The organism is Pseudoalteromonas sp. SM9913, from assembly GCF_000184065.1.
In the GTDB taxonomy this organism is placed as follows: domain Bacteria; phylum Pseudomonadota; class Gammaproteobacteria; order Enterobacterales; family Alteromonadaceae; genus Pseudoalteromonas; species Pseudoalteromonas tetraodonis.
Genome location: NC_014803.1, coordinates 807,501 through 1,038,186, shown reverse-complemented (window position 1 = coordinate 1,038,186; position 230,686 = coordinate 807,501). Strand labels below are relative to the sequence as shown.

Below are 230,686 nucleotides of genomic sequence, written 5' to 3'. Positions count from 1 at the left end.
GTTTAGCGAGGTAAGTTATTTACTTTTTTTTGCTCAAGCATTTCTTTCCAGTGAATTATTTCAGCCGGTAAAATGGGTGCAACCCCGTCAAAGCCTGCAACCTCGAGCATATGCTCAACACTGACCACCCCTTTCTTACTTTTAAACACGCCGCGCACATAAGCAATGGCATGTAAGCCACGTTCTGAATGAAACTTTTGTTCAATATAAAAGTATTTATGATCCCAGCCAACCAAACGCGTACTAATGGTAAAACGTTGCATTGGCTTAATATCGCGGATGTAGGTAATGGCTGTCGCATTAACAATAGGAAACCAACGACGTTTCATTATTTGCTTAAGCAAACCAACCCGTTCAGTCATCCAGGTACGCGACAAGTCCATCATCGCTAAATAGCGCGAATTGGTTAAATGCAAATTAATATCGCAGTCACTTGGTAATGCTTTGTAGTCTATATCAACCGTATCTAACAACGATTGATAGTAACGATTACGTTTAATTTTAAAAAATAACAGCAGTAGTCTAAAATATAAGTTCACAGTAGAGGTCTTATCAGTTGAGTTTTTATCAGTTGAGTTTTTATCAGTGTATCATAGCGATTGACTCCTTTGGTTGTTTTTAAACCAAGGAATCAATCACTAAATGAGGATATTTGGGTATCTATCTTTAAACTTTAACCGTTTTGCGGTTAATGCCGTAATCACGCAATTTATTAGCCACTGCAGTATGACTTAGTCCCAAGCGTTTAGCTAACTGACGAGAGCTAGGATAGGCAGGATAAAGCTTACGCAGTAAGGTGGCTTCAAAACGCTTAACCGCTTGATCAAGCGAGCCCTCAAAATCAGACTCTAAATAGCCTAAATCATGGGTAAACGTGGGTAACTGTAGATGTTCAACGCGCAGTTCACTGTCTTCCAACAACGATACAGCACGGTAAATCGCGTTTTCTAATTGGCGTACATTGCCAGGCCATGGGTAATCTTGTAAAAACGTTAAACATTCTTCAGATAACTCGGGGACTGTATGACCATTTTGCTGCGCATATTTTTGAATAAAGTGTTCAGCAAGTGGCCCAACATCCGCTTTACGATCTCTAAGCGGCGCAATTTCCAGTGTTAATACATTAATTCGGTAGTATAAATCTTCTCTAAATACGCCCTCTTGAACCATTGCTGGTAAATCTTTTTGCGTGGCAGCAATAATACGCACGTTCACTTTAACTTCGTTTTCGTCGCCAACTTTTCTAAATGTACCGTCTTGTAAAAAACGTAGCAATTTAGTTTGTAGCTGCGTCGACATTTCACCTACTTCATCTAAAAATACCGTTCCACCATCCGCTTGTTCGAGTACACCACGTTTAGGCGCTGCGTTTTCTTCATACCCGGCATAACCGAATAGTTCGGACTCAGCAACATCATCTGGTAACGAGGCACACGATAAAGCAATAAATGGTTTTACTGAGCGGTTAGATGCATAGTGACAAGCTCGTGCTAGCAACTCTTTACCCGTCCCCGTTTCACCCGTAATAAGAATGGGAGCTTCAAGTTGCGCCATTTTTCGCGCTTCGCGAACCACACGGCGCATCGCCGTGCTAAAGTTATGAATAGTCGCGAAGCTTTCTTGGCCATAACGCCTAAAAGCACTCACTTGCTGACCTAAACGGCTTTGCGATTTTATATTAATTACCGCGCCCGCTAACACATCGCCTTCGCTGCCTTGAGGGACCGCAATAGGCAGAATATCAGCAATAAAATCTTCACCTGCTACTTCAACACGCGTGGTTTGCCCCAGTACTTCTTTGCCCTCTAACCAACGCGTAAAGTTAAAGCCTTTGAGCAAATTATTAATATTAGCACCGGTGACTTCTTTTTCTGTGAGTTGTAAATCTTTGCAGGCTGCGTCGTTACACAGGCGCACCCACCCTTTAGCATCAATAGATATAACGCCATCAGGAAGTGCTCTTAATAAGGTGTTAAGTTCGTTGTGCTCACGTTCAGACGGTAAAAACGCGGTTGTGCGTACATCATGTACACCATCGATTAAGCGAATAGACGGCATGATTTTTTGAAATTGTTCAAATTCAATCTCAGGAAAACTCACATACATACGACAATTTACTGAGTCGACTTCAATCCCCTTTAAGTCAACATTGTAGCTAACTAAAATATTAAGAATCTCTTGAGCAATACCAACTCGGTCTGCACAGTGAATATCTAAACGCATACACCCTCAGGTAAGGAAAAACTAGTTGGCGTGAATAATACGCTAACTCTGTTTACGAGCATAGTTTATTGTAAAGAAATTTGGACGAAAAAATGTTTTTTTACTAACTAGAGGGCTTTTTCAAGCACTTAACGCATTCAAGCTTGGCTGTTCACTAAAAGTCGGGGTTATTGCAACTCAATTTAGTCAAGCTGGCCTTGTATAAATTATATGCTGCAATGAGCGAATCATTACTGTCCATACGCCAATATTCGCTCATGTTTAATCTAAGTGGTGATTATTAAATTAAAGTAGTAAAGGTTAACTATTATTAAAAATTTAGTAGCTGTAACTACCCGTAAAACAAAGCTTTTATTTATTTTTCAAGCTGTATTTAAACAGTGTTAAAGATAACGTTGGTATGACAATGTTACCTATGATGTTAAAGATATTTTTTGATAAGTTTAGGTGTTTACTGCAGCAAATAGGGGTTCACACACTGGTATTTAACAATTACATAACCGATGTATGATAGCGCGCTCAACGCTTCCCCTCGCACAAAGGTCTATGTATACTTAGGCGCAATTGTAACTAGGATAAGGGTGTGACTCTTACCTAAACGTATAGCTGCGTTTAGCAAACCATTACCTTAGCTGCATAAAAACACTGATGATCGAGCATTTATTATACTTTTTATGAGTAAAAATTTAGCTAAATAAAAAACCACAAGGTCATCAAAACAATAATGAATTAGGAAGTAAATATGAGTTCAAATTCTGACAGTGGCTGGTTTGGTCACCCTAAAGGACTTTCAACCCTGTTTTTCACAGAAATGTGGGAACGAATGAGTTACTACGGTATGCGAGCGATGCTCGTATTATTTATGACAGCAAGTTTACAACAAGAAGGCCTAGGATTTACCGTTGCTTCTGCTGCTGCAATTTATGGCTTATACACAGGTTCAGTATACTTTTTAGGTTTACCTGGTGGTTGGTTAGCAGATAGATTGTTTGGTGGCCAAAAAGCAGTATGGTATGGCGGTATTATTATCATGTGTGGCCATATTATCTTAGCCGTGCCACATGAATATTCATTTTTCATTGGTTTGATCTTTGTTGCAACAGGTACTGGTTTACTTAAACCTAATATAAGTGCCATGGTTGGTCAGCTTTATACTGACGAAGATGAGCGCCGTGATGGTGGTTTCGCTATTTACTACATGGGTATTAACTTAGGTTCTTTAATTGGTTACTACGTGTGTGGTTACTTTATGGAAAACGTAGGTTGGCACTGGGCATTTGGTGCCGCGGCTGTTGGTATGGGTATTGGTTTAATTCAATACAAGCGTACACTTAAAAACTTACCAGATCACAGCGCCTTACCTGCTAACCCATTAAGTCCTAAAGGTACTTCGCGCGCATGGGGTGGTATTGCTGCATTTGTTATCGCGACCGCCGGTGTTACCGCTGCTGCGATGACAGGTGCTATTGTCATTAACCCATCGATTGTTGCAGGGTACACCGCAGTTATATTTACTGTTATCTTTTTCGTTTACTTTGGCCTTATATACTTCAAAGGCAAACTAACCGATGCTGAAAAACAAAGAATGTGGGCGCTATTTTTAGTCTGTGTCGCTTCAGCCTGTTTTTGGTCTGGCTTTGAACAAGCCGGTTCTTCATTAAATCTGTTTGCTCGTGACTACACAGACCGTCTGGTTGGCACATTTGAAATTCCAACGACCTGGTTCCAATCTCTAAATTCATTGTTCATTATTGCGCTATCACCATTCTTTGCCGCTTTTTGGATTAATTTATCTAAAAAAATGGTCTCGCCTACTTACAGCGTAAAATGTGCGTTGGGCCTCGTTATTATGGCTTCAGGCTTTTTAGTAATGTTTATGGCAGCACACTATGCCGCTGAAGGCTTAAAAGTAGCACCTTATTGGCTTGTTACTACGTATTTCTTACACACAGTGGGTGAGCTTTGTTTAAGCCCAGTTGCATTGAGCGCTGTAAGTAAGTTATCGCCTCGCCGCTTTACTGGTCAAATGATGGGGGTATTCGTACTTACATACTCTATCGGTAACGTTATTTCAGGATTACTTGCTGGTAACTTTGATCCTAACAATGTTGAAGAAATCCCGAACCTTTACCTACAAATTGCCTTATTTAGTATCGGTGTAGGTATCATCTTAGTACTGATGAGTTTTAAAGCTAAAATATGGGAAAAACAAGGTTTAGAACAAACCGCACCAACACAATAATTTAGATTTATCACACGCATAATTATGAGCTTTGATAAATGATATCAAATACCTCCTGTAGTTAACTGCAGGGGGTATTTTTATGGCCGCTAGATTAAACCACACAATTTTTACATTCAGCCGTTTATTATTTATACCTCATCACTGTGCACAAACGAGTTTATAGCAGCAAACCATCAATACTCTTTGATTTTATATATATCGCAGCTAACCAAACTCATTAAAAGTGTAAATAATAAAATACAAAAACCGCACTTTTTTAAGCGCAAAAAAACTAAAAACACATATAAATAAATTAAATTAAAATATTAATAATCAATAACTTAATAAGAAAACCTGCACTTCCATCTCGCTACCTAATTTTTACTTTCACCTGCTCGTATGTAAATAAACAACATACTTTGATAACCGTCTCGTAAAATTTACACACGCGCTATTTACTAAATAACAACACCCTCTTCCCCAAAACACCAATCTGGTTAATCATGCAGGCAATACGATAACTAATAATCGCAGTGCTTAATTGCGGGAGTAATTATAATGAGTGAAGTAAATAACCCTTTAGGTTTGGTTGGTATTGAATTTACCGAGTACGCAACACCCGATGCCGATTACATGGATAAGGTGTTTACCGATTTTGGTTTTTCAAAGTTAAAAAAATTCAAAGGTAAAGACATTGTTTATTACAACCAAAACGATATTCATTTTTTACTAAATAATGAACGCGATGGTTTTTCAGCTGAATTTGCTAAAAATCATGGCCCAGCAATTTGTTCTATGGGTTGGCGCGTAGAGAACGCTCAAGCGGCGTTTGAAGCAGCGGTTGAGCGTGGCGCTAAGCCTGCTACTGATGCAGCAAATAAAGACTTACCGTACCCTGCTATTTACGGAATTGGCGACAGCTTAATATACTTTATTGAACAGTTTGGCGATAAAGGCTCTATCTACGCAAACGACTTTGAAGATTTAGCTGAGCAAAACGTCGTTAATGATAAAGGGTTCTTACGTATCGACCACTTAACCAATAACGTATATAAAGGCACGATGGAAACATGGGCTAACTTTTATAAAGACGTGTTTGGTTTTACCGAAGTGCGCTACTTTGATATTAAAGGCCAAAAAACAGCCTTACTCTCTTATGCATTAAAATCACCTTGTGGCACTTTCTCTATTCCAATCAATGAAGGTAAAGGTAACGACAACAACCAAATTGATGAATACCTAGGCGAATACAATGGCCCAGGTGTACAGCATTTAGCCTTTTTAACCGACGACTTAGTGAACTCACTTGATAAGTTAGATAAATCAACTATCGCCACTTTAGATATTATCCCTGAGTACTACGATACTATTTTTGACCGTGTACCATGGGTTAAAGAAGACAAAGAAAAGATTCGTGAGCATCAAATCCTGGTTGATAGCCAAAGCGAAGATTGCTACTTATTGCAAATTTTCTCTAAAAACTTATTTGGCCCTATCTTCATTGAGATGATTCAACGTGTTGACGATGGTGGCTTTGGTGAAGGTAACTTCCAAGCGCTGTTCGAATCAATCGAGCGAGATCAAGAACGCCGCGGCGTTTTATAATTAAAATTATGACTCTAAAAAGCAGCGTATTTCGCTGCTTTTTGTCGTTTAATCGTAACTAAGAGAGCTTATCTCTCTTTGCGTGTTTAAATCGCGCTTTTCATCACCATATAACTAGTAGATATTTAAAACTTGCTGGTGCTATGTTCTTATTTAATAAATTGATATGCGCGACCAACTAAACCAAAGGAAATGTAATGAGTTTAATTAACGAAACCCATGATATAAATTTAACTAGCTGGGTTGCATCAGCAAATGATGCACAATGCGACTTCCCTATCCAAAATCTACCTTTTGCCGAAGTTCGTCGCAAAAATAGCAACGAAGCTTTCCGTGGCGCGGTTGCCATTGGCGATCAGGTTATTGATTTAGCAAAAGTAAATGAACTCGCTATTTTTAGTGGCGATGCTCAAGTCGCCATTGCTGCAGCAAGTAATCCTACACTAAATGAGTTTATGGGTCTGGGTGAGCAATATTGGTCAGCCCTACGTTTAGCATTATCGAAAGCATTACGTGAAGGTTCTGAGCATCAAGAACAACTTACACACGCACTTATTGCGCAAAGCGAGATTGAGTTTGCTCTGCCGTGTCGCATTGGCGATTACACCGACTTTTACACCTCGATTTATCATGCTACGGCCGTAGGTAGTTTATTCCGCCCTGATAACCCACTGCTACCGAATTACAAGTGGGTACCGATTGGTTATCACGGTCGTTCGTCATCTATTGGCGTATCTGGTCAGCAGTTCCATCGCCCTAAAGGACAAACTAAAGCGCCAGACGCAGAAGTACCTTCATTTGGTCCGTGTAAGCGTCTTGATTACGAGCTTGAGCTGGGTATTTACTTGGGTAAGGGTAATGAGCTGGGTGATGCTATTGCCATTGAAAATGCTGAAAAACATGTGTTTGGCTTTTGTGTTTTCAACGATTGGTCAGCACGTGATTTACAAGCATGGGAATACCAACCGCTTGGTCCATTTTTAGCAAAAAACTTTGCATCAACCGTGTCACCATGGATTGTAACTACCGAAGCACTTGCACCATTTAGAACAAGCTGGACGCGTGATGAAAATGATCCGCAACCATTGGAATATTTAGAATCAACGGCTAACCGTGATCAAGGCGCATTTGATATTCAAATGGATGTTAAAATTCAAACGCAAAAAATGCGTGATGAAGGCTACAACCCAACACAAGTGTCTAAATCTAGCTTTAAGCATTCTTACTGGACTGTGGCACAAATGGTGACTCACCATACGGTAAACGGTTGTAACTTTATGCCAGGCGACATGCTGGGCTCTGGAACGCAATCAGGCCCAACTCATGAAGAAGCAGGTTCATTACTTGAGCTTTCTCGTGGTGGTAAAGAAAAAATCACCTTAAGCAACGGCGAACAGCGTAGCTTCTTGGAAGACGGCGACAACGTGATAATGCGTGGCTGGTGTGAAAAAGAAGGTTTTGCACGTATTGGCTTCGGCTGCGTGGAGAGTACGGTATTGCCAGCAAAATAATTGTAAAATCAATAAACTAGTAAAAAAGGGTGGCCGAATAAGCCGCCCTTTTTTATTAATTAAGCCATAGTTACAATTTTTTTCTGGCTTTTTTAGTTGAAATTGCTATCTTGAATCCGTTAATAGCCAGTAAATATGTGACATGTCTGTATTCATAAAATCTTTTTTTCATAAGAACTTCCCAGCTCGCCAGCTGCTTATTCGCCAAAATGGCGAAGTAAAGCATGTGGTTTTGGCACCATGGTTACAAGTTTCTGTACTCGCTATTATTATCACCGCTATTGTGTGGATGAGTGTCTCTAGTATTCGTGTGTATATGCAAACACACCAAATATCTCATATCGAACAAACTCAACTTGATAAGCAAGCGCAGTGGCAACAAAAAGTAAAGCAGCAGCAGCAACGCTATGCATTACAACAAGAACAGTTAGCTGAACTAGAACAAAAACAAGCTTTATTACAAGGTATGATTGAATCATTGCCTGCTTCTATTAGCAAAGACGCCATTAAATTAGAGGGTGAGCTTGACTCCTCCCCTATAAATGAGAGCGAGAGCGAATTCCATGAAGCGCTCGAAGATGACAAGTCACAAAACAAACAGGCCGACAATAATGCCACCAGTTTTGAGCAGCGCTACACTTTATTAAACCAGCAATACGATACTAATTTTACCTTATTAGCTGCGCAAATTAATCAACGCCACGACGCTATTTTAGAGATATTGCAAGACACAGGTCTCGAAAATGCACTTGCACAGCACCTCGCCTTAGCGGCACAAACAACGGCGCAAGGTGGCCCGCTGGACATACTTGATGAAAGTAAAATACCCAATACATTTTTAGCCATTGCCGATAAGTTGCTTGTTTTAAATCAGCTAGAAAACTTTTTAACCGCCTTGCCGAACACATTACCCTTACCTGCCGCAAAATATTATATTTCGAGCAACTTTGGGCTTCGAAAAGATCCCATGAATAAAAGACGCGCATTTCATAAAGGCGTTGATTTAGCTGGATGGCATAAAACAGAAATTTTTGCCCCTGCCGATGCAACGGTACGCCGAGCTGGGCGCAATGGTGGTTATGGTAACTTTATTGAATTAGAACATAAAAATGGCGTTGTAACGCGCTTTGGTCACTTAAACAAAGTTAATGTTAAAAAAGGCCAAGTTGTTGCAAAGCACGATGTCATTGGTTTAATGGGCAGTACCGGAAGAAGTACAAGTACTCATTTACACTATGAAGTATTAATAGACGACAAGCATGTCAATCCACTAAAAATAACAAAGGCGCTTTCTCGTGTTTGGTAAAAATAAACAAGCAAAAACGGACTCATCAATCAAGCGAGTGAGTCATACTCCCTCAATTATTTCTAACGATGTGCGTATTACGGGCTCTTTAGTTAGCCAAGGTGAAGTGCAACTTGATGGACGTATTGACGGTGATATTAAAGCTGAGCATTTAGTTATCGGCTCCTCCGGTGTTGTTGAAGGCGTTGTTGAGGCGAGCAGCGTTGTTGTTAAAGGTAAAATCATAGGCTCTTTAAATGCAAGCGAAGTGAAGATCGAAAATAATGCCCATGTACTTGGCGATATTTTTCATGACACACTAAGCATAGAAGCCGGTGCGATTATTGAAGGTAGTTTAAAGCAGCGCTTTGAAAAAGAAGTCATTGAGCATGCTAAAGATAAACCAAAACCGGTTAACGATGTAAAAGCCATTGTTGATAATGAAGACAGTGGCCTTTCGTTTGTAAACAAGTCGTCTACTGCAAAAAGTTAAACCTGAACAAAAAATGGTTTAGTCAATAAACTAAACCATTGTTTTTAATGCTTTATATAAAAAATATAATTTAGCAATTACTTCTTCTTTGTGATGTACATGGTTATATCTGCAGTAAACACCAACTCATTTCGGGTATTGTAAAGCTTTACCGGCACCACTAAATCTTCTTTATCAATCCATTGATGAGGTAACTCAATTTCAGCAATCGCGGTAACGTCTGTGTCTACTTTAGCTAAATATCGTACTGTCATACCTTTAGGTATCCAACGGTGTGTTTTATGCGGTACCGTCGCATCCACCATTACTCCTGCACACAGCTCAGCCAAATTACATTGAGCAATCGCATGAATTGTTCCAATGTGATTATGTACACGGCGTGTGTTTTTAACCACAGCACTACAGTGCCCTGCTTTTAAATCTAAAATAGTGGGTTTCATAGAGCCAAAATAAGGTGCCTTGAAACACACTGCTTTACTGAAAAGCCAGTTACCGCATGGCCACTTTTTAAATTTATGCCATGTTTTTATTAATGCAGACTCATTACTCATTATTATTTTTCCATTGTCTTTGCTTAAAAAGCAAATTAACACATCGGATCAGTTTAAAGAAGTGTGATACTTAAACAAAAATAATCATAATAAGGTTAAAAGTAGGTAAGTTGGCTGATACATCGGCCATAAGCCCTTTCTTTTTCATCAGTCGCCACTTAAAATACCGACAAAAGGAGACCTGATGCATACACAGCCCGCTAAACCCAATTTTACTTTATTACTTATCTTAGCGTTACTCGTCATTTTTTGTCCGATGGGCATTGATATTTACCTGCCTGCCTTTCCCACTATCGCAGAGCAATTCTCAGTGAGCGAAAAGCAAGTACAGCAAACGGTGGCTATTTTTATGCTTACTGTTGGTTTGGGGCAGTTAATTGCAGGTCCACTCGCTGATCGTTTTGGCAGAAAGCCCGTCGCCTTAACTGGGGTCGCTTTGTATGGACTGGCGGCATTGGGTGCATATTATGCTCCTAGCTTTTTAGTACTGATGTTTGCTCGTGCTATTCAAGGGTTAGGCGCGTGCGCTACCTTTGTTGTCGCTTTTGCAATAGTAAGAGATAAGTTTGGTAGTGAACGCAGTGGCCAAATAATTACCTATCTAAACGGTATAGTTTGCTTTATTCCAGCATTAGCGCCTATTTTAGGTGCTTGGCTAACCGTACAGTTTGGTTGGCAAATGAACTTTCTATTTTTAACCGGTTTTGCATTACTGGGGTTTATTGTCACCTTATTCTTGTTTAGGGAAACACGACCAGCAGACAGTCATTACCAGGGGCATATTTTAGATTTAAGACGCTTTTTCCCCATCATTTCAACCCCATTATTTTTATTTAATAGCTTGTTATGTATGGTCACTATGTCAGCTATATTGGTGTTTGTAACACTGGCTCCCGGTTGGCTCATTACTGAATTAGGTGGCAGCGTAGCCGACTTTACCTTTTGGTTCTCGCTCAATGCGGTGCTTAGTATTCTTGCTAGTTTTATTATGCCTATTTACATTAAACGCCAACCTAAAAGAGCCTTAAAAATAGGCCTTTTAGTGCTAGTGAGTGCCGGCTTACTTATGTTGTTATTAAGCCAATATAAAACGCCATTGGCATTAATGATCCCTATGTTCATTGCAGCATTTGGTTTTGCTTTAACACTTGGCTCTGCCGCTGGGCGTGCTTTGAGTTTATTTCCTAAACAAGCAGGCACCGCCTCTGCTCTTTTGGGAGCAATGCAAATGAGTGGAGCAAGCTTATTGGTTTTTATTACTCAATACTTAAACTTATCAACCCCAGAGCTTATTGGTACGCACTTTCTATTATTAATTCCTTTTTGTTATTTACTGTTTCGTTATGCTAAATATGCTTAGCCACTAACGCATTTTCAATACTTCTCTCATTTTGGCTAATTCAGGTGCTACTTGATTAGCCGCCCCTAATCCAAACAAAATATATATTTTTTGTTTAAAAATTGTTAATTTTAGTTAAGCAATTTCGTTTTTTGTAGATAAAACACCTTATTTTTTGCTTTTTATTATTTTAATGCTGGTTTAAGTTAACAATAAGTTAATAAATTAATTCTAAGATATTATAATATGAAAAAGAATAAACTCGCCTTAGCATTAGTTCTTACTGGTATTTTTGCAGCCGGAACTGCCCATGCTGCAAACGATCGCTTCATCATTCAAGTTGATAATAATAAAAAAGGTGTTGTTAAAGCGCTTACTAAAAAACTAGGTGGTGAGATTAAAGTAGATGGTAATGGATTTATTGCCGCAAAATTTACTGGTCAAGATTTAAGTAGCTTAAAAGGCCTACTCAACAACCCACATATTAAACTCATTGAAGAAGATCACAAGCGTGTACCTATGTCATTATTTAACGATGATGTAGGCGATGTAATGCAGCAGCAAATTACGCCTTATGCCGTTTATCAATCACAGGTTGATCAAGTAACTTTTGATGCCAATGCAGGCATGAAAGTCTGTGTTATCGATTCCGGCTTAGATAGCTCAAACCCTGACTTTATTTGGGGCAACATCACCGGTAATTGGTTTGATAATGGCGGCCCACATGGGAAGCATGTAGCCGGTACAATTGGTACTGCAGATAATAACCTCGGTGTTATGGGTATGGCACTGGGTGTGGCAATGCACATTATTAAAGTATTTAACGAATCAGGCTGGGGTTACTCATCTGATTTAGCTCAAGCGGCCGATTTATGTTCTCAAGCAGGTGCGAACATTATTAGTATGAGCTTAGGGGGCGGCGGCTCAAACAGTACAGAATCAAATGCGTTTGCTAACTTTACTAATGCAGGCGGCCTTGTTGTTGCTGCCGCGGGTAATGATGGTTGGTGCTAATGATGCCAATAATCAAATTGCTGATTTTTCACAATTCCCAAGTTGTTCATCAGGTCGTGGTAAACGTGCAACAAACGATGAAACCATTTGTGTAGAAGTAACAGCCGGTGGTGTTGATACGCTATCAACCTACCCTGCAGGTATGGCTACAGCAGCGAGTATGTCAGCCGATGGCACAGCATAAAATTCATCAGCAATGGAAAATGCAGGTCAAGTCACGGCGAGTGCCTACTTTATGGGGACCGGCGAAACAGTTGATCCAGCAGCGGCTGGTAAAGTATGTATGATTGACCGCGGCGTTGTTTCATTTTACGACAAAGTGGCTAATTGTGAAAACTCAGGCGGTTTAGGTGCGGTTATTATTAACAATGAAGCCGGCATGTTATACGCAACACTAGGTGATACCAACAATGCTTCAATTCCTGCTGTAGGCGCTGCATTTGAAGATCGTAGTACATTAATAGCCAGTGCCAACGTGACAATTAATATTGGCGCAACTGATTATGGTTTTATGAGTGGAACGTCAATGGCAACGCCTGCAGTTTCAGGTATTGCTGCGCTAGTATGGTCTAACCATAGCGACTGTACAGGCACAGAAATTCGCGATGCGTTAAAAGCAACTGCGCAAGATCAAGGGGCTGCTGGTCGTGATGATTACTTTGGCTATGGTATTGTAAAAGCGGCAGACGCTGATGCTTACCTTACAGCTAATGGCTGTGCGGGTGGCGGCACGGGTGGCGTTGATCCCGAGCCAGGCGTTGATGATATTTCATTATCAGCATCGGGTTATAAATCTAGAGGCAGTAGCTTTGTTGATTTAAGATGGAATGGTGCAGCAACAAGCCAAGTCGATATTTACCGAAATGGTAATAAAGTAATAACAACAACAAATAACAATGCCTACACCGACAGTATAAATACTAAAGGGGGTGGTACGTATACATATCAAGTATGTGAAGCGCTGAGCACTACGGTGTGTTCAAATAATATCACCGTTAGTTTTTAATAAATTTAGCACTTCGTTATGTTTAAAAGTATAACGGCTAGTTTTATAACAATTTAGTATCCTCAACTTAGCGGGCAATATGCCCGCTTTTTATTTTTCTCATTGCTTGATAAAATCACTTACCACTTCTTTTTCGTACTATTTAATGATCAACCCTGACTTTTTGCTCTCATTTTTACTCGCCAGCTTTTTAATGGCCGTTGCGCCTGGGCCATCAAACGCGTTTTTAATGGCGCAAACTTTTGCAAATGGGCGAAAAGCAGGTATGCAGAGTGCTTTTGGCTTTGCGTTAGGTGGCGTAGTACATACATTTTTTGCGGTTGTCGGTTTAAGCGCTATTTTAAAAGCCTCTGAAACTGCCTATGCCAGCGTACAATATGCAGGTGCAGCCTATTTATGTTACTTAGGGTTTATGATGCTTAAAGACACCTTTAAGCCCCCCATTTGCGAGCAAGAAGATAAGCCTCATGTTACCACCAATAAAAACAAAAACGTGATGTTTCAAGCTATGATGACCGAAGTACTAAATCCTAAGGTGGCTTTGTTTTTTATTGCTTTTATCCCACAATTTGTTGACCCTAGCTTGTCATCTGCAACCTTTCAGCTGGCGTTTTTTGGGCTACTGTATCCAATCTTTGCTTTTCCGATTGACTGCACGTATATTTATTTCGGCGATAAAATAGCTCAATTTTTTAGAAATCACCCAAATAGCCAGCTCTGGATTGATAGGTTCACAGGCATTGTATTTATTGCCTTGGCTATCAATTTATTACTCTAACTAATAAGAATCAGCATGGATCAAAAAATACAATCTCTACCTGCGCAAAAAAATATAGCCTTAGTAGCACATGACGGCAAAAAAGCCGCGCTTAAGTTATGGTGCGAAAAACATAAGGCCACTCTAAGTAAACACACTTTATATGGCACAGGGACTACTGGGCATTTAATTGAGAAAACAACAGGGCTTGATGTTATTCAATTATTAAGTGGCCCTATGGGCGGCGATCAACAACTCGGGGCGAAAATAGCGGAGCATGAAATACATGTATTAGTCTTTTTTTGGGACCCTTTAGCTTCGCAGCCTCATGATCCCGATGTTAAAGCTCTGCTACGTTTAGCTGCTGTGTGGAATATTCCTGTGGCGTGTAATGAAGTGAGTGCCGATATGCTACTTAGCTCACCATTAATGGATATAGAGCTTGAGCGAACATTGCCAGATTACGAAAAATACCTCGCAACCCGACAAATATCTCTATAGTAGCTTACTTATAAAGCATGCTGGCCCATTTAGTAAGGCCAGCAGTTACACTACCAAAGTGATCACCGTTCACCATTTTTATGTTGCCTAAATGCTCACTCAACGCTGCTTTAATTAATGGAGACTGAGCACTCCCTCCCGTTAAGTAAATCACATCGGGAGTGGTATTCGCATCAGTAATTGCCTGTTTAGCCAAGGTAACAATCTGACTAATGCTATCGTCAACAGCAAGCGCTAAATCAGCGACTGAAATATCTTTGCTTAATGAGTTATCTAAAAAGGCTAAATCACAATTAAAACTATTTGCGGATGTTAATGCAATTTTAGCCGCTTCAGCTTGTTGAACTAATTGATGACCTTGCTTATTTTGCTGTAAGTGAATAAGTCGTTTATAAAGTTCAGGGGCGCTGACATCGCGTAACTGCGCACTGAGTTCACGATAATGCTGGGCACTATAAAACTGGCTCTGTAAATTCACATCGTTAATTTTACAAGCTTGCCAAAATGGTTGATTAGGTAGTGGTAAACCTGATTTAAACGTACTGCCAAGCCCGAGTAATGGCATTAAACCATGGTAGCTCAAAGCAATATCTAAATCGTTTCCGCCAACACGTTTACCACTATGTGCTAAAAAGTCTGCATCTCGTTGTTGTTTATTCCTAAAACTTGGCCCCATTTGTACAAATGAGCAGTCACTGGTACCACCGCCAATATCAATCACCAATACTTTTTGGTCTTGCGTTAAATCACTTTCATAATCAATCCCAGCGGCGAGTGGCTCATATAAAAACTCAACATCTTTAAAGCCTGCTCGGTTTGCTGCGCGTGTTAAAATGCCCACGGCTTGTTGATTTGACTGCTCACCGCCAACCGCTTGAAAATTCACTGGGCGACCAATAACAGTTTGGCTCAGCATATACCCTAACGATAATTCAGCACGTTGTTTTATTTTTAAAATCATTGCTGTAGCAATATCTTCAAAAAAATTGATTTGCCCTTGCTTTAAGCCCGTTGCGCCAAAAAATGATTTAGGGGATTTTACAAAATAACCTTCTTCAGGAAATTGCACATATTCACTAATCGCCTCGCGGCCAATGAATAGGGTGTCGTCGCCGGCTTGTAAGTCTAGGTCTGATTTAATTCGCGGGAGCGTATTAAGCAAGGGTTGGCGCGCGGTTTTATAGGCATGCTCATGCTCTGAGCCCTGCAAATGCTGCGCAACAAAATCAACGACTAAGGCGCTATGATGAGTGTATAAAGTTGATGGAAGATAATGTTTGCCTTGCTCTAAAGGGATAAGCTGAACACGCTCTTCGTTTAAAACACCCATAGCACAATTAGAACTACCATAATCAAAACCAACAAACATAGATCACCAAACATTACCAAAAAGGCCGCGCAATTTAGCATAATTGCTAAAAAATATATACTGAATTGGCCTAAACTCTTTATTTTTCGGGTCTTTCTCGCAAAAAGCTAGCAAAACGCGGTAAACCATTTTTAGTGTATCCGTGGTATCGATAAGTGATTGTTGAACCAATGGCTGGCGGACGCTTGCGTTCTTCATCACTAAAGCCCGTGCCAATAGAAAAGGTTACGCCTTGCTTGGTTTGCACTCGCAATGCCCCGAGCATACCTGTGTATTTACCTTTACCTGGTAAATATTCAATAACTAGCGCTTCAGCATCCAAATAAGGTTTGAGTTTTAACAATGCACTAGAGCGACCACTCGTATGCTTAGCCTCTGCTAAATGAAGCATAACGCCCTCCCCGCCTTGTTTGGTCACCTTATTAAAATAATCGCTTAGTTGCTGATTATCACTAAATTGATATTGTTTTACCGCCTTGATGTGAGGACTATTTAGCTGAGTAATGAGTGACAGGTAATTTTGATAGCGACGATGAAAAGGCGTGTTTGTATCTGGCATATCAAATACTTGATAAGTCACTGTTTGCCAGAGTAAGTCGTCGGGTATTTTTGTTCTAACAATACCACTGAGAACAGAAAATTGACCCCGCTTGGTCCATAACTCACCGTCTAACCAAACATCAGGCAAAGGGGCGGTAAACCACTTAGGAGGATTAATTGGATTACCTTGGCGGGTAACAAATTGTTTCCCCGTCCATATTGCTCTAACGCCGTCAAACTTTTCACTCACCAAATATTGGCGAATATCGTTATGCTTAGTTTCATCATAAACATCAGCGAGTTGCACCTGCGGCAATTGCGCTAATAAACTCGCACTAAAAAGCGTTAAAAAAATAAATAGGTATCTTTGAATAGTAACCATAACTGCATCCTTGCAAATTTAAATATGGCTTAAACTATAGTTGAGATTGAAGCCATTGCCAAAATTCTTCAAGGTTATCCATTTGCTGTGTTGCTTTACTGAAGTCGTGCTGCTCGGTGTGCTTATTAGCAATCGCTACAACGGCTAAGGCTGCATTATTTGCTGCTGTTACACCAGTGAAGGTATCTTCAACGGCAATCGCATTTTTTGCAGCGACCTGCATATTTTTAAGTGCTAATAAATAGGGATCACCGGCAGGCTTTGGATTGGTTACATCGTCTTTTGTAACCACCGTATCAAATAAATCATAAAACCCTAATCCTTTTAGTATTGGCTCAGCTTCATGGCGTGCGCTGCCTGTTACTAACGCCATTTTTAAGCCTTGCTCTTTAACCGCGAATAAAATATCTGCAGCATAAGGCATTAAAGGCGGTAAATTGGTTTGAACGAATTTGCTAAACAAACGGTATTTTTCATCCGCTAAATAGCGACTACTCACAGACAAGTTATGGGTTTGTTTTATTTCCTTTGCAGCGTCAATCGTGGGGCGCCCAGAAAAGCGCTGGCAAAAATCATCTTCGTCATAACGCACACCAAAAGGCGCAAGTAATTGGCTCCAACAGATATAATGCACACTTTCAGAATCAACTAACGTGCCATCCATATCAAATAATACCGCTTCAATAGACATACTTTCTCCTTGTTGTTTAGCTGTTTAGCTGTTTAGTTGTTTAGCCTATGCCCTGAATATTAAAAAAGGTGCCTAAGCACCTTTCATTAATGTGTGTTACTCAGTCAAGCCTGCTGGCGGCTCAGCATAAGCGTCTTCACCGGTGTTTACATCAACTAACTCGTAACCACGGGCTTTGCGCATCACTTTAAGTACGGGTTTCTCAAATGCGGTTTTTAAGCGCTCAGCATCATCTTTTAGTTCATCTAACGTGGTACCAAACGGCGCTGCACCCGTTTCTGACCAGTTAGTTACTTTACCATTTAGGTTATATTCCACTTCATGTATTTGATATTGCGCCGCTTCATCTTTGGTTGCTTCACAAAAAATTACACGGTAATTCCAAAATCCAGCCATTACTTTTTCTCTTTAATAAACATATGAGCGCTACTTTAGCAGCTCTACAAAAATAAAAAAGCCTGCACTAGGCAGGCTTTTATCAATAATTACAATTTAACGTTAAATTTTTCGATTAGAAAAAGTTAACTTTAAATTCAGCACCAATGTAACGCTCTTCGTTAACCATTGCTGTGTTGTTGTTGAAATCAACACCACCAATTGCTTGTTGCTCGTCAAATAGGTTACGCACGAATGCTGATACTTCATATTCGTAGTCGCCTTGTGCCCATGCATAACCAGCACGTAGGCCTATTTCTGTTAATGGCTTACCTTCAAACTCAACTGATTCATATAAGAAAAAGTCAATTTCACTACGGTAAGACACATCAGCGTAAGTGAAGAATTCACCTTCAGCGAGTTCTTTAGTGTAACGAAGTGTGATGTTAGAGATCCACTCTGGAGCATGCGGTAAGCTGTTTCCATCTAAAATAGCACGGTCTTCAGGACCAAATGCACCTGGTACTTGGAACGTAGGATCAGTAACAGTACATTGTGCACACACAGCAACGGCTAAATCTTTGTCTTTAAGCTCGGTTTTGTTGTAGCTTAAGTTAAATGTGGCATTTAGCTCATCCGTTAACACCCACTCAGAATCAATTTCGAAACCGTAGCCAGTTGTTTTATCAGCATTTAATAAGCGGTTAAAGTTAGCACCACCACCTACAGCCGTTAGCTGTTGGTCGTCCATGGTGTAATAAAATACCGTTGCGTTAACACGGCCTTGGCCATCTAACACATCAGATTTAATACCTGTCTCAAACGAAGTAACAGTCTCTGAATCAGCAACGGTTACTTCATCACCAAATAAGATACGACCTTGAAGACTCGGTGCACGGAAACTGTTAGCAATGCGGCCATACCAGTTTACGTCATCATTGACTTTGTAGTTAGCCGATAAATCCCAGCTTACGTGATCATCGCTTACATTTTTTTCAATGTAAGTAGCAGCACCACCTACAGGGCTAAGCGTACGATTTGCTGAGAACTCTTTCTCATCGTCTGAATAACGAAGGCCCGCGGTTACTTTTAAATCATCAGTAATGGTGTAATCAACTGAGCCAAACACAGCCCATGCTTTAGTGTCTTGCTGTTGGCTAACAAACCCATTTAATACGCCATTATTAGCCGTATCATAGCTAAAGTTTTCAATCGTTAATGCTTCGTCGAAGTAAAAAACACCCACCTGGTAATTTACATCGCCAGCAAAGTTGCTTGATAAACGTAACTCTTGCGTGTATTGGTCTTGGTCTGGAATACCATCAGCACTTTCTGAAGAAAAAGGAATAAAACCAGGACCCATAGCTACTGGAACATCATTGATAGAGAATCCACCGTAACCACCATCAATGTCAGCACGAGAGTAAATTTCTGCACTTTCCCAACCAGAGATTGACGTTACTGTGTGGTTAGCTAAGTCCCACTCAAGTTTAAGGCTTGCACCTTGTGATTCCACTTGTTGCGTCGCACGCGATGCGGCATCGTGGTAAACCACATCATTTTCAAAATCATCAACTAAGTCGTTAGTGCCAGGCTTGATAGTATTGGCACGAAAGGCAATTGGAGAGCCATCTAAATCACGGACATGGTAGTTTAATAATCCAGTGAAATCGTCACCTTCATATAAAAATTGAATACGTGCAGCTTGTTCAGTGTAACCACCTAAGGCATCTTTTTGTTCAAAGCCCGGTGCGCGATTATCAATGTAATCGTCTTTGTCTTGCCAAAGTACTGAAACACGCGTTGATAAACGGTCTGTTAATGAACCACCAACTGCGCCTTCAAAATCAACTGCGCCACGGCTACCGTATGATACAGAGCCATAACCTTCAAATTCTTGACTTGGTTTAACGGTATCAAATTTAACTAGACCAGCAGGCGTATTACGGCCGAACAACGTACCTTGTGGGCCACGAAGCACTTCAACACGGGCTACGTCAAATACAGGGAAACCTTTTAAAATAGCATTTTCTTGTACAATTTCATCAACCACAAGTGACACAGGCTGTGAAGCATTCAAATCGAAATCAGTGTTACCTAAACCACGTACATAAAAGCGTGGGAATGAACGGCCAAATGAAGATTCAATAGATAAACTTGGGATTTTCGCATTCATAAAACGAATATCCATACCAGCTGAGCTGTAAGCATCTAAACTGTCGCCTTGCAGGGCTGAAACAGCAACAGGTACTTCTTGAGCGTTTTCTACTCGTTTACGAGCAGTTACTTGAATAACTTCTAGTTGGTTCTTCTTAGCAGTAGTTTCTTGCTCAGCAGCTAGGGCTGAAATTGAAGTACCTGCTACGGCAGAGAACAACGTTGCATTGATAAGGGTTGCTAACGTAGATCTTTTCATTGCTTTCATGTCGGGGTTAACCTTTTTAGTGCACTCTTGTTCAACGGTTGATGTGTTGCGCAATTACATAATTACGGATTCAGTCAATTTTTCGCGACTTGCTCTATGCGGCGCGGACCTTATTACCGAGAGTACAAAAACGGCATAAATAAGGCTGACTGAATGCGCGAGATTATACCATGCTGTAATTAATTTACCGCATACTGAGTGTTAAAAATATAAACTTATTTTTAACACTTAAGCGCACTATCCCGACTTTTAGTGTACTTTTAGCAACTAAACAACCAAAAAGCGGACATATGTCCTTACAATGAATTATTAAAAAATATAGCAAAATAAAGCGGTACTTTCTAGATACTACTTTTTCACTAAAGAACGTGTGAGTGCAATTTCACCATCAATATGAATATCTCGCTGCGGGAATGCAATAACCACATCGTGTTGTTCAAACACTTCATAAATACTAAAGCGAATATCACTGCGCACTTGTCTTAAGCGAGTTTCAGATTCAGCGCACACCCAAAAAATAGCATTAAAGACCAGCGAGCTGTCGGCAAAGTCATCAAACAATACGGTTGATTGAGGCGTTGTTAATATTGCTTCATGTTCATCTAATACTTGCTGAATTAACTTTTTAACCAGTAATACATCAGAGCCATAAGCTACGCCTACGCTTACCGACGAGCGCGCATTGCCATCAATGAGCGTCCAGTTTGTAACCGTATTTTCTAATAACTGGCTATTAGGGATCAACATATGCACCCCGTCGTTTCTGCGAATGCGGGTAGAGCGAGTGTTAATAGTTTCAACCACCCCTTTTGCAGTGCCAACTTCTAGAAAATCGCCAATACGGATTGGCCGCTCCCACATTAATATCCAACCGCTAATAAAGTTATTAATAATATTTTGTGCACCGAACCCCACACCAATGGCAATGGCACCCGATACAAAGGCAAATGCGGTTAGTGGAATGTTGAGCACCTCAAGGGAGGTAAAAAGTAAAATCGCAATACTTAAAATAAAATAAAAACGCGTGAATAAATGCACTGCATCTGGGCTCATTTTTCGAGCAAGTAATGACTTCTTAATCAATTTACCAATACGTGTAACCACAAACCACATAGTAAATAAAATCAGTGGGACTTGAATGACTTTAGCAACCGTAATATGTACGTCGTTATAACTAAACAGCACAAAACCTAGTATGTCGTTAATTTGTTCTATATTCATGATTATTCCATATAAAAATAAGCTAGCAGTTAGTAAATCAGTAAATGCTAATAATTGAGTGAGTCTAGCATGTGGTTAAATTAAATAAGTAACAGTCTGTTTAAAATAATGACGGTAAAACAACCGTGATTGCCTCGTGTCGACATGCTTGCATTGAGCTTGGGGTAATTTGGGCTGTTTACTGCTGCTTTTATCTACTAAAGCTGTTTTTGCAATCTAATTTGAGTTTAAATCCTGCTTTAAATCGATAAACTTTGTTGTATATAAGTCAAAATTTGGTAAGTTAACTGTGTTTTCGACTCACTAAGCCTATTTCGGCTATTTTTTCTATGGAGTTATTATGCGTAAAACACTGATTGCCACTACGATTGCTAGTGCACTTTTATTATCTGCCTGCTCTTCTGAGAGCACTAAAGAAACAACACAAGAAACCGCAGCGCAAGTTCAAGACATTAACGCAAGCAATGTATTGTTCAAACCAAGTCCACTTCAATACATGGCACCTGAGTTTGATAAGTTTGGTACGACTGAATACGAAGCCGCATTTGATGCAGGTATTGCACAGCACAATGCAGAAATACTGGCAATTGCCAACAACCCAGCGCCAGCCACTTTTGAAAACACTTTAGTTGAAATGGAACTGGCAGGCGAGCTACTAAACCGCGCATCAGCTGCGTTTTATAACCTATCTGGCCTTATCTCAAACGATGAGTACCAACGTATTGATAAAAAAATGGCGCCAGTTTTCTCGGCTCACTCTGATGACATTTATTTAAATGGTGCATTGTTTAAACGTGTACAAACGGTATACGACAATAAAGATAAGTTAAGCGCTGAAGATCAACGCCTAGTCGATTTTTACTACAAACAGTTTGTTAAAGCCGGTGCAAAATTAAACGATGCTGAAAAAGCAAAAATGCGTGAAATCAACGCTGAGCTTGCAAAACTATCAACTGAGTTTTCTCAAAACGTATTAAAATCGTTTAAAGAAGACGTCATTTTAGTAACAGATAAAAGCAAACTAGCTGGTTTATCTGAAGGTGAAATTGCAGGTCTTGCAGCAGCTGCTAAAAAAGCAGGCAAAGATGGCTACATGATCACCCTAGTGAACACCACACAACAGCCTATTTTATCTAGCCTTGAAAACCGTGAACTGCGTGAGCAGATTTTTAAAGCATCAACCAACCGTGCAGCTAAAACCAACGGCCCTATCATTATTAAAGAAACTAACCTGCGTGCACAAAAAGCAGAACTGTTAGGCTTTAAAGATTGGGCTTCGTATGTAATGACTTCACGCATGGCGCAAACCACTGATAACGTGTACGGTATTTTAGATGACCTAGCGCCAAAAGCAGTTGAAAAAGCGCAAGCAGAAGCAAAAGCGATTCAAAAAGTAATTAACGATTCTGGTGAAAGTTTTGAACTAAAACCATGGGATTGGTCTTTCTATGCAGAAAAAGTACGTGCTGAAAAATACGACCTAGATCCAGCCTTAGTTAAGCCTTACTTTGAAATGCAATCGGTTATTCATAACGGTTTATTCTTTGCAATGGAAAAACTTTACGGCATTACATTCAAAGAGCGTAAAGACCTACCGCTTTATCACGAAGACGTCATGGCGTTTGAAGTATTTAATGCTGATGGCAGCGCAATAGGCTTATTTTACATGGACCCATATGCACGTGAAGGTAAACGTGGCGGTGCATGGATGAGTGCATACGTAAGCCAAAGCGGCTTAAAAGGCACAAAACCGGTTATTTATAATGCACAAAATATTCCAAAGCCAGCAGAAGGCGAGCCAACGTTAATGACGTTTGACGAAGTGTCGACTATGTTCCATGAGTTTGGTCATGCAGCACACGGTTTATTCTCTGACGTTAAATACCCAAGCCTAGCAGGTACTGCTACAGCGCGTGATTTTGTTGAATTTCCATCACAAGCACATGAAGACTGGATGATTGAGCCAAGTGTATTAGCTAACTACGCTAAGCATTACAAAACAGGTGAGCCAATTCCTCAAGCACTACTTGATAAAGTACTTGAGTCGCAAAAGTTCAACCAAGGTTTTGGTACCACTGAATATTTAGCAGCAGCACTACTGGATATGGAATGGCACTCATTTGGTTCTGATAAGAAAGTAACTGACGTACAGCAGTTTGAAAGTGACGCATTAAAGGCACATGGTATTGATTACTACCCTGTTCCACCGCGTTATAAATCAAACTACTTTAGCCATACGTTTGCAGGTGGTTACTCAGCGGGTTACTACGCTTACCTGTGGACTGAAGTATTTGCAGCCGATGCGTTTGCTCACATGGAAAACAACGGTGGCTTAACGCGCGAAAATGGCGATAAGTTCCGTAAAGAGATCCTATCAAAAGGTAATAGCCGTGACTTAATGCAAAGCTACATTGAGTTTAGAGGCCAAAAACCAACCACTGACGCCCTGCTTAAGCGCCGTGGTTTAGTTGATTAATTAATATTTTTAATCAACTGATATAAAAGCCCGCTTGCGGGCTTTTATTGTTTATAGAACAATACATAACAGATAAACTGACACCATTATTTAAGACAAGATGAGTGTTATGGGCTATTTATTTGCAGTTACCCTTCTTTGGGCGTTTTCGTTTAGTTTAATTGGTGTGTATTTAGCAGGCCAAGTTGACGCATGGTTTAGTGTGTTAATTCGTGTGGCTTTAGCAGCGTTAGTATTTTTGCCTTTTTTAAAGAAAACCCCCACCCCGCTTGCATGTAAACTCATGCTGATAGGCGCACTGCAACTGGGGGTTATGTATGGCTTTTATTACCACTCATTTTTGTTTTTAAGTGTGCCTGAGGTGCTGTTATTTACTGTAATGACCCCGCTTTACATTACGCTTTTAAACGATGCGCTAAATAAACAGTTTAATCCGCAGTTTTTTATCGTTGCGTTTATTGCCGTACTAGGTGCTATTACCATTCGTTATGAAAACTTAGACAGTAACTTTTTAGTCGGATTATTACTGGTTCAAGGCGCTAATATTAGTTTTGCCATCGGCCAAGTAACCTACAAACGATTAATGCTTAATAAACAACTCGATGATAAAACCGTATTTGGTTGGTTTTTTATTGGCGCACTAATTGTTGCAAGCGCCTGTTACGCCTTATTTGGTGATCTTAACAAATTACCAAGTACCTCAACTCAATGGGGCATACTTATTTATTTAGGTATTGTGGCCTCTGGTTTAGGCTACTTTATGTGGAATAAAGGCGCGACGCTTGTCAATGTTGGTGCGCTGGCGGTGATGAACAACTTACTTATTCCTGCCGGTATAATTGTTAATGTGCTTATTTGGAATCGAGACGCTGACCTACTTAGATTAAGCATTGGCGGGGGAGTGATGCTAGTTGCCTTAGTGGTAAACCAAATAATAACTAAATCAGCAAATTAATCACTCTGTAGTGAAATTGTCATTAATAATTAGTAAGGTAGCGTCCACTTTTATTTTTAAGGACAAATAATGAAGCGCATACCTTTTCTGACAACTTTTTTATTATTAAGCTCACTTACTGGCTGTGATGACGATGTAAAAATAGTCGAAAAAGAAGTGGTTGTTACCAACACTAACGTTGAAATTGTTGAAGTACCTACCCCGGTTATTGTTGAAGTAGCTCAAGGCACCAATACGCAACTAGGTACTCGCCCCGACTACTTAATTGACGATATGGCTGACAGCGCACTAAAAACAAAATTAGAATCGTGCAAAGAAGGTCCTTTTTATCGTACTGATTTTTCAATTGGTCACCGCGGTGCTCCAATGCAATACCCAGAACACACTAAAGAATCTTATATTGCAGCCGCTCGCATGGGAGCAGGTGTTGTCGAATGCGATGTCACCTTTACCAATGATAAAGAGCTAGTATGTCGTCATTCTCAGTGCGACTTGCACACCACCACCAATATTTTAGCCATTCCAACATTGGCTGCTAAATGTAGTGAGCCATTTACCCCTGCAAACTCTAACAGTGGCACGCCTGCTTCAGCTAAATGTTGTACCAGTGATATTAGTTTGGCAGAATTTTTAACTCTTGAGGGCAAGATGGATGGCGCAAACACCAGTGCCACCAATGTTAGCGATTACATGAAAGGTACACCCAGTTGGCGCACTGACTTATACGCCACCTCTGGCACACTCATGACCCACAAACAAAGTATTGCACTCTTTAAAGAGCTGGGAGTAAAAATGACCCCAGAGCTTAAATCCCCTCAAGTGAGTATGCCCTTTAACGGTATGACCCAAACGCAATACGCACAAAAAATGCTGAATGAATACACGCAAATGGAAGTACCCGCTTCGCGAGTGTATCCGCAATCATTTAATTTAGCTGACGTAAAATATTGGATTAATACTAATCCTGAATTTGCAGCGCAGAGTGTCTATTTAGATGGGCGCGACAGCAATGCAGGGTTTGATCCAAACAACGCTGCAACATGGCAGCCATCTATGGCAGAGCTCGTAAACGACGGCGTTAAAATTATTGCGCCACCCATATGGATGCTATTAAGCATAGATAACAACAGTAATATTGTCCCCTCACAGTATGCTATTGATGCTAAAGCCGCGGGGCTTAATATTATTGCGTGGAGTCTTGAGCGCTCAGGCCCTCTAAATCAAGGTGGCGGTTATTATTATCAGTCAATTAGTGATGTTATAGATAACGATGGCGATATGTTCACTGTGGTTGATGTGTTAGCGCAAGACGTAGGTGTAATGGGTATCTTTTCCGATTGGCCAGCAACCGTAAGTTACTATGCTAGCTGTAATAACATGCCTGCAAGTATTTAGACTTTAAGGCGTGTTTATTTTATCGCGCTCAGTTACCATATATTTTATATATTATTTAATTGAGCGCTTTTATGATCATCCAACACCACCATGCTGACTTGCCTACCCCAACGGGGTTAATGCGCACTACAGTTTATCGCCCACACGCTCACGGGCAATTCCCAGCCATTATTTTTTACTCTGAGATTTTTCAGCAAACCGCGCCTATTGCTCGCAGCGCCGCTATTTTAGCAAGCCATGGTTTTGTGGTACTTGTGCCAGAAGTTTTTCATGAGCTTAACCCTATCGGGACAGTGCTTGCTTATGACGATGCGGGTAAAGATAAAGGCAATAAAGATAAATGGGCAAAACCGCTTGAATCTCACGACAGCGATACCCAAGCGTTAATCGACTTTGTGCAAACACACGATTATTGTACTGGCTCTGTGGGTGCAATGGGTGTTTGTATTGGTGGGCATTTAGCTTATAGGGCCGCATTAAACCCCGCAATAAAAGCCGCTTTTTGCTTATATGCCACTGATATTCATAGCGATACTCTTCCCGCACATAAAGGGAATAATTCATTTGAACGTATGGCCGATATACAAGGTGAAATCCACTTTATTTGGGGAAAACAAGACCCTCATGTGCCACAACAAGGTCGCGACAAAATTTATCAACAAGCGGTTAGTACGGGTATTAATTACCAATGGCAAGAAGTGAACGCGCAACATGCCTTTATGCGTGATGAAGGCGAGCGGTACGACGCAGCACTTGCTATCACCATGTATCAACAAGCCGTTGCTTTGTTTAACCGAGTGCTTTAAGCGCTATTATTTAAGCATACCTAATGCGGTATGTTGCTTTACAAAATACGCTTTTAAATAATCAATAAACAAACGCAGTTTTTTAGAGCCCGCCGCCCCAGGCGGGAACACCCCATAAAGCTCAATGTCTTTGCTTTTATAATCATCAAGTATAATTTGCAGCAAACCCGCTTGTACTTTTGGCCATGCATCGTAAAGTGGAATACGGCCAAGACCATGCCCCGCCTCTACAAACGCAGTGCGTGCAGCAGCGTTATTGGTGCTTAAACTACCTTGCATTGTAATATCGACCTTTTTGCCTTCTTTTTGTAAGGTCAGCGTTTTACTACCTAATTGATAAACCACCCACTGATGCTTTACCAACTCATCGGGTGTAGTGGGTTTGCCAAAATGCGCAAAATAATCGGGCGCACCACAAATACACGTGCTCATAGTAGTGAGCTTAGTGGCTTGTAAGTTCGAATCGCGCAGTGCAACCCCTCTAATCGCAAAATCAAACCCGTGCTTAATAATATCCACAACGTCATCCGTGAGCTGTAAATCTATATCAATTTTAGGGTACTGGCGCTTAAAGGTATTTATTGCCGGTACAATCAACTGCATCCCCACATTTACGGGGCAGCTTATTTTTAATAGCCCTTGGGGTTCGCTTTTTATATTTTCTATTTGCTGATTAGCGGCATTAGCTTGCTCTGTAATAACACGGCAACGCTCATAATAGGCCATTCCGGCTTCGGTTAGCGCCATGGTGCGGGTAGAACGGTTAAGTAGCGTCACTTCGAGCTGTGTTTCTAATTTTTTTAAGTGATAACTCGCTACAGCACGGGTCAGCCCTAATTGTTTTGCCGCTGCAGTTAAGCTGCCCTGCTCTACAATTTGTGCAAATACCACCATGCTTTTTAACTGTTCAAACGAGACTTTCATAGGTGCTCCAATGCGGTTTTAACTTCAACCCTCTTATTGTATCAATTATTGAATCAATTAAGTTAAATTTATCATCGTTGTTTAAAGCTCTCTTAGTGCATATAGTATTTATCAAGCAAGATTAATTAATTTAAATCATCATAAGGAATACCTTACATGGCTAAAAAAATACTAATGGTTCTTACATCACATGCAGAGCTTGGTAACACAGGCGAAAAAACTGGTTTTTGGGTAGAAGAATTTGCAGCCCCTTATTACGCATTTGTTGATGCAGGTATTAAAGTAACATTGGCTTCTCCAAACGGCGGTCAGCCACCGATTGACCCAACTAGTACACTTGCTGATTTTCAAACTGAGGCAACCAAACGTTACGATGCAGACAGTGGTGCACAAACACTGATGGCAAATACCAAAGTTTTAAGCGAAGTAAACTCTTCTGATTACGACGCCGTATTTTACCCTGGTGGTCACGGCCCTTTATGGGATTTAGTCGATAACACCGATTCAGTATCGCTCATTGAAAGCTTTATTAAAGAGCAAAAACCAGTCGCTGGCGTGTGTCATGCAAGTGCGGTATTTTTAAATGTTAAAGACGCTGATGGCAATGCATTAGTCGCCGGTAAAAAAGTAACGGGCTTTACTAACAGCGAAGAAGCTGCTGTACAACTTACTGACATTGTTCCATTTTTAGTTGAAGACGAACTTATCAAAAAAGGTGGCGATTACCAAAAAACCGACGATTGGGGCGTGCTTGCTCTTGAAGATGGTTTATTGATCACCGGTCAAAACCCGGCAAGCTCAGAACTTGCAGCTAAAAAGCTATTAACTAAACTAGGTTAATAGCAGCCAACAACTCAAATCAGCACAGCATTTTATGCTGTGCTTTTTTAATTGCTTTTCATTACCTTATACAATTCCTATACTGGCAACACTTTCGGTAAATTAGGATCACACTATGGCCACTAAACCAAACACGCTTTCACTTATTACCAGTACCCGTTTTGCTATTTTTAGCATTATTATTATTTGTTTTGTATTGCAGCTTATTAATAGCCTACCTGGCATTAATTTAAACGGTTTAGGTATTTATCCAAGAAGTATTCAAGGGTTGGTTGGTATTCTTTGTGCTCCCTTTTTACACGGTAGCTGGTGGCATTTTGCCAGTAATATGTTGCCATTTGCTGTATTAAGCTGGTTAATTTGCCAGTACAGCGTACAGCGCTTTTATAGTGTATTTATATTCACCGCTTTAGTAGGTGGCTTATTCGTTTGGATGTTTGCCCGCAGTAATATTCATGTGGGTCTAAGCGGTGTCATCTATGGTTTGTGGGGATTTATTTTATGCTATGGCATTGTAAGGCGTTCATTTAAATCGATTTCCATCGCTGTTATCGTAGCATTTTTATACAGTGGCTTTATCTGGGGCGTATTACCGCAGCGTTTTCATATCTCGTTTGAGAGCCATTTTTTTGGTGCATTAAGTGGATTGTTTTTAGGTTATAAACTAGCAAAAGCAGATAAATTAAAAAATCAGCAAGCAACAACTAAAACACGCGTTTAATATAGATAGAGGTTATTTATGAGTGAAAACAACGAATACATCCCGCCTAAAGTATGGACATGGGACAGTGAAAGTGGTGGTAAATTTGCTAGTATAAATCGCCCCATTGCAGGCGCTACTCATGACAAAACATTACCGATTGGCGAACATCTATTTCAGCTTTATTCGCTGGCAACACCCAATGGCCAAAAAGTTAGTATTATGTTTGAAGAGCTTTTAGAGCTTGGCTTAACCGATGCCGAATACGATGCGTATTTAATTAATATTGGTGAAGGCGATCAGTTTGGCTCTGACTTTGTTGATATAAACCCGAACTCAAAAATACCCGCGCTGATGGATCATTCAACCACACCGCCAACACGCATATTTGAGTCAGGTGCTATTTTACAATACTTAGGCGAAAAATTTGATGCCTTTATTCCTAATGATCTCAAAGCCAAAACAGAGTGTCGTAACTGGCTATTTTGGCAAATGGGCTCAGCACCTTACTTAGGCGGTGGGTTTGGCCACTTTTACAGTTATGCACCGAGTAAAATGCAATACCCGATTGACCGCTTTACCATGGAAACTAAGCGCCAGCTTGATGTACTAAACCGCCATTTAAGTGACAATGAATACATGGCAGGCAGTGAATATTCAATTGCCGACATTGCTATTTGGCCGTGGTATGGCTCACTGGTTTTAGGTGACCTATACGACGCGGCAGAGTTTTTAGATGTTGCATCTTATACCCATGTGGTTCGTTGGGCTAAACAAGTGGCTGCACGCCCAGGCGTAAAACGAGGTCGTCGCGTTAATCGTACGTGGGGCCCGGAAGAAGAGCAAATGGCAGAGCGCCACACGGCTCAAGACTTTAAATAAAAGTCAAAACAGTTCAATAAGCCAGCTGCTTAGCTGGCTTTTTTATTCCATTAATAAAAAATATGAATCATATTTCAGTTTTATATTTTATAAAAAATTAAATAATTTCCTTTTAAAACAGGAAAACACGCCAAAATGGACTAACTTTAATAAAAATTACTAATATAAAGTTTATTATGCAATCTTTGGTTTGTGTACTCCTCTTAAGTGTACTTTATATTGCAGCATTTCCTTTAAGTGCACGCAGCGAAGATGTAAAAACATTAACGCTCTACCATGACTCAGACTATTCAAACCATTACGAATCGGCCTATGCAATGAAGATGGGGGTGCTGACTGCTTTAGCAGAGATTAATAATAACGTACAAGATTATCAGCTCACACTGATTGAAAAAGACAACCGAGGTAATGCGAATCGCAGCTTATTGCACATGCAGCAGTTTCTAAAAGACCCCAATGCACTGGTTTTTATTGGTGGATTGCACTCCCCGCCATATATAAAAAACAGAGAGTTCATCAATAAAAACAAACTATTACTATTACTGCCTTGGGCTGCCGGAGGGTCTATTACGCGCTACCCTAGTGATGATAACTGGGTATTTAGGCTCTCGGTAGATGATACAAAAGCCGGTTATAGAATGGCCCAATTTGCAACGCAAACTCTAAATTGCAAAAATCCGCTCTTACTTTTAGAAGACACGCCATGGGGAAAATCAAACAACAACACCATGCTTGAGGCCTTTGGTGATATAAAACCACAAGTAGAATGGTTTAACTGGAACACAAAAATAAATAACGCCAAATTAATGCTGCATCAAATAAAAAATACACCTGCAGAGTGTATTTTATTTGTTGGAAATGCCATTGAGGGGGCTGTATTTATAAATGCGATGGCAAGTTTTACCAAAAATGAGCGCCTTCCTATTGTTAGTCATTGGGGAATAACGGGTGGGGATTTTTTTGCCAACGTTGAGCAAGCCATAAAATCAAACTTGAGCTTACATTTTATACAAAGCTGTTTTTCATTTTTAAAAACGCCGCAAACCGCTTTAACTAAAAATGTTATAGCACAAAGCTTATCCCTCAAGCCTACCCCTGTAGCACCCACTGAGTTAATTTCTCCGGCTGGATTTATTCATGCCTACGACTTAACAAAACTATTGTTACAGGGCATATCACAAATAACTTTAACCGATAATACAGAGCACAACAGAGCAAAAATCAAACATGCACTTGAAAACTTAACCATGCCAGTTAATGGCTTAATAAAACAATACCAACGTCCTTTTGCTGTTTGGTCAGCTAATAATATTGATGCCCACGAAGCACTTGGTTTTGACGATTTATGCATGGCAAATTATCAGCCAGATGGAAAAATACACATTATCGAAAACCCAATAGGCAATGTTGAGTAATGCGAGCATTAATAAATAAAAAACTTAAGCTCTCAACAAATAATGCTTTTTATACTTTTTTAGCATTGAGCTTAATATTATCAGTGACTATTTCTTTACTGTTTGTTGGTCATCGCGCAAATACAGCTATTTATGATTTGCAAAGTAAAAGTCTTGAGATTGAATCTAAACTCACCACCAGCTACCTCACACTATTTTTAGAAACAAGAACACAAATTCTTAATGACCTTGCTCGTCAACCTATTTTATCTAACGCCATAATGGGGTCAGACACCTCAAAAGCGCTACTCCAAGATTACCTTTTTCAATATAAAATAATGGGTAGCACCGAAAAAATAACGATTATAAACGTATTAAAAGAGGTGGTTTTTAGTAACGACCCTTCGATTAACGAGCTGAGTATAATTGAGCAACCATGGATAAATAGCTTACTTGAAGAGCAAACAGAAAAGGCGGTGATATTAAATAAGCCAACCAATACCGACCTATTCACCATTGCGGTGCCTATAAAATATAATAACTTTACTGAGGGCGTGCTTATGGTGCAATTTAATACGCCAATGACCCAGTTACTACCGACCGACTTTGACCGTGAAAGCCATGGACTGACTTTAGCAGGCCCATGGGTTTATTATTCTAATTTAAATCAAGATGACGAGTATGTCAGTATTAACCAAAACCTCATTGGCAATACAGATATAACATTAAACTACTACATTACTGCCAATTTAATTGCTGCTAAAACTACTCGCTTCATAATCGATATTGCTATATCAATTATTGTAAGTATGGCTTTATCGTCGTTATTCCTGTTTGTATTTGGTCGGCACTTACTACTAAACCCGTTTAAGCTTTTAGAATCCTCAAGAGAAGCGATAAAGCAAAGTGAAGCGCGTTACGAACTGGCGGTTAAGGGCAGTAATGATGGTATTTGGGATTGGGATATTGTTACAAATGAAGTATATTTTTCTCCCCGTATTAGCGTATTGCTTGGCTACGACGAAAACGATAAAAACGCTTTGCCTCACTGTGCTGATGCACTTTATAAGTTACTTCACCCTGATGATATAACCAAGCATAAAAAGCAAATAGCAAATCACTTAATTAGCAACATTCCCTTTAATTACGATTATAGATTAAAGACTAAATCAGGCGCTTATCGTTATTTTACAGTAAAAGGGATGGCACTGCGCAATGAGCATAATAAAGCAATTAGAATGGCAGGCTCTGTAACTGACATTACTGAGCAAAAACGTTCTCAAAAAGCATTAAAACAAGCAAAAGAGCAAAATGATTTATTAGCGCAGGCAATCGAATCGTGTAATGTGGGTATTTCTATAGCCGATGCGAGTGTGCAAGGCTTTCCTTTAGTCTTTTTAAACTCTGAATTTGAAAAAATAACAGGCTATAGTAAAGAGGAAATGCTAGGAATAAATTGCAGCTTACTTCAAGGGCCAAACACCGATAAGAACGCAATAGATATTATTACTAATGCAATAAAAACATTAAAAACTCAACGTATAGAAATACTAAATTATAAAAAAGATGGCACGGAATTTTGGAATAGCCTACAAATCTCGCCTGTTTTTAACGAGCAGCAACAACTCACAGCTTACGTGGGAATTCAGCAAGATATCACTGAGCAAAAAGCAGCGAATCAATTATTAATTGAAGCAAAAGCGGCGGCTGAACAGGCTAACATTGCCAAAAGCGAGTTTTTAGCAGCAATGAGTCATGAAATTCGCACGCCTATGAATGGCGTATTAGGCATGCTTAATTTGATTTTAGATAGCTCATTAAATGAAAAACAACACCATCAGGTAAGCATTGCACTCAATAGTGCAAACTCCTTATTAAATATTATTAACGATATTTTAGACTTTTCAAAAGTGGATGCCGGTAAGCTTGAGCTTGAGGAGTTAGAGTTTAACCTTTGTAACATGCTCGACGATTTTATCGAAACAATAGCAATTCATGCCCACAGTAAAAATATTCCGTTAATGCTAGATATAGAGCACCTTGAATACGCTTTTGTCATTGGTGACGCCGGACGCCTCAAACAAATTTTAACAAACTTAGTAAATAATGCGCTTAAATTTACTCATAAAGGTGAAGTGCAAGTTATTGCTAAACTCACACCGATTAACAATAATCAAATGCGTTTTAACTGCCAAGTAATAGACTCTGGGATTGGTATTTCTGCAGCCCAACAAGCCAAGCTATTTAAATCATTCTCTCAAGTTGACTCTTCAACAACACGAAAATATGGAGGCACGGGCTTGGGCTTAGCGATTGTTAAAAAGTTATGCCACCTAATGGAAGGTGATATACAGGTACAATCTAAAGAAAATAAGGGCAGTAACTTTAGCTTTAATGTTGTTCTAAAACGCAGTAAAAACCCACAAAAAGTATTACCCCCTGTAGATATGTCATCGTTAAATATTTTAATTGTGTGCAGCAATCAAACTCAATCTTCTATCTTACACAAGCAGTTTACTAAATGGGGAGCAACAGCCGTAATCAGCCCATCCGCAAAGCAGGCTGTGCAAATATGTCAGCAATATATCGAAAAACAAAACCTTTGTTTTGATTTAATTATGATTGATATGCAGCTAAGTGACGGCGATGCTTTAACCTTAAGTAAAACCCTTGATAAAGAAGTAGATCTTATGGCTGCGCATGTTGTTTTAATGACCACGGGTGAGCTAAATAAACAGCGCGATTTATATCAAGCGTCTCGGTTTTCAGCCATTGTTACAAAGCCCATAATCACACAAAATCTTTTTAAGATGCTATCGACCTGCTTTAGCGATAAACAGCATAGTAATAGCAGCCTCATTACTGAGGATTTATCTGACACTCAGCCTTTGTCGAGCGATGATATTGTGTGGGACAAAAACATTCGTATTTTACTGGTTGAAGATAACAACATTAATCAAATCGTCGCCTCTACCACGCTTAAAAAAATAGGAATTAATAGCATTGATATTGCAGAAAATGGCCAGCACGCGCTCGAATATTTAAAACAAACAACTTCCCATAACCCGTACTCACTCATTTTAATGGATTGCCAAATGCCAGTGATGGATGGTTACCAAGCCACAACCCATATAAGAGTAAATGAAGCTGGAAGTAAAAATCCCCCAATTACTATTATTGCTATGACAGCAAACGCTATGGTGGGCGATAAAGCTAAGTGCTTACAGGTTGGAATGAACGACTATATTTCTAAGCCCATTGCGCAAGACATATTATTTAAAAAACTTCTAAAGTGGTTGCCATATGAGCTTAAAAACAATGAGTAAAGTAGATATGTTAACCATATCATCTTAATATATATAAATATTTGTACTTATACAGCGGTAAAATAGAGTGAAAAAACTAACAAAAGAGCAAATTTATAAACGCTTAAATAACGAAGAAGATGCTCGCGCGTGTAAGGCCATTGACGATAACGCATGCCAAGAAGTCCCCGGTAATTTTATTACTTTACTGCTAAGCCAACTGTTTAGTAAGTTTGCTGATGCGCTACTCAATCCCAAAATAACGCTGCCGTGGTTAATGCAAAGCTTAAACGTGCCAGCGAGTTTTATTGCTTGGCTAGTACCTATTAGAGAGTCGGGTTCACTGCTGCCACAGTTAGCTATTGCTGGCTTTATCCGCCAATTGCCTATTCGTAAATGGGTGTGGGTTATTGGCGCTATTGTGCAGTCTTTATGTATTTTGGCTATGGTTGGTGTCGCGTTTACACTTGAGGGCAAGCTTGCGGGTTACGCCATTATTGGTTTATTAATTTTATTTAGCTTAGCTAGAGGGTTTAACTCGGTGGCCGCAAAAGATGTGCTTGGAAAAGTTATTCCTAAGCAACAGCGCGGTAATATTAGTGGCTTAGCTGCCAGTATTGCCGGTTTTGCCACCTTAACGTTTGGCTTGCTCATGTGGTTTTTTTCACAACAAAAAGATCAAAACACCGTCATTATAGCCTTAGCACTCGGTGCAATAATGTGGGTGATCGCGGCTTTTTTTTACAGCCAAATAAATGAATATAAAGGGGCAACCGATGGCGGTGAAAATGGCTTGCTGCATGCGTTTTCTAAACTTAAGCTGCTTTATAAAGATAAACAATTTGCCCATTTTGTTGTTACCCGTGCGCTACTTTTATGCTCAGCTCTAAGTGCCCCTTTTTATATAGTTTTAGCCAGTAAACAGTCTTTTGAATTTTCTCTGCTTGCCACTTTTATTGCCGTTTCTGGCTTTGCTAGTTTAGTCTCGGCGCCTATTTGGGGCAGGCTCAGTGATTTATCTAGCCAGCGTGTTTTAGTGCTTAGCGCTATATTAGTCACATTTAATGGCTTAGCCGTATTTGTTATTGCCACTTGGTATAGCGCACTACTGCTAAATTGGTGGGTTATGCCTATATTGTATTTTTTACTCTCAGTTGCACACCAAGGCGTGCGTTTAGGGCGAAAAACTTACCTTGTTGATATGGCTGAGGGCAATAAACGCACCGATTATGTATCGGTAAGTAACACGGTAATTGGGGTGTTATTACTACTTCTGGGTAGTATAGGTTTACTCGAGGCTTTTTTATCAACCGCTGAGCTAATTTTACTTTACAGCACCCTTGGTTTTTTAGGTGCTATAAGTGCATTCTTTTTACCACAAACCGAATAATAGGTTACCAACATTGCTTTATAACTGTGGGCGCTTTAGTGCAAATTTGTCTTTCGTGGTACTAAAATAATCGCCGCCCATTTTACCCACCGCATCTAAACGCGTTGGATCAATATATCCGTTCACTAAAACGGTGTCGTCGAGAAAAATACCCACTACATCTAACAGCATCATTTGCCCACCGCTTGGCTCATCTGAAATAGTAATCACCTCTCGCAACTTACATTCATAGCGCACTTTTGACGCAGCAGCACTTGGCACACTGACTAATTGGCTGGGGGTACGCTGTATATTTGCAGCATCAAACTCACTCACGTCACGTGGATAGTTAGCGCAGCTTTGGTTCATTTGTTCAACAAGCGAATGGCTAACAATATTAACTACGCACTCTTTGGTAGCGAGTAAATTATTTAACGTATCTTTATTTGCATTATCGCGAGGGTTTACCTGCGTTACGCTTAAAACCGGCGGGTTACAACTAGCAACAGTAAAAAACGAATAAGGCGCAATATTAGCAACCCCCTCTTCACTTAACGTGCTTACCCACGCAATCGGTCTTGGGCTTATACCGCCTACTAAGTAGCTATAAACAGAGTGGTTGCTATTATCGGTTAAATCTAAAAACATGGTTTCTCACTTTTAATCTTAAAAAACTAAATCGGAAAATCGCTACGCTGCGTACAAGTTAAATAATTACTTCATAGCATTTTTAAATAATACATTGAATCCATGCGCATAAAAATAAACATAGTCTGGTTTAAACGTGACTTACGCCTAAGCGATCATCAGCCTTTAAAAAATGCGTTTAGTAACGGCCTGCCTACCCTCTTAATTTATAATTTCGAACCTTTACTACTTGACGATGCGCATTACAACGAGCGGCATTGGCGCTTTGTATATCAATCTATTTGCGACTTAAACACTCAGTTGGCTCGCTTTAACAGCCGCGTATATATATTTAATGAAGATATGCAAACCCTACTTGAATCGCTTCACTCGCAGTTTGAAATCACAAACCTCTTTAGCCACCAAGAAATAGGGCTAAACAATACCTTTGAGCGTGACATAGCAATTAAAGCCTGGTGCCAACACCATCACATTAACTGGTTAGAGTCGCCAACCGGGGCTGTGATACGTGGCAAAAGAAATCGCAGTAATTGGAACGAGCGCTGGCAACAAACCATGCAAGCACCTATTGCTATACCTAATTGGAAGCAAATAAAACCACTTACTCTTACTGATTATCAAACACCTATACTGCCGAGCGCCTACACGCAAGATAATGAACATTTTCAGCACGGGGGCCCTCGACTTGCCCGTGAAGTAATGCAAAGCTTTTTTGCTGAACGCGGTAAGGGTTATCAAAAAGGAATATCCAGCCCAAGCTTAAGCCGTACGCATTGCTCTAGGTTATCGCCCTATTTAGCGTGGGGAAATATCAGCCTGAGGCAAGTGTATCAAATGGCGATTGACGCATACCATAGCACTTCTGCTGATAAAAAAGGGTGGAAGCGCCCACTTGCCGCGTTTGTATCACGCTTGCATTGGCATTGCCATTTTATGCAAAAGTTTGAAAGCGAATGCACCATGGAATTTAAAGCGCTAAATCCGGGTTACCATGCATTTCCGTATCGTGATGACGCCCAGGTTACTAGCGATATTGAACGCTGGGCACAGGGGCAAACTGGTATTCCTATTATTGATGCCTGCATGCGCTGTTTAAAAGCCACCGGTTATATTAATTTTAGAATGCGCGCTATGCTAGTTAGCTTTGTAACGCATCATTTAAACATCAGCTGGCAACAGGCAAGTTTTCCGCTGGCTAATTACTTTTTAGACTTTGAACCGGGAATTCATTACCCACAAATTCAAATGCAAGCCTCTGTCACCGGTATTAATACCATTCGTCATTACAACCCAATAAAGCAATCGGAGGATCAAGACCCAACCGGTGCGTTTATAAAAAAATGGTGCCCTGAACTTGAAAAGCTCCCCATTGAATATTTACATCAACCTTGGGAGCAAACGCCCATGGAAGCGCTATTTAACGACTTTAAACTAGGTGAAGACTACCCTGAGCCGATGCTTGATTTAACCACCGCCTCAAAAGAAGCCCGCGAACGGCTATGGCAATACCGAGAGCGGCCCGATGTAAAACGCGCCATAGGTAAAATTCTTAAAAAACACGTAGCTCCGACTCAAAAAATCACCCGTGTAAAACGCAAAACTCGCAGTAACAGCAATAAAGAGAACACCTAATTATGGCGCACAAAAAACTTAACTTACCGCAAAAAATTTGCCCAGTATGCAATAAGCCGTTTGCGTGGCGTAAAAAGTGGCAACGAGATTGGGATAACGTTATTTATTGCTCAGAGCGGTGCAAACGCAGCAAATAGCCGCTTATAAAAACCAATACACGCATATTCGCTTTAATCTCACTTTATATCTTACATAGCTGTTATAGTGGTTAACGTTTCAACTTGTTATTCAATGCAAGTTAACACTCTACCCTCTGCCTGCTCAACATTCATTACACCTAGCACAGCTAATTAAAAGAACACCCTTTACCAAGCCTTATTTTACAGCCATGGCGTGAGCTTGCCTGTAAAACCCCTCTTTGTTTGTTAGCGATGTAGCATTATTCGTTTATAAACTCAGCATACTTTAATCAAGGATATAGCATGAGTGAATTAACTATTGGCGTAATTGGAACATCACGTAAAACAGATGAAAGACGCTACCCTATTCATCCTGCGCATTTAATGCGTATACCTGAAAAACTCAGAAAAAAAATGATTTTTGAGCAAGGTTATGGCGCGGCATTTAATATGAGCGACGAAGAAATTGCAGCACTGACAGGCGGCATTGCCACCCGCAGTGATATTTTAACCCAATTAGGCACCGTCATTATTGCCAAACCAGTGCTTGCTGATTTACAAGAACTTAAAGAAGGCGGCACAATTTGGGGCTATGTACATTGCGTACAACAACAAGCAATTACCCAAGCTGCCCTTGATAGAAAGCTTACTCTTATTGCCTTTGAAGACATGTTTGTATGGTCACCACAGGGGAATGTGGGCCGTCATACTTTTTATAAAAACAATGAAATGGCTGGTTATTGTGCGGTGTTACATGCTCTGCAACTAAAAGGCATTGATGGTCATTACGGTAATCAACGTAAAACCATTATTTTTAGTTTTGGCGCTGTTAGCCGAGGCGCTATTTATGCATTAAAAGCTCATGGTTTTAGAGATATTACAATTTGTATACAGCGCCCCGATCATGAAGTGCGTGAAGAAGTACTTGATTGTCATTATGTTAAAGTACGCCCAGGCACTGAAGGCGAAGCTCGTATGATAGTGGTTGAGCACGATGGGTCGCAGCGTCCGCTTACTGAGCTTATTAGCGAAGCTGACATTATTGTTAATGGCACCTACCAAGAAACCGCAAACCCCGTCAATTTTTTGATTGAATCTGAAGCCGATTGCTTAAAACCCAATAGCCTTATAATAGATGTAAGCTGTGATGAAGGAATGGGATTCTTTTTTGCAAAGCCAACAACATTTAAACACCCAATGTTTAGCTATAAAACCACGGATTATTACGCGGTTGATCATACCCCTAGCTACTTATGGGAAAGTGCAACGCGCTCTATTTCTGCCGCGCTCATTGTATACTTGCCAACTGTTTTAGCCGGCCCAGAGCAATGGCAAAAAGACGAAACCATTCGCCGCGCTATCAATATTGAACACGGAATAATTAAAAACAACGCTATTTTAGCGTTTCAAAACCGTGAAAGCGCCCCGCCTTATCACCTGCAAATAGCTGATATAACCTAAATTCGGGATAATAAATAATCCCAAACATAACGTGGACCTTGTTTATTAAATTATTTGGCTTCTATTTTGCAACTATCTATGTAAATAACGCTTTTTAGCTGTTTTACCATGTAGTGTTTACAAGGTATTGCAAACACTACACGGTATGACTAATTAACCTAAAAAGCCTACACCCTCAACAAGGAGAACATAATGACGATTAAAAAATCTGCAAGTTCAACATGGTCTGGTGATATTAAAAAAGGGAAAGGTTATATCTCAACGCAAAGTGGCGCATTAGATAACCAGCCGTATGGGTTTAATACCCGCTTTGAAGATAAGCCAGGATCAAACCCAGAGGAATTAGTGGGTGCAGCACATAGTGCCTGTTTTGGTATGGCTTTATCGCTGGCACTTGGTGAAGCGGGCTTTACCGCTGAGAACATAAACACCGAAGCAGTGGTTAGTTTAGATGAAGTGGATGATGGCTTTGCCGTGACGCACATTGCCCTTGAAGTAAATGCAACCATTGCAGATATTTCAAATGAGCAATTTCAAGCATTGTGCGAACAAACCAAAAAAGGCTGCCCTATCTCAAAATTATTAAATACTGAGATTTCGCTTAACGCCACACTTAAGTAAATACCTAGTGTATTAAGCTAGGCGTAAAGCGCTTAAAGCTCATGAAAAGTAAGGTTATGCGCATGTAAAAAAGCCATAACCTTATTGCTACTTTTTCATTAATCATAGAAATAAAGGCACTGTTTAATCGCGGTGAGTTACAAAAAGGTTAAACAAAAACAGTTAAATAGATTATGTAAAATATCAATACTTTGTTAGGATTAAGGGCAGGCTTAACCACACCTTATTTTGTAGGTTAAAACAAAGGGTACGATGAATGAATGATAAATCACTAAATTGCGAAAAAGTTTCTTGTAGCAATTGCGCTGATTCGAATGAACTAGATTTTGACTTTACCATGGCATTTCAGCCTATTGTAAATTGTCAAAATAATACTATTTTTGGATATGAAGCACTTGTCCGTGGTTTAAATAATGAATCGGCCTACTCTATTATTTCTCGTGTTAACGATACTAACCGCTATACGTTTGATCAGTTATGCAGAATTAAAGCGATTGCACTTGCATCAAAGCTAGGTGTAGATTCGATGCTTAGTATTAACTTTTTACCAAACGCTATCTACAAGCCAGAGCGTTGTATTCGTACCACCCTAGAAGCCGCTAAAAAGTATAACTTCCCTACAACAAATATTATGTTTGAATTTACAGAAGTCGAAAAAATAGAAGACAGCGCACATGTAAAACGTGTTGTGAGCTATTACCAAGAATTAGGCTTTAAAACAGCCACCGATGACTTTGGTTCAGGCTATTCTGGATTAAACCTATTAGCCGATTTTCAAACTGATATTATCAAGCTTGATATGGCGCTGATCAGAGATATCGACAAAGATAAAAATCGCCAGGCAATCGTAACTCACTGTTTAAACATGTTTAGCGCGCTAAATGTTACAGCTCTGGCTGAAGGCATTGAAACTGTTGAAGAATATCAGTGGTTAAAATACGCAGGTATTGAGCTAATGCAAGGTTACTTATTTGCAAAACCTGGGTTTGAATGCTTGCCAGAAGTTGATTTTCAATAGCACACCGTTGCTATAAAAAAACCGGCGTTACGGCGGTTTTTTCGTATTAGATATAGGTTATATATCCAAAATTACATATTTCCCAGCTCTATCATCATTGCGGTGTACATACGTAAATTAAGTGCTAATTGCTCAAGGGTAATAAACTCATGCTCTGAGTGCCCGGTGTAGCGTTTACCCGGCATAGATGGGCCAAACGACACGGCATTATCAAATAGCTTGGCATTTGTACCGCCCCCTATTGAAACAAAATCAGCGTTTTTATCACCCGTATAATGCTTAAAAATATCAAGTAGCTTTTGCGCATGGGGTGCGCTATCTAAAAGCATGGGCGTACCAATGGTGGTTTTAATGTTAGCTAACGTAACCTGATTAGCCGTTTGCCAATTAGCAAGCGCAGTATCAATTTGTTGTTTAAGTAACGTCTCATCTTTACCAACCGGACGGCGAGCATTGACCGCTAAAGTAAGCGCGTTACCCTCACGTTCAATAACCGTAGGCGCTACGGTCATTGGCCCCATAAAGTCATGTTCATAAGCAATTTCGCCAAACTGTTTACCGTGAATATCTAAACCAATAAGCTGATTAACAAAATCAATGAGCTGGCCATCACTATTGTTTTCAAGCTCAACGTTTTTAAATATTTCAGCTAAATAAGCAATGGCGTTAACGCCTGATTCCGGTTCAGATGAGTGGGCCGACATGCCTTTAACACTTATGGCAAGCGCGTTATTTTGCTCTGTAAAATTAAATTCAACTTGCTTAAGTGTGTTAGCTTTTGCTTTTAATTGATTAATTAATGTTTCGTTGGCGTTATGTAGTAATAGGCTGGCATCTTCAGGGATTTGACTGGCAAATGCGCCGCCGGTTACATCACTGACATACACACCTGTTTGTGGTGATGTTGCATCAAATGTTGGCGCAATTAAGCTCCAGCCTTTTTCAGCAACCACTACAGGGTATGAGGCATCAATGGTTACCGCATACTTTGGTTGCTGATAAGTTTTCATAAACTCAGTTAACGGCCCCCAGTCAGACTCCTCCGCTAGGTAAATCATTAATTCAATACGGTTATCAAGCGCTATGCCTTTATCTTTTATCGCCTTCATGGCGTACATTGCAGTCGCAATAGCGCCTTTGTCGTCTTCGGTACCACGGCCAATTAATTTATCCGGCTCTGAGGTGTCAATAATAAAAGGGCTTTGCTTCCATTTGCTGGCATTAGCAGGTTGTACATCGCCATGAGTTACTATGGTTACCTTATCAGTTTGTTGCCCCATACCAATAAGTACGGTGTAACCTAAATCTTGATAATCAAAACCAAGCTCAGCCGCTTTCATTTTTAGTAACGCTTTAAAGCCAATAAAGTCGGGATTTTGTGGTGCGCTAACATCACTTTTATTAACCGTTGGAAAAGACACCAAATTTGTGAGTGTATGTACTTGCGCACTTTGGTAGGTATTTACAGCGTAATCAGCCACGCTGTCATTAATTTTATTTAATTGTGCATGAGTATTAAAGGCCAATAAAGCGATACTAGCTAAAGCTAACTTTTTCAAAACAAATCCCATTTAATTAACAACTAAGAACCATAATTATAACGCCCTTGTTTAATAACAAACAACGCTTTGCGACAGAGCGTAAAACCGCCACTATATTTATCTAACAGCTTTACTAAAGATGCCTGTATAATGCGCACCTTAAAATTACGGGGTTAATCATGAATCGCAGAAAAAAGATCATTACAAAGTTTAATAACAAAGATAAGCGCGCAAATGCAAAATTACATAAAAGTAATAAACCTGCTTATGTGTCTAAAGCTGAACGTGAAAAATTAGCATTACTGGCTCAAGAACAGCAAATAGAGTCTATAAACGATGAAACATGTTTATAAATCAATAAAAACAAAAGCCTGGAACAGGAAGTAAAATAAAAGTTAATAAATAGTTGCAAACTAAACACCTAACTGTAACATTGAACATTCAGCAACAATGCAGAAACACACCAATAATCACTTAGGAGGCATAAATGAACAAACTATTTATTATCACTCCTAGTGCTCCTCAAGAATGTTCTGTCGACTATCATTTAAGTGAATGGTTCGACGAATAAAAAAACCTGAATAATTTAAAAGCAATAATGCCTCGCAGTAGGAAGGCTTCTATGTAATTAAAATTCAGGTAACAATAATGAAAAGAAAACTCTCAATTCTTAATGGATCACTAGCCGCGTGCATGTTTTTTTCGTTTGCAAGTAATGCTTGTTTAACAAACGAAGTTGAATCAAACGACACTGAAAGCAATGCAAATTCCCCACTTTGTAGTAATACCGCCGTTGCAGGCTCGTTGAGTCGAAATGATACTGATTGGTTTAGATTCGAACTAACGCAAACCGGACCTATTGAAGTTAATCTTGATCATCATACTCGTGATGACTTTGACTGGGCATTATATCAAGAAACGGGGTCGGCCCTAGCCGAAGGGGCGACCAGTAATGTGCCAGAAACAGGCAGTTATAACGCGCAATCAACGGGTACAGGTTGGTACGATCTAACAGTCAATTTTGGTGAAGGTAGTAACACCGGTGGCGGAAGTGGTAACGATGATTGTGGCTATAGTTCTCGTCCTGCAAAACCAGGTTCATTACAAGCATATTTACAAGGTGGCAGTGCTGATTCATGTAGCACATTAACAGCTGATCAAGGTGCTGTATTACTTATGGGTGGTGGCAGCGATGTTGATCAAGCATTTAGTAATCGCGTTGCCAACCATGTTGGCAGCGGTGCCGATGTTGTTGTGCTTAGAACCTCAGGTACTGACGCCTACAACGATTATTTACTGAACTTAATGAATGCCGACTCAGTAGAAACACTGATCATTGATACTCGCAACAAAGCGAATGATGACTATGTTGACTGGGCTATCCGCAGTGCCGAATTTGTATGGATTGCAGGCGGTGACCAATCTGATTACCTTAATCAATGGCAAGGTACAAAAGTACAAACCGCTGTGCAACACGTTTTTGATAAGGGCGGTGTCGTTGGCGGAACGTCTGCAGGCATGGCATTAATGGCAAACAGCGTGTACGACCCGGATGGTGTTGCTGGTGCAGTATCCGATGAAGTAGTCACTGACTTTTGCCATGAGACACTTAACTTCAGCAGTCGCTTTATTGATGTGCCTGTTTTAGACAATAGCTTAACCGATACGCACTTCCAAGAACGAGACAGAATGGGGCGCGCCATCGTGTCTTTAGGCCATCACAGCAATCAGTACTTTTCTATTGCAGCCAGTGAGGCAACCTCACTGTTCATCGAGGCCTCTGGTACAGGTGTTGTTGACGGCAGCAATGAAGTTTACATCTTCAAAGAAACCGCTAATACGCAAAGAGTGACATTGCAATGTGGCAGTGCTGTTAACTATCAAAATATTAATAGAGTAAAGCTACTACCTGGTGATAATTACAATGTGGTTAGCCACACTCATAATGGTATGCAACTAGACGTGAGCATTAATGGTAATAACAACAACTTCTACTCCCCTATCAATCCTTATTAATCCCCCCAGTTAAGAGCCCTTTGGGCTCTTTTTTAACTGTCGCAAAAATAATAATTAAATAAACAAAAACCTGATAATTACCTATTCGTTTTATATTCAAGCCACTTTGAAGCCAAAGGGTTAAAATAATGCGTATAACGGATCGCTACATAGCCAACCACAGCGCTTGCTACTAGCAGCTCAAATAGCGCTAAGTAATGTATTTGATTTATAAACTGCATATCCACGTTCATCGTTAGCATCCAATCCGCGAGTTTAAATAACGCTGTAGCACCAATGACCATGGGAAAGGTAAATGCAGCAAACCCTGGGCAAAACCTGCGGCGTAGTAATTTAAAAAATGCCGTATAAATAATGAGTGTCATTAGTATGGCAATACCAAATAACCCCCCAATAATCACTGGTGACGGTTGGGTCACCACAGTGAAATACCCCGCTAACGATAAACTTGCTGGCGCCGCTAAAATAGCTAGTGTAGGCTGTGCAGCATCAGGAATTTGCTCAGCAAATATTATCCGATAAATCATTATCGGCAGCATAACTGCGTACATTAACATGCCAAAATAAAGTGCCCCTTGCGCTAAAAATAGCAGTGCAGGATTACCCGAGAACGCGACATCGGCAACAATAATCCCCACCGGTGGTACAAACCAACTTGGCACCATGTGTTCAATTTTAAACTCACGAACACGATGAATAATAAAGCTCAGTAAAAATCCCAAATGCAATAAAAATGCGCCTACCCAAAGCACATCCCCTGCTAATGGATTAACGTGCCCTAACGAATTAGATACCACCAACGTTGCCATAGCAAAAGTAGGCACCACACTGCCTACAACAGGGTGCGCTAAGTCGGCTTTTAGTAATTGCGGGTGCAGTAAAAATTTTAAGCCAAGTATTAACAATAATACGCTTGCAATTGCCGCCCCAGTGTATTGCGCTGCGCCATTTACATTGAACATATTTTCCCAAGCCCAACCAAGGCTGGCTATGCCTAATGCTAATCCGCCCATTGGGGTGGGTGCGGTTATTACTTTGGCTTTTATATGATTAAACATGTTTATACTCCACACTCACTGTTTATCTTATAAAGAAGTTTAACCTTGCATTTTGTTTAGTTAAATCTAATTATATAGAACACACGTTCAGAAAAACTAAACACCAAGCTCATGAATATTTCTCTTAAACAACTTAAAGTGTTTGTAGGTATTACCCAGCATACAACGCTTAGCGCAGCCTCAGAGCGACTTTACTTGTCTAAAGCGGCACTCAGTATGGCGCTTAGCGAGCTTGAAAAGCAGTTAGGTCACCCATTGTTTGATCGGGTAAATCATCGCTTAATTTTAAATCAAGAAGGGCAAAAATTACTGCCCTTGGCAGATGAATTACTGCACAGAGCAAATGATATTAATACGCTTTTTTCGTCCCACGCAAAAGCCAGCGGCACGTTAAAAATAGGTGCCAGCGATACCATTGGTAATCATGTGTTGCCCTCTATACTCAGTGGATTTCGCCAACAACAGCAGCATTATTCACAGCAGGTTTTTATTTCAAATTCTGAGCTTATTTGTCAAAAACTGCGCGACTTTGAACTCGACATTGCATTAATAGAAGGCCATGCCCAGCAAAGCGACTTAGTCTCAACCGTGTTTAGTCAAGACACCATGTGCATTATTGCGCCGCCATCCCACCCTTTAGCTGCAAAACCACAGCTTAGTTTTAATAACTTAGCAAGCAGTCAATGGGTATTAAGAGAGGCTGGCTCTGGCTCACGCTCATTCTTTTTACAAAACCTTGCTACGCATATCGATAATTGGAGCCAAAGCTTTGAGCTCAATACCACAGAGGCATTGATCAACAGCATTGCAGAAGGATTAGGGCTGGGATGTTTATCGTCACTCGCGGCACAGTACGCTTTAAACGATGGCCGCGTTACGCAGCTTAACTTAAACCACCCCATGCAAAGACAGTTTTGGTTAGTGATGCATAAAGACAAATACAAAAATCCGCTGTTAACGCAGTTTATAGATTTTTGTCACAAGCAGAATTAAAAAATTAATAGTAATTAACTGTCAGATTCGATTAACCAAAAATCGAATCTGACAGCTCACACTAACTTACTCTCTCATCTTAAAACGCGTAACTCATAGCCAAATTAATAGAACGACCCTGCCCTGCTAATTGATTGAACCCCTGCGTTGAATCTTGTTTAAACTCAGCAATACTTACGCCGCCCAGTGGTAATTCATAATACTCATCAAGCAGATTGGTAATATCAACACTCACAGTCAATGCATCCCAACTGGCTTTTGAGCTTAAATTAAGTAAATGATACTGCTCGGTTTGGTTTTCTAGGCGGTTGCTATCTACGCGGGTTTTACTATCGACCCACTGCCACGTGAGTGCGTTTTCAAAGCGGCCTATTTGCTGGTTAATCGCAAAGTAGGTTTGCAGTGGCTTAATTTGATAAAGCGGCTGATTGGTATCGTCGCGCTTACCACGGGTATTGGTAATGTTAGCTTTTAACGACCAACTACCATACTGCTTAGACTCGTGCAGAGTAGCAACCGCATCTAGCTTTACTCCATAAAGCGTGGCATCTACGTTATTAAACATAAGTACATTACGAGTATTGGCAGCAAGCGCTGTGCGGTTAAAGCTTCTTACTCTGTTGACGTCAATATAATCATTTACATCGCTCACCCACGCATTAGCACTGATACGCCAGCTGTCGTCTTTAGCCATACGGGTATACGTAGTGCTAAGCGTATGTGCGGTTTCAGGTTTAAGGGCAATGTTACCAATATAGCCATTACCATCGCCGTACCAACCTATCATGGTGGTGGCCATATTTCCCACCCCCCAACTGTAACGTTCGTATAAATTAGGTGCGCGATTTTTACGAGCTAAACCAATTTGTAACTCGTCATTATTGCTTAGTTGATAGTTAATCAGCACGTTTGCATCGACTAGGTTGTCTGTTTGTTTTTTGTTCTGACCATTAAACTCTTTAGCGGCCATTGCATCGCTTGGCATCGCCATGGCCATCGCACTCATAGCGGCCATACCTGCGTTGTATGCTTGTACATCGTCGGTATTGGTTATTACATTTTCAAATCGAACGCCTGCATTTAACCACCAGCGAGTATTTAGTTGGCTTTCATATTCAGCAAGCAGGGCAATACGCTGACGCCGGCCGTTATTAATATTGTTGTAGTCATTTGGCCCCATCATCATTGAGCCTTCAACCGCAGGCCACCAATCATCAATATTCATATAATGGTACTCTTGGGCGAGTAATAACTGGCTGTTGTTTTCAAGCGCTAATCGCCATTTTAACTGAGTGCTTATATCTTCGGCGTCGGTTTTCATTGGCATTTTTCCGGTTTTTTCTGCGCTGAAAAAGCCCATTTCATGCTTTACGCTATGCCAATTTAACTGCGCTTCAAGCTCACTGTTTGTAAAAGCACGCTTATACTGGGCAACAGCGCCATAGCTGGTGTTATCTGTCATATCCATATATTGGTTAGCAAAGCCTTGATAGGGTATTTTTTGATGGCTTAGCTTAACAACTAATTGTTGCTTATCATCGCGCATGGCAGCACTTAAACTATGGTTTTGCGCGCGGTACAGGGTATCGAGCACTAAATCGCCATTACCATCTTCATAACTGTTAGCATCGCTAAACGCACCTTGATAATTAAAACTGAATACGTCGCTGGCAATGCGCATACCTGCGCCGACCTTTTTGGCGTTATCTAGCGTATTGTATTGGGCTGATACGTAGCCAGAGTGCCAGCCAAGTTGCTTGCTTTCACTGTACTGAGGTGAAATAGAATTAACCGCGATCACCCCTGCAATATTATCGCCTCCCGCGCTTACCGGAGAAATACCTGCAATTACTTTGTAGCTACTAATTTGATTGGCTGAAATATACGACAGTGGCGGGTTCATTTGATTGGCACAGGCGGCGGTGATTTGCGCTCCATCGACCAGTACCGCCACTCTATCGCCCATTAAACCATTTAAAACAGGTAAGTTAGCCATGCCACCGGCGGCTGAAAAGTCCACACCTAAATCAGTTAATAACGATTCAGATGAACCTAACGATAGGTGTTTGTTTTGTGCTTGACCGTGTACTTCAATCACTTCAATTGAGGCGTCATCTGCAAAGGCAACAGGCGATAGTACGCCACTTATAACAAGTGCCAAAGGCGATACTAAATAGGAGGTTAGGGGATTTTTTTTATCAGTCATTATTGATTTACCACAAAAATTTTGTAGGTAAATTATACGTACTGCGGCAAGTTAAAAAGCGCGACATATTGTCGCACTTTGTTAATTTTTAACCCTGTTCGTCATCAAAAATGTCTTCTATTTTAAGTTTAAACAACCTTGCGGCCTTAAAAGCCAGTGGCAAGCTGGGATCGAACTTGCCCTTTTCAATGGCATTAATCGTTTGGCGCGATACATCCAACAGCTCGGCCAACTTTGCTTGAGTGAAATTATGCTCGGCTCTTAACACTTTTAATCTATTTTTCATTCATCACCTGCGCAATAGTGTTTATTAAGCACATACACACTAATTAAATACACCGCCCCCATTAAAAACATTAAGTCGGGTATTTGCGCTTTAAAATCAATTAAACCACTCAATTGTAAATTGGTGTATGCCAGCCCGCCTACTAACACTGCACCTAAGGTAAACCCCATGGCACTGAGATGTATTTTTTGCATTAATTCATCCATGCCTTGCAAATAGCGCTTGTTGGCTAAAATCATCCCTACGCCAGCAGCCAAATTTATAATAATAAAAAAGCCACTAATTAGCGCTGAACGATCCCAGATTAAAGTGGGGCCAAAGCTGCAAATAGCTAAAGTAAAAAGCCATATTAAGGTCCATTTAGCTAGGTAACTGGTATTTTTAATTTGGCGTTGTTTTAAATTTAATTCTGCTTTCATTGCCTTTATCCTGTTTTTAAAAGTAATGTTTACTTTACAAATATCATTCATGCCTTACAAAAAGTCAAGTTAACATTACATTTTAAATTTAACACTGCTTATTTTTGATTGCGTTAATACTTTGCTGAACTTACTTAACCATCCTTTGGTTGGCTTAAGTTAAATTTTATTCATCTTAAATTATGGTTTAGTCCATGACGAAAGAGAGCTTTTAATTTAAAATGCACGCCTCTTTACTCCTCATTTCCACATTCAACTAAATAAGCGTGTGTGCTTTATTTTTAAACGCACTGGCGTTTAGTTTGTTATTAAATTTTATTTATTATCTTCAAGGATTTTATATGGCCGTTGATACTACATCGCCGTCGGGTCAGCCCAATAGAACCGCTATTTTAATTGTGCTGGCGTTGGGTACTTTTATTTTGGGGTTATCTGAATTTTCTATGATGCCTATGTTGCCATTAATTAGTGAGGCTTTTGGCAGTACCCCGTCACAAAGTGGTTATGCTATTAGTGCTTATGCTCTTGGGGTGGTGGTTGGCGCACCCATTTTAATGTTGGCAACGGCAAATATGCGAAAACGACGAGCGCTATTATTATTTTTAAGCTTAATGTGTATTTCAAACAGTTTAAGTGCATTAGCGACCTCGTTAGAACAACTGGTGCTGTTTAGGTTTTTAAGTGGCCTTCCCCATGGCGCTTATTTTGGTGCCGCGTTATTACTGGCCTCTGATATAGCACCGCAAGGAAAACGCGCTAGCTTTATGTCAAAAGTGTTTATGGGCTTAACCATAGCCACTATCGTTGGTGTGCCGGTGGTGACATTGGTTGGGCAAAATCTTAGTTGGCGTTATTGCCTCGCTGCGGCTGGGGTGTTGGCGTTTATTGCCTTTATTTTTGTGTATAACGTGGTGCCTAATGTTAAAAACACCCATACTTCGAACTTACTCAACGAATTAGGGGTGCTAAAAAACAAACTGGTTTGGTCAATATTAGGGATTGTTATTATTGGCTTTGGTGGCGTATTTTGTATTTATACCTATGTGGCCGATACGATCTTAGAGGTCACTCAGAGCGCGCCCTATACAATTTCAATTGCTATGGTGATGTTTGGTATTGGCTCTACGCTCGGTAATTACGTACTAGGTAAAGCTGCCGATAAATCAGCGATAAAAACCACCGGATTTACGCTTGCCTCTACCATTGTTTTTGCATTTGCATATGTCAGTGCCAGCTATAATATTTATCTGCTGTATGCGGTTATATTTTTTATTGGCTGCAGCTTAGGGCTATCAACCTTAGTGCAAACGCTATTAATGGATGTATCACCTGACGGCCACGCCATGATTGGGGCATTAGTGCAGTGTGCGTTTAATATTGCAAATGCTATTGGCCCTTGGGTTGGCGGCATTGCTATTGCAAAAGGGGCAGCGCCAAATCAAACAGGCTATGTTGCTGCGGCTTTATTTTTAGGTGGGCTGTTAATGTGGCTGCTTAGTTATATACAAATTAGCGGCAACAAAACTAAACAGGCACAGCCTTGTTAATAAAAACAAAAAGAGCCGCTAAGCGGCTCTTTTTTACATTTTACTCTTTAGCGTATTAAACGCTAATAGATGACATATCAATAACAAAACGGTATCTCACATCAGAGCGTTCCATACGCTCATAAGCGGTGTTAATTTCGTCTATGTTGATCATTTCGCACTCTGGCAGTACGTTGTGCTCACCACAAAAATCAAGCATTTGCTGTGTTTCTGCAATGCCGCCAATTAACGAACCAGCCACACGACGACGACCCATTAAAAGAGGAACTGTGTTTAGCTCATCTACTGGGCCTACTTGGCCAACAATAACCAAGGTACCATCGATATCAAGTAGTGGTGTGTAAATTGATAAGTCATGCTTTACAGGCACGGTATCAATAATGACATCAAACGCTGACTGCGCATTTTTCATTTCATCATCATTGTTTGATACTAAATAATGCTGTGCGCCGAGCTTAATTGCATCTTCTTTTTTAGACTCTGTACGACCAATAACAGTAACGGTTGCACCCATTGCTACTGCATTTTTAACCGCCATATGACCTAATCCACCAAGGCCTACCACAGCAACACGGCTACCTGTTTTTACACCCCATTTATGTAACGGTGAATAAGTAGTAATACCGGCGCAAAGTAACGGCGCCACGCGCGATAATTCTAAGTTTTCAGGCACTGATAATACAAACTCTTCGCGTACTACAACGTGTTTAGAGTAACCACCTTGAGTCATTTCGCCGTTAACTCTATCGGTTCCGCTGTAAGTACCGACCATGCCTTCACGACAAAATTGCTCTTCGTGATTATCACATTGGTCACAGCTTTGGCAGGAGTCAACCATACACCCTACGGCAACGGTATCGCCTTGTTTGTATTTTTTTACATCACTACCGACTGATATTACTTTACCTACAATTTCGTGCCCAGGAACTAATGGGTAATTACTACCCCCCCAGTCGTTACGCACTGCGTGTAAGTCTGAATGGCACACACCACAATATAAAATTTCTATTGCTACATCGTTATTTCGTAAATCGCGGCGCTCAAAAGAAAACTCTGTAAGCTCAGAACCTTGGCTTTTTGCTGCATATCCGACTGTTTTCATAATAACTCCATAGTTTATTAAAAATCATCCACAGTATGCATTGTCAGCTATGAACATAAGCTGATCATGTGCAACTGCAAATAGCCCCATAAAGTGCAGGGCTGTTTATTAGTATTCAATTATTCCACAACAACGGCATTTAACTCGTCAATCAGTGTTTTAATACGCTGTGCATTTTTACCTAAATCACTTTTACCAATGCGTGATTTACTACGTATGTCGACCACACGCTTACTGCCTTTATCGTTAATACGAACCACAACATCGTCTTTAAAGCCAAACCAGGTCGTGGTGTCTGTTGCTTCAACAATGCCATTATTAACATCACTATTAACCAGTTCCCAGCCTAAGTTTTCCATGGCTTTAGTAATTGCTGCCACCAGCTCTGTTTGGGTTTGGTTGTACTCGAGCGGTTTTAGTTCTGGGTACGCTTCACGTTGCTGCGCTGCCGTTTCTTCACCCGCGTAAGCAACAGGGTTAGGTGCATCAGCACGTAAAGGCACAACCGCAACAAACTTAGGTGGGTTAATTAAATCGGTAGAAATATCATGAATTGGCGGAACACTTTTTGCTGTATTCATCATGTTAATCGGCATTGCAATCGCAACAGCTGCAAAAATAACCGTGACCACTGCACTGGTTAGGCTCACTGTTTTACGCATGAATAGCACTTGAACTAATAATAAGGCTAATGCTGCCCCACCAACATAAACGCCTAATCTAAAACCAGCAAAGGCAGTACCTAGTTCAACAATATTAAATTTATAAAGAGGTCCCGGTAGTACCACCATTAAAAAAGCGATAAGCCCAACTAAGGTCACTAAATGTTTCATTGCCTACTCCGTTATTGTTATATGGTTATTGTTTTTTAAACAAGCTTTATACTGTTAACACTCCAATTTAGATTACTATGACCGATAAGTATCTATAAACTCATAATTTATTGCCCTTTTAAAGTAGATAACTTGACTCCTTGGTAAAAATCAACAAACTACGAGGGTAAAATTATCAGGGTATTATTATTTATGAAAACAGAGATTAGTTACCGGTTTGAGTCATCACAAGTAGCCAACCGCTTTTTACACGAATTAAAAGATTGGCCAGTCAATGACGTAAAAACACGTCTTTTTAATGGCGGCGACAGCGTTAAAGTAAGCTACGAATATGATGAAAGCGGATTTGATTATACCGTTGCCGAACTTGATGATTTAGCCGAGCAACACGGCGGACAAGAAGTATCGAGTTAAGATACTTATACCTACGCTCAATAACCACAACACACTTTGTAGCCATGCCTGCATTGTAAACTTTAAGCTTACAATGTTATGTAGTAATAGGTATTACACAACGTATTAAAGACCCCATACCCACTTCACTTTCAACCTCTATAGTGCCATTGTGCTCTTTAAGTACATTGTAAACTATAGCCATTCCCATACCAGTGCCTTGGCCTACGGGTTTAGTGGTAAAGAAGGGATCGAACATTTGTTTAAGTGTATCAGCGTCCATTCCACAGCCGTTATCTGCTACCTCTATGTAAATATTGTTTTCATTGGCAAACAGCTTAACTCTTATTTTTCCTTGCTGATCGCGCAAATCGTCGCAGGCGTGTTTGGCATTAATTAATAAGTTTACAAACACTTGTTTCATCGATGATATATTACACCGTGTTAGAGGTAACTTTTCAATGTGTAACTCTATAGCACATGTCCCTAGCTGGTTGTCGAGTAGTTTTAGTGTGCTATTGAGTGATTCTGTAATATCTGCCATTGCAGTTACGTTGTCTTTTAGGCTTGCAAAGTCAACAAGGTTATTAACAATATGAGCGATACGTTCTAATCCCTCTTGGGTATCATCAACTAAGTCATCAATATCGTCCACAATAAAGCTTAAATCGTTCTCTTGATTGAGCTGAACTAAAATAGACTCTAACTGCGATACTGAAATCGATTTATCTACAAATTGTTGAGCCGCCGTCATTAACGAAACCAACACGGGCTTTATAAATTTTATACTTTCTACATTGCTGGTTATGTAAGCAAGCGGGTTATTTATTTCGTGGGCCATCCCAGCAGAGAGTGTCCCTAGCGTGGCCATTTTTTCACTTTGCATTAAGGTTATTTGTTGGTTTTTAACCGTTTCGAGCTTTTCTTCCAGCTCTTGATTAACAATAAACAATGCCCGTGTTTTGTCTTCTAGTAGGGTTTCTAATTGATCTCTGGCTGATTTTTCGCGCAAATACGCTTTTTTATAATTGTAGTCGTCTTCAGCCATGGGGAGTCTCATATTTTATTTCAATTAAACACGAATCAAACCCATCATGCATACACTGGGCATGATTAAGTTTAGCATCAACCCCATAATGAGCCGCAGCACCAAAAATAAGCCCTTCGGCGCACATACAAAGCTGTCGCTTAGAGTTGTAACGCATTAAAATAAACCCGTCTTCAATAATTTGGGCGTCAATTTCAGGTAAATTAGGCTCATGATAAAGCTTAGCTACTTCAACATGAATTACTTTATCAATACCAATAATGAGATCAGCAAAACAATTAAAGTTAGCAACAATGCTTGGATGACGTGCCTTTAAGTGAGAAAATAAATACTCTCCAAAGGCTTTTAATACCTCTGGCATAGACATAGAAAGTGCAGTGGCTACATCTTGGGCTAAACCAACTATTTCTTCATCTGGATAACTTTCTGCAGAAATATAAACACGACCCTCCGGTGCATTTTTTTCAAGTAAGTCGTCCCATGCAGCCATGCCACATTTTTCAATAACCAGTGCTTCAAGTCCTCTAAAGATAACGCCTTTCATGCATGTTCCCTCTATTATCACTTTTAGATTGTTAGCTGCATCTTCAATTAGTTACAAACGCTTGCTACCTTACTGCTCATATGTACACTAGGGTAATAAGTCTTACCCAGTAAAATATCAGCATTTAAGTAATAATAGTTTAGTCGCTTTTAAAACGCCCAAAAATGTTCGTTATTTGTATGGTCAACGTTTAACATTAAGTGACATTAAGGAAGCGTGATCACATTCTGCTTTTTACTCTATTGGTGGCAATGCTATTGGCAGGATCGTCTGGCCAAAAATGTTTGGGGTAGCGCCCTTTCATCTCTTTTTGTACCTCGCGGTAACTACTATTCCAAAAATGCGCTAAGTCTTGAGTTAACTGTAGTGAACGCTTGCCTGGCGATAACAACTCCATTAGCAGTGTTAATTTACCGTTAGCTAACATAGGCGTGCTGGTTAAACCATATACTTCTTGCATGCGCACACTAAGCTTGGCAGGTCCATCAAGTTGGTATTCAATTTTTATGTTAGAGCCACTTGGTACTGTTAGTCGCAGTGGGAGTAAAGATTTTAGCTCGCTTTGCTGTTGCCAATTAAAACAGTTTTGTAGTGCCTCAAAATAATTAAACTTTTTAAGTTGCTCAAGGGTTTTAATATCTTCAAGGTATACCCCTAACCAATCACCTGCTGTTTCAATGAGCTGCTGCTGATTAATAACAGGAAACTGTTCTGGCATCAATTTGCTGGCTAGGCACATTCTAATAAGTAACTGCTCACTTTCTTTTTGCTCGTTAAACAGTGAAAAGCCCTGCTTGGCAAACACACTAAGCCATGCCTTGGCACGCTCTGTTTTATCAAGCTTATGTTTACTTGGTTGGCTGCTAAGGGTAATTTCTCCAAGTTTTACTTCATCTTGATGAATAAACCTAGCAGCTTTTTCATCAAACTCGCAGCGGGTCAACTCAGTGAATAAATGCGGTAAATACTCTTTAAGCGCTAATGGATTTAGCGCCGTGGCCGCAAAAACTCGCCCGCCTTTGTGTCCGCCCATACTGGCAATAGCTATATATTCGTCATTATGCCAGTAGTCAGGGTTTAGCTCGGCCCCTGCGCCATTAGCAAGTAAGTAGCCATTACCGCGTTTTTTAGCGATGCGATCTGGATAGCCAAGCGACACTAATAAGCTTAAATGATCGGTGTTTAAGTCTGTTTTGCTGTCGGTAAATTTTAAGCGTTTTAACCAATAATTTAATTGTTGCTTATACACAGGATGCGGACGCTGCTGTTGACTATGCAGTGCTAGATTAAGCTCATTGGCAGTGTTAACTCGGCTTTCTAGTAAGGCGACTAAATAAATAGCTAAGCGATAAATCCCGCTTAACTGTGGTTCTAGCATTTGCGCTTTTAGTAACATGTGCGCTAGGCGAATATCAGCACCAAAGCCCAACATTTTACTCCCCAGTGCGGTGAGCTTACCGTGGCTATCTATCGCTTCAAGCATAGATAATAAATTGGTAGCTTGGTTGCATTGTTGCTCACTCGGCGGGTCAAGTAAGGTGAGTTCACTAATGCTTGCGCCCCACTGCTTCGCCTCAAGCATCAGTTGGCTAATATCTGAGGTAAGAATATCAGGGTTATCGTGGCTGTTTCGTCGCTCAAAAGTTTGTTTTGAACCTAACCGATACACAACCCCTGGTTCTATTCGTCCTGCACGCCCTGCGCGTTGTACTGCCGATGAACGCGATATACTTTGAGTCGTCAGCTCAGTTACACCGGTTTTTAAATTAAAGCTGGCTGCACGGCGCTTGCCGCTATCAATCACAATTCGAATGCCTTCAATGGTTAAGCTGGTTTCGGCAACATTGGTGGTCAGTACTACTTTTCGCATCCCTTGAGGCGCAGGTGCTATTGCAGCTTGTTGATTGGCTTTATCTTGCTCACCAAATAAAGTGGCGACTAGGCAGTTACTAGGTAAGTCGCTCAATGCTTGTTGCACGCGCAGTATTTCTCGTTGGCCGGGTAAAAATACCAGCGCACTGCCGGTTTGCTCATTGAGTGCTTGTTTTATAATAGCGGGGATGGCATCAAGCCAGCGGCTTTCATCTTTTATTGGGCAATATATTTCGTCAATCGGGTAACTTCGCCCGCTTGACTGAATAACTGGGCAATTAAAAAATGCGGTATAACGATCGCTATCGAGGGTGGCCGACATCAGCATAATGGTTAAATCTTCACGTAGCGCCGCTTGCGATTCTAAAGCAAAAGCCAGCGCGGTATCTGCTGCGATGGAACGCTCATGAAACTCATCAAAAATCAGTAAATCAACATCACTGAGCTCAGGGTCATTTTGTAACATGCGTGTCAGCATGCCTTCGGTGACTATTTCAAGGCGCGTGTTCGCACTTACTTTACTCTCACCTCGCACCCGTAAACCAACACTTTGTCCAAGGGATTCGTTTTGGCAATGCGCTAAATAATTGGCAATATTACGTGCAGCTAAGCGCCGAGGCTCCAACATCACTATGTGTTTATAATGCCCATCGCGCATAAGCTGTAATGGCAACCACGTTGATTTACCTGCACCAGGCGGCGCTTGCAGTAAGGTGATTGGGTTGGCTTTTAATGCATCAATGAGTGAGTTATATATTTCTTGAACCGGCAGCACGCTATTTACCCTAAATTACTTTGCCGCCATTGTAGCAAAAATTAGCAGTTATTTATGTAGGGTACGACTATGTGCTTGGCTGATCATTTCATCTAAAACTTTAGCTTCTTGTTGCTGCGCTTTATTTTGATCAGCACGATGCCTATTACTCACTATTCCTTCTATGCCTTTGGTGAAGCTCATTTGCTTAAAACAAGCTTGCTGTTGACGTAATTCATCTTGCTGTGAATCATTAATCCGCGCTTGTTGCTGCGCTGACAAACCAGACAAAATGCGTTTCATCCCTGATAAATTTTGTAAGCTTATCGCTGAGCTCATTTGCTGGTTTTTATCCATACTGTTTATGTGCTGCTGTAGCTGCAATAGTCGCTGCTGCTCTAAGTTACTTCTTTGTTGTAATTGAGTTTGCTCGGCCAGCATTTTATCTAATTTTTGTTGTTGTAATCCTAAAAATTTATTAAGCATTCAGTTCACCCATCACTGCATTTAACTGATTCACTGACTGTGAGAAATCCACTTGTTCGTTCAATCCTTGGCATAAAAATGATTCGATTTTTGGATACAAATTTACCGCACTGTCGAGTTCCGGATCTTTACCTGCCTGATACGCCCCTAAAGGTATAAGCTCATGTACTTGCATATAGCGGCTATAAAGTTTTTTCAATTTATAACAAAAGCTCAATTGCTCATCGCTCACTATATTTGGCATCACTCGACTAATCGATGAACTAATATTAATGGCCGGATAGTGGCCCTTTTCTGCTAAGGTGCGATCCAATACTATATGGCCATCAAGAATTGCTCGGGCGTTATCGGCTATTGGGTCTTGTTGATCGTCGCCTTCAGCCAATACCGTATAAATGGCGGTCATGCTGCCTTTACTTTTTTCACTATTACCGGAGCTTTCAACCAACTGGGTTAATTTACTAAATACCGATGGCGGGTACCCTTTAGATGCGGGCAGCTCGCCTACCGATAGGCCAATTTCACGCTGTGCTTGCGCATAGCGGGTTAATGAGTCCATTAATAGCAATACATTTGAGTTTTTATCTCTAAAATAGGCCGCCAGTTTATGACTAAGCTCGGCGGCTTTAATACGCAATAAGGGAGAATCGTCCGCCGGTGATGCTATTACAATGGCCTTTTTTAGCCCTTCTTTACCTAGGCTTTGCTCAATAAAATCTTTTACTTCCCAACCACGCTCACCGACTAGGCTTACAATAACTACATCGGCCGAGGTAAAACGGGTCATCATGCCAAGTAATTTACTTTTACCCACACCCGAACCTGCAAATAACCCTAACCGCTGGCCTTTACCCACACTAAATAGGCTATTAATAGCGCGAATACCCACATCTAACGGCTCGGTAACGCCTTTGCGCTCCAGTGGCGTTAAAGAATAATCGTTACCCAATTTACAAGCACTCATTGTGCTGTCTTGTTCAAGTGGGCCTAAGTTATCAATGGGTTGCATTTGCGCATCAATTACTCGCCCTAATAGCTTTTCTGAAATAGCCACATGGCTGTTTTTTATAACTGGTCTGACTCGCCCACCAGAATATAAATTTTGTATTTTTTTCAAGGGCATTAAATAGGCTTCATCTTGATTAAAACCCACAACTTCAGCGTCATACCAGTGACCGTCAACACTCTCAACTTGGTACTTTTCGCCCATAGCGAATTGCCCACCCGTCGCGGTAAGTGTTAAACCATTGACTCGTGTTAAACGACCATAGCTTTTAACTAATTCAGGCGGGGTTAGCGCTGTCAGCGCAGATTTTAAACTAGTGTGTAGGGGGTTAGTCATGTGGCTGCGCTTTGAGTATTTCAGGTATCACTTCACCCAGTAAGCTTTGTAGGCGCTCTGAAAAAGAAAACCGATGTGTTTGTTGCTCTGCCACCAATTCAACGTCTCCACTGATCAGAGCCTCATCAAAGTAAATCGGCACCGAAAATTCAGCTAAACGCGCATCATTAAAGCAGTGGCGATCAGCCCCTGAGATCATAACTTTTGTTACTACATCGCGATTGCTAAGCAAGGTAATGGCTTTTTCAATAAGCTGCGCGCGTATTTCGGGGCGTACTTTTAGCTCGCAGTCAATAACGTGCTCTGCTAACTTGTTTATCATCAAGGCAATGTCTTGTTTAAACTCATCATTAAAGTTAAGTAGTTCGTTATTCGCTTTGTCGAATAAAGTGTTAAAACGTTCAATAAGCTGTGTTTTTTGCGCTTCAAGACGCTCAGCAACACGCAACTCTATTTGTTGCTCCATTTGTTGCTCTAATTCGCTTTGCTTATTGGCAGCCCCTTGCGCGAGCCCTTCTTCATAGCCCTGCTGTAAACCAACACGCTGAGCAGCATCTAAACGCTCTTGCAGCGTTTGATGTTGCTCATTTTTATTTAAAGTGGGAAACCTAAATGCTTGACTCATAGCTAGCCTGCAGTCTCTTCTTCAAATAAGCGATATTCAATATCACCTTGTTTGCTCATGTCTCTAACTATCGACATAATTTCTTTTCTGGCGGCAATCACTTTGCTCAGTGGTTGTGCACTTAAGCCGTCTATTTGCTGTTGGTACACTTGCGCTAAACGTTTAGGTAGTGCACCTAAAACACGCGCTAAAAAATCACTGTTCACACCCTTTAATGACATCGTCCATAACTCATCAGGAATGTCATTAAGCAACAAGGTTAATGTCTCGTCTGTTTGCTTAATTAAGCTGTCAAAATCGTACATTTTTTCTTGTATTTCATCAGCCACGTTAGTGTTATGTTTTTTCATTAGTTCGATAATTTGGCTCTTATTACCGTTATAACGATTCATAATTTCAACTGCTTTATCGACGCCATTGACCTGCGCGCCAACTTGGCGGCCAACAAATTCAATACACGATTCAAGCGTTAAGCGCACATCATCAATAACGTGTTCACTCACTTCACGAAGACTCGCAATACGATAAAGTAAGTCATCGTGTTTAGATTCTGGAAACAGCACAATAATGGCAGAGGCTTGCTCTGGCGGTAAAAAAGCCAAAAACAGCGCCTGCATTTGCACGTGTTCTTGCTCTAAAAAGCGCACGATAAGTTCAGGCGGGATCCACTCTAAACGACGTAAATCGTCATTCATGGCACCACCATAAATATCATCAAGCATAGTTTTGGCAAGCTTTCTACCGACGGCTTTATCGAGTGCTCGCTCTAAATACACACGCGATGCACCATTGACGCCACTTTCATTGCGGTAGCAATCAAAAAATTCACTCAAGGTGCCTGCAACATCATGTTGAGTAACGTTTGAAATTTTAGCCATACGCTCAGAAATAGCCTGCACTTCACGGCGGCCTAATTTACGAATAACACTGGCGGCGTTTTCCTCGCCCATACTTAGCAATAAAATAGCGGCGCGATCTAACGCCGGTAATTGTGAGCCTTTATCAAGCTTTTCTTGATTCAATTTCAACTCCTTGTTCTACCCAATATTTTATTACCGATGTGACACGCTCGGTTTCTTTATTAGCAAGTAACTGCATGTGCGCTATCTGTTCTTCAAAGTCATTGCCTATTTGCGGTAACGACATATTTTGATGTTCGCTTGCGCCCTCTTTGGCAGTTAAGTTTTCTATTTGCGATTTCGCATTAATGGCTTCATCAAGCGGACTACTTTGTCTTTCTGTTGCAGAGACTGACTTAACCTCATTATCTGTGGTTGCCATGGCGTTGTTTGCGTCGTTACTTTTGCCTTTAATTAAGTGATTAACTAATGGACGCACGCCAAATAAAATCAGCAATAAACTAATTAAAGTGCCAACAATATAACGGGCATACTCTTTAAGCTCTGGCATTTGCCACCACTCAAGGCCTTCACCTGGGGCAAGTATTTTTTGTTCTACAAAGGCAAAGCTAGTTATGTTGAATTGATCGCCGCGTGCGTCGTTAAACCCCGTGGCTTTTTTTACCATTTCACCTAATGAAGCGAGCTTTTCTTCGCTCCAGCCATCAGCAGTACCTGCTACTTGCTCATTAATAAGTACCGATAAGCTCATGTTTTTAATTCGGCCTACTTCAAATTGGGTGTGAGTGACTGAGCGGCCATTTTCAAACTGTCGCTTGCTCTCACTTCGTTGTGAAGTACGCTCGTTGTTTTCATCTTCAGCTTGTTCATTAGGCACTGGTGGCTCATTAGCTAAAGAACCCGGAATGCCCGCCGCCAGCTGATCTAGGGTGCTATCAGATTTAATAAACTCTTGTGTTAATACATTTTGTGGGTCAACCATTTCACGGGTTTCTTCTACCACGCTAAAGTCAACATCACTTGAAACCTGAATTCTAAAATTGCCTTCGCCTAAAATTGGCAACAACATAATAGAGGCACGTTGCTCTATGTTGCGCTCAACTTTTTCGATAAAGGCGAGTTTTTTATCGGTTTCTTTGCCTACTGGGGTGGTATCAAATAAGTCGCCGCTGAGTAGTTTACCGCGCTGATCCACCACCGACACAGAACGAGAATCAAGCCCTGGCACACTGCCAATAATCAGTGCAATAATGGCTTCCACTTGCTCTGGTTTAAGCTCATGGCCTGGCGCTAAATCAACCATCACAGACGCTGCGGTTTTTTGCTCAGTACGACCAACAAACAAGCTGCGTTTAGGTACCGCTAAATGTACGCGCGCGTTACGAATACCTTGCATGTTAATAATGGTGCGCGCCAGCTCACCTTCTAAGGCATGTTGGTATTGCATAGATTCGATAAATTGACTGGTGCCCATAGACACTTTATCGCTAATATTTTCAATTCCCTCAGGCATAGAGGCTTTTATTCCTCTGGCTGCAAGCGTAATACGTGCATCCGCCAGCTTTTCTTGAGGAACCAAAATATTACCGCTATCGGTATCAATGCGAAACGTGATTTGCTCTTTATCTAAAATCTCTAAAATATTGGCTTTATCGTAGCTTTCTTGGTTACCGTAGAGCGGCACGTAGTTTTTAGCCGATGTCCATAAAATAAGGACTATGGTTGCCGCTACTAATGTCGCTAGTAGAGCAATGGTCGCGACACTTCTGTCACCTGAGCTACCAAAATTTAATTTATTTGAGAGATTAACCACTCTTTCTTTTAGGTTATTCTCATTTTGCTCAGGTACTTTTGCTAATTCTCCTTTCATATCAGCCTCTACAGTGACATGCGCATGACATCATCAATGCCATTGAGCACTTTATTGCGCATTTCCATTAGCATAGAAAAACTAAGCCCTGCTTTTTGACTGGCAATCATCGCCCCTACTACGTCTTCACTTTCACCGGTATCAACGGCTTTTACCATCTCACCAGCTATATTTTGTTGGGCGTTGATAGAGCGAATAACATGCTTAAAATCTTCGCTAATATTTACATTTTGATTACTGATAGCAGCCGGCTCTATACTTTCTGGACCTGCAATTTTTTGCATGTCCATCATTTTGCCCAGCATCATTTGTTGACTTTCAATTGGCGACATTTTATTTTTCCTTCAAATTATGCAATTGCATCAATATCAATACCGCATTCACGCATTGCGGCAATTTTGTATCTTAATGCTCGGGTAGTTACCCCAAGCGCCTGTGCTGTTTGGGTGCGATGCCCTTTAAATCGACTCAACAAACTGTATATGTAATCAAATTCTGCCTGCTTTTTATTTTCTTTTAACTGGGTGGCACAATAAGCTGCCGCCGCCGGTGAGCATTGCGGTAAATTTAAGTCTTCAACCTGAATCTCTGCCCCTCTTGCCATCACTAAGGCGCGTTGGATTACGTTTTCAATTTCACGCACATTCCCTGGCCAGTTGTAACAAAGCATCACATCTTCTGCTTGTTTACTAATGTGAAATTCAGAGCTGCCGTATTTTTTTATAAAGTGACGTGCCAATGGGATGATGTCATCAACACGATCCCGAAGTGCAGGCCAACTAAGTGGTAATACATCTAAACGATAAAATAAGTCTTCACGAAAAGCGCCTTGCTCAACCTGTTCACGCAGTACGCGGTTGGAGGCGGCAATAATGCGTATATCTAAATTGATTTTTTGATGACTACCCAGTCTTTCAACTTCGCGCTCTTGCAATACGCGCAGTAACTTAGCTTGTAAATCGAGCGGTAGTTCAGTAATTTCATCGAGTAAAATAGTACCGCCATTGGCTAATTCAAATTTGCCTGGCTGGGTATTTACAGCGCCGGTAAACGCACCTTTATTAAATCCAAATAACATAGCTTCGAGCATATTTTCTGGGATAGCAGCACAGTTAACTGCAATAAATGGCTTATCTTTGCGATCTGAAGCTTTATGAATAAAGTGCGCGAGCTTCTCTTTACCTGTTCCAGACTCGCCGGTGATTAACACGCCTGCTGAGGTATGTGCAGCGCGGTTGGCTAAACGTAATACTTGCTGTGATTTAGTAGAAACAGCGATTAAATCTTCAAACCCATGCTTCATTGAATCAGTGTTTCTGATTGTTTTTTTAAGCTGTTCAGCAAAGAAAGGTTTTAAGAGATAATCAACAGCGCCACCGGTATTAATTGTTTTTGAAGCAATTTCACTTTGCGATGAATCCACTAAAGTAACAATTTGTGAGGTTGGGCATGTTTTGCGCAGTAATTTTACTAATTCAACCAGCTCGAGTTGTTGAGTATCAGCATCAACAAACACGAGTTCCGGTTTACTAATAAGACAGTGACTAACCGCATCGCTGATGGAGTTTGTATGCAAAAACTTAAAATTTTCGGCAAATACAACTTGCTGAATTTCAGGCGTTGGCTGTTGTTCACTGATCCATAAGAGGTATCTTTGACTCATATAATTCCCTTACGATGCAATTAACTTGAGTGTCTGAAAAGACGAACTAAAACACGGCGATTAGACGATGCGCCCTGCTTTGAATTTTTAATAATGGGGTAGCGTTGACCATGCGCTCTCACTTCTAACATGTCTTTGGGTAAACCAAATTCAATGAGTCTGGCAGCAACGTCATCTGCTCTTTCTTTTGAAAGCAGCCGATTAGATAGCGGCGAGCCTGTATTATCGGTGTGGCCATCCACAAGTACTTTACTAACGCGATTGTCTAAAGAAATATAATGCACTAAATCCTTTAGAAATTTTAAGTCTTTTTCAGCTGTTACCGTGCGCTGCCCGCTGGCAAACTGTAACTGATGATCACGTGCTTGCTCCCAAGAAAGCGGAGAAAGGTTATTTAAACACTGTTGATAATCTGCAACTATTTCATCGCTATGGGTATTGGTAAACGTTAGGCGCAACTGCTCATCTTTAAAGCTGACTAGAGTGTCTAACCAACCACCTTGCTTAATTAAACGAAGTAAAGCACTTACATCCGCTGAAAATTGCACTTTATTGTCTTCGATATCTGTTGATGTGAAGTTAAGTGGGGTGAGTACTGTATTTGCTGATTGCCAATCGGCTTTGCGTGATGAAACGTGCAAGCGGGTTATTGGCTTATCTTTTAAAAGCCAAGTAAACACAAGTTGTTGCTGCTGTGCTGGCACGGTTTTAACTTCAAGCAACGCATAATTTTCAAAGCGCTGTTGTAGCGAACAAGCGAAAGAATCGCCCTTAACAGTCCAAGTCGAGTTTTCATAACTTTGGACCAGATTTTGTTCTGCAGCCTGCCCTGATTGCGTCAAAAATAATGCACAAGGAAGTGCAAATTTAATAATGTTAGGAAATCCGTTCATGAGTATTCCGTATAAGTTTAGAGAACAATTAAGTTTTTTAAATGAATAGCGAAATACAACAAATACAAACAAGGTATTAATTAATATCACTAAGTTAATGTAACCCCACGATCGTAGCGATTGCCTTAGACTGGAAGCTTTGCGTCCTATGCTTTCGCATAGTTTGCCATTTAATTTACTTATGCATTGTTTTTTACCAACATAAAAACTAGTAACTATGTATAATAAAAACAATAGACTATAGTTAAATAGAATTAATTGCAAATATTACTTACAAAATTCATGCTAAGTTCATTTTATAGATGAAATCTAACTAATTACCCCAACGATCCGAGTATATCAACACGAATGGTATCTGGAATTTCATTATAAGAAAGAACTACTAAGCTGCCTTTAGTAAAGGTTTTAGCGTAACGTGCCAGCAAGGGTCGTAACTGTGGCACCACAATTAATGTAGGTGTTACCCCTCTTGATTTCATATCTTCTACAATCAGTGGCATAGTGCGTTGAAATTGGCCTAGTAAATTAGGGTCAACCGCAAAACTATCCAGTACAACTTTGCCTGCTTGCATCGCTTGGTCGAGTGAGCTTTGTAAGGTACTTTCTAGTTTTTCATCTAAGCTATAAGCACTGAGTTCATCACGATTACCCATTACCTGTTTTACTAATACTTTTTGCAAAGCACAGCGCACATCTGAAACCAGTAGAATAGGATCTTTAGTTACCTCAACACTGTCTATTAAAGTGCCTGCAATGGTGACAATATCTTTAATGCTAATGTGCTCTTTAAGCAATAAACGAATGACTTTAAGCTGCAAGTTAGTGGGTAAGGCTTTTTCGAAGGTTTCCGCTAAGCTAGGTGAAATCTCTTTTAAACGCTCATTGAGTTTTTGTACATCCTCATAACTGAATAGCTCATCTAAATGCTCTTTGATCACTTTACCAGTGTGTGTGGCAATAATGGTGCCTAAATCTACCACCGAGTAGCCCATATTCAACGCTTGGGTTTTGCTATCATCTTTTATCCATACAGCTTCAAGCCCATAAGCAGGGTCGGTGGTTATTTCACCATCTAAGCTGCCATATACATCCCCGGTATTTAACGCCAGTAACTCTTTGGCATTCACATTGGCACTGGCAACGGGGACACCGGCTAAGTTTACTTTGTACTCTTGTGGATTTAATTTTAGGTTATCTTTTATTCTGATCTCCGGTAATAAAAACCCAAGTTGTTCAGAGAGATTTTTACGCACACCTCGCAAGGTTTTTACCAGCTCTTCCCCTTTGTCTTTATCGGCCAAGTAAACCAAACGAAAGCCAAGCTCAACCGACAACTTATCAACATGAGAAATATCTCCCCACTCTAAGTGAGCTTGTTGCTCACTTAAAATGGTGTCGGTCATCTGCTCTGCTTCAATTAAAGAGTTATCGGGGAGAGAGCGCTGCAATCGCCAAGCAACATAAAACAATGGCGCAGCAAATGCTAAAAAGGCGACAGTTGGCATCCCAGGCACAATACCAAGCGTGACCATGATTAAAGCGGCGGTAAAAATAACACGCGGAGAGGCAAGTAACTGCTTACCGACCGCTTCACTCACATCACCTTCATCGTTCATTCGCGTAACAATAATTGCAGCAGCAACGGCTAACAGCAACGAGGGGATTTGTGCAACTAAGCCATCACCTATAGTTAATAGGGCAAAACGTTGAAACGCTTCGGCTAAACTTAAACCATGTTGAAAAGCACCTATTGATACACCACCGAGTAGGTTAATCACTAAAATAATTAAACCGGCAATGGCATCACCGCGCACAAACTTTGAGGCACCATCCATAGAGCCATAAAAATCGGCCTCTTGGGCTATGGTGCTACGTCGCTCTTTTGCTTGCTCAGGTCCAATTAATCCGGCATTTAAATCCGCATCAATTGCCATTTGCTTACCAGGCAGAGCATCTAAGGTAAAGCGAGCTGCCACCTCAGAAATACGCTCGCCACCTTTGGTAATAACCACAAAGTTAATCACCATTAAAATGACAAACACCACAATACCAACGACGTAGTTACCACCTATAACCACTTCACCAAACGCTTGAATAACGCGACCTGCCACATCGGAGCCTTCATGGCCATGCAGTAATACTACCCGTGTTGAGGCAATGTTTAGTGTTAAACGCATCAAGGTGGCGACTAACAAAATAGTCGGAAATACAGAAAAATCGAGCGGCTTTTTAGTAGATACCGCCACTAACAATACAATCACCGACAATACAATGTTAAAAGTGAATAATGCATCTAATAGCCATCCTGGTAATGGCAAAATAACCATCGACAAAACAGCTAACAGCAAAATAGGAATAGCGGTGTAAGGTTGAGTAAAACTGCGCCAGTTCAAATTATAACTCCAACATCTAAGGTTTCTGTAAGTTTTTAGGGATTGTTAATTCAGGTAAGGCTGCGGGTGCTTGCCCACGCCCTTGCTTGTATGCTTTTAGTTGCAATACGTAGGTCAGTACATAGGCAACCGCACTGTATAAGCCGTTAGGCACTTCTTGGTCGACCCGGGTCGAAAAATAAATAGCCCGTGCTAATGCAGGGATTTCTATAATTTCTTTGTTATTCATACGGGCCACTTCGCGTATTCTCAGCGCCATTTCATCCACGCCTTTGGCGACAACATAAGGGGCTTTAGCTGCCTCTTCACTGTACTTTATTGCCACAGCATAATGAGTTGGATTGGTGACAATGACATCGGCAGTGGGAACACGCTCTTCAATTTTTCGGTTTGATTGCTGATATTGTATTTGCCGAATTTTATTTTTTATCTCAGGGCTACCGTCTGAAGATTTACGCTCTTCTTTTACTTCTTGGTGGGTCATTTTTATTTTATCAGCAATCTGTTTTTGCTGAAAAGGCACATCAATAACCGCAATAAAAAGCAGCAAAGTTACCGTGATCATTAATGATAAAAATAACAGCTCAATACCTTGGCCTATCGCCACTTTGATATCTAAGTTTTGTAACATCATCAGCTGCATCCACAGCTTGGTTAAAAAGGTATATAAGCAAATCGCCAGTAAGGTTATTTTTAATATCGATTTAAGCAGCTCAACTAACGACTGTTTACCAAACATTTTGCCTAACCCGGTTAATGGGTTGAGCTTGCTCATTTTTAGTGCGACCAGTTTTTTTGAAAACACAAACCCACCCGGTAAACACCCAGTGATCCACATTGCGCAAAAGCTTAATAATAAAAACGGCGTAAGGGTCGACAGCATATTCATAATGGCGTCACTCAATGCGATGGGCATCATTTTTTTGTTATTTATAATTGTGTGATCCAGCACCATGGTACTGTTCATTAAGTTAACAAATAAGCTGTAAAATAAATTGGCAAACCACAATAGCCCAGCAATACTAACCATTAATAAAATAGCGGTGTTAAGCTCTTTTGAGCGCGCAACTTGGCCGTCTTCTTTGGCTTTTTTTAGCCGTTTTTCTGTGGGTTGTTCTGTTTTTTCTTGCGAGCTATTTTCAGACATATCGCTACCTCATCGCCTGTGCAAAGGTTGTTAGCACATAATACGTTAGCCTTGAAAACGCACTTCCAGTGTACTCTAAGGTCATAAATACACAGAAAAAGCCCATCAACAGCGACATAGGAAAACCCAATACAAAAATATTCAATGACGGCGCTGCTCTACTTGCCACACCAAAGGTTAAGTTAACCAATAACATGGCGACTATTCCTGGTAGCGAAAGCAGTAAAGCAGAGGAGAACATCCACGCAAATAGCATAATGATCGATTGAATATCAAACTCATAAATACTGCGCCCAATCGGAAAACTATGAAAACTCTCCACCATAACTTGTAGAGTTATCAGGTGGCCATCAACAGCAAAAAATAATAAGGCACACATAATCCAAAATAATTGCCCTAACAAGGCAACTTGATTACCACTGCCTGGGTCCATAACAAGCGCCATCGACAAACCCATTTGCATGGATAAAATCAGCCCTATCATCGCCATCACTTCAAACAAGATGCGCAGTGATAGCCCCATCATCACCCCAAAAATGATTTGTTCGAAGGTTAAAATGGCGGCATCTAAAGAAAACAAGTCGATAGCAGGGGCTAGCGGTAACTGCGGGGCGACTAAAAAAGCCAACATCATAGACACTAAAATACGAGAGCGCGGCGTTACCGCCGGATTATCAAATACCGGCATAGACCATAAAAGTGCAGAAAAACGCACAAATGGCCACCAAAGCGTGCCCATCCAGCTGACTAAATCAGTAGACGTTAAAGAGAGTAATGAGCTCAACCAAATACCCCAGGTAACATAAATTTGAGCTTATCAAACCAATCAATCAAAATTTGTAGCATCCAATGGCCTGCAAATACCACCATTAACAAGGTTAATAACATACGGGGTAAAAACGTCAGAGTTTGCTCTTGGATAGAAGTAGCACCTTGAATAATGGCGACCACAATACCCAACAATAATCCGGGTACAATAAGCACTAAAATGAGCTTGATGATGGTGTAAACTGCGCTTGAAATAAGCTCTACCGACATTTCTGGGGTCATGGTGACATTCCAAATGTAGCCGCCAGTGTACCCGCTATCATTGACCAGCCATCGGCAAGTACAAACACCATGAGCTTAAACGGTAAACTAATGATCAGCGGCGATAGCATCATCATACCCATAGACATCAATACACTACTGACCACTAAGTCAATAATTAAAAAAGGAATAAACAACATAAAGCCAATTTGAAAAGCGGTAGTAAGCTCACTTAATACAAACGCAGGCATTAACACTTCAAACGGAATTTCTTCGGCGGTGAGTGTCGTTGGCTCATTGGCAATTAGTAGCACTTGGCGCAACTCACTTTCACGGGTTTGTCTGAGCATAAAAGCACGTAAAGGCTTTTCAGCGGTGAGTAAAGCGTCTTCTAATCCTATGGTTTGCTGCTGAAAAGGCGTATACGCGTTTTGATAAATATCTTGCCAAACCGGTCGCATAATCAACATGGTGAGCATCAGTGAGATGCCAATTAAAATTTTATTCGGCGGGCTTTGTTGTAACCCCATTGCTTGGCGTAAAATCGCCAATACAATGATAATCCTCGTAAAAGACGTTAAAACCATTAATAGCGCAGGTAATAAGCTCAATACCGTCATTAACAAAAGTATTTGCAGTTTAACGCTATAGTCTTGTCCGTCGGCCGTATCTTTTAGCGAAAATAGCGTAAGTTCTTCTGCATTTAGCCAGCTTGGTATAAACAACATGATCAACAGTAGGCTAACTTTAAAAATTACGCGTTTATTCATTTTTTTACTGATCCTTTGCGGTATCTGTTTGAGCAAATTTCAAACCATACTGCCCTTCAACCATCACGACTTCTGCTTTAGCAAAAAACACCCCATTCACTTTTACATCAAGCGCTTCGCCGGCTACTTTATCTAGTTTAAGCACGTCGCCTTCTTTGGCTTGGCTAAGCTCGCCTAAGGTAATTTCAGTACTTGCAACTTCAAGAGTCACTAACAAAGGAACGTCTTGAAAAAATGACATACTGCCTTCGTTCGTTTTATTAGCAGATTTATCATCAAATCCATCAAAAGCATCCAGCTCTAAGCCCGCTAAGGCACTATCAAGGTTTTCGTTCATAATTTAATTACTCGTTGTATTGTTTGATAATTGTGTGATTTGAAATGCTAAGCCAGCCTCTTGCTCAACGACTTGGCCTTTAAATATTTGTTTATGCCCTAGATTAAATAGCGCCGCTTCATTAAGCTCAATCGGTAAGACACCGCCAGCAACACAGGCTTTTAGTTGTTTTAATGTGACTTTTTTCTTCGCCATTTCAATTTGGCCTTGCACTGCAAACTGTGCCCACATATCGGTATTGAGTGTGTCGCTACTTGCTGGGTCTTGCTCGCTATCGGCTGCGCAAAAAAAGCTAATTGGTAGCCATAAAAACCAACTTATTACTTGGCTTTCTAATATAAACCGCACTTTAAAAGCCAAATATTGTAATGCTTCTGGTAAAGCATGTGATTTTTGTATTTCACCTAATAGCGCAGAGCGTTCTCTAAATAATAAGCCCTGAATACCTTGCACTTGGCGTTGTAATAAACGGCCACAAATACGGCTCTCTGTTGCACTCAATTCATTCGTGGTAGGCGAGTAATCGTGGCTTGAATTATCTGAATTATTGAATTGCCCGCCTAAACATAAATCAGCTGTTTTATGAGCACTTTGAAAATCAAGCGCTAAGAAAGCTTCGCCTTGAGTGGGTGCAAATAAAGGACAGGCAAGAAATATTCTAGGCGATTCTTTAAACCAACTATTAATGGTTGAATGCGAACAAGGCGAAATTTCTACATCAAAGCGGCTGTCGTTAAATAATTGGGCAAGTTCTAACTCCAATGCTTTACGAATATTGACGTTTATTTGCGCTGCTTTTTGCTGCGCGTGTTCGTAGGCTCTTTGCTCTAGCGTTAGTGCAAATGGAGTAATATGCTCAGAATCTTTCGCTTTAATTAACTTTGCTTTAGCGCTTAACGTTTTACTCATATCACTGTATTTCCTGATTCATTTCTATGTTGCCTATGCATTGGTTTTTTTTGCTTTTTTTAATTGGGCTTGTAACTGTAAATGGTTAACTATATCGCTGCGTAGGCGCTCATTTTTACTTATCCACTCAACCCCTAAAAACACTAACTTGTCACTTACTTCGCGGCGGTACGTTACCTTGCCAGTCAATCGATTGGCTTTATCAAAAACCACAATAAATTTGTCAGGAATAGCCTTTTCAGCAGGCACTAATAAACCCACACCACCCACGCTAATGTCTTTTGCAACGCCATGACAAAGTGGAATATCAATAAAGCAGCGGCGAAGTAACTGTACGCCCACCCCGCCAAGCTGAACTGACTCTGGCTCGTAATTATCTTTGAGGTTTAAATTCCATCTTTTGTAACTTCGTTTAGTTTCTGATTGGTTACTCATAATTCTCTTCAAGGCGTAGCACAGGTTTATTAGCAGTTGCCGCACTGGCAGATTTTTTTACTGGGTTATTAATATTGCTATCATCAAACAACTGATTAAATTTTCCCTCTGCATCTTTAGTTAAAATAAGTAGTTCAACCCGTCTGTTTTCACTGGCTTTTTGGTTTTCTTTGTTCAGTGGTCGATTAGAGGAGAATGCATTTACTTGCAACACTTGGCTTGATGGCATTCCGCCCATGGTCATCACTTTTCTGGCCTGTTGCGCCCTATCGCCAGAAATATCCCAATTACGAGAGCTACCATCAATAAATAGGCTGGCGTCGCTGTGCCCAGAAATAATAATTTTGTTATTAATGTCTTTTACTAAGCCGCCAAGGTATAAAAACAGATCTTCAAAAAACGGAGTCATTTGCGACTTTGAGCGTTCAAACATTTGGTGGTGCTTGTCGTCTCTAATGATCACTCTGAGCCCCAAGGGCACTTCTTCAACTAGTAAGTTATTTTTTAGTAACTCTTCTTTACTGAGTTCATCAATACTTTCCAGTAATAAGCTCAGCTCAGATGAAGCTTCAAATTGGCTATCAATGGCTGAATTTAACTTCTCGCCTTGCCCAGCTTTAGGCTCAACGGTGCCATCGGGCACTTGTAATACTTCACTCATTCCAGGTTTTGGAGAGTCCGGAGGCGTAATTCCCGACTCTAAGTGCTTAATTACAGAAGGAGATCCCCCTAAATCAACGGGGAATGGGCTGTTTTGAGGATCAAAAATAGCGGGGCCACCATCAAAAATTGAGTGAGTTCGCATATAGTGTGCTATTTCTTCACGCTCAGATTCATTGGTGATCGCCATGATCCACATCACCATAAAAAACGCCATCATCGCCAAAGTAAAATCGGCAAAGGCAACCTTCCAAGCACCACCATGAGGCTTTTCGGTTGCTCTTCTACGAGAGCGTTTGATGACGATTTCTTGATTTTTGTTTTCCATCATTAAGCCGCCTTGTTAGTGATCCACTCTTCCATGGTGGTAAAGGTCGGTTTAATTTCTTCATTAATTAATTTTCGGCCTGAATCAGTCGCCACAATAGGCACATGCCCTTTAGCATGCGCCACTAACATGGCACGCACACATTCAAACATTGCCACTTGTTTTTTTACATACTGCTCCATTGCTGAGGCAAGTGGTGCAATTAAACAGTAACAAGCAAAAATACCAATAAAAGTACCCACCAACGCCGCTGCTACATGGTAGCCAATTTCACTTAAAGGCCCATCAAGATGCTGCATGGTAATAATAATGCCGCCAACCGCTGCTAAAATACCAAAACCTGGCATAGCTTCAGCTATATTGGCCAGTGAATGAGAAGGTTTAAGACGTTGCTCTTCAATGGTATAAATCTCTTGCTCTAACATGGCATCAAAGTCATGAGAGTTTATTTTTCCCATACTAAATAAACGTAAGTTATCGCAAATAAAAGTAACTAGCTGTGGGAACTCATACACTTTAGGGTAGGCAAGAAAAATAGAACTGGTTTCTGGGTTTTCAACATGCTCATCTAATCCTTTAATGCCTTTCACTCTGGCTAAGTCTAATAAAGAGTAAATAACGAGTAGTAAGTCATGGTACAGCTCAGACGTATCGGTTCCTTTACCACTAATAAATTGATACTTTAATTGCGATAGCATTTCTGTCAGTACATACTTTGAATTACCCACAATTAGCGCCCCTAAGCCTGCGCCAAAAATAATTAAAAACTCGTATGGCTGCCACATAGTGGCAATGTTGCCGCCCGCAAACGCAAAACCACCTAATACTGTTGCAAGTACTACTATTAACCCTATAACTCTTTGCATTCTTTATTCCTTAGGTATTAGATTTTTTGAAGCGTTTGTGTAAGCGCTTCAAGTGCTTGTTTATGAAGTTGGCAAACACGTGCCTCGGTTAAATCGAGCGTTAACGCTATTTCTTTCATATTCATTTCGTGCATGTAATATAATTGTAAGAGCAGCTTTTCTCGGGTATTCAGTTTGCTCATGGCCACTTTTAGCGTGGCTGCTGTCTCTTCTTTTTCGTGTGTATGGGCACAGGTAAGCGCTAAATTAGGGTTAGCTTCCAGAAGCGCTTCGAGGCTATCAAATGCTTCGGCTTGCTCACTGTAATGCAGTTGAATAAGCTCTTTATGGTTAATTCCTAACGCCTCACACATTTCGGTGTCTGTTGCATCACGACCGAGCTTTTTTTGCAGTGAACGGCTCATATCACGAAGCTGATGAGACTGCTGCCTTAACTGTCGTGGGCGCCAATCGACACGCCTAAACTCATCTAACATAGCACCACGAATACGCTTAAACGCAAATGCAGCAAACTTCTCATCTAAATCCCGACCATAGCGACGAATAGACGACAACAGCGCAATAATGCCTATTTGATAAATATCATCATTATCGACAATAACACCCACTTGAGTACGCATGTGCGCAGCCGCTCTATTCACCAAAAAAGCGTACTGCGATAATAGTTGCGTCTCTTTTTGTGGCGTTAAGGTGACTGGTGGTTCTGTTATTAACTCGCCCCACTCTTCTTGCAACATCATGGCGATGGCCTATTGAATGAAGACGTTCGTAATAAGTACGTTATCCAATCGAACAGATACCGTATTCGCTAACACTAAATTAAACTGCTCGAGTAAGTTTTTTTGAACCGCATCTATATCTTTAAAAGCGGCTTTTGCTTGGCTATGACTCATATTGGCAAACTGTTTTACCAGTACATTTCTTACAAGCGGCTCCATCGCCTCTGTGCCTGTGTTGTATACAGATGGTGAAGTCACAAGTACCAAGTCGAGCACTAAATAACGGGCAATTGAGTCCTCTGATACGCTTATAATAAAGCGCTCCATTTCGTGGTATTCGACTTTTGTTATATCTGCTTGCGGACCTTCTTTTGATGAGTCACTGTCGTTAAAAAACTGTCCCGCAAAAAAGGCAGCCGCAATAAGTGCAATTACAGTTAGGGCTATTATTATTTTTTTCACTTTTATCTCTCTTAATCCAAGGTAGTTATACTAATAAATCCAACCAATCTAATGGCGATTTAGGCGTGCGAGTGTTGTTGTCATCATCCATTGAAGGCATCTCGGTATGATTATTTGCAATGTCGCTATTGTCGCTTTGCTGTTGAGGTTGCTGCTGTTTATCACTCAAATTAACATCCACTGTGGTATTTGAGTTTTGCGACAAAGACTGACGTAACTGCTCTAAAGTTTGCGCTATGGCATCTCTAACCTGCGCATTACTCGTAGTTAAACTAACTGAGGTTTTATCACCTTCAATATTGATAGATATTTCAATGCTGCCTAAGTTTGGAGGATCTAATCTAATTTGCGCACGCTGAAGTTGCTGGCCTATTTGCAGCTTTACCTTGTCGCCAAGTACATGCAATAAGCGCTGCCCCCATTCACTGGGAGCCTCTTTTAATTTCTCTTTTTGCCACTCAAATGTTTCTGGCGCGGTGGCGGCAGATGAAAAAGCATTCACTAATGCTGATTTTTGACTGCTGCCTTCACGAGATTCAACGTTGAGAAGTTTCGATTGCGTGTTTTGTGTCAGTGCAGCAAGCTCGAGCTTACTGAGCCCAATACTCGGTTGTGCAGCTAGTTGCTCATTGGTTGGGCTACTTGATTGCGCGTGTCCATAAGTATTCAACACTACCGAAGGTTGATTTAATCGATTCAAAAGCGCTTGCGAATACAATGTTTGTGGTGCTTTGGCTAAATCGAGTGTATTTAATTCTTTATTAACGGGTGTATTCGCTGGCGTTACATTTATAGCTGCAGCAGGCACAGTTAAAACATCACTATGCACTGTCATATTTTGTACAGACGCAGTTTTAGCTGACTCTTGAGTTATAATGCCTTCTTCATGCAGAGTCTCTAAAGGCTTACTCTTTAACTGCTCATCAATAACAAGTTGTGCTGGTGGTGTTTCCACTGCTGCAGTGCCGTTATCAAGAGCAAGGTTACTATTTGAGTTGAGTAAATTTGTGACAGGCGCGTTTATTTTACTGCTATCAAGATTATAATTTGCAGTGTTTAAAAAGTACGGATTTATTATTTCTTGTGTTTCTGTAATGGCATCTTCTTGCACTAGTTGTTCTGAACTTTCTTGAGGTTGTTCACCTTGCACATTTTGCTGTTTTGTTTGCTGTTGCTTTGAAGAAAGCGTAAACGGCTCAAGCTCGCTCTGTTGTTCTTGCGCATCTGCAGGCGTACTACTTTTTAATATGGTTGGTTTATTAGTGGCACTGCCAAAGTCAGTCTTTGTCGCCATAGTATTTGCTTGGATACTCATAATGACTGTCCTTGTTGTACTTTTTTATACGCAATTAAACCTTCTTTATCTTCCTGGTGGCGCTGCATTTGCACTTTAATGGCCGCTTGTTTTTGGCTCACTAGGTCGATTAAGTCAACGTAACGTGCTTTTAAGTTATTTTGTTCAGCCTTCATTGAACTAAAGCAAGGCATATTTTGCAGCTCATTATAAAATGCAAGCAGCTGCTTATCGGCTGATTTAACCTCATACCAATTACTCTCATGGATAGCATCTTCCATGGTGCTAAGTAATTGTTCCATTTTTTGCGCTGCGTATTTTTGAGAGTGTTCCATTAGCAATACTAAATTCATTATAAGTTCATGTTTCATTTAGCAATAAACAAGCCAACTTTAAGCCGCTGTTTTATAACAAAAAATAAAATAAAAACCCAAAAAGCGGAAGCGGAACTTCCACATCGGAAGGAAGTGATATGTTATTAATAATGAATTGAATAATTATTTAGGCAGTGGGGGGAGATATAAAAAAGCCGTGTTAAAAATGAAAAAACCAGCTATTGGTAGCTGGTTTAGATTTGTTTATTGTGTACCTAAGCCTTGCCACCCTTCTTGCAAGTTGGTCATCACTACACGGGTGGAGTCAATATAGCTCAAGTCATTTTTTATACTGGCTTGCAATAATGCTTGCCCACAATGCTGATAAAGGTTTTGCATGTTTTGCGCTACTTCACCGCCTTTTTCAAGATCTAATGAGGCCTCAAGCCCGCCTAAAATGCGCATTAGTTTTTCGATGCTTTCGGCTTTTTTATCGTATCTTTTTTGTTTTATGTGGCCTGTGACTTTTTCAAGCTCATCTGAAAAACCATCAAATAACATCAATACTAATTTATGAATATCGGCACTGGCCGCTTTTGCATCTACTGATGTACTTTTATAGGCTGAAAAGCCATCATTTAAATCTAACATCTATGTTTAGCTCCCAAATTGACCCATTGTAGATTCTAATTGTGCAATAGTCTGTTGCATTTGTGTAAACTGCGACAAGTAGCGTTGGTACACTTGCTCCATAGACACTTCATGATCTTTTTGTTGCCTATTGACTATATTTAAGCTCGCTTGCAATGACTGCTTTTTATCCGTCATCAAACCATAGCTTTTAGTGAAAGGCTCAACGCGGGTTTCCAGCTTAGATAACAACCCGTTTTCACCTGTCAGCATGCTGGTTAACTGCTCAGGATTAGTAGCCATAGCTTCTTCAAGTTTTTTATTATCTATTTTTAAGTTACCGCTACGATCAAACTCAATACCCACAGAGAACAAGGTTTTACCTTCAAACGTACCCTGAAAATCGTTGCGTAAAGAGCGAGCAAGGCCGGCAGCCATATTATCTCTTTTTAAGTACTGGTTACTGGTAATGCCATTGGTGAGCGAATTAAATTTATCTACAAAACTTTGGATGTTTTCTTTAGAGCTGTCTTGATCTTGGCTAATTGATATATGAATTGGCTGATCGCCCAGCGACTGCGCCTGCGTTAAATCAATCGTTACCCCATCAATAACCGTATCGAGTTTATTACTGCTTGAAGTGATTGTAAGTGCTGAGTTAGCCCCTAGTTTGACAATCGCATCTTGCGCTAAGGTTAAATCTTGTTTGTTTGTTATAGCATTGGTGATATCACTGCCATTGGCATCCGTACCTTCAGTAAAGCTCACCCCCACCTGATTAGCAGCACCCGACTCAGCACTAGTTAAAGTTAAAAAGGTTTCTGTGCCAGAGCGCACAACAGAGGCTTTAACACCGCTATTATCAACATGTGAGTTGATGGCATTAGCAACATCAGTTAATGATGCATCGGCGCCAAGGCTTGCAAAGTCAACACTAAACGCACTGCCTGCCAAATCAATACTCAACTCACCATCCGTGGTTAAAGCTTTAGCCGGATCAAAACTCAATGCCACTTGGTGTGCTTGTGCTAATTGCTCGACAAATACATCGTACTCACCGCTGGCTGCTGTGCCGCTTGCTGTTACTGCTAATGCGGATGAATTGCTCACCGTAGCTGTGTTAGCAAACAAGCTACTGGTATCTTTAAGATTGGTTTGTAAGTCATCAAAAAAGTTTGATAAATTACTTTTCAGGCTATCAAACGCCTTAATTTGATTGCTAAAAAGGCTACTTTTAGTACTTAATTGCTGATCTTTAGCGCTACGCTCAATTTGTGTATATTGTGAGGCTAATTGCCCAGGATTGATTCCTATTGCAGAGCTCATTTTAATCTCCAAGCATTTTAGTTATAAGCAAAAAAATCTAAAGTAAATATTTTTACTTATGACTATAAACAATAATAGCTACACCTTAGGTGTAGCTATGCATACTTAATTGATTAATCACTATTAACGAAGTAGTGAACCAATCATTTGTGTTGTGCTATTAGCTGTGCTCAGTACCGAGATACCAGAGTTCATTAGCAATTGTTGCTTAGTCATGTTTGATGTTTCAGCAGCAAAATCAGCGTCCATTAACGTACCTACAGCAGCTTGAGTGTTTTGCTTCATGTTAGATACGTTAGTCATTGTATGGTCAAGACGGTTCATTGATGCACCAAGCGTTGAACGTGCAGTACCAATTTCGCCAACTAAAGTATCAACAAACGCAATCTGCGCTTGTGCTGTTGCAACGTCAGTAAATGCAGCAGCAGAACCAATGGCTGTTGTTACAGCACCTAACTGAGTAGAAATATCAACATTAAGGGTTTCTGCTGCACTTGAACCTACTTGGAAGTTAACCGCACCTGCACCAAACTTACCAGTAGCTGCTAAAAGTTTAGTTCCATCACCAAACGATGTGTTGTCCATGATGTTTGTAAGCTCAGTAGCTAGTGCTGTGTATTCTGCACTTTGTGCAGCCCATTCTTTTGCACCGTTTGTATCACTTGAACCTTGGGTAGCAAGTTCTTTCATGCGGTAAGCAATGTTAGTCATTTCATCAAACGCACCTTCAGCAGTTTGCATCATAGACATAGCGTTGTTACCGTTGTATAAACCAGCGTCTTGACCACGTACTTGTGCATTTAAGCGTGAAGCGATTTGTAGACCAGCCGCATCATCTTTTGCAGAGTTAATTTTAAAACCAGAACCTAAACGCTCAAGCGCTGTAGATAAATCGTTGTTGCTACGACCAAGTTGGTTTTGGATTGACATTGAAGCCATGTTTGATTGAATTGATAAAGCCATGTTTATTTCCTCTTTAAATGAATAGCTAAAGTAATTAGTGAACCTAAATCACCTTCTAATAACTAAGAGCGACCATATTTTTAATTACCTAAACTTTTTTCTAATTATTTTTATATTTTTTTAAGCTATGTGTTCAAAGCGAGTAAAATAGGCATTTTCGTTGGCTAAAAGCAGATAAGAGGAATAGCAGAAATAAAAAACGATGCAGCAATACTAAATTGCTGCATTAAAAAATTAGGTGAGTGAGTATTGCACCATATTACGAGTAATGTTTGCTTGCGACATAATCGCAGCCACACTATTTACACTTGGGTTTTGCATGTGCTGTTTAACCCCTAGACTTAAAGCAAGTAGTTCATCAGTGTTAGCTAATGAACTAGCAGAGTCAAGCTGCTCTAGTTGGCTTTGTAATTGTTGTTTTTGTGCCTGAATTTTTATTAAATTCGCTTTTAAATGGCGCTGCGCAGTTTGAATTTGCTCACGGTGCTGAGCAATAGTGGCATTTTTATCGGCTATTTTAGCAAGTTCATTCAGAGGGTTATCTAAATCATTGAGCTGCAACGAAATCGGGTTTCCTGCAGCAACTCGTACACCTTGACCACTCATCACCCAAGGCTCTAAAAGTGGAGCCGCATTATCTTTTTGCGCACTAAAAAGCAGACGGTTTTCACGATTAAGCTCAACATTTATATGATGTGGTGCAAACGCATTTTGAATGGCAGTTAAATTGGTTTTTTCATCTTGATAGGCTGGTATCTTTAAGCTTAATGATTTGCCCGAACGACCCATCACTAACTGGATATTTTCTTCATGTGGACGTGCGCTAAGCAGGTCTATATTTGCATTAAGCTGTTTGCTAATAGCGCGATTTGGATCTGTTATTTTTAGCTGGGTATCAAGTCCTGAGCCTTTTTTATTTGCTATGTTTTGTAATGACCCTATTTGCACTTTAATTTGCTGTTGTTGCATAGGTTGTGGCTGAGTATTAGCAGCTTGGGTATTTAATTGTTGTGCTAATTTTTCAAGTCCCATATACAAATTACGAATAGTGCTTTCGCTTTGCTCGGCTTTTGCTAGCGCTTGACTCAGTGCCCCGCGCTGCGCCCAGCCAGTCAGTACTTTAACTTGCTCCTCTCTGGCAACAATTTTGTTTTTCCACAAATTGTTAGCAGAATCCTTTGTTGATGTAACGAGTGCATCCGATTTATTGGTATTAACCAAGTCAATTGCTTGCGCTTTTTCGCTACTTTTAACCAGCATAGTTAGTTCCTGAAAGTATTATAATTTTAAATGTATGAAAACAATGAAAGTTTACTTACTGTCGAGTAAACCTGCATCGATGATTCATACGCCGCCATAGATTCATTCATCGAAATAAACGCTTCTGGATAATCTACAGCACTCAAATCGTCCTGCAAGTTAACCGTAAATGTGGTGATATCTAGATTACTGGTAGTAATCGAATCAAGCGAAGCCATAGTAGAGCCTATGGTGGTCACTTGGCTACTAATAGTACCTAAAAAGTCAGCTAATTTATCTATCATCACCCGTGATTGATTGCCAACACCACCTGCTGGCGGATTATTTACATCAACAAGATAGTCTTGCATGGCATTTAAAAAACCTGCACCGGGGTCTAAATCATTACCTACGATATTGTTTTTTACACTTGAGTCGTCAGATACAGCGACTTCTCTGACAATATCGTCACCGGCATAAACATAATTACCCGTCGCATCAATTTGAAACGGTTTTTCATCGGTTTTACTACCCGAAAAATAATATTGTCCATCGCTGTCGGTTGCATTTAGTAAATCAACAATTGCCGGAAAAGCCACACTCATTTCTTGGCCGAGTGCTTTAATTTCTGCCTCGCCCATTGAACCATCAGCTGCGGTGGTAATTAAACTTTGCAGTGAATATATTTGGTTAACAATACCGGTTAGCTGTACTTCTTGTTGACCTAATGAAAAGTTAACTGCATCCATATTGGTTTTGTATTGCTCTAACGATTTTATTTCTGAACCTAGGTTCATGATCATTACAGTGCCAAGCGGATCATCTGAGGGCTTAAGAATACGCTTATTGGTTGCTAACTGAATTGATTTTTCGTTAAAGTTTTCAGTATTACTTTGAATGTTTTTGATTGAATTTAAATGAAACTGATGACTACTAACTCGCATAACATTGCCCTTTTAAAACATTTGCAGTAAAGATTTAAACATTTGATCTGCCGTGCTAATTACTTTGGCATTGGCACTGTACATTTGTTGAAAATGCATTAAGTTTGCCGCCTCTTCATCAAGGTTCACCCCGCTGTAGCTATCGCGCGCAGCAATGGCGTTTTCACTTAAATTAGTAGCGGTGGTAATGCTATTTAAGTTTTGCTTACTAGTAATAGCAAGATCTCCTACTAATAACGTAAACTTATCGCCTTTTCCTGCCATTGAAGCAACAATATTAGCAATATTAGAGTTATCACCAGGTCCTGAGGTACTACTGTCTTTAAAGCCAAGTTTATCAGTGGTGATCGCAGGGTTAATCTCAATCGTCCCTAATGGGTTTAATGGATTGTATGTAAACAGTGCTTCACCGGGGTCGTTATTTAAATCAAAACCACTTTGTAATGCGCCATTCATATCATCGGCAAGGTCGGCAACTAAGCTATTTAAGGTTGCAAGGGTTGGTTTTATTACATCGTTATCAACGCTTATTAAGCCACCAAATTGACCACCAACGTTTTTATCAAGGGTGAATTCTTGACCAATAAAGTTACTCGTTACTGTTGTTCCATTTACTGAGATTGATGCCGCTTTACTCCCTACCACCAGCGGGGCACCACTTAAGGTACTAATATCAATAAAGCCATTATCTCGCTCAACAATAGATACGCCAATATGCCCTGATAACTGGTTTACTAGGCGTTCTCGATTATCTTTTAACTCTGCGGTTGATTGCTTGTTTGCTGTTGCTAATCCAATGCTACTGTTAATTTCGGCTATTTGCTTAGTAATAGAAGACACATTAAGCGCCACATTACTCATTTGTGCATTTAACTTTGTTGCTTGTCCTGCCAAAGCGCCATTAATTTGCGCAATATCTTGCATAAAGCCCTCTGCAGAGGATAAAAATTGTTGCCTGAAAGCCTGTGAATCAGGCTTGGTTGCTGCAGCATTGAGTGCATCTGTTAGGCTTGCAAGGGAGTTATTTAAGTTTAACGAGTCGGTACCAATGATTTGCTCAATAAAACCTAGATATGACTGTTTGTTTTCATAATAAGTGGTATCAGAATTAGTGCGCCAAATATCGTCATTTAAAAAGGCGTCAACAACCCGATCAACAGACGCCACCTCAACCCCGCCTAAATATACATTAGAGGTTTTAAATTGAGCTTGCTGACGCGAATAACCCTCAACGGCTGCATTCGCGACATTTTGCCCTGACACAGTCAGCGCAATATTTGCAGCATTGAGGCCGCTTAACGCGTTATTTAACATAGACATAATTAACTACCTAATCGTATTAGCATTCAATGGCTGAACAAACGCCGACCCTGCATAAATATCATAGCTTTTGGTGGGTTCAACATTTTCAGCATCTTTATGATGATCATTAGCGACCAAGGTTTGGCTATTCTTAAATGTATTTTCTATCGGGGTAATTTTCTCATCAAACTGCTTAATAATCGCTTCGGCTAAACCCAATTGATGAGTTGAGGCCAAGTGCTGCGCAGTTTGGGCGTTATGCATGTCTCTAAATTGGGCTTGCTCGTTACTATTAAAAAAACCATTGTCACCGGCCATAGTTTTGGTGGTGCTGTCCATGCTTTTTAACACGAGTTGTAAAAAAATCGCTTCAAACTGCTCTGCCGCTTGCTTTACGCCTGCTTCACTGTTGCCGGTAATATTTTCTAGGTGAGTGGGGTCTATCGCTAATGACTGAGATAATTGGGTTGATGACTCTATTTTCATGGCTATTTCCTTTAAATAACTAATAGCTCGGCTTCTAGAGCCCCAGCATTATCTAGTGCAATTAGTATCGACATTAACTCGGCTGGCGTTGCGCCAAGTGCATTTACCGCTTTTACTATCTCATCTAATGAGGTGCCTTCAGGCCACAGCAGCATATTTCTTTGTTGTTGATCTACCGTGATATCACTTGATTGTGTAGCTGTGGTTTGGCCATTTGAAAACGGCCCAGGTTGCGACACTTGCTCTTGTTCGCTAATGGTAATGGTTAAATTGCCATGATTAACAGCCGCCTGATTCACCCGTACAGTATCGTTCATTACGACAGTACCGGTGCGACTATTAAATACGATTTTAGGACGCTCAGAGCCTTGCTCTACACTAATGTCTTGTAGCATCGACATAAACGTGTTGCGACTATTGGCATCGCTTGGCGCACTGACCACTAAACGCGCCCAATTTTCAGCAGTGGCCACATCGGGTCCAAATACTTTGTTTATTGCGCGCACGACATTGCGAGCAGTTTGATAATTTGGATCTTTTAAATTAAGAATCACATCGCTTTGGCTTTCATACATAGCCGTAACACTGCGCTCAATGATGGCGCCATTGGGAATAAGCCCCGAAGTAGGCACATTGACAGTCACCGAGGAGCCACTTTTACCACTGGCATTAATACCCCCTACCACTAAGTTACCTTGTGCTAGCGCATACACTTTGCCATCAACCCCTTTTAACGGGGTCAACATTAAGCTACCACCATGTAAGCTTTTTGCATCGCCTAATGAGTTCACAGTTACATCAATGGCTTGGCCTGGGCTTCCCATTGGCGGCAACGTAGCATGTACCGCAACAGCCGCTATATTTTTTGATTTTGGTAATCGTTCTTCATCTACAGAGACACCAAATTGCTTTAGCATATTACTTAATGATTGGCCGGCAAATTTCACTTGGGCTTTATCACCCGACCCCGGTAAACCTACCACTAGTCCGTAACCTACCAGTTGGTTTTCTCGCACACCTAGCACATCAACAATATCTAGTAATGGACGTGCTTTGGCGGCTACAGTTGCAGGCGCTAATAGGCTAAAAAAGCACACTAGCATTAATAGTAAATATTTCATTAAAACCTCAGTAATCCCTTAAAACGGATTTAAGAATCGGGTAAATAAAGTGGTAAACCAACCTGGGCGATTCGCATCTGCCAAAGTGCCTTTGCCGGTATAACTTATTTGTGCCTCTGCAATACGAAGCGACGAAACACGGTTACTTACATCAATATCGCCTGGGCGAACCAACCCTTCAATTTCAATGTATTCATCACCTTGGTTGAGCTTAATTTGCTTACGCCCTTTAATAACCAGCGACCCATTAGATAAAACATGATTAACCCGTACAGTAATAGCGCCACTGAGGAAGTTTTGCTGGCTGGCACTGCTTTCACCGTCAAACTTAGCACTCGAGCCTATACCCAAATTAAAATCAGCTACATTGAGTGCACCAGCTACTGGCACCGAAACATCCAAGTCGGTACTTTTATCTAAACTCGAATCGGCACTTTTACTCGATTGCGTACGCTCGTTAAGCACCACAGTTAAAATATCGCCAACCCGGTAAGCACGTTTATCTGCATACAAAGAAAACATATAGTTATCTTGAAATAAGCTACCATCTTGCTGATTCAAACCCTGTGCATAGGCATCTTGGCTTATTTCATAGTCTTGAACTGATTTTTGAGTGGTATTTTGTGGGCATTTCACTTCCCCATACACCACTTCACATTCCACCATTTGGGTTTTTGATGGAGTGTTGCTGCAACCAGCAACACCTAAAAGCAGCAAAAATAATGTTAACTTATTCATCATAATCATACGTTTTGGTTTATAAAGCGCAGCATTTCATCTGCCGCAGAGACTACTTTAGCGTTCATCTCGTAAGCGCGCTGTACGGCAATCATGCTCACCATTTCATCAACGACGCTCACGTTTGAGCCTTCAATAGTAAATTGTTGTAAGCCCCCAAAAGCATCTTCGCCAGGGATACCCTCAACAGGTTCACCGGATGCCGCTGTTTCGCGGTACAAGTTGCCACCTAAACTTTGTAAGCCTGCAGGGTTTGCAAAGTTAACCGTTAACATTTGACCTAACTCTACCGCTTGCGCATCTTTACCCACTACCGCAGTAACGGTGCCATCGGTGCCAATACTCACTTTAGTGGTGCCCTCTGGCAGCGCAATATTTTGTGCCAATGGTAAGCCGTTGCTGTTTACCAGTAATGACTCAGAGTTAAGCTGAAACTGACCGTTACGGGTAAATAATAACTCGCCGTCAGGGCTTTCAATTTGAAAGAAACCTTGCCCAGCAATGGCCACATCTAACTGATTACTGGTTGTTTCAAAACTGCCTTCAGTAAATTGCTTTTGCGTGCCGTTAATACGCACACCGGTTCCCACCTGAATCCCAGATGGCAGCTGATTAAGCTCATCTACCTGCGCGCCAGGTTGTTTTTGTACTTGGTAAAATAAGTCTTCAAATACCGCTCTGTCTTTTTTAAAACCGGCAGTGCTCACGTTCGCGAGGTTATTAGATATTGTTGTCATTCTTAAATCTTGCGCTGCAAGACCAGTTTTACTCACCCATAATGCTGAATTCATGTTTGGCTTCCTGTTTATCCACGTCCACTGATGAGCTTATTACCGCTGGTCGCTAATTCGTCAGCAGACTTCATCATTTTTACGTTCATTTCAAATTGGCGACTGATATTCATGGTTTTGATCATTTCAGCCACGGCATTCACATTAGAGCCTTCTAAAGCACCAGTTCTTACTGTGATTGTTTCGTCGGCCTCAAGAGGCTGTAAATCGTTAGCTCTGAGTAAGCCATCAGCACCTTTAATTAAATTTGCATCGGTGCTGGCTAATTTAATTTGCGCATCTTCTGCAATTACACCGCCACCAATGGGGGTTAGGTTAATCATGCCGTTTGAGCCAATTTCAATATCACCAAACTCAGGAAGTTGAATATCGCCACCGTCACCTTGCACACGTCGGCCATTAACAGTAACAAAGCCATCGGCATCAACCACTAAATTACCCGCGCGGGTATAAGCCGGTTCGCCATTGTCATCCATCACTTCTAAATAACCGCCATTGCTCAGCGCTATATCAAGGTTACGGCCAGTGTCCATGATTGGCCCTGACGATAAATCAGTAGTTACTGGCGTTAGTTGCGCGTGGTAACGAGTACGAAACCCCTCGCCTTGTACCATCATTGATTGCGCTTGCTCTAAGTCGGCTTTAAAGCCCACCGTACTAACATTTGCTAGGTTATTTGCAGCAACACGTAAGGCGGTATTATTAAGTTCAGCACCCGAGACGGCGGTATAAATTAACTTTTCCACGCTCAGCTTCCTTAGGTGTTACTAAATAAAATTTGCATCATTTCATCAGCGCTGCTGATGGTTTTAGCATTGGCTTGGTAATTTTGTTGAAATGACATTAAGCCAACCAGCTGCTCACTAATATCAACATTTGAGCCCATAAATGAACCCGATAGCAATTTACCCAAAGAGCCACTTTCTGGCTCGCCGTAGAGTGCAGAGCCAGACTCTTCAGTTTGATACCACACGGTATTGCTGCCTTGCTCTAAACCATCAACGTTCGCAAACGAGGCAAGTACAACTTGGCCTTGTAATTTAGATTCACCGTTAGTAAATGTCGCAAATACACGGCCATCGTCTTCAACTTTCACACCAGAGAACGCTCCTGAGGTATAGCCGTTGGCATCATTTTCGTTAACACTGAAACTTGAACCAAACTGCGTAGTGCCATCGAATTTAAGTGCGATATTTAATGCTGCAGCACCACTGGTTATTTCTGCATTACCTGGTGTTGAAGTAATAGGCACTTCTAAATCAACCGCCGTTAAATCGCCTGAAAACGGCACCATTTGGCCATCGGTATCAAAGTTAAGTGTAATGGTACCGGCGTTAATTGAACCACCCGCACCATCATCAATAGCTTGAGTACCTGTCGTAGCACCAAGCGCTGAGAGCTGACCTTGAGTAAGGGGTTTACCATCTAAGAAAAACATCGCTTGCCATTCGTTACTACCCGTATGGTTAAAGTACTGGGTCATCACATGGCTATTACCTAATGAGTCGAACACTTCGGTAGATTGAGAAAAGTTATATTGGCTACCATCTTTAGGATCAAATACCGCAGGAGCTGTTGGATAAGCAATCACGTCGCTAGAAGAACTTAAGTTACCGTTAAAATTAATGTTTGTACTAGCTTGCGCTTCTATGTTTGAGGCTTCAATTTTTAAATCGGTTAATACACCCGGTACAATTGTCGGATCACCACCATCAACTTGAGACACGCCAAAGCCTTGCAGTTTGCCGCCGTTGGCATTAACAACATTTAAGTCGTTATCTAACTGAAACTGGCCAGCTTGGGTGTAAGCCGTTCGGCCGTTTTCTGATATGGCAAAAAACCCTTGGCCATCAATAGCAATATCCAGCGCATTACCAGTGCGCACAATTTCACCACCGGTAACAAAATCTTCTTTAACATTGGCAACTTTTACACCACCGCGTTGGCTACCGTTATAAACCGCGGCAAATTCTGCAGTGTTATTTTTATAACCAGCAGTACCCGAGTTAGCAATATTATTACTGGTTACTTCTAATCCTGCTTGGGTACTTTTAAGACCACTTAATCCTATATTGAACATAGACATATTATTTATTCCTCTTATTTATGCCACTTGATTAATTTCAGTGATACCAAAATTACCCAAACCATCGACTTGCAATAAAATATCTTCTAACGACTTACCTACAGAAACACGCTCAACCTCACCGCTTAACCAAGTATCAAGCTGCTTTGGCACCTCGGCTGTAGTGGCATACGCTCTGACTGCATACGCACCGGCTTCTTGGTTTTCAAATTCAAAACGCAGCGAACCGACTCCTGAATAAGGCAGTTGTTTTTCTTCAACTAACTCACCATCTTGGTTATAAAGTTGTACAGTGACAGAGTCTGCGGCTTCACCTAAATTAACCATGCCTGAGACACTGCCATCTTGCTCAAGGGCAATACTGCTTGCTTGCACATCAACCGTTTGACCAACCATATTAGTGGCTTCAAGCACCGCTAAGCTGCTGACATAATCCAAGCCATCGGCGGTGTTTTGGCGAATGCTTTGTAACGACTCAACATTCGAAAACTCTGCAAGCTGGCTTACATACTGAGTGCCGTCCATAGGTTGTAATGGATTTTGATTACTAATTTGCGCAACGAGTAACTCTAAAAACATGGTCGACATTTCATCTGCAGAACTATTACCGGCAATATTCGTGGTGTTTTTTGTGGCGTCTGCAGCGCTTGGAACGGCTGAATTAACTTGCATAATATTATTGCCCTAACTTAAGAATGCTTTGCTGCATGCTATTTACACGCCCCATTACTTCAACAGATGTTTGATAGCTGCGACTTGCAGACATCATGTCTGCCATTTCTTCGAGTGCATTTACGTTGGAGTAAAATACATAACCATCGTTGTTAGCTATTGGGTTGTTTGGCTCGTAGCGCTGCTCTACCGCTCGGTTTGACTCAGTGATCCCTAGTACATCAACCGAGGCTGAAATTGATTGGCTGTCTTGAGTTTGTTTGTACAAAGCAGAAAATACCGGTTTAAGTGCCTTGTAAGCGTCGGCTTCTGAACCGGCTGCGGTATCGGCATTCGCTAAGTTAGATGCAATGGTATCGAGGCGAATAACTTGAGCGCGCATGGCGCTGCCGCTAGCGTCATAAATTGAATTAAAAGACATTATGATTTCCCTGAAATAACTTTATGTAAGCCATTTATTTTCATATTTAAAAAGGTCAAACTGGTTTGAAAATCCATACTGTTGCTAGCAAATTTTGCTTGCTCAATATTTAACTCAACAGTATTACCATCACTTGATGGTTGATAAGGAACGCGATATTTAAGTTCATCTGTTTGTACGCCAGCAAAATCAACATCTCTGTTTTGCGAAAAACTGGATGAAACACTTTGCATAATTTGACGGTAATCTACATCTCGAGATTTAAACCCTGGCGTGTCAACATTAGCCAAGTTACTGGCAATGATTTCTGCTCTGTCTAACCTTAATTTCATTGAAAAAGGGTGAACACCTAACGCTTTATCAAATAGTTCCATTGTTGCCTCTAATTTTTGTTTCTTGTATGCTTTCGCGCTTCGCATACACTTTCTACCTTGTGTATAACAACCTTTATGCCAACTTTTAAAAGTATATTTTTTCAATGACTTATATAAAAAAAGAGCAAAAAACAGCCCAACATACGGAAGCTAAACTTCCCCAAGGGAAGCGTTGGTTTTTCCGCTTGCTTTTAACTATTGGACTACTGCCAGCTCATGCTATGGCCACCCCCATTAATTTTGATAAAGAAATTCAGCAGTTTTTGCACAGTGAAATTAAGAGCTATTTGCGCTCGGTTAATTCGCAAAGTCAGCGACAAGATATAGAATTATTTATTCCTAAAGGCAGCGAAAATTTAAGCTGTGATGAATTGCAAATCACTCGCTCACAAAGTCACACGCCACCCGCAGGCAGAGTAAGTGTTTCTGTATCTTGCCCATCGCCTGCTTGGCGCTTTAGAGCCAGCGCCAAAGTAAGTGTGTGGATAAACCTAGTAGCTGCTAAGCACACTTTAAACCGAGGTAAAGTGCTTAATAAGCAAGACTTAGAATATAAAAGCGTGGATTTAGGCAAGCACCGCCATCAAGGCGAAACAGGTATTGACCAGCTCGTTGGATTCACCGTTAAACGCGAGATTGATAAAGGCACGGTGATCTCCAACCGGTACCTAGAAAAGCAGTATTTAATCAATAAAAATGAGCATATTTCACTGCAAATAACGACCGCAACTTTCTCAGCTAATGTTAAAGCTATTGCCCTTGAAGATGGTCAACTTGGTGAGGTTATTAATGTAAAAAATTTATCATCAAAAAAAGTTGTTCAAGGCAGAGTAATTGCGCAAGGTGTGGCAGAGGCGGCGTTTTAAAAAATGTCGAAATAAAAGTTAAGTAATGCTTGTACTTGGTCGCTGATATAAACTAAGCAATATAAATTCGATAAACGAATTAGGTAACAAACAATGAATATAAGTGCAATAACAACCACTGCGTTAGAGCAAAGTCAAAAAACAAACCAGCGTTCATCACTGGATGCAAAACCAGAGCAACAAACTGTAGCGGCTAAACAAGAGCAAGTAAATTCAGTGAGTGCATTAAGTAAATCAATAGACTCAACATTTCAAGATTTAGCTGCAAAGCCAGACGTTGATATGGATAAAGTAGCCCAAATGAAAGCGGCAATTGCCAGTGGTGAATTTAAAATTAATATTGATGAAACCGTTAACGCTATGGTTGAACTTCATAAAAAATGAAAACTGTAAAAGAGTATATTGTAAGTCTGCAACAAGACATTACTAAGCTAGACGCATTAATTGAATTACTTGAAACGCAATACGAATTGCTAAGCCAACGTAATGTGCAGCTAGAAACACACAATAAAAAAATGCTTGGCTTTTTAGAAAGCTTAAATGAATCGCATAACCAGCGCGATGGCTTTTTGGTGAGTTTAGGCCTGCAAGGTGGCAAAGAAGGCTTAGCACAATTAACCGCGTTGCTGCCTGCTGATATAAACTCGCTCACCACAAAATTATTACACCAACTTGAGCTAAAAACCAAAACCTGCAAAATAATGAATGAACGCTCAGGGCAATTACTGTCAAGCCAACGTCGGTTGTTACAGCGTTTAACTGGCGGTGAAAACAAACAAGCGTACCCAGAAATGCCTTTATAAATACGTTACATAAAGGCTTTTTCTTGTTTAGTCACTTTACGCCATATTTTTACTTTACTCCTATTATTACCTTTCAAAATCCTATCTTGAGTCCAAAAATAGTCGTTCCGTTAAAGCTTAGTATTGTTAGCTTTTGTGCAACTTTGCGGCTAATTGTATTTATAATAAGCAAATAGCGGCTAACGCCACCTTTATTAGACTAAAGAATGATTGCTGCTGAACCTGCTGATTTTATGACCTTTTTGCTATTCTGCATGGCAAGATCACACTGTAAAAACAAAAACATAAGACATTGAATTTAAATATCTTTTAGATTTAACAAGCCAGTTACAACACATCCCTTTGCCATTTTTGTTAACACTTACAAAGCGTTAAACTGGGCTATGCACGACCTTTTGCCTAATTACAATCTGTAGCAAGCTGTTTTACCCTGCGCACTCAATGTTCATTTGCTTTGTAAAAGCTGTATTTTTATTTTGAGTTAGCAACTAAGTTGCAGGAGAAGTCATGACCACCAAGCCGCTAGATGATAATTCATCTGATGCTATACCAGGAGCGGATACTCAAACCGTGTCCGATAGCTATGAAAATCTTCATAAGCCCAGCTCTGAGTTTGAAAGCCGCGACGCTTACCTAGAGCACGAACTGCAAATTATGCAGCCAAAACGCTGGCGTCCAAATTTACCATTTAGAGATTATCGCTTTGAATTTGAAGACACCATTCCTGCGATGGCCGCTACTATAGGGAAAGTAGTCATGGTTGCAGCCATTGCTGCCACGTTTGCAGGCCCTTTGGGTTTAAGTGATGGCTTTGTACTTGAAAACGTACGCTACGAACTTTTAATTGTTTCGCTATTTATTTTACTATTTTCGGGCTTTATTTTACCGACCGCTAACTTAGCGGGTACTCATGGCCCACTCATTCCATTAATTCCTATTGTAGTTGCCGCAGGCGGACACCCTATGGCCTTTGGTTTACTCATAGGTGCCTTTGGATTGATATTAGCATTTAGTAAAGGCGGCAGCCTCATGGCCAAGCTCACCAGTAAAGGGGTGTGTGGTGGCCTACTCCTCTATTTAGGCTTTGTGGGTACCATTTCACAAGTTAAAAAGCTGTTTGCATGGGCTGAAGAAATTCAAATGACCCATATTGCTTTTATCGTAATCTTAGCCACAATTTTACTTTATGCTTTATTGGAGCATTACAAAAAACGCTGGTTAGCCGTGCCACTGAGCTGTTTAATTGGTGGTTTTACTGCTTTTGCATTGGGCGCACCGTTTGAGTTTCATACAGCTCCAGGCTTACCAAACATGAACCCTATGTACTGGTGGGGGGAAAACACTGGTTGGATGCTTGGTTTACCAACCGCTGAAAGCTTTGTAGTTGTACTTCCTTTTGCAGTTTTAGCGGTTGCTATGTGGTCGCCTGACTTTTTAGGCCATCAAGTATTTCAAAAAATTAGTTACCCAGAGCGTACTGAAAAAGTACAAATGAATATTGACGATACCATGCTTAGCGCATCAACAAGACAAACCTTTGGCTCGCTATTAGGCGGTGCTAACTTTGCATCATCTTGGGGCACTTACATTGTTCCTGCTGCTATTGCAAAACGCCCTATTCCTGCAGGCGCTATTTTAACTGCGTTATTTTGTATTATCGCGGGTGTTTGGGGCTATCCAATGGACTTAGCTATTTGGCAGCCAGTATTATGTGTTGCCTTAATTGTAGGGGTGTTTATTCCACTACTTGAAGCGGGTATGGAAATGACCCGTGAAGGTAAAACCACGCAGTCGGCAGCTATTGTGGTGTTTGCCTCAAGCTTAGTAAACCCTGCATTTGGTTGGTCACTGACTATGCTTTTGGATAACTTGGGCCTTATTGGCTGTAAAGAAAGAAGTGCTGATTTATCACGAATGAGCCGCTGGATCATCCCACTTATTATGTTTGTGTTATTAACCGGTGTAATGGCACTGGTAGGTATGCTGCCAGGCATTCCTGCGCTAATGCCAAGCTTTAGACATTAATTCCTTTATTAAACACCAAAGCGAGCTTTAATAGCTCGCTTTTTTTGTACTTATAAAAACCAGCACAGTGTACTTGCAATAATCCCCCTTGAAGTAACAGCCCCTGAAGTCACAGTCCCTGCAATAATTACAAGCCACCCTGCAGAATTTTTATAAAGCTCGCCACCAGCTAAAAGACTTTACGCATCAAAAAACCATAAGCAGTTGATATATAAATGAAATTAAAAGTTTTATTTTCTGGTATAGCCTTTGCAACTTTATAAGTGAACGTTAAAAATCATTTTATTAGTAACGCTTTTAAAATGAAAAATCATCACTCTTAATAAGGAGCTAATTATGAATAGCGATCGTATCGAAGGAAACTGGAAAGAACTTAAAGGTAAAGCGCAGCAAAAATGGGGCGATCTTACCAACGATGATTTAGATAAAATTGAAGGTAGCCGTACCGAGCTTGTTGGTAAAATTCAGCAAAAATACGGTAAATCGAAAGAGGAAGCCGAGCGCGAAGTAAATGACTTTGAGAAAGGCCATTAAAATAAAGCGTGTTAACAGCTTTACTTGCTAATAAAAAACCGCCAATTGGCGGTTTTTTGTATACCTTAATTCTAGGAAGGTTTTGCTAATGCTAGCGCTTCGCCAGCAAGTGCAAAAATATTTTTAAGCATTAATTGCAAAATATGCCTAATAGAAGCGTAAGTAAAAGAAATCACCTGAAATGGATAGCCACAAAATGTCAGCATATGCCCTAAAATCCCTTTTACATCTTTAGTACAATTTTTAGAAAAATCAATGCTATCAGCTAATGCTTTAGCTATCTGATCGTATACTGTGAGAGCGTTCGAAAAATGATTTTGTATCGCATATAATTTACCAGTCTCACGTAAATGAGTAATTAAAGCTGCACCAATTTTCCGAGCCCATTTAGAGGTGCGGCTACATTCGAGTCGTCTATCATAATCAAGCCTTACCTCTTCTTGAATTCGTTTTTCCATTCCCTTGTTAATAGCAGAATAACTTTTGAAGTTGCTAGCTGTATGCAAATATCCTGGCGTATCCTTAGTCATACTATGTGCTTTTGGAGTAATAGTGGCAGCACCGTGTAAAATATATTCTTGCTCCGTATGCATAAATGGCCACACAGGCACTAAAGGAACTGGGTCGGCTGCATGTACACAACGATAAATGCTATTATCTGTTGCGGACTCAGTTTTTACTGCAAAACTATTATAACCAACTCGCGGCGCACCAAAAGTATATAATTTTACATTCGCTCCAAAACGTTGCTTTAACCAGTTAGCAGCTAAGTTTGCTAAAGCACCACCTAAACTATGACCTACAACATGAATGTTTAATTTTTTCTTAGTGCTTTGTTTAAAATACAGCTCTAACTGATTTTTGAAAGAGTTAAATGTATGGTTGAAGCCTGCATGTACAGGTTGATTATTACTACAAGTACTTAAACCACAATGTAAGTCAGTAACAACATCACGTATTTTTGCCGTGCCACGTAAAGCTAAAACATAATCATCTTCATATGCACCCTTCTTACCTTTTGCAATACAGCCAAAATTGGTCGAGTGATTAAAAACTCGCTCAAGAATAGAACCACTTACACCTTTTATAGATTCTGATTCGAATGAAAATAAAGAGCTAATCCTTTCAAAATATGGATTAGCTCTTAAGCCTCTTTTATCAAGGCTTTCGTATGAGATAGCAGCAAAGTTAGCAGCTATTGCAGGGCTTAAAACATTCATCAATATTTCCTTATAATTTAGGTTTTGTTTTATTAATTTTCATCCGTTTCAATTTCTGAAAGGTCAAAATAAGCATTTTTTTCCACTACTTCAAAATCATCAGACCAACGACAGATACTTAAAGCTTCAAATTTATAGCCTTCAGTTTTTTTATTCTCAAATTTAAAAAGAACCTTTTCATCAGTGGTATCGGCTATTAATTGCCTTAATTTTTTTGCATATTCCTCTCGGTATTTAGCGCCTGACAATCTGGAACCCCAAAGGCAATATTCTTCATGATTGTAGGATAAATAAATAGCTTGAGAAGTAAAAATCTCAGCAAGTGGGACTGCTGGTTGATTAGAACGGATATTAATTTCAGGTAGTAAGAAACTTCCGTTCTTATCGGTGTAAGTGAAATCTTCAGCACATTTGCCATCAGAAAAATTTAATACTCTGTCTATTCTCACATTAGATAAAGGCTTGCCCTTTTCACTAACTTGGCCTTTCACCTCAGGGCACAAGTGCACTTTGTAAGCACCAATATGATTACCAAACTTTTTAAGTGTCGTTAAAAATGACATAAACAAGAAGCCTTAAAAATAGGCCGTGAACATTTTGTGGAGGGTTGCTACATGATTCCCTATAAGCTTAAATATTCACATGCCTTTGTAAATAGACCTCATATGATAAACAAGCCTATATAAAATACAATAATTAAAGCTTCAGATGTATAGGTTAAAGGAAGTTAAGCCGAGCGCGAAGTAAATGACTTTGAGAAAGGTCATTAATATAAGCGTGTTAACAGCTTTACTTGCTAATAAAAAACCGCCAATTGGCGGTTTTTTTGTTATCTCAAGCTTAACTATTTTGCCAGTGCTAACTTCACTGCTGCCTCGGCATGTATTTTGGTGGTGTCGTAAAGCGGAACCTGCGTATGTTGTGACTTTACCAACAAGGCGATTTCAGTACAGCCTAAAATGATGGCCTGCGCGCCTTGTGCAAATAATCGCTCTATAATGCGTATATAATCAGCTCGCGAATCGTCATCAATAATCCCTTGGCATAACTGCGAATAAATAACCTCGTGCACTCGCTTTCGCTCATTAGGCTCAGGTATTAATACCTCAATGTTATGCTTATTAGTTAAACGCTCTTTGTAAAAGTTTTGCTCCATTGTAAATTGCGTTCCCAACAACCCTACTCGCGTAATGTTATCGTGCTTTAGTTGCTCAGCGGTGGCATCGGCAATATGCAAAATAGGAATAGTAATATTACTGGCAATCTCATCGGCCACTTTATGCATAGTGTTGGTACAAATAAGTAAAAACTCGGCACCACCAGCCTCTACAGATTTAGCTGCCTTGGTGAGTAACTTAGCTGTTTGTTGCCAATCACCTTGATGCTGTAGCGCTTCAATTTTTGCAAAATCGACGCTCACCATACAAATTTTGGCACTATGTAGTCCACCCAATGAGTTTTTAACGCCTTCGTTTAAAACTTTGTAATAGCTGGCTGTTGACTCCCAACTCATACCTCCGAGCATGCCGATTGTTTTCATAGCTAGTTCCCTCTCTCGATCGCAGTTTACGTTTCACAGTAAGTTAAAAATAGCCGCTCTTCACTAGAAACTTAATTAGCTTTATTAACTGCACTTATCACAGCGTCAGACAATAACAACTTATCGTCTTTATATACTTCAAGCCAACCTGGTGGTGAGGTATCACAACCAATTACAGTTACTTGCAATACGTAACTGTAACGTCCGTTTTTAAACGTATAGTGATGATTGCCGCCACTACCTTCAAAGGTAATATCACCATTAATTAAAACGATATCAGGCTTATCGCTTGGGCTTTTATCAATGCTCCACGACGCATAACGGAAGTTTCCATCGCCTAAATCATCAACACGAACTCGGTATTTTGCTGTGTCCCAATCGAGTATTGGTTTTTGAAAGGTTTTAATAATTGAATGGAGTGATTGTTTATCTTGAGAAATTAGCTTTTCAACACGCACTTGCTCAGTGGCATTTTGTGTATTCACAGAAATAATTTTGCCGTCTTTGTCTACCCACACTATGCCGTTATTGAGCATAATGCCGCGCCAACCCACTTTATCCCAATCAGTATCAATATTTGAACTGGCAATAACGCCAACAAGTTCTTCGTCAAACACTTCATCAAAGCGGGTAATAAACTCAACTTCATTTTTAATGTCGGGCAATGGATATTGCCTTTTTAGAGGGTAGCGAATATGCGCAGCAATCGCAGTTTTATCATGCATTTTAAAAGCAGTAATAACAGGTAAAACACTCTCGTGATACTTTTGCTCAAGCGCAAATGTGTTCGATGTGAAAAATAGGGATAGGCAAAGCAATATGTAATTTAGATACTTCATTAAAAAACCTTCAATTTTGACTTTCGTTATGTGCTAATACTTTGACCTAAAATCTTAAAACATACCTTTCTGTTGAGGCGCTTCTTTATGATCGGTAACTTTCGTAATAAGTTTTTCGATCTTCAAACCTTGCGGTGTTTTAGTCTGAATTATTTCCATTTCAACTATTAATAGATCCCCTTTTCCAAACCTCTCTCCCTTATCAACAGTATCAATAAACTCTCTATCAGTAATTTCTGCATAAAAACTGGACTGTCCATCAAATAATTTCCACTTATTTCCATCTTTAAAGGATGGAGATTCAATCGTTAAACCTGTAGTAATTGTATTTTTTGAAATTGGTAAATCGAAATCAAGAGGTTTAAAAAATTCAGCATCATTAGCCGAAGCTTTAGTTTGGATATCAAACTTTGAAGATTTTAACTTTACTTCGCTTAATCCTTTAACCAAAGGCTCCCTAATAAATGTATCTAACGAATTAGCAGCTTTTGGATCAGAAAGAACGTTTAGCGTTTGAATATGAAATACCTGAGTATGACCATTAGAGTTTTCGATATTAACTGTATTCGCATTACTATCTGGTGTGCACTGCTTCGGTTGATTGCCAGCTAAATGAATACATAATTTAATTGAGTCAGTAGCCAGAGTAATAAGGTCTTTGGGGGAGCTAGTACAAAATAATGCTCCAGAGGATAAACCTACCACCTGTAGTAAAAAATCAATATCAAATGATTGCCCTCTAAAACCTGAGACATCCATACATAGCGATGCATCTTTACCATAAGCTTCTGTTGTAATCACGTTCATAAATTCATCTAGTGCTAAAATATAGCGAGCAACATCTTTCGCTTTTAGCTGCCCTTTTTCAACTGCTGCACCGTAATATTCAAGAGATAGCTGATCTTCCGTAATTGTCTGCATTATAATTCCTTAATTAGAGTAACTAAAACTTAGTATTCTTTATGCTTAGTCCAAAAAATTAATACCTAGACTACACGTTCAATTCATTCAATAGTCACATCTAATGCCTATTATGTAAACAATTGAGTTATCGATATTTATTGCGATAAAAAGATACAAAAATAAAAAACGAGCCTAACTTGGCTCGTTTTTGTTTTAACTGATAGCTGACCGCTTCGCTATTTAACCACTTCGCTTTACTCCGGCTCATACCCCAAGTTAGGCGATAACCACCTTTCGGCTTCTGCGAGCGTCATATTTGTTCGCTTGGCGTAGTCTTCCACTTGGTCACGTTGTACTGCCGCTACGGCGTAGTATTTCGCTTGTGGGTGTGAAAAGTACCAACCCGAAACCGCAGCACCTGGCCACATGGCGTACGAGCTGGTGAGCTGCATACCAATACGTTTTTCGGTATCGAGCAACTGCCAAATTTTCTTTTTCTCGGTGTGCTCTGGGCACGCTGGGTAACCCGGTGCTGGGCGAATACCTTGGTAGTTTTCGCGGATTAGCTCATCGTTACCCAGGTTTTCATCCGGTGCATAACCCCAATACTCTTTACGCACTTGTTCGTGCAAGTATTCAGCAAAGGCCTCGGCGAGCCTATCAGCAACCGCTTTTACCATTATTTTATTGTAGTCGTCTTGCTTGGCATCGAACGCATTGGCGAGGTCGTCCTCTTCTAAACCGCCTGTTACCGCAAACGCACCAAAGTAATCGGGTGTGCCTTTTGGCGCAATGTAATCGGCTAGGCAGTAGTTAGCAAAGTCGGTTTTTTCGGTTTGCTGCCGTAAATGACATGAGGTAGTTAATAGCTCTTTTCGCGTTTCGTCGGTGTAAATTTCTATATCATCGCCCACACGGTTTGCTGGGAATAAACCAATAACACCTAATGGTTGCAAAGTGCCTGACTTTTCAAGCTCATCGAGCATATCGTTGGCATCTTTAAACAAGCTTTGTGCTTGTTCGCCCACTACTTCGTCGGTCAATATGCGCGGATATTTACCGGCGATTGACCAGGTCATAAAGTACGGCGTCCAGTCTATGTATTTACGTAAAGTCGCGATTGATACATTTTTAAACTCAGTCACGCCCAACTTTTTAGGCACGGGTGGTGTGTAGTTATCCCAATCGAGCTTGGCTGCATTATCGCGGGCGCGCTGTATGGTAACTGGTTTTGAGCGCGGCTTTTTGCGTGCTTGTTGTTCGCGTACTTTGTCGTACTCGGCAGTGGTTTTAGCTAAAAATTCTGCTTTATGCTCTTTTGATAATAAATTAGACACCACACCCACGGCGCGGCTGGCGTTATTTACATACACTACGCCTTTGTCGTACTGCGGCTCTATTTTCACTGCGGTATGCGCTTTTGAGGTGGTTGCCCCACCAATCATGAGCGGCAGCTCAAAGCCACGACGTTTCATTTCTTTGGCAACATGTACCATTTCATCAAGCGATGGGGTAATTAAGCCCGAAAGGCCTATAATATCGGCTTTTTCGTCAATCGCGGTTTGCAGTATTTTATCTGCTGGCACCATTACGCCAAGGTCGATTACTTCGTAGTTATTACATTGTAGTACTACGCCAACAATGTTTTTACCTATGTCATGCACGTCACCTTTTACGGTAGCCATAACAATTTTACCGTTGGTGGCGCCTTCTTCTTTTTCGGCTTCAATGAATGGGTCAAGGTAGGCCACGGCTCGCTTCATCACACGAGCCGATTTAACCACTTGGGGTAAAAACATTTTACCGGCACCAAATAAATCCCCAACCACGTTCATGCCATCCATGAGTGGCCCTTCAATGACGTGAATAGGTTTATCGGCGCCAGCACGGCACTCTTCTGTGTCTTCATCTATAAAGGTGGTTATGCCTTTTACTAGAGCATGCTCTAGGCGCTTTTCAACCGACCAAGTGCGCCATTCTAAATCTTCTACCCGCTCAGCTTGTGCCATGCCTGAATATTTAGGCGCAAGTTCAACAAGGCGCTCGCCCGCACCGGGGTCGGTGTTAAGAATTACATCTTCTACGGCTTTACGAAGTTCCTCGGGGATGTCGTCGTAAACCGCAAGTTGCCCTGCGTTTACTATGCCCATATCCATACCCGCTTTTATAGCATGGTATAAAAACACCGAGTGAATCGCTTCACGTACTGGGTTATTACCTCTAAACGAGAACGATACGTTTGATACCCCACCCGACACTTTACAGTGCGGTAAGTTTTGCTTAATACGGCGGGTGCCTTCAATAAATTCTACGGCGTAGTTGTCGTGCTCTTCTATGCCGGTGGCAACGGCAAATATATTGGGATCGAATATAATGTCTTCTGGCGGGAAGCCAATTTCATCAACCAAAATACGGTAGCTGCGCTCACAAATTTCAAACTTACGATCGGCAGTATCGGCTTGGCCGTCGGTATCAAATGCCATCACAACAGCGGCGGCGCCAAAGCGTTTTATAATTTTAGCTTGGCGAATAAACGGCTCTTCACCCTCTTTGAGTGAAATGGAGTTAACAATGGCCTTGCCTTGAATACACTTTAAGCCTGCTTCTATTACTTCCCATTTAGAGGAGTCGACCATAATAGGTACTTTAGAAATATCAGGCTCTGAGGCAATTAAGTTTAAAAACTTCACCATGGCGGCTTTTGAGTCCAGCATGGCTTCGTCCATGTTGATATCAATAACTTGGGCGCCATTTTCTACTTGCTCGCGGGCCACATTAAGGGCGGTCTCGTAGTCTTCTTCCATGATCAAACGTTTAAACATGGCCGAGCCAGTTACGTTAGTACGCTCGCCGACATTAGTAAATACTGCAATTTGTTGGGTCATTGGCGGCTCCTTAATTTAAGTTACAGGCTTCTAGGCCTGATAAACGCATACGCACTTCAAGCTCAGGTAATTTTCGTGGTGCTGTGCCTTCAAGCCCTTTGGCAAAGGCACGAATGTGCGCAGGCGTAGTGCCGCAGCAACCGCCAACAATATTAATAAAGCCCGATTTACCCCAATCTATGATCTCTTTTGCCATGTCGTCTGCTTCTAAGTCGTATTCTCCAAACTCATTGGGTAAGCCCGCGTTAGGGTGAACAGAGACAAAGGTTTCGCACACACGCGATAGCTCTTCAACGTATTGGCGCAGTAAATCTGGCCCAAGGGCGCAATTTAAGCCGATTGAAAGCGGCTTAATATGGCGAATAGAGTTATAAAATGCTTCAGTGGTTTGCCCTGAAAGCGTACGGCCTGAGGCATCGGTAATAGTACCTGAAATCATCACTGGCAATGTGCGCCCTGCTTGTTCAAACGCTTCTTCTACCGCGAACGATGCCGCTTTTGCATTAAGCGTGTCGAATATGGTTTCGATTAAAATTATATCTACACCGCCCTCCATAAGCGCAAGGGTCGACTCAACATACGCAGTCACTAACTTATCAAAGGTGATATTACGATAGCCGGGGTCGTTTACATCCGGCGATAACGAACAGGTTTTAGACGTTGGCCCTAAAACGCCTGCTACATAGCGCGGTTTTTCTGGGGTTTTAGCGCTAAATTCGTCACATACTGCGCGGGCTAACTTAGCCGACTCTAAATTGACTTCACGGCTTATGCTCGCCATGTCGTAATCTTCCATCGAAATGGTGGTCGAGTTAAAGGTGTTGGTCTCGATAATATCGGCACCAGCGGCTAAAAAGCTGCGGTGTATATCAGTAATAATTTCTGGCTTGGTTAGGCTTAATAAATCGTTGTTGCCTTTAATAAGCACGTGCCAATCTTTAAAACGTTCACCACGGTAGTCTTGCTCTTCAAGCTTATGCGCTTGGATCATGGTTCCCATTGCACCATCTAAAATTAAAATGCGCTGTTTGAGCGCAGCGCTCAGCTCTTGATGCTTATTGTTTTGAGGATTATTCGGCATAGTTGTTAGTCCTTACGTCTTGGCTAACTAGGTTAATATCATAGGGTGTGGTTTGGTAAACGTAATAATTTAACCAGTTTGAAAACAGCAAAAACGCGTGGCTTTGCCATGTTTTAGACGGTTGCTTGCTGGCATCGTCATCAGGAAAATAGTTTTCGGGCTTTGGCGCATCAGGGCTTTTTTGTAAATCGCGCTCATATTCGGCTTTTAAACTGTCGGCATCGTATTCTGGGTGGCCGGTAATAAACACTTGGCTGCCCGATTTATTTTTAAGTAAATAAGCCCCGACTCGTTCAGAGCCCGCTAATACCACCAGCTCTTCACAGGCGTTTATTTTATTTATATCTATGTGGCCATAGCGTGAGTGCGGCACTAAAAAGGTATCGTCAAAGCCGCGGGTAAGTGCACCATGGGCAAAGTAGCATTGATGGGTAAACACTCCGCAGAGTTTGTTGTCTTTTAAATCGCGCTTTAAATTATAACGGTGATATAAAGCCGCGTGGGCAGCCCAGCACGAAAACAAGGTAGAGGTTACATGCTGCTCGGCCCAATCAATAATCACTTTGAATTCTTCCCAATACGCCACTTCTTCATACTCTAAATGTGCGAGCGGCGCACCGGTAATTAATAGTGCATCGTAATTATTATTTTTCACTTCTGAAAAGTAACGATAAAAGGTATCTAAGTGTTGCTCTGAGTTACTACTGCTACGATGCGTGTCAAGGCGCAGTAGCTCTACATTTACTTGCAGCGGAGAATTAGCCAACAAGCGAATAAACTGTACTTCGGTTTCTACTTTATTAGGCATAAGATTAAGAATAGCCAAACGCATAGGGCGTATTTCTTGCGTTTTTGCACGCGTTTTTGGCATTACAAACACGTTTTCATGACGTAAACGTGCAATAGCTGGCAATTCGTCTTCTACTGTAATTGGCATTCTTAAAGCTCCTGCTCATAAAAACCGAGAATTAATACGCTCTCATTATGAACAGAATGTCAAAAATATCAACCTCTAGATGTATAGATGTCTAAATGAAGTTTATTCACGCGGTTTGTACAAATTGAATATGTACTTTAAAACAGCCCCATTCGTTGACTGTTTCACCTGTGAGCCACTACAATACAGCATTGAAATTTTTATTATTATTGAAGGCTTCTTCCATGGTTTTACCTGATAAGTTTATATTCTCGATGAGTCGAGTATCTAAGGTTGTGCCACCAAAACGCACTATCTTAAAAGATATTTCGTTGCATTTTTTCCCTGGTGCAAAAATTGGTGTGCTAGGTCTAAATGGTTCTGGTAAATCATCATTACTACGCATTATGGCAGGTGTTGATGAAGATTTTGAAGGTGAAGCTCGCCCTCAACCAGGCACTAAAATTGGTTACTTGCCGCAAGAGCCTGTTTTGGACGAAAGCAAAACAGTTCGTGAAATTGTTGAAGAAGCTGTGGGTGAAGTAAAACATGCCCTTAACCGCCTTGACGAAGTGTATAACGAATACGCAATGGAAGGCGCTGACTTTGACGCACTGGCAAAAGAGCAAGGTGAATTAGAAGCGATTATTCAAGCGCATGATGGTCATAATATCGATAACGTATTAGAGCGTGCTGCCGATGCTCTGCGTTTACCTGAGTGGGATGCTAAAATTAAGCACCTATCGGGTGGTGAGCGCCGCCGTGTTGCTATTTGTCGTTTATTACTTGAAAAACCAGATATGCTTATTCTCGATGAGCCAACTAACCACTTAGATGCTGAGTCGGTTGCCTGGTTAGAGCGCTTTTTACATGACTACGAAGGCACCGTTGTGGCAGTAACGCATGACCGTTACTTCCTTGATAATGTTGCTGGCTGGATTTTAGAGCTTGACCGTGGTGAAGGTATTCCGTGGGAAGGTAACTACTCTTCTTGGCTTGAGCAAAAAGATGCCCGCTTACAACAAGAGCAAAAATCTGAAAAAGCACGTCAAAAATCAATTGCACAAGAACTTGAGTGGGTGCGTTCAAACCCTAAAGGTCGTCAAGCTAAGTCAAAAGCACGTATGGCACAGTTTAGCGAGCTACAACAGTCTGATTACCAAAAACGTAACGAAACCAACGAATTGTTTATTCCACCTGGCCCACGTTTAGGTGACCAAGTATTAGAAGTAAACAACTTACGTAAAAGCTTTGGCGACCGCGTATTAATAGACGATTTAAGCTTTACCATGCCTAAAGGCGCTATTGTGGGTATTATTGGTGCCAATGGTGCAGGTAAATCAACGCTATTCAAAATGCTAAGCGGTGAAGAGCAGCCAGATAGCGGTAATATCAGCATTGGTGAAACAGTAGAACTGGCAACTGTTGATCAGTTCCGTGGCAACATGGACGAAAGCAAAACGGTATTCCAAGAAATCTCTGATGGCCAAGATGTACTAAAAATTGGTAACTTTGAGTTCCCAAGCCGTGCTTATGTTAGCCGTTTTAACTTTAAAGGTAACGATCAACAAAAGTTTGTTAAAGACCTTTCAGGTGGAGAGCGCAACCGTTTACACCTAGCTAAGCTGTTAAAAGCAGGCGGCAACGTAGTACTACTGGATGAGCCAACCAATGACTTGGACGTTGAAACATTACGTGCCCTTGAGAATGCTATTTTAGAATTCCCTGGTTGTGTCATGTGTATCTCGCATGACCGTTGGTTCCTTGACCGTATTGCTACACACATTTTAGATTACCGTGACGAAGGCCAAATTAACTTCTTTGATGGTAACTACACTGAGTACGAAGAGTGGCTTAAAAAGACCCTTGGCGCAGAAGCTGCACAGCCTAAGCGTATTAAGTACAAAAAAATTGGCTAACAGCCACAGTGAATAAGTTAAAAGCCCTGCATTTTATGCGGGGCTTTTTTATGCGAGCTATTTTTATCTTTGAGCAAATTGGCGTGTTGAGCATTACCAGCTATGCTTATTATAAATAACAACTTTATAAGATTATTATGCAAAACCGTCGGCAATTTTCTCGTATTATGTTCTCTACAGCAGCGCAATTGGAAACGGCTAGCTCCCAGTATGCATGTACCCTATTAGATATTTCTTTACATGGTGCACTGATCACTAAAAGCGATGCCTTTACAGGCAACAAAAATGACGAAGCAATATTACGTTTTACCTTGCCACAAAGCGATATTGAAATAAAAATGCCGGTGGTTATTCGTCATATCGAAGAAAATCATATTGGTCTTAAATGTCATAACATTGATATAGACAGCATTACGCATTTAAAGCGCTTGGTTGAACTAAACCTTGCTGATGAAACATTATTACACCGTGAGCTTGAAACGCTTATTTACCAAACATAAATAGACGCACTGCGTGAAGTTGATTACCATAATCAAAAATAATTAAACGACGCAGATATGAGTTTAAATCCCAATCTACCTTTAGTTTATCATCCTAATTACTCGTTTAGTTTTGATCCCAAACACCGCTTTGTAATGAGTAAATTTGCACAGCTACACCAGCATGTTAAAACCCTTGGGCTTGCTGGCAGCAATATCATAGAGCCACCACATGGTAGTGTTGAAGAGTTAGAAATAGTACATTGTGAAAACTACATTCACGATTTATGGCATAACCGCCTAGATGAAAAAGCCATGCGCCGTATAGGCCTACCTTGGTCACAAGCACTAATGAACCGCACATTTACCGCCCCATTAGGGACACTGCAAACTGCGCGTTTAGCACTTAAAAATGGGCTTGCGTGCCATTTAGCGGGTGGCACTCACCATGCCCACAGTGATTTTGGCTCGGGTTTTTGCATGGTGAACGATTTAGCTTATACCGCACAAACGTTAATTCAAAATCGTGAAGTCACCAACGTACTGATTTTTGATTTAGATGTTCACCAAGGTGATGGCACCGCAGCCATGCTGGCTCATCAACCTTATGCGTTTACCTGTTCAATACACTGTGAGAAAAACTTCCCATTTAGAAAGTCCCCTAGCGATTTAGATATTGGTTTAGCCAATAATATGCAAGACGCTGAATACTTAGGTATTGTTGACGATACGCTACAATTTTTATTAAACGAGCTTAACCCAGATCTGGTTTTGTATGATGCTGGCGTTGATATTTGGCAAGAGGATGGCTTAGGTAAACTGGATATTAGTTGGCAAGGTATAGAAAAGCGCGACCACTTAGTGCTTAAGCGTTGCCTAGCAAATAACACCCCTGTAGCCACTGTGATTGGCGGAGGTTATGACAGAGATCATCAGCGCCTAGCAAAGCGCCATGGCATTGTTATTGAGCAAGCGGCCAGTTTTTAATTATACTTTTAACTGACTCGGCGTAATACCTGTCCAACGCTTAAATGCACGGCGAAAATTAGGAATATCATAAAATGCTAAGCGCATCGCGACTTCTTCATTGCCTTGCTGACACACCCCCAGTAAATAAAGTGCTTTAAGTTTATTTTGTTCATCTTGTAATTGTGAATAGCTAAAACCATGCTGTTTCAGTTTGCGCTTAAAAGTCGCCGAGCTCATAGCAAATTGCTCTGCAGTACTAACGAGATTATTGTTTGTATTGTGGTAAATGGATAGGCAAACTGCCTCAACAAAAGACAAAGATACATTTTTAGGCAATTGACTTTGCGCTATGCACTGCTGCCACCGCAATGGGCTTGACTCTGGGTTTGAGCACTTAAGTAATTGTTTATTAAAGTGCCAACGGGTGTAGGGTTGTTCAAACCGAACCCGTAAGCCTATGTGCTGCTCATACTCTTGAATATGCCGCGGGCGCTTACAGGTAAAATCAAAATAACACTGTGGGTAGTGATCACTCACTTTTTTAAGTAAGCTAATTAACGCGGCACTATATATTTCAAAACAATAATTTTTTAATGACTCGTCCATACCGATACTCGGTTGCAAGTACAGATAAAAATCGTCTTGAAATATATGCTTACGGGTAAAAAATAAAGGCGCAATAACAGTGCGAATTTGTTGTAATTGCTTCAAAGCCATACCTAAACTTGGGCTTAAACGCACACTTTGCACTGCAGGGCTAACATCATTAACCAATTGATGACCCAGTAAAAAACCACTGTCGTTACTCTTCATTAAGGTTTTAAACTGGCTAATTAAAGCCAATAACTGCGATAAACTAAAACGCTGTGATAGGTCATATAAATCTTGCTCAAAAATACCCGTACCACGCAGCAATTTATGCAACGGGATCCCTCGTCCTTGAGCAAGCTCCACCAGCGCAGTGATAATCCCCTCGGCGCTGAGGTATTTATCGTCTAAGCTAATATACTGCTGCACCTACAAGCGCCTTTTGTTGTTGTAATTGTTGATGTAGCTGGCTGGTTTGCTGCACTGGATCTTGCTCTAAATCCATTGCCATGGTGGCGGTTAAAATATGCTGAAACTGTGCACCTTTGCTTTTTGCGACTTTAAACGCACAGTGATTAAGCGCCGCTTTCATTTGCGCTAATAGCTCTTTGGCTTGGCTTTGGCTGGTATTCGGCATAAGTACAATAAAGCAATCACCGGCATAGCGACATAGCACATCGTTTAATCGGCAATTCATTACTAATAAATCACTAATTTCTCGTAGTAACCTATCGCCTTCACTAAAACCAAACTGCGCATTAAACTTTGCAAAATCACGAATATCAATAACACCTAAAGTGGCGGATTGCTGCTCTGTTTGGCGTTGCTGCATCAGTGAATGTAAGTAGTTAACTCGGTATAACCCTGTTACAGGACAGACTTTTTCATGCTCTCGCAGATGCGCTTCTCGACGACGCAATTGACGATTTAAAACAAATTGTTCTTGATGCCAATAATAAAGCCCAACACTGGTAAGCGACATACCAAACGGCGCTGGCAGTGATTCAAACCAAGTGAGCCATAATTGTGGTGGTTGTTTTAACCACTCATCGAGTAAATCGAGCGTGGCGGAGAACATAAACAAACCCAAACCTAGCACCAATAAGGTGGTTACTTTGCCTGGCGGACGTGAAATAAGTAATGCAACTATCCAGCTGAGAGTCATCAACACAATCCCGCCCTCACCGACAATATCGAGCCACGCAATGTCTTGCCATTGCTTAAGTTCGCCAAAATAAGTACATATTGCTACAGCCATAACTAACAATAAAATGATGGTGTTGGTTAATTTTGCATGGTTGGTAAATGGGTTATATCGCATTAGGGTGGCTTCTTTAGTCTATGTTGGTCTGCATGCTAGCTTAGTCATGCTGTGTTCGTCAGGGTCATATTGGCTCATTGATATGACATTGAGATTAAAATTTATAGGTATTTAACCTAGTAATAACCATCTTTAGTGCGCTGGAGCCGTGTTTAAACAGCTCAAATGTCTGTTTAAAAAGCACTAAGTTGGCGTTTTGTCAGGAATTAACGGTAAAACTGTCACATTAGCGTCATTAACTTTTTTTAGTTTGCTCACCAAACCAAGGACAACCGGAGCAAATCAATGAAACAATTTAAGTTAAATGCTGTTGTGGCGGCGTTAGCACTGAGCCAATTTAGTGTTAGCGTGAATGCACAAGAACAAACATCACCAAGAGAACCCGAAGTAAAGGTTTCTGAAGAACTTGTGGTATATGGCGAGATTGGTTATCGCAACCGCTCGCAAGAACTAGCGCCCACGCTTGAATACTCACAAGAATACTTTCAGCGCTTTGAACCACTCACCGCAGGTGATGCATTAAAGCGTGTTCCTAGTGTTACTTTTTTATCTGATGTACTGGAATCAGACGGCGCACGTATGCGCGGTTTAAGCCCTGCTTACACAAAAGTACTTATTAATGGCGAGGAAGTTCCGGGCGCAGGTGCTGACCGTTCATTCTTTGTTGACCGTATTCCTGCAGAATTAATTGAGCGTGTAGAAATTATTCGTTCATCTAGTGCCAACCGCTCTGCCGATGCCATAGCAGGTACGCTTAATATTGTACTACGCGATGGCTATAGCTTAGACGGCGGTTATATTCGCGCAGGTGGCTTACGTTATGATGATGGCGAAATAAAAGAGAGCCTTGCGGGCGTTTACGGCACTGAGTTTGCAGGTGGGCGTTTACTGTTAGGCGCTAATTTACAAGGTCGTTATAACCCAAAACAAAAATCAAGTAGACGTTATGGCGATAGCCCTGAAAATAACCCGAATTACGCAACGGACGATTTTGATAACCGTGAAGATCAATCTGATACCCGTGATGGCGATGATACCTCTTTAAATGCCAGCTTTGAGAAGGTATTTGATAATGGCGGTAAGTTTGACATTAGTGCTATGTGGGTTGATACCGACCGTACTGAAGACGAACGCTCTTTTGAATACGACAACCCAACGGCAACGTCAGGCTCTGTTGTTGAAGGGGGTAATTTACTCTCAGATAACGCAAACGTTTCGTTTATTAATCAAACCAACTACAACATTAATTCTGGCTATGAATTACCTCTGCTCGGCGGTACCAGTAAATTTAAAGTGGGTTACGCCAGCTTTGAAGAGTCTGTTTACGAACAAGAAGTTGAGCTTGACACCTCAGAACTTCCAATGGTATTTGAAGAAGCAGAAGAAACCGTTGATATCGATGATAAAGAATGGTCATTACAATGGCAGCACAGCTTACTAGTAGGTGATTCAAAAGAAATTCAATTTGGTGCTTTTATACAAGGTAAAGAGCGCGATACAGCTATTTTTGTCGCTGAAGATGAGCTTGAAAAAGACTTTACCAATTGGGATCAATTTACTAAGAATCCACTGACTCTTGCCGGTTTTGACAACGCCTTTGAACCAGTGGCTGGTGGCGTTAATACCCTAGAAGAAGACCGTTTTGATTTATTTGCGCTAATCAAGCATGAAGCGGATGTGTTCTCGTGGGAGATGGGGGTGCGCTGGGAGTCAACTGATTCAAGTATTACTGATACCAATGAAGGCGTAACTGCCGAGAATGATTATGACTTTTTCTTACCGTCGGCTCATTTTCGTTACAGCGTCAGTGATAACGGACGAGTCAGCGCCTCTGTTGCTCGCAGCTTACGCCGCCCTGACTTTGACTACATGACACCCGCCTTACTTGAAAAAGAGCTCGCTGATAATGACTTTTTAGGTAACCCAAGCCTTAAACCAGAATCGTCTTGGGGTATCGATTTAGGTTACGAATACCGTTTAGGTAAAAGTGGTGTTGTTGGTGTAAACGTATTTTACCGTGACGTTAGCGACCTTATTGAAATTGCCAGTACCGGTGTTGAAGGCTCACAAGGCGAAGGCACATTTGTACTGCAACCACAAAATACTGGTGATGGCACAGTTCAAGGTATTGAGTTTGATTTATCAACTCCACTAAGCGCCTTGAACATGCCTAACACTGGTATCTTCTTAAACTACTCTTGGCTCGACAGTGAAGTTGAAGACAGCTTTGGTAAGCGTAAATTTAATGACCAATCTGATTATGTTTATAACGTAGGCTTTATCCAAGATTTACCAACACTTGGCGCATCATTTGGTGCAACGTACCGTAACCAAGGTGATGCATACGGACGCTTTGTGGGTGAAGAAGTGACAACCTCTTATGGTGCTGATTTAGAGTTATTCGTAGAAAAACGCTGGGAAAATGTAACGCTTCGCCTAGTTGGTTCAAACCTACTTGATGCCAGTAAAGATGAAGTTTTCAACAAGTTTGACTCTCTTGATGATCAAAATAATCGTAACTTTGATGAGTACGAGCTTGAGTCTGAAGAAGCAGGTCCAGTGATTCAAGTAATGCTACGTTACGCATTCTAATCACACGTACTGTCATTTTAAGCACGTATTGGCAAGCCATCGCGTGCTTTTTTGGAGATAGAACATGTTTAAATTGTCTTTCATAATGGCCGCGCTACTGTGCTCATCAGCGCTTAGTGCTGGTGAGCCCGTTATTTATAAAGATGCGCTATATCAACAACAAAAAATAGCCAAGTTAACTACGTTACCTAATAGCCTTAACTTTATGGTTATTGGTGATTGGGGACACAACGGCCACTTTTATCAAAAAGAGGTGGCTCATCAGCTAGAAATCGCCATGTACCAAACCGATGCCGATTTTGTTGTCTCGACCGGCGACAACTTTTACCCAAATGGTGTGGCAAGTGTGAACGATCCTCTTTGGCAATCAGCCTTTGAGAATATATACCACGGCCCTCACACATTTGAAGATTGGTATGTTGTTTTGGGGAATCACGATTACCTTGGTAATGCTCAAGCACAAATTGACTACACAGCAAAAAGTCAGCGCTGGCAATTACCAGCAAGGTACTACAGTAAAACATTTGCACTTGAAAACAACGAGCAAGTGTTAATGGTTTTTTTAGATACCAACCCGATTCAACCTGAATATAAAACCCGTGAAAAATACCGCTCAACCCAAAGTCAAAACTATCAAACACAATTGGCATGGCTTGAAACCCAACTTGCCGGCAGTAACGCAAAATGGAAAATTGTTGTTGGCCATCACCCGCTCTACTCTAGCGGTAAACGCTTTGGTCGCAACCAAGGTCTTCGCGACATTTTAGAACCTATTTTAGAACGCCATAACGTGCACGTTTATATCGCAGGGCACGAGCACGACTTGCAATACAATCAACCAAAAAATAGCAAGGTGGCTCACTTTGTCTCTGGTGGTGGCAGTGAAGCACGGTTTGTAAAACAACGTGAATTTACCCGCTACGCAGAAGCAACACCGGGTTTTTTAAGTATCTCAATCAATGGTGAAACGCTAACAATGAGCGCGATTAACCACCTTGGTGAAGTACGTTTTAGCACTGAAAAGCACCTAGATAAGTAAAGGATAAAATAATGAACTTTAAACTAAATACAATTTCAGCTGTGCTTGGCAGTGCACTTCTATTGACTACTATAAGCGGCTGTACACGTAATAACGATACGCAAAATAATGCAGCAGTTACAAAACCATATATTGAAAAAACAGACATTGAAACCAAATTATTCGGCCCACAACAAAACATGCAAGGCTCACAAGCTGCATCGCTAGGTAATAATCAATGGCTAATAGCGAGCGAAAGCCAAGGCTTATTACTTGCCGATAACGAGAAAGACAGTGTGCTGCTCGCCGGTAACTTTGAGTCAATTTCACTGAAAAAAATAGCAGCGCAGCAATTTTTATTGGCAACTCTAGATAACAACCAAGATAATGTGGTTATTTTTAAGCTTATAAAAAATGGCCAAACTTGGCAGCTAAATGAACTCACTCGTATTAGTCCACCTCAAGCCCAGCCCGATGCCGTATGTTTATTTAAAAACAGCAATAACAAAACTGTATCAGCATTTGTGCCAGATGTTCGCGGCTTGATCAGCGAAACGGTTATTTATGATTTAGCCACTAACCAAGCTAAAAATATCGCAGTACGTGAGTTCTCTGCAGTCACAGAGGCTTCAGGTTGTGCAGTAAATGACGACACAAAAACCCTGTATGTGGGTGAGGCAGAGCTCGGAGTGTGGGCCATTAACGCGGATGCAGAATCTGATGCCAATAAGCAGCCTGTGGCTTTAGTACAACCCTACGGCGAATTAAACAGTGAAATTGGGGCCCTATCGGTATCACAAGACGGTACATTATGGCTGAGTGCCACTGATGGTAATAAGGTTTATGCTTACCAAGCTCAAACAGATAAGCTAAGCCAATGGTCACTGGCAGGTGAGCACACAATAGAGTCTGTTGCAGCGAGCTTTATCAATGACAGTCAAGCCCAGCTGGTATTAATTGATGATGAAACAGGCGCTTACATTCAAGCAAACGTTGACTACACAGCGCAAACAGCGACTTCACAAAACAATGTCGCGATGACTCACCTTCATGCCAGCGCACAAACTACACCGGTTGCTGCGTTTGGTGATGCAGCAGATGATCCGGCTATTTGGATTAATGAGCAAGACGCTAAAAAAAGCTTAATTTTAGGCACAGATAAACGCCGCGGCTTGATGGTTTATGATCTTGCTGGCAGCAAAGTACAATCGCTTAATGTTGGGCGTTTAAATAATGTTGATGTGCGCCAACATCAAGGTATAAACAACCAGACCCATACGTGGATCACTGCCAGTAACCGTACTCTTAATAGCATTAGCGTATTTACTGTAGATGGCGATAACCAAGTAAACCATGTGACAGAAATAGCCACTAACCTACCTGAGATTTACGGTATGTGTATGTATTCCTCTGAGTCTGGCCATTACGTGTTTGTTAATGATAAATCAGGTTTATTTCAGCAGTATAAACTCACCGGTGAGCAAAGTAATTTAAGTGGTGAACTGGTTAGAGAGTTTACTCTACCAAGCCAACCTGAAGGCTGTAGCGCTGATGATAATCTAGGCCAACTATTTGCAGGTGAAGAAGATGCAGGCATTTGGTATATCGGTGCAGAGCCTACCGCTGGTAACAAAGCAGTAAAGCTACAAAGTGTTAATGAGCAACTGGTGGCAGATGTTGAAGGTATGGAGATTTATCATGCTAATGATGCTCGCTATTTAGTAGTATCAAGCCAAGGCGATAATAGCTATGTGCTTTATAAAATCTCAGATGACAAAGAGCCTAGTCTAAGCTTTGCAGGTAAGTTTAATGTAATTGCAAACCTAGATAAAGGCATTGATGGCGTAGGTGAAACTGACGGTTTAACCGTTACAGCAACGGCTTTGCCAGGTTACCCTGAAGGCATGCTTATAGTACAAGATGGCTACAATCGCATGCCCCTACAACCACAAAACTTTAAAATTATTGACTGGCGCGAAGTGAAAAAAGCAATTAGATAATAGCTAACCCTAAATGTACTGATACACACTAAAGCTTTAGTGTGTATCACGTTTAAGCTTTACTAAAATATAACTAAAGATAATTATGTATAAATGTATACTACACTTTATATCTATAAATTAATTGAGGTTATTATGCGGCTACCCTACTTCGTATATTTATTTATCAGCATTATATTTTGTACCAGCTCGCTTGCTAATGCCGAAGAGCCACCAGAACTTCCGCCATTAAACCCCAAATATGAAGCAGAGCATGCCATGGTGTTGGTTAATAAAGGTTCAAGTGTATACGCGATTAACATTCCAAGCTTTGAGCTTCCTTATGATGTACATGTTATGTACAAGGTAGATGTATCTGATATTCCATTTTTAGATTTAGTACGTGACGCTGAGTTAGTTACCGTAAAATCAAAGCCGTTTAATATTCAACGCTTAATGCGAGGCGAAGAAGTCGCGATTACCGCAGATGTGTATCTTGGAGATTTTAGACAAGGAGGTAGCTTAGTTTACAGTGATAAATTAATAGAGCTTAGCGAGCAGTTATTTACTCGTGAGCTAACTGATTTAAGCCCAGCCTCAAAATGGCAACAGTACGATATGGTTACGCTAAAAAATAACGAGCGTATTTATATTCACCAAATAACTCAGCCACCAAGCTATCATCATATAATGTTTGTTGATTTAAGTGGTGCCTGTTTACAAAAGTTTCGCACCTCAACTGAAGTGCCCTCTGCTGGTGAGCTCAATTATAAATTTATAAATTGTGGCACATTGAAACCGATGTTTTATGATGCTGAAAGCTTAAGTAAATAATTTAGCCTTGTTTTAGGGACGAAAAAAGGCTCCTCGCAATGCTCAGAGCCTTTGGTTAACTTTGGGAATTAACTCGGTTCATTGATCGTTTAAGATCAGTTTAGCGCAACTAATTGTGGCGCAATTGTTTGATAATCTACAGCCATGGCAATACTCAAAGCGGTAATATTAATAATAGAAAACGCAAACACTTGGCGTGCCCAACGGGTGGTGTCTATGTTGTAGCGATACCCTCTAAGTGCCATGAGTAACCACCAAAAACTAGTGATACAAGCAACGGCCATAAAGGCAGCACCGGTATAACCACTAATTGGCAATAGCATCACCACTAAAGCATATACTGCAATATAAAGCACAATATGGCGCTTAGCTTTGTTAACACCTTGCGCCACGGGTAATACTGGAATATTAGCGGCTTGGTAATCCTTAAAGCGAAAAATAGCAATCGCATATGAGTGCGGCATTTGCCACAAACTAAACATCACCAACAGTATTAATGCACCCATATCGAACACACCCGTAACGGCGCAATAGCCAACAACAGGTGGAACTGCGCCCGACAGACTACCTATAAAGGTGCCGTAAACAGAGTTGCGTTTCATGTAGAGGCTGTACACCCCTACATAAATGACATAGCCAAAGGCGGCAAAAAATACCGCCACTTGCGTGGTAAAGGCGATTAATAAGCCAAAGCCAATTAGCCCTAATAACACGCCATGGCTTAAAGCGGCTTTTGCAGACATTTCGCCCGTTACAGTTACACGTGAGCGAGTACGTGCCATAGCAACATCAATGTCTCTATCAATAACATTGTTTATGGCACATCCCGATGCAACAACAAGCGATAAACCAACCAAGGTAACCAACATTAACCATGGGTCTATATCACCGCGGGCGGCAAGTAAAAAACCACCGGCAACGCTGATCAAATTCCCCATAATAATACCTGGCTTAGTAACAGCTAAATAACGACGAAACATCTGAAACCTCTAATACATCATCATTGCGTTTGATTCATAAATGATCCAAACAGACAGTCCAACCACCATGACGATGATCAACGCGCTAAACAAGAAGGTAAAGGTATTCGCTTTGCCTTCATCGGTGGTGAAATTAAGGTGTAAAAAGTATTTTAAATGCACCCAAATTTGCACGATTGCAAAAGTAACGATACTCCAAAGCGTGGTGACTTTTGAAAAATCGCCCTCCATCACCATCCAAAATGGAATGGCCGTTAAAATCACTGACAAGACAAAACCAATAAGATAGGTTTTTACACTGCCGTGTGACTGATCATGATGTTGGCTTTGCATTTGCGCTAAAGCATGCGTTTCGCTATGGCTCATTACATTGCTCCCATTAAATAAACAACAGTAAATACACAAATCCACACAATATCTAAAAAGTGCCAAAATAAGCTTAAGCAACTTAGGCGCGTGACGGTTTGTTTACCTAAACCGCGCTTGATCACTTCTATCATCATTATGCTCATCCAGATAAGGCCTGCAGTTACATGTAAACCATGCAAACCCACTAATGAGAAAAACGATGTTAAAAAAGCACTTTGCTGTGGGCCATTGCCATGAACAATTAAATGATGGAACTCATAAATTTCCATGCCAATAAACACCGCGCCTAAACAAAAAGTGACCGCGAGCCAACCAAGCGTCAGCGCCTTTTTTTGCCCTTGAGCGGCAATCATGGCAAAACCAAAAGTGATACTACTAATAAGTAGCGCCGCAGTTTCTACGGCAACAAAATCAAGCTCAAAAATATCTTTGCCCGATACACCACCTGCGGTGTTCATATAAAGCACTGCGTAGGTTGCAAAAAATGAGGCAAATAAAAGGCAATCGGTCATTAAATAAAGCCAAAAGCCAAAGATTGTATCGCCAGAGGTATCGTGATGCTCATGCGTATGACTTACGCTATGAGGCTCTAAATTTACATGGCCTTGAGTTGCAGATAACGTACTCATGCGCTTACCTCCTTCGTATTACTGGCAATATGCGCGCCTTCTATTTGTAATATTTCATCGTTTTGCACGTAGTAATCTACATCGCTGGTGTAAGCACGGTTAATAAACAGCGCAATCGCGCCAATAAAACCAAGCCCTGCTAGCCACCAAATATGCCAGATCATGGCAAAACAAAACGCCGTTAAACTCGCAGCAATAAGCACACCCGATGCGGTATTTTTTGGCATATGAATTGGGCTATAGCTAGATTTACCTTGATAAGCTAGGCCTTTTTCTTTCATATCAGTCCATGTATCAATATCATCAACATGCGGGATTTCAGCAAAGTTATAATATTGTGGTGGTGATGACGTTGACCATTCAAGGGTATGACCGTTCCAAGGATCGCCGGTGGTATCATCAAGCGCTTCGCGGTTTTTAAAGCTCACATAAAGCTGAATAACTTGGCAAATAATACCGAACATAATAATCACGGCGCCCACTGCAGCAATATAAAGCCAGATATTCCAATCAGGATTATTAGAGTGATTTAAGCGACGAGTCATGCCTAAAAAGCCGAGTACGTACAATGGCATAAAGGCTACGAAGAAACCGATTAACCAACACCAAAATGATGCTTTACCCCAACGCTCATCAAGCTTAAAGCCCATTGCTTTGGGGAACCAAAAAACAAAACCAGCTAAGTAACCAAAGACTGCGCCACCAATAATGGTGTTATGAAAATGAGCGATTAAAAATAAGCTGTTATGCAATACATAATCGGCACCAGGGATTGCTAGTAATACCCCCGTCATACCACCAATACTGAAGGTAACCATAAAACCAAGCGTCCACAGTACGGGCACAGTAATGCGCAAGCGACCACGGTAAATAGTAAACAACCAACTAAATAACTTAACCCCAGTAGGGACAGCTATGACCATGGTCATTACCCCAAAGAAGGCATTTACATTGGCACTTGAACCCATAGTAAAGAAGTGGTGTAACCACACAATAAAGCCAAGAATAGAAATGGCACCGCTGGCATACACCATCGATTTATAACCAAATAAACGTTTACCAGTGAAGGTCGACACTATTTCAGAGAAGATACCAAAAGCTGGTAATACTAAAATGTATACCTCTGGGTGACCCCATGCCCAAAACAGGTTGATATACATCATGGCGTTTCCGCCGGCTTCATTAGTGAAGAAGTGGAAATCTAAATAACGGTCTAGCGTTAGCATGGCAAGCACTGCGGTTAAAATTGGAAATGATGCCGCAATTAAGATATTTGCCCACGTACATGCCCATGTGAAAATTGGCATTTTCATCAGTGTCATACCAGGGGCACGCATTTTAAATACTGTCACTAGGAAGTTAACAGCGGTTAATAGCGTACCGAGCCCCGATATTTGTAAGGCCCAAATATAATAATCGACCCCCACCCCAGGGCTAAAGGTCAACTCCGACAACGGTGGGTAAGCAACCCAGCCTGTTTTAGCAAATTCACCAAATATAAGTGATAAATTTATTAAAATGGCGCCACTGGCAGTAAACCAAAAACTTAAATTATTTAAAAAATGGAAAAGCCACATCACGGGCACCAATTTGCAGTGGTACAACAATATTCATTAAACCAATCATAAATGGCATCGCCATAAAGATGATCATAATAACGCCATGAGCGGTGAATATTTGGTCGTAATGCTCTGGCGGCAGATAGCCTGGCGCGCCACTGGTAGCAAGCGCTAACTGCGCACGCATCATAATGGCATCAGAAAAACCACGAAACAGCATGATTAGTGCTAATAAAATGTACATAACGCCTAAGCGTTTATGATCAACCGAGGTGATCCAGTCACGCCAAAGCACACCCCATTTTTTATATTTTGTTATTAGCCCAGCTATAATAAGCCCGACAACAGCAATCACCGCCATGGTAACCATGATAATAGGTTCATGAAACGGAATTGCATCTATAGATAATTTACCTAAAAACGACATGATTATTCCTCGCCCTGGCTGTGTGATGATGGCATTGAATGATTACCCATTGCTTGATGCTCATTACTCATCTGCTGATGTTTACCCATGACATGATGTTTTTTATTCATATCGCCATGCGCCTGCATGTATTTCATCACTATGGTATGAAATAAACCGTCATCAACCTTGCCATAGTAAGCGACTGGGTTGTTCTCACTTGCTTTTGCAAGCTCAACATAATTGGCATGAGTAAGGTTATTAGCGTTAGTTTTTACCTGTTCAACCCACTGGTTGAAGTCAGCTTTGGTTGGCGTTGCGATGGCATTAAATTTCATACCAGTAAAACCCGCGCCACTGTAATTAGCCGAAAAGCCTTTAAACGTGCCTGGCTCATTAGCAATTAAATGCAGCTTAGTTTCCATACCCGCCATTGAGTAGATTTGACTACCTAACTGAGGGATGAAAAACGAGTTCATGGTGCTTTCTGACGTGATTTTGTATTCAACCGGAACATTGGCTGGAAATACCAATTCATTCACCGTGGCAATACCTTGTTCAGGGTAAATAAATAACCATTTCCAATTAAGTGACACCACTTCAACAGTAAGATGTTCACCTTTACCCTCTATCGGTTTATAGGGGTCAAGCTCTTGCGTTGACTGCCAGGTGATCACACCTAAAATAACAACAATAACAATTGGAACCGCCCATACAACAGCCTCAATCTTATTAGAGTGAGCCCATTTTGGTGCGTAAATTTCATGGTTTTGTGTGTCTCTGTATTTCCAAGCAAAATATAAAGTCATCACAATAACGGGGATCACAACTAACAACATAAGCACAGTGGCGATGATGATCAGATTTTTCTCATCAATACCTATCTGCCCTTTTGGGTCGAGTACCCCGCCATTACAGCCTGATAAGATCAGCGCCATACTAGCTAAAGCAATATTAAAAAGGTTACGAATTAACAAGGGACTATCCTAAAACCTAAAGAGTTTTTATTAGCTGCCAAAAATATTTAGCAACGATATTTGATAAAAACCCAAGTTAATTAAGATTGAATTACAATAATGCAGAGCGAATGCAAGCGTAAAGTATTGACCACTGGCTTAATAAAACCACCTAGCAGAACCAACCCAGCTTTTTTAAACACATTAATATAACGCAATAAAAATTAACTTGGGTGAGGTATGGTTGGCTGAGAGTGTGTAAAAACACTAAGCTACAATGAAAGTAATCGTTATTTACAGCAAGAATAAATAATTAGATACCACAGGTGTAACCTATACCCATAAAATTAATGGGTAAACAGACAACCTGTAAAGCTAGGTGGAGCACGACAACCATGCGCAGCTTGCACTGGTTGCTGAACTTTAGCCTCGCTAAAAGCAAAGGCTGCTTTACGGAGGATTATCCCAGCACGACGCGCTGGAAACATGTGGAACAATAGCCAACAAAGGCCAATAAGTAACTGACACGATAAGATGGGATGAGCTAAAAATTCGGCAATTGTCAGTAATAATGGCTCTATAAAAAAGCCATCACTGACCAATGCTTCAAGCCTAAAGGCATCCTCAATAGCGCCACTAAGCAACATAACGACATTAAAAACTAATAATGTTACAGCCACACTCACGCCCTTTTTCGCTTTTTTAAAGCGCTCATGCAACACTGACTTACCTAAGGTAAGCAAAGCGCTGGTATGAAACAAAGAAAGTGAGTTCAAAAACATTAACCTATTAAAATGACTAATAACAAAATTCGGTGTACACCGTGGCAACAAAAAAGGTTGCAGCCGTAAAGCCTTATACAGTGACATGAAATACAGTCTCAACGCATTAGCACTATTTTGCCAAGCTAGTTTTGATCCGCATCAATAGAACTTTCAAAACTTACTGAAAGTTCGGGCATGAGTATAACAAAGAGAATTTTCTGTTCAAGATAAAAACACGATTATTTTATCGGCTGGTGATTTATTTATGCCGATATAAATAAAAAACCTCCCGTAGTGAGCTACGAGAGGTTTTTTGTTTAAACAGGGATACCCTATTTAAAGAATTTGGTTTTCTTTCCATACTTGCTCTTTGGCTAGACGCTTTTTGCGTTTATCACATGGATCATCGCAATCACATGCTTTATCAATACCTACAGAGCCTAGGCCTCCGCAGCTACTCGCCATCGATTTTCTTTGTACTATCATGCCTATCGCCATTGCAGCGACAATTAAAATAAGTAAGCCAAAGGTTAGAAAAAAAAGTGACATTGCTTAGCCCCTATTGTTCAGCAATAAAATGAGCCCAAACATCATATCTGAGCTCATTGCATTATATACCCTCATGATAAGGATATAAACCTAAAGACTATAAATAAGGCTTAAACGCAGGGCTTGAATAGGTGACTAACCCCTGTGCCGATTTCGCAATTAAATACACAGGTAAATCATGCTGCTCAGCATAGCGTTGTGCCTTTTCCATGCCCATTACCGTTAAAGCAGTCGCTAAACCGTCCGCCGTCATTGCACTTGGGTGTAAAACAGTAACAGAGACTAAGTCGTGCTTAATCGGCATGCCTGACATTGGATCAATGAGATGCGTATAAGTTTCGCCATCCATAGTATAAAATATTCTATAATCGCCTGAGGTGGCAATGCCATTATTACCCGGTGTTAATACGCGGTGTACTTTGCGCTCGCCCGGATTTGCATCAGGTTGTTCGATTGCTATTCGCCATGCTTGATTGTCTGGTTTTGTACCAGCAATACGCAGTTCTCCACCAATTTCAACCATGTAATCTGTAATGCCTTTACTTTGTAATAGCTCAGCAACTTTATCAATACCATAGCCTTTTGCGGTAGCCGAAAACGACAGCTCTAAATCAGCAACTGTTTTAGCTAACCCTTGCTCATTAAGGACCAGCTTATCTATACCAATGTTACTGACCATATTTGCCAGTGCTTCATCAGTTGGGCGCTTTGTTGGTTTTTTATCAGGACCAAATCCCCATAAATCGATTAGCGGCCCCATAGTCACATCGAGTGTTTTAGTTGAATCACCAATTCGTATAGATTCTGCAATAACCGCTCTAAAGTCATCACTAATTGGCATTACTTGATTAGCACCTAAACGGTTAAAGGTGTTTATTTCTGACTCTTCAATATAGGTCGACATAGACTGGTTAATATCAACTAAAACCGCATCTATTTCTGCTTGTACTGCTTGAGGGTCTATTTGATCAGCGTAAAACTTGATGTGGTAAGTTGTCCCCATCGTTTTACCTTCAAGGTAAGCTTCTTCGTTGTGTTGTGAATTGCCACAACCGGTGATAAGTAACGTGGATATGATTAAAAATAAGGCTACCACGCCTTTAACTGTGCTTAATCGATTCATAATAGCCTACTTATAAAGGTTAAATAGAGTATCAACTAAAATCAGCGGTAAAGCCAAACTCAGTCAGTTGATATAAAAAAGCCTCATAACACTTAGTGCTATGAGGCTGGTATTTTAACTAAATTTATTTAGTTTGGGTATTAGCCACCGAAATCATCTAATAAGATGTTTTCTTCTTCTACACCTAAATCTTTAAGCATAGAGATAACTGCCGCATTCATCATTGGAGGACCACACATGTAGAACTCACAATCTTCAGGCGCTTCGTGGTCTTTAAGATAGTTCTCAAATAACACGTTGTGGATAAAGCCAGTGTAGCCTTCCCAGTTATCTTCTGGTTGCGGATCTGAAAGCGCTGTATGCCAAACGAAGTTATCGTTTTGCTCAGCTAGGCCGTCAAAATCTTCAACATAAAACATTTCACGCTTAGAACGCGCACCATACCAGAAACTAATTTTACGCTTAGAGTTTAAACGCTTAAGTTGGTCAAAGATATGTGAGCGCATTGGTGCCATACCTGCACCACCACCTACGAATACCATTTCAGCGTCTGTGTCTTTAGCGAAGAACTCACCAAATGGACCAGAAATAGTTACTTTATCACCTTCTTTCAGTGACCAAATGTACGATGACATTTTACCACATGGTAGGCTTAGGTTTCTTGGCGGCGGCGTAGCGATACGCACGTTAAGCATAATAATGCCTTCTTCTTCTGGATAGTTAGCCATTGAGTAAGCACGAATTGTTTCTTCGTCTACTTTTGACTCCAGGTCGAAGAAACCAAAATGGTTCCAATCGCCACGATACTCTTCAGGAATATCGAAATCAGCGTATTTAACATGGTGAGCTGGCGCTTCGATTTGGATGTAACCACCCGCACGGAACGGCACTGACTCGCCATCTGGAATTTGTAGCTTAAGTTCTTTGATGAACGTTGCTTTGTTATCGTTAGAGATAACTTCACAATCCCATTTTTTAACACCGAAAATTGACTCTTCAAGTTCAATTTCCATGTCATTTTTAACATTAACCTGACACGCTAAACGACAACCTTCACGTGCTTCACCTTTAGAGATGTGGTCAAGTTCAGTTGGCAGAATATCACCGCCACCTTCTTTAATGTGAACGCGACACTGACCACAAGAGCCACCGCCACCACATGCAGAAGATACGAAAATACCTGACTCAGATAGTGCACCTAATAGCTTACTACCTGCTGATGTTTTAATGGCTTTGTCTGGATCGCCATTAATACCGATGATGATGTCACCGCTTGCAACTAGCTTAGATTTAGCACCAATGATGATTAAAACTAGTATTACAACGATAGCGATAAAAACACCAACGCCTAAGAAAATATCCATGATTGACCTCGCTATTATTACAGTGAAATACCAGAGAATGACATAAAGCCAAGACCCATCAAGCCAACAGTGATAAAGGTAATACCTAGACCACGTAAACCATCTGGTACGTCTGAATACTTCATTTTCTCACGGATACCTGCAAGTAATGTAATTGCAAGCGCCCAACCCACACCAGCGCCAATACCATAAACAACAGACTCGCCGAAGTTATAGTTACGCTCAACCATGAAGGCTACCGCACCAAAAATTGCACAGTTAACTGTGATTAGTGGTAGGAAAATACCTAATGCGTTGTACAGTGGTGGGAAGAACTTATCTAATGCCATTTCAAGAATTTGCACCAGTGCAGCAATAACACCAATGAAAGTTAAGAAACGTAAAAAGCTAAGATCCGCTTCTGGGTAACCAAGCCACTCAAGTGAACCTGGTGCTAATACCGCATGGTAAACCAAGTTATTAACCGGTACTGAAATACCTAATACAACAATAACCGCTACCCCTAGGCCAATTGATGTAGTTACTTTTTTAGACACGGCTAAGAAAGTACACATACCTAGGAAGAATGCTAACGCTAAGTTTTCAATAAAAACGGCTTTTACAAATAAACTAATATAATGTTCCACTTATCGCCCCTTACGCTTTAGCTTCTACTTGGTCTTTCTTATAAGTACGAAGTACCCAAATGAATAAACCAATAATGAAGAATGCACTCGGTGGTAAGATCAATAGACCCATAGGTTGGTACCAACCACCATTTTGTACTAATGGAATAATATCAACACCGAACAGTGAACCTTTACCGAATAACTCACGAATAAAGCCAACAGTAAGAAGCACTACAGAGTAACCTAAGCCATTACCAATACCATCAAGGAAAGACATTAATGGCGGCGACTTCATTGCATAAGCTTCAGCACGACCCATTACGATACAGTTAGTAATGATTAGACCAACGAATACAGATAACTCTTTTGCCGTAGCGTAAGAGAAAGCTTGTAGTACTTGGTCAACCACGATTACTAATGATGCAATAATCGTCATCTGTACGATGATACGTACTGATGATGGGATATGGTTACGAATAGTCGAGATAAAAAGGCTAGAGAATGCAGTTACCAAGGTCAATGCGATTGACATGATTAATGCATTTTTTAAGCTAGACGTTACCGCTAGCGCAGAACAAATACCAAGTACTTGTAATGCGATTGGGTTGTTAGCGAAAACTGGACCAAATAGGACCGCCTTCATTTCTTTAGTATCAGCCATTAGTTCAATGCTCCTTTACGTACTTTCGCAAGGAAAGGGCCAAAGCCATTTTCGCCAGTCCAAAAGTCAACTGCATGGTCAACACCATTAGACGTTAATGTAGCACCTGAAAGACCGTCGATCTTGTGCTCATCACCGGCTGCAGTCCCTTTAACGATTTGGATTGGTAACTCTTTACCTTCCCACGTTGCAGTCCACTGTGGGTTTTGAATTTCACCACCTAAACCAGGTGTTTCGTTATGTTTGTAGAAAATAATGTCTTTAATAGTTTCGCCATCGCTTTCAAGCGAGATAAAACCATACATTAAACCCCATAAACCATAACCCTGAATAGGAAGGATGATTGCATCAGTAGAGCCATCGTCTTTTTTAGAGATGTAAACAGGCGCACGCTTGGTAATACGTTGAATACCGGCGATGTCCTTAATACCATTCTCTTTAAGAGACTTGCTTAAATCAGCATCATATTTGCTTTTTTCAAAGTCGAAATCTTCTACCGGCTCAGCAAACTCACCACTTTGCATATCAACAAAGCGGGTTTCGATTTTAGCATCAAACGTTTCGGCAACGTTATCAACTTTACCAATACCAGCAGCAGCTAAGATATTACTTTGAATATCTTTTGCTTTATTTGCTTTTTGCAGAGGGCGAAGTTGCACAGACGTTAGCGACACAATAACTGCACACACTAAACATAATGAGACAACAACAGCTAGCGTTTTGCCAATTGATTCGTTATTACTAGACATTACGTGCCAACCTCCGCTTGATATTAGCTTGCACTACAAAGTGATCGAATAAAGGTGCAAACAAGTTAGCAAATAAGATTGCTAGCATGATGCCCTCTGGGTATGCAGGGTTAACAACACGGATCATGATAACCATAAAGCCAATAAGCGCACCGTATGCTAATTTACCTTTATCAGTAAATGCAGCAGATACAGGGTCAGTTGCCATAAAGAACATACCGAATGCAAAACCACCTAATACCATATGCCAGTACCAAGGCATAGCAAACATAGCATTGGTTTCAGAACCAATAGTATTTAGTATTGATGAAGTTACTACCATACCTAGGAATACACCTAGCACGATACGCCAAGACGCGATGCGCACGTAAATTAGGAATAAACCACCAATAAGTACAGCTAGTGTAGACGTTTCACCCATAGAACCTTGAATGAATCCGTAAAACGCATTCCACCAAAGCTCAATATCAGTCGCGTAATTTAACGTACCAGCAAACGCTTGACCAAGCATAGTCGCGCCAGAGAATGAATCTACGGCAGTCCATACTGTGTCACCTGAAATTTGTGCAGGGTATGCGAAGAATAAAAACGCACGACCAGCAAGCGCAGGGTTTAAGAAGTTACGACCTGTACCACCAAATATTTCTTTTGCGATAACTACACCAAAAGTAATACCTAGCGCAACTTGCCATAAAGGAATCGTTGCAGGCAGGATTAATGCAAATAATACAGAGGTTACGAAGAAACCTTCATTTACTTCATGCTTACGCACAGAAGCAAACAATACTTCCCAAAAACCACCGACAATAAAGGTTGTTGCATAAATAGGTAGGAAGAAACATGCTCCGTAGAACATTTTTGCGCCCCAACCAGCATCAACGGTTAACTCACCGCCTAATAACTGGAATAAACCTACTTGCCAAATGTTAGCAAGTTCAAAACCATTACCAAGCGCGATTGCCGCTTGATGACCAATATTGAACATACCAAAGAACATGGCAGGGAACGTCGCCATCCACACTAAAATCATCATGCGTTTTAGGTCGATGTTATCACGAACGTGAGTTGAACCTTTGTTTACGTAACCTGGCGTGTAAAAAATAGTCGCAGCGGCTTCATACAGCGCGTACCATTTCTCATGCTTACCACCTGGTTCAAAATGCGGTTCGATATCTTCTAAGAAAGTTTTTAAGCCCATTTTAGCCTTCCTTCTCGATCGTAGTTAAGCAATCGCGTAGGGCTGCGCCGTACTCGTATTTGCCAGGACAAACGAAGGTGCATAACGCTAAATCTTCTTCATCTAATTCAAGCGCACCTAATGAAATTGCACTGTCTAAATCACGAGACAATAAGTCACGTAATAAGAGCGTTGGCAAAATATCAAGTGGCATAACACGCTCATAGCTTCCAAGTGGAACCATGGCACGTTTTGAACCACCCGTAGACGTTGTCATTTTAAATAAACGACTCGGTGTAAGGTGAGACAAGAATGTACGCGTTACAGAGAATTTATCACTACCTGGTGCAATCCAGCCAAAAAATTCTTTTTCGCGACCTTCAAGTAATACAGATACTTGAACATGGTAACGACCTAAAAATGCATGAACGCCAGACGACGTAGCACCTGCAAGTACAGAACCAGAAATAACACGGTTATCACCGTCTTCTAATTCACCTGCAACTAAGTCATCAAGTGAAGCACCTAATTGTGTTTTCACTAAACGAGGATTCTTAACACGCGGACCTGCAAGCGAAATCACACGGTCTGTGTAAATTTCACCAGTAAGGAAAAGGTGACCATACGCAATAACGTCTTGGTAACCAATGTGCCAAACTTGCTTACTAGCAGATACTGGGTCAAGGTGATGGATATGAGTGCCAACAAGGCCAGCCGGATGCACGCCACCAAACTCATGTACTTCTACTTGAGCAATAGGTGAACTAGGAACTTGACTACCTGCTTGCTTACAAACAAATACTTTGCCATCGGTTAAACGTGACACAACAGCCAAACCTGCTTCAAACGCTTTCGCATTTTCAGCAATAATTACTGCAGGATCTGCAGCAAGTGGATTGGTATCGATAGCTGTCACAAAAATAGAGCTCGGATTTGCATCCAACGCTGCTACTTTACTAAATGGACGAGCACGAAGTGCTACCCATTGACCCGATTGAACTAGTACTTCTTTAGCTTTTTCACGGTCTAAGCTGTTAAGCTCAGTTTCCGAGAAAGAACCAAAGGTGATTTGCTCACTGCCGTTTACTTCAATAACAACAGATTGCAGAACACGTTTAGCACCGCGATTAATTTCTTTTACTGTACCAGAAGCTGGTGCAGTAAATAATACGCCTGGGTTCTTTTTATCTTCAAAAAGTACCTGGCCTTTTTTGACTTGGTCATCCACACGAACATGCATGGTTGGACGCATACCGATAAACTCTTCACCTAGCACAGCTACACGTTTGACGGTAGAACCATCATGAATAACTTGCTGAGGTGCGCCCTCTAAGGGTAAATCCAGACCTTTTTTTATATTGATCATACGCACTTGCACTACATTAACGGAAAGAAACTGAAAAATCGTACTAACCACGCCGCTATTTGTATTATTGCAAGCTATATAAAATGACTCGCTATAAATACCAAACAAGCAGCGCAGTAAAACTCCTCACATATTGCTTTGATTTTAACATTATTGTGACTGACTATGCGAGTGTATTTATGAAAATTATACGAGAGAAACGTTTATTTAGTTTTGTAATTAACAATTAATAAAATACAAGCTAGACCAAAGTGGTAAATTAGCCAACAAATAGCAAATATTTTTTCAAATCAAAGCTAAAAAACAAAAAAGCCGCACAAGGCGACTTTCTCAAAAATGCGCTATCAGCGAGATTAGTCAATCATATTGGCAATAGGTGCAACAGGATTTACATCTTGTTCATAATCAACCGTGTCAATACCAAAACCAAACAAGCGTAAAAACTCATTATGGTAACCAATATAATCGGTTAACTCATCAATTGAGTCTGTATCTACACTATCCCAAATGGCTTGAACGCGAGATTGAACGTCATCTTCCAGTTCTTTATAGTTTTGGAATAAATGCCCGCCCTCGTCAAAGCGAGGTGAATCACCGTATAAGTTCTCACTAAATAGCGCATGAATTTGCTCAATTGTGCCCTCGTAAGTGCCATCAGCCTTCATCACTTTAAATAATGCAGAAATATAAAGTGGCATAATTGGAATTGCAGAGCTTGCTTGAGTAACAACCGCATTAAGCGATGAAACGTAGGCTTCACCATTTAAATCTTGGGTAGCAGCTTTAATAGCAGCAGTGGCACGGTCTAAATCTTCTTTGGCTTTACCAATTGTTGCATGACCGTAAATTGGCCACGTTAGTTCTTTACCAATATAAGTGTAAGCCGTGGTTTTAAAGTTATCTGCGAGTACATCAGCGTCTTTAAGTGCATCAATCCACATTTCCCAATCTTCGCCACCCATTACTTTAATGGTGTTGTCGATATCGTCTTGGTTTGCCGCTTCAACGGTTACTTCATCAATTTCACGCTTTGATGTATTTAAGTTTTTAGTGGTTACCGCATTACCAATTGGCTTAAGCGTTGAAGAAAACACTTCGCCGGTATTTGGATCAGTTCGACGAGGTGACGCTAAGCTGTAGATAATACAGTCAACTTTACCTAATTCAGCTTTAATGGTGTCGATTGTTTTTTGTTTAATTTCGTTAGAAAACGCATCACCATTAATATTTTTTGACCATAAACCTTCAGCTTCAGCGGCTGCTTGAAACGCCGCCGTATTATACCAACCCGCAGAACCTGTTTTACGCTCAGTGCCTTCTTTTTCAAAGAAAACACCTAATATTTTAGCGCCACCACCAAATGCAGCGGTAATGCGAGACGCTAGGCCATAACCTGTAGACGCACCAATAACTAATACATTTTTAGGTGCATTTTTTAATGCCCCTTGCTGCTTAACATAATTAATTTGTTCTTGTACATGCTCTGCACAGCCTACTGGGTGTGCATTGGTGCAGATAAATCCGCGAATTTTAGGCTTAATGACCATTGATCATCCTATATCTTTTACAATAAAAATTAGCGCTAGTTTAAAGGCTAAAACAAAAAAAACTGATCTGATCAGTTACGCTCTGCTCAAACCACCTTCTAGCTACCTGTTATCCAATTTTTGAGCCACCCATACAGTTAGGCGATTGCGGTGCCTCACCGTCGTGCTCGGTAAATTCTTCAGGGGTGTAAGTGTGCATCGCAAGCGCATGAATATGATTTGCTAACTCATCTTTTAAAATTTCGTTAATTTCACGATGACGCTGCAATAATCGCTTACCAGCAAATTCCTCACTGACTACAATCACTTTAAAGTGTGATTCAGTGCCTGCACTGTGCATATGGCTTTCGTTGATCACATTTAAATGCTTGCACGCAATCGCATCGGCTAGCTTGTTACGTATTTGTTCTTGCATTGACATAAAAACCATCCTCAAAATTCAGTTATGTCCTACTATAACAACTGCGGCTATACCATGGCTAATGCTATTTAACTGAAACTATTATTAATATAGCGAAACGTTAAACTTATTCGAGGGTGTTTAAGCGTTGTTTGTTTGGGCAATGCATGTTGGTAATTTTGTTGGCTTTGGCCGCTCATTATTAAACAGCTACCACTTTGTAATTTAATGTTAGTAATGCTGTTACTTACTTTGTGTTTAAGTTTAAATAATCGCTCTGCGCCAAGCGATACACAGGCTATGGTAGGCTCAGGCCCTAGCTGCGCCTCATCATCGCTATGCCAACCCATACTATCGTGGCCATCACGATAATAATTAACCAAAATTGAATTAAACGGTTGCTGTAGGTGATTTTCTAAACGTGTTCGCATAGCAAGTAATACGTCTGGCCAAGGCTCTAAATCGAGTTTATGCCCAGAATAGCCGTACTCAAGATTCTCTTCGCTGATAAAACATTGTAGCCTAGGTATTGGCCCCGTTTTGCCAAACACCGTTATATTTGGTTGTTGCCAATTTAAGTTTTGCTGCAAATAATAAAATAAATCGAGGCTTTTTTGCGCACTAAGCACCCTACTTTGATAAGAAAAGCCATTTGGTAACAGTTGGGGGTTGGCGTTTGGCGGTTGCATGTTAGAATTTACCTATCATTTGATTACCGATCATTAAACTATTATGACTACGCAAGCTACGCTCGGCGATAACACCTTTACTCTTGAACGCTTTCCTTTGGATCAAAAAAACCGCAGCTTACAAGCGTGGGATTCAGCAGACGAATACCTCATTGACTATGTTAATGAACACTACCCTGATTGTCGCTCTTTACTGATCTTAAACGACAGCTTTGGTGCACTTAGCTGTTACTTTAGCAAGCAACAATTAACAGTTTGTTCAGTAAACGACTCTTATATTAGCCATCAGGCGGCGGCTTATAACTTAGCGCAAAACAAAATCGCAACAACTGCGTTTAGCCAGCTTGATAGTTTATCGGCTTTGCCCGAACAAGTAGACCTAGTGTTGGTAAAAGTACCACGCACGTTGGCTTTTTTACAGTATCAGCTATCTGAATTAAGCGAAGTACTGGCGCCCGGTACACCGGTTATTGGTGCTGCAAAAACTAAAGACGTGCATAACTCTACGATTAAAGCATTTGAAGATTTTATTGGTGAGACGAAAACAAGCCTCGCAGTAAAAAAATCGCGTTTAATTATTAGCCAAGCCGCTGGCGGTTATAAAGGTGCAGATTTCCCAGTGAGCTGGCCGCTCGAAGGCACTGATTTTACAATAAGTAATCATGCCAATGTGTTTTCACGTGATTCACTTGATATTGGCGCGCGTTTCTTTTTTAATTATTTGCCACAAACAAATAAAGCCAAAAATATTATTGATTTAGGCTGTGGCAATGGCGTAGTTGGTTTAATGACATTAGCGCGCTGTCCTAATGCCCATATTAGCTTTGTTGATGAGTCGTATATGGCGGTTGAATCAGCTCGACTCAACATTGAGCTCAACATGGAAGACAAGTTTGAACAATGTACCTTTATAGAGAATGATTGTTTAACTGACTTTGAACGTGAAAGCGCTGATATTGTATTGTGTAATCCGCCATTTCACCAAGCACAAGCGGTTACCGACCACATAGCATGGCAAATGTTCAAGCAAGCAAAAGACACATTAAAAGAAGGTGGCGAGCTGCGTATTATTGGTAACCGCCATCTAGATTACCACGACAAACTAAACCGTATGTTTGGTAACTGTACTTTATTAGGCTCTAATAAAAAGTTTGTGGTACTCAGCGCAACTAAAAATAGTGGGACGTTATAAATGAAACTCTTAAAAGCATTATTGAGCTGTTGTACATTAGTGGTTTTTTCGGGGTGTGCCAATCAGCCTAATCAGCTTATTCTCAACCCTGTGTATAAAAGTGGTCAAATAAGCTCAATAAACAGCAGCTTAAACACCAGCGTGATTGATTTACGTGGTGACAGTGCAACCTTAAAGCTAATTGAATCGAGCAAAACCAAAACCATTGCCAGTACGGGTATTACTGAATCGGTTAAAAGTGCGCTAGACAGTGCACTGAGTCGCAATGGCGCTAGCATTTCTAATTTAGCGCAATTGCGTTTTGAGTTAGATATTCACACGCTGCAAGCGGTAGTTACAGAAACGCTAATGAGCCATACCAGTGAAGCCAAGATTGAATTTGAAGTGCGGGTGATTCGCCCGACCAGTAATTTTAGTAAACGCTACAGCGGTAATGCTAATTTATCTGGCCCGCTTGGTCACGATAGGGCAAAAGTTGAAGGTCAGCTCAATAAGTTGACTGAGCAGTTAATTACCCGCATTGTATCTGACCCAGAATTAATTGCATTTTTAGAAGGTTAACAATGAAGCAACTTTTTTTAATCTGCGTAAGCTTATTATTTAGCGTTAGTAGCTTAGCGGCTCAAGAGGGTCGTTTTGTGCAAAAAGATAACATTTTTCCTCGGGTAGAAATTGTGACATCGTTGGGCAGCATTGTGGTTGAATTAGACCGCTCAAGAGCTCCTATTACGGTCAATAATTTTTTAACGTACGTGTCGGATAAAAGCTATCAAGGCAGTGTGTTTCATCGTGTAGAACGCGACGTAGAAAATGATCGTGACTTTGTAATTCAAGGCGGTGGTTATGATAAAGATTACGATGGTCTACATGAAAACGACCCTATTTTTAATGAAAGCGGTAACGGCTTAACAAACGATATGTATAGCATTGCGATGGCTTATCAAGACCGTGAACCACACTCAGGAACGCGTCAGTTCTTTTTTAATATGGATGATAACGATCATTTAAACCCTGGCCGTGATTGGGGATTTGCAGTGTTTGGCAGTGTGATGGAAGGCTATGAAACACTCGATAAAATCATGGCTGTAAAAACCGGATTTAATGACAAAATTGGCTACAACTTTGTACCCGAAAAACCGGTCGTCATATTAAATATTAAGGTGCTTGAGCAAGTTCCTTTATAACTTTTTTAATAAGAGCAGCCTTAGCTGCTCTTTGTATAAGCCAATGAGCCCCTATGAATAGCACACTTTCTGTTAGCGAATACTTTTCTTATTTTAAAGATAAACGTTTGATTAATGTTTTTATATTTGGAATGAGCAGTGGCTTTCCGTGGGTATTAATTGGCTCAGTAATGTCGGCATGGCTTAAAGATGAAGGTTTGAGCCGCAGCATGATTGGCCTATTTGGCATTGTGTTTGGTGCCTACAGCATCAACTTTTTATGGTCACCTTTAATCGACCGCACTAAACTGCCCTTTTTATATAATTGGCTTGGTCAGCGCCGTAGTTGGATACTGTTTTGCCAAAGCTTTATTTTGCTTGGCACATTGCTACTTGCAGGACTTGATTTGAAAGCAAACCTAGCGGTTGCCGCCGCACTTTGCTTGTTAATCGCCATAGCCTCTGCCACGCAAGATATTGCAATTGACGCCTTTCGAATAGACACCCTTAGTGAAAATGAATCTCACAAAGCCACCGCGGCTGCTGCAATGGCCACCTCAGGTTGGTGGACTGGCTATGCTTTATTAGGAGCTGTGCCTTTTTACATGGCTGATATGCCAAATATTGACTGGCCACAGGTGTATTATTTTTTATCCGCGATTATGCTGTTATTAATTAGCTGTGTATTTTGGGCTAAAGAGCCACAATCAAATCGCGAAGCCGTACATGCCGAACTAGAACGTGTTTATCTTGAAAAACTCGCCGCAACTAAACAAACACCACTGACAAAAACGCTTGCATGGCTAGGCGTTACCGTGGTTGATCCGTTTAAAACCTTTTTTGCTAAAAATGGCGTTAAAACCGCGTTGGCGCTGCTGGCGTTTATTTTCTTATTTAAGATTGGTGAAGCATTTTTAGCGCGGATGTCAATTGTATTTTATAAAGAAGTTGGCTTCAGTAATACCCAAATAGCAAATTACTCAAAACTCGGCACGGGGTTAATCACCATTGTATTTGCCTTTTTGGGCAGTATTTTTAACCATAAATATGGCATTGTGAAAGGCTTATTTATTAGTGGCGTAGCCATGGCAGCATCTAACTTAATGTTTTCTTGGATTGCCTTAGCTGGTCCACAAGAGCACTTATATGCAATGGCAATTGTAGTTGATGGCTTTACCCAAGCTTGGTCTTTAGTGGCAATGGTTGCTTTTATATCTATGCTGTGTGACAGAGCATTTAGCGCCACCCATTATGCGCTACTAGCATCATTGGGTAATTTAGGGCGTACGTTATTATCGAGTTACAGCGGCGTGGTTATTGATGATTGGCTAATGGGGAATTGGTCATTGTTCTTTGTATTAACTGCACTTATGGTTTTACCCTCATTAGTGTTTTTATTTCTAATTAGGCACAAGCTATATGCACTAGAGCAAAATTATCATAAAAATACCTAATGCATCCCTGCACTAGTATTGGCTGTAGACGCTAATTTAACTTTACGATTACAGCCAAAAAGAAAGCATTAAGCTTTAATTAAGCTTAATGCTTCATACGGGTCGACTTCTAATGCATTACAATAGCGAACAAACTCAATTACATCTAAACGACGTTCCTGATTTTCAATTTTGCCAATAAAAGAATGTGGCGTACCCAAGATTTGCGCTAAGCTGCGCATGGTGTAGCCTTTTTCATGGCGTTTAGTTTTAAGCCACTTTGTTAATTTTGCATTTTCTTCCGAAGATACGGTTTTACCCATCATATACAACTCCTACTCGTTGTTTAAATATACATATAGCTAAGTGCTTAAATCGCCAACACTGTAAACCTACAAACACTCACTAAAGCGCAGTGTAAACGCTTACAATTCAACCAATAAAAACGCTCAAATATGTATTAACACTTTATTATTGTGAAAAATGAAACCTTGCCCGTTTCACTCTTGGATACATTATATACCATTCACCGTTGATCTGAATGATTAATTAGTAATTATGCGATTAAAGTTTAACAACAAATATTTACTAACTCTGAATAAGGTTAAATATTTTATAACTTTTTTGTTTCATTTAAATATAAGCCGTTTATTATTAACTTATTATTTGTTTAAAAAGGCTAAATCATGTTTAGACTACTTTTTTTACTGCCTATTATTTTATGCTTGGGCTGGTACTTTTTTTTACGCCATTATGCAATTCCAATCAAACAGGGTAAAAAAGGCTTTATCTATATTTTAGCTTTCTCTGCATTCGTACTTGGTTTTTTTGTGTTAATAATGCAAATAACAGAATACAGACCAACTGAGTTATGATTTTAAACACATAAAAAAACCGCTAATTAAGCGGTTTTTTTTTCAAATAACGGTATCTTTACACGCTAAAACTAGCGCCACAGCCACACGTTGTTGTGGCATTAGGGTTAGAGACAAAAAAGCGTGCCCCTTCTAACCCTTCGGTGTAGTCTACTTCACCGTCAACTAAATACTGGATACTCATTGGGTCAATGACTAAGGTAACCCCGTTTTTAACAATCTCTAAATCGCCAGGATTCGCTTTTTCATCAAAAGTAAAACCGTATTGAAAACCTGAACAACCACCGCCTGTGACATAAACACGCAGTTTTAGATCTGGGTTTTCTTCTTCGTCGATTAACTGTTTAACTCGCACAGCGGCTGCGTCGCTAAACTTAATGGGTAATTCTTCAGACATTTTATAACCCTCAATACCTTTATACTAATGCACCAGATTATCTAATACCTGAGTGTTTTAATCAAGTATAGTAAGCTCGCGTTTATAAGCTTTAATTAAAACAATGCGCGTTTAATCTGTTCTGTGAATCAATATACTATAAATTTAATTTAAATTAATCGGTTGTTAAAAATCTCAAGGACTTCCCTAGACTATTTTGATAAACTTGACGCCTAAAAATGCTACGGGGAAATAAAGCATGTGGCTTGAGCGACTGAGACGTCGATTAGCAAAACCAAAAACATCCGTACAGTTATGCTTATTGGGCGTAAGTGCCGGATTAATTGCTGCATTTTTCATTATACTGTTTCGCCTAACCATTTTATTTTTTCAAAGCTTATTTTTAGAAACCCCTGACGACTTTACTACTCTCCCTACCCTAGAACGGGTATTAATGCCTTTAGTTGCTGCACTTCTGATAGCCACATTTGCGGCTTTTACCGGCTTTAAACATTACCGCTTGGGTATCCCTTTTGTAATACACAGAATAAAACGTCATTACGGGCAAATGCCACTTTATAATACGGTTAACCAGTTTGTAGGCGGCGCGCTGGCACTGATCAGCGGTTTTTCTGTTGGCCGCGAAGGCCCCTCAGTTCATATGGGAGCAGCGGGGGCAAGCATATTAGCAAATAAACTACACTTACCCCACAACGCTATGCGTACCCTCAGTGGTTGTGGTGTTGCCGCGGGCATTGCTGCATCGTTCAACACCCCCCTGGCTGCGGTTATTTTTGTAATGGAAGTGGTGCTCAGAGAATACAAAGTGCATATTTTTGTGCCGATTATGCTTGCAGCCGTTACCGGCGCATTAGCAACACAGTTTGTATTTGGTGAAGGCTCAGAACTTGCGCTAATAACCATTGCCCCTTTAAGTGGGTGGCACTACCCCTATTTAATTTTATGCGGCATGGGATTAGGCGCGGTGGCTTATGCTTTTAATCAGAATTTAATGTTAATTATTAAAACCTTTAAACCACTTAGTATGTTTCCACGTTTAATGATTGCAGGGTGTATTGCCAGCTTAATTGCCTATGCAGTTCCACAAGCAATGGGCTCGGGTATGAGCGCTATCACTATTGCGGTTGAGTCACCTGAAAATATTCAACTACTCACCACTATTTTAATTGCTAAGTTATTAGCCACCTTATTTGCTATTGGCTTAGGTATTCCTGGTGGGTTGATAGGTCCGGTTATTGGGCTGGGCGTTTTAACCGGTACTTTAATGGCATTTTTTGCTCAATTTATTAGCCCCGGCACCGATATAGCCGGCACTTACGGGGTGCTGGGCATGGCAGGATTATTAGCGGCCACACTACACTCCCCCTTAGCGGCACTGACCACCGTAATGGAGCTGACCTCGTCACCGGAAATTATTGTGCCAGCGATGATCGTCATTACTACCGCCTACGTTACAGCTTTACAGGTATTTGGTAACCGCTCCATATTTTTACAGCAATTAGACTTTCAAGGGCTTCCCTATCATGTCTCTCCCGCCACTGAAGCCTTACAGAAAGTAGGAGTGATGGATGACATGGATGAAGACTTTAAACTGCTCTACTCCGACGATAAAGAGCAAATAAAAAACAGTCTAGATGCCATGGACAGTCAAACACCATTAATTGTATTTGATGAAGAAAATGGTTATCGCCTAGCTGAATATGACTTAAGTTTAATGTCTGATCAGGCGGTCAATATAAAATACATTAGCTTACAAGGTATTAGCAGCCAAGCCACCCTTGCAGATGCATTTGAAATTCTGAATGATAAACGCAGTGGTGCACTTTATGTATATAACTTATTAGATAATCAACAAATTATGGGATTACTAAGGTGGGATCAAATCCACCATATTTTAACCATACGTAACAGTTTACTTTAACAATAATGAGAACAATATGAGCGCATTATTAATCTACAAAACCTTGCACGTATTTTTTATGATTGCTTGGTTTGCCGGTATTTTTTACCTACCTCGACTTTTTGTTTATCACGCTATGAGTGAAGAAAAATCGTGTAACTCAATGCTAAAAGTAATGGAACGTCGGCTACTTTATTTTGTTACACCCTTTGCGGTGCTTACCGCAGTATTTGGCGTATTGACTATTGTTGAATACGGCCGAGAATGGTTTCGTTACAGCATGTGGCTGCATTACAAACTCGTGCTGGTGATTATTTTATATATTTATCATGGCTACTGTTTCAAATTGTTAGCTGATTTTAAACACGATAGAAATACCAAAAGCGATCGGTTTTATCGCATTTTCAACGAGCTACCTGTTTTAGCGCTACTCGTTATTGTCGCTTTGGCGATTATTAAGCCAAGCTTTTAGCAAAGGCTTATAAATTACGCTGCCAAGTCGCATACTAAGTTTGTATAATACGCGCGATTGCGTGCTCCTTTGTGGATTATCGCGCCTTTTTGAATAACTAGGAATAACCCCATGTTCAGTTTCCAAGGTGAAAATATACTCTCTGTTAATCAACTCGACCGAGACTGTATTGAACGCATATTTGCTGTGGCAAAAAAAATGGAGCCATACGCTAAAAAACAAAAGCGGACCAACGTGCTTGAAGGCGCTATTTTAGCAAATCTGTTTTTTGAACCCAGTACACGTACTCGTGTTAGTTTTGGCACTGCGTTTAACTTACTCGGTGGACTAGTTCGTGAAACCACCGGCATGCAAAGCTCTGCGCTTGCTAAGGGCGAATCACTTTATGACACCGCACGAGTTATTTCAGCTTATGCTGATGCTGTTGCTATGCGCCATCCTGACTCAGGCTCGGTAGCTGAATTTGCAACAGGTTGCAGCGTACCAGTAATAAACGGTGGTGACGGACCCAATGAGCACCCTACCCAAGCATTGCTTGATTTATTAACTATTGAGCGTGAACTTAACCGCTTCGATCAAAATATCGATGGTATGCATATTGCGCTAGTCGGCGATTTAAAATATGGCCGTACTGTTCACTCACTCTCTAAGTTACTGTGCCATTACAAAGACATTAAGTTTTCGATGGTTGCCCCTAATGGCTTGCAAATGCCTGACTCAATTTTATCTGCGGTTGAAAATGCCGGTCATAAAATTGAACTGGTAGATAAAATGGAAGGTAACTTAGCAGCCGATATCGTTTATCAAACACGAATCCAAGAAGAGCGTTTTCCATCACAAGAAGAAGCTAATAAGTATCGTGGTGGATTTAGAATTAGCCAGTCTATTTATAATACTCATTGCAAACCTAATTCAGTATTAATGCACCCGCTTCCTCGCGATAGTCGCCTAGAGGCAAACGAACTTGATAACGACTTAAATGCTAACGACAATCTAGCGATATTCCGCCAAGTACAAAATGGCGTACTCATTCGTATGGCACTGTTTGCTTTAACCCTCGGCGTAGAAAACAAAGTCGAGCAGTATGAAGTAAGCGTTCCTTGGTTTAGCCGCAAACGCGACAGCTAAGCTTTAATTTTAAAGTGATAAAACAATAGGATTTTTCATGACAATTAGCCAAGACTTATTTAAACGAGCTCAAGACTCTATTCCTGGTGGAGTAAATTCGCCAGTGCGTGCATTTAATGGTGTAGGTGGTACTCCGCTGTTTATTACTAAAGCACAGGGCGCGTTTACATTTGATGCTGATGGCAACCGTTACATCGATTATGTAGGCTCTTGGGGTCCAATGATTATGGGCCACAATCACCCTGAAATTAAACAAGCAGTGCATGACGCGGTAGAAAATGGTTTAAGCTACGGAGCGCCTACTGAAGCTGAAATTTTAATGGCTGAAAAAGTAAAAGAGCTAGTACCATCAATCGAAAAAGTACGCATGGTGAGCTCTGGTACTGAAGCAACAATGAGTGCAATTCGTTTAGCCCGTGGTTTTACTGGTCGTGACAAAATCTTAAAATTTGAAGGGTGTTACCACGGCCATGCAGACTCATTACTAGTAAAAGCCGGCTCTGGCGCATTAACTATGGGTGTACCTAACTCTCCAGGTATTCCTGAAGATTTAGCTAAGCACACACTCACCGTTTCGTTTAACAATATTGAAGAAGTGAAAGCGATTTTTGCCAAGTACGCCGATGAAATTGCGTGTATTATTGTTGAACCAGTTGCCGGTAACATGAACTGTATTCCACCAGTGCCCGGCTTTTTAGAAGGTCTGCGTGAAGTATGTGATCAATACCAATCCGTGCTTATTTTTGATGAAGTAATGACAGGTTTTCGTGTCGCCCTTGGTGGCGCTCAAGCTTATTACAACATCAAGCCAGACCTAACCTGTTTAGGTAAAGTAATTGGTGGTGGCATGCCAGTTGGCGCATTTGGTGGTAAAACAGAAATAATGGATTACATAGCCCCTGTAGGCCCTGTTTATCAAGCGGGTACACTTTCAGGTAACCCAATTGCGATGGCAGCAGGCTTAAAATCACTTGAACTGCTAAGCGCTCCTGGCGTGCATGATAAGTTAGAAGCCATTAGTAAGGCGATTTGTGAAGGCTTTGAAGCCGCAGCTAAAAAAGCAGGTATTGCCTTAACGACTAACTACGCTGGCGGTATGTATGGCTTTTTCTTCACCGATGCAGAAAAAGTAACTACTTACCAACAAGCTACTGAATGTGATTTAGAGCGCTTTAAAAAGTTCTTCCACTTAATGCTTGAAGAAGGGGTTTATTTAGCGCCTTCAGCGTTTGAGGCGGGTTTTGTTTGTGCTGCGCACACAGAGCAAGAAGTTCAAGCAACGATTGAAGCAGCAGAGCGCGCTTTTGCCAAACTATAACGTTTAGCTCATAAGATCGCTTACCCATAAAAAAAGCCCTTTCGGGCTTTTTTGTTTTTACTATTTAACGAATACATTCTGGTCTTGGTTTAAACTCACTGGCTCTAAGCGGTAGCTGAATCACTTTGCCACAGCCCGGTGGTGCTTGCTTCCCAGTTTGCTCGTTTACAAATGCCCACCTAATTGAAGGCGGACGGGTATCGGCAATTGCTTGGGGGTTTAGCGGTTTTAAATAACGAATATAGGTTTCAAGCGCGCCAACACTGCCGGTTAAGCCGGTGCTTTTATTATCGTCACGGCCTATCCATGCAACCGTCACTGTATTTTGATCAAATCCAGCAAACCAGCTGTCGCGTAATTCATTACTGGTACCTGTTTTACCTGCCAACTGAATCGACGGAAAATGTAAGTTTAAGCGCTTAGCGGTGCCATCTTTAGTTACTCGCTTCATAGCATATTTGGTCATGTACATGGCATCTTTATCAAAGCGTTGCTCGTTAATTACTTTGTGCTTATAAAGTACTTTACCAACAGAGTCGGTTAACGCAGAAATAGACGTCAGCTCTCTGTATTCACCGTCTGCTGCAATCGTGGTATAAAGCTGTGCCACTTCAAAGCTCGACATTTCAATAGCCCCTAATAGCAGCGATGGGTATTCATTAATATAGCCTTTAGCTCCTAAGCCCCTGAGCGTGTTAGCCACTTTATCGACGCCTACATCAAGCCCTAAGTTAACTGCCGGTATATTAATACTGTGGCTAAATGCTTTATAAAGAGGCATGGCACCACGGTATTGATGATCAAAGTTTTCTGGCTGCCATACGTTACCCTCCTCGTTGGTGACTTGAACAGGCGAGTCATCAAGTAACGTCGCTAAGTTATAATGAGGAAGCTGCAGTGCACTTAAATACACTGCAGGTTTAACTAATGAGCCAATATTTCGTTTGGTATCGAGCACGCGGTTAAATCCTGAGTAGCGCACATCGCGTCCAGAGACTAACGCTGATACACCGGCTTTTTCAACATTAACGGAGATCATCGCCGCTTCTAACTCTTTGGTATTTGGACGTCTTTCTAAATAAGGTAAACTGGCCTGAATCGACTCTTCCATCGCGGTTTGTTTTTGCAAGTCGAAGTAGGTAAATACGCGCACACCTGCATCTAACACTTCTTGATCAGGTAGCAGCTGTTTAAGCTCGCGATTAACCAACTCTAAGTAACCTGGATAAGACTTTTGCAAGCTGGCTTTCATTGGTGCAATATCAATTGCGCGCTTTAACGAGGCTCTATACTCTTTAGTAGAAATAAGTTTGTTATCGACCATTAAACGCAGCACTAGGTCACGACGCTCCATAGCACGTTCTTTGTAACGTCTAGGATTGTAATAAGATGGGCCTTTAACCATAGCCACCAGCAAGGCAATTTGGTCGTACTCGAGTTCATCAACAGGTTTGGCAAAGTAAAACTCGGCGGCCAGCCCCATTCCATGTACCCCTTGGTTGTATGACTGACCTAAGTACACTTCGTTTAAATAGGCTTCGAGAATCTGATCTTTTGAGTAACGGTAATCAAGAATAAGCGCAATAAAGGCTTCATTAATTTTACGTACTAACGAACGCTCACGGGTAAGGTAAATATTTTTAGCCAGCTGCTGGGTTAATGTACTCCCCCCTTGCACGGTGCGGCCTGCGCGAATATTGGTATACAAAGCGCGTAAAATTGAAAATACCGATACACCGTGATGATCATAAAAATCGCGGTCTTCAACTACTAATAAGGTATTTTTAAGCATGTCAGGAAATTTATCTAATGGTACAAACTCTCTATCTTGTTTTGAGTCATTACCAATACGGGCTATTTGTACAGGCTCTAATCTGGCAGTGTTTAAACGACGTCCAAACTTATCTTTAATACTGGCTACCTTCTCTCCAGAGAAGCGCAATTCAATAACATGAGCGCTCTCTAAACCATCATAAAATTCAAAGTCACGGCGAAAAATCTTAATACTATTGGCTGTTTTAATATACTGCCCAGTCCGACTTAAGCGATTAACTGGCGTGTAGTTTAAGCGCTTAAGCTCCCATAAAACCTCTTGCTCTGATAAAAACTGGCCTGGAAAAAAAGTCATTGAGCGGGCATATACTTGTGCCGGAAGTTGCCATTTATTGCCTTCAAACTGGCGAGTTATTTTTGCATCAAGGTAAATAAAATAAAGTGCAATGGCGATAAAAGTCGCCAGACTCAGTTTCCAAAAAATAGAAAACAACGTTTTAAAAAGTGGCCGTTTTGCGGTGCTTGAAGTTTTTTTGGTCGCACTTTTTCGCGCCGATGATTTCGTTGACTTAGTAGCGCGCTTAGTCGAGGGTTTACTGGTCGATGTTTTCTTTTTTTCAGCCATTTAAGTGTAATATATTCCGAAGGTTAATTTAACGCGAGGAGCTTATCACATTACCTTAGCACCTGAAAAATTAACCTCCCCTGAAATCAAAAAAGCCCTAACAGAGTAGGGCTTTGATTGAACACACAATACTTTTAATTAATTACTTCTAACTGATACAAACTCTGGATAAGCATCAATACCACAATCGTGTTGATCCATACCGTTTAACTCTTCTTCTTCGGTAACACGAATACCCATAGTTTGCTTGAGGATTGCCCATACAATGAATGAAGCAATAAACACAAAACTAATAATACATAGTAGGCCAATCAACTGATTAACAATGCTGGCCTCAGCATTAGTAACCGGTACTAGCACGATACCTAGGATGCCACACACACCATGAACAGAAATAGCACCCACGGGATCATCTATCTTCGCTTTGTCCAGTGCGACAATACTAAGTATCACTAATGAGCCACCTAGTAAGCCAAATAAACACGCCATTAGTGGTGATGGTGATAATGGGTCTGCAGTAATAACCACTAAGCCTGCAAGTGCACCATTAAGTACCATGGTTAAATCGGCTTTGCCCCATAAAAGTTTACATAAGAACAAGGCTGAAATTGCCCCCATAGCTGCAGCAGCATTGGTATTAAGTAATATTTGACCTACCGCAGTTGCGTTTTCTTTATCCGAAATTAATAACTGTGATCCACCGTTAAAGCCAAACCAACCCATCCATAAAATAAACGTACCCAATGTAGCAAGTGGCAAGTTTGAACCTGGAATTGGGTAAATTTCACCATTTTTACCATATTTACCTTTACGTGCACCCAGTAGTATTACACCCGCAAGCGCTGCAGCCGCACCCGTTGCATGGACAATTGCAGAGCCTGCAAAATCAACAAAGCCTAATTCAGATAAGAAGCCGCCACCCCATGTCCAGTAACCTTCAATTGGGTAAATTAATCCTGTAAGTACTACTGTAAACACTAAGAAAGCCCATAACTTCATTCGCTCTGCTACGGCGCCAGATACAATAGACATGGCCGTTGCAACAAACACTACTTGGAAGAAAAAGTCAGACTCTAATGAATGATTAGCATCTGCCGCTTGGCTACCTATTAGCCCACCAAACGAAGGAATAACGCCGCCTTCAACATTATCTACGTACATAATGTTGTAGCCTATCAACAAAAACATAGTACACGCGATAGAATAAAGCGCGATATTTTTAGTTAGAATTTCTGTGGTATTTTTAGAGCGAACTAAACCCGCTTCTAACATTGCAAAACCGGCTGCCATCCACATGACTAAGATGCCAGACATTAAAAAGTAAAACGTATCGAGCGAAAACTTCAGCTCTATAATTGTATTTTCCATGTTGCCCCCTTAAATTGCATCATCATCAAGCTCGCCAGTACGAATACGGACGATTTGGTCTAGGTCGTAAACAAAAATTTTGCCGTCACCAATTTTGCCCGTTCCAGCGACTTTGGTAATGGTTTCTACAACGCGTTGGCAATTTTCACTACGAGTAGCAATTTCAAGTTTAATTTTAGGTATAAAGTCAACCTGATATTCAGCACCACGGTATAACTCAGTATGCCCTCTTTGACGTCCAAATCCCTTAACGTCAACCACTGTCATTCCTTCGATGCCTAAATCAGCGAGTGCTTCACGCACATCATCTAGTTTGAATGGCTTTATTATTGCACTGATCATTTTCACAAAGGCCCCCTTAGGACGCTAGCTTGTTATTGTATTTCCTCTATACAATCCAACCTTTGTGCCATTTTTAAATTAATAATAAAAACATAAACTTAAAAAAATAAATAATATATAAAACAAAAAAGCGCACCATTTAGGTGCGCTTTTTTTATGCAAAATACTGCATTGGTGCGATATCAATGAAATACAAAGAAGGCGTTTAAAAAAAGTCTAACTATTAAACAAAGTTTATTCTTAACAGAGGTGGTTACTCGCTAACTCAACGATTATTATCGGCAGCTAGTCTCAATACTTTTGTTTTTTACTCAAATATCGCTATAACTGCAGTACATAAAATAAAAAGGGTCACTTATGAAATTTAGTCGAAGTCTATTTTTACCCATTGCCGCTATTACGCTCACCCTAAGTAGCGCCTCGTTTGCCGATAATCAACGTCGTATTGATATTGACAGTAAAGTGGTTACCCAGCACAAAGCAAAAATAAATAATGAACGATTTTCTTACACAGTAGCAACTGGCACACAACCGGTATGGGATGACAAGGGAGACGCCATCGCAACCCTTCAATACACTTACTACACGCGCGATAAGGTCGATGATAGAACAAAGCGCCCATTACTTATTTCATTCAATGGTGGCCCAGGCTCAGCGTCAGTTTGGATGCATTTAGCATACACCGGCCCACGCGTTTTAAAAATTGACGACGAAGGCTACCCTATTCAACCTTACGGTGTTAAAGATAACCCTTATTCGGTTTTAGACGTAGCCGACATCGTTTACGTAAACCCTGTAAACACGGGTTATTCGCGTGTCGTTGAAGATAAAGATGGTAACCTTCTACCAAAGGATAAACAAAAAGAGTTATTTTTTGGTGTGAATGCCGATATAAAATACCTAGCAGAATGGCTTAATACTTTTGTATCTCGAAATGAACGCTGGCGCTCTCCAAAATTTTTAATTGGTGAAAGCTATGGTACAACGCGTGTATCAGGCTTAGCGCATGAGCTACAAAATAGTCAGTGGATGTACATTAACGGTGTTGTACTCGTTTCACCTACCGATATTGGCATTAAGCGCGATGGCCCTGTAAAAGCTGCTAATCGCCTACCTTACTTTGCAGCTACAGCGTGGTATCACAAAGCACTAAACGCCGATTTACAAGCAAAAGACTTAGACGAGCTATTACCAGAAGTTGAACAGTTTACTGTTGATGAGCTTATTCCAGCGCTTGCAAAAGGCGGGTTTATTGCCCCAGATGAAAAACGTCGTATTATTAAAAAAATGGCCGAATATGCAGGTCTATCTGAAACATTTGTTAGCCAAAATAACTTAGACATCCCGACACAATTTTTTTGGAAAGAGCTATTACGTGAACGCGGAAAAATGGTTGGTCGTCTGGATTCTCGTTATTTAGGAATTGATAAACGCGATGCCGGTGAATCACCAGATTACTGGGCAGAGCTTACATCGTGGCTGCACTCTTTTACCCCTGCAATTAACTACTACCTGCGTGAAGAGCTTAATTACAAAACCGATATCAAATATAACTTATTTGGTAACGTTCACCCATGGGATAGAAGCGGAAACAATACAGGTGAAAACTTGCGTTTAGCTATGGCTCAAAATCCGTATTTAAATGTGATGGTTCAAGCTGGCTATTTTGATGGCGCAACAAACTACTTTGATGCTAAATACACAATGTGGCAACTAGATCCAAGTGGCAAAATGCAAAATAGATTAAGCTTTAAAGGCTACCGTAGTGGTCATATGATGTACCTACGTCATGCAGATTTAGAAAGCTCTAACAACGATTTACGCGAGTTTATAAAACAGTCTATTCCTAAAGACGGTCAATCCGCTAAATACTAACGATAATGCGCTTATAACAATTAAAAAAGTGACCACTCAGGTCACTTTTTTTGTATATAACTGAGGTCATTAGCTATGCGTGCAACTACCGGTGCGAATGACGGTTGGCTTTGCTGTGTACTGCTTTGTCGTGAGTATTTCAGCTAGATTTATTAGCGTGTTAAAGGTGCTTTTGAGAGCGACTCGGTTATTTAGCCAATTGGGTATACTTCCGCCTGGTAACGCATAAACCTGATAGTCAATATGCAAGTTATTCGCTTGCTGAGTCAGTAACCACGTCGCATCTAATGTGCTTATTCTTACCACCCCTTTAGTTTGAGGTAAAAAATCAGGACGGGCATGAATACTAAGTTGAGTTTGCAACGCGCTGCGTTTTGTATAGCACGAATACGTGACTAAATCTCTATTTGCAACGGGCCAAGGGGAGTCAATAAAGCTGTAAACAAGGTTTTCTGAGGGGCTTAAATATTTCAGTAATTTTACTTTAGCAATATTTTCTATCCAGCGGGGAGCAGCATCGGTATCACTGAGTAAGGCGATTAAATCTTCTGCTGTGGTATTCTTAACCACCGTTTCAGCTTTCATTTTCAAGGTATCATCGCTCAAACGCTGAAAATAAACACTCACCCCCTGTTTACTCTCGTAAAGCTGCCAAGAGGGCTGTGAATACACATTTGTAACAAAACACAAAAGCGATAGAATAATGCACTTTTGCAACAAGTTAAGCGTGCAAAAGTGCTTAGCCATCAAAGCCAATACGGTTCTGTATCAAATGAAGCGTGTCGACTTTGCTCCATGGCACTGACTAAAAAGTCAGACTTTTGTTCCAACCATAGTTGTATTTTTGCTAGTTGAGCATCTTCTTGCCCGCCACACAGCTGTTTTAAATAATCAAGCGTGCTTAGCTCATACATGCCATGAGAAATATCGAGCCAAGGAAGCCTAAATTCTAATCGTTCATCTTTATTAAATAGTGCACCTAAACAGTTACCACTGAGTAAGCTATTTTCTAACTGAGTACGAAAATTTAAATAATCATTGCCCGCTAAACTTTGCTCTTTAGGCAATAAGCGGTGTAAATTTTTCCAATCTTTATCAAATAAACGATGAGCAATATCAATAACGGGCTGCTCAGCGTTTTGTAGCTCTGCTTGGCTCCAGTCTTTACGCCACTGCTTATTTATCAGCCATGTTGTTAAGCTCAGCAATAAACGGTTGTAGCGCGCACTATGAAAAAGCGCAAAAATATCATCAATACTCGGTTGTAACTCTTTTAAATCGTTAATAACTTGAGCTAAGGCGGGCGCACTGTTTATTTTTTTATAAAAAGCATGGCGCTTAGAAGTGTAAGTTTTTAACTGAATGGCATTTTCAACCCATGCTAATTCACTCAATAACCACTTTAGCTCCGTTCTGAGGTGCTCGGTGCTGTCTTTACTGACAATATCATCAAATAACCAAAAGTTATGACGAATTAAACTAATACCGTCGGTCACACGTTTTAATGTTTTTAAACTTGGCTTATCAAAATAGCATTGCTCATGTTTTTGCACAAAGCGAATACCAAAGCCCATGGCTTCAATAAGTGCTTGCTCTTGAGTGGCTTGCTTAGTAAGTTTAACAAAACCGATAGATTTACTCGGTTGTAACGGTGTGTTATCCGCTAGGCGGTAGCCTCTTGCTGCTTTTGAATAAAGCCCCAAGCGCACACTGTTTTGGCTTATTAATTTATCTGCTAAAGCAAATAGCTCATCCCGGCTACCTTCGACGAGCTCTATTTCAAGCTCGCTAATAATCTCCACTTTACCCGAGGCGGCCACTTCACCTTTATCTAATACCACTTCAATTTTGGCACCATTTTGCGTTTCAATTAACCACGTACGGCGGATAAAATTAGTACTAAATATAGGGTAGAGGTTTTGTGATATAACATCAATTTGCATGCCGTGTGGCCAAATTGATGAATCAAACGCCATTAAATTAGGTCGATGTGTTTCTATGGGAAGGTTATATTCTAGACGTTGATGTAATCCACCCACCACGTCTCCTGCAAGCTTAATTGTTTGCTCACAGCGCTCGTCTGTACAACGCGTTCTAAAACCAATATCGAGTGCTCTCAGCTCTCTGCTTGGCGTATCAAAATAAGCATTTTGCAAACTTTTAGAAGGCTTGTTTGTGACTGTTTTTGCAAATTGAGTAATTAACGAGGGGATCAGTGGAATGACGTCATCTGATACCAAAAACTTCAGTTCTATCTCAGTATCCATTAGGCTTGCGGATTACCCTTAAAATTAATAAGTGCTCAAAATAAACAAAGCAGACCTATATTGCAAATTTTTTAGTCATAAACACGCAAGCAAAATGCTTTGGTTACAATATCTATCTTGCTATTAAACTATTAAATCCATACTATCTATATACTTATGCGAAATAAAAATCACGTTCACAACGGACACTGCTAGATTAACAAGGTAGATAAATGCTAAAACACTGTTTACTATGGCTGCTTTTAACAGCCGCCCCGTTTATGAGCCAAGCAGAGGAAGCTCAATCAACGCCGCCTACTAATGCTAAAACAGCTTATATAATCGATAACTTGTATACTTTTATGCGTTCAGGCGCCAGTAAAGACTATCGCTTACTCGGTTCTATTGATGCAGGCACGCAACTGACTTTATTATCTGATGAACAAAACGGTTTTATAAAAGTTAAAGATGATAAAGACCGTGAAGGCTGGGTAGAGGCTAAATTCATCAGCGAATCAGCTGGTTTAAAGCAGCAGTATCAAGCGCTTAACAGCGAAATTAGCGCTATGCAAAATAAATTACGCCAAGCGCAAGTAGAATTACCTGAACTACAAGAACAAAACTCACAGCTAACCGAACAAAATGCTCAGCTGTTAGCACAAATAAGTCAATTACAAGACTCGCTTGCTCAAGAACAACAATTAAAGCAAGCAACCAGTGCTAAAGAAAAGCGTCAGCTACTCACTTATGGTGGTGCTATTGCATTTTTAGGTTTGTTCTTAGGAATTATTTTAACTATTGTGTTATCGCGCAGAAAACGCTATGAAGGTTGGGCGTAAGCGCCACCTATATTGCAGGCATAAAAAAAGCATCAAAAAGATGCTTTTTTTATGCCTGCAATTTTTTATACCTGCAATAATGTACTCAAAGGTTACATATCTAAACGCAGTCCAGGATCCTGTTTGATTTTTTCTATTACCATGTAAGTGTGGTGTGTACCCACTCCCGGAATATCAACCAAATCACCTAATACTTCTCTGTATTCATCCATATTAGAGACGCGAATTTTTAATAAATAGTCGTAACCACCCGCTACCATGTCACATTCAACAACCTGCTTAATTTTAAGAATGTATTCGCGAAACACTTTAAATACCGCTGTATTTGAGGTGACTAACGATACCTGCACATGCGCCACTAAGCTTTGATTGAGCTTTTCCTCGCTTAACTTTGCAAAATATCCCTCAATGTAGCCTTCTTGCTCCAGACGTTTAACTCTATCTAAACAAGGACTAGGACTTAAATTCACTTGTTTTGCGAGGTTAACATTTGAAATTCTACCATTGCGCTGCAAAACGTCTAAAATTGATATATCGATACGATCAAGCAGGCGTAATCTATTCGGATTAGTCATATCAGTATTTTATATGGATAAGTTAATAATATGCCCTGTAAATTATCGTAAAACGACAAAATTAACCAGCATATTCTGCTGGATTTTAATTAGAATGCACGCTTTACACCAACAACATTTAGCGGTAATTAACAATTACCCTAAGTCTTAACACTCCTGAGGGTTGCTTATGTTATTCAATGGCGATTTAACAACGACTTGTCCGATCAGACAAAAGATCCGTGACTTCTACCGTATAGATGAAAATGCGGTTATTGATCACATTTTACCACTTGCAGAAGTCGGTGTTAAAGCACGAAGCCGTGCATGGGAAAGAGCTCGCCAAATAGTTTTAAACATTCGTAAAGACCAAGACGGTCAAAGCGGTGTTGATGCGCTATTAAATGAATTTTCACTATCGAGTGAAGAAGGTGTGGTATTAATGTGTTTAGCCGAAGCGCTGCTTCGTGTTCCTGATAAAGCAACTCAAGAAACATTAATACGTGATAAATTAGCAAACGGCGATTGGAGCTCTCACTTAGGTAGTAGTGACTCTTTATTCGTTAATGCCTCGTCTTGGGGATTATTAGTAACCGGTAAAATGGTTAACTATAACGACAAGACTAAAGAGCAACAGTTTGGCATACTCAAAAAAACCATTGGTCGTTTAGGCGAGCCAGTTATACGTAAGTCTGTTAACTTTGCTATGAAGATAATGGGCAAACAGTTCGTAATGGGTCGTACCATTAACGAAGCGATTGAGCGTGCTGCTGAAAAAGAGCAAAAAGGCTATGTATATTCTTACGATATGCTAGGCGAAGGTGCTCGCACAATGAAAGACGCCAAGCGTTACTTTGATAGCTACATGAATGCGATTCATGCTATCGGTAAAGCCGCAAATGGCCGTGGTCCAATAAAAAGCCCAGGTATTTCTGTAAAGTTATCGGCTATTCACCCTCGATATGAGTTCACTCATAGAGAGCGTGTAATGGAAGAAATCGTTCCAAAACTAAAAGAACTAGCCCTTGCCGCTAAAAAATACGATATCGGCTTTACTGTTGATGCTGAAGAAGCTGACCGTTTAGATATTTCTCTTGATGTTATTGAGGCAGTATTTAGCGATGACGATTTAGGCGATTGGCAAGGTTTTGGTTTAGCGGTTCAGGCTTATCAAAAACGCGCTATTTTTGTTATTGAATGGCTAACCGACCTAGCAACTCGTGTAGGTCGAAAAATGATGGTGCGTTTAGTAAAAGGCGCATACTGGGATACAGAAATCAAAACCACACAACAAGATGGTTTAGATTATTTCCCGGTGTTTACCCGTAAAGCAACCACGGATGTATCATATAAAGCGTGTGCGATTAAAATGCTTGAAGCACGTGATGTACTTTACCCGCAATTTGCAACACACAACGCCTACACCGCAGCGACTATTTTAGAAGTAGCCAAAGGTGATAACCAAGGTTTTGAATTCCAACGTCTTCACGGTATGGGTGAATCTTTATTTGACCAAATCGTTGATGAAGAAAAAATTCAGTGCCGCGTATACGCACCGGTCGGCCAACACGAAGACCTACTTGCTTACCTTGTGCGTCGTTTACTAGAAAACGGCGCTAACTCGTCATTTGTAAATGCCATTGTAGATACCACACAACCGGTTGAAGCATTATTGCCAGATCCTGTTGAAACACTGCAAGGTTTACGTAATAAATACAACACACAGATAAAAATGCCAATTGATTTATACGGTGAAGAACGTGCCAATTCAAAAGGTATGGACTTAACTGATATTAACGTGATCACCCCGTTTAAAGAAAATTTAGACACTTGGTTTGAAGAGCACTTAATTGATGAAAGTCAAGTACCAGAGGGCGCGCTGGCAGTTAAAAACCCTGCAAACCATAAAGAAATTATTGGCCATATAAAATTACAAAATAGCGATGAAATGAAAGTGTTGCTAGCCAACGCTGAAACCGCATTTGAATCATGGTCACAAACACCGGTAAAAGAGCGCGCCAATTTGTTGCGTCGCGTTGCTGATATTTTAGAGCGCCATCACGATGAGCTTGTTGCTATCTGTATTAAAGAAGCAGGTAAAGTAGCACAAGATGGTATTGATGAAGTACGTGAAGCCGTTGATTTTTGTCGTTACTACGCAGCCCGTGCAGAAGAGCTTGCGCAAGATGAGCGCTTTGAAGCCCGTGGTGTTATTTTATGTATTAGCCCATGGAACTTCCCGCTCGCTATTTTCTTGGGTCAAGTTGCAGCGGCCATTGTTACCGGTAACACGGTTATTGCAAAACCAGCAGAGCAAACCAGCTTAATCGCACTTCGTGCCATTGAATTAATGCTATCAGTTGGTTTACCTGAGCACGTTGTACAACCTGTCATTGCTCGCGGTAGCGAAGTAGGTAAAACCATTGTTCCTGATGAGCGTATTCAAGCTGTTATGTTTACAGGTTCAACTGAAACGGGCACGCTTATCTCGCAAACATTAGCAGCACGTAACGATATTCAGGTGCCTTTAATTGCAGAGACTGGCGGCCAAAACTGTATGATTGTTGACTCAACAGCGCTTCCTGAGCAAGTTGTTGATGATGTTATCAGTTCTGGTTTCCAAAGTGCAGGTCAACGTTGTTCAGCATTACGCGTACTCTTTATTCAAGAAGACGTAGCTGATGGCATTATCGATATGCTTAAAGGCGCACTTGCTGAGTTGCATATTGGCGACCCATCATTACTCTCTACAGACGTAGGCCCAGTAATAGATGAAAAAGCGCTTAAAACACTCAACGACCATGTTGAATACCTAAAGGGTAATGCAACACTTCACTATGAGTGTAAAATCCCTGATAACAGCGAAAATGGCGCATTTTTCTTTGCACCACGTTTATACGAAATTAAAGACTTATCGGTATTGAAACGTGAAGTATTTGGCCCGTGTGTGCATGTTATCCGCTTTAAATCGAGTGAGCTTGATAGTGTTGTCGACCAAATCAACAACACGGGTTACGGCTTAACAATGGGTATTCATTCTCGCATTGAAGAACGTTGTGAACATTTAGCGAAAATGTCGCGTGCAGGTAACGTATACATCAACCGTAATATGATTGGTGCCATTGTTGGCGTGCAACCGTTTGGTGGCCGTGGACTCTCTGGTACTGGCCCTAAAGCCGGTGGACCAAACTACCTACAACGCCTAATAAAAGAAAAAGCATCACCAGATAACGTACAAATGACTAACCTAACGCCAGATGAGCTTGATTTACACCACTACAGTGGCGCAAATGAGCAAGTAGAAAAGCTGATGGTTAACTCTATGCGCGATGAAAAAATCTGGCGTGCAACGCCACTGAATGATCGTGTTTCTGCGGTACGTCAGTTATTAGCGAAAGTAGCGACGGTTGAAATTATTGACGACCTCGCGGACGATTTAGCGTTAACACTTGCCGATGCACGTGCTCAGTTAAACCGCTTAGAAAAGCACATGCGTAAATATACAACATTGCCAGGGCCAACAGGTGAGTCGAATACACTTCACCTTGAAGCTCGTGGTTGTGTGGTTTGTTACGCAGATAAAAGCACCTCATTTAACTTTTGGGCACTGTCTATTATTACCGCACTAGCGGCTGGTAATACGGTAATTACTGTTGCATCTGAAATATTTTACGACGAAGCGGTTGCCTTTCGAGATAAGTTTATTGCAACCGGCGTTGCTGAAGGTGTTTTCCAAGTAGCTAAACCAAACCAGTTACAAGCTATATTGGCACACCCTCACCTAGCGGGTGCGGTAGTTGCTGCACGTTCTTCTCGCTTAGGCTACTTCAGCCAACAGCTTGCACAACGTAAAGGCGCAATACTGCCAGTGATCAGCTCAGAGTATTACGACACGCTAATTAAGCGCCTTATTACTGAAAAAACAATCAGTATCGATACAACGGCATCAGGCGGTAACACCTCGTTGATGACGCTTGTTGAAGATGATGAATAGAAAATAGTCATCATTTAATTAAAAAGGCATCAATTTGATGCCTTTTTTTATTTCTAAATATGAATTTATTTGTTACTTTCTCTAATCATACTTGTTAATTAGAGTTCATTTTGAAAACCATTCCTACTACACAGCTAAAGCCTGGTATGTTTGTACAAAAAGTTGTTAAACAAACTGGCAATATTAGAATAAAAAACCAAGGCTGGGTTAAAACTCAAAGTGGAATTGATAAATTAATAAAATCTGGCATTTTAGAGGTTGAAATCGATCCTGATAAAATGCTCACCTCTGAAGAATCTGAAACACAACCAACGCCTGCTACTAAGCACGAAATCAAACAGCGCGATCCATGGTTAATAACCCACAGCGCTGAGCAAGAAATGAGTAAAGCTAAAAAGCTTTATGATGAAGCAAAAAACTTACAAACCAAAGCATTTGGCGATATAGAATCTGGCCGCACTGTTGATGTTGCTCCTTTTAGGGAGCTGGCTAGCGGGTTTATTGACTCCGTATTTAGAAATCAAGATGCGCTGGCGTGCATTACGCAAATGCGCCAAAAAGATGCCTATTTATTAGAGCACTCGATAAATGTGTCTATTTTAATGAGTATTTTTGCAAAACATCTCAATATTGAAAAACCAATCATTGAAGAACTTGCAACAGGTGCCCTATTGCATGATATGGGAAAAATAAAAATACCTGACGCGATTCTCAACAAACCAGGTCGCTACAGTGACGAAGAATTTAAAGTGATGCAAAACCATGCGCGCTTTAGCAAAGAAATACTAGAAGACGCAGGATTAACGGGGATTGCTGTTGATATCGCAGGTATGCACCATGAGCGCTTAGATGGTAAAGGCTACCCCTTTGGTAAGAAAGGCGATGAAATAAGCCAATACGTTCGTATGGCCTCTATTGTTGATGTATATGATGCATTAACCGCTGAACGCGTTTATAAAGCGGGTATGGAGCCAATTAAGGCGTTTAAAATATTAAAACAAGGTTGCCCAGATAGCTTTGATGGCGTGCTACTTAATAAATTTATTCAATGTATTGGTATTCACCCTGTGGGCACGCTGGTAAAACTTTCCAGCCAAAAAGTGGGGCTGGTGACCCAAAGTAACCCTGCAACACCATTAAAACCAGTCGTAAAAACGTTTTTTAATGCCAAACATGGGCGTTACACTGAAGTTCAAGATATTGACTTATCAAGCAAAAGAACACAAGACACGCTTGAATCAGCAGTGAAACCCAAAGAATATAATATAGATTTAGAGGGCTTTTATAAGCACTCTATCTTTAGTTAATTGGCCACTATTGTGGCCAATCTTGCAGGGCTTTTAAGCTAAATTCATAGCCATCAAAATCAAGTACGCTCTGATCCGGTGCTATTTCTAGCACCCTCAATGCACCAATAGACTCCCCCTCATATAGCTCTCTGCCATTGAGCTTTATCCAGCGCTTATCTGCTGTCGACGAATAAATATGTGCCTGATATTTAATGCTTGGCAACATACTTTGTAGGCCATCCGGCAGTAGCTCAACGGGTTGTACCCGTGATGAATGACGAGAGCCTTGAGTTACTTCGTAGTCGGCTGTTGTTTCTGTGTCATTAACGGCTTGCGCAAACGCATTTTTAAGCGTGTCGGGAACCGTATCTAGTTCAGCGGTTGATTCTGGCTGAGCAGGCACATTTTGATTAAGTGGTTTACCTAACACTTTGTATTTACTCAACTCATCGGCACTGAGTGTTCTTTTCGTTGGCTGAGTTGGTACACTTTGCGGTTGGCTGCTCGGTGATTGAAAACTAGATGAAACGTTATTCTGCGCCGAGAAATTTTGCGTTTGCCCTTGAGACGCTTGATTAACGCTCATAGGTAAATATTGCCCTTGTGGCGTAAGCAACATTTGCTGTACACCCGTTGGGGTTTGTACATAAACCAATTGCCCTGCCAGTGGCACAGAATTGTTAGGCGCAGTTGTAACAAGGGGCGCTTGAGGGGTTGTTACTGCTTGAGCAACCGTTTTTTGTACTTCCTTTGGGCTTGTTGGTTTTTCTACTACTGCTGAGTCTTTTTGACTAAGGTCATTTTGAACAACCTCATTTTTTACGGCTACATTTTCTTGTTGCAGCCACTTACCGACAAAAAAGCCACTGGTCAATATACCCGTCGCCAATAAACTTCCGGCGAGTAAAAAACTAATTCGACGATAGGTCATCAACTGATGTTGTTGTTTTAATTGTTGCGCTTGCAAGTCATATTGCTCTGCGCTCATGGTATCGTGCTTTGACTGCTTTAACGCATCTAATAAATAAGACATGAATCACCTAACTAAAGAATAAATGACAGGCCAATTCCTGCACCAAAAAGCATTAACGCAGCAGCGCTATAGGGCCAAATCGAACCTGTTTTACTCACCTTATTATTTGTGGCAATAAAGTCGATAGGTAAAGATTCACTCGCTGCTTGCTTAACAATATCACTGCCAACAATTTCTTGTTGTTTAGAAAATGCCCCTACTAATGCGCGTTCACACACCAGATTCATTAATCGTGGCACACCGCCAGTTAGCTGATGCACCATTTGCATCGCTTCCATTGAAAATATTTTCTTGTCACAACCTGCAATATGTAGCCGATGTTGAATATAAGCGATGGTTTGCCCTGGTGTTAGCGCTAACAAGTGATACCTAGCAGTAATACGCTGTGCCAGCTGTCTTAACTCATTTCGCTTTAGAAGTACCTGTAACTCAGGCTGCCCTACTAATACTATTTGTAATAACTTTTTATGGTCGGTTTCGATATTGGTTAATAAGCGAAGTTGTTCAAGCACATCGGGGGCAAGCAACTGTGCTTCATCAATAATTAAAATAGTATGCCCCCCCGCTTTATTATTAAACTCAAGGTGCTTTTTAATCACATCCGTTAGACTCTTCAGCGTGGCATTTTTGGCGTCGTAAGTTATTTGTAATTCATCGCAAATACTGGCTAACAGTTCAAGTTCTGATAACGCAGGGTTATGGATCATAGCTACTTGGGTATTTTCAGGCAGTCGCTCTAACATACTACGTGTTATGGTGGTTTTACCTGTACCCACTTCACCTGTTAACAGCACAAAGCCACCGTCTTCACCTAGTCCATAGGTAAGGTGCGCTAATGCTTCTTTATGGCGTTCACTTAAAAATAAGTAGTGGGGATTAGGCGAAATTGAGAATGGCTTTTCTTGTAAACCAAAATAGCTTAAATACACCTTTATAGTCCTTGGTCGTTAATTCACGGTCTATAATGGCAAAAAAATAGCCTGGGTGACAACTACAACCAGGCTTTATTATTAAAATAGTGTAAATAAAAAGGCTAACCGTAAATAAAAGAGCATTTTTAGATTCGCTAATATATTAATTAACTACTTCTCATAGCGTACTAGGCGTAAATATACGTTACTTGTTTTAGCATGTAAGCTATTTAAACCACTGGAAAATTGATAAACCCATGCCGAATTTATATTGCTAATACCCGAGGTATTAGACCAATAATTTTGCGACTGCGTTGCTAAAAAAATACCCGCATTAATACTTGGATCGGTACAACGGTGATCTACTATACTAGCTAACTCTTTAATACTCGGCACTTGCCAGTCGTTATAATTTGCCGTGGTGTCATTAAGTGCGCCTTTAAGTGAGGCCTGCCAGTTTAATGGTTGAGTATCGCCATCGCAGCTAGTTGTTTCGCTATTATAAACTTGACCATAGTTACAGCGCTGCCACATTAGCCCTGTTTTAGTATCTGACACAGTGCCATCAATATTAATCACAAATCGGTCGGTATCATCGCTAGTCGCGACTTCCTGATAACACTGCTGCGCTGCAAGTGACTGACTTAATCCTAAGGCTAATAACATAGAGACTTTAATTAATTTCATAATAATCACCTTAACGATTTCTAACTAAGCGCACATAAGCGGCATTATCTTTTGGATAGGCTAAATCATTGCCATCCATCATATCGATAATGTAAGCCTGAGATAAACTGGCACCATCAACCGCGGTCTGTGAGGTCCAATAGCGTAAATGCCCTTCGGTGTTAGTCGATGGTGTATTAGGAAAAAATGCAGTATCTATCAATACGTTTTGCCCTTGTTTACCGTAATCAATTAAACCTAAAAGTTCAGTATAAGTGGGTAAACGCCAGTTACTGCCGCCACAAAAATCAAGCGCATTAACTTCATCAATATAGGTTTGTAATCCACAATCAGTATCGCTCGGGCATGTGGTATTATCACTACCCGCTACATCGCCACTATTGACAGTCCCTTGCCAAATATAACGGTTTTGTCCATCACGCAACGAAGTATTTGGTAACACACCGGAATAAGGGCTTTTCACTTCCCAAACAAGGCCGGTAGTATTATCACGAATACAGCTAAAGTTTTGCGCATCATCGAGAAGCTCATCGGCAAACTCATTAAGTTTGGTGTAATCAAAAGCCAGATTCCCTTTACCCACTTTACCTAAACGATTGGCAAAACTATCGCGCCCAAGATCAGCATCTTGAGCTGGAAATTCATCATTATTACAATTAATTCGCTGAGTATTGTTATAACACTCTCCTACCCCTGTATCATTTATTAACCCAAGCGCTTTGGGTGTTACATCAATAAATACGGTATCTGTGTCGGTGCGCCCTTTTAAGTCCATAACTTGTACTTCAAAGCTAAGCGTTGCATTTAAATCAATATCAGAGGCAAAAAAGCTGGCAGTACATGACTGTGATTCAATCAGGGTTTCTGTATTACCGGTAAGTTGTTGCCACTTACATTGATAAGATTGAGTTGCCGCTTCACTGGCTGTGGCATCTAAAATAACCTTATCAAACTCTTCTACTGTTTGATTAGCGCCTGCATCGGCAATAATCACTTGAGCTGTTTTATTAAGGGTCATATCAAATTGTGATGCAGATACCCCACCTTCATCATCTGTTACGGTGAGCTGCCATTTTAAGTTGGTGTTATTTTCTAATAATGGATGAGGAAAACTAAGCGTTGGATTGCTATAGCTATCAATTGTTAAATCCGGCCCTGACAATAATTGCCACAAATAACTGCTAATTTCGCCATTTTCATCGGGGTCTGTGGAAGTTAAACCACTAAGGGTTACAGTATCCTTATAAACTGAGGGCAAGTTTGCAGGAGCAACTTGAGTAACAACAGCAAGAGGAAGCTGATTATTAGAGGCAATGAAAACACTCAAGTCGTCATTCACTAAACTGCCATCTGAGGTTTGATAGCTAACTCTTAATACCAGTTCACTGTCAGACTTTACATCTGGTGCAGTAATGGTTTGTTCAGCCCCTTCAAGCGGAAACACATCTATAATAGGGCCACTTACACGCTGCCAAGTAAATGTACCATCTGCAGGAGAGCCTTTTGCAGAAATAGTAAACTCTGATTTTTCTACAACTTGGAGATCGTTACCTGCAAATACTGATGTTTTTATATCACTGTTATCAGCACCGCCTCCCCCTCCGCATGCAGCCAAAAGCAAGCATGACATAAGTGGTATTAACGAAATTGCTCTCATACTCAGCACCTTTTTGTCTTAAAATTATCTAATAAAACTATTAAGCAAAAAAAATGCCATTATAAATTATAAATAGCTATCTTGATGAATACGAACAAATAATTTAGTGCCAACTTTACTGTAATCTACTTTATATTCGCGGCCATCTAAGGATTGAATAAACAACAATTGTTTTTCTTCGCTAAATACATCAGCACTAGTAATATAAACAACGTCGAGGTAACGCTCTTTTGCATCTCGGCGGTTTTTTGGCAGTTCTTCTTTAAATGGCTCAAGACCATTACCTGTTACTTTAATTTTAGGGTGAGTCTCACCATTAACAATCACTAAATCTAGTTTTCTGTCTTTATGTATTATGGTGTTTCGACCACTTTTAATGAAAGATCTGTCTTGGCTCATAGTTATTCCTAATCCCGCAGTGAGTGCTTATATTATTATTCACACTGCGACTTTATAAACTGAGAGGGATCGCGCTTCCATTTATTTAAATTTGCGCTAAATTCCCAAATATCACTTTCTATTACACTCGCTGGTAACAGTAAGTCATACCCTGTTAAAAGCTGAAGATGTTTAGCCCTATTAGCAAACATTGCTATAAGCCCATTATAGTCAATTCCTTTTTTTGACCTATATTTATTATCTTCAACTAACCATTCTGATGGGCAATGCCCATTTTTGCAATTTTTTTGAACAACTTGCATAAAGAAATGTCGCTGCTCTATCAACAATTTACCCGCAATTCTTGGAGCTAAAGCAGACAAGAATGAATCTATATCATTTAACTTAATACCAATCGCATTAAGCTCAAGGTAATCAATGCCATTATCAACCTTAGGTATACCACAATGGTGAAAATTCTCTGGGTGTATATGCCATTGTCCATACTTATGCTGATATATTAATTGCTGCTCAGTTAAAATAATACTATAAAAAGGTTCTTGTGTTTTAAAAAAGCCAATTAAAATTGCAGCAATACATAAACTTACTAAAAAAATTTCGATAATACTTATTTCGCCTGGGCGTAATAAATTAAACAGCATGATAATAATCAAGCCAATGCTGCCGACCACTAATATTTCAATTCCATTTTTAGCGCCTTGCGCTCGGTATTTTAGTATTTGTTTATTTATATTAGCCATACTGAAAAAACGCCATATAAAATATAAACATAATAATAGCCCACAATACTAACTTTCTCAGCGTTAAACAGCGTTTGCATGATGTTTTAAAACTCATCAATTAACTCCCATTATTACTGTTAAATATGCGCAATGACTAAGTATCAGTTATTTTTACGCTTAACGCACAAATTAATGAGATACATAACCGCCTTTTTTTGTCCTGATTTCGTACAATACTTATAATCTATTTTCAGGTATGAAAACAATGCACTCTAAACAATCAGGTAAAGCCTTATTTCCATTTATTATTTCGTTACTAATAATTTTTAGCGTTTATTTGTATTTTCCCGCATCACAGGGCGAACAAGCCAATTACTCGGCAATGACAACGCAAGTCTCTGCCCACACGGTAAGATCGCAAGAAAACGCAATTATGATTGAAGCCATTGGCAGTGCTCGTGCTAATCAGGCTATCTACATTAAAAGCGCCCAAAACGATTATGTCACTAGCATTTACTTTGAAGATGGCGACTTGGTCAGCAAAGGACAAAAATTAGTACAACTGCAAAACCAACAAGAACAATTTGCAGTAAAAGAACTTAGCATTAATTTACAAGAAGAAAAACGTCAATTAGCCAGACTGACCGAGCTTTCTCGCTCGCAAGCGACGGCCAAGTCATTGCTTGAAGAACAACTCGCTCGCGTTGATGCCAGCGAAGCACAACTTGAAAGTGCTAAAACCAAACTCAATGAAATGGCCATCACCGCGCCTTTTTCTGGGTTACTGGGGAAACGCGAAATATCGGTGGGTGCGTATATTAATAATAGTACTGTGATCACAACCCTCGATGACATTAGTATTATAAAAGTTGATTTTAAAGTGCCTGAAAAGTATTTAGCTCAACTGAAAAACGGCATGATTGTTCGCACTCAAAACGATGCTTACCCTGATCAAACCTTCAGCGGTAAAGTAACCCATATAAGCTCACGTATCGACTCAATCACTCGCAGTGTAGAAGTAACAGCAAGTTTTGCTAATAAATCAGGTTTACTTCGCCCAGGTATGTTGCTTAAAACTGCACTAGAGCTAAGCAGTAACCAAGCGCTGATGGTGCCTGAAAAGGCCATTATTCCTCTGCAAGATAAGCATTACGTTTTTCAAATTGAAGATGGCATAGCAAACCGTAAAGAAGTACATGTTGCAAGTAGAAATAATGGCTGGGTTGCGATAGACAAAGGGTTAAGTAATGGCGAGCAAATTGTTACCGAGGGAATAATTAAAATTCGCTCAGGTAGTAAAGTAAGCGTTAAGGGGTAACACGTGAAAATTACCGATACTAGCGTCAAACGCCCCGTTTTTGCGATTGTTATTAACTTACTGTTACTCACATTTGGCTTAGTTGCTTTTAGCATGTTGCCTTTGCGAGAGTATCCAGATATTGAAACACCAATTGTAAATATTAGTACTGAATATACCGGTGCATCTGCCGAAATTATTGAAACAAAAATAACGCAAGTTATTGAAAACCGTATTTCGGGCATTGAAGGTATTAAAAGTATTAACTCATCGAGTCGTAATGGCCGCTCAAACATTACCATTGAGTTTAATATTAGCCGTGACATAGACGATGCCTCCAACGATGTGCGTGAACGTGTAGCGCGTGCACTTGATAGCCTACCCGAACAAGTACGTCCTCCTGAAGTATCAAAATCAAATAGTGACGAAAGCCCTATCGCGTGGTTTGTACTTAACAGCGAAACCATGGATTCATTGCAACTTTCTGATTATGCACAGCGTTTTATTGTAGATCGATTAGCCGTTGTTGATGGCGTATCGAATGTGCGCATTGGGGGGGAGCGAAAGTATGCCATGAAAGTATGGCTTAACCGCCAAGCGATGGCCGCCCGTGGTATTACCTCCAGTGATATTGAGCAAACACTGCGTAGTGAAAATGTAGAACTTCCGGCCGGTGAAATTGAATCAGTTGATCGTGATTTTACCGTTCGCACTGCCCGCAGCTATAAAAACCAACGTGATTTTCAAAACCTAGTTATTAAACGAGGTGAAGATGGTTATTTAGTGCGTCTAGGCGAAGTGGCTGACGTAAAACTAGAAGCCGCCGATGATGAAAGTTTATTCCGAGGTAATGGCCGTAATATGATTGGTATGGGTATTGTTAAACAAGCCAAAGCCAATACCCTAACTGTGGTTGATAACGCCCGCAGTGAACTGGAAAAAATAAAACGTAATTTACCTGAAGGCACCACCATAGAAGACAGTTATGATTCTTCGGTATTTATTAAAGAGTCAATTAATGAGGTTTATAAAACTTTAGCAATTTCTATGGGGTTAGTCGTGCTTATTATCTTTATATTTTTAGGTAACATTCGCGCCACTCTTATTCCCGCGGTCACAGTACCGGTCGCCCTAGTCAGTAGTTTCATGTTTTTATTAGCAATGGGTTATTCAATTAACTTATTAACTCTACTAGCACTGGTGTTAGCAATAGGCTTAGTGGTCGATGATGCCATTGTAATGCTAGAGAATATTCACCGCCGTATTGAACTTGGTGAACCGCCTTTATTGGCAGCTTATCGCGGCGCACGTGAGGTGGGCTTTGCAATTATAGCCACCACCTTAGTGCTTATATCCGTGTTTGTACCATTAGTGTTTATGGAAGGACGAATTGGCGCACTATTTACAGAGTTTGCTATGGCAGTAAGTGCTGCCGTGTTTTTCTCTAGTATCACTGCGTTGACACTCTCTCCGGCGCTGTGTTCAAAAGTGTTAAAGGCCTCTGAAAAAGAAAGTAAGTTTAGCCAAGTTATGGACCGTTTTTTTACTAAATTAGAAAATGGATACCGTAACGCTTTAGCGTCAAACATGACCCGTAAATGGGGCTTAATGCTGAGCTTAGTTTTGGCTGGGTTTGTTAGTTATTCATTATTTTTACAAATACCTTCAGAGCTCACGCCAAAAGAAGATCGTGGCACCTTCTTTGTGCTTATGAATGGCCCTGAAGGGGCAAGTTATGAAAATAACGCAGCTAATATGGCAAAAATTGAAGAGCGCTTGATGCCTTATTCTGAATCTGGCGAACTAAGTCGAGTGCTTGTTCGAGTCCCAGGCTGGGGTGGCAGTGGCGGCGTGGCTATTGTTGGCATGGCTGACTGGGATAAGCGCAAACGCTCAACATGGGAAGTCATGGATGAAATAAGCGGCAAAATGCAAGAGGTCACCGACGTTCGTGCATTTGCTATTATGCGCCGTGGTATTGGCGGAGGTGGTTCATCTCGCCCTATTGAATTTGTTTTGCAAGGTAATGATTATGCTCAACTTGCCGATTGGCGAGATAGAATTATTAAACGCGCTGAGAAAAACCCTGGATTAGTGCGTATTGATCATGATTATAAAGAAACCTTCCCTCAGTTTTTAGTCAGTATTGATAAAAATAAAGCCGCTGATTTAGGCGTATCAGTCTCTGATGTGGGTCGTACACTTGAAACCATGCTTGGCCAACGCCGTGTAACCACCTTTATTGACCGCGGTGAAGAATACGATGTAATTTTAAAGGGCACAAAACAAGACTTTGCCAACCCGACTGATATTTCAAATATTTACCTAAAATCACGTAGCGGAGAACTTGTTCCTCTTGATAGCCTTATTAGCTTAAAAGAAGAAGCCACCGCCTCGCGTTTAAACCGCTATAACCGAATGCGTGCAATTACTTTAAGTGCCAACCTCGCAGATGGTTACACGCTAGAACAAGCACTAAACTTTTTAAACAAGGTTGCCACAGAGGAAAACGACATTGATGGTGCCATTGACTATAAAGGTGAGTCGCAATTGTTTTATGAAGGTGCCTCAGCCATGACCTATGTGTTTGTGCTGGCATTAACCGTGACCTTTTTAGTACTGGCAGCTCAGTTTGAAAGTTTTATGCATCCATTTGTTATTATGTTAACTGTGCCACTTGGTTTAATGGGTGCCATGTTTGGGCTGTGGAGTATGGGGTTAACGCTTAATATATACAGCCAAATAGGTATTGTTATGCTCATTGGGTTAAGTGCTAAAAACGGTATACTGATTGTTGAATTTACCAACCAGTTACGTGATAAAGGCGTAGAATTTAGTGAGGCCATTTTACAAGCGGCTACACAGCGTTTACGCCCTATTATTATGACTTCCCTAACAACGGTTATGAGTGCCGTACCTTTGGTGTTGGCTTCCGGTCCAGGCTCGGAAAGTAGAATGGTAATTGGTGTGGTGGTATTTACTGGCGTAACGGTGGCAACCATACTAACTCTGTTTGTGGTGCCAGCCGCTTATTACGCACTAGCGCGAAATACACAATCACCTGAGTTTTTACAACAAAAACTTGATAAGCAAGCCGCTGAAAAACCGCTTAAAGAGATCTAAGTTACTCAGAGCGTCGTAACTAGATGTTACGGCGCTTTATTCAGTGCACATATCCCTAACAATTGAGGAAGTACTTATGAGTTCGACCACACAAGTAGCAACACTCGGCGGCGGCTGTTTTTGGTGTATTGATGCAGCATTTAGGCGTGTAAAAGGTGTACTCAGTGTTTGCTCTGGTTATACTGGTGGACATACTGATAACCCAACTTACAAAACTATTTGCACTGGTAACAGTGGCCATGCAGAGGTAATTAAGGTTGAATTTGATGCCAGTGTTATCAGCTTTGAAACCTTACTCGCGATGTTTTTTACCCTACACGATGCCACACAACTAAATCGCCAAGGTAACGATATAGGCACTCAATACCGCAGCGTTGTGTATTATCATAATGAGCAACAACAAGTACAAACACAGGCAGTTATTGCAGAGCTGCAAAGTCATGTTAGCGAACCTATAGTGACTGAGGTGAGCCCAGCAACCACTTTTTACCCCGCAGAGCACTACCATCAGGACTATTACAATGAAAATCCTGAGCAGGGCTATTGCAGTATTTTAATTGCACCCAAATTACATAAGTTTGAAACCGAATTTAGCGAGTTTTTATCGGAATAAAGTGCTTTTAATAAATAGCCCAGCAATAAGCTGGGCTATTTGTTCCTTGGCAACTAGGATAAGTGACTAAAACTGATAATTTGCCCCTACAAAGAAAGTTCTTCCTGCGCTGTTATAACCTAATAGCTTACCACTGGCAGCAAAGCCCGTCGCAGCAGTAAAATATTCTTTATCAGTAATATTCTCTATTCGAGCAGCTAACGACAAATTATCTAGCAACTGGTAATTGGCTGCTATATTAAATACCGTATAAGCAGCGAGCTCCGAGTCATAATACGCAATCGAAGGACGCGATGAGCGATATTGCATATCCAAGCTGGCATCAAAATCACCCCATGTTTTAGCGAGTTGATAATTAAACGATTCAGAAGGTCTACGTGGTAAATCGGTATTCGTTTTTTCATCTGTAGCGTCTAAAAAGCTAAAATTAACCGAGTGTTCAAAGCCTAGCGCTGAAAACTCTGCCGACAGCTCAAATCCCTGCATAGATACTTTATCTATGTTAGTGGCAATATATTTACCTGAGTCTGCATCATAATTATTACTAATCAAATTATTGATACGGTTATCGAAAATAGCAATATCATAACGGCCCCATTGGGTTTCTAAAGTTATACCAAGCTCATTATTTAAGGCTTCTTCAGGTTTAATATTATTGTTTGGTAAATAGTACGGGCTGTTAGTCACAAACGCATTGATTAACGAAGGAGCTCTAAATGCAGTACCGTGATTTAAACGTAGTGTTACATAGTTATTTGCTTTGTAACCAAGTCCTGTACTGTAAGTGTTTGCACGGCCATGGAAGTCATAATCATCGGTTCTAACAACCGCATTTGCTAACCATTTGTTATGGCTATAAAACGCGCCTATAAACAACGCCTTATTATCGCGTTTTTCTTCTGATGACGTTGCTGACGAGTTTGATAAATCCTCAGATAAATAATTAAAGCCACCCGATATATCAAGTTCTTCAGTAAGGGTATAAAGCCCTCGATATTCAAACTCAACACGCTCTGTGCTATACACTTGCTGCACATCGGTACCTGTTTGGGTATTTTCTTCTTGCGAAACGCTCACCGAAGTACTTTGGCTATATATATCTGAGGCTTTGTTCCAGCCTAGCTTAGCGGTGTAATTTTCAAAGTCGTAGGCATCGTTACCCCATGCATTATCATATTGTGCTTCGCCTTCGCTATACTGAGATTGCAGGCTCAATTGGCCTAGTTCAGCAAGCTCATAAGCTAAATTAAAGCCAATGTTTTTATTTTTGTAGCCATCATCATCATGATCTTTTGTGTACTCAGCCGCTGGATCTTTGCCAGTAACATCAAAACCATCCGTCTCTTCGTAGCCTAAATTATAATTAAAGCTAAGCGCCTCTTTTACAAGCCCACCAGCAAGCTGATAATTACTGTAGCTATGGCTGCCTAAAGTAGCCGAAAGCGAGTTATTTGAGGCTTTACGGGTGATAATATTAATTACTCCGGCTACCGCATCAGAGCCATAAATAGCAGCTCTTGCCCCTTTAATAACTTCAACACGCTCGATACTGTTAACTGGAATATTCGTCAGTGACACACTACCTGAACTTGCATCGCTCACTCTTACACCATCAACCAGTACTAAGGTATATTTAGCGCTGGCCCCGCGAAAAAATATATCTGCCTTTTGACCTAAACCGCCGTTACGGACAATATCTATCCCAGCTATGGTATTTAATATTGCAGGTAAGTCTCGATAATTCGCTTTTTCAATATCTGCGCGGTCGATAACTGCCACACTTGCTAATACATCATTTATAGGTTGTTCAAATTTATTAGCGGTTACTGTTATTGTTTCGATTGATTGTTCTGCAGCAGATACAGAAATAGATAGTACAGCCGAAATGGCCACACCCAGTGCGGTTTTATTTAACATCATGTCCCCTATCTTTGCCCACCGCAAAGATGTTAGTAAGTAAGATTAAATCAAGGCCGGTCTCCGGACTCAGTTACCATAATTTAATACAGCATAACTTTACCGTTGCGGGGGCAGTGTTGGGATTGACTTCATCAATGAAAACGCACCAACTTCCCGATTATCCTACTAAAAAAATCACACCATTGAAGTGTTTAGCAAGCACCTTGAAAATAGGCTGCTATTGTTATCTGTTTACTAAAAAAAGTCAACGGACGTCTAAACATCTAAAAATCCAAAGATTCAAGATTCATGGTTCGGGGTTCGGGGTTCGGGGTTCGGGGTTCGGGGTTCGGGGTTCGGGGTTCGGGGTTCGGGGTTCGGGGTTCGGGGTTCGGGGTTCGGGGTTCGGGGTTCGGTAATTATCATAGTTCCAAAAATAAAAAGCCAAACAATATAACTTGTTTGGCTTTATACGCATTCCTTTGAGCTCAGCACCTATACAGCCATGCTCGAGGCAATAAATTAATCGCGGAAGTTTTTAAACTGAAATGGTTGACCTAAATCTGCCGTGCGTACAACTTGCATAGCCGCTTGTAAGTCATCACGCTTTTTACCTGTTACGCGAACTTCTTCACCTTGAATGGCCGCTTGTACTTTTACTTTAGAGTCTTTGATGGCTTTTACTACTTTTTTAGCCATGTCTTTTTCGATACCCTGTTTAAGTGCAACGTTACGAAAAACATTTTTGCCCGCACGAGAAATATCTTGTAGCTCTAAGCTTGCAACATCCATCCCACGTTTAGAGATTTTACTCGCTAAAATATCAAATAACTGCATTACCTGAGCATCTGCTTCAGCTTTTAATTTAATTGTTTTATCGTTTAGCTCTATTGATGCATCAACGCCTCTAAAATCAAATCGCGTTTCTAGTTCACGGTTGGCGTTATCAACCGCATTTTTTGCTTCGTTCATTTCTACTTCAGATACAATATCAAATGAAGGCATAGCGTTCTCCTAACTATCTAATCTTAATTTTATGCCGCAATTATAACGTTAAAATGATAAATCTTTACATTTTTCTGCATTTTGTTCAGGTGCGATACTAAATTAGTTTGATATACTGAGGCTTCTTTTTTATACGATTTTAGGAATTTTCGTGACAAGGCGTGTTTACCAAGCAATTTTTTTAATTAGTATTGTTGCGTTTACCTTCTTATTTGCTAAAGAGGTAAAGGGCGCGGCAAACTTATTTCCGCATGTTGATAAAGTAGCGCATTTTGGTATCTTCTTTTTACTTGCCATTATTATGGATAAAGCGTTTAAACTCCCATTATATGCACAAATACTATTACTCGCTGGTTACGGTGCAGCAATAGAAATTATGCAAGATAGCCTTCCTTACAGACAAGCATCACTGGTCGATTTTGTTGCCGATTTTATTGGTGCAGCGAGCTACTTTTTAGCTAAAGCCCTGTTAACACTGCGTAAAAAGAAGCATTATGGCTAACATACTTGTTGTAGGTGATGGCGCTATTGGCTTGTTATTTAGCCATTTTTTAGCCAAGCATCACGCTATATATATACTTACTCGAAAAGGCACAGTTAATACTCGCTTTTACAGCCACAGTAACGCTGCGTCTGAAAAAATTAACGCCACTTTTATCTCACAAGAGCAGTTATCTCAAACTCCTGAATTTGATATTGTTTTATTCACGGTAAAAGCGTTTGCAGTGCAACAAGCCTATGCTCAAGTAAAACCTTATCTAGGCAATAATACCCATATTATACTGAGTCATAATGGCATGGGTAATGTTGAACAATTAAATGAACAACTAACAAAGCAGCAGTCGTTGTACTTTTTAACCACCAGCATAGCTGGATTTAAGTCAAACCCTAATATTGTGCAGCATACCGGAAACGGGCAAAGTGTATTAGGGGGCTATAATCAACTAGCTATTCAAAATATTCAACAGCTTAGTGCGCAATTACACACTATTCCGCAGTTAATTGTCAGTAACAATATTGAACAACTACGGTTTGAAAAGCTACTGGTTAATATTGCAATAAATCCATTAACCGCTCACCACAATATAAAAAATGGTCAGTTACGTGCACCGCAATACAGTAGTGCAATTATTAATTTATTAGCTGAGGCGTGCCACATTGCAACCGCGCTAAAACTCAATATTAAGCTTATAGATGCCCTAGAGCGGGCTTACAAAGTAATGAGTTTAACTGCCGAAAATTACTCTTCGATGCATCAAGATGTAATGCACAATAGACAAACAGAGATCATGGCTATTTGTGGCTATATAAGTGAGCAAGGAAAACTACACCATATTGCAACACCTTATAATGACGCCTTACTTGCTGAAATTTTGGCAAAAAAAAGCGCGGAATAAATCCGCGCATTTAGGGTCTGTTGACCTTTCAAGGTTAAATTTGCAGCAGTCTGTTTGGTATTTAGGTAAGGCAGAGCCTATGTGGTGTGGTTATTCCCCATAAATAGGCGATAACGCAGCATCAATGCCAAACAGGCGCTGCCCGAAGGGTTCTGCCTAGGGGCGATTTACTCTTTGTTGCTCGATTTTTACTTAACCCACTAGGTTACAAACCTCGCGCCGCGATTAAACCGCCCCTAGTTTGAACAAATTATAATCCGCAAAGGTCAACAGACCCAATATCTTAAGCCATCAAGGACGATATACTTTTACGGTGTTAAAGCCTTCTTCGTGAAGAATAAGCGCTTGTAATTGGCTCATTACTCCTTTTTGGCAATATAAGTAATAATCTTTGCCTTTAGGTAAATCGCCAAACTTTGTTGCTAAGCGGAAAAACGGTAAGTGGATAACTTCAATACCTTCAATTTCCAGCGGCGCCGCATCTTCTTCTTCAGGCGAGCGAATATCAACAACAACCGCTCCTTCAGGTAACTCTGTAACTGATTCTGCCTCTTTAAGCTCTTGCTTAGCCTCAACATCAATATCGCGCACATCCATAACACGGGCGTTATCAATAACGGTATCTAACACATCAAAGTCAAACTTTTCTTCTTCTGCTTTAATCACTTCAATTTTGGCTTTAACTGTCGGCTTTTTAGAGATCACACCGCAGTATTCAGGCATCGTCTCTGCCATTTCTGCAGTGCCTATTTGGCGCGCTATATTGATGATTTCTTGCTTATCATGTTGGATAAGTGGGCGTAAAATGAGCGTTTCGGTTACGCGGTCAATCACACTTAAGTTAGCTAAGGTTTGACTAGACACCTGACCTATACTTTCACCCGTAACCAATGCTTGAATATTTAGTTTTTCAGCGACGGCACTACCCGCTCGCATCATCATACGTTTAAGGACAACGCCCATTTGGCTGTTCTCAACGTTTTCTAAGATTTCAGCAACCACTGGCTCAAAATCAACAGTAATAAACTTAACTTTGTGAGTAGAGCTGTATTGTTTCCATAGATAGTAACTCGCTTGTTTAACCCCAATTTCATGAGCAGCGCCACCTAAATTAAAGAATAAAAAGTGCGTGCGAGCACCTTTACGGATCATTTGATAACTGGCAACGCCAGAATCAAACCCACCAGACATAAGCGATAATACATCGTCTTGTGTTGGCAGTGGAAAGCCCGCCATTCCTAAATGCGTTTGCGTTACTATGTAGGCTTTTTCGTCTTTAATTTCTAAACGAATCGTTACTTCTGGGCGACTTAGCTTTACTCGAGCCCCTTCAACATGTTGATTAAGCCCGCCACCAACGTAACGCTCTAGCTCAGTTGAAGTAAAATCATGTTGACCTATGCGCTTAGCACGGACACAAAAGGTTTTACCAATAATAGTGTGACCAACTAGCTCAATAGTTTTTTGATAAATGTCATCAATCGTTTTAAAGTCTGTTTCAGTCACTTCAATAAACTGCACGATGCCAGGTATACGTTGTAAGCTGTCGATAAAATCAAGGCGAGTTTGAGCATCGTCAAGTTTTGTTACAACTGAAATGTTATCCCAGTTATTACGTACCTGTACTTTTTCGTCAACACGACGCAATACAATTTTAATGTTATTTTCTAACACTTTAGTAAAGCGTTTACGGACTGAACGGCTTTTAATGGCTATTTCAGGGTGAAGTTTGACGATAAATTTAAGCATAGTTTAACTCTTAGACTGCGGGAATTCGCGCACCCAGGTATTGGGCGCGGCGGATTATAGCAAAAAATTTAGCGCCTAGGAACTAACCAACTTAACGGGCTTAAGGATTCTGGGGAGCAGCATTTGCTAAAAGTGCGTACTTGTCTCTTAACTGATTAATTTTATTTGCGCTTTTTTCGGTGCTGTAGGCTTTAAATAAAGTCAGTACTTTTACAATACCAGGGTAAATATCTTGCTCAACCAGCACACCACTAAGCCTTCTTGCTTTCATATAGGGTGTCCAAAAGCTGACCGTTAATTTTAACGTATGAGCAAGTTCGATAGCATCTTGTTCATCAATAGCAATAATTTCGCTGTCGCGTAAGGCCAAAATGATGTTACGCACCTGCTCAAGTAACTCTTGCTGAAAATCAATGTAACCCTGTTTTAAATGACTATCGCGAGCGAGAATATCGCCAAGGTTGTCGTAAAAAAAATGATAGCGCCACATCAATTCAAATAGCGAATCTAAATAAGGACCTAGGTGTTCAAAAGCATCGTCGCCTTGATCGACCGGCTTAAAATGAGTACTTAAATGGTCACGATAAAGTGCAAATATATGGCGAATAATGTCTTCTTTATTTTTAAAGTGGTAGTACAGATTACCCGGACTCATACCTAAACTCGATGCGATATGATTAGTAGATATTGCTCTTTCACCATGTTCGTTAAACAATGAAATACTGGTTTGAATTATTTTATCCTTGGTATTCATATACTCATTACTCAATTTTCGAAAATACGATGCTGCATTAAAATAATCCGCCTAGTATAAACAAATCATTGCATTTGTAACACTGCGCAGCTGCAGTTATATACAATTTACTCACAAGGCTGCTTTGCACACTAAACACTGCTACACTACGGCTAAAAATAATAACACAGTAAATATTATGAAAGTGACCGCAATCTACCCAGGCACATTTGACCCTCTTACCAACGGCCACACTGATTTAATTCAGCGTGCGGCTAAAATGTTCGATACCGTTATTGTGGCTATTGCTCATAACCCAAGTAAAAAACCGTGTTTTACTTTAGAAGAACGCGTTGATTTAGCAAATGAGATTTTAAGCCATTTAGATAATGTAAAAGTCATTGGCTTTTCAGGGCTACTCGCCGATTTAGCCCGTGACCATAATGCTAATGTACTGATCAGAGGCATAAGAGCGGTTTCTGATTTTGATTACGAGTTTCAGCTCGCGAATATGAATCGCCGTTTAAACCCTGATTTAGAAAGCGTATTTTTAACGCCCGCCGAGCGCAATACCTTTATATCATCAACACTAGTAAAAGAAGTAGCACGCCATAACGGGGATGTGAGTGAGTTTGTTGACACCATAGTAATGAAAGCCCTGCAGTCAAGGCTTGGGAAAACTAAGCATTAAACACAACACCTAGCGTATCGTTACATTACGCTAGGTAGCTTCGCTCTTGATGGAAACAGAACGTTCTTAAGCCTCACTAAGCCCAAAAAATCTTTATTGATAAATAGTGCCAATGCCATTATAAGATCAAATAGAATAACGCCAAACCCATATGCAGCCCAAAACCACCAATAATCAATGTTTCCTTTAACTTGAACATCATAATGCATCCCCAAAAATAAACAGGTATTAACACCCAACCCCAGAATTAAGTAATAAAAAGCAATAGGTGTATTTTGCAACGTGATTTTTCGCCACAAAAAAAGTGTAAAAATAGTTGTGAGATCAAATATGAAATAATCTTTATAAGTTGAAGTTTCGAGGCTTAAAAATGCACTTAGAAAATAAGAAATCATCATTATCAATGAAATATGCAGCAAGCTTTTATCTTGTTTATTAATGCTCGAAGAAAGATTATATAGAAAAGCGATTAAAAATAGCCACAAAATAAAATTACCTAAATTCTCGCCAACTTTAACAAGTAGCCATAATAAATCTGTCATTATGGGCTTTTAAACTCAGCGCGTGATCTAAATAAACGACCTTTAAGTTTCATTAGCCCTAAAAAGTCTTTATTGATAAAAATAGTAATAATCATTAGTAAATCAACAACATTAACCCCCATAGAGTACAGGCTCCACAACCACCAAGGATCTGAGTTCCAGTTTATATAAAGATCTATGTAAATAGCATACGTTAAACAAGCATTAATCAATAAGCCACTAACAATATAGTTTTTAGCCACATCGCTTTCAAAGCTTGAAGCTTTTGTTATTATAAAAATAATACAAACTGTAGCGAAATCAAAAAAAATCCAGTTAAGGTAAACGTTTTTGAAAACTAAAAGGAAATCACCAATAAGGTAAGAAAAGAACATGATTGTGGCTAAATAGACCAAAGATTTATTTAGCGTATTTATACTCGATACCAAAGCGTACAACATGGCCATTAAAAAGCCCCACTGTATAAATGCATCGATATAATCTGCTAAAAATAAGTCTACATAATACATTTATTGGATTTTGTTAAGCTCAGTCGTTTTGAATAATGAAATGAGTTTACTTTTAAGGGTGTGTAAGCCAAGGAAATCACGGTCTACTATTAAAGCGACAATCATAATCAGATCAATAATGTTTACACTGAAGGTGTAGATATCCCAAAAAAGCCAAGGTTCTTTATTTTGATATACATTCAAATCTAAGTACATGAGGGAAAAGAAAAGTGAATTTATTGCAAGACCCACAATTAAATACAAAAAAGAGGGTGTCGTTTTTCTTAACATAGCCATAGCTATTAGCAAGCAAAGAATGGTAAAAATATCATAGATAGCCCAATCTAATAAAACCGCAGTTTTAATTGATAGCCAAGTAAAAAAATAGTCTGAAAGAGTATAAGAAACCATCATAATAAATGAACTGAGTAATAAAGTTGTATTTCTTTTTACGTTTAAAGTATAGACAAAGACATTAAAAAAAAATGCCATTAAAAAGCCCCACATTGTAAACGCTGAAAGCGAGAAAAAACCAAAAAACTCAGTTAAAAACATTTAAAACCTTAATTAATTATTTAGGTTTGATAGGTACAATACCGCCGCCACGACGAAGTTCTGCACCAGCAGCACTCATTGCCTCTTGAGATATACTAACTGTATCAGATTGTAGGGTTTTAGGGCTAGCAGTTTGTTCCATTGCAGGCTTTAATTGTTGCGTTTTATTATATGCTTGCATTTGTACTTGGCTATTAGCTGAAATTTGCATGTGATTAATCCTTATGAGTATTAAATTTTTATTATTGGCGCAAATTTAAATCACACCATCTGGAGCAGTTACTAAATAACTTCTGTAACGTATTGCCTTCGTTGATTAATTGACTCAACAACACACTACAGAACTATAAATGCAACCGATATGCCAACTTTAAATTCATAGCATATTAATTTAAAACATCACTTTATTTTACTCAAAAAAAAACGCATCGGGGTCACCGTGCGTTTTTTATCCTAGGGATTGCTCAAGCCACGTTTTTACAAGGGATCTCCATGCTATTACTTGGCTTTAACATATATTCCATTGCGACTTCATCACAGTTTTCTTTACGTAAACATAACTCACAATCTTTCATGACTTTTTCAGGTAGGCTCTCTTTATTACAGAAACTAAACCGCTGATTTTCGAAAAAGTCAGGTACACGAGTCAGAACGATGACACGATTGAGTGCCAATTTTTTGGCTTTTACTAATAAATGTTCTACCAGCTCTCGCCCTTGCCCTGTTACCCCGCTTTTAGGGTCAATACCTAAAGAGCGTATTTCAGCTAATCCGGTGTCGTAAATGTATAATGAAGCACAACCTGATACCTGCCCATTAATCTCTGTCACGGCAAATTCATTAATTGAGTGCACCATGTCACTTTTAGCGCGCGGTAAGTTTTCGCCGACTGTTGCCCAATGTTGCACGAGTTTAGCGATTACTTCCACGTCATCTAGGTTTGCATCACGAACTGTTATTTGCTGTTTTTTTTTCGCGTCTTTAACCGCTTTACTTACTTGTTCTAATGAGGTTCCGCCAAGTGCTTGACGTGCTTTAATACAAGCATCAATTTCAAGTACCGGATACACGTCATCTTCAAACACTGGGTTTACTGATTTATACTGCTCAAGTGAAAGCTCCTCTAACGTTTTACCTTCACTAATGGCTAATTGCACCAATACCCCAACAATATGATGCCCTTCTCTGAACGGCACACCTTTGGCTACCAAATAATCAGCAAGCTCGGTTGCATTCGCGTGGCCACCTTTTGCCGCTGCTAAAGTTTTGTCTGCTTTAACTGTTACACCCTTAATACACGCTTGCGCCATATGAATACACGCAAGCCACGTTGGCATAGCGTCAAAAATGCCTTCTTTGTCTTCTTGCATGTCTTTATTGTAGGCAAGCGGCAGTGCTTTTAGAGTCATCATCATTGCACTAAACGCACCAAACACCCGTCCTGTTTTGCCACGAATAAGCTCTAGTGCATCAGGGTTCTTTTTCTGCGGCATCAAAGATGAGCCCGATGTAACATTATCAGCCAGTTCGATAAACCCAGCTTCTCCTGAGTTATAAAAAATCAAGTCTTCAGACATGCGCGATAAGTGGATCATAGAGATAGACGCACAGCTTAATAGCTCAACCACAAAATCACGATCAGATACACCATCAAGACTATTTTTGGTCGCGCCTATAAACCCTAACCCTTGCGCAAGTGCATGACGGTCAATAGGATAGGCAGTTCCCGCAAGAGCGCCACTGCCTAATGGGCAATAGTTCATTCGTGCTTGGGCATCTTGCAACCGGCTTTCATCACGCTCTAACATTTCTACATAAGCCATACACCAATGGCTAAATAACACGGGCTGTGCACGCTGTAAGTGGGTGTAGCCTGGCAATATTGTGCCTAACTCACGCTCAGCAAGGGCAACAAATTCAGCTTTTAATTGTGCAATCGCTTTTAAAATGTGATCGGCGGTATCGCGACACCATAATCTAAAGTCGGTAGCAACTTGGTCGTTACGACTGCGTCCAGTGTGTAATTTTTTAGCTAAATCACCCACTTTTTCAATTAGCGCGGCTTCAACATGCGAGTGAATATCCTCAGCACCTGAGGTGGCAACAGCTTGTGGATCTGCTTTTACCTCTTCAAGTAATTCATATAATGCCGATACCAGCTTTTGGTGTTCGTCATTAGATAACACGTTCACTTGTTCAAGTGCGCCAGCCCATGCAACAGAGCCAATAATATCTTGCTCTGCTAATTGATAATCGAAGGGAAGTGAATCGTTAAATTGTTTAAACGCTTCATCTGGACCCGTAGAAAAACGCCCGCCCCATAATGCCATGAAATCTCTCCAAACCCGATAATAGCCCCTTAATTCCAAGGGGCTTAAAAAATTACTTTTTAGCTAATGCTGAAATTCTGCTTGATAGTGAGAATAAACGAATAAAGCCTTCTGCGTGCGATTGGTCATAAACATCGTCTTCACCAAAAGTAGCAAAATCTTCGCTGTATAAACTGTTAGGTGATTTTTTCTGAACCGCTGTTACTTGCCCTTTGTAAAGTTTAAGTACCACTTCACCTGTTGCTAACGTAGAAAGCGCTTCTGCACCGGCTAAAATAGAATCTTTAAGCGGCGTAAACCAACGACCGTCGTAGACTAAATGCGAAAATTCACCACCGAGTACCTCTTTCCATTTACGGCTTGACTTATCAAGAACGAGCTCATCAATTGCTTGAAGCGCCGCCATGATCACTGTACCGCCTGGTGTTTCGTAACAACCGCGTGATTTCATACCCACTAAACGGTTTTCTACAATATCAACACGACCAACACCATGCGGGGCAGCTATGTCGTTTAGTTTAACTAAACAGTCGTAAGGCTTTAATTGTTCGCCGTTTACAGCAACCACTTCACCTTCTACAACTGATAAAGTGACATGCTCAGCTTTATCGGGCGCTTGCTCTGGTGAATTAGTCCAAGTCCATACTTGCTCACTTGGTTCACACCAAGGGTCTTCAAGCTCGCCGCCTTCATGGGAGATATGCCATGCGTTAGCATCGCGACTGTAAATTTTAGTTGCTGATGCAGAACACGGAATATCACGCTCAGCTAGGTAATAAAGCAATGATTCACGACTTGATAAATCCCACTCACGCCATGGCGCAATCACCTTTAAATCAGGAGCCAGTGCTGCAAAACATGACTCAAAACGTACTTGGTCGTTACCTTTACCCGTACAGCCATGAGAAAGTGCATCTGCCCCCACTTTACGGGCAATTTCAACTTGGGCTTTAGCGATGATTGGACGTGCCATAGAAGTACCTAGCAAGTAGGTTCCTTCGTATATAGAGCCTGTTTTAAGTGTTGGGTAAATGTAATCACTTACCATTTCATCTTTCAAATCAACCACGTAACATTCAGATGCACCCGATGCAATGGCTTTCGCTTCTACGCCTTCAAGTTCTTCTGCGCCTTGGCCAACATCGGCCACAAAGGCAATAACTTCACAGCCGTAGTTTTCTTTTAACCATGGCACGATAGCCGATGTATCAAGACCACCTGAATAGGCTAAAACGACTTTTTTAATTGAACTCATAGGTGTTCCTTAACAAAATTTGGATTTAATAATGTAACAAGCAGAGCATTTTGCGCATGCATACGATTTTCTGCTTGTTGAATAATTTTTGATGCGGGGCCATCCATTACCTCAGAGGTAATTTCAAACTCACGGTGTGCCGGTTGGCAATGTAATACCGTGGTAGCCCCGGTTTTTTTAAGTAATGCCTGATTTAATTGATAAGGCATGTATTTTTCTTTCACTTGCTCAAGCGGTGTGGTGTCTCCCATAGAAACCCAGGTATCAGCGTAAACTGTGTTAGCACCTACCGCAGCCTCAACTCTGTCACTTACCATCACAGACGCCCCATTCATTGCGGCAATTTGCTCCGCTTTTTTAAGAATTTGCGAATCGGGCGAACTGCCTTTTGGCGTCACAGCAACAAAATCAGTCCCTAGAGTTGCTGCAAGTAGCATCAGTGAATGCGTTACGTTATTGCCTTCACCTAAATAAGCCAACTTTAGCTGACTAACATCACCGTGCACTTCTTGAAGCGTTAAAAAATCAGCTAAGGCTTGGCATGGGTGATATAAATCACACAAACTATTAACCACCGGAACAGACGAATACTCACCTAAGGTAGTTAACGTACTGTGCTGATTGACCCGGGCAACAATACCATCAGCCCAAGTTGAAATATTCAAGGCGAAATCTTTTATTGATTCACGTGCCCCCATCGCGCCGTTTTGTTGATCAAGATAAACCGCATGACCTCCTAAACGGTTTATACCAATATCAAACGATAAACGCGTACGTAAACTTTGCTTTTCGAACAGAGTAACCACTGACTTACCAGCTAACACTTGGCTGTACTTTGCAGGGCTTTCTTTAATATCTTGCGCTAATTTTAATAAATTAAGGGCGCCTTGTTGGTCTAATTCTAGACCCGTTATAAAATCTTTAAACATATTCAACCTATGGTGTCACTTTAGTTCCGACGTGCTCGCCTTGCAGCAAAGCCGTTAAATTTTCTGGCTTTTGCCAGCTGGAAATGTACACACCGCGTCGTAAATGTTGGGCAGCGTGAAGACTGGTCTTAACTTTGACCTCCATCCCGCCCACAATTACTCCCTCTGCAATTAAAGTATCAATGTGTTTTGTGTCAAGTTGATGTAGTGGATGCTTATTCACATCAAGCACCGCTTCTACATCTGTCATAAAAATAAGTTCGGCGTTTAAATTACTCGCAATCGCGGCTGCTGCTTCGTCAGCATTAACGTTGTACCAAAGCCCTTGCTCATCAAAACCGATGGAGCTGACTATAGGTAAACGCCCGCCACTGAGTAATTCATTAATAATAGAATCATCATTACTATGGCATTGACCTACTTGCCCTAGCGCTTTTAATTTTTGTGATGCTGTTATTCCAGCTTCATATAAACTCAAGCCAACGGGTTTGTGCCCAGCAGTCATTGCTTGCGCCATTAATTGTTTGTTTGCTGTTCCCGCTAATGCTCCTACAATATAAGGCATCTGTTCTTTAGGGCTGATACGCAAACCTTGGTGTTTAGCACTGGCAAAACCGGCTTCTGCTAACCAATGGTCAACTAATGAGCCACCGCCATGAACAATGACAAATTGTGCATCATGTTGCTCATCAAGAACCTCAAAAAGCGCTTTAGCGGCATTTTCAGTATTGAGTACTGCGCCACCGAGTTTAATTACCCACGTTTTACTGCTCATTTAAACGCTCCTACTAAACCTGTAGTGTGAGGCAAACCCATTGACAAATTAATACATTGCAGAGCCTGACCAGCCGCCCCTTTTAGTAAATTGTCAATCGCTGCCATTACTATTAATTGTGAGTCTTGCTGCTGCCATGCAATATCAACATAGGGTTGTTTTGCTACCCCTTTAATGGAGGGAATTTTGCCACCAAGCAATCGAATTAACGGCTCATCTGCTAATACTTGATACGCTTTAGTTACTTGCTCACTGGTCACACCCGGTTTTAGCTGTACATAAATGGTTTCTAAAATACCGCGCGGGAAATTACCTAAATGAGGAGTAAATAACACGTTATGGCCAAGATACTGCTGTATCTCAGGCCCATGACGATGGTTAAACAAACCATAAGCAGCTAGCGATACTTCGCAAAAATGCGTGCCAATACTTGCTTTACGACCAGCCCCAGTTACTCCCGATACAGCATTAATAATAATCCGCTCATCACTAAGTAACCCAGCTTGCTGAAGAGGTTTTAATGCATTTAATGCGGCAGTTGGGTAGCAGCCAGCTACAGCAACTAACTGCGCCTTTGCAATGGCCTCACTATTCCACTCTGCAAGGCCATATGCAGCTTCATTAAGAAGTTCTGGATGTTGGTGTTCAAAACCATAATAAGTGACGTAATCTTCATTACTTTCAAGACGGTAACCACCCGAAAGGTCAAATACCTTTTTGCCCATCGCTAAAAACTGAGGGGCTAAATCAACACTTACTTTATGGTCAGTGCATAAACACACATAGTCTGCTGAATGAGCTATATCACTCAATGCACTCTCATTAAGTGGTTGCAAAGGTAAGTCAAGTAACCCTAAGTGCTCAGGGTATAATTCACTGAGCAATTTATGTTTATCTAAGCTTTGCGCTGATACATAACATGCTGATAATGTTAATGCTGGATGTTTGGCAACTAAGCTAGCCAATTCTGCGCCGCTGTAACCGCTGGCACCTATAATTACTACGTTCATTATTTACTCTTTATATAAAATTAGTGACTACATTCCATGTTATTTACTTACACTAGGTTGCAACCTAGCTAAACTGATTAAATTAATGAGTGATAACTATCGTCGTATTATTTTCATGGCGTAACTTTGATATATTTATGCTTAAAAAGTGAATTGATATTCATCATAAATACTTTTATATTGTTATGCAATTAAATTGAATACTTATTTTGGATTTTTTTATGTCTCTGCCGTCATTTATCTCGATGTATCAGCAATTGATTGCTGCCCCCTCTATTAGCGCTATTGAAGAGCATTTGTGTATGAGCAATAAAAGCGTGATTGAACTACTCGCTCAGTGGTGTGAAAGCTTAGGTTTTACCTGTGAAATAATAGAGTTAGAAGGTGGTAAAGGCCGCTACAACTTATTAGCAAAACGCGGACAAGGCGATGGCGGGTTAATGCTTGCGGGGCACACCGATACGGTGCCGTTTGATGATAGCCGCTGGAATCAAAATCCATTTAAATTAACTGAACTTGATAACAAATTATATGGTTTAGGCAGTATTGATATGAAAGGCTTTTTTGCTTTTGTACTGCAAGCTATTAGTGAGCTTGATGAAAAGCAACAAACTCAACCTATTTTAATATTAGCGACCGCCGACGAAGAAACCACTATGGCTGGCGCACAGCAAATTTGTAAGCACCCAAATTTAAAGCCAAGCCGCTGTATTATTGGTGAACCCACGGATATGACACCAGTATTTACCCATAAAGGCCATATGACTACAGCAATCAGAGTCGTTGGTCGCTCAGGACATAGCTCTGATCCCGAACGGGGCCTTAATGCCATCGAAGTAATGCATAAAGTGATTACAAAATTACTGATCTTAAAAGAACAACTTAAGAATAAATATTCAATAAATCACTTTGAAATTCCTTATCCAACACTCAACTTAGGCAATATTTATGGGGGTGACAATGCCAACCGAATTTGTGGCTGCTGTGAAATGCACATTGATATGCGCCCTCTTCCAGGTTTAAGCGTGCAAGAGCTTCAAGCTCTGGTACTTGATGCAACCTACGATATAAACCAGCAATACCCTAACTCTGTGAGCGTAATTGATTTGCATGAGCCAATTCCAGCATTTACGGGAAGCACAGATAGCGCGTTAGTCAAATTAGCCGAAAATATAGCAGGGCAAAAAGCAGTGGCTGTTAACTACTGTACCGAAGCGCCATTTATACAGCAACTCGGTTGTGAAACCATCGTAATGGGACCAGGCTCTATTAACCAAGCGCATCAGCCCGATGAGTTTTTAGCAATGGAAAAAATCAAACCTTCTCAACAAATTATCAGCAACCTTATAAAGGCGAGTTGCTTTTAATCAGCAACAAAAAAGACGCTTAATCGCGTCTTTTTTGTCATTGCATTTGTAATTGTAGTTACATATATTTTCGTAAATACTTTTTAAACACCGGATCAGTTTGTGCCAGTTCTTTCTGCTCTTCTAATATCTCTTTTAATATAGCACCTGAGGTAAGCGGGTTCGCCAGTACCACTCTAAATACCACGGTTGGTTGGTTATCATATTGAACTGGCGTTAAACGCGTACGCGATACAAATGAGCGACCCGATTCACGTTGGCGTTTTTGCATGCTGGCAGTAAAACGATTAAGCGCGGCAAAAATGTCTAAACGGGTTTGTGCATCAGCTTGGGCTATCGCGTGTTTAATTTGTTTTGGTACATAGCGATAGGTCAGTAAGCAAAGTTCTGGCTCTGATATTAACTCAAAGTCTTCATCGGCTTTTATTAAATCAGCAAAATAACGCGCTTTTTTAATACTGCGATCGATAAGCATTTCATAGCCTTTACGACCAATAACACGTAAGCAAGCATGCACTAACATCGCCATCCCAGGGCGACTTCCCTCAAGCGTATGGCTGCCTAAATCTTTAGAGCCTTTACGTAAAATATATTCAGCATGATGCTCGATGGCATCAGTTGCAGCAGGGTCTTTAAATAAGACTAAACCGGCCCCCATCGGCACATACATTTGCTTATGCGCATCAATGGTGATTGAATCTGCATGCTCAATACCTTTTAATAAATGCCTATGGGTATTAGACAGTAAAGTAGCTCCACCCCACGCTGCATCAACATGAAAATGACAATTAATCTCTTGTGCTAAATTAGCCATATCTTCAAGTGGGTCAATATTACCGGTTTCAGTGGTTCCTGCGACCCCAACAATTGCCATCACTTTAATGCCTTGTGCTTCAAGCTCTAACGCTTTTTCTCGCATTGCACTAACATCGACTTTGTTATCGGCAGAAGTTTTGATACCAATTAAATTTTCACGACCAATACCTAATAAATCAACCGATTTACCAAGCGAATAATGACCTCGTTCAGAAATTAAAACTGCCAGCCCTTTGTGACCATAGTGAAGCATTCCTGCAACTAAACCTTGTGCAGCAATGCCTTTAAAATTGCCATCCGCTTTTAATAAGCGGTTTCGAGCTATCCAAAGTGCAGTAATATTTGCCACGGTGCCGCCAGAGCAAAATGCCCCTAACGAAGTTTTTGCACTGTGCATCCATTTAGAATAAAAACCATCACTTTGGCTATAAGCTAAATGATGCATCATCCCTAAAACTTGACGTTCTAATGGGGTAAACGCTTTCGAGGTTTCAATTTTTACTAGGTTTTGATTTAACCCAACCATTAATTTCGATAACGGTAGTAAAAAATGAGGCAGAGCCGATGTCATATGGCCAATAAAGCTTGGCGCTGCGGTATGAACAGAATGAGCAACCAGCTGCTCCATAATATCTTGAGCATAGCAAGACACAAACGTCGGTTCTTCAGGGATTGCCGCCGATTGAAAATCTTTTTCTATTTCATGTAATGGTTTTTCAATTGCCGCGATATTTTCGTTTAAGAAACCTGCTAAATTACTCGAAATTTCAAGCTCTATTTTGCTCAAAGTTGAGTCTGGCGCCTCTGGAACGGTGAATATCCGTTTAAGGCTTTCTTTAGAGGCGACGGCACAACGCTTTTGATCCATCTTCATACCTAGTGTGTGACTAAAACACCTGTTAGTTTGTAAAACACGCTAATATAAGGTGTTTTTTAAGCAACGGCATTTCTAAAAAATTGCGCTAACTTTACTGCAATATGACAAAAATGTCTCGTTTTAAGCCATAAAAGACAATACTAAATAGATAACATTTCACTATTTTTTAAATTTAGTACAAAGGGTAATTAAAATATTGGGCATTTATAATTTTTAAGTATAATAAAATCAACAAAAATAAGGATAATACATGCTCAAAGGAAATCTAAAATTAACACGGTTGGCGCTTGGAACCGTCTTTTTTTTGGTCAGCTTAATCATTTATGGTTACTACACTTACTCTGCCATTCAAAGTGATGTAATGCGCAGCATTGACAATCGCTTAATAAATGCAGCCACCAGCGTAAAGTATATTTTAGGTAGTGATTACCACGACAAAACGTCGCAAGAAATTAGCTTTGCAAGCTATCAAAATAAGGCCGAACAGCTTTCTGCTTTAGCCAATGATTTAAATATAGATTATTTATATTCAATGATATTAATTGATGAAAATATTTATTTTACTGCCTCCAGTTACACCCAAGATGATCAAAATAACGGTAAAGTTACCCAGTATTTAGATCTTTACCCTGAAGCGACGCCAATTAATATGGCGGCATTTTTATCAACGGCCCCTATTTTTGAAGTGTCAACGGCGCATCGTGGTCATTCTAAAACGGTGTATATTCCTCATATAGCAAAAAATGGCAGAACCTATTTAACTGCAGCTGATATTAGCGTCGATAAAATCAATACGGCTTTAATAACACGTTTGAATCAAGCCCTGCTTCATTTTAGTTGCGTACTGTTCATATTGTTACTGGTTTATATTCTTTATTGTTTTGGGGTACGCCGCTCACTAATGAGGGATCATGCTACGGGGTTTGAAAATCATATTGCCTTGGAAAAGCAGCTAAAAAAAAGTAATGAGCATCATCTACAAATCGCGATTATTTTGGTTAACGAAATTGATAGTATCAGTCGTTTTTTTGGCACAAAAACAGCCGATGAAGTGATGAAAAAACTACTCAGTCACTTTAAGCAGCAAAACCGTCTGCAATCACGTATTTATCGTATTGCGACCAACAAGCTGGCCATTTTAACCAGTAAAGAAACACCTTTTGATGAGCTTTACAGCATTATTCAATCCCATAATAAAAATACACCTTTTATTACAGACCCATTTATTTATATTACGCTCAACGCTGGAGTCGCAAGAGGGAATAAGTCATTACTGCTTAAGAATGCCCACATTGCTTTGCTACAATCAAGGCAAGGTGTTCAACCCATAGTAAACTACTCAGAAGCGATTAACGACAATAAATCTCTGTATTTATACAATGTAGAAATAGCAAAGGAAATTCGTGAAGCGTTTGATGCCCATCGCGTTGTTCCTTATTTTCAACCTGTTATAGATACCAATACCAATGCCATTATTAGGTATGACTGCTCACCAAGAATAGTGACCTCACATGGGGAGATTTTAACCCCTGATACCTTTTCTAATGCAGTAAATAGGCTGCGTATGGATGGGATGTTAACACGTACCTTATTTACTCAATGCATTTCGCGCTTTCGCAAATCAGCAATCAGCTGGGGGTTAACTGTGTGCGCTGAAAATATTGCAGATCCCACTATTTATGATCACATAGCATATGAGCTTCATCGCTACCCCAACCCTGAAAACATTACTATTTCAATATTAGAGTCGCAGGTCATTACACACTACTATGAAATAAAATCATTTATTGCGATGGTAAAAAGTAAAGGGGCAAAAATAGTGATGCATTGTTGGGGTAATGAGTTTATTAATACGCTCAATACGTTAAAGATTGAGGTAGATGGTATTAAACTCGATGGTGCGATCACCAAGCAACTGGTAAATGATGAAAATACATCGCTATTTATCACCTATATTGCTGATATAGCCCAGCAGCTTGAACTTGAATTGGTTGTTGAAGCGGTAGAAAATAACACGGTTGCCGAGCTACTCAATAAACTAAATGTGACGCTGATGCAAGGTAGTTACCTTGGTAAACCAACGCCACATGTGACTCACTTTAAGCAACAATTAGCTATTTAAGATTTATAACAAGCCGGTGGCTTTGCTGGCCACTGGCCCAGTACTTACGTTCAAAAGGGGTAATTGCTTCGTCTGACTCAAACAATTCGGTTTCACATGGATTCCCCGCTAATTCAAGCGCTCTGGCAAACTCTTTAACATAAATATCCCAATTACTGCGCACCTCAAGTAAACCGCCTAACTTTACAATAAACGGGAATATAGCCGCCCCATGCCAGCGCCTTTGTATGTGTTTAGACTTAGGCCAAGGGTTAGGGTAAAGCAAATAGTGATGCGTAGGCTGCCAATTAGCAGCCACCGCTAAACGCCAAAAGTCATTTAAGTCAGCTTGCACTAAAATGTATTGACCACTTTCACTTTGTTTATATTCAACATCATGCTTATCAAGTCGATGAGATGACTTATCAATGCCTATGACTAACGCTTCAGGATGACGTTTTGCTAAATTAGCGGTGCTCTCCCCGACCCCACAACAGGAATCTAAAATAAGCGGCCCATTAAAGGCTTGCACTTTAGCATTAACTTCATCAAATGCGGTTTGCGTATGCGTTGCAATTGGCTTTTTAAACTCAGCCTGTAAGTGTTTATTAACTATTTCATCAAGCTTTTCATGAAGTCCCGCTTGATTAGATACAATACTACGTGAATTTGCATCGCTCATTAGTGTCTTAGCCCCACACCTTTTTTAATTAGCGTCAGTGCTAAAGTAAATAGGACGCTGATAAACACCAACAACACACCCATTGCGACCGATAAATCTACATCCGAAACACCTAAAAACCCATATCTAAATGCGTTAACCATATAAATAATTGGGTTTATTTGCGACACCATTTGCCAAAAATCAGGCAGTAAAGTGATTGAATAAAACACCCCGCCTAAATAGGTCAACGGCGTTAAAATAAAGGTAGGGATAATACTTATGTCATCAAAGCTGTTTGCATAAATAGCGTTAATTAACCCGCCCAAGGCAAACACCGCCGAGGTGAGAATAACAGTGGCTATAATCACAAAAATATTATGTATTTGTATATCAACAAAAAATAAAGAAACGCACGTTACGATAAAACCAACCATAATGCCACGGGTCATACCTCCGCCCATATAACCCAGTACAATGATGTAATTAGGCACAGGTGCAACTAATAACTCTTCAATACTTTTTTGAAACTTAGTTGAGTAAAAGCTAGAGGCAACATTTGAATAAGAGTTAGTAATAACTGACATCATAATAAGGCCAGGGACAATAAACTCCATGTAGCTAAAACCGCCCATGTCACCAATACGTGAGCCAATTAGGTTACCAAAAATAACAAAATATAAACTCATCGTGATCGCTGGCGGTACTAAGGTTTGCACCCAAATACGCAAAAAGCGAATGCACTCTTTAATCCAAATACTTTTTAAGGCTACGCCATATTTAAACATTTATTCGCCCCGCCCTTGCTCTAATAAACCTACAAATAATTCTTCTAATCGATTCGCTTTGTTTCGCATGCTCAGCACGGTATTACCTTGTTCAGTCAATGCTGTAAACACCGCGTTTAATCCTTGAGATTTAGCCACTTCAACTTCAATGGTGTGATCATCCCCCATAGTAAATTTGTATCCATCTAGCGTTACGGGTTTAGACGGTTGTTTTAGATCCAATACAAAGGTTTCTTTGTCTAATTTAGCAAGCAGGGCTTTAATCGTAGTGTTTTCAACAATTCGCCCAGTATCAATAATGGCGATGTTTTTACAAAGCAGTTCAGCTTCTTCAAGGTAGTGGGTTGTTAAAATAATGGTCACACCTTGTTCGTTAATTTGCCTTAAAAAGTCCCACATTGAACGGCGAAGCTCTATATCAACCCCCGCTGTTGGCTCATCTAAAATAAGTAATTTGGGCTCATGCATTAAGGCACGTGCAATCATTAAACGGCGTTTCATACCACCAGATAAGGTACGCGCTTGCTTATCCTTTTTCTCGATTAATCCAAGCTGCGCCAAGTATTTATCTGCACGTTTATGTGCTTCGCCGCGCGGTACACCGTAGTAACCTGCTTGATTAACGAGTATTTGGCTCAGCGTTTCAAACTGACTAAAGTTAAACTCTTGTGGTACTAGGCCTAAATTCGCTTTAGCCGCCTCAAGGTCGGTATCAATATCGTGACCAAATACTTCAACTTTGCCTTTGGTCTTATTAACCAGTGAAGAAATTACCCCAATAGTGGTTGATTTACCCGCCCCATTCGGGCCAAGTAATGCAAAAAAGTCACCTTCGTGAACTTGTAAATCAACCCCTTTTACTGCCTCTACCCCATTTTTGTAAACCTTGGTAAGGCCTTCAATATTTAAAGCAATATTTTGCTTATTCATTTCTTACCCTCACCATAACCCCAACGCTTTGTGAGGTTATGTTCAATATTTAAATGATCTAAAATTCGCGCCACCATAAAGTCAACCAAGTCTTCTATGCTTTGCGGTTGATGATAAAACCCAGGTGCTGCAGGCATAATTGTTACACCTAAACGCGATAATTTAAGCATGTTTTCTAAATGAATTTCGCTAAATGGCGTTTCGCGTGGCACTAAAATAAGCTGGCCTCGCTCCTTTATCACCACATCGGCGGCGCGCTCTAATAAATTATCTGATGCGCCGACTGCAATGGCAGACACAGAGCCTGCGCTACATGGACATACTACCATTTTTTTGGGGGCTGCAGAGCCCGAAGCTACCGGACTAAACCAATTATCTTTACCAAATACCTTTAACTGCCCAGGTTTTGCGTTATATAACAGGCTTAATTGCTCTGTGGCTTTGTCTTCATTCCCTGATAACTTTATATTGGACTCGGTATCAAAAACTACGCGCGCGGCACTTGAAATAAGCACATACACTTGAAATTGTTGCTCAAGTAACACTTCTAGCAACCTCAATCCATATGGAGCGCCTGATGCACCACTATATGCTAAGGTGATTTTATCTTTAAATTGCACATTATTCTCCGCTGTATTTATTGGCCAAGCCATCAACAAATTGTTGATGAAGGCCATTAAAACCACCATTACTCATAATTAAAACATGTTGATTTGGCTCAATACTTTCAAGCACTGTTTCGATAATGGCGATTGTAGAATCAAAACACTGCATACCGGCTTTTTCTGCTTGCTCCTTAAGCGACCAGCTTAAGTTTTCTGGTTCAAACAGTAGCACCTCATCCGCATCGCGTAATGAGTCTAGCAATGTAAATTGATGAACTCCCATTTTCATGGTGTTAGAACGCGGCTCTAAAATCGCAATAATTTTGTCATTGCCCACTTTTGCGCGCAGCCCCGCAAGCGTTGTTTGTATCGCGGTAGGATGATGGGCAAAATCATCATACACTTTAATGTTATTTATATCCGCTTTAAGCTCCATACGCCTTTTTGGGCTGATAAATTCGCCTAAAGCCGCAATACTGTGCTCAATAGCAATTCCTACATGGCGCGCTGCTGCAATGGCCATCATGGCATTTTTAACGTTATGCTCACCAATTGCCTGCCAGTTAACTACACCTTGCAGCTGCGTGTTTAATAACACATTAAATTGAGAACCATCCGCTTTAAGTAGCTGATAATCCCAATCATCGCCTAATGTTTCGCTCTCGCTCCACAGCCCTTTTGCTATAACATCGCTCAGAGCCTCATCATCTTTTGGCCACAATACTTTCCCGCTTTGCGGTAGTGTACGTATCAAATGGTGAAATTGTTTTTTAATCGCATTTAAATCTTCAAAAATATCAGCATGATCAAATTCAAGATTGTTTAAAATGAGTGTTCGCGGTAAATAATGAATAAACTTACTACGTTTATCGAAAAAGGCGGTGTCGTATTCATCGGCTTCTATGACAAAAAATGGCGTTTGCCCAACCCGAGCCGAAAGACCAAAATTTTGCACGATCCCGCCAATTAAAAAGCCTGGTTTTAAACCTGCATATTCTAATATCCATGCCAGCATACTGGCAGTCGTTGTTTTACCATGGGTTCCTGCCACCGCCAGCACCCATGATTTTTGTAGTAAATTATGCTTAAGCCACTCTGGGCCTGAGGTATAAGGCAAGCCTTTATCTAATACATATTCAACACACGGATTCCCTCGGCTCATAGCATTACCTATGACGACTATGTCGGGTGCCGGTTCTAGTTGAGATACATCATAGCCTTGGGTTAGCTCGATTCCTAACTCTTCTAATTGGGTACTCATTGGTGGGTAAACGTTTTGATCAGACCCGGTAACGTGATGACCTAATGATTTAGCTATAGCGGCAATACCACCCATAAATGTGCCACAAATACCCAAAATATGTATATGCATTTACTATCCTTTCATCCTGCGCGGAATGTGCTCTAAGGCGAACTTTAATGGCGCTATAATGCCAAAATTTAGATCAAGTTACCATCAGGGTCTGTTGAGCTTTCTAGGTAAATTTGCAGCAGATGTTTGGTATTTCGACAAGACAGCGCCGATGCGATGTTTGGCGCAAATAAAAAAGCCTCCCACGGTGGGAGGCTTTTTAAAGATTAATGGCTTATAGCATTAAAAAGAATATTAAGCCGATGCCTAATAACAAACGATAAATAACAAATGGCAGCATACCCATTCGTTCAATCACTTTTAAAAACATAAAAATACAGGCATATGCTGATAAAAACGACAGCACTACACCCAACAATAAAGCAGTCCAATCAACAATATGATCGCCAAGCGCTAGCTCTGCTGTGTAATAAAGGCCCATCATTGAAATAATCGGAATAGCCAGCAAAAACGAAAAACGGGCTGCACTTTGCTTATTCATACCCAGCATTAAACCCGCGGTCATGGTAATACCTGAGCGAGAAGTCCCTGGGATCATCGCAACGGCTTGCGCAAAGCCAATGATGAGTGCGGTTTTCCAGTTAAGCTGATAAATTGTTTTTATTTGCTTACCTTTAGCATCGGCGTACCACAACAACAAGCCAAATACGATTGTTGTGGTTGCAATCACCCATGCACTGCGCAAATACAGTTCAACAAAATCTTTTAGCAATAGCCCTAAAATAGCGGCAGGCACAGTACCTAAAATTATCCACCAGCCTAGTTTGCTGTCATCTGTTGTACCTCGTACACCAAACGATTTAAACCAAGCACCGAGTATATCGGCCACTTCTTTACGAAAATAAATAACAACAGCAATTAACGTTCCTACATGAACGGCAACATCAAATGCCAAGCCTTGATCTTCCCAGCCTAAAATTTGCGACGGTAAAATTAAGTGTGCAGAACTCGATATAGGTAAAAATTCAGTAAATCCCTGGATTAGGGCTAAAACAATTATTTCTATAATACTCATGGGTTAGAAAACTCCACCTTCCATAGTTTTTGTTGAGGGTTGTTATATGCATTCCATATTTGGGCAATCGTTTTTTTTGCTACAGGGTGATAAAAATCAGGAGCCACCTCTGCTAAAGGCTGTAATACAAAGGCATTTTTGGTAATTTCGTCACGTGGTAGTTGAGCTGGGCTCTCACAAATGACATCATCGTAAAAGAGTAAATCGAGATCCAAGGTGCGCGGGCTAAATTTTTTATCATTTGCTTTGCGACCATTATCGCGCTCTATTTGTTTTAATAACGCACACACATCTTCAAGCGCCATTTCGGTAGTGGCAGCGAGTACGGAGTTGTAAAAGTTATTACCGGCAAAACCCACTGCTTCACTTTCAAATACCGAAGAATGTTGTGTATTTTTAAAGTGTTTATTTAACGCCACTAAAGCACGCCTGATATGCTCTGCTTTATTAATATTTGACCCTAAACTAATAAATATTTGCGCCATTTAAGCAAGAGCCTTGTTACGCGTTATTTCTACACCGACGGTTTGCGCTTGTGCAACTGCAGCGGGCTTACTTACTTTTATTGTCACTTGTGGGGTATTAAATTCGGTTAAAATGATTTGCGCTAATTGCTCCACCAGTGTTTCTAAAAGCTCTACCGGTTTAGCCGTACTGTGTTCGATAACACGCTCACTAACCTTAGCGTAATCCAGTGCCAAGTTAATATCGTCGTTTTGCGCTGCGGGCTTGATGTCGCTTAACATTTCAATATCAAAGTACAGGCTTTGTTTACTTTTCTTTTCAAAATCATACACCCCGATAATCGTTTCGACATGCAATTGTGATATAAATACCTTGTCCATTGATACTCCAAATGACTGTAACAAGTCACTGAGTTAATTACATATTGTATCAATCAAATTAATACTGTATATACTTTAATCAGTGTTTAAATATACTAAAATTACTTCTACAATAGAATCGTTACAAAATTGCGAGTAATTTAAGAAGCCCGTAAATTTTGACGCCAATAATAGCTTAAAAGTAATGATTAAAAAATAAGGAAGCGCGTGTTAGTCATTTTAATGTTTGTTTTAGCCTATTTGCTCGGCTCGATTTCATCGGCCATTTTAGTGTCGCGGCTATTCAAACTCCCCGATCCACGCACGCATGGCTCCAATAATCCAGGTGCAACCAATGTTTACCGCTTAGGCGGGTCACTTCCTGCATGCTTAGTTTTAGTCTTCGATATTTTAAAGGGCACAATCCCTGTTTGGGGCGCTTATTTTTTAAAACTCGAGCCATTAGAGCTTGGTTTAATCGCCGTTGCTGCATGCCTAGGGCATATGTACCCGTTATTCTTTAGTTTTAAGGGCGGTAAGGCGGTTGCAACTGCATTTGGCTCGTTACTACCGATAGGGCTTTCTTTAGGAGGGTTATTGATTGGTACTTGGTTGCTGATTGTCGCGATTACTCGTTACTCATCACTTGCCGCGTTAGTGGCCGTTACGCTAGCCCCTTTATACACATGGTGGATAAAACCGTTATACACCTTACCGGTGACCTTTATTACGCTACTGATCATTATTAGGCATCGCACTAATATTGTGCGTTTATTTAAAGGGGAAGAACCAAAAGTAGGGACTAAACAAGCCCCTACAGATGATAAGAAGTAATAACTAACCTGAATTCTGGTTAACTATATTGCTTCTAAGCTATCGATTGGCCAGCGCGGTTTAGTTTTCATATCAAGCGTAGCAAACTGCCCCGCTTTTAAACGCTGCATACCGGCATACGCTATCATTGCACCATTGTCAGTACAAAACTCAGTACGAGGGTAAAACACTTCGCCCTTCATACCTTGCATCACACGCTCTAATTGCAAACGTAATTGCGTATTAGCACTTACGCCACCGGCTATTACTAAGCGCTTAATACCGGTTTGTTTTAATGCGCGCTTACACTTAATTACTAAAGTATCAATAACGGCCGTTTGAAATGCATGAGCAATATCTGCTTTTGTTTGCTCATCACTGTCGTTTTCACGAATAGCAATTGAAGCGGCGGTTTTTAGACCACTAAAGCTAAAATCTAAGCCAGGTTTGTCTGTCATTGGACGCGGAAAAACAAATCGCTTAGCAACACCTTGTTCAGCCATTTTAGCCAAACGAGGGCCACCTGGATAATCAAGCCCAAGTAACTTGGCTGTTTTATCAAATGCTTCACCAGCAGCATCATCTACCGACTCACCCAATACTTCGTATTGACCAATACCAGCAACTTTTACCATCATGGTATGACCGCCAGAAACCAGTAAGGCAATAAATGGGAACTCGGGGACGTTTTCCTCAAGCATTGGCGCTAATAGATGCCCTTCCATATGGTGCACTGCAACCGCTGGGATATCCCAGCCATATGCTAAAGAGCGACCAATTGAGGTACCTACTAACAAAGCCCCTACTAAACCTGGCCCTGCCGTATAAGCAATACCATCTAAATCTTCAGGCCCACAACCCGCTTGCGCAAATGCCTCATCAATAAGCGGCAATGTTTTACGTACGTGATCGCGCGAGGCAAGTTCAGGTACTACACCACCATAGTCTGCATGTACTTTTACTTGGCTATATAATTGATGGGCTAGCAGCCCTTTTTCGTCATCATAAATAGCAATACCAGTTTCATCGCATGACGATTCAATGCCTAAAATTCGCATTGTTAATTCTCCTGCCACCTAACAAGGTGTTTAAAACAAATAAATTACAGTGCTAAACCAATGTTTGTTTGGCCATCAGCAAGGACATGCTTTTTCAATGCTTTCACATTTTCAGCAGTGATACGCCCCATTGCTTCTACAAAATCAATTAGTTCACCTAATACCTCTATTTCGTATTGCATCAGTGGGTGTTCACGCACCGCTTTGTTATCGGCAACATCACCTTCAACCGTCATTTGGTACTCAATAAAGCGAGCTACGGTGGCCTGTGATATTTTACTCACATTAACAAACTCTTGCTCATCTTGTGCTAAAAGGCCATGCATTAAACTCAGTAATGAGGTGGCAGCATCGATTGCAGGATAGGTACCAAACATATCAAAATCGGCAAGTTCAGGAACATTAGGTTCTATTTTTTCAACTTGCTTTTCTAAATCAATTTTACTTTTAGGAAGGAGTATTTTTTCCCAACATACATTTAAAGCATTGCGTAAAATAACCTCATCGCCAAAGCCGGTAGCCTCACTAAATAGCCCATAATTAGGCAACATACGCTCTATTAACGCACTGGCCAATACCGCTTTTTGTAAATAATTTAACTCTCTAATACGCTGAAAATTATTCGCTTTTGTCATTCTTTAAGGTCCCACATGACCAACAAAAATCAAATGTTGATCCATTATGCTCATTACAGTTAGGGCACACCCAATCTGGAGCGGATTGTTTTACTTGCTGATAGTTTACCAATATTTCACGTGCATGGCGCTCTTTTATCGCATAAACCTGCACACTTACTTGTGTTTGTTCAAATGGGATCTCGCCCATTGCGCCTTGCAGTATTTCACCTTTTATTTGGCACTCAATTCCCGCATTAAGAATCAGTCCTTTTATTATATTGGCCTCTAAACTATTTTCTGCATTATAAAGCGTCACCCAATCAAATGATGTTACATTTGATTGGCTATTATTAGTATTTTGCAATATCCACCTCATTTACTTTATGTGTACAATAAGCCCGCGTAACCTAAAGCAAATAATATGATTTAAGGACACATTATGACGCTAACTACCCCAGGTTTACTTTTTCCAGCCATCTCATTGTTATTACTTGCCTATACAAACCGATTTTTAGTACTTGCGCAACTAATACGAGAATTGAATGCCCGTGAAGGTGAGTCTATTCGTCCTGTTGTAGTGGCGCAAATAACTAATCTTAGAAAGCGAATAAAACTAATAAGGACCATGCAAGTATACGGAGTGGCCTCTTTTTTATTATGTACGTTATCTATGTTCGCATTATTTATAGAATTTAATACCACGGGCATTATTTTATTTGGTGTCAGTTTAAGCTGCTTGAGCTTATCTTTGCTTACTTCATTATTTGAAATTCATATTTCTTGTGATGCCATAGAAATTGAATTACAAAACATTGAAAATAAGCCTTTAAGTAACCGAGTTAGTAAAAACTTTATTGAGCCTAATCCCAAAAGTAAAAACAGCAATTAACAAGCTGAGAGTTTAATAAAGCTGTTATAAAATTGCACAAATTAGGCTAATGATAAAACCCAACAGTTACTTAACATTACCCAAAGGTATAACAACATTTTGCAACTATTCTCTTTAAATACGATTAAAAGAAAGTTAATCTTAATAAGTAGTTAAAAACCTTATTTCAACTGATCTGTAGGGATATAAAGTCAGTATTAAATCTGTAATTCCCCTAGCTTACCTATAAAAAAGGACTATATAGTGAGATTTGAACAATTAGAACAGTTTGTAGCACTTGGCCTGCTTCGTCATTTTAGGCAAGCTGCTGAACAAACCCAAATTAGTACATCTGCATTAACCCGTAGCATTCAAACTCTTGAAACGGAGCTTGGCTACGAACTTGTCACCCGCTCTACTCGCTCGGTTAAGTTAACTCAAGCAGGCGAACTTTTCCTCGACTTTGCTAAAAATACGCTCAATGAGCTAGAACAAATAAAGCATCGCGCTTTTCAATCAATTAATGGCACAGAAGAAAAAAAATTAGTGATTGGCTACACCACAACAACCAGCAGCATAGTACCAATCACCTGCGGCGAATTTTTGAGTCAGTACCCGCATATTAAAATTGAAATGCAGCTGCAAAATAAAACTGAGCTTCATAGAAAACTGCTTCAAGGGGAAATTGACATTAGTGTATGCTCGCAAATAGTCAATAGCATTGGTAGCGATATACAATTACCTGATCAGCTTATTTTATTTTGTTCAAAACAACACCCTTTAGCAAATAAAAGCGATATTAGTAAAAAAGAGCTCGAAAGCTATCCAATGTTCAGTTGTTTTTCGCAGTCAAAACAAGTGCAATCAATGCTTAATGAAGTAATAGACTCGTTAAATAAAGTTTCAACTATTAAAGTAGGTAGTATTGAGCAGGTAATGGCTGGACTTGAAAAGTCAGATCATTTTGCTATTGCAGGTATTGAACACACCAGCTCTGTGGCAGAAAACCATAACTTAATCCAGCTTAAAACGAATAACGATATTAGCCATGAACAACTTGTGGTGCAAACAAGCCAGCAGATAGAGGCAGGTGAGCATGTTGACCACCTACTCTCGCTAATTAAGAAAGTTTCAAGAGCATAAAAAATGACTCCATGCGTTTTATAACAACTATAAATTAGTGGCATTAAAGTTTTTTTTCACTACACTAACGCTCCCTTATATTATGACTAGCGTTAATGAATAACTTTACAGCTGCTAAAATTTACCTAGAGCACATTGAAACGCATGGCTATGCCATTATTGAAAACGCCATTGATAGTGACTTAATATCAGAGTTGATGGCTGATTGCTATAGAATAAATCCTCACTTTAGCCTTGCCGGTATTGGACGATTAAACAATTTACAAATTGATGATTCCGTTCGTAAAGATAAAACCTACTGGTTTGATGGCAGCTCAAATGCACAGCTTAGCTATCAACAAATAATGGAAGCTGTTCGCACTACCCTTAATCGTAACTTTTTCATGGGCTTGTTTGATTATGAATGTCACTATGCAAAATACACGCAGGGTGATTTTTACAAAAAACATGTAGATGCGTTCAAAGGTCGTTCAAATCGAGTTTTTACTACCGTATTGTATTTAAACTCTCCTAAGAAAGGCGGGGAGCTGGTTATTTACAAGCCTAAAAGTAAAGACATAGAAGTGGTTATAAAACCCACTGCAGGCACTTTGGTATTATTTGAAAGCGAATGCTTTGTGCATGAAGTACTTCCGGCTTTTGATAACCGCTATTCGATTGCTGGTTGGTTCAGAAAAAATGCGTCAATTAGTGGTATTATCGACCCACCCCGTTAAGAAAAAACGGGGTAAGAAAATAATAAGCCTATAAATACAGTAAGTCCCACATAATGATTATTCAAAAACGCTTTAAAACAGGCATCTCGTTGACGTAAATGAATCAAACGCTGTTGATACAATAATAAAGCCGCAGCAACCGCTAACCCTAACCAAAAGCTTGCTCCAACTTGGCTAATAAAGCCGATCAATGTCATTAATACTAAGAATATAACGTTAAGCAACCCTATAATATGGCGATCGTAACTGGCGAATAAAATAGCGGTTGATTTAACCCCTATTTTTAAATCATCATCTCTATCAACCATGGCATACATAGTGTCATAAGCCACCGTCCAGCAAATATTAGCGACAAATAATAGCCAAGCTTGCACAGGCAATGAGTTTGTTGATGCCATAAATGCCATAGGAATTGCCCAACCAAAAGCAGCCCCTAATACAACCTGTGGAAGTTGTGTGTAACGTTTCATAAAGGGATAACAAAACGCGAGCCCAAGCGCCCCAAACGATAACAAGATAGTATTGGTATTTAGCATTATTACTAAAATAAAAGCGATACTAACCAGCAGCAAAAACAAACTAACTGCTTCCCCACTACTCACAGCCCCAGTTGCTAAAGGGCGCTGACAGGTTCGTTTTACTGAGCCATCTATTTTCCTGTCAGCAAAATCATTGATAACGCATCCTGCGCTACGCATAACTATTACCCCAAGGGTAAACACAATGAAGTTTGTTAGGCTTGGTATCCCTTCATTTGCTATCCACAGCGCCCAATAAGTTGGCCAAAGTAATAATAAGGTGCCTATGGGCTTATCTATTCGCATTAACTGAACGTAATACGGTACATGGTTTACCGATAAAGGGGCTAGTTTCATGAGTATAAATAGGCTCCTGGTAAAAAAACTTCACAAACTAAAAATTTGTAGTCATGCAAAGAGAACACGCTTCGTCGCCCTAATAATATGTGTATGGGTAAATTAAGTTCGCTCACCAATGATTGCAATGAGTGGTTATCATCAAAGCGAGCAATTTCAATATCAGCGCGCTTTAACGCAGGGTCTTGAAATATGACATCACCCAACGGACGTTCACCCATATTATGCAGCTGATTATTTGTATTGTTGTTTGATATTGGCAACCAGCTTTGAGCATATACAACCGGTTTGTCATCACACAACAATAAAACCTCACGGTTAAGTACGGTGTTCACCTCATTACTTAATAAAGCTTGCTGAGGTTGCGAGAGGTTAACTTTTTGCTCGCTTAGCACCTTTACAGCAAAACGCTGTGACTGGCTTTTTAATTTAGCCGTTAAAGAATGCGGTTCAAATAGCCACTCTTGCTCAGCGCTAGATAAGCCACAGACTTGAGAAGTACTCTGCCAATCAGCAGATAAAGAAAGAGGAAACGTAATCACAATAGCTCTACTTGATAAAAATCAGCAAGATCATAACATTGCTAAGAGATTTGAAAAAGCGCGATTTACTCACTACCAAGCACACCCTGTTATTATAAAAAGCTAATCAACATTTGACTCTCGCTATTGCCTATCCCAAACTTGAGTACAGAGTGCCTTTACATAACTCAACAAATAACAGCATCTTGCTGTATCTTATTTACTAATAAGTATAAACTATTTGTAACCAGTTTACGGAAACGCTTTTGAAATGAAAAAAACAGTATTTACAGGCCTTTTTATTCTTCTAGTCAGCTTAACTAGCTTATCAGCACGTGCTGAGTCTACTGTCGGTTATTTTGGGTTTGAGCCAGATATTATTACCAACTACATTGGCCCATCGAGTAAAAAAATGGGCTATGTACGTGTCACTGTTGATTTAATGCTTAATAAAACATCAGATATTGCAATCGTGGAACACCACACGCCGTTACTTCGTGATGCGTTAGTAGAGATTTTATCTAAAGAGCCTGAAAACAAAATAAAGTCTTTAACAGGACGCGAGCAAATACGCCTTAAAAGCGCAGAAAAACTAAAAAGCCTTCTTAAAGAAGAAACAGGGCATGAGATCATCCGTGATCTCTTATTTACTAAATATTTATATCATTAGGCACTTTTTGTTTTAAAAAACTGAGCGGTATAGGCAAAAGCCATACCGCTAACGAGCCCACCTAAGTGTGCCCAATTAGCCATTCCAACAAATAATACATCTGCAAAACCAAGTACTAACCATACCAGCATAAATCCAACAATTGCAGTTGTAACCAGTGCAGGCTGTTTAGGGTTAAGGGTGCTGTAAATCCAACAAAAGCCTAACAACCCATATACAACACCGCTAAGCCCACCAAAGTTAGGCCCGACCATTAAGTACTGTGCCCAATTACTTATTAAAGCGGTAACTAAAAAAAGTCCGATTAGACTCGACTTACCACATTGCTTTTCAATATTGTCACCCAGTGAAACCCACCAGATTAAGTTAAATACAATATGCATGGCGCTAAAATGCACAATAGCCGGGGTTAACCAAGTAAGTGGTGACGCAGGGTTAAACTGCAACGCCATGTAAATAGGTTCAAACGCACCAAATAAAAAGGCAATATAAACAACAATACTCAGTATGCTAACACTTTGATTAAGCCAACTTAAGGCTTTAAACCGCGCGACTAAATTAAGCGACTGGCCTTGATATTTTAATGGTGATTGCGTGCTGCCTACTTGCCATGACGCTTGTTGATAACGTTCATGGTTAGGGTTTTTAGCAAATTCATTCCACAAAGGTTGAACCGCATGAAAGTCCTCAGGTGCCACACTAATGACAAGCGTATGGCCATCCTCAGTACGAATTTGCCCGCTAAACCCTTGGCTTTTTAAGTAATCTATAAAGCCCTGTGCAGCGCGAGGATTAGTTAAGCTGCCTAGCTCTATCATCGTGATACTTTATCCTTGTAAGCGGCTTCCCATGCAGTAAAACCGCCATCCATACTGTAAACATCTTCAAAGCCTTGCTCTACTAAGTAGCTGGCAGCGCCTTGTGAGCTCATACCGTGATAACAGACAATAATAATCGGCTGGTCAAACTCTTTTTCCATCATAAATTGGGCAATGTTCGCATTAGATAATGCCTCTGAACCCGGAATATGACCCGCTTGATAAGAATTAGGATCGCGAATATCAGCAATCACTACATCTTCTTTATCGAGTAGTTCAAGGGTTTGTGCGATTGATATATGTTTAAATGCCATAGTACTCTCTTATAATTACAAAAAAGGCGACAAATGCCGCCTTTAATTCTCTTAACAAGGGGTAATTAATCCCAGTTAAGAATTACTTTACCCGATTGGCCTGAAATCATCATATCAAAGCCAGCTTGGAAGTCATCTATTGAATACTGATGAGTAATAATTGGTTTTAAATCAAGCCCTGATTGAATCAAACTGGCCATTTTGTACCAAGTTTCAAACATCTCACGACCGTAAATACCTTTGATCACTAAGCCTTTAAAAATAACTTGATTCCAATCGACCGCCATATCTGAAGGTGGAATTCCCAACATGGCAATTTTGCCGCCATGATTCATGTTATTTAGCATGGCATTAAATGCACTCGGAACACCTGACATCTCTAAGCCAATATCAAAGCCTTCGGTCATACCTAGATCTTTAGCTACATCTTCAAGCTTTTCATTTGCAACGTTTACAGCACGCGTTGCGCCCATTTTACGCGCTAAGTCTAGGCGGTATTCATTTACGTCGGTAATAACCACATGGCGTGCACCCACATGCTTAGCCACAGCTGCAGCCATAATACCAATTGGGCCAGCACCGGTGATCAAGACATCTTCACCGACTAAATCGAACGATAAAGCCGTGTGTACTGCATTGCCAAATGGGTCAAAAATAGAGGCAAGTTCATCGCTAATATTATCTGGGATTTTAAACGCATTAAATGCAGGAATCACTAAATACTCTGCAAATGCGCCTTCGCGGTTTACACCGACCCCTGTTGTATTACGACATAAGTGAACGCGCCCAGCACGACAGTTACGACAATGGCCACAGGTTATATGACCTTCACCTGATACACGGTCGCCAACTTCGAAACCGCGAACTTCTTGTCCCATGTCAATTACTTCACCCACGTATTCGTGGCCAACCACCATAGGCGTCGGAATGGTATTTTGTGCCCACTCATCCCACTTATAAATATGCACATCGGTGCCACAAATAGCCGTTTTACGAATCTTAATTAACAGATCGTTATGACCCACTTCAGGCTTTGGTGCATCTGTCATCCAAATACCTGGCTCTGCTTTTAACTTTGATAATGCTTTCATAATTCACACTCAATTAAAAAATCGCGACTTTAGCCGCGATTTAACAAGAAAATTAAATAACACCAATCTCTTTACCAATACGGGTAAATGCTGCAATGGCTGTATCAAGCTGTTCTTTGCTGTGCGCTGCAGAGATTTGGGTACGAATACGCGCCTGCCCTTTTGGTACAACAGGGAATGAAAAGCCGGTTACATAAATCCCTTCAGCCAATAACTTATCAGCCATAAGTGACGCTACTTTGGCGTCTCCTAGCATCACAGGAATAATCGCATGATCTTTACCTGCACAGGTAAAACCAGCCGCTTCCATTTGCTCACGGAAGTATTTAGCATTTGACCATAGCTTAGCGCGAAGCTCACCGCCATTTTCAAGCATTTCTAACACTTTAATTGACGCCGTTACAATTGAAGGCGCTAACGAATTTGAGAATAAGTAAGGACGAGAACGCTGACGTAACCATTCAACAATTTCTTTTTTACCTGAGGTATAACCACCCGAGGCTCCACCTAGTGCTTTACCTAAGGTACCAGTAATAATATCAACACGATCAAGCACGTTGCAGTACTCAGGTGTACCTTTACCGTTTTCGCCAACAAAACCAACTGCATGTGAGTCATCAACCATAACAAGTGCATCGTATTTATCAGCTAAGTCGCATACGGCTTCTAAGTTACAAATAACGCCATCCATTGAGAATACGCCATCGGTTGCAATTAATTTAGTTTTAGCACCGGCTTCATCGGCTGCAATTAATTGCTTTTCTAAATCAGCCATATCGTTATTTGCATAACGGAAACGTTTTGCTTTACATAAACGTACGCCATCAATAATAGAAGCATGGTTTAATGAATCAGAAATAATCGCATCGTCTGCACCTAATATGGTTTCAAACAACCCCGTATTGGCATCAAAACATGATGAGTACAAAATGGTGTCTTCAGTTTCTAAAAATTGACTGATTTTTTTCTCGAGCGTTTTATGAATATCTTGTGTACCACAAATGAAACGCACAGACGCCACACCAAACCCATGGTCATCTAAGCCTTGTTGCGCCGCTTTAATAAGCTCTGGGCTGTTAGCTAAACCTAAGTAGTTGTTAGCACAAAAATTAATAACTTTTTCGCCTGATGCCACTTCAATTTGAGCTTGCTGCTGCGAAGTGATAACACGTTCATTCTTGTACAAACCTTCCGCTTTAACGTCTTCGATTTGCTGTTGTAATTGGCTAAAAAAAGCAGATGCTCTCATCTGTGATCTCCATTTGGTTGAACGGGTTAAACAGCAGACGTGTTGCTGCTATTTATAATGCGGGTATTGTAAAAGTTTAAGCGCCAAATTGCACTGTTTGTCATTCGTCGCAAATTGCCTAACTGGCAGGAAAAGCTGCCAGTTTACAGGCTTGAGATGTGTACTACGTTAGATCAACAAATAAAGCCGGAAGGTCGTTGATTGAGTCACAAACATAGTCAGCAAAATTTACAGCTTTGTCATCAAATTTTTGCCCTGAACGTACCAGTACTTTGGTACGTACATTAGCGCTAATGGCAGCGTGCATGTCACCTAATTTGTCACCCACCATCACACTAAGTGCAGGGTTGATATGATGATCTTCTATTCCTTGAAGTAACATGCCAGGCGCTGGTTTTCTGCAATCGCACTCTTTTAAATAATCTGGTAATGCGTTTTTAGGATGATGAGGACAAAAATAAACGTCCGTAATTTCAATTTGATGAGCGCTAAACTGCGCTTTCATCCACTCGCTAAGCGCTAAAAATTCGCTCTCAGAATAATAACCACGGCCAATGCCTGACTGATTAGTCACTATAATTATTTTATAGCCCGCATCATAAAACGCTTTGCATGTTGAAAACACACCGTCTATAAATTCAAACTCTTCGCTTTTAAACACATAACCATGGTCAACATTTACTACGCCATCACGATCTAAAAAAAGCGCCTTGTTAGTGTTTTCTTGATTCATAACAGCGACTCTTTTTTAACAACATGATCAAACATTTTTTTTACTGCATCGGTGGTTATTTGACTCATTAAATCATCGCCTTTAACACGAGTACCCCAAGGCAATTGCTCGGCGATTTTACCTGTTTGCTTTACTAAGTTTTGATGGTAAACCTCAACCACGTATTCTTGGTATAAATAAGGCCCCGTTCGCGCTGGGTTTGAATGCGCATATAAGCCAATAACCGGTGTGCCCACAGTCACCGCCATATGAGCTGGGCCAGTGTCAGGTGCCAGTACTAAGTCTGCACGCTTAAGTACGCACAATAATTCTTTGAGTTTTGTTTTACCCACCAAGTTCAGAATGGGTGAATCAGAGTGTTTAATGATGTTATTTGCTAAATTAATTTCCAGTTCAGTCGGTCCACCAGTTAATACTATTTTAAACCCTTGTGTATGTGCATAATCCGCAAGCGCAGCATAGCGTTCGGCTAACCAGTTACGCTGTGCTTTACTTGCTGCTGGCGAAATAACAAATAGCTTATTTGATAAATAATCGTCACCTAACAGCTCATCAGCTTTAGCTTGATCTTTGTTGGTAAAGGGCATATTCCATACAGGGACATAATCATCAACACCAATCGCTTGGGCAAAGCCTTTAAATCCCTCTAAAACATGCGCCTGAGATTGGGCTTTAATGCGTTTATTAATAAATAAACTATGTAGCTCTTTTGAACGAGCCCAGTCAAAACCAATTTTAACTTTGGCAGGAATACAGCGAGCAACAAAACCTGCTCTTAAAGCCACTTGCATATTAAGCAGTACGTCAAAACACTGCCCTTTAAAGGTTTGCTTTAACTGTTTCAGTGCCGCTTTACCTTGTTTTTTATCAAATACAACAAGCTCAACGCCTGGTAAGTCAGCTAACAGCTTCGCCTCGACCTTCCCTATCACCCATGTAATTTTGGCATTTGGGTGTGCTTTTTGAATAGCTTGTACCGCACTTACTGCATGGCATACATCACCAATAGCAGAAAGACGTAAAATACAAATTGAAGTGTAAGTAGGCGCTGAAGTCACACGTTTCCTTGGAGGTAAAATAATAAAACCTGATCTTAAATTATAATCGCGTCATTGCAAGTACTTATCCTTAGCCTGAAAACACGTTAATATATGCACATATTAAAGCGAATCCTATGAGCTATGTTTAATCAACACATCAAAAATAACCATGTCATTTTAAGCCATCCTCAATATAGCACGCAGATATCGCTAGATTGGTTTAGCCCCGACTTTTGGCAGCAACAGCAAAAAATTGTTGGCGCTAAAAAGGGACGTGCAACCGCATGGTTTTTTAAACACGCAGATTTAACGGCTGTGTTGCGCCATTATTGGCGTGGCGGCCTGATAGGAAAGCTACTCAGTGATCAGTATTTGTACTGGGGGCTTGAACATACCCGTGTTTATAAAGAGTTTAGCTTGATGACACAATTAATAGAGCTAGGTTTAAATGTACCAAAACCTATTGCCGCTAAAGTGAGCCGCCATGGTTTTATTTACCGAGGTGATATTATTACTGAAGCAGTTAGCGGCGCTAAAAGCGTATTAGATATACTGATTGAACGCGCATTGAATGATATTGAAATAAAAAAAATAGCCAGCACAATTGCGTTATTTCATAATAAAGGGGTGTATCACGCTGATTTAAATATTAATAATATTTTATTTGATGACAGTGGCAACGTTTTTATTATCGATTTTGACCGCGGCGAAATAAAAACACCCGATAAAAAATGGCAACAAAGCAACATGTCTCGCCTACAGCGCTCATTTTTAAAAGAGCAAAGCCGCAATAGCAGCTTTCATTGGCAAGAAAACGATTGGCAAAGTTTAAATAAACACTACCATAATGGGTTAACCTAATAAAAACTAGTTTGCTAACGCTAAGTATTGCTCTGTTACTCTATCGGCACACACCTTTTCTAAAATAGCTGCGTTGGTTACATTTGGGTTATCTGCGAGCACTTGCTTAACTGCGAGCGCTAGGAGCTCACCTTGGCCAATAGGTACTAGATATTTACTTAGTTCACCCGTAAGTATTTCACTTGGACCATGAGGGCACTCAGTACTGACAGCAGGCGTACCTACTGCTAAAGCCTCGACTAGCACATTACCAAACCCTTCAAAGTCTGAACTTAACAATAAAGCTTTTGCCTGCTTTATCCAGTTATATGGGTTTTGTACAAATCCCGGAACAATAAGCTGATTTTCAATACCATATTCTTTGGCTAACTTTAATGCCTTTTCTTTTTTGTTACATAACAGCACTAATTTGTATTTTTTATCTAACTTGGCAAATGCAGAAAATAAAATATCATGGCGTTTTTGTTTAGCTAAACGTCCCACATGAATAAGATAGGGAGAATCGGGTATATTTGTATTCACCTCATTAGCTTTATCATTGATTGTTTTAAAATTGAATGGATTATAAATAGTGGTAATAGCACTTGGGGTTATTAAGCTGCCTTGTTGTATTTCTTCTTCAACCCCTTTGGACACGCAGATCAGTGATTTACCATTAAGATTTTGTTTACTCTTTTTAAGATATAAGTATGAAAGCGGGCCTAGTTTTTTTTGCCTAGCGAGCTCTGCATTAACTGAGTTATGAACAACAAAATGGATATTTTTTATTTTACTCTGCGCTAATAAGTTATTACTACGATCTAAATTAGAAAGTACTATATCAATAGACCCAAGTTGCCGTAACTTTTGCTCAAACCATGTCTCTAACACTCTGATATTCTTTTTTATCTGCCAAAATCGATCTACTTTTGTTGCTCGACCTGAAAATAAACTTTCAACGTTCAAAGTGGTTGGAATGTCATATTCAATATTTTGCGCCAATGACAAGATAGTCACATTGTGGTCTTTTAATACCATCTCTTGCGCTAATGTAAGCATTACCTTTTCAGCGCCACCACCAACAAGAGAGTCAATTACAATGACAATATTCATAGCTTATTCCCCTGCAACAGTACTTTTACACCATTCGTTATAACATCAAAGCTATGTACATTTTCTAACAACATATATTGGCTGAGTGTATTGTTATAATTTGGCTCAGTAAGTAGCCCTTGCACTTTTTGAGTGATGTCTAAAATATCAAGCTCAGCTTGTTTAACAACGCCAGTGGCTGCACAACGTGCGACTCGATCACTCTGATCTTTTGAAATAGCACAAGCAATGGTTGGGGTTTGCAAAGCAATAGCTTGTAGTAAAGTATCACCCGCGCTCAGTAATGCAATTTTAGCCTGACTGAGTAAGGCTAAAAATTCAGTTCCCTCTTGGCTTGGCAAACAAATTAACTCATCGGTTTTAGGTAACAACTTAGTGTAGTTAGGGCCAAATACCACCACACCTTTCAAGCCTGTTTGTTTAGCAATAACAAGCCCTGCTTGAAAATATATATCTGCGCAATTCACGCCATTAACTGTATGACCACCAGAGCCCGCGTTAACAATAAAGAATTCTTTTTCTTTCAAGTGATAACGGTTTAGTGCATCGCATTTTTGTTGCGCTGATGCAAATACTGTAAATGGCCCAACATTAGCAGGATAGGCCAAAGGCAACATGCTCAATTTTAGCTTTTCATACCACGAAAGAGGTTCAATACAGTAATCCGGTTGTACAACCCAATGAGTATCAATAAGACCAGTCCTATTAAGCTTTAAACCTTTTGCCCGCTTTTTTGCATGCTGCGAAATAAAAACAACTTTAGCACCCACTTTTTTTGCCGCTTTCATTTGCTCAGCGCGTCCTGCGCAATCAAAAAGCACCGCATCTGGTTTGTATTGATCAATAAACTGACATACGTGCGTATTTTCTTTTGTTGCCGATTGGTTTAAGAGTAAGCTAGAAAACGGGCAGCTTTTAGCATAAGCCGTATGCTTATTTAAGATAAAATGAATATCTAACTGCTTGCCATACTCAGCCTTTAAAGTTTGAGCCAGCTGTAATGAGCGCATATATTCACCAATACCTTCTGGTGATGACACAGGAATAAATAAAAGTCGTTTTTTGCTCATTACAATCTCACTGGCTTATTTGACCTGCAGTATACCAATGGCAACTTTTTAGCGATAGATGGTAAGCATTTTTCTATATGATTTAACATACCAATTTAGATTTAATTACTGCAATAAGATGCTTAGATTGCTAAACTTACCGGCAATTTCAATCACAAGGATCTGAGCTTTGCGAAACAAAATTTTTATACTTTCTTCGCTTTTTTGTGCAATGAGTACCCCTGTTTATGCTGAACCCTGGGTTAAACCTGATGATTTTGGGTTAAGAGCTGATATCCAGCAACTTGCCGATGCAGGTGTTATTTTAGCCCCGGTAACGACTTACCCGTTAATGTGGAAAAGCTTTATTGCTGATATCGATAATGCCGGACTAGAGCAATTATCACCTCGCTTACAAGATGCGTTATTGCGTGTAAAACATCGTTATAAGTCAGAAAACAGTGGTTCACATAGTGTTCAACTTTCTGCATTTGCCAGCTCAGACCCATTAGCGACCACCAGCTTTGGTGCAACGAATACCCAAGAGTCAGAATTAACAGCAGCCTATGCTTACCTAGGACATAACTTTGCAGCTAAAATTGCGCTTAATCACCGCAGTGATGGCAAAAACTGCTTAGTCAACGGTAAAACAACAGACGATATAGTTAACAATGAGCAAGCACTGACTGACTGCAATGATACCTCACTTGATGATAGCTATTTAGCGTATCGTTTGGGTAATTGGATATTTAGAGCCGGTGCGGTTGAACAGTTTTGGGGACCAGGCGTTGATAACAGTCTAATTATGTCTGGTAACGCCAAACCACTTCCTGCAATAAGTATCAGCAGAGAACAAAGCAGTGCATTTGAAACACCTTGGCTGAGTTGGATTGGTCAGTGGAGCTTTACTGCACAAATGGCTAAACTTGAATCAAACCGCGTTATTCCTGATGCGTTATTATGGAGCACTCGTGTTAACTTTCGCCCCGTTCAACAATTAGAAATAGCATTAAGCTGGTCAGCACAATGGGCAGGGAAAGGACAACCAAGCTCGGCTAGTGACTTTATTGATATGATTACCGGTGATACAAAATGTGTTGATGGCACTACTAATTGTGATAGCCAGTTAGAATCAAAAATAGGTAATCAATTAGCAGGTATTGATATTCGTTGGTCAGACACATTATTTAACCAACCTTATGCCGTTTATGCCAGCACGATTGGTGAAGATGCGAGCTCACAGTTTAAACCAGCTGATAGAGCGTACTTATTTGGCTTACAAACAACACATCGCGTTTACGAGCAGAATTTACTAGTCAACTTAGAATATATTGATACAGGTGTCTCTTGCTCTGCGGGGTCAACGACCGAAAACTGCTATTATGAGCACACAGATTATCAATCAGGCTATCGCTATCATGGCCGTCCTATCGGCTCTACTTATGATAATGATACGCAGTCACTAGTACTTACTGTACTTGGGCAACTCTCAAGCGGAACTGATTGGCAAGTAAAACTGCGTGATATTGACTATAACAGCGACAACCGCGACCGTTACCCTAATAATCCAGATTTAGGTAACTCAATCACAAAAACCGCATTTAGTTCTAAGCAGCTTGAAGTACGTTATAGAATGCTTGCCATGGGGGGGCGCTTAACCCTTGGCGGACTTGCCTCTAATAACGATGGAGCAGAAAACGATACGTCTGCATTTGCTAAGTTCGAATACAACTTTTAGTTTCATTAATAACATTAAAAAGAGGATAAACTGCAGTTTATCCCCTTTTTTTGATTAGCGAACTAGCTTTTTATTTTGCTAATCACTTTTGATGTTGAACAGCCATCTAAAAACTCAAGCACTTCGACTTTTCCGCCATGGCGCAGCACATGCTCCGCACCGGCTATTTGTTCTACCGTATAGTCGCCGCCTTTGACAAGAATATCAGGGCTTATTTGCTCGATAAGTTTTGCCGGCGTGTCATTTTCATCAGCACTTCCAAACGGGATAACCCAATCAACGGAGGCAAGTGCACTGAGGACCATGGCGCGCTCATCTAATGGGTTTATTGGGCGTTCTGGGCCTTTCAAACGAGCAATAGATTCATCATTGTTTAAACCAACCACTAATCTGTCCCCACGGGCTTTAGCTTGCGCTAAATACCGCACATGCCCTGCATGCAAAATATCAAAGCAACCATTAGTAAATACAATCGTTTCACCATTTTGCTTAGCAAATTCAATATGCTGCAATACGTCATCAAACGGGGTTTGATAATGCTCGCCAGTTGCTTGTAAGTATTGCCCCAGTTTTCGGCTTAACTCTTCTGGAGAAACCGTAGCCGCGCCCAATTTACTCACCGCAATACCTGCAGCTAAATTAGCAATTTCTACCGCATCTTTAGGCATCATGCCCGCACCTAACATAACGGCAAGGGTTGCAATAACAGTATCCCCAGCGCCAGTTACGTCACTGACCTCAAGCTCTTGAGCTGCAAAATCATATTTTTCAGTGGCATTTATAAGCGACATACCTTGCTCTGAACGGGTAAGTAACATCGCCGTTATACCCGCATCACTAATGAGGTTTCGTGCACTACTTGCAAGTGTCTCTTCTGAGCCCACTTGCCCGCCTGCTAATTTAAATTCATTTAAATTAGGGGTTATATAATCAGCACCGCGATATAACTGTAAGTCCGATGATTTAGGATCAACAAGTACCGTTTTACCTGCTTTTTTGGCCACACTTATCATCTCTTTGATCAGCGATAGCGAGCCTTTGTTGTAATCAGAAAACACTATAAAATCGTAATCATTTAGCACAAGCTCTAATCGATTCAATAAAAGCTGGCTATGTGATTCGTTAAAAGTTTCTTCTAAATCTAAACGTACCACTTGCTGGTGACGGCTAATTACACGCATTTTAGAAATAGTCGGTAAATCACACACGCTGACAAGCTGTGAACTTATTTTTTCACCTTCTAAAATATTTTCTAAAATTTGCCCACTTTCATCCTCGCCAATAAGGCCTAACAACCCCACTTTACCATCTAAACGGGCTATATTTTTAGCCACGTTAGCCGCACCGCCAGCCTTGTCTTCAAATTTACTGACTTTAACAACGGGTACTGGCGCTTCTGGTGAGATACGCCCTGAATCACCATACCAATAACGATCGAGCATCACGTCGCCCACCACTAAAATACGTGCTGCTGATAAGTTCTTTAGTAAAGATAAATCCATTACTGCTGCTCCACAACAACCATATCCATGGCTTCACATAACCAATGGCCAATAAACATGTGTGCTTCTTGAATACGCGCGGTCTCGTCGTTTTTGATAATAATAGGTAACTTTGCAATATCTTTTACTTGCCCGCCGTCACGGCCAGTAAGTGCAACCGTGAATGCCCCTATTTTGTTAGCAGCTTCTAATGCTAAATTAATATTTTTACTGGTACCTGATGTAGTTAAACCAATCACAATATCCTCAGGCTTACATAGCGCCTGTACTTGGCGCTCAAACACAGTATCAAAATGATAATCGTTGCTGTGCGCTGTTAAAATAGACGTGTCTGTGGTCAAAGCAATAGACGCTAATGGGCCTCGCTCTAATTTATAACGCACCACAAACTCTGCAGCTAAATGCTGAGCATCGGCAGCACTGCCGCCATTACCAAACCAAACAACCTTACCACCAGCTTGTAAAGCACTATGACATGCTTCTAGCAACTGCATTACCTCTTGATGATACGCCTCCATTGTTTCAAACAATACTTGATGACGGTTTAAACTTTCTAGGTAGCTGGTTGCCACTGAATCTATAATTGACATGAGATATTCCTCTTGGAACTGAAATGGCAGGAAAAATTAATTTCATTATTCCATAATTTTATAGCCAAATCACCTCTATATAACTAAATTAGATGTTTCACAGAAACTAAAATCAAAGGCTTACTGCATGGAAATCGTTTTTGTTATAAAAGTAACCATAAGCATTTCCTAAAATCATGAAACTGATGCAATAGCGTGATTTGAATGACATTGATTTAGTTTATACCCTAGTAAATGAACTCAAACCAACTTTTATACTTTGTATGTTTAGAAATAAGCCGTTTCACGATAAACTAGCTACAATTACCTTAAACAAAGCTCAGTATGGCACGCACTTTTTATTCACTTGCACTAATCATTATTAGCCCTTTGATCATATTTTATTTATATGTATTACGTGGTAAAAAAAATTCGGGTTATCGCGCGCATTTTAAAGAACGTTTTGGATTTGTACGTCGCTGTTTATTTTCTAATAAAACTAAACCTGTTGTTATTCATTGTGCTTCTGTAGGTGAGGTATTAGCAGCTACGCCATTCATTAAAGCGTTGCAAAATGAGCACCCGCAGCTCAATATTTTGATCACTTGTAATACCCCGACTGGCCGCGCACAAATAACAGCACAATTTAAAGATACCGTCGCTATTAGTTATTTACCTATCGATTTTCCTTTTGCCACTGCTCGATTTTTAAAACGCGTAAAACCGCAGTTACTATGTATTTTAGAAACTGAATTGTGGCCAAATATTATGGCTAATGCGCATAACAAAAAAATCCCGGTATTGGTTGTTAATGCGAGACTTTCTGAAAAGTCGCAGCAGGGTTATCAAAAGGTTGCGCAGTTAACTCACCGTATTATGCAATCTATTACTGCGTTAGCCAGTCATAATAAAACAGATGCAGAGCGTTTTATTACACTTGGGCTTGAGCCTTCAAAAAGCCATGTTACAGGTTCAATCAAGTTTGATATAAGCCCCAATCAAGAGCAACTTACAAAGGTGAGCGTGCTCAAACAGTACTATAATAGCCAAGAACGTTTTATATGGGTGGCAGGTTCTACTCACCCTATAGAGCATGAATTAATACTCGATGCCCACCAGCAGTTGTTAAAAAAGCAGCCTGATGCTTTATTGATTATTGCCCCGCGACACCCCGAGCAATTTGATAAAGTGGCTGAACTACTCACACAAAGTACTTTAAGCTTTAGTCGTCGTAGCCAAAATAATTACCAAAACGAACACGTTTTACTTGCCGATACGCTAGGTGAATTACAGTGTTTATACGGCGCGGCTAGTGTTAGTTATATTGGCGGTAGTTTGATTCGTCGTGGTGGTCATAACCCGCTTGAGTCAGCCGCATTTTCGGTCGGTGTAATAACAGGCCCTCACACGTATAACTTTGATCATGTCTATCCTGAGTTAACAAAGCTCAAAGGGGCATGCGTGGTAGAAAATGCAGATGAACTGGCACAACAACTCATTACCTTTAGCCAAAATAAAAAGGCATGCCAAACGCTCGGCACAAAAGCTGCGCAATGTGTTGCTAAAAACCAAGGCGCCATAAAAAAAACACTCACTATTATTAATCAATACTTAGAGCCAAAACAGTGACTAACATAGCTATTAGCCAAACCCGAGAATGGGTTTCATCCGTTATTGTAAAATATAACTTTTGCCCGTTTGCCCGTAAAGAAGTCGAAAACAACTGTATTCATTACATTGTAAGTAACGCTAAGACTATCGATGATGCTGTAATGGATATGCTTGAGCAATGTATCGAGCTTGACCGCGAGAGCGAACGAGAAACCACGCTAATCATGTTCGATAACGGTTTTAGTGACTTTGAAGACTTTTTAGATTTAGTCGATTTAGCAAATGCGCTATTGGTTGCACAAGGCTTTGAAGGTAAATATCAAATTGCTAACTTTCATCCTGATTATGTATTTGCCGATAGCAATGAAACCGATCCGGCCAACTACACAAATAGAGCACCGTTTCCTACCTTGCACCTAATTCGTGAAGCAAGTATGAGTGAAGCACTTGAAAACTATGACGAACCTGAGTCTATTCCTGAGCATAATATAAACTTAGCACGCCGAAAAGGCATTGATTTTTGGCAACAATTATTAGAAAACTGTAAAAAACCGAGCGTATAAGCTCGGCTTTTAATACCTTTAGTTGACCCATTAACTTTATTTTTTGACCCAGCTACCATTTACTTCAATATAATGGCCGCTTTGCGTTTTTTCGATTGTTTTTGCTGCTGCCAATGCCTCAACTTGTGCAAGTGACAAGTTATTCTTTTTAGCTAATTTTAAGTACTGTGCCTTACGTTTTTCGTTAACGTCATCAACAACCGCTTTTGCTTCTGTATTTTGTACAACTAATCCAAGGTAGCCTGAGCTGTTTTCACCAACTAAGCCTTGGCTTTTAGCTTCATCTAAACTCATAGCCCAAACTGAAAATGACATACAAACGGCACTGATTAGGGTTACTATATTTAATTTATTTTTAATATTCATATTCTAGCTCCTTAAAATAACTCACTGTCATCGCTAAATAAATTATCGAGCTCTTTATCTACTTTGACACGAATTTCATGATCAACCTTAACATTTAAATTAATAGTGATTGGCTCTTTAGCCGACACCTCAACACGATGCATGCACGCACTTAGTGCTGATATTGCTGCTAACGCGAGCAGCACTTTTATCGATAACGACGGTCTCATTGCCCATTTCCTTTTTGTGAAAATTGTTGCTCAACTTTTTGTGTAATTTCATCACTTAAACGCAGTGCCCGTAAAAGCGTAAATATGTTTTCTTCATGGTTGTAATTAAAGTTAACTTGCTGCTGCGCTTGCTGATTATAACCTTGTAAATTAACTCCAAGCTTTAACCAACCATCATTTTTAAGTACAACGCTGCTATTAAGCTTTTGAATATCTAAATCAGTCAATAACCCCAGTACAGGTTGCAACTCTTGCTGTTGCTGCATCACAGAATCAAATGCAGCATTATTGCTAATTTTTAAATTGCCCTCGCCTTGACTAAACAGACTGCCTTGGCTAATGTGCACACCATTTTTATTAACGCTCACCGGCAGTGTACCAGCCAAACGCCCTGTTAAAGTAATACCCGACTTATCATCAAGGGTGATCAGCTTACTTGCATCAATATTATTAAACGTTACAGTGCTAACTTGGGTTTCTTGTCCAAGCGTATAGTTATCTAATAAAAATGTACCGCCAAGCACATTACCTTCAACATTACTAACAAGCACATTATTGTTATTGACGAGCCATTGCCCTTTAAGGCCTTTGATAACTGCGCCCGCTCTAAACTCATTTAAATGAAACGTAGTGGGTTTTACATTAAGCCTACCTGAATTAAATTCCCCGCTAAATACACTACTAAAATCACTTGCAAGGTAGTCATTATAAAGTCCACTTAATTGGCGAGTATCTATATCAATGGATGCCCTTTGTAAATTGACATCGCCACTAATATTGCCGTTAAAAGTACCTTTTGTCAGCTTAGCAAGTGGATAAAACTGATTAATAAAGGTGTTTAATGGCAACACACTTTGCGCTGGCACAATCACCTCAAACGGATGTGCCTGTGACGATATATGATGATTTACCACCAACTCAATATCATCTATAAACGCATGGTGCGACGCTTTAAGTGCACGGCTTTGTAATCCACTCGAGTCTATTTTTATATTATGCAGTCTTATATCAGCGCTATTAAGAGCCTTAATTTGCGTTTTCGCAGTTAAATGAGCAAATAACTCACCTACACCTAGGTTTGCTTTTGCCGTGAGACTATTATTTATATTGGTAAGTTTAAATTCTTTATATGCCGCATTTTTTAACTGATTAGTTAATGTAATTTCTGCATTTAATTGTTTATCCATTTTCGCGGTTAAACTACCTTGATAGTGCACTGCTTTTACATCAAAAGCTTCAAAGCTAGCAACGGAAAATTTACTCTGTGCGTACCCGATGGGTTTTGAGTCAATAAATTCACTTAATTCAAAGTAACCACTGAAATTAAGCGCATTAGCAGTAACAGGGATAAATGCGGGTAGCCTTTCAAGCTCAACGTTGTAATCACCTTTAACTTTAGTACCATTTAACTGAGCGCTTATATTAATGCTGTTTATATCTGGCGTGTTTATTTGAGCAGACACCTTTGCCTGAATATTATCAAGCAAAGCGTTAATAGTGAGGGCGGTATCTGTTATTAAAATATCAAAGTGTTTATTACCTTCACTCATCAAATTGATTACTGGAATACTCAGCTCCCCTTGTTCTATGCGAAGAGCTTGAGAAAGCTTAACCTGCCAATTTAAAGCAACTTGTTTGCTTACAAAATCTGCGTACTTACTTGGTGGAATTAACTCAGTACAGCGAGGGCTTAAATTAATTTTGTTATTAAGTGAACCGGTATCTAGGATTAACGCTTGGTTATTTAAATTAAAGCGAGTAGCCATCTGGCCAGTGGTTAATAAATTAAATTGGCATTGATCAAACGTATGAGCAAATTGAGCGCTAATCCCCCCGTTCAACTTAAGCTCAATCCCGTCAAAACTAAACACTTGTTGAGTATTAAAGTTAACAGCATCGAGTAAGGTGTTTTTAGTGTTTATTACCTGTTTTAACAAAATGTCATCAACTGCTAGCTGACCACTTATTTTATTGGTGGTTAAAATCGCACTCGCATTTATATCGCCCGTTACATTAAATTGATTTAGCGCAGGTTCTAATACACTAAATTTTAATGGTTTATTGAGCTGATTACTGTTTACTACAAGCTGTTTAATATTAATGAGTGGGCGATTTGAAGGTAGCGCTATCTCAAGCTGTTTAGCCGGTTGATTAGCGTTATCACTTTTAGGTAATGGATTGAGCGTTAATATTGCACTTTGAACACTGACATGCTTTGTACTCGCTGTAATATCAGAAAGTTGTAATTGTTGGTTTTGGTAATTTAAACACACAGTATCGGCATGTATATTTAACTTTGAGGTAATTGAAAAATCGAGGCAGCTTAATGTGACACCTGCTTTTTTAAGTTCAGGGGCAATGGCCCATTGTAGTAAAGGCAAGCGAAATACATACCCGAGTAATAATAGACTCAGTAAAAGAGTGCCAACAATTAAACCAATGCGCTTAAACATATTATCCTTACATGTTTTTTAATCACTATAATCAAAAAAGGCTGCACAAGGCAGCCTTTTTTATTTTACATCCAGATCATGAATCTAGTGTGTATATTAACCTACATTTTTACGCGCATTACGGAACATACGCATCCATGGGCTATCCTCTTTCCACTCATCTGGGTGCCAAGAGTTAGCAACAGTACGAAATACACGCTCTGGGTGTGGCATCATTACAGTTGCACGGCCATCTGTTGATGTAATACCTGTGATACCTTCTGGCGAGCCGTTCGGGTTCGCTGGGTATTGCGTTGTAGGGTTGCCGTAGTTATCAACAAATTTAACCGCTACAGTACCACTTGCAAGCGCTGCTTTTGTTGCTGCGTCGTTTGCAAACTCTGCATGGCCTTCACCATGAGATACCGCAATTGGCATCCGCGAGCCCGCCATACCATTAAAGAATACCGATGGATTCTCTTGTATTTCAACTAAGCTAAAGCGTGCTTCAAAACGCTCTGACTTGTTCGTTACAAAGCGTGGCCAATGCTCAGTACCTGGGATCAACTCTTTTAATGTTGATAGCATCTGACAACCGTTACATACACCTAAGCTAAAGGTATCTTCACGATGGAAGAAGCTTTGGAACTGATCGCGTGCCATATCGTTAAACAATATTGACTTAGCCCAGCCTTCACCGGCGCCTAATACGTCACCGTAAGAGAAGCCACCACACGCCACTAAACCTTTAAACTGTTCAAGCGTTAAACGACCTTCTAAAATATCACTCATGTGAACATCTACCGCAGCAAAACCAGCACGGTTAAACGCAGCAGCCATTTCTAGGTGCGAGTTAACGCCCTGCTCACGTAAAATAGCCATTTGTGGCTTAGCACCTGTCGCAATGTACGGTGCAGCAATATCTTCGTTTAAGTCAAAGTTAAGTTTAACGTTTAAGCCTGGGTCTTTTGCATCAAATTTAGCGTCAAACTCTTGCTTAGCACACTCAGGGTTATCACGACGCGCTTGCATCTGATAGGTTGTTTCGGCCCAAATTGTACGAAGCTCAGTACGAGTATGATTAAGTACTGTTTGCTCACCACGATTAAACACGATGTTATCGTCGTTATTTAGCGAGCCAATCACATGGCTAATTGCGGCAACACCATGCTGCTCAAATACAGCTTTTACAGCATCTAAATCACTGTTTGCTACTTGAATTACAGCACCTAACTCTTCGTTATAAAGCGCTTCAATATCAGAGCCTGTCAAAGTCGCTAAATCTACGGTTACACCGGTATGTCCGGTAAACGCCATTTCAGCGATAGTAGTAAACAAGCCACCGTCTGAACGATCGTGATACGCAAGTAGCTTGCTATCAGCCACTAGCGCCTGCATAGCATTGTAAAAGCCTTTTAGTAACTCAGGGCTGTCTACATCTGGAGTAACATCACCAAGCTGCTTATAAACTTGTGCAAGGCTTGATGCGCCCATACGGTTTTTACCCGCACCTAAATCAACTAAAATAAGCGAAGTGTCGCCCTTATCAGTGCGCAGCTGTGGAGTCACCGTTTTACGTACATCGTCAACACGGCCAAAGGCTGTAATAATCAGTGATAAAGGCGATGTTACTGATTGCTCAGTTGTATCATCTTCATTTTTCCATGTCGTTTTCATCGACATCGAGTCTTTACCTACAGGTATAGTTAAACCAAGTGCTGGACATAACTCTTCACCAACAGCTTTTACTGCTTCATATAAACCTGCGTCTTCGCCAGGGTGACCCGCAGCCGCCATCCAATTTGCAGATAACTTAATGTTCTCAAGGCTACCAATATTAGCACCAGCAATGTTTGTAAGAGACTCGGCCACAGCCAAACGTGCTGAGGCGCCATAATTAAGTAATGCAGCTGGAGTACGTTCACCTAGTGACATAGCTTCACCGTGGTAGGTATCGTACGTTGCTGCGGTAACTGCACAGTTAGCCACAGGCACTTGCCATGGGCCTACCATTTGATCGCGTGCTACTAAACCTGTTACCGAACGATCGCCAATAGTAATGAGGAAGGTTTTTTCAGCAATGGTTGGTAAACGTAATAAACGTTCTGCAGCATCAGCAGCACTGATATTTTCAACGTCGAGTGCTTTACCTAACACTTGTTGTGATGTTACATCACGATGCATTTTAGGTGCTTTACCTAGTAATACATCCAGTGGTAAATCTACAGGGCTGTTATCAAAATGACTATCGGCAACCGTTAAATGACGCTCTTCTGTCGCTTCACCAATAACTGCATATTGTGCGCGCTCACGCTTACAAATTGCTTCAAAGCGTGCAAAATCTTCAACGCCCACAGCAAGCACATAGCGCTCTTGCGATTCATTACACCAAATTTCGTGTGGTGCCATGCCCGGCTCATCATTAGGGATATCACGTAGTTGGAATTTACCACCACGGCCACCATCATCTACAAGCTCAGGGAATGCATTTGATAAACCACCGGCGCCCACATCGTGTATAAACGCAATAGGGTTTGCATCACCTAGCTGCCAACATTTGTCGATCACTTCTTGACAACGACGTTCCATTTCTGGGTTTTCACGTTGAACAGAAGCAAAGTCTAAATCTTCGTTTGATTGACCCGATGCCATGCTAGATGCAGCACCACCGCCTAAACCAATGTTCATTGCAGGGCCGCCAAGCGCAATCAATTTTGCGCCTACTGGAATATCGCCTTTTTGAACATGATCAGCACGAATATTACCTAGACCACCGGCAAGCATAATTGGCTTGTGGTAACCACGTACCTCTTCACCATTGTGACTCGTTACTTTTTCTTCGTAAGTACGGAAATAACCTAAAAGGTTAGGACGGCCAAACTCATTATTAAACGCAGCACCACCTAATGGGCCTTCAGTCATAATGTCTAGGGCATTAACAATACGGCCAGGCTTACCAAAATCACTCTCCCAAGGCTGTTCAAAACCTGGAATACGTAAATTAGATACAGTAAAACCTACCAAACCCGCCTTTGGCTTAGAGCCTCGACCGGTTGCGCCTTCATCACGAATCTCACCACCCGACCCAGTCGCCGCACCAGAGAAAGGAGCTATTGCTGTTGGGTGGTTATGGGTTTCAACTTTCATTAAGATTTCAATGTCTTCTTGATGATACGCATATTCACCTTGCGCATTCGGGAAGAAGCGACCCGCCTTTGAGCCTTTCATTACGGCTGCATTATCTTTATAAGCAGACAATACATTTTCAGGATTGTGCTCAAAGGTATTTTTAATCATTTTAAACAGCGACTTTGGCTGTTCAATACCATCGATAGTCCAATCAGCATTAAATATTTTATGACGACAATGCTCTGAGTTTGCTTGTGCAAACATGAATAATTCGATGTCGTTAGGATTGCGCCCTAACTTGATGAAGTTTTCTACTAAGTAGTCAATTTCATCATCAGCAAGTGCAAACCCTTGCTCTATATTGGCTACGGCTAATGCTTCGCGGCCGCCACCTAAAATATCAACTGATGACATTGGGCGTGGCGCATCGCTGCGAAATAACTGCGCTGCATCTTCTAATTTGCTGTGAGTAGCTTCAGTCATGCGGTCATGAAGAAGCGCTGTAACCTGTGTAAGCTGATCGGTGCTTAAATCACCCTCAACATAATATGCTATTCCTCGCTCTACGCGATGAACTTGCTTAAGCCCACAGTTATGAGCGATATCAGTCGCTTTTGAAGCCCATGGCGAAATAGTACCAGGGCGAGGCGTTACTAATACCAACTGACCCGCTGGCGCATGCTCAGCAATTGTTGGGCCGTAGGTTAATAACTTTTCAAGTTTGGTGTGCTCATCAGCGTTTAATGGCGATGTTAAATCGGCAAAGTGAGCGTATTCGGCATATACATTGGTGACAGGAAGTTGCGATTGTTGGCAACGCGCTAAAATTTTATTAACTCTGAACTCTGAAAGTGCTGGTGCACCACGAAGGATCAACATAAGTAATTTCACCCGGGGTTAGGGATTGAACGATATTTTAGGCGCGTATTATAGTCCAAATTACTCTCAGATTTAACTCAAAAATGCGCTTTTCATTAAATTAACTTTTTCTTTTTGTTTACACCTATTTTTTACTGGCTGCGATTAAACGGTAAGTGACGTAATCAGTAAGTTTTGTTATAACAGGAGATACGATGCTAAAGAGGCGAATATGTTGAAGATAAAGCTAATAACAATCATTACGTTAGTCATCCTTTTGTGTGCCTGTAACACACAAGAGCAGTCAACACAGCTCGCCCAAATTAAATCAGAAAATAAAATTCGCGTTGGTACACTTGCCAGTGCAAGTAATTATTATCAAGCTGTTCAAGGAGAACAAGGCTTTGAATTTGAACTCTCTCAAGCATTCGCCGACTACCTTGGGGTAGAGCTTGAAATTGTGCCCTTTTTTAATTTATCCGATATGTTTGCGCGCTTAGATAGTGGCGATCTCGATTTAATTGCCTCTGGGCTTACTTTTAACAAGGCGCGCGCCAAACGTTACCGCTATGGCCCAACTTACAGAACGATAAGTCAAAAATTAGTTTTTAAACAAGGGCGTGAACGCCCTCGTGATTTTGATGATTTAACCGGAAACTTCACCGTTATCGCTAAAAGTAGTCATTCATTAACATTAGAAGAAATAAAACAAAACAACCCAGATTTAACTTGGAGTGAAACCGAAGAGTTTGATGAAGAAGAGTTATTACAAGCCGTTATTGATGGGGAAATAGATTACACCTTAGCGGATTCACATACATTAGCGTTGTTTAGGCGCTATCACCCTAACTTGAGTATTGGCTTTTCAGTTACCCGTAATGATTCAATTGCATGGATACTAAGAAAGTCGAATGATGACTCATTGTACGCATTGCTAGTTCCTTTTTTTGGTGAAGCAAAACAAAACAATCAACTTTATGTACTTGAAGAGAAGTACTTTGGCCATGTCCGTCAGTTTAATTACGTTAATACCTTAGCCTACATAGATGCAATAAAAGAGACACTGCCTAAATATCAGCCTTGGTTTATACAATATGCAGGTAGCCTTGATTGGCGCTTACTTGCTGCATTGAGTTACCAAGAGTCGATGTGGAACCCTCGAGCTAAATCGCCAACAGGTGTGCGTGGAATTATGATGCTAACAAGGCGCACAGCAAAACAAGTCGGTGTTACTAACCGCTTAGAGCCAGAACAAAACATACGTGGCGGTGCAAAATACTTAGCTAAATTAATTAAGCGTATACCAGATAGAATCCCGCAGCCTGATCGTACTTGGCTTGCACTTGCCGCTTATAATGTTGGTTGGGGGCACGTTAATGATGCCCGCATAATTACCGAACAACAGGGAGCTAGCCCTGATAAATGGGCTGACGTTAAAAAGCGCTTACCATTACTAGTAAAAAAACGTCACTACCGTAACACACGCTATGGCTATGCTCGCGGTGATGTTGCAGTGACTTATGTTGATAATATTCGTCGCTATTACGATGCGCTTGTTTGGCTAGATGAAAATAATGCAATGGCAACTATACCGCCAACTTCCGAAACAGAAAAAGAAAAAGAAACAAAAGATAAAAGCATTAAACCAGGTGATGCAAATCAACGTATTAGTGATGGCGTAGAAAAAGAAAAATAAAAGCGCTATGAAAATTTCGCGCTATATTAGCTACATGTTAGAAAATCAAATAGTTGTTTACTTGTAATCAATTATTCAATAATCTGGCTTAATTGTATAAAATTTTGTGTCATTACCAAGCACATAAGGATAAGTCATGCTTAAACGTAGACGTACACATCAACTTAAACGTTGTATAAAGCACTCAACCGCCACTCGTCGTCGAGTGATGTTAAGAAATTTACATAAAAAAATAATTTGGCGCCGCCGTATGTTTGCTATGCAGCAAATGGCTGAATTAGACGCCTTAATAGCAGCTGCTGACTAATCGCTGTTACTATTACGAGCGGCTTGCTTTGCCGCCTTTATTTGTGCTCGGCGACGCTTAAAAAAACTAGAAATAGTCTCTGCACATTGTGTTTCTAATACCCCACCCGTTATTTCTACCTGATGGTTTAAACGAGGTTCTTGCAAAAGGTTCATAATTGAACCAGCTGAACCCGTTTTAGCATCGGCTGCACCAAATACTAAGCGTTTAATTCGGCTATGTACTAATAAACCTGCGCACATTGAGCATGGCTCTAGCGTGACGTAAAGAGTACAGTCAATTAAGCGATAATTATTAAGTACTTTTCCTGCTTCACGTACCGCTATCATCTCAGCATGAGCCGATGGGTCGTTATCAGTAATTGAACGATTATAGCCTGCGCTAATAAGCTGATTATCTTTAACAATTATAGCCCCTACCGGGATCTCATCTAGCTGCTCCGCTTGTTTTGCATACACAAGCGCTTGTTCCATCCAATATTGGTCGTCAAATGGCTCTGTCATTATTATTACTTAACTATTTTTTATACCGTAATTATACCAACTTAGCGCAATAAAATGCGTCATTGATCACTTTATTGCAAAAATAAAACAAATTTAAGTGGTTTGTCATGGCTCATAAGGCAGGATTTACGCTATAATCTCACGCTTTTTTTATTTAGCTCACAACACGGGTAGCAAATGAAATTTCCTGGACGCCGCAGGCATAAACATTATTTTCCAGTGGAAGCCAAAGATCCACTGACCAATCAACTTAACGCCACTGAGCGATTACACCGCAGCTATATTACGGGGATCGATCAAATCGTTGTTGATATAGAAGCTAAGGTTGACCAAGCTTTTCTCGATGAATTTCAATTGCGCCGAGGGATGTCGCAAGTTATAGATAATGACATCACCAATGCTTTATACGATCGCTTAAAACTAAACGACATGGTCGATTACGAATTCGCAGGCGGAACCGTTGGCAACACGATGCACAACTATTCCGTACTTGCTGATGACCGTTCGGTGCTATTAGGTGTAATGAGTGAAAACATAAAAATAGGCAGTTATGCTTATCGCTTTTTATGTAATAACTCAAGTCGCGTAGACTTAGACTACTTACAGCCTGTAGATGGTCCTATAGGCCGCTGTTTCACATTGATTGATGAAACGGGTGAACGCACCTTTGCCATTAGTGCTGGCCTAATGAATTATCTAAAGCCTGAGTCAATTGATAAAGAGCTAATCGAAGGCTCATCGGCATTAGTGATTAGCGCTTATTTAATGCGTACTCAAGGCGATGAAACCATGACCGAAGCGACCATGCAAGCAATCAAGTATGCTAACGATGCAGATGTACCGGTTGTATTAACACTCGGTACTAAGTTTCTTATCGAGCAGGATCCGACATGGTGGGCTAACTTTGTAGAAAAGCATGTTGATATCCTTGCTATGAACGAAGAAGAAGGCCAAGCAATTACTGGATTTGAAGATCCATTACTAGCTGCCGACAAAGCATTAGACTGGGTTGATTTAGTAATTTGTACTGCCGGTGAAAAAGGCTTATTTATGGCCGGTTTTGTTGATGACAGTTTCAAACGCGAAACAGAGTATCCACTTTTGCCTGGTGCTATCCCTGACTTTAATCGTTATGAGTTTTCACGTGCAATGCGTAAAGTTGACTGTGAAAACCCAATAAAGGCATATAGTCATACTGCTCCGTTTATGGGCGGGCCTGACTCGATTAAAAATACCAACGGCGCTGGTGATTGTGCTTTAGCCGCTGTATTGCATGACTTATCAGCGAATGTTTATCATAAGTTGAACGTTGCTAATTCAGCAAAACATCAGCAACAAGCGATTACCTACTCTTCGCTCGCTCAAATTAGTAAATACGCCAACCGTGCAAGTTACGAAGTGCTGGTTCAGCATTCTCCACGCTTATCACGTGGCTTACCAGAGCGCGAAGATTGTTTAGAGCAAGTGTATTGGGATCAATAAAATCCCAATGCACTCAGCGTATTTAAAATATCGATATATCAAGCTTTTTAGATAGCAGCTCTAATGCTGCTATTCCTGCCACCGAGTTACCAAAAGAGTTTAATCCTGGGGAATACACTGCCACAGTAAACCTATTCGGTAATACCGCCAATATAGTCCCAGAAACCCCTGATTTTCCAGGCATCCCCACTCGATAACCAAAATCACCCGCCGCATCATATAAACCACTGGTAAATAACAACGAGTTTAGTTGCTTATTTTGACGGCTAGAAAGCACTCGTTTAGAAGAGCTGTAGTCTATCCCTTTATTAGCTAAAAAGTTGTAAGCCTTAGCAAGTTCAATACAATTAAGTTCTATGGCACAAAAATTAAAGTATGACCACAGCACATCATCCACTTCATTTTCAAAGTTACCGAATGATTTCATTAAGTGTGCCATTGCCGCATTTCGATGCCTAAACTCATACTCTGAATTAGCCACTTGTTTATCTATTACGATACTTCGATTACCAGATAAATCGCGAAATGTTTCCAGCATAGAGTGCATGGGTGCTGATAAACGACTATATAAAGCATCACAGGTAACTATGGCACCCGCATTAATAAATGGGTTACGGGGTATGCCTTTTTCAAACTCAAGCTGGGTCAGTGAATTAAATGCTGTTCCAGAGGGCTCTTTACCCACTCTACTCCATAGTTCATCGCCATAACGTTGCAGCGCTAATGTCAGAGTCATTACTTTAGAAACAGATTGAATAGTAAAACGCTGTTCACAATTACCCGCGCAAAATATCTCCCCCTCAGTGGTGTAAATGGCAATAGAAAACTGCTCAAGATCAATTTCAGCAAGTGCAGGGATATAATCAGCAACCTTACCTTGGCTCAATAAAGGTTTAACCTCTTGAGTTATCTCATTTAGCACTCGTTGATAATCATTGGTTGGCAATAGGCACCTCAATAATATGCAAAGTTAAAATCAAATTTTAACACGTAGGATCTATAACTGCATGAGAATGTTAAGTCTATAAGTTATTAGTAATCTGATAGGAAGCATATACATAATGAGATTGGCTGGCAGTCTCTTTTTTTAAGGTATTGCGTAATTCATCTTCAAATTTAAAACAATAAAAAACCAGCATTTTGCTGTAACGTGGTTCTGTTATTGGAGCCAGTGCGCTAATTTATAGCGACAATACAATAGAACATCCCACTTTTTTGTTTAGTTCCAAGCTGTTTTGTTTGATGTATAGGAATACGAATGCCATGGAGCACAAGATATGCAAGAGCGGCCACTACTAAGTTCCATATACAGTCTTGGCTTGATGTTTTTCTTTATCTCAGACAACAAAAACCCGTTACATTGCTGTAACGGGTTTCTTTAATTGGATCCTGGTAATGTCATGGTGCCCACAGCGGTAGAAAGTCACATAGCAAATGCGACACTATCATTGTGTCGGGGCGGCCTTGTGCGGGGCTCGCCTTCGAGCTGTTTAGGAATACGAATGCCGTGGAGCAAAGGATGTACGAGAACGGCAACCACTGAGTTCGGCATGAGCTCTTGGCTATTTATTAAATCCCAGACTGCAAAAAACCCGTCACATAGCTGTAACGGGTTTCTCTTATTTGGATCCTGGTAATGTCATGGTGCCCACAGCAGTAGAAAGTCACATAGCAAATGCGACACTATCATTGTGTCGGGGCGGCCTTGTGCGGGGCTCGCCTTCGAGCTGTTTAGGAATACGAATGCCGTGGAGCAAAGGATGTACGAGAACGGCAACCACTGAGTTCGGCATGAGCTCTTGGCTATTTATTAAATCCCAGACAGCAAAAAACCCGTCACATCGCTGTAACGGGTTTCTCTTATTTGAATCCTGGTAATGTCCTACTTTCACATAGCAAATGCTACACTATCATCGGCGCTGTTTCGTTTCACTACTGAGTTCGGCATGGGGTCAGGTGGGTCCAAAACGCTATTGTCACCAAGAAAATTCTTTTCAATTTTCTTATTATTTATTTTTAAATTTAAAGTCTTTCGACTAAATTTGGAGCCTGGTAATGTCCTACTTTCACATAGCAAATGCTACACTATCATCGGCGCTGTTTCGTTTCACTGCTGAGTTCGGCATGGGGTCAGGTGGGTCCAAAACGCTATTGTCACCAAGCAAATTTGGTTGTCAGTCCGTATCGCTACGTACTAACTAAAATTTGGAATTCTGATAATAAAGTTTTCAGTAATCTACTTTAGTTATATTAACTTCTTCGCTTGTTTCACTATCACATAAAACGCGTTTGGCGTTGTATGGTTAAGCCTCACGGGTAATTAGTACAAGTTAGCTTAATGGCTCACACCACTTCCACATCTTGCCTATCAACGTTGTAGTCTTCAACGGCCCTTCAGAGACTTTAAAAGTCTAGTGAGAACTCATCTCGAGGCCTGCTTCGCGCTTAGATGCTTTCAGCGCTTATCAGTTCCGAACGTAGCTACCGGGCAATGCCATTGGCATGACAACCCGAACACCAGCGGTTCGTTCACTCCGGTCCTCTCGTACTAGGAGCAACCCCTCTCAATTCTCAAACGCCCACGGCAGATAGGGACCGAACTGTCTCACGACGTTCTAAACCCAGCTCGCGTACCACTTTAAATGGCGAACAGCCATACCCTTGGGACCGACTTCAGCCCCAGGATGTGATGAGCCGACATCGAGGTGCCAAACACCGCCGTCGATATGAACTCTTGGGCGGTATCAGCCTGTTATCCCCGGAGTACCTTTTATCCGTTGAGCGATGGCCCTTCCATTCAGAACCACCGGATCACTATGACCTACTTTCGTACCTGCTCGACGTGTCTGTCTCGCAGTTAAGCTGGCTTCTACCATTACACTAACCGTACGATGTCCGACCGTACTTAGCCAACCTTCGTGCTCCTCCGTTACTCTTTGGGAGGAGACCGCCCCAGTCAAACTACCCACCAGGCACTGTCCGTAACCCCGATTCAGGGGCCAACGTTAGAACATCAAAACTACAAGGGTGGTATTTCAAGGACGACTCCACAAAAACTAGCGTCTCTGCTTCTAAGTCTCCCACCTATCCTACACATGTAGGTTCAATGTTCAGTGCCAAGCTGTAGTAAAGGTTCACGGGGTCTTTCCGTCTAGCCGCGGGTACACAGCATCTTCACTGCGATTTCAATTTCACTGAGTCTCGGGTGGAGACAGCGTGGCCATGGTTACACCATTCGTGCAGGTCGGAACTTACCCGACAAGGAATTTCGCTACCTTAGGACCGTTATAGTTACGGCCGCCGTTTACCGGGGCTTCGATCAAGAGCTTCTCCGAAGATAACCCCATCAATTAACCTTCCGGCACCGGGCAGGTGTCACACCGTATACGTCATCTTGCGATTTTGCACAGTGCTGTGTTTTTAATAAACAGTCCCAGCCACCTGGTCACTGCGGCTCCAATCAGCTTAAAGAGCAAGTCTCATCACCAATCGGAGCGTACCTTCTCCCGAAGTTACGGTACGATTTTGCCTAGTTCCTTCACCCGAGTTCTCTCAAGCGCCTTAGTATTCTCTACCTGACCACCTGTGTCGGTTTGGGGTACGATTCGGTATAATCTGAAGCTTAGAGGCTTTTCCTGGAAGTATGGCATCAGCAACTTCATCACCTTGGTGACTCGTCTCGTGTCTCAGCCTAACAGCAACCCGGATTTACCTAAGTCACTAGCCTACACACTTTCACATGGACTACCATCGCCATGCTTGCTTAGCCTGCTCCGTCCCCCCATCGCAATTATACCAAGTACGGAAATATTAATCCGTTTCCCATCGACTACGCCTTTCGGCCTCGCCTTAGGGGTCGACTTACCCTACCCTGATTAACATG

Annotated in this window: 214 protein-coding genes, 3 rRNA genes, 2 pseudogenes and 2 riboswitches (1 of these 221 running past the window's edge); of the genes and pseudogenes, 74 read left to right on the top strand and 145 right to left on the bottom strand. The window is 40.6% G+C overall.

Going from position 1 to position 230,686, the window contains the following annotated elements; genetic code table 11:
- Window positions 1-2: 2 nt before the first annotated feature.
- Both PSM_RS04790 and tyrR read right to left on the bottom strand, forming a co-directional pair.
- Window positions 3-539, bottom strand: coding sequence for a thioesterase family protein (locus PSM_RS04790; protein WP_013464457.1), 537 nt, complete (start codon window positions 537-539; stop codon window positions 3-5).
- Between the two features lie 127 nt (window positions 540-666).
- The gene (gene tyrR / locus PSM_RS04785) at window positions 667-2,223 is read right to left on the bottom strand and encodes a transcriptional regulator TyrR (protein WP_013464456.1); all 1,557 of its coding nucleotides are present in this window, start codon (window positions 2,221-2,223) and stop codon (window positions 667-669) included.
- A 742-nt stretch (window positions 2,224-2,965) separates the two neighbouring features.
- On the opposite strand from tyrR, the gene PSM_RS04780 reads away from it, so the two are divergent.
- The 5 genes from PSM_RS04780 (at window position 2,966) to PSM_RS04760 (ending at window position 9,341) form a co-directional block, all read left to right on the top strand.
- On the top strand, window positions 2,966-4,465 hold the full coding sequence (locus PSM_RS04780) for a peptide MFS transporter (RefSeq protein WP_013464455.1): 1,500 nt from the start codon (window positions 2,966-2,968) through the stop codon (window positions 4,463-4,465).
- A gap of 540 nt (window positions 4,466-5,005) precedes the next feature.
- Window positions 5,006-6,052 carry a 4-hydroxyphenylpyruvate dioxygenase gene (gene hppD / locus PSM_RS04775; RefSeq protein WP_013464454.1) on the top strand — a complete coding sequence of 349 codons (1,047 nt, stop codon included), beginning with the start codon at window positions 5,006-5,008 and terminating at the stop codon, window positions 6,050-6,052.
- Window positions 6,053-6,249: 197 nt separating this feature from the next.
- Entirely contained in the window at window positions 6,250-7,563 is a 1,314-nt protein-coding gene (fahA, locus tag PSM_RS04770) for a fumarylacetoacetase (protein ID WP_013464453.1), read from the top strand.
- 142 nt (window positions 7,564-7,705) lie between these two features.
- A complete protein-coding gene (locus tag PSM_RS04765) occupies window positions 7,706-8,869 on the top strand; it encodes a peptidoglycan DD-metalloendopeptidase family protein (RefSeq protein WP_013464452.1) in 1,164 nt (387 codons plus the stop codon).
- Complete coding sequence (locus PSM_RS04760) at window positions 8,859-9,341, top strand: bactofilin family protein (RefSeq protein WP_013464451.1); 483 nt, start codon at window positions 8,859-8,861, stop codon at window positions 9,339-9,341. Before PSM_RS04765 ends, PSM_RS04760 begins: the two co-directional genes overlap by 11 nt.
- Before the next feature lie 77 nt (window positions 9,342-9,418).
- Here the strand turns inward: PSM_RS04760 and PSM_RS04755 are convergent, their stop codons facing one another.
- Entirely contained in the window at window positions 9,419-9,892 is a 474-nt protein-coding gene (locus PSM_RS04755; protein ID WP_013464449.1) for a hotdog fold domain-containing protein, read from the bottom strand.
- A gap of 184 nt (window positions 9,893-10,076) precedes the next feature.
- Between PSM_RS04755 and PSM_RS04750 the strand changes: the two genes are divergently transcribed.
- The 4 genes and pseudogenes from PSM_RS04750 (at window position 10,077) to PSM_RS04735 (ending at window position 14,509) form a co-directional block, all read left to right on the top strand.
- The gene (locus PSM_RS04750) at window positions 10,077-11,252 is read left to right on the top strand and encodes a multidrug effflux MFS transporter (RefSeq protein ID WP_013464448.1); all 1,176 of its coding nucleotides are present in this window, start codon (window positions 10,077-10,079) and stop codon (window positions 11,250-11,252) included.
- 225 nt (window positions 11,253-11,477) lie between these two features.
- Window positions 11,478-13,251, top strand: a pseudogene (locus PSM_RS04745) (S8 family serine peptidase).
- Window positions 13,252-13,396: 145 nt separating this feature from the next.
- Window positions 13,397-14,029: a LysE family translocator gene (locus tag PSM_RS04740; protein ID WP_041695849.1), complete on the top strand. Its 633-nt coding sequence runs from the start codon at window positions 13,397-13,399 to the stop codon at window positions 14,027-14,029.
- 15 nt (window positions 14,030-14,044) lie between these two features.
- Complete coding sequence (locus PSM_RS04735) at window positions 14,045-14,509, top strand: methylglyoxal synthase (protein ID WP_013464445.1); 465 nt, start codon at window positions 14,045-14,047, stop codon at window positions 14,507-14,509.
- Between the two features lie 4 nt (window positions 14,510-14,513).
- On the opposite strand, the gene yegD is transcribed toward PSM_RS04735, so the two are convergent.
- The 6 genes from yegD to PSM_RS04705 form a co-directional block, all read right to left on the bottom strand.
- Window positions 14,514-15,878, bottom strand: coding sequence for a molecular chaperone (gene yegD / locus PSM_RS04730; protein ID WP_013464444.1), 1,365 nt, complete (start codon window positions 15,876-15,878; stop codon window positions 14,514-14,516).
- Window positions 15,879-15,957: 79 nt separating this feature from the next.
- The gene (locus tag PSM_RS04725) at window positions 15,958-16,800 is read right to left on the bottom strand and encodes a DNA ligase (RefSeq protein WP_013464443.1); all 843 of its coding nucleotides are present in this window, start codon (window positions 16,798-16,800) and stop codon (window positions 15,958-15,960) included.
- 34 nt (window positions 16,801-16,834) lie between these two features.
- On the bottom strand, window positions 16,835-17,491 hold the full coding sequence (locus PSM_RS04720) for an HAD family hydrolase (protein WP_013464442.1): 657 nt from the start codon (window positions 17,489-17,491) through the stop codon (window positions 16,835-16,837).
- A gap of 96 nt (window positions 17,492-17,587) precedes the next feature.
- Complete coding sequence (locus PSM_RS04715) at window positions 17,588-17,887, bottom strand: hypothetical protein (RefSeq protein ID WP_013464441.1); 300 nt, start codon at window positions 17,885-17,887, stop codon at window positions 17,588-17,590.
- A gap of 115 nt (window positions 17,888-18,002) precedes the next feature.
- Window positions 18,003-20,291, bottom strand: coding sequence for a TonB-dependent receptor (locus tag PSM_RS04710; RefSeq protein WP_013464440.1), 2,289 nt, complete (start codon window positions 20,289-20,291; stop codon window positions 18,003-18,005).
- 348 nt (window positions 20,292-20,639) lie between these two features.
- Complete coding sequence (locus PSM_RS04705; RefSeq protein WP_013464439.1) at window positions 20,640-21,512, bottom strand: mechanosensitive ion channel family protein; 873 nt, start codon at window positions 21,510-21,512, stop codon at window positions 20,640-20,642.
- Window positions 21,513-21,852: 340 nt separating this feature from the next.
- Here PSM_RS04705 and PSM_RS04700 point away from each other — a divergent pair, with 340 nt between their 5' ends.
- The 4 genes from PSM_RS04700 (at window position 21,853) to PSM_RS04685 (ending at window position 27,144) form a co-directional block, all read left to right on the top strand.
- Complete coding sequence (locus PSM_RS04700) at window positions 21,853-23,988, top strand: M3 family metallopeptidase (RefSeq protein ID WP_013464438.1); 2,136 nt, start codon at window positions 21,853-21,855, stop codon at window positions 23,986-23,988.
- 100 nt (window positions 23,989-24,088) lie between these two features.
- Window positions 24,089-24,943, top strand: coding sequence for a carboxylate/amino acid/amine transporter (locus PSM_RS04695; RefSeq protein WP_013464437.1), 855 nt, complete (start codon window positions 24,089-24,091; stop codon window positions 24,941-24,943).
- 69 nt (window positions 24,944-25,012) lie between these two features.
- On the top strand, window positions 25,013-26,338 hold the full coding sequence (locus PSM_RS04690) for a glycerophosphodiester phosphodiesterase family protein (protein WP_013464436.1): 1,326 nt from the start codon (window positions 25,013-25,015) through the stop codon (window positions 26,336-26,338).
- A 71-nt stretch (window positions 26,339-26,409) separates the two neighbouring features.
- Window positions 26,410-27,144, top strand: coding sequence for a dienelactone hydrolase family protein (locus tag PSM_RS04685; RefSeq protein WP_013464435.1), 735 nt, complete (start codon window positions 26,410-26,412; stop codon window positions 27,142-27,144).
- Window positions 27,145-27,150: 6 nt separating this feature from the next.
- Here the strand turns inward: PSM_RS04685 and PSM_RS04680 are convergent, their stop codons facing one another.
- Window positions 27,151-28,068: a LysR family transcriptional regulator gene (locus tag PSM_RS04680; RefSeq protein ID WP_013464434.1), complete on the bottom strand. Its 918-nt coding sequence runs from the start codon at window positions 28,066-28,068 to the stop codon at window positions 27,151-27,153.
- A 156-nt stretch (window positions 28,069-28,224) separates the two neighbouring features.
- On the opposite strand from PSM_RS04680, the gene PSM_RS04675 reads away from it, so the two are divergent.
- The 6 genes from PSM_RS04675 to PSM_RS04650 all read left to right on the top strand — a co-directional run bounded on the left by PSM_RS04675 (window position 28,225) and on the right by PSM_RS04650 (window position 36,579).
- A complete protein-coding gene (locus PSM_RS04675) occupies window positions 28,225-28,908 on the top strand; it encodes a type 1 glutamine amidotransferase domain-containing protein (RefSeq protein ID WP_013464433.1) in 684 nt (227 codons plus the stop codon).
- A gap of 115 nt (window positions 28,909-29,023) precedes the next feature.
- Window positions 29,024-29,629 carry a rhomboid family intramembrane serine protease gene (locus tag PSM_RS04670; RefSeq protein ID WP_013464432.1) on the top strand — a complete coding sequence of 202 codons (606 nt, stop codon included), beginning with the start codon at window positions 29,024-29,026 and terminating at the stop codon, window positions 29,627-29,629.
- Window positions 29,630-29,647: 18 nt separating this feature from the next.
- Window positions 29,648-30,490, top strand: coding sequence for a glutathione-dependent disulfide-bond oxidoreductase (yghU, locus tag PSM_RS04665; protein ID WP_013464431.1), 843 nt, complete (start codon window positions 29,648-29,650; stop codon window positions 30,488-30,490).
- 176 nt (window positions 30,491-30,666) lie between these two features.
- Complete coding sequence (locus PSM_RS04660) at window positions 30,667-31,905, top strand: ABC transporter substrate-binding protein (RefSeq protein ID WP_013464430.1); 1,239 nt, start codon at window positions 30,667-30,669, stop codon at window positions 31,903-31,905.
- Entirely contained in the window at window positions 31,905-35,210 is a 3,306-nt protein-coding gene (locus PSM_RS04655; RefSeq protein ID WP_013464429.1) for a PAS domain S-box protein, read from the top strand. The genes PSM_RS04660 and PSM_RS04655 overlap by 1 nt, the downstream gene beginning before the upstream one ends.
- A 67-nt stretch (window positions 35,211-35,277) precedes the next feature.
- Window positions 35,278-36,579, top strand: coding sequence for an MFS transporter (locus tag PSM_RS04650; protein WP_013464428.1), 1,302 nt, complete (start codon window positions 35,278-35,280; stop codon window positions 36,577-36,579).
- 18 nt (window positions 36,580-36,597) lie between these two features.
- Here the strand turns inward: PSM_RS04650 and PSM_RS04645 are convergent, their stop codons facing one another.
- Window positions 36,598-37,206, bottom strand: coding sequence for a flavin reductase family protein (locus PSM_RS04645; protein WP_013464427.1), 609 nt, complete (start codon window positions 37,204-37,206; stop codon window positions 36,598-36,600).
- A 102-nt stretch (window positions 37,207-37,308) separates the two neighbouring features.
- Between PSM_RS04645 and PSM_RS04640 the strand changes: the two genes are divergently transcribed.
- The 5 genes from PSM_RS04640 (at window position 37,309) to PSM_RS04625 (ending at window position 42,057) form a co-directional block, all read left to right on the top strand.
- Window positions 37,309-38,838: a cryptochrome/deoxyribodipyrimidine photo-lyase family protein gene (locus PSM_RS04640; protein ID WP_013464426.1), complete on the top strand. Its 1,530-nt coding sequence runs from the start codon at window positions 37,309-37,311 to the stop codon at window positions 38,836-38,838.
- A 2-nt stretch (window positions 38,839-38,840) separates the two neighbouring features.
- Window positions 38,841-38,975: a DUF2256 domain-containing protein gene (locus PSM_RS18345; RefSeq protein WP_010391223.1), complete on the top strand. Its 135-nt coding sequence runs from the start codon at window positions 38,841-38,843 to the stop codon at window positions 38,973-38,975.
- 285 nt (window positions 38,976-39,260) lie between these two features.
- Window positions 39,261-40,418: a N(5)-(carboxyethyl)ornithine synthase gene (locus tag PSM_RS04635; protein WP_013464425.1), complete on the top strand. Its 1,158-nt coding sequence runs from the start codon at window positions 39,261-39,263 to the stop codon at window positions 40,416-40,418.
- Between the two features lie 192 nt (window positions 40,419-40,610).
- Window positions 40,611-41,039: an OsmC family protein gene (locus PSM_RS04630; RefSeq protein ID WP_013464424.1), complete on the top strand. Its 429-nt coding sequence runs from the start codon at window positions 40,611-40,613 to the stop codon at window positions 41,037-41,039.
- A gap of 256 nt (window positions 41,040-41,295) precedes the next feature.
- Window positions 41,296-42,057 carry an EAL domain-containing protein gene (locus tag PSM_RS04625; RefSeq protein WP_013464423.1) on the top strand — a complete coding sequence of 254 codons (762 nt, stop codon included), beginning with the start codon at window positions 41,296-41,298 and terminating at the stop codon, window positions 42,055-42,057.
- A gap of 71 nt (window positions 42,058-42,128) precedes the next feature.
- Here PSM_RS04625 and PSM_RS04620 read toward each other — a convergent pair whose 3' ends face one another.
- Window positions 42,129-43,616, bottom strand: a complete 1,488-nt coding sequence (locus PSM_RS04620) for a dipeptidase (RefSeq protein ID WP_041695847.1) — start codon at window positions 43,614-43,616, stop codon at window positions 42,129-42,131.
- A gap of 161 nt (window positions 43,617-43,777) precedes the next feature.
- On the opposite strand from PSM_RS04620, the gene PSM_RS18340 reads away from it, so the two are divergent.
- Together PSM_RS18340 and PSM_RS04615 are read left to right on the top strand one after the other, a co-directional pair.
- Window positions 43,778-43,951 carry a DUF2986 domain-containing protein gene (locus tag PSM_RS18340; protein ID WP_013464421.1) on the top strand — a complete coding sequence of 58 codons (174 nt, stop codon included), beginning with the start codon at window positions 43,778-43,780 and terminating at the stop codon, window positions 43,949-43,951.
- 295 nt (window positions 43,952-44,246) lie between these two features.
- A complete protein-coding gene (locus tag PSM_RS04615; protein WP_041695664.1) occupies window positions 44,247-45,614 on the top strand; it encodes a cyanophycinase in 1,368 nt (455 codons plus the stop codon).
- A gap of 77 nt (window positions 45,615-45,691) precedes the next feature.
- Here PSM_RS04615 and PSM_RS04610 read toward each other — a convergent pair whose 3' ends face one another.
- Entirely contained in the window at window positions 45,692-46,672 is a 981-nt protein-coding gene (locus PSM_RS04610) for a TDT family transporter (protein ID WP_013464418.1), read from the bottom strand.
- 111 nt (window positions 46,673-46,783) lie between these two features.
- Between PSM_RS04610 and PSM_RS04605 the strand changes: the two genes are divergently transcribed.
- Entirely contained in the window at window positions 46,784-47,665 is an 882-nt protein-coding gene (locus PSM_RS04605) for a LysR family transcriptional regulator (RefSeq protein ID WP_013464417.1), read from the top strand.
- A gap of 79 nt (window positions 47,666-47,744) precedes the next feature.
- On the opposite strand, the gene PSM_RS04600 is transcribed toward PSM_RS04605, so the two are convergent.
- From PSM_RS04600 to PSM_RS04590, 3 genes are all read right to left on the bottom strand, one after another.
- Window positions 47,745-49,871 carry a TonB-dependent receptor gene (locus PSM_RS04600; protein ID WP_013464416.1) on the bottom strand — a complete coding sequence of 709 codons (2,127 nt, stop codon included), beginning with the start codon at window positions 49,869-49,871 and terminating at the stop codon, window positions 47,745-47,747.
- An 88-nt stretch (window positions 49,872-49,959) separates the two neighbouring features.
- Window positions 49,960-50,157, bottom strand: coding sequence for a helix-turn-helix transcriptional regulator (locus PSM_RS04595; protein WP_013464415.1), 198 nt, complete (start codon window positions 50,155-50,157; stop codon window positions 49,960-49,962).
- Entirely contained in the window at window positions 50,154-50,576 is a 423-nt protein-coding gene (locus PSM_RS04590) for a hypothetical protein (RefSeq protein WP_028835426.1), read from the bottom strand. The genes PSM_RS04595 and PSM_RS04590 overlap by 4 nt, the downstream gene beginning before the upstream one ends.
- A gap of 341 nt (window positions 50,577-50,917) precedes the next feature.
- Here PSM_RS04590 and PSM_RS04585 point away from each other — a divergent pair, with 341 nt between their 5' ends.
- Window positions 50,918-52,123: an MFS transporter gene (locus PSM_RS04585; protein ID WP_013464413.1), complete on the top strand. Its 1,206-nt coding sequence runs from the start codon at window positions 50,918-50,920 to the stop codon at window positions 52,121-52,123.
- Window positions 52,124-52,178: 55 nt separating this feature from the next.
- Here the strand turns inward: PSM_RS04585 and PSM_RS04580 are convergent, their stop codons facing one another.
- Together PSM_RS04580 and PSM_RS04575 are read right to left on the bottom strand one after the other, a co-directional pair.
- Entirely contained in the window at window positions 52,179-53,225 is a 1,047-nt protein-coding gene (locus tag PSM_RS04580; protein WP_013464412.1) for an NAD(P)-dependent alcohol dehydrogenase, read from the bottom strand.
- Between the two features lie 119 nt (window positions 53,226-53,344).
- Window positions 53,345-54,058, bottom strand: coding sequence for a DUF1499 domain-containing protein (locus PSM_RS04575; protein WP_013464411.1), 714 nt, complete (start codon window positions 54,056-54,058; stop codon window positions 53,345-53,347).
- A 192-nt stretch (window positions 54,059-54,250) separates the two neighbouring features.
- On the opposite strand from PSM_RS04575, the gene PSM_RS04570 reads away from it, so the two are divergent.
- Window positions 54,251-54,472: a hypothetical protein gene (locus PSM_RS04570; RefSeq protein WP_008108632.1), complete on the top strand. Its 222-nt coding sequence runs from the start codon at window positions 54,251-54,253 to the stop codon at window positions 54,470-54,472.
- A 76-nt stretch (window positions 54,473-54,548) separates the two neighbouring features.
- Here the strand turns inward: PSM_RS04570 and PSM_RS04565 are convergent, their stop codons facing one another.
- From PSM_RS04565 to flgB, 40 genes are all read right to left on the bottom strand, one after another.
- Entirely contained in the window at window positions 54,549-55,499 is a 951-nt protein-coding gene (locus PSM_RS04565; protein WP_013464410.1) for a sensor histidine kinase, read from the bottom strand.
- On the bottom strand, window positions 55,492-56,043 hold the full coding sequence (locus tag PSM_RS04560) for a heme NO-binding domain-containing protein (RefSeq protein WP_013464409.1): 552 nt from the start codon (window positions 56,041-56,043) through the stop codon (window positions 55,492-55,494). The genes PSM_RS04565 and PSM_RS04560 overlap by 8 nt, the downstream gene beginning before the upstream one ends.
- Before the next feature lie 220 nt (window positions 56,044-56,263).
- Window positions 56,264-58,690 carry an ATP-dependent helicase HrpB gene (gene hrpB, locus PSM_RS04555; protein ID WP_013464408.1) on the bottom strand — a complete coding sequence of 809 codons (2,427 nt, stop codon included), beginning with the start codon at window positions 58,688-58,690 and terminating at the stop codon, window positions 56,264-56,266.
- A 48-nt stretch (window positions 58,691-58,738) separates the two neighbouring features.
- On the bottom strand, window positions 58,739-59,155 hold the full coding sequence (locus PSM_RS04550; RefSeq protein ID WP_013464407.1) for a hypothetical protein: 417 nt from the start codon (window positions 59,153-59,155) through the stop codon (window positions 58,739-58,741).
- Window positions 59,148-60,497, bottom strand: coding sequence for a FliI/YscN family ATPase (locus PSM_RS04545; protein WP_013464406.1), 1,350 nt, complete (start codon window positions 60,495-60,497; stop codon window positions 59,148-59,150). Before PSM_RS04545 ends, PSM_RS04550 begins: the two co-directional genes overlap by 8 nt.
- The gene (locus PSM_RS04540; protein ID WP_013464405.1) at window positions 60,490-61,122 is read right to left on the bottom strand and encodes a FliH/SctL family protein; all 633 of its coding nucleotides are present in this window, start codon (window positions 61,120-61,122) and stop codon (window positions 60,490-60,492) included. The genes PSM_RS04545 and PSM_RS04540 overlap by 8 nt, the downstream gene beginning before the upstream one ends.
- A 2-nt stretch (window positions 61,123-61,124) precedes the next feature.
- Window positions 61,125-62,144: a FliG C-terminal domain-containing protein gene (locus tag PSM_RS04535; RefSeq protein ID WP_013464404.1), complete on the bottom strand. Its 1,020-nt coding sequence runs from the start codon at window positions 62,142-62,144 to the stop codon at window positions 61,125-61,127.
- A complete protein-coding gene (fliF, locus tag PSM_RS04530) occupies window positions 62,125-63,852 on the bottom strand; it encodes a flagellar basal-body MS-ring/collar protein FliF (protein ID WP_013464403.1) in 1,728 nt (575 codons plus the stop codon). Before fliF ends, PSM_RS04535 begins: the two co-directional genes overlap by 20 nt.
- An 8-nt stretch (window positions 63,853-63,860) precedes the next feature.
- Entirely contained in the window at window positions 63,861-64,184 is a 324-nt protein-coding gene (locus PSM_RS04525; protein ID WP_010391195.1) for a flagellar hook-basal body complex protein FliE, read from the bottom strand.
- 17 nt (window positions 64,185-64,201) lie between these two features.
- Window positions 64,202-65,515: a sigma-54-dependent transcriptional regulator gene (locus PSM_RS04520; RefSeq protein ID WP_016899412.1), complete on the bottom strand. Its 1,314-nt coding sequence runs from the start codon at window positions 65,513-65,515 to the stop codon at window positions 64,202-64,204.
- A 20-nt stretch (window positions 65,516-65,535) separates the two neighbouring features.
- Window positions 65,536-66,408 carry an OmpA family protein gene (locus PSM_RS04515; protein WP_013464401.1) on the bottom strand — a complete coding sequence of 291 codons (873 nt, stop codon included), beginning with the start codon at window positions 66,406-66,408 and terminating at the stop codon, window positions 65,536-65,538.
- 95 nt (window positions 66,409-66,503) lie between these two features.
- Window positions 66,504-66,586, bottom strand: a riboswitch (cyclic di-GMP riboswitch).
- 139 nt (window positions 66,587-66,725) lie between these two features.
- The gene (gene flhA / locus PSM_RS04510) at window positions 66,726-68,801 is read right to left on the bottom strand and encodes a flagellar biosynthesis protein FlhA (RefSeq protein ID WP_013464400.1); all 2,076 of its coding nucleotides are present in this window, start codon (window positions 68,799-68,801) and stop codon (window positions 66,726-66,728) included.
- Window positions 68,802-68,817: 16 nt separating this feature from the next.
- The gene (gene flhB, locus PSM_RS04505; protein ID WP_013464399.1) at window positions 68,818-69,948 is read right to left on the bottom strand and encodes a flagellar biosynthesis protein FlhB; all 1,131 of its coding nucleotides are present in this window, start codon (window positions 69,946-69,948) and stop codon (window positions 68,818-68,820) included.
- Window positions 69,949-69,952: 4 nt separating this feature from the next.
- A complete protein-coding gene (fliR, locus tag PSM_RS04500) occupies window positions 69,953-70,732 on the bottom strand; it encodes a flagellar biosynthetic protein FliR (RefSeq protein ID WP_013464398.1) in 780 nt (259 codons plus the stop codon).
- Complete coding sequence (locus PSM_RS04495) at window positions 70,729-70,998, bottom strand: flagellar biosynthetic protein FliQ (RefSeq protein WP_013464397.1); 270 nt, start codon at window positions 70,996-70,998, stop codon at window positions 70,729-70,731. Before PSM_RS04495 ends, fliR begins: the two co-directional genes overlap by 4 nt.
- A complete protein-coding gene (fliP, locus tag PSM_RS04490; protein WP_013464396.1) occupies window positions 70,995-71,747 on the bottom strand; it encodes a flagellar type III secretion system pore protein FliP in 753 nt (250 codons plus the stop codon). The genes PSM_RS04495 and fliP overlap by 4 nt, the downstream gene beginning before the upstream one ends.
- Before the next feature lie 4 nt (window positions 71,748-71,751).
- Window positions 71,752-72,084 (bottom strand): FliM/FliN family flagellar motor switch protein, encoded by a 333-nt coding sequence (locus tag PSM_RS04485; protein WP_013464395.1) that lies wholly within the window; start codon window positions 72,082-72,084, stop codon window positions 71,752-71,754.
- Window positions 72,085-72,087: 3 nt separating this feature from the next.
- Entirely contained in the window at window positions 72,088-72,993 is a 906-nt protein-coding gene (locus PSM_RS04480; protein ID WP_013464394.1) for a FliM/FliN family flagellar motor switch protein, read from the bottom strand.
- A gap of 33 nt (window positions 72,994-73,026) precedes the next feature.
- Window positions 73,027-73,428: a PilZ domain-containing protein gene (locus PSM_RS04475; RefSeq protein WP_013464393.1), complete on the bottom strand. Its 402-nt coding sequence runs from the start codon at window positions 73,426-73,428 to the stop codon at window positions 73,027-73,029.
- Window positions 73,421-74,419: a flagellar motor protein MotB gene (locus tag PSM_RS04470; RefSeq protein WP_049775587.1), complete on the bottom strand. Its 999-nt coding sequence runs from the start codon at window positions 74,417-74,419 to the stop codon at window positions 73,421-73,423. Before PSM_RS04470 ends, PSM_RS04475 begins: the two co-directional genes overlap by 8 nt.
- On the bottom strand, window positions 74,419-75,282 hold the full coding sequence (gene motA, locus PSM_RS04465) for a flagellar motor stator protein MotA (RefSeq protein WP_010391179.1): 864 nt from the start codon (window positions 75,280-75,282) through the stop codon (window positions 74,419-74,421). Before motA ends, PSM_RS04470 begins: the two co-directional genes overlap by 1 nt.
- A 17-nt stretch (window positions 75,283-75,299) precedes the next feature.
- Window positions 75,300-76,022 carry a FliA/WhiG family RNA polymerase sigma factor gene (locus PSM_RS04460; protein ID WP_049775586.1) on the bottom strand — a complete coding sequence of 241 codons (723 nt, stop codon included), beginning with the start codon at window positions 76,020-76,022 and terminating at the stop codon, window positions 75,300-75,302.
- 9 nt (window positions 76,023-76,031) lie between these two features.
- Window positions 76,032-76,463 (bottom strand): flagellar basal body-associated FliL family protein, encoded by a 432-nt coding sequence (locus PSM_RS04455; RefSeq protein ID WP_013464390.1) that lies wholly within the window; start codon window positions 76,461-76,463, stop codon window positions 76,032-76,034.
- A gap of 25 nt (window positions 76,464-76,488) precedes the next feature.
- Window positions 76,489-77,778 (bottom strand): flagellar hook-length control protein FliK, encoded by a 1,290-nt coding sequence (locus tag PSM_RS04450; RefSeq protein WP_013464389.1) that lies wholly within the window; start codon window positions 77,776-77,778, stop codon window positions 76,489-76,491.
- Window positions 77,775-78,110, bottom strand: a complete 336-nt coding sequence (locus tag PSM_RS04445; protein WP_010391175.1) for a hypothetical protein — start codon at window positions 78,108-78,110, stop codon at window positions 77,775-77,777. Before PSM_RS04445 ends, PSM_RS04450 begins: the two co-directional genes overlap by 4 nt.
- A gap of 225 nt (window positions 78,111-78,335) precedes the next feature.
- The gene (gene fliS / locus PSM_RS04440) at window positions 78,336-78,722 is read right to left on the bottom strand and encodes a flagellar export chaperone FliS (RefSeq protein ID WP_010391173.1); all 387 of its coding nucleotides are present in this window, start codon (window positions 78,720-78,722) and stop codon (window positions 78,336-78,338) included.
- A 6-nt stretch (window positions 78,723-78,728) separates the two neighbouring features.
- On the bottom strand, window positions 78,729-80,027 hold the full coding sequence (gene fliD, locus PSM_RS04435; protein WP_013464388.1) for a flagellar filament capping protein FliD: 1,299 nt from the start codon (window positions 80,025-80,027) through the stop codon (window positions 78,729-78,731).
- A 123-nt stretch (window positions 80,028-80,150) separates the two neighbouring features.
- Window positions 80,151-80,990: a flagellin N-terminal helical domain-containing protein gene (locus tag PSM_RS04430; RefSeq protein WP_010391170.1), complete on the bottom strand. Its 840-nt coding sequence runs from the start codon at window positions 80,988-80,990 to the stop codon at window positions 80,151-80,153.
- A gap of 234 nt (window positions 80,991-81,224) precedes the next feature.
- Window positions 81,225-82,250, bottom strand: coding sequence for a hypothetical protein (locus PSM_RS04425; RefSeq protein ID WP_013464387.1), 1,026 nt, complete (start codon window positions 82,248-82,250; stop codon window positions 81,225-81,227).
- A 26-nt stretch (window positions 82,251-82,276) separates the two neighbouring features.
- Entirely contained in the window at window positions 82,277-83,173 is an 897-nt protein-coding gene (gene flgL / locus PSM_RS04420) for a flagellar hook-associated protein FlgL (RefSeq protein WP_013464386.1), read from the bottom strand.
- A 12-nt stretch (window positions 83,174-83,185) separates the two neighbouring features.
- Window positions 83,186-84,493 carry a flagellar hook-associated protein FlgK gene (gene flgK, locus PSM_RS04415; protein WP_010391163.1) on the bottom strand — a complete coding sequence of 436 codons (1,308 nt, stop codon included), beginning with the start codon at window positions 84,491-84,493 and terminating at the stop codon, window positions 83,186-83,188.
- Between the two features lie 6 nt (window positions 84,494-84,499).
- Window positions 84,500-84,961 (bottom strand): rod-binding protein, encoded by a 462-nt coding sequence (locus PSM_RS04410; protein WP_013464385.1) that lies wholly within the window; start codon window positions 84,959-84,961, stop codon window positions 84,500-84,502.
- Between the two features lie 11 nt (window positions 84,962-84,972).
- Complete coding sequence (locus tag PSM_RS04405; protein ID WP_013464384.1) at window positions 84,973-86,082, bottom strand: flagellar basal body P-ring protein FlgI; 1,110 nt, start codon at window positions 86,080-86,082, stop codon at window positions 84,973-84,975.
- Between the two features lie 18 nt (window positions 86,083-86,100).
- Window positions 86,101-86,823: a flagellar basal body L-ring protein FlgH gene (locus PSM_RS04400; protein WP_013464383.1), complete on the bottom strand. Its 723-nt coding sequence runs from the start codon at window positions 86,821-86,823 to the stop codon at window positions 86,101-86,103.
- A 2-nt stretch (window positions 86,824-86,825) separates the two neighbouring features.
- Window positions 86,826-87,611 carry a flagellar basal-body rod protein FlgG gene (flgG, locus tag PSM_RS04395; RefSeq protein WP_010391154.1) on the bottom strand — a complete coding sequence of 262 codons (786 nt, stop codon included), beginning with the start codon at window positions 87,609-87,611 and terminating at the stop codon, window positions 86,826-86,828.
- 14 nt (window positions 87,612-87,625) lie between these two features.
- Entirely contained in the window at window positions 87,626-88,357 is a 732-nt protein-coding gene (locus tag PSM_RS04390; RefSeq protein WP_013464382.1) for a flagellar basal body rod protein FlgF, read from the bottom strand.
- Between the two features lie 11 nt (window positions 88,358-88,368).
- Window positions 88,369-89,697 (bottom strand): flagellar hook protein FlgE, encoded by a 1,329-nt coding sequence (locus PSM_RS04385; RefSeq protein WP_013464381.1) that lies wholly within the window; start codon window positions 89,695-89,697, stop codon window positions 88,369-88,371.
- A gap of 18 nt (window positions 89,698-89,715) precedes the next feature.
- A complete protein-coding gene (locus PSM_RS04380; protein ID WP_013464380.1) occupies window positions 89,716-90,369 on the bottom strand; it encodes a flagellar hook assembly protein FlgD in 654 nt (217 codons plus the stop codon).
- A gap of 4 nt (window positions 90,370-90,373) precedes the next feature.
- Complete coding sequence (gene flgC / locus PSM_RS04375) at window positions 90,374-90,790, bottom strand: flagellar basal body rod protein FlgC (protein ID WP_010391144.1); 417 nt, start codon at window positions 90,788-90,790, stop codon at window positions 90,374-90,376.
- Window positions 90,790-91,209, bottom strand: a complete 420-nt coding sequence (gene flgB, locus PSM_RS04370) for a flagellar basal body rod protein FlgB (RefSeq protein WP_081745136.1) — start codon at window positions 91,207-91,209, stop codon at window positions 90,790-90,792. Before flgB ends, flgC begins: the two co-directional genes overlap by 1 nt.
- Window positions 91,210-91,268: 59 nt before the next feature.
- On the opposite strand from flgB, the gene flgA reads away from it, so the two are divergent.
- The 5 genes from flgA (at window position 91,269) to PSM_RS04345 (ending at window position 95,392) form a co-directional block, all read left to right on the top strand.
- Window positions 91,269-92,030 (top strand): flagellar basal body P-ring formation chaperone FlgA, encoded by a 762-nt coding sequence (gene flgA, locus PSM_RS04365; RefSeq protein ID WP_013464378.1) that lies wholly within the window; start codon window positions 91,269-91,271, stop codon window positions 92,028-92,030.
- Between the two features lie 93 nt (window positions 92,031-92,123).
- Window positions 92,124-92,414 carry a flagellar biosynthesis anti-sigma factor FlgM gene (gene flgM, locus PSM_RS04360; protein WP_013464377.1) on the top strand — a complete coding sequence of 97 codons (291 nt, stop codon included), beginning with the start codon at window positions 92,124-92,126 and terminating at the stop codon, window positions 92,412-92,414.
- The gene (gene flgN, locus PSM_RS04355; protein ID WP_013464376.1) at window positions 92,411-92,833 is read left to right on the top strand and encodes a flagellar export chaperone FlgN; all 423 of its coding nucleotides are present in this window, start codon (window positions 92,411-92,413) and stop codon (window positions 92,831-92,833) included. The genes flgM and flgN overlap by 4 nt, the downstream gene beginning before the upstream one ends.
- Window positions 92,834-93,340: 507 nt before the next feature.
- Window positions 93,341-94,858 carry a DUF3360 family protein gene (locus PSM_RS04350; protein ID WP_013464375.1) on the top strand — a complete coding sequence of 506 codons (1,518 nt, stop codon included), beginning with the start codon at window positions 93,341-93,343 and terminating at the stop codon, window positions 94,856-94,858.
- Window positions 94,859-95,194: 336 nt separating this feature from the next.
- Window positions 95,195-95,392: a CsbD family protein gene (locus PSM_RS04345; RefSeq protein ID WP_010391132.1), complete on the top strand. Its 198-nt coding sequence runs from the start codon at window positions 95,195-95,197 to the stop codon at window positions 95,390-95,392.
- Window positions 95,393-95,463: 71 nt separating this feature from the next.
- On the opposite strand, the gene PSM_RS04340 is transcribed toward PSM_RS04345, so the two are convergent.
- From PSM_RS04340 to PSM_RS04305, 8 genes are all read right to left on the bottom strand, one after another.
- Window positions 95,464-96,612, bottom strand: a complete 1,149-nt coding sequence (locus tag PSM_RS04340) for a lipase family protein (protein ID WP_013464374.1) — start codon at window positions 96,610-96,612, stop codon at window positions 95,464-95,466.
- Between the two features lie 32 nt (window positions 96,613-96,644).
- Window positions 96,645-97,175: a DUF6795 domain-containing protein gene (locus PSM_RS04335; protein ID WP_013464373.1), complete on the bottom strand. Its 531-nt coding sequence runs from the start codon at window positions 97,173-97,175 to the stop codon at window positions 96,645-96,647.
- Between the two features lie 281 nt (window positions 97,176-97,456).
- Entirely contained in the window at window positions 97,457-98,152 is a 696-nt protein-coding gene (locus PSM_RS04330; RefSeq protein ID WP_013464372.1) for an aspartate/glutamate racemase family protein, read from the bottom strand.
- A gap of 71 nt (window positions 98,153-98,223) precedes the next feature.
- Window positions 98,224-98,991, bottom strand: coding sequence for a hypothetical protein (locus PSM_RS04325; protein ID WP_013464371.1), 768 nt, complete (start codon window positions 98,989-98,991; stop codon window positions 98,224-98,226).
- A 54-nt stretch (window positions 98,992-99,045) separates the two neighbouring features.
- Window positions 99,046-99,912, bottom strand: a complete 867-nt coding sequence (locus tag PSM_RS04320; protein WP_013464370.1) for a hypothetical protein — start codon at window positions 99,910-99,912, stop codon at window positions 99,046-99,048.
- A 236-nt stretch (window positions 99,913-100,148) separates the two neighbouring features.
- The gene (gene metH, locus PSM_RS04315) at window positions 100,149-102,779 is read right to left on the bottom strand and encodes a methionine synthase (RefSeq protein ID WP_013464368.1); all 2,631 of its coding nucleotides are present in this window, start codon (window positions 102,777-102,779) and stop codon (window positions 100,149-100,151) included.
- A gap of 10 nt (window positions 102,780-102,789) precedes the next feature.
- Window positions 102,790-103,860, bottom strand: a complete 1,071-nt coding sequence (locus tag PSM_RS04310) for a homocysteine S-methyltransferase family protein (RefSeq protein ID WP_008465493.1) — start codon at window positions 103,858-103,860, stop codon at window positions 102,790-102,792.
- Window positions 103,850-104,797: a homoserine O-succinyltransferase gene (locus tag PSM_RS04305; protein ID WP_013464367.1), complete on the bottom strand. Its 948-nt coding sequence runs from the start codon at window positions 104,795-104,797 to the stop codon at window positions 103,850-103,852. The genes PSM_RS04310 and PSM_RS04305 overlap by 11 nt, the downstream gene beginning before the upstream one ends.
- 224 nt (window positions 104,798-105,021) lie before the next feature.
- Between PSM_RS04305 and ettA the strand changes: the two genes are divergently transcribed.
- The 3 genes from ettA to PSM_RS04290 all read left to right on the top strand — a co-directional run bounded on the left by ettA (window position 105,022) and on the right by PSM_RS04290 (window position 108,161).
- Window positions 105,022-106,695: an energy-dependent translational throttle protein EttA gene (ettA, locus tag PSM_RS04300; RefSeq protein ID WP_013464366.1), complete on the top strand. Its 1,674-nt coding sequence runs from the start codon at window positions 105,022-105,024 to the stop codon at window positions 106,693-106,695.
- Window positions 106,696-106,832: 137 nt separating this feature from the next.
- Window positions 106,833-107,195 carry a PilZ domain-containing protein gene (locus PSM_RS04295; protein WP_013464365.1) on the top strand — a complete coding sequence of 121 codons (363 nt, stop codon included), beginning with the start codon at window positions 106,833-106,835 and terminating at the stop codon, window positions 107,193-107,195.
- A 57-nt stretch (window positions 107,196-107,252) separates the two neighbouring features.
- Entirely contained in the window at window positions 107,253-108,161 is a 909-nt protein-coding gene (locus PSM_RS04290; RefSeq protein WP_013464363.1) for a histone deacetylase family protein, read from the top strand.
- Here PSM_RS04290 and PSM_RS04285 read toward each other — a convergent pair whose 3' ends face one another.
- Together PSM_RS04285 and PSM_RS04280 are read right to left on the bottom strand one after the other, a co-directional pair.
- A complete protein-coding gene (locus PSM_RS04285; RefSeq protein ID WP_013464362.1) occupies window positions 108,162-109,160 on the bottom strand; it encodes a helix-turn-helix domain-containing protein in 999 nt (332 codons plus the stop codon).
- Window positions 109,144-110,052, bottom strand: coding sequence for a GGDEF domain-containing protein (locus tag PSM_RS04280; protein WP_013464361.1), 909 nt, complete (start codon window positions 110,050-110,052; stop codon window positions 109,144-109,146). Before PSM_RS04280 ends, PSM_RS04285 begins: the two co-directional genes overlap by 17 nt.
- A 285-nt stretch (window positions 110,053-110,337) precedes the next feature.
- Between PSM_RS04280 and PSM_RS04275 the strand changes: the two genes are divergently transcribed.
- From PSM_RS04275 to PSM_RS04260, 4 genes are all read left to right on the top strand, one after another.
- Window positions 110,338-112,644, top strand: a complete 2,307-nt coding sequence (locus PSM_RS04275; RefSeq protein ID WP_013464360.1) for a TonB-dependent receptor plug domain-containing protein — start codon at window positions 110,338-110,340, stop codon at window positions 112,642-112,644.
- A gap of 64 nt (window positions 112,645-112,708) precedes the next feature.
- Complete coding sequence (locus PSM_RS04270; protein WP_013464359.1) at window positions 112,709-113,683, top strand: metallophosphoesterase; 975 nt, start codon at window positions 112,709-112,711, stop codon at window positions 113,681-113,683.
- A gap of 11 nt (window positions 113,684-113,694) precedes the next feature.
- On the top strand, window positions 113,695-115,662 hold the full coding sequence (locus PSM_RS04265) for a phytase (protein WP_013464358.1): 1,968 nt from the start codon (window positions 113,695-113,697) through the stop codon (window positions 115,660-115,662).
- A gap of 135 nt (window positions 115,663-115,797) precedes the next feature.
- A complete protein-coding gene (locus tag PSM_RS04260) occupies window positions 115,798-116,475 on the top strand; it encodes a hypothetical protein (protein ID WP_013464357.1) in 678 nt (225 codons plus the stop codon).
- A gap of 95 nt (window positions 116,476-116,570) precedes the next feature.
- Here the strand turns inward: PSM_RS04260 and cyoE are convergent, their stop codons facing one another.
- The 17 genes and pseudogenes from cyoE to PSM_RS04175 form a co-directional block, all read right to left on the bottom strand.
- The gene (gene cyoE / locus PSM_RS04255; RefSeq protein ID WP_013464356.1) at window positions 116,571-117,455 is read right to left on the bottom strand and encodes a heme o synthase; all 885 of its coding nucleotides are present in this window, start codon (window positions 117,453-117,455) and stop codon (window positions 116,571-116,573) included.
- A 9-nt stretch (window positions 117,456-117,464) separates the two neighbouring features.
- Window positions 117,465-117,821 carry a cytochrome o ubiquinol oxidase subunit IV gene (cyoD, locus tag PSM_RS04250; RefSeq protein ID WP_013464355.1) on the bottom strand — a complete coding sequence of 119 codons (357 nt, stop codon included), beginning with the start codon at window positions 117,819-117,821 and terminating at the stop codon, window positions 117,465-117,467.
- A complete protein-coding gene (gene cyoC, locus PSM_RS04245) occupies window positions 117,821-118,453 on the bottom strand; it encodes a cytochrome o ubiquinol oxidase subunit III (RefSeq protein WP_008111916.1) in 633 nt (210 codons plus the stop codon). Before cyoC ends, cyoD begins: the two co-directional genes overlap by 1 nt.
- Window positions 118,450-120,439 (bottom strand): annotated as a pseudogene (gene cyoB, locus PSM_RS04240) (cytochrome o ubiquinol oxidase subunit I). Before cyoB ends, cyoC begins: the two are co-directional and overlap by 4 nt.
- Window positions 120,440-120,441: 2 nt before the next feature.
- Window positions 120,442-121,395: a ubiquinol oxidase subunit II gene (cyoA, locus tag PSM_RS04235; protein WP_013464352.1), complete on the bottom strand. Its 954-nt coding sequence runs from the start codon at window positions 121,393-121,395 to the stop codon at window positions 120,442-120,444.
- 326 nt (window positions 121,396-121,721) lie between these two features.
- Window positions 121,722-122,150: a hypothetical protein gene (locus tag PSM_RS04230; RefSeq protein WP_013464351.1), complete on the bottom strand. Its 429-nt coding sequence runs from the start codon at window positions 122,148-122,150 to the stop codon at window positions 121,722-121,724.
- Window positions 122,151-122,474: 324 nt separating this feature from the next.
- Entirely contained in the window at window positions 122,475-122,687 is a 213-nt protein-coding gene (gene nqrM / locus PSM_RS04225; RefSeq protein WP_010391098.1) for a (Na+)-NQR maturation NqrM, read from the bottom strand.
- A gap of 97 nt (window positions 122,688-122,784) precedes the next feature.
- Window positions 122,785-123,810, bottom strand: a complete 1,026-nt coding sequence (locus PSM_RS04220) for an FAD:protein FMN transferase (protein ID WP_013464350.1) — start codon at window positions 123,808-123,810, stop codon at window positions 122,785-122,787.
- 140 nt (window positions 123,811-123,950) lie between these two features.
- A complete protein-coding gene (gene nqrF, locus PSM_RS04215; protein ID WP_013464349.1) occupies window positions 123,951-125,174 on the bottom strand; it encodes an NADH:ubiquinone reductase (Na(+)-transporting) subunit F in 1,224 nt (407 codons plus the stop codon).
- Between the two features lie 17 nt (window positions 125,175-125,191).
- Window positions 125,192-125,800, bottom strand: coding sequence for an NADH:ubiquinone reductase (Na(+)-transporting) subunit E (gene nqrE / locus PSM_RS04210; protein WP_006791490.1), 609 nt, complete (start codon window positions 125,798-125,800; stop codon window positions 125,192-125,194).
- Between the two features lie 10 nt (window positions 125,801-125,810).
- Window positions 125,811-126,443 carry an NADH:ubiquinone reductase (Na(+)-transporting) subunit D gene (locus PSM_RS04205; protein WP_006791491.1) on the bottom strand — a complete coding sequence of 211 codons (633 nt, stop codon included), beginning with the start codon at window positions 126,441-126,443 and terminating at the stop codon, window positions 125,811-125,813.
- Window positions 126,443-127,192, bottom strand: a complete 750-nt coding sequence (locus tag PSM_RS04200) for a Na(+)-translocating NADH-quinone reductase subunit C (protein ID WP_008111895.1) — start codon at window positions 127,190-127,192, stop codon at window positions 126,443-126,445. Before PSM_RS04200 ends, PSM_RS04205 begins: the two co-directional genes overlap by 1 nt.
- The gene (locus tag PSM_RS04195; protein ID WP_008111893.1) at window positions 127,185-128,390 is read right to left on the bottom strand and encodes an NADH:ubiquinone reductase (Na(+)-transporting) subunit B; all 1,206 of its coding nucleotides are present in this window, start codon (window positions 128,388-128,390) and stop codon (window positions 127,185-127,187) included. Before PSM_RS04195 ends, PSM_RS04200 begins: the two co-directional genes overlap by 8 nt.
- Before the next feature lies 1 nt (window position 128,391).
- Window positions 128,392-129,735 carry a Na(+)-translocating NADH-quinone reductase subunit A gene (locus PSM_RS04190; RefSeq protein ID WP_013464348.1) on the bottom strand — a complete coding sequence of 448 codons (1,344 nt, stop codon included), beginning with the start codon at window positions 129,733-129,735 and terminating at the stop codon, window positions 128,392-128,394.
- A 353-nt stretch (window positions 129,736-130,088) separates the two neighbouring features.
- Window positions 130,089-131,282: an enoyl-ACP reductase FabV gene (gene fabV, locus PSM_RS04185; RefSeq protein WP_013464346.1), complete on the bottom strand. Its 1,194-nt coding sequence runs from the start codon at window positions 131,280-131,282 to the stop codon at window positions 130,089-130,091.
- Between the two features lie 109 nt (window positions 131,283-131,391).
- The gene (locus PSM_RS04180; RefSeq protein WP_013464345.1) at window positions 131,392-131,703 is read right to left on the bottom strand and encodes a BolA family protein; all 312 of its coding nucleotides are present in this window, start codon (window positions 131,701-131,703) and stop codon (window positions 131,392-131,394) included.
- A 68-nt stretch (window positions 131,704-131,771) separates the two neighbouring features.
- Window positions 131,772-132,371, bottom strand: coding sequence for an alpha-ketoglutarate-dependent dioxygenase AlkB family protein (locus PSM_RS04175; RefSeq protein WP_013464344.1), 600 nt, complete (start codon window positions 132,369-132,371; stop codon window positions 131,772-131,774).
- 43 nt (window positions 132,372-132,414) lie between these two features.
- Here PSM_RS04175 and PSM_RS04170 point away from each other — a divergent pair, with 43 nt between their 5' ends.
- Genes PSM_RS04170 through PSM_RS04155 form a run of 4 tightly spaced genes read left to right on the top strand, consistent with a single transcriptional unit; the run spans window position 132,415 to window position 136,180 of the window.
- Window positions 132,415-133,563, top strand: coding sequence for a methyltransferase (locus PSM_RS04170; protein WP_013464343.1), 1,149 nt, complete (start codon window positions 132,415-132,417; stop codon window positions 133,561-133,563).
- A complete protein-coding gene (locus PSM_RS04165; protein WP_013464342.1) occupies window positions 133,564-134,124 on the top strand; it encodes a YajG family lipoprotein in 561 nt (186 codons plus the stop codon).
- Window positions 134,125-134,126: 2 nt separating this feature from the next.
- Window positions 134,127-134,747, top strand: a complete 621-nt coding sequence (locus tag PSM_RS04160) for a peptidylprolyl isomerase (protein ID WP_013464341.1) — start codon at window positions 134,127-134,129, stop codon at window positions 134,745-134,747.
- Window positions 134,748-134,800: 53 nt separating this feature from the next.
- Window positions 134,801-136,180 (top strand): AmpG family muropeptide MFS transporter, encoded by a 1,380-nt coding sequence (locus tag PSM_RS04155; RefSeq protein WP_013464340.1) that lies wholly within the window; start codon window positions 134,801-134,803, stop codon window positions 136,178-136,180.
- A gap of 68 nt (window positions 136,181-136,248) precedes the next feature.
- Here PSM_RS04155 and PSM_RS04150 read toward each other — a convergent pair whose 3' ends face one another.
- Complete coding sequence (locus PSM_RS04150) at window positions 136,249-136,485, bottom strand: helix-turn-helix domain-containing protein (RefSeq protein ID WP_013464339.1); 237 nt, start codon at window positions 136,483-136,485, stop codon at window positions 136,249-136,251.
- A 360-nt stretch (window positions 136,486-136,845) separates the two neighbouring features.
- On the opposite strand from PSM_RS04150, the gene PSM_RS04145 reads away from it, so the two are divergent.
- A complete protein-coding gene (locus tag PSM_RS04145; RefSeq protein WP_013464338.1) occupies window positions 136,846-137,034 on the top strand; it encodes a hypothetical protein in 189 nt (62 codons plus the stop codon).
- A 58-nt stretch (window positions 137,035-137,092) separates the two neighbouring features.
- On the opposite strand, the gene erpA is transcribed toward PSM_RS04145, so the two are convergent.
- A complete protein-coding gene (erpA, locus tag PSM_RS04140; RefSeq protein ID WP_002958911.1) occupies window positions 137,093-137,431 on the bottom strand; it encodes an iron-sulfur cluster insertion protein ErpA in 339 nt (112 codons plus the stop codon).
- Window positions 137,432-137,669: 238 nt separating this feature from the next.
- On the opposite strand from erpA, the gene PSM_RS04135 reads away from it, so the two are divergent.
- The 4 genes from PSM_RS04135 to hemL all read left to right on the top strand — a co-directional run bounded on the left by PSM_RS04135 (window position 137,670) and on the right by hemL (window position 142,249).
- A complete protein-coding gene (locus tag PSM_RS04135; protein ID WP_013464337.1) occupies window positions 137,670-139,352 on the top strand; it encodes a chloride channel protein in 1,683 nt (560 codons plus the stop codon).
- A gap of 16 nt (window positions 139,353-139,368) precedes the next feature.
- On the top strand, window positions 139,369-139,803 hold the full coding sequence (locus tag PSM_RS04130; RefSeq protein WP_010391077.1) for a CopD family protein: 435 nt from the start codon (window positions 139,369-139,371) through the stop codon (window positions 139,801-139,803).
- Between the two features lie 111 nt (window positions 139,804-139,914).
- A complete protein-coding gene (locus PSM_RS04125) occupies window positions 139,915-140,931 on the top strand; it encodes an aspartate carbamoyltransferase (protein WP_013464336.1) in 1,017 nt (338 codons plus the stop codon).
- 37 nt (window positions 140,932-140,968) lie between these two features.
- Complete coding sequence (hemL, locus tag PSM_RS04120) at window positions 140,969-142,249, top strand: glutamate-1-semialdehyde 2,1-aminomutase (protein ID WP_013464335.1); 1,281 nt, start codon at window positions 140,969-140,971, stop codon at window positions 142,247-142,249.
- Between the two features lie 64 nt (window positions 142,250-142,313).
- On the opposite strand, the gene mrcB is transcribed toward hemL, so the two are convergent.
- From mrcB to PSM_RS04105, 3 genes are all read right to left on the bottom strand, one after another.
- The gene (gene mrcB, locus PSM_RS04115; protein ID WP_013464334.1) at window positions 142,314-144,647 is read right to left on the bottom strand and encodes a penicillin-binding protein 1B; all 2,334 of its coding nucleotides are present in this window, start codon (window positions 144,645-144,647) and stop codon (window positions 142,314-142,316) included.
- 138 nt (window positions 144,648-144,785) lie between these two features.
- Window positions 144,786-146,015 carry an ammonium transporter gene (locus tag PSM_RS04110; protein WP_013464333.1) on the bottom strand — a complete coding sequence of 410 codons (1,230 nt, stop codon included), beginning with the start codon at window positions 146,013-146,015 and terminating at the stop codon, window positions 144,786-144,788.
- A gap of 9 nt (window positions 146,016-146,024) precedes the next feature.
- Window positions 146,025-146,363: a P-II family nitrogen regulator gene (locus PSM_RS04105; protein ID WP_010391070.1), complete on the bottom strand. Its 339-nt coding sequence runs from the start codon at window positions 146,361-146,363 to the stop codon at window positions 146,025-146,027.
- A 351-nt stretch (window positions 146,364-146,714) separates the two neighbouring features.
- Here PSM_RS04105 and PSM_RS04100 point away from each other — a divergent pair, with 351 nt between their 5' ends.
- Window positions 146,715-148,232: a S10 family peptidase gene (locus PSM_RS04100; RefSeq protein ID WP_013464332.1), complete on the top strand. Its 1,518-nt coding sequence runs from the start codon at window positions 146,715-146,717 to the stop codon at window positions 148,230-148,232.
- A gap of 69 nt (window positions 148,233-148,301) precedes the next feature.
- On the opposite strand, the gene PSM_RS04095 is transcribed toward PSM_RS04100, so the two are convergent.
- Window positions 148,302-148,979 (bottom strand): START domain-containing protein, encoded by a 678-nt coding sequence (locus PSM_RS04095; RefSeq protein ID WP_013464331.1) that lies wholly within the window; start codon window positions 148,977-148,979, stop codon window positions 148,302-148,304.
- The gene (locus PSM_RS04090) at window positions 148,979-150,499 is read right to left on the bottom strand and encodes a CYTH and CHAD domain-containing protein (RefSeq protein WP_016899360.1); all 1,521 of its coding nucleotides are present in this window, start codon (window positions 150,497-150,499) and stop codon (window positions 148,979-148,981) included. The genes PSM_RS04095 and PSM_RS04090 overlap by 1 nt, the downstream gene beginning before the upstream one ends.
- 212 nt (window positions 150,500-150,711) lie before the next feature.
- Here PSM_RS04090 and PSM_RS04085 point away from each other — a divergent pair, with 212 nt between their 5' ends.
- On the top strand, window positions 150,712-151,317 hold the full coding sequence (locus tag PSM_RS04085; RefSeq protein WP_013464329.1) for a TIGR04211 family SH3 domain-containing protein: 606 nt from the start codon (window positions 150,712-150,714) through the stop codon (window positions 151,315-151,317).
- 92 nt (window positions 151,318-151,409) lie between these two features.
- Here the strand turns inward: PSM_RS04085 and PSM_RS04080 are convergent, their stop codons facing one another.
- Entirely contained in the window at window positions 151,410-151,892 is a 483-nt protein-coding gene (locus PSM_RS04080; RefSeq protein WP_013464328.1) for a winged helix-turn-helix transcriptional regulator, read from the bottom strand.
- 169 nt (window positions 151,893-152,061) lie between these two features.
- On the opposite strand from PSM_RS04080, the gene putA reads away from it, so the two are divergent.
- Both putA and PSM_RS04070 read left to right on the top strand, forming a co-directional pair.
- Entirely contained in the window at window positions 152,062-155,865 is a 3,804-nt protein-coding gene (gene putA, locus PSM_RS04075; RefSeq protein WP_013464326.1) for a bifunctional proline dehydrogenase/L-glutamate gamma-semialdehyde dehydrogenase PutA, read from the top strand.
- A 110-nt stretch (window positions 155,866-155,975) separates the two neighbouring features.
- Window positions 155,976-157,172 carry an HD-GYP domain-containing protein gene (locus PSM_RS04070; protein WP_013464325.1) on the top strand — a complete coding sequence of 399 codons (1,197 nt, stop codon included), beginning with the start codon at window positions 155,976-155,978 and terminating at the stop codon, window positions 157,170-157,172.
- Between the two features lie 7 nt (window positions 157,173-157,179).
- On the opposite strand, the gene PSM_RS04065 is transcribed toward PSM_RS04070, so the two are convergent.
- The 6 genes from PSM_RS04065 to PSM_RS04040 all read right to left on the bottom strand — a co-directional run bounded on the left by PSM_RS04065 (window position 157,180) and on the right by PSM_RS04040 (window position 162,581).
- Window positions 157,180-158,187: a general secretion pathway protein GspB gene (locus PSM_RS04065; protein ID WP_013464324.1), complete on the bottom strand. Its 1,008-nt coding sequence runs from the start codon at window positions 158,185-158,187 to the stop codon at window positions 157,180-157,182.
- A gap of 11 nt (window positions 158,188-158,198) precedes the next feature.
- Window positions 158,199-159,116, bottom strand: a complete 918-nt coding sequence (locus PSM_RS04060; protein WP_013464323.1) for an ExeA family protein — start codon at window positions 159,114-159,116, stop codon at window positions 158,199-158,201.
- 153 nt (window positions 159,117-159,269) lie between these two features.
- Window positions 159,270-159,785 carry an Lcl C-terminal domain-containing protein gene (locus PSM_RS04055; protein ID WP_013464322.1) on the bottom strand — a complete coding sequence of 172 codons (516 nt, stop codon included), beginning with the start codon at window positions 159,783-159,785 and terminating at the stop codon, window positions 159,270-159,272.
- A 10-nt stretch (window positions 159,786-159,795) separates the two neighbouring features.
- Entirely contained in the window at window positions 159,796-161,442 is a 1,647-nt protein-coding gene (locus tag PSM_RS04050) for an Lcl C-terminal domain-containing protein (RefSeq protein WP_013464321.1), read from the bottom strand.
- A gap of 66 nt (window positions 161,443-161,508) precedes the next feature.
- A complete protein-coding gene (locus tag PSM_RS04045; protein ID WP_013464320.1) occupies window positions 161,509-161,841 on the bottom strand; it encodes a hypothetical protein in 333 nt (110 codons plus the stop codon).
- A 35-nt stretch (window positions 161,842-161,876) separates the two neighbouring features.
- Window positions 161,877-162,581 carry a DUF2982 domain-containing protein gene (locus tag PSM_RS04040; RefSeq protein ID WP_013464319.1) on the bottom strand — a complete coding sequence of 235 codons (705 nt, stop codon included), beginning with the start codon at window positions 162,579-162,581 and terminating at the stop codon, window positions 161,877-161,879.
- Window positions 162,582-162,828: 247 nt separating this feature from the next.
- Here PSM_RS04040 and PSM_RS04035 point away from each other — a divergent pair, with 247 nt between their 5' ends.
- The 3 genes from PSM_RS04035 to msrA all read left to right on the top strand — a co-directional run bounded on the left by PSM_RS04035 (window position 162,829) and on the right by msrA (window position 167,596).
- Window positions 162,829-163,881, top strand: coding sequence for an efflux RND transporter periplasmic adaptor subunit (locus tag PSM_RS04035; protein ID WP_008465994.1), 1,053 nt, complete (start codon window positions 162,829-162,831; stop codon window positions 163,879-163,881).
- A 3-nt stretch (window positions 163,882-163,884) separates the two neighbouring features.
- Window positions 163,885-166,983, top strand: coding sequence for an efflux RND transporter permease subunit (locus PSM_RS04030; protein WP_013464318.1), 3,099 nt, complete (start codon window positions 163,885-163,887; stop codon window positions 166,981-166,983).
- A gap of 76 nt (window positions 166,984-167,059) precedes the next feature.
- On the top strand, window positions 167,060-167,596 hold the full coding sequence (msrA, locus tag PSM_RS04025) for a peptide-methionine (S)-S-oxide reductase MsrA (protein ID WP_013464317.1): 537 nt from the start codon (window positions 167,060-167,062) through the stop codon (window positions 167,594-167,596).
- Window positions 167,597-167,662: 66 nt separating this feature from the next.
- Here msrA and PSM_RS04020 read toward each other — a convergent pair whose 3' ends face one another.
- Together PSM_RS04020 and PSM_RS04015 are read right to left on the bottom strand one after the other, a co-directional pair.
- Window positions 167,663-169,513, bottom strand: a complete 1,851-nt coding sequence (locus PSM_RS04020) for a TonB-dependent receptor domain-containing protein (protein ID WP_013464316.1) — start codon at window positions 169,511-169,513, stop codon at window positions 167,663-167,665.
- Window positions 169,514-169,550: 37 nt separating this feature from the next.
- Window positions 169,551-169,716: riboswitch (cobalamin riboswitch) on the bottom strand.
- Window positions 169,717-170,017: 301 nt separating this feature from the next.
- Entirely contained in the window at window positions 170,018-170,500 is a 483-nt protein-coding gene (locus PSM_RS04015) for a YajQ family cyclic di-GMP-binding protein (protein ID WP_013464315.1), read from the bottom strand.
- A 151-nt stretch (window positions 170,501-170,651) separates the two neighbouring features.
- On the opposite strand from PSM_RS04015, the gene PSM_RS04010 reads away from it, so the two are divergent.
- Entirely contained in the window at window positions 170,652-171,002 is a 351-nt protein-coding gene (locus PSM_RS04010; RefSeq protein ID WP_013464314.1) for a VanZ family protein, read from the top strand.
- Window positions 170,995-171,897, top strand: coding sequence for a ketopantoate reductase family protein (locus PSM_RS04005; RefSeq protein WP_013464313.1), 903 nt, complete (start codon window positions 170,995-170,997; stop codon window positions 171,895-171,897). Before PSM_RS04010 ends, PSM_RS04005 begins: the two co-directional genes overlap by 8 nt.
- Window positions 171,898-172,188: 291 nt before the next feature.
- On the opposite strand, the gene thiI is transcribed toward PSM_RS04005, so the two are convergent.
- Together thiI and PSM_RS03995 are read right to left on the bottom strand one after the other, a co-directional pair.
- Entirely contained in the window at window positions 172,189-173,646 is a 1,458-nt protein-coding gene (gene thiI / locus PSM_RS04000) for a tRNA uracil 4-sulfurtransferase ThiI (protein ID WP_013464312.1), read from the bottom strand.
- Between the two features lie 100 nt (window positions 173,647-173,746).
- Window positions 173,747-174,400 carry a TetR/AcrR family transcriptional regulator gene (locus PSM_RS03995; protein WP_013464311.1) on the bottom strand — a complete coding sequence of 218 codons (654 nt, stop codon included), beginning with the start codon at window positions 174,398-174,400 and terminating at the stop codon, window positions 173,747-173,749.
- A 178-nt stretch (window positions 174,401-174,578) separates the two neighbouring features.
- Between PSM_RS03995 and coaD the strand changes: the two genes are divergently transcribed.
- Window positions 174,579-175,070 carry a pantetheine-phosphate adenylyltransferase gene (gene coaD, locus PSM_RS03990; RefSeq protein WP_024601870.1) on the top strand — a complete coding sequence of 164 codons (492 nt, stop codon included), beginning with the start codon at window positions 174,579-174,581 and terminating at the stop codon, window positions 175,068-175,070.
- A 20-nt stretch (window positions 175,071-175,090) separates the two neighbouring features.
- Here the strand turns inward: coaD and PSM_RS03985 are convergent, their stop codons facing one another.
- The 9 genes from PSM_RS03985 to argC all read right to left on the bottom strand — a co-directional run bounded on the left by PSM_RS03985 (window position 175,091) and on the right by argC (window position 182,954).
- Window positions 175,091-175,612, bottom strand: a complete 522-nt coding sequence (locus tag PSM_RS03985; RefSeq protein ID WP_013464310.1) for a hypothetical protein — start codon at window positions 175,610-175,612, stop codon at window positions 175,091-175,093.
- On the bottom strand, window positions 175,612-176,121 hold the full coding sequence (locus PSM_RS03980) for a hypothetical protein (RefSeq protein WP_013464309.1): 510 nt from the start codon (window positions 176,119-176,121) through the stop codon (window positions 175,612-175,614). Before PSM_RS03980 ends, PSM_RS03985 begins: the two co-directional genes overlap by 1 nt.
- Window positions 176,122-176,655, bottom strand: a complete 534-nt coding sequence (locus PSM_RS03975; RefSeq protein ID WP_013464308.1) for a hypothetical protein — start codon at window positions 176,653-176,655, stop codon at window positions 176,122-176,124.
- 16 nt (window positions 176,656-176,671) lie between these two features.
- A complete protein-coding gene (locus PSM_RS03970; protein WP_013464307.1) occupies window positions 176,672-176,866 on the bottom strand; it encodes a hypothetical protein in 195 nt (64 codons plus the stop codon).
- A 253-nt stretch (window positions 176,867-177,119) separates the two neighbouring features.
- Window positions 177,120-178,985, bottom strand: coding sequence for an argininosuccinate lyase (gene argH, locus PSM_RS03965; protein WP_013464306.1), 1,866 nt, complete (start codon window positions 178,983-178,985; stop codon window positions 177,120-177,122).
- A 52-nt stretch (window positions 178,986-179,037) separates the two neighbouring features.
- On the bottom strand, window positions 179,038-180,240 hold the full coding sequence (locus PSM_RS03960; protein ID WP_013464305.1) for an argininosuccinate synthase: 1,203 nt from the start codon (window positions 180,238-180,240) through the stop codon (window positions 179,038-179,040).
- Entirely contained in the window at window positions 180,237-181,169 is a 933-nt protein-coding gene (locus PSM_RS03955) for an ornithine carbamoyltransferase (RefSeq protein WP_013464304.1), read from the bottom strand. The genes PSM_RS03960 and PSM_RS03955 overlap by 4 nt, the downstream gene beginning before the upstream one ends.
- Window positions 181,170-181,176: 7 nt before the next feature.
- Complete coding sequence (gene argB, locus PSM_RS03950) at window positions 181,177-181,944, bottom strand: acetylglutamate kinase (RefSeq protein WP_013464303.1); 768 nt, start codon at window positions 181,942-181,944, stop codon at window positions 181,177-181,179.
- Window positions 181,941-182,954 (bottom strand): N-acetyl-gamma-glutamyl-phosphate reductase, encoded by a 1,014-nt coding sequence (gene argC, locus PSM_RS03945; protein WP_013464302.1) that lies wholly within the window; start codon window positions 182,952-182,954, stop codon window positions 181,941-181,943. The genes argB and argC overlap by 4 nt, the downstream gene beginning before the upstream one ends.
- Before the next feature lie 221 nt (window positions 182,955-183,175).
- Here argC and argE point away from each other — a divergent pair, with 221 nt between their 5' ends.
- On the top strand, window positions 183,176-184,321 hold the full coding sequence (gene argE / locus PSM_RS03940) for an acetylornithine deacetylase (protein ID WP_013464301.1): 1,146 nt from the start codon (window positions 183,176-183,178) through the stop codon (window positions 184,319-184,321).
- Window positions 184,322-184,379: 58 nt separating this feature from the next.
- On the opposite strand, the gene panP is transcribed toward argE, so the two are convergent.
- Window positions 184,380-186,005 carry a pyridoxal-dependent aspartate 1-decarboxylase PanP gene (gene panP / locus PSM_RS03935; RefSeq protein ID WP_013464300.1) on the bottom strand — a complete coding sequence of 542 codons (1,626 nt, stop codon included), beginning with the start codon at window positions 186,003-186,005 and terminating at the stop codon, window positions 184,380-184,382.
- Between the two features lie 259 nt (window positions 186,006-186,264).
- Here panP and PSM_RS03930 point away from each other — a divergent pair, with 259 nt between their 5' ends.
- Entirely contained in the window at window positions 186,265-188,136 is a 1,872-nt protein-coding gene (locus PSM_RS03930) for a GGDEF domain-containing protein (RefSeq protein WP_013464299.1), read from the top strand.
- On the opposite strand, the gene trmB is transcribed toward PSM_RS03930, so the two are convergent.
- The 8 genes from trmB to folB form a co-directional block, all read right to left on the bottom strand.
- A complete protein-coding gene (gene trmB / locus PSM_RS03925; protein ID WP_013464298.1) occupies window positions 188,129-188,797 on the bottom strand; it encodes a tRNA (guanine(46)-N(7))-methyltransferase TrmB in 669 nt (222 codons plus the stop codon). The genes PSM_RS03930 and trmB overlap by 8 nt on opposite strands.
- Window positions 188,797-189,564 carry an ABC transporter permease gene (locus PSM_RS03920; protein WP_008466038.1) on the bottom strand — a complete coding sequence of 256 codons (768 nt, stop codon included), beginning with the start codon at window positions 189,562-189,564 and terminating at the stop codon, window positions 188,797-188,799. The genes trmB and PSM_RS03920 overlap by 1 nt, the downstream gene beginning before the upstream one ends.
- The gene (locus tag PSM_RS03915; RefSeq protein ID WP_013464297.1) at window positions 189,565-190,494 is read right to left on the bottom strand and encodes an ABC transporter ATP-binding protein; all 930 of its coding nucleotides are present in this window, start codon (window positions 190,492-190,494) and stop codon (window positions 189,565-189,567) included. It abuts the gene before it with no gap.
- Window positions 190,491-191,114 (bottom strand): flavin prenyltransferase UbiX, encoded by a 624-nt coding sequence (locus tag PSM_RS03910; RefSeq protein ID WP_013464296.1) that lies wholly within the window; start codon window positions 191,112-191,114, stop codon window positions 190,491-190,493. The genes PSM_RS03915 and PSM_RS03910 overlap by 4 nt, the downstream gene beginning before the upstream one ends.
- 1 nt (window position 191,115) lies before the next feature.
- Window positions 191,116-192,471: a UDP-N-acetylmuramate:L-alanyl-gamma-D-glutamyl-meso-diaminopimelate ligase gene (mpl, locus tag PSM_RS03905; RefSeq protein ID WP_013464295.1), complete on the bottom strand. Its 1,356-nt coding sequence runs from the start codon at window positions 192,469-192,471 to the stop codon at window positions 191,116-191,118.
- A 214-nt stretch (window positions 192,472-192,685) separates the two neighbouring features.
- Entirely contained in the window at window positions 192,686-193,486 is an 801-nt protein-coding gene (locus PSM_RS03900) for an undecaprenyl-diphosphate phosphatase (protein ID WP_013464294.1), read from the bottom strand.
- Window positions 193,483-193,971: a 2-amino-4-hydroxy-6-hydroxymethyldihydropteridine diphosphokinase gene (gene folK, locus PSM_RS03895; protein ID WP_013464293.1), complete on the bottom strand. Its 489-nt coding sequence runs from the start codon at window positions 193,969-193,971 to the stop codon at window positions 193,483-193,485. Before folK ends, PSM_RS03900 begins: the two co-directional genes overlap by 4 nt.
- On the bottom strand, window positions 193,972-194,331 hold the full coding sequence (folB, locus tag PSM_RS03890; protein WP_013464292.1) for a dihydroneopterin aldolase: 360 nt from the start codon (window positions 194,329-194,331) through the stop codon (window positions 193,972-193,974).
- Window positions 194,332-194,538: 207 nt separating this feature from the next.
- Between folB and plsY the strand changes: the two genes are divergently transcribed.
- Complete coding sequence (gene plsY, locus PSM_RS03885; RefSeq protein WP_008466051.1) at window positions 194,539-195,144, top strand: glycerol-3-phosphate 1-O-acyltransferase PlsY; 606 nt, start codon at window positions 194,539-194,541, stop codon at window positions 195,142-195,144.
- A 23-nt stretch (window positions 195,145-195,167) separates the two neighbouring features.
- On the opposite strand, the gene tsaD is transcribed toward plsY, so the two are convergent.
- From tsaD to PSM_RS03870, 3 genes are read right to left on the bottom strand one after another with little or no spacing between them, the layout of a single operon-like run.
- Window positions 195,168-196,181, bottom strand: coding sequence for a tRNA (adenosine(37)-N6)-threonylcarbamoyltransferase complex transferase subunit TsaD (gene tsaD, locus PSM_RS03880; RefSeq protein ID WP_013464291.1), 1,014 nt, complete (start codon window positions 196,179-196,181; stop codon window positions 195,168-195,170).
- A gap of 44 nt (window positions 196,182-196,225) precedes the next feature.
- Window positions 196,226-196,816 carry a YjaG family protein gene (locus tag PSM_RS03875; RefSeq protein ID WP_008115608.1) on the bottom strand — a complete coding sequence of 197 codons (591 nt, stop codon included), beginning with the start codon at window positions 196,814-196,816 and terminating at the stop codon, window positions 196,226-196,228.
- Window positions 196,800-197,162 carry a putative signal transducing protein gene (locus PSM_RS03870; protein WP_008466062.1) on the bottom strand — a complete coding sequence of 121 codons (363 nt, stop codon included), beginning with the start codon at window positions 197,160-197,162 and terminating at the stop codon, window positions 196,800-196,802. Before PSM_RS03870 ends, PSM_RS03875 begins: the two co-directional genes overlap by 17 nt.
- A 75-nt stretch (window positions 197,163-197,237) precedes the next feature.
- On the opposite strand from PSM_RS03870, the gene PSM_RS03865 reads away from it, so the two are divergent.
- The 3 genes from PSM_RS03865 (at window position 197,238) to PSM_RS03855 (ending at window position 199,525) form a co-directional block, all read left to right on the top strand.
- The gene (locus tag PSM_RS03865; RefSeq protein WP_008466063.1) at window positions 197,238-197,687 is read left to right on the top strand and encodes a DUF2721 domain-containing protein; all 450 of its coding nucleotides are present in this window, start codon (window positions 197,238-197,240) and stop codon (window positions 197,685-197,687) included.
- Between the two features lie 243 nt (window positions 197,688-197,930).
- Window positions 197,931-198,809, top strand: a complete 879-nt coding sequence (locus PSM_RS03860; protein ID WP_008468191.1) for a LysR family transcriptional regulator — start codon at window positions 197,931-197,933, stop codon at window positions 198,807-198,809.
- A gap of 95 nt (window positions 198,810-198,904) precedes the next feature.
- Complete coding sequence (locus PSM_RS03855) at window positions 198,905-199,525, top strand: 2OG-Fe(II) oxygenase (RefSeq protein ID WP_013464290.1); 621 nt, start codon at window positions 198,905-198,907, stop codon at window positions 199,523-199,525.
- Here PSM_RS03855 and ubiA read toward each other — a convergent pair.
- Together ubiA and PSM_RS03845 are read right to left on the bottom strand one after the other, a co-directional pair.
- Complete coding sequence (gene ubiA / locus PSM_RS03850; RefSeq protein WP_013464289.1) at window positions 199,522-200,400, bottom strand: 4-hydroxybenzoate octaprenyltransferase; 879 nt, start codon at window positions 200,398-200,400, stop codon at window positions 199,522-199,524. The genes PSM_RS03855 and ubiA overlap by 4 nt on opposite strands.
- Window positions 200,397-200,942 (bottom strand): chorismate--pyruvate lyase family protein, encoded by a 546-nt coding sequence (locus tag PSM_RS03845; protein WP_013464288.1) that lies wholly within the window; start codon window positions 200,940-200,942, stop codon window positions 200,397-200,399. The genes ubiA and PSM_RS03845 overlap by 4 nt, the downstream gene beginning before the upstream one ends.
- 250 nt (window positions 200,943-201,192) lie before the next feature.
- On the opposite strand from PSM_RS03845, the gene PSM_RS03840 reads away from it, so the two are divergent.
- On the top strand, window positions 201,193-201,591 hold the full coding sequence (locus PSM_RS03840) for a flagellar basal body-associated protein FliL (RefSeq protein ID WP_008468199.1): 399 nt from the start codon (window positions 201,193-201,195) through the stop codon (window positions 201,589-201,591).
- On the opposite strand, the gene glpG is transcribed toward PSM_RS03840, so the two are convergent.
- From glpG to PSM_RS03810, 6 genes are all read right to left on the bottom strand, one after another.
- Entirely contained in the window at window positions 201,588-202,409 is an 822-nt protein-coding gene (gene glpG, locus PSM_RS03835; protein ID WP_013464287.1) for a rhomboid family intramembrane serine protease GlpG, read from the bottom strand. The two genes, PSM_RS03840 and glpG, sit on opposite strands and share 4 nt — an antisense overlap.
- Window positions 202,406-202,723 (bottom strand): thiosulfate sulfurtransferase GlpE, encoded by a 318-nt coding sequence (gene glpE / locus PSM_RS03830; RefSeq protein ID WP_008468201.1) that lies wholly within the window; start codon window positions 202,721-202,723, stop codon window positions 202,406-202,408. Before glpE ends, glpG begins: the two co-directional genes overlap by 4 nt.
- A gap of 65 nt (window positions 202,724-202,788) precedes the next feature.
- The gene (gene tdh / locus PSM_RS03825) at window positions 202,789-203,814 is read right to left on the bottom strand and encodes an L-threonine 3-dehydrogenase (protein WP_013464286.1); all 1,026 of its coding nucleotides are present in this window, start codon (window positions 203,812-203,814) and stop codon (window positions 202,789-202,791) included.
- Between the two features lie 52 nt (window positions 203,815-203,866).
- Window positions 203,867-205,063 (bottom strand): glycine C-acetyltransferase, encoded by a 1,197-nt coding sequence (locus tag PSM_RS03820; protein WP_008468203.1) that lies wholly within the window; start codon window positions 205,061-205,063, stop codon window positions 203,867-203,869.
- 163 nt (window positions 205,064-205,226) lie between these two features.
- Complete coding sequence (gmhB, locus tag PSM_RS03815) at window positions 205,227-205,796, bottom strand: D-glycero-beta-D-manno-heptose 1,7-bisphosphate 7-phosphatase (RefSeq protein ID WP_013464285.1); 570 nt, start codon at window positions 205,794-205,796, stop codon at window positions 205,227-205,229.
- Window positions 205,793-206,854 carry a glycosyltransferase family 9 protein gene (locus tag PSM_RS03810; protein ID WP_013464284.1) on the bottom strand — a complete coding sequence of 354 codons (1,062 nt, stop codon included), beginning with the start codon at window positions 206,852-206,854 and terminating at the stop codon, window positions 205,793-205,795. The genes gmhB and PSM_RS03810 overlap by 4 nt, the downstream gene beginning before the upstream one ends.
- Before the next feature lie 123 nt (window positions 206,855-206,977).
- On the opposite strand from PSM_RS03810, the gene PSM_RS03805 reads away from it, so the two are divergent.
- Window positions 206,978-207,697 carry a 3-deoxy-D-manno-octulosonic acid kinase gene (locus PSM_RS03805; RefSeq protein WP_013464283.1) on the top strand — a complete coding sequence of 240 codons (720 nt, stop codon included), beginning with the start codon at window positions 206,978-206,980 and terminating at the stop codon, window positions 207,695-207,697.
- A 6-nt stretch (window positions 207,698-207,703) separates the two neighbouring features.
- Here PSM_RS03805 and PSM_RS03800 read toward each other — a convergent pair whose 3' ends face one another.
- Window positions 207,704-208,789, bottom strand: a complete 1,086-nt coding sequence (locus PSM_RS03800) for a glycosyltransferase (protein ID WP_013464282.1) — start codon at window positions 208,787-208,789, stop codon at window positions 207,704-207,706.
- Window positions 208,786-209,859 carry a hypothetical protein gene (locus tag PSM_RS03795; protein ID WP_013464281.1) on the bottom strand — a complete coding sequence of 358 codons (1,074 nt, stop codon included), beginning with the start codon at window positions 209,857-209,859 and terminating at the stop codon, window positions 208,786-208,788. The genes PSM_RS03800 and PSM_RS03795 overlap by 4 nt, the downstream gene beginning before the upstream one ends.
- Window positions 209,860-210,028: 169 nt before the next feature.
- On the opposite strand from PSM_RS03795, the gene PSM_RS03790 reads away from it, so the two are divergent.
- Window positions 210,029-211,576, top strand: coding sequence for a capsule assembly Wzi family protein (locus PSM_RS03790; RefSeq protein WP_013464280.1), 1,548 nt, complete (start codon window positions 210,029-210,031; stop codon window positions 211,574-211,576).
- Between the two features lie 62 nt (window positions 211,577-211,638).
- On the opposite strand, the gene hldE is transcribed toward PSM_RS03790, so the two are convergent.
- Together hldE and PSM_RS03780 are read right to left on the bottom strand one after the other, a co-directional pair.
- On the bottom strand, window positions 211,639-213,078 hold the full coding sequence (hldE, locus tag PSM_RS03785; protein ID WP_013464279.1) for a bifunctional D-glycero-beta-D-manno-heptose-7-phosphate kinase/D-glycero-beta-D-manno-heptose 1-phosphate adenylyltransferase HldE: 1,440 nt from the start codon (window positions 213,076-213,078) through the stop codon (window positions 211,639-211,641).
- Window positions 213,078-213,668, bottom strand: a complete 591-nt coding sequence (locus PSM_RS03780; protein ID WP_013464278.1) for a D-sedoheptulose-7-phosphate isomerase — start codon at window positions 213,666-213,668, stop codon at window positions 213,078-213,080. Before PSM_RS03780 ends, hldE begins: the two co-directional genes overlap by 1 nt.
- A 324-nt stretch (window positions 213,669-213,992) precedes the next feature.
- On the opposite strand from PSM_RS03780, the gene waaA reads away from it, so the two are divergent.
- Together waaA and PSM_RS03770 are read left to right on the top strand one after the other, a co-directional pair.
- On the top strand, window positions 213,993-215,276 hold the full coding sequence (gene waaA / locus PSM_RS03775; RefSeq protein WP_013464277.1) for a lipid IV(A) 3-deoxy-D-manno-octulosonic acid transferase: 1,284 nt from the start codon (window positions 213,993-213,995) through the stop codon (window positions 215,274-215,276).
- A complete protein-coding gene (locus PSM_RS03770; protein WP_013464276.1) occupies window positions 215,273-215,821 on the top strand; it encodes a DUF1415 domain-containing protein in 549 nt (182 codons plus the stop codon). The genes waaA and PSM_RS03770 overlap by 4 nt, the downstream gene beginning before the upstream one ends.
- A 36-nt stretch (window positions 215,822-215,857) precedes the next feature.
- Here PSM_RS03770 and PSM_RS03765 read toward each other — a convergent pair whose 3' ends face one another.
- From PSM_RS03765 to purL, 4 genes are all read right to left on the bottom strand, one after another.
- Window positions 215,858-216,187, bottom strand: coding sequence for a YdbL family protein (locus tag PSM_RS03765; RefSeq protein WP_008468219.1), 330 nt, complete (start codon window positions 216,185-216,187; stop codon window positions 215,858-215,860).
- An 11-nt stretch (window positions 216,188-216,198) separates the two neighbouring features.
- On the bottom strand, window positions 216,199-216,396 hold the full coding sequence (locus PSM_RS03760) for a YnbE family lipoprotein (protein ID WP_013464275.1): 198 nt from the start codon (window positions 216,394-216,396) through the stop codon (window positions 216,199-216,201).
- The gene (locus PSM_RS03755) at window positions 216,393-218,849 is read right to left on the bottom strand and encodes a YdbH domain-containing protein (RefSeq protein WP_013464274.1); all 2,457 of its coding nucleotides are present in this window, start codon (window positions 218,847-218,849) and stop codon (window positions 216,393-216,395) included. Before PSM_RS03755 ends, PSM_RS03760 begins: the two co-directional genes overlap by 4 nt.
- A gap of 96 nt (window positions 218,850-218,945) precedes the next feature.
- Window positions 218,946-222,836 carry a phosphoribosylformylglycinamidine synthase gene (purL, locus tag PSM_RS03750; RefSeq protein WP_013464273.1) on the bottom strand — a complete coding sequence of 1,297 codons (3,891 nt, stop codon included), beginning with the start codon at window positions 222,834-222,836 and terminating at the stop codon, window positions 218,946-218,948.
- A gap of 211 nt (window positions 222,837-223,047) precedes the next feature.
- On the opposite strand from purL, the gene mltF reads away from it, so the two are divergent.
- Entirely contained in the window at window positions 223,048-224,511 is a 1,464-nt protein-coding gene (gene mltF, locus PSM_RS03745; RefSeq protein ID WP_013464272.1) for a membrane-bound lytic murein transglycosylase MltF, read from the top strand.
- A 136-nt stretch (window positions 224,512-224,647) separates the two neighbouring features.
- Entirely contained in the window at window positions 224,648-224,818 is a 171-nt protein-coding gene (locus PSM_RS18580; protein ID WP_008468235.1) for a hypothetical protein, read from the top strand.
- On the opposite strand, the gene tadA is transcribed toward PSM_RS18580, so the two are convergent.
- The gene (gene tadA, locus PSM_RS03740; protein ID WP_013464271.1) at window positions 224,815-225,321 is read right to left on the bottom strand and encodes a tRNA adenosine(34) deaminase TadA; all 507 of its coding nucleotides are present in this window, start codon (window positions 225,319-225,321) and stop codon (window positions 224,815-224,817) included. The genes PSM_RS18580 and tadA overlap by 4 nt on opposite strands.
- Window positions 225,322-225,498: 177 nt before the next feature.
- Here tadA and PSM_RS03735 point away from each other — a divergent pair, with 177 nt between their 5' ends.
- Entirely contained in the window at window positions 225,499-226,803 is a 1,305-nt protein-coding gene (locus PSM_RS03735; RefSeq protein WP_013464270.1) for an inosine/guanosine kinase, read from the top strand.
- Window positions 226,804-226,825: 22 nt separating this feature from the next.
- Here the strand turns inward: PSM_RS03735 and glsB are convergent, their stop codons facing one another.
- The 4 genes from glsB to PSM_RS03715 all read right to left on the bottom strand — a co-directional run.
- Window positions 226,826-227,749 carry a glutaminase B gene (gene glsB / locus PSM_RS03730; RefSeq protein WP_029609996.1) on the bottom strand — a complete coding sequence of 308 codons (924 nt, stop codon included), beginning with the start codon at window positions 227,747-227,749 and terminating at the stop codon, window positions 226,826-226,828.
- Between the two features lie 923 nt (window positions 227,750-228,672).
- Window positions 228,673-228,787: ribosomal RNA gene (gene rrf / locus PSM_RS03725) — 5S ribosomal RNA — on the bottom strand.
- 63 nt (window positions 228,788-228,850) lie between these two features.
- Window positions 228,851-228,965, bottom strand: a 5S ribosomal RNA gene (gene rrf, locus PSM_RS03720).
- A 137-nt stretch (window positions 228,966-229,102) separates the two neighbouring features.
- A 23S ribosomal RNA gene (locus tag PSM_RS03715) occupies window positions 229,103-230,686 on the bottom strand (it continues 1,303 nt past the right edge of the window).

Bases quoted from the DNA above. Each gene is read 5' to 3' on its own strand.
- tyrR (WP_013464456.1), bottom strand. From the start codon at position 2,223: ATGCGTTTAGATATTCACTGTGCAGACCGAGTTGGTATTGCTCAAGAG.
- PSM_RS04780 (WP_013464455.1), top strand. From the start codon at position 2,966: ATGAGTTCAAATTCTGACAGTGGCTGGTTTGGTCACCCTAAAGGACTT.
- hppD (WP_013464454.1), top strand. From the start codon at position 5,006: ATGAGTGAAGTAAATAACCCTTTAGGTTTGGTTGGTATTGAATTTACC.
- fahA (WP_013464453.1), top strand. From the start codon at position 6,250: ATGAGTTTAATTAACGAAACCCATGATATAAATTTAACTAGCTGGGTT.
- PSM_RS04765 (WP_013464452.1), top strand. From the start codon at position 7,706: ATGTCTGTATTCATAAAATCTTTTTTTCATAAGAACTTCCCAGCTCGC.
- PSM_RS04755 (WP_013464449.1), bottom strand. From the start codon at position 9,892: ATGAGTAATGAGTCTGCATTAATAAAAACATGGCATAAATTTAAAAAG.
- PSM_RS04750 (WP_013464448.1), top strand. From the start codon at position 10,077: ATGCATACACAGCCCGCTAAACCCAATTTTACTTTATTACTTATCTTA.
- PSM_RS04740 (WP_041695849.1), top strand. From the start codon at position 13,397: ATGATCAACCCTGACTTTTTGCTCTCATTTTTACTCGCCAGCTTTTTA.
- PSM_RS04735 (WP_013464445.1), top strand. From the start codon at position 14,045: ATGGATCAAAAAATACAATCTCTACCTGCGCAAAAAAATATAGCCTTA.
- yegD (WP_013464444.1), bottom strand. From the start codon at position 15,878: ATGTTTGTTGGTTTTGATTATGGTAGTTCTAATTGTGCTATGGGTGTT.
- PSM_RS04725 (WP_013464443.1), bottom strand. From the start codon at position 16,800: ATGGTTACTATTCAAAGATACCTATTTATTTTTTTAACGCTTTTTAGT.
- PSM_RS04720 (WP_013464442.1), bottom strand. From the start codon at position 17,491: ATGTCTATTGAAGCGGTATTATTTGATATGGATGGCACGTTAGTTGAT.
- PSM_RS04715 (WP_013464441.1), bottom strand. From the start codon at position 17,887: ATGGCTGGATTTTGGAATTACCGTGTAATTTTTTGTGAAGCAACCAAA.
- PSM_RS04710 (WP_013464440.1), bottom strand. From the start codon at position 20,291: ATGAAAGCAATGAAAAGATCTACGTTAGCAACCCTTATCAATGCAACG.
- PSM_RS04705 (WP_013464439.1), bottom strand. From the start codon at position 21,512: ATGAATATAGAACAAATTAACGACATACTAGGTTTTGTGCTGTTTAGT.
- PSM_RS04700 (WP_013464438.1), top strand. From the start codon at position 21,853: ATGCGTAAAACACTGATTGCCACTACGATTGCTAGTGCACTTTTATTA.
- PSM_RS04695 (WP_013464437.1), top strand. From the start codon at position 24,089: ATGAGTGTTATGGGCTATTTATTTGCAGTTACCCTTCTTTGGGCGTTT.
- PSM_RS04690 (WP_013464436.1), top strand. From the start codon at position 25,013: ATGAAGCGCATACCTTTTCTGACAACTTTTTTATTATTAAGCTCACTT.
- PSM_RS04685 (WP_013464435.1), top strand. From the start codon at position 26,410: ATGATCATCCAACACCACCATGCTGACTTGCCTACCCCAACGGGGTTA.
- PSM_RS04680 (WP_013464434.1), bottom strand. From the start codon at position 28,068: ATGAAAGTCTCGTTTGAACAGTTAAAAAGCATGGTGGTATTTGCACAA.
- PSM_RS04675 (WP_013464433.1), top strand. From the start codon at position 28,225: ATGGCTAAAAAAATACTAATGGTTCTTACATCACATGCAGAGCTTGGT.
- PSM_RS04670 (WP_013464432.1), top strand. From the start codon at position 29,024: ATGGCCACTAAACCAAACACGCTTTCACTTATTACCAGTACCCGTTTT.
- yghU (WP_013464431.1), top strand. From the start codon at position 29,648: ATGAGTGAAAACAACGAATACATCCCGCCTAAAGTATGGACATGGGAC.
- PSM_RS04660 (WP_013464430.1), top strand. From the start codon at position 30,667: ATGCAATCTTTGGTTTGTGTACTCCTCTTAAGTGTACTTTATATTGCA.
- PSM_RS04655 (WP_013464429.1), top strand. From the start codon at position 31,905: ATGCGAGCATTAATAAATAAAAAACTTAAGCTCTCAACAAATAATGCT.
- PSM_RS04645 (WP_013464427.1), bottom strand. From the start codon at position 37,206: ATGTTTTTAGATTTAACCGATAATAGCAACCACTCTGTTTATAGCTAC.
- PSM_RS04640 (WP_013464426.1), top strand. From the start codon at position 37,309: ATGCGCATAAAAATAAACATAGTCTGGTTTAAACGTGACTTACGCCTA.
- PSM_RS18345 (WP_010391223.1), top strand. From the start codon at position 38,841: ATGGCGCACAAAAAACTTAACTTACCGCAAAAAATTTGCCCAGTATGC.
- PSM_RS04635 (WP_013464425.1), top strand. From the start codon at position 39,261: ATGAGTGAATTAACTATTGGCGTAATTGGAACATCACGTAAAACAGAT.
- PSM_RS04630 (WP_013464424.1), top strand. From the start codon at position 40,611: ATGACGATTAAAAAATCTGCAAGTTCAACATGGTCTGGTGATATTAAA.
- PSM_RS04625 (WP_013464423.1), top strand. From the start codon at position 41,296: ATGAATGATAAATCACTAAATTGCGAAAAAGTTTCTTGTAGCAATTGC.
- PSM_RS18340 (WP_013464421.1), top strand. From the start codon at position 43,778: ATGAATCGCAGAAAAAAGATCATTACAAAGTTTAATAACAAAGATAAG.
- PSM_RS04615 (WP_041695664.1), top strand. From the start codon at position 44,247: ATGAAAAGAAAACTCTCAATTCTTAATGGATCACTAGCCGCGTGCATG.
- PSM_RS04610 (WP_013464418.1), bottom strand. From the start codon at position 46,672: ATGTTTAATCATATAAAAGCCAAAGTAATAACCGCACCCACCCCAATG.
- PSM_RS04605 (WP_013464417.1), top strand. From the start codon at position 46,784: ATGAATATTTCTCTTAAACAACTTAAAGTGTTTGTAGGTATTACCCAG.
- PSM_RS04600 (WP_013464416.1), bottom strand. From the start codon at position 49,871: ATGACTGATAAAAAAAATCCCCTAACCTCCTATTTAGTATCGCCTTTG.
- PSM_RS04595 (WP_013464415.1), bottom strand. From the start codon at position 50,157: ATGAAAAATAGATTAAAAGTGTTAAGAGCCGAGCATAATTTCACTCAA.
- PSM_RS04590 (WP_028835426.1), bottom strand. From the start codon at position 50,576: ATGAAAGCAGAATTAAATTTAAAACAACGCCAAATTAAAAATACCAGT.
- PSM_RS04585 (WP_013464413.1), top strand. From the start codon at position 50,918: ATGGCCGTTGATACTACATCGCCGTCGGGTCAGCCCAATAGAACCGCT.
- PSM_RS04580 (WP_013464412.1), bottom strand. From the start codon at position 53,225: ATGAAAACAGTCGGATATGCAGCAAAAAGCCAAGGTTCTGAGCTTACA.
- PSM_RS04575 (WP_013464411.1), bottom strand. From the start codon at position 54,058: ATGAAACATTTAGTGACCTTAGTTGGGCTTATCGCTTTTTTAATGGTG.
- PSM_RS04570 (WP_008108632.1), top strand. From the start codon at position 54,251: ATGAAAACAGAGATTAGTTACCGGTTTGAGTCATCACAAGTAGCCAAC.
- PSM_RS04565 (WP_013464410.1), bottom strand. From the start codon at position 55,499: ATGGCTGAAGACGACTACAATTATAAAAAAGCGTATTTGCGCGAAAAA.
- PSM_RS04560 (WP_013464409.1), bottom strand. From the start codon at position 56,043: ATGAAAGGCGTTATCTTTAGAGGACTTGAAGCACTGGTTATTGAAAAA.
- PSM_RS04550 (WP_013464407.1), bottom strand. From the start codon at position 59,155: ATGCTTAATAAATTTTTAGGATTACAACAACAAAAATTAGATAAAATG.
- PSM_RS04545 (WP_013464406.1), bottom strand. From the start codon at position 60,497: ATGACTAACCCCCTACACACTAGTTTAAAATCTGCGCTGACAGCGCTA.
- PSM_RS04540 (WP_013464405.1), bottom strand. From the start codon at position 61,122: ATGAGTCAAGCATTTAGGTTTCCCACTTTAAATAAAAATGAGCAACAT.
- fliF (WP_013464403.1), bottom strand. From the start codon at position 63,852: ATGAAAGGAGAATTAGCAAAAGTACCTGAGCAAAATGAGAATAACCTA.
- PSM_RS04525 (WP_010391195.1), bottom strand. From the start codon at position 64,184: ATGTCGCCAATTGAAAGTCAACAAATGATGCTGGGCAAAATGATGGAC.
- PSM_RS04520 (WP_016899412.1), bottom strand. From the start codon at position 65,515: ATGAGTCAAAGATACCTCTTATGGATCAGTGAACAACAGCCAACGCCT.
- PSM_RS04515 (WP_013464401.1), bottom strand. From the start codon at position 66,408: ATGAACGGATTTCCTAACATTATTAAATTTGCACTTCCTTGTGCATTA.
- flhB (WP_013464399.1), bottom strand. From the start codon at position 69,948: ATGTCTGAAAATAGCTCGCAAGAAAAAACAGAACAACCCACAGAAAAA.
- PSM_RS04495 (WP_013464397.1), bottom strand. From the start codon at position 70,998: ATGACCCCAGAAATGTCGGTAGAGCTTATTTCAAGCGCAGTTTACACC.
- fliP (WP_013464396.1), bottom strand. From the start codon at position 71,747: ATGAATAAACGCGTAATTTTTAAAGTTAGCCTACTGTTGATCATGTTG.
- PSM_RS04485 (WP_013464395.1), bottom strand. From the start codon at position 72,084: ATGAACGAAAACCTTGATAGTGCCTTAGCGGGCTTAGAGCTGGATGCT.
- PSM_RS04480 (WP_013464394.1), bottom strand. From the start codon at position 72,993: ATGAGTAAAACGTTAAGCGCTAAAGCAAAGTTAATTAAAGCGAAAGAT.
- PSM_RS04475 (WP_013464393.1), bottom strand. From the start codon at position 73,428: ATGAGTAACCAATCAGAAACTAAACGAAGTTACAAAAGATGGAATTTA.
- PSM_RS04470 (WP_049775587.1), bottom strand. From the start codon at position 74,419: ATGATGGAAAACAAAAATCAAGAAATCGTCATCAAACGCTCTCGTAGA.
- motA (WP_010391179.1), bottom strand. From the start codon at position 75,282: ATGCAAAGAGTTATAGGGTTAATAGTAGTACTTGCAACAGTATTAGGT.
- PSM_RS04460 (WP_049775586.1), bottom strand. From the start codon at position 76,022: ATGATGTTGCAAGAAGAGTGGGGCGAGTTAATAACAGAACCACCAGTC.
- PSM_RS04450 (WP_013464389.1), bottom strand. From the start codon at position 77,778: ATGAGTATCCAAGCAAATACTATGGCGACAAAGACTGACTTTGGCAGT.
- PSM_RS04445 (WP_010391175.1), bottom strand. From the start codon at position 78,110: ATGAATTTAGTATTGCTAATGGAACACTCTCAAAAATACGCAGCGCAA.
- fliS (WP_010391173.1), bottom strand. From the start codon at position 78,722: ATGTTAGATTTAAATGATGGCTTTTCAGCCTATAAAAGTACATCAGTA.
- fliD (WP_013464388.1), bottom strand. From the start codon at position 80,027: ATGAGCTCTGCAATAGGAATCAATCCTGGGCAATTAGCCTCACAATAT.
- PSM_RS04430 (WP_010391170.1), bottom strand. From the start codon at position 80,990: ATGGCTTTATCAATTCAATCAAACATGGCTTCAATGTCAATCCAAAAC.
- PSM_RS04425 (WP_013464387.1), bottom strand. From the start codon at position 82,250: ATGCTGGTTAAAAGTAGCGAAAAAGCGCAAGCAATTGACTTGGTTAAT.
- flgL (WP_013464386.1), bottom strand. From the start codon at position 83,173: ATGCGAGTTAGTAGTCATCAGTTTCATTTAAATTCAATCAAAAACATT.
- flgK (WP_010391163.1), bottom strand. From the start codon at position 84,493: ATGTCTATGTTAAATAACGCGTTAAGCGGCCTCAATGCTGCAAATATT.
- PSM_RS04410 (WP_013464385.1), bottom strand. From the start codon at position 84,961: ATGAAAATAGAGTCATCAACCCAATTATCTCAGTCATTAGCGATAGAC.
- PSM_RS04405 (WP_013464384.1), bottom strand. From the start codon at position 86,082: ATGAAATATTTACTATTAATGCTAGTGTGCTTTTTTAGCCTATTAGCG.
- PSM_RS04400 (WP_013464383.1), bottom strand. From the start codon at position 86,823: ATGATGAATAAGTTAACATTATTTTTGCTGCTTTTAGGTGTTGCTGGT.
- flgG (WP_010391154.1), bottom strand. From the start codon at position 87,611: ATGAATTCAGCATTATGGGTGAGTAAAACTGGTCTTGCAGCGCAAGAT.
- PSM_RS04385 (WP_013464381.1), bottom strand. From the start codon at position 89,697: ATGTCTATGTTCAATATAGGATTAAGTGGTCTTAAAAGTACCCAAGCA.
- PSM_RS04380 (WP_013464380.1), bottom strand. From the start codon at position 90,369: ATGCAAGTTAATTCAGCCGTTCCAAGCGCTGCAGACGCCACAAAAAAC.
- flgC (WP_010391144.1), bottom strand. From the start codon at position 90,790: ATGTCTTTTAATTCAATTTATGACGCTAGCGGCAGCGCCATGCGCGCT.
- flgB (WP_081745136.1), bottom strand. From the start codon at position 91,209: ATGCGAAGCGCGAAAGCATACAAGAAACAAAAATTAGAGGCAACAATG.
- flgA (WP_013464378.1), top strand. From the start codon at position 91,269: ATGACTTATATAAAAAAAGAGCAAAAAACAGCCCAACATACGGAAGCT.
- flgM (WP_013464377.1), top strand. From the start codon at position 92,124: ATGAATATAAGTGCAATAACAACCACTGCGTTAGAGCAAAGTCAAAAA.
- flgN (WP_013464376.1), top strand. From the start codon at position 92,411: ATGAAAACTGTAAAAGAGTATATTGTAAGTCTGCAACAAGACATTACT.
- PSM_RS04350 (WP_013464375.1), top strand. From the start codon at position 93,341: ATGACCACCAAGCCGCTAGATGATAATTCATCTGATGCTATACCAGGA.
- PSM_RS04345 (WP_010391132.1), top strand. From the start codon at position 95,195: ATGAATAGCGATCGTATCGAAGGAAACTGGAAAGAACTTAAAGGTAAA.
- PSM_RS04340 (WP_013464374.1), bottom strand. From the start codon at position 96,612: ATGAATGTTTTAAGCCCTGCAATAGCTGCTAACTTTGCTGCTATCTCA.
- PSM_RS04335 (WP_013464373.1), bottom strand. From the start codon at position 97,175: ATGTCATTTTTAACGACACTTAAAAAGTTTGGTAATCATATTGGTGCT.
- PSM_RS04330 (WP_013464372.1), bottom strand. From the start codon at position 98,152: ATGAAAACAATCGGCATGCTCGGAGGTATGAGTTGGGAGTCAACAGCC.
- PSM_RS04325 (WP_013464371.1), bottom strand. From the start codon at position 98,991: ATGAAGTATCTAAATTACATATTGCTTTGCCTATCCCTATTTTTCACA.
- PSM_RS04320 (WP_013464370.1), bottom strand. From the start codon at position 99,912: ATGCAGACAATTACGGAAGATCAGCTATCTCTTGAATATTACGGTGCA.
- metH (WP_013464368.1), bottom strand. From the start codon at position 102,779: ATGACCCAACAAATTGCAGTATTTACTAATGTCGGCGAGCGTACTAAC.
- PSM_RS04310 (WP_008465493.1), bottom strand. From the start codon at position 103,860: ATGCCGAATAATCCTCAAAACAATAAGCATCAAGAGCTGAGCGCTGCG.
- PSM_RS04305 (WP_013464367.1), bottom strand. From the start codon at position 104,797: ATGCCAATTACAGTAGAAGACGAATTGCCAGCTATTGCACGTTTACGT.
- ettA (WP_013464366.1), top strand. From the start codon at position 105,022: ATGGTTTTACCTGATAAGTTTATATTCTCGATGAGTCGAGTATCTAAG.
- PSM_RS04295 (WP_013464365.1), top strand. From the start codon at position 106,833: ATGCAAAACCGTCGGCAATTTTCTCGTATTATGTTCTCTACAGCAGCG.
- PSM_RS04290 (WP_013464363.1), top strand. From the start codon at position 107,253: ATGAGTTTAAATCCCAATCTACCTTTAGTTTATCATCCTAATTACTCG.
- PSM_RS04280 (WP_013464361.1), bottom strand. From the start codon at position 110,052: ATGCGATATAACCCATTTACCAACCATGCAAAATTAACCAACACCATC.
- PSM_RS04275 (WP_013464360.1), top strand. From the start codon at position 110,338: ATGAAACAATTTAAGTTAAATGCTGTTGTGGCGGCGTTAGCACTGAGC.
- PSM_RS04270 (WP_013464359.1), top strand. From the start codon at position 112,709: ATGTTTAAATTGTCTTTCATAATGGCCGCGCTACTGTGCTCATCAGCG.
- PSM_RS04265 (WP_013464358.1), top strand. From the start codon at position 113,695: ATGAACTTTAAACTAAATACAATTTCAGCTGTGCTTGGCAGTGCACTT.
- PSM_RS04260 (WP_013464357.1), top strand. From the start codon at position 115,798: ATGCGGCTACCCTACTTCGTATATTTATTTATCAGCATTATATTTTGT.
- cyoE (WP_013464356.1), bottom strand. From the start codon at position 117,455: ATGTTTCGTCGTTATTTAGCTGTTACTAAGCCAGGTATTATTATGGGG.
- cyoD (WP_013464355.1), bottom strand. From the start codon at position 117,821: ATGAGCCATAGCGAAACGCATGCTTTAGCGCAAATGCAAAGCCAACAT.
- cyoC (WP_008111916.1), bottom strand. From the start codon at position 118,453: ATGAGTACGTTATCTGCAACTCAAGGCCATGTAAATTTAGAGCCTCAT.
- nqrM (WP_010391098.1), bottom strand. From the start codon at position 122,687: ATGTCACTTTTTTTTCTAACCTTTGGCTTACTTATTTTAATTGTCGCT.
- PSM_RS04220 (WP_013464350.1), bottom strand. From the start codon at position 123,810: ATGAATCGATTAAGCACAGTTAAAGGCGTGGTAGCCTTATTTTTAATC.
- nqrF (WP_013464349.1), bottom strand. From the start codon at position 125,174: ATGGATATTTTCTTAGGCGTTGGTGTTTTTATCGCTATCGTTGTAATA.
- PSM_RS04205 (WP_006791491.1), bottom strand. From the start codon at position 126,443: ATGGCTGATACTAAAGAAATGAAGGCGGTCCTATTTGGTCCAGTTTTC.
- PSM_RS04200 (WP_008111895.1), bottom strand. From the start codon at position 127,192: ATGTCTAGTAATAACGAATCAATTGGCAAAACGCTAGCTGTTGTTGTC.
- PSM_RS04195 (WP_008111893.1), bottom strand. From the start codon at position 128,390: ATGGGCTTAAAAACTTTCTTAGAAGATATCGAACCGCATTTTGAACCA.
- PSM_RS04190 (WP_013464348.1), bottom strand. From the start codon at position 129,735: ATGATCAATATAAAAAAAGGTCTGGATTTACCCTTAGAGGGCGCACCT.
- fabV (WP_013464346.1), bottom strand. From the start codon at position 131,282: ATGGTCATTAAGCCTAAAATTCGCGGATTTATCTGCACCAATGCACAC.
- PSM_RS04180 (WP_013464345.1), bottom strand. From the start codon at position 131,703: ATGTCAATGCAAGAACAAATACGTAACAAGCTAGCCGATGCGATTGCG.
- PSM_RS04175 (WP_013464344.1), bottom strand. From the start codon at position 132,371: ATGCAACCGCCAAACGCCAACCCCCAACTGTTACCAAATGGCTTTTCT.
- PSM_RS04170 (WP_013464343.1), top strand. From the start codon at position 132,415: ATGACTACGCAAGCTACGCTCGGCGATAACACCTTTACTCTTGAACGC.
- PSM_RS04165 (WP_013464342.1), top strand. From the start codon at position 133,564: ATGAAACTCTTAAAAGCATTATTGAGCTGTTGTACATTAGTGGTTTTT.
- PSM_RS04160 (WP_013464341.1), top strand. From the start codon at position 134,127: ATGAAGCAACTTTTTTTAATCTGCGTAAGCTTATTATTTAGCGTTAGT.
- PSM_RS04155 (WP_013464340.1), top strand. From the start codon at position 134,801: ATGAATAGCACACTTTCTGTTAGCGAATACTTTTCTTATTTTAAAGAT.
- PSM_RS04150 (WP_013464339.1), bottom strand. From the start codon at position 136,485: ATGATGGGTAAAACCGTATCTTCGGAAGAAAATGCAAAATTAACAAAG.
- PSM_RS04145 (WP_013464338.1), top strand. From the start codon at position 136,846: ATGTTTAGACTACTTTTTTTACTGCCTATTATTTTATGCTTGGGCTGG.
- erpA (WP_002958911.1), bottom strand. From the start codon at position 137,431: ATGTCTGAAGAATTACCCATTAAGTTTAGCGACGCAGCCGCTGTGCGA.
- PSM_RS04135 (WP_013464337.1), top strand. From the start codon at position 137,670: ATGTGGCTTGAGCGACTGAGACGTCGATTAGCAAAACCAAAAACATCC.
- PSM_RS04130 (WP_010391077.1), top strand. From the start codon at position 139,369: ATGAGCGCATTATTAATCTACAAAACCTTGCACGTATTTTTTATGATT.
- PSM_RS04125 (WP_013464336.1), top strand. From the start codon at position 139,915: ATGTTCAGTTTCCAAGGTGAAAATATACTCTCTGTTAATCAACTCGAC.
- hemL (WP_013464335.1), top strand. From the start codon at position 140,969: ATGACAATTAGCCAAGACTTATTTAAACGAGCTCAAGACTCTATTCCT.
- mrcB (WP_013464334.1), bottom strand. From the start codon at position 144,647: ATGGCTGAAAAAAAGAAAACATCGACCAGTAAACCCTCGACTAAGCGC.
- PSM_RS04110 (WP_013464333.1), bottom strand. From the start codon at position 146,015: ATGGAAAATACAATTATAGAGCTGAAGTTTTCGCTCGATACGTTTTAC.
- PSM_RS04100 (WP_013464332.1), top strand. From the start codon at position 146,715: ATGAAATTTAGTCGAAGTCTATTTTTACCCATTGCCGCTATTACGCTC.
- PSM_RS04095 (WP_013464331.1), bottom strand. From the start codon at position 148,979: ATGGCTAAGCACTTTTGCACGCTTAACTTGTTGCAAAAGTGCATTATT.
- PSM_RS04090 (WP_016899360.1), bottom strand. From the start codon at position 150,499: ATGGATACTGAGATAGAACTGAAGTTTTTGGTATCAGATGACGTCATT.
- PSM_RS04085 (WP_013464329.1), top strand. From the start codon at position 150,712: ATGCTAAAACACTGTTTACTATGGCTGCTTTTAACAGCCGCCCCGTTT.
- PSM_RS04080 (WP_013464328.1), bottom strand. From the start codon at position 151,892: ATGACTAATCCGAATAGATTACGCCTGCTTGATCGTATCGATATATCA.
- putA (WP_013464326.1), top strand. From the start codon at position 152,062: ATGTTATTCAATGGCGATTTAACAACGACTTGTCCGATCAGACAAAAG.
- PSM_RS04065 (WP_013464324.1), bottom strand. From the start codon at position 158,187: ATGTCTTATTTATTAGATGCGTTAAAGCAGTCAAAGCACGATACCATG.
- PSM_RS04055 (WP_013464322.1), bottom strand. From the start codon at position 159,785: ATGAAATTAATTAAAGTCTCTATGTTATTAGCCTTAGGATTAAGTCAG.
- PSM_RS04050 (WP_013464321.1), bottom strand. From the start codon at position 161,442: ATGAGAGCAATTTCGTTAATACCACTTATGTCATGCTTGCTTTTGGCT.
- PSM_RS04045 (WP_013464320.1), bottom strand. From the start codon at position 161,841: ATGAGCCAAGACAGATCTTTCATTAAAAGTGGTCGAAACACCATAATA.
- PSM_RS04040 (WP_013464319.1), bottom strand. From the start codon at position 162,581: ATGGCTAATATAAATAAACAAATACTAAAATACCGAGCGCAAGGCGCT.
- PSM_RS04035 (WP_008465994.1), top strand. From the start codon at position 162,829: ATGCACTCTAAACAATCAGGTAAAGCCTTATTTCCATTTATTATTTCG.
- msrA (WP_013464317.1), top strand. From the start codon at position 167,060: ATGAGTTCGACCACACAAGTAGCAACACTCGGCGGCGGCTGTTTTTGG.
- PSM_RS04020 (WP_013464316.1), bottom strand. From the start codon at position 169,513: ATGTTAAATAAAACCGCACTGGGTGTGGCCATTTCGGCTGTACTATCT.
- PSM_RS04015 (WP_013464315.1), bottom strand. From the start codon at position 170,500: ATGCCTTCATTTGATATTGTATCTGAAGTAGAAATGAACGAAGCAAAA.
- PSM_RS04005 (WP_013464313.1), top strand. From the start codon at position 170,995: ATGGCTAACATACTTGTTGTAGGTGATGGCGCTATTGGCTTGTTATTT.
- thiI (WP_013464312.1), bottom strand. From the start codon at position 173,646: ATGCTTAAATTTATCGTCAAACTTCACCCTGAAATAGCCATTAAAAGC.
- PSM_RS03995 (WP_013464311.1), bottom strand. From the start codon at position 174,400: ATGAATACCAAGGATAAAATAATTCAAACCAGTATTTCATTGTTTAAC.
- coaD (WP_024601870.1), top strand. From the start codon at position 174,579: ATGAAAGTGACCGCAATCTACCCAGGCACATTTGACCCTCTTACCAAC.
- PSM_RS03985 (WP_013464310.1), bottom strand. From the start codon at position 175,612: ATGACAGATTTATTATGGCTACTTGTTAAAGTTGGCGAGAATTTAGGT.
- PSM_RS03980 (WP_013464309.1), bottom strand. From the start codon at position 176,121: ATGTATTATGTAGACTTATTTTTAGCAGATTATATCGATGCATTTATA.
- PSM_RS03975 (WP_013464308.1), bottom strand. From the start codon at position 176,655: ATGTTTTTAACTGAGTTTTTTGGTTTTTTCTCGCTTTCAGCGTTTACA.
- PSM_RS03970 (WP_013464307.1), bottom strand. From the start codon at position 176,866: ATGCAAATTTCAGCTAATAGCCAAGTACAAATGCAAGCATATAATAAA.
- argH (WP_013464306.1), bottom strand. From the start codon at position 178,985: ATGGCATTATGGGGCGGGCGTTTTTCTACGGGTCCAGATGAAGCGTTT.
- PSM_RS03960 (WP_013464305.1), bottom strand. From the start codon at position 180,240: ATGAGTTCAATTAAAAAAGTCGTTTTAGCCTATTCAGGTGGTCTTGAT.
- PSM_RS03955 (WP_013464304.1), bottom strand. From the start codon at position 181,169: ATGTTTAAAGATTTTATAACGGGTCTAGAATTAGACCAACAAGGCGCC.
- argB (WP_013464303.1), bottom strand. From the start codon at position 181,944: ATGAGCAGTAAAACGTGGGTAATTAAACTCGGTGGCGCAGTACTCAAT.
- argC (WP_013464302.1), bottom strand. From the start codon at position 182,954: ATGAACGTAGTAATTATAGGTGCCAGCGGTTACAGCGGCGCAGAATTG.
- argE (WP_013464301.1), top strand. From the start codon at position 183,176: ATGTCTCTGCCGTCATTTATCTCGATGTATCAGCAATTGATTGCTGCC.
- panP (WP_013464300.1), bottom strand. From the start codon at position 186,005: ATGGATCAAAAGCGTTGTGCCGTCGCCTCTAAAGAAAGCCTTAAACGG.
- PSM_RS03930 (WP_013464299.1), top strand. From the start codon at position 186,265: ATGCTCAAAGGAAATCTAAAATTAACACGGTTGGCGCTTGGAACCGTC.
- trmB (WP_013464298.1), bottom strand. From the start codon at position 188,797: ATGAGCGATGCAAATTCACGTAGTATTGTATCTAATCAAGCGGGACTT.
- PSM_RS03920 (WP_008466038.1), bottom strand. From the start codon at position 189,564: ATGTTTAAATATGGCGTAGCCTTAAAAAGTATTTGGATTAAAGAGTGC.
- PSM_RS03915 (WP_013464297.1), bottom strand. From the start codon at position 190,494: ATGAATAAGCAAAATATTGCTTTAAATATTGAAGGCCTTACCAAGGTT.
- mpl (WP_013464295.1), bottom strand. From the start codon at position 192,471: ATGCATATACATATTTTGGGTATTTGTGGCACATTTATGGGTGGTATT.
- PSM_RS03900 (WP_013464294.1), bottom strand. From the start codon at position 193,486: ATGAGTATTATAGAAATAATTGTTTTAGCCCTAATCCAGGGATTTACT.
- folK (WP_013464293.1), bottom strand. From the start codon at position 193,971: ATGGCGCAAATATTTATTAGTTTAGGGTCAAATATTAATAAAGCAGAG.
- folB (WP_013464292.1), bottom strand. From the start codon at position 194,331: ATGGACAAGGTATTTATATCACAATTGCATGTCGAAACGATTATCGGG.
- tsaD (WP_013464291.1), bottom strand. From the start codon at position 196,181: ATGCGAATTTTAGGCATTGAATCGTCATGCGATGAAACTGGTATTGCT.
- PSM_RS03875 (WP_008115608.1), bottom strand. From the start codon at position 196,816: ATGACAAAAGCGAATAATTTTCAGCGTATTAGAGAGTTAAATTATTTA.
- PSM_RS03865 (WP_008466063.1), top strand. From the start codon at position 197,238: ATGACGCTAACTACCCCAGGTTTACTTTTTCCAGCCATCTCATTGTTA.
- PSM_RS03855 (WP_013464290.1), top strand. From the start codon at position 198,905: ATGAATAACTTTACAGCTGCTAAAATTTACCTAGAGCACATTGAAACG.
- ubiA (WP_013464289.1), bottom strand. From the start codon at position 200,400: ATGAAACTAGCCCCTTTATCGGTAAACCATGTACCGTATTACGTTCAG.
- PSM_RS03840 (WP_008468199.1), top strand. From the start codon at position 201,193: ATGAAAAAAACAGTATTTACAGGCCTTTTTATTCTTCTAGTCAGCTTA.
- glpG (WP_013464287.1), bottom strand. From the start codon at position 202,409: ATGATAGAGCTAGGCAGCTTAACTAATCCTCGCGCTGCACAGGGCTTT.
- glpE (WP_008468201.1), bottom strand. From the start codon at position 202,723: ATGGCATTTAAACATATATCAATCGCACAAACCCTTGAACTACTCGAT.
- tdh (WP_013464286.1), bottom strand. From the start codon at position 203,814: ATGAAAGCATTATCAAAGTTAAAAGCAGAGCCAGGTATTTGGATGACA.
- PSM_RS03820 (WP_008468203.1), bottom strand. From the start codon at position 205,063: ATGAGAGCATCTGCTTTTTTTAGCCAATTACAACAGCAAATCGAAGAC.
- gmhB (WP_013464285.1), bottom strand. From the start codon at position 205,796: ATGAATCAAGAAAACACTAACAAGGCGCTTTTTTTAGATCGTGATGGC.
- PSM_RS03805 (WP_013464283.1), top strand. From the start codon at position 206,978: ATGTTTAATCAACACATCAAAAATAACCATGTCATTTTAAGCCATCCT.
- PSM_RS03800 (WP_013464282.1), bottom strand. From the start codon at position 208,789: ATGAATATTGTCATTGTAATTGACTCTCTTGTTGGTGGTGGCGCTGAA.
- PSM_RS03795 (WP_013464281.1), bottom strand. From the start codon at position 209,859: ATGAGCAAAAAACGACTTTTATTTATTCCTGTGTCATCACCAGAAGGT.
- hldE (WP_013464279.1), bottom strand. From the start codon at position 213,078: ATGGATTTATCTTTACTAAAGAACTTATCAGCAGCACGTATTTTAGTG.
- PSM_RS03780 (WP_013464278.1), bottom strand. From the start codon at position 213,668: ATGTCAATTATAGATTCAGTGGCAACCAGCTACCTAGAAAGTTTAAAC.
- waaA (WP_013464277.1), top strand. From the start codon at position 213,993: ATGGCACGCACTTTTTATTCACTTGCACTAATCATTATTAGCCCTTTG.
- PSM_RS03765 (WP_008468219.1), bottom strand. From the start codon at position 216,187: ATGAATATTAAAAATAAATTAAATATAGTAACCCTAATCAGTGCCGTT.
- PSM_RS03760 (WP_013464275.1), bottom strand. From the start codon at position 216,396: ATGAGACCGTCGTTATCGATAAAAGTGCTGCTCGCGTTAGCAGCAATA.
- PSM_RS03755 (WP_013464274.1), bottom strand. From the start codon at position 218,849: ATGTTTAAGCGCATTGGTTTAATTGTTGGCACTCTTTTACTGAGTCTA.
- purL (WP_013464273.1), bottom strand. From the start codon at position 222,836: ATGTTGATCCTTCGTGGTGCACCAGCACTTTCAGAGTTCAGAGTTAAT.
- mltF (WP_013464272.1), top strand. From the start codon at position 223,048: ATGTTGAAGATAAAGCTAATAACAATCATTACGTTAGTCATCCTTTTG.
- PSM_RS18580 (WP_008468235.1), top strand. From the start codon at position 224,648: ATGCTTAAACGTAGACGTACACATCAACTTAAACGTTGTATAAAGCAC.
- tadA (WP_013464271.1), bottom strand. From the start codon at position 225,321: ATGACAGAGCCATTTGACGACCAATATTGGATGGAACAAGCGCTTGTG.
- PSM_RS03735 (WP_013464270.1), top strand. From the start codon at position 225,499: ATGAAATTTCCTGGACGCCGCAGGCATAAACATTATTTTCCAGTGGAA.